Source organism: Streptomyces sp. CB02414 (genome assembly GCF_001905385.1).
Lineage (GTDB): Bacteria > Actinomycetota > Actinomycetes > Streptomycetales > Streptomycetaceae > Streptomyces.
Genome location: NZ_LIPF01000004.1, coordinates 285,574 through 513,478, shown reverse-complemented (window position 1 = coordinate 513,478; position 227,905 = coordinate 285,574). Strand labels below are relative to the sequence as shown.

Annotated in this window: 204 protein-coding genes and 3 pseudogenes (2 of these 207 running past the window's edge); 76 read left to right on the top strand and 131 right to left on the bottom strand. The window is 70.8% G+C overall.

From position 1 onward, the window contains the following. The 4 genes from AMK11_RS16400 to AMK11_RS16385 form a co-directional block, all read right to left on the bottom strand. Positions 1-564, bottom strand: the 5' portion of a protein-coding gene (locus tag AMK11_RS16400) for a MaoC/PaaZ C-terminal domain-containing protein (protein ID WP_073727689.1). It extends 327 nt beyond the left edge of the window; the window shows 564 of its 891 coding nt (coding positions 1-564); the start codon lies at positions 562-564; the stop codon falls past the left edge of the window. Positions 565-566: 2 nt separating this feature from the next. Further along, a complete protein-coding gene (locus tag AMK11_RS16395; RefSeq protein WP_073727687.1) occupies positions 567-2,771 on the bottom strand; it encodes an acyl-CoA dehydrogenase in 2,205 nt (734 codons plus the stop codon). Between the two features lie 9 nt (positions 2,772-2,780). Then, entirely contained in the window at positions 2,781-3,941 is a 1,161-nt protein-coding gene (locus tag AMK11_RS16390) for a steroid 3-ketoacyl-CoA thiolase (protein ID WP_073727685.1), read from the bottom strand. Positions 3,942-4,119: 178 nt separating this feature from the next. Continuing rightward, positions 4,120-4,866 (bottom strand): SDR family NAD(P)-dependent oxidoreductase, encoded by a 747-nt coding sequence (locus AMK11_RS16385; protein ID WP_073727683.1) that lies wholly within the window; start codon positions 4,864-4,866, stop codon positions 4,120-4,122. A gap of 215 nt (positions 4,867-5,081) precedes the next feature. Here AMK11_RS16385 and AMK11_RS16380 point away from each other — a divergent pair, with 215 nt between their 5' ends. Continuing rightward, on the top strand, positions 5,082-6,254 hold the full coding sequence (locus tag AMK11_RS16380; protein ID WP_073727681.1) for a Rieske 2Fe-2S domain-containing protein: 1,173 nt from the start codon (positions 5,082-5,084) through the stop codon (positions 6,252-6,254). Continuing rightward, positions 6,254-6,517 carry a ferredoxin gene (locus AMK11_RS16375; RefSeq protein WP_073727679.1) on the top strand — a complete coding sequence of 88 codons (264 nt, stop codon included), beginning with the start codon at positions 6,254-6,256 and terminating at the stop codon, positions 6,515-6,517. The genes AMK11_RS16380 and AMK11_RS16375 overlap by 1 nt, the downstream gene beginning before the upstream one ends. Positions 6,518-6,577: 60 nt before the next feature. Here the strand turns inward: AMK11_RS16375 and AMK11_RS16370 are convergent, their stop codons facing one another. Genes AMK11_RS16370 through AMK11_RS16335 form a run of 8 tightly spaced genes read right to left on the bottom strand, consistent with a single transcriptional unit; the run spans position 6,578 to position 15,839 of the window. Beyond that, on the bottom strand, positions 6,578-8,059 hold the full coding sequence (locus AMK11_RS16370) for an FAD-dependent oxidoreductase (RefSeq protein WP_073727677.1): 1,482 nt from the start codon (positions 8,057-8,059) through the stop codon (positions 6,578-6,580). Next, positions 8,056-8,985, bottom strand: a complete 930-nt coding sequence (locus tag AMK11_RS16365) for a VOC family protein (RefSeq protein WP_073727675.1) — start codon at positions 8,983-8,985, stop codon at positions 8,056-8,058. The genes AMK11_RS16370 and AMK11_RS16365 overlap by 4 nt, the downstream gene beginning before the upstream one ends. A gap of 21 nt (positions 8,986-9,006) precedes the next feature. After that, the gene (locus AMK11_RS16360) at positions 9,007-10,191 is read right to left on the bottom strand and encodes an acyl-CoA dehydrogenase family protein (RefSeq protein ID WP_073727673.1); all 1,185 of its coding nucleotides are present in this window, start codon (positions 10,189-10,191) and stop codon (positions 9,007-9,009) included. A gap of 8 nt (positions 10,192-10,199) precedes the next feature. Next, positions 10,200-11,252, bottom strand: coding sequence for a 4-hydroxy-2-oxovalerate aldolase (gene dmpG / locus AMK11_RS16355; RefSeq protein ID WP_073727671.1), 1,053 nt, complete (start codon positions 11,250-11,252; stop codon positions 10,200-10,202). A 27-nt stretch (positions 11,253-11,279) separates the two neighbouring features. Next, positions 11,280-12,203, bottom strand: a complete 924-nt coding sequence (locus AMK11_RS16350; protein ID WP_073727669.1) for an acetaldehyde dehydrogenase (acetylating) — start codon at positions 12,201-12,203, stop codon at positions 11,280-11,282. A gap of 41 nt (positions 12,204-12,244) precedes the next feature. Next, on the bottom strand, positions 12,245-13,282 hold the full coding sequence (locus AMK11_RS16345; RefSeq protein WP_073727667.1) for a ferredoxin--NADP reductase: 1,038 nt from the start codon (positions 13,280-13,282) through the stop codon (positions 12,245-12,247). Further along, a complete protein-coding gene (locus AMK11_RS16340) occupies positions 13,279-14,973 on the bottom strand; it encodes an FAD-binding protein (protein ID WP_073727665.1) in 1,695 nt (564 codons plus the stop codon). Before AMK11_RS16340 ends, AMK11_RS16345 begins: the two co-directional genes overlap by 4 nt. Next, complete coding sequence (locus AMK11_RS16335; protein WP_073727663.1) at positions 14,970-15,839, bottom strand: alpha/beta fold hydrolase; 870 nt, start codon at positions 15,837-15,839, stop codon at positions 14,970-14,972. Before AMK11_RS16335 ends, AMK11_RS16340 begins: the two co-directional genes overlap by 4 nt. A gap of 317 nt (positions 15,840-16,156) precedes the next feature. On the opposite strand from AMK11_RS16335, the gene AMK11_RS16330 reads away from it, so the two are divergent. Further along, complete coding sequence (locus AMK11_RS16330; protein ID WP_073727661.1) at positions 16,157-16,729, top strand: flavin reductase family protein; 573 nt, start codon at positions 16,157-16,159, stop codon at positions 16,727-16,729. Positions 16,730-16,767: 38 nt separating this feature from the next. On the opposite strand, the gene AMK11_RS16325 is transcribed toward AMK11_RS16330, so the two are convergent. Continuing rightward, complete coding sequence (locus AMK11_RS16325) at positions 16,768-17,661, bottom strand: IclR family transcriptional regulator (RefSeq protein WP_073727659.1); 894 nt, start codon at positions 17,659-17,661, stop codon at positions 16,768-16,770. Between the two features lie 246 nt (positions 17,662-17,907). On the opposite strand from AMK11_RS16325, the gene AMK11_RS16320 reads away from it, so the two are divergent. Both AMK11_RS16320 and AMK11_RS16315 read left to right on the top strand, forming a co-directional pair. Beyond that, the gene (locus AMK11_RS16320; RefSeq protein WP_073727657.1) at positions 17,908-18,672 is read left to right on the top strand and encodes an SDR family NAD(P)-dependent oxidoreductase; all 765 of its coding nucleotides are present in this window, start codon (positions 17,908-17,910) and stop codon (positions 18,670-18,672) included. Beyond that, positions 18,669-19,616 carry an alpha/beta hydrolase gene (locus AMK11_RS16315; RefSeq protein WP_073727655.1) on the top strand — a complete coding sequence of 316 codons (948 nt, stop codon included), beginning with the start codon at positions 18,669-18,671 and terminating at the stop codon, positions 19,614-19,616. Before AMK11_RS16320 ends, AMK11_RS16315 begins: the two co-directional genes overlap by 4 nt. On the opposite strand, the gene AMK11_RS16310 is transcribed toward AMK11_RS16315, so the two are convergent. The 7 genes from AMK11_RS16310 to hsaA all read right to left on the bottom strand — a co-directional run bounded on the left by AMK11_RS16310 (position 19,603) and on the right by hsaA (position 27,185). Further along, positions 19,603-21,219 (bottom strand): flavin-containing monooxygenase, encoded by a 1,617-nt coding sequence (locus AMK11_RS16310; RefSeq protein WP_073727653.1) that lies wholly within the window; start codon positions 21,217-21,219, stop codon positions 19,603-19,605. The genes AMK11_RS16315 and AMK11_RS16310 overlap by 14 nt on opposite strands. 16 nt (positions 21,220-21,235) lie before the next feature. Next, entirely contained in the window at positions 21,236-22,018 is a 783-nt protein-coding gene (locus tag AMK11_RS16305; RefSeq protein WP_073727651.1) for a glucose 1-dehydrogenase, read from the bottom strand. A gap of 16 nt (positions 22,019-22,034) precedes the next feature. Then, the gene (locus tag AMK11_RS16300) at positions 22,035-22,817 is read right to left on the bottom strand and encodes an SDR family NAD(P)-dependent oxidoreductase (RefSeq protein WP_073727649.1); all 783 of its coding nucleotides are present in this window, start codon (positions 22,815-22,817) and stop codon (positions 22,035-22,037) included. Between the two features lie 20 nt (positions 22,818-22,837). Next, entirely contained in the window at positions 22,838-24,502 is a 1,665-nt protein-coding gene (locus AMK11_RS16295) for an FAD-dependent oxidoreductase (protein ID WP_073727647.1), read from the bottom strand. Between the two features lie 42 nt (positions 24,503-24,544). Further along, positions 24,545-24,883 carry a flavin reductase family protein gene (locus tag AMK11_RS16290; protein ID WP_241846992.1) on the bottom strand — a complete coding sequence of 113 codons (339 nt, stop codon included), beginning with the start codon at positions 24,881-24,883 and terminating at the stop codon, positions 24,545-24,547. Positions 24,884-25,031: 148 nt separating this feature from the next. Next, on the bottom strand, positions 25,032-25,925 hold the full coding sequence (locus tag AMK11_RS16285) for a VOC family protein (RefSeq protein WP_073727645.1): 894 nt from the start codon (positions 25,923-25,925) through the stop codon (positions 25,032-25,034). 93 nt (positions 25,926-26,018) lie between these two features. After that, positions 26,019-27,185, bottom strand: coding sequence for a 3-hydroxy-9,10-secoandrosta-1,3,5(10)-triene-9,17-dione monooxygenase oxygenase subunit (hsaA, locus tag AMK11_RS16280; protein ID WP_073727643.1), 1,167 nt, complete (start codon positions 27,183-27,185; stop codon positions 26,019-26,021). A 277-nt stretch (positions 27,186-27,462) separates the two neighbouring features. On the opposite strand from hsaA, the gene AMK11_RS16275 reads away from it, so the two are divergent. Beyond that, on the top strand, positions 27,463-28,341 hold the full coding sequence (locus tag AMK11_RS16275) for an IclR family transcriptional regulator (protein WP_241846991.1): 879 nt from the start codon (positions 27,463-27,465) through the stop codon (positions 28,339-28,341). A gap of 41 nt (positions 28,342-28,382) precedes the next feature. On the opposite strand, the gene AMK11_RS16270 is transcribed toward AMK11_RS16275, so the two are convergent. From AMK11_RS16270 to AMK11_RS16255, 4 genes are all read right to left on the bottom strand, one after another. After that, positions 28,383-28,826 carry an SRPBCC family protein gene (locus AMK11_RS16270; RefSeq protein WP_073727639.1) on the bottom strand — a complete coding sequence of 148 codons (444 nt, stop codon included), beginning with the start codon at positions 28,824-28,826 and terminating at the stop codon, positions 28,383-28,385. A gap of 223 nt (positions 28,827-29,049) precedes the next feature. Next, positions 29,050-29,844, bottom strand: a complete 795-nt coding sequence (locus AMK11_RS16265; RefSeq protein ID WP_073727637.1) for an SDR family oxidoreductase — start codon at positions 29,842-29,844, stop codon at positions 29,050-29,052. Then, complete coding sequence (locus tag AMK11_RS16260; RefSeq protein WP_073727635.1) at positions 29,837-30,058, bottom strand: hypothetical protein; 222 nt, start codon at positions 30,056-30,058, stop codon at positions 29,837-29,839. Before AMK11_RS16260 ends, AMK11_RS16265 begins: the two co-directional genes overlap by 8 nt. 1 nt (position 30,059) lies before the next feature. Further along, a complete protein-coding gene (locus AMK11_RS16255; RefSeq protein ID WP_073727633.1) occupies positions 30,060-31,244 on the bottom strand; it encodes a Rieske 2Fe-2S domain-containing protein in 1,185 nt (394 codons plus the stop codon). Positions 31,245-31,527: 283 nt separating this feature from the next. On the opposite strand from AMK11_RS16255, the gene AMK11_RS16250 reads away from it, so the two are divergent. The 8 genes from AMK11_RS16250 to AMK11_RS16215 all read left to right on the top strand — a co-directional run bounded on the left by AMK11_RS16250 (position 31,528) and on the right by AMK11_RS16215 (position 43,248). Further along, on the top strand, positions 31,528-32,457 hold the full coding sequence (locus tag AMK11_RS16250; RefSeq protein ID WP_241846990.1) for a tyrosine-protein phosphatase: 930 nt from the start codon (positions 31,528-31,530) through the stop codon (positions 32,455-32,457). A 226-nt stretch (positions 32,458-32,683) separates the two neighbouring features. Continuing rightward, entirely contained in the window at positions 32,684-35,026 is a 2,343-nt protein-coding gene (locus AMK11_RS16245) for a beta-N-acetylglucosaminidase domain-containing protein (RefSeq protein WP_073727631.1), read from the top strand. Between the two features lie 96 nt (positions 35,027-35,122). Next, positions 35,123-36,355, top strand: a complete 1,233-nt coding sequence (locus tag AMK11_RS16240) for a sensor histidine kinase (RefSeq protein WP_073727630.1) — start codon at positions 35,123-35,125, stop codon at positions 36,353-36,355. Next, on the top strand, positions 36,352-37,047 hold the full coding sequence (locus tag AMK11_RS16235) for a response regulator (RefSeq protein WP_073727628.1): 696 nt from the start codon (positions 36,352-36,354) through the stop codon (positions 37,045-37,047). The genes AMK11_RS16240 and AMK11_RS16235 overlap by 4 nt, the downstream gene beginning before the upstream one ends. A gap of 138 nt (positions 37,048-37,185) precedes the next feature. Then, on the top strand, positions 37,186-38,007 hold the full coding sequence (locus tag AMK11_RS16230) for an ABC transporter ATP-binding protein (RefSeq protein WP_073727626.1): 822 nt from the start codon (positions 37,186-37,188) through the stop codon (positions 38,005-38,007). Then, positions 38,004-40,523: an ABC transporter permease gene (locus AMK11_RS16225; protein ID WP_073727624.1), complete on the top strand. Its 2,520-nt coding sequence runs from the start codon at positions 38,004-38,006 to the stop codon at positions 40,521-40,523. The genes AMK11_RS16230 and AMK11_RS16225 overlap by 4 nt, the downstream gene beginning before the upstream one ends. Before the next feature lie 37 nt (positions 40,524-40,560). Next, entirely contained in the window at positions 40,561-42,030 is a 1,470-nt protein-coding gene (locus AMK11_RS16220; protein ID WP_073727622.1) for an MFS transporter, read from the top strand. 3 nt (positions 42,031-42,033) lie between these two features. Further along, the gene (locus AMK11_RS16215) at positions 42,034-43,248 is read left to right on the top strand and encodes an FAD-dependent monooxygenase (RefSeq protein ID WP_073727620.1); all 1,215 of its coding nucleotides are present in this window, start codon (positions 42,034-42,036) and stop codon (positions 43,246-43,248) included. 43 nt (positions 43,249-43,291) lie between these two features. On the opposite strand, the gene AMK11_RS16210 is transcribed toward AMK11_RS16215, so the two are convergent. Then, positions 43,292-43,777: a VOC family protein gene (locus AMK11_RS16210; protein ID WP_073727619.1), complete on the bottom strand. Its 486-nt coding sequence runs from the start codon at positions 43,775-43,777 to the stop codon at positions 43,292-43,294. Positions 43,778-44,091: 314 nt separating this feature from the next. On the opposite strand from AMK11_RS16210, the gene AMK11_RS16205 reads away from it, so the two are divergent. The 3 genes from AMK11_RS16205 to AMK11_RS16195 all read left to right on the top strand — a co-directional run bounded on the left by AMK11_RS16205 (position 44,092) and on the right by AMK11_RS16195 (position 48,281). After that, positions 44,092-45,408: an MFS transporter gene (locus tag AMK11_RS16205; protein ID WP_073727617.1), complete on the top strand. Its 1,317-nt coding sequence runs from the start codon at positions 44,092-44,094 to the stop codon at positions 45,406-45,408. A gap of 31 nt (positions 45,409-45,439) precedes the next feature. After that, entirely contained in the window at positions 45,440-46,282 is an 843-nt protein-coding gene (locus tag AMK11_RS16200) for an aldo/keto reductase (RefSeq protein ID WP_073727615.1), read from the top strand. Between the two features lie 214 nt (positions 46,283-46,496). Further along, on the top strand, positions 46,497-48,281 hold the full coding sequence (locus AMK11_RS16195; RefSeq protein ID WP_073727613.1) for a beta-ketoacyl-[acyl-carrier-protein] synthase family protein: 1,785 nt from the start codon (positions 46,497-46,499) through the stop codon (positions 48,279-48,281). Positions 48,282-48,314: 33 nt separating this feature from the next. Here AMK11_RS16195 and AMK11_RS16190 read toward each other — a convergent pair whose 3' ends face one another. After that, positions 48,315-48,926 (bottom strand): TetR/AcrR family transcriptional regulator, encoded by a 612-nt coding sequence (locus AMK11_RS16190; RefSeq protein WP_073727611.1) that lies wholly within the window; start codon positions 48,924-48,926, stop codon positions 48,315-48,317. 88 nt (positions 48,927-49,014) lie between these two features. Between AMK11_RS16190 and AMK11_RS16185 the strand changes: the two genes are divergently transcribed. After that, positions 49,015-49,998, top strand: a complete 984-nt coding sequence (locus tag AMK11_RS16185; RefSeq protein WP_241846988.1) for an NAD(P)-dependent alcohol dehydrogenase — start codon at positions 49,015-49,017, stop codon at positions 49,996-49,998. Positions 49,999-50,422: 424 nt separating this feature from the next. After that, positions 50,423-51,349: an NAD-dependent protein deacetylase gene (locus tag AMK11_RS16180; RefSeq protein ID WP_073727609.1), complete on the top strand. Its 927-nt coding sequence runs from the start codon at positions 50,423-50,425 to the stop codon at positions 51,347-51,349. A gap of 12 nt (positions 51,350-51,361) precedes the next feature. Here the strand turns inward: AMK11_RS16180 and AMK11_RS16175 are convergent, their stop codons facing one another. From AMK11_RS16175 to AMK11_RS16155, 5 genes are all read right to left on the bottom strand, one after another. Beyond that, on the bottom strand, positions 51,362-52,174 hold the full coding sequence (locus AMK11_RS16175) for an endonuclease/exonuclease/phosphatase family protein (RefSeq protein ID WP_073727961.1): 813 nt from the start codon (positions 52,172-52,174) through the stop codon (positions 51,362-51,364). 160 nt (positions 52,175-52,334) lie between these two features. Continuing rightward, on the bottom strand, positions 52,335-53,348 hold the full coding sequence (locus AMK11_RS16170; protein WP_073727607.1) for a DUF2891 domain-containing protein: 1,014 nt from the start codon (positions 53,346-53,348) through the stop codon (positions 52,335-52,337). After that, positions 53,348-53,998: a pyroglutamyl-peptidase I gene (gene pcp, locus AMK11_RS16165; RefSeq protein WP_073727605.1), complete on the bottom strand. Its 651-nt coding sequence runs from the start codon at positions 53,996-53,998 to the stop codon at positions 53,348-53,350. Before pcp ends, AMK11_RS16170 begins: the two co-directional genes overlap by 1 nt. 14 nt (positions 53,999-54,012) lie before the next feature. Continuing rightward, entirely contained in the window at positions 54,013-54,987 is a 975-nt protein-coding gene (locus AMK11_RS16160) for a DUF979 domain-containing protein (protein WP_073727603.1), read from the bottom strand. After that, positions 54,984-55,703, bottom strand: a complete 720-nt coding sequence (locus tag AMK11_RS16155; RefSeq protein ID WP_073727601.1) for a DUF969 domain-containing protein — start codon at positions 55,701-55,703, stop codon at positions 54,984-54,986. The genes AMK11_RS16160 and AMK11_RS16155 overlap by 4 nt, the downstream gene beginning before the upstream one ends. A 194-nt stretch (positions 55,704-55,897) precedes the next feature. Here AMK11_RS16155 and AMK11_RS16150 point away from each other — a divergent pair, with 194 nt between their 5' ends. From AMK11_RS16150 to AMK11_RS16120, 7 genes are all read left to right on the top strand, one after another. Next, entirely contained in the window at positions 55,898-56,650 is a 753-nt protein-coding gene (locus tag AMK11_RS16150) for a LamB/YcsF family protein (RefSeq protein WP_073727599.1), read from the top strand. Next, a complete protein-coding gene (locus AMK11_RS16145) occupies positions 56,647-57,309 on the top strand; it encodes a 5-oxoprolinase subunit B family protein (protein WP_073727597.1) in 663 nt (220 codons plus the stop codon). Before AMK11_RS16150 ends, AMK11_RS16145 begins: the two co-directional genes overlap by 4 nt. Continuing rightward, positions 57,306-58,163, top strand: a complete 858-nt coding sequence (locus AMK11_RS16140) for a biotin-dependent carboxyltransferase family protein (protein ID WP_073727595.1) — start codon at positions 57,306-57,308, stop codon at positions 58,161-58,163. Before AMK11_RS16145 ends, AMK11_RS16140 begins: the two co-directional genes overlap by 4 nt. A 101-nt stretch (positions 58,164-58,264) precedes the next feature. Beyond that, positions 58,265-58,630 carry a TraR/DksA family transcriptional regulator gene (locus tag AMK11_RS16135; RefSeq protein WP_073727593.1) on the top strand — a complete coding sequence of 122 codons (366 nt, stop codon included), beginning with the start codon at positions 58,265-58,267 and terminating at the stop codon, positions 58,628-58,630. 54 nt (positions 58,631-58,684) lie between these two features. Beyond that, positions 58,685-59,746 carry a P1 family peptidase gene (locus AMK11_RS16130; protein ID WP_073727591.1) on the top strand — a complete coding sequence of 354 codons (1,062 nt, stop codon included), beginning with the start codon at positions 58,685-58,687 and terminating at the stop codon, positions 59,744-59,746. 145 nt (positions 59,747-59,891) lie between these two features. Next, the gene (locus AMK11_RS16125; RefSeq protein WP_073727589.1) at positions 59,892-60,806 is read left to right on the top strand and encodes an AurF N-oxygenase family protein; all 915 of its coding nucleotides are present in this window, start codon (positions 59,892-59,894) and stop codon (positions 60,804-60,806) included. A gap of 23 nt (positions 60,807-60,829) precedes the next feature. Then, complete coding sequence (locus tag AMK11_RS16120; protein ID WP_073727587.1) at positions 60,830-62,353, top strand: FAD-dependent oxidoreductase; 1,524 nt, start codon at positions 60,830-60,832, stop codon at positions 62,351-62,353. A gap of 7 nt (positions 62,354-62,360) precedes the next feature. Here the strand turns inward: AMK11_RS16120 and AMK11_RS16115 are convergent, their stop codons facing one another. From AMK11_RS16115 to AMK11_RS16095, 5 genes are all read right to left on the bottom strand, one after another. Then, positions 62,361-63,182: a siderophore-interacting protein gene (locus tag AMK11_RS16115; protein WP_073727585.1), complete on the bottom strand. Its 822-nt coding sequence runs from the start codon at positions 63,180-63,182 to the stop codon at positions 62,361-62,363. Between the two features lie 23 nt (positions 63,183-63,205). Beyond that, the gene (locus tag AMK11_RS16110) at positions 63,206-64,765 is read right to left on the bottom strand and encodes an APC family permease (RefSeq protein ID WP_073727583.1); all 1,560 of its coding nucleotides are present in this window, start codon (positions 64,763-64,765) and stop codon (positions 63,206-63,208) included. A gap of 281 nt (positions 64,766-65,046) precedes the next feature. Next, on the bottom strand, positions 65,047-66,054 hold the full coding sequence (locus AMK11_RS16105) for an MASE1 domain-containing protein (protein ID WP_073727581.1): 1,008 nt from the start codon (positions 66,052-66,054) through the stop codon (positions 65,047-65,049). A 52-nt stretch (positions 66,055-66,106) separates the two neighbouring features. Continuing rightward, positions 66,107-66,937, bottom strand: a complete 831-nt coding sequence (locus AMK11_RS16100) for a PP2C family protein-serine/threonine phosphatase (protein ID WP_073727579.1) — start codon at positions 66,935-66,937, stop codon at positions 66,107-66,109. Positions 66,938-67,108: 171 nt separating this feature from the next. Beyond that, a complete protein-coding gene (locus tag AMK11_RS16095) occupies positions 67,109-68,926 on the bottom strand; it encodes a glycoside hydrolase family 35 protein (protein WP_073727577.1) in 1,818 nt (605 codons plus the stop codon). Between the two features lie 167 nt (positions 68,927-69,093). Here AMK11_RS16095 and AMK11_RS16090 point away from each other — a divergent pair, with 167 nt between their 5' ends. Then, on the top strand, positions 69,094-70,134 hold the full coding sequence (locus AMK11_RS16090; RefSeq protein WP_073727555.1) for a LacI family DNA-binding transcriptional regulator: 1,041 nt from the start codon (positions 69,094-69,096) through the stop codon (positions 70,132-70,134). Positions 70,135-70,291: 157 nt separating this feature from the next. Here the strand turns inward: AMK11_RS16090 and AMK11_RS16085 are convergent, their stop codons facing one another. Continuing rightward, positions 70,292-74,287 (bottom strand): endo-alpha-N-acetylgalactosaminidase family protein, encoded by a 3,996-nt coding sequence (locus AMK11_RS16085; RefSeq protein WP_241846987.1) that lies wholly within the window; start codon positions 74,285-74,287, stop codon positions 70,292-70,294. Between the two features lie 257 nt (positions 74,288-74,544). On the opposite strand from AMK11_RS16085, the gene AMK11_RS16080 reads away from it, so the two are divergent. Further along, the gene (locus tag AMK11_RS16080; RefSeq protein WP_073727551.1) at positions 74,545-75,159 is read left to right on the top strand and encodes a dihydrofolate reductase family protein; all 615 of its coding nucleotides are present in this window, start codon (positions 74,545-74,547) and stop codon (positions 75,157-75,159) included. Between the two features lie 19 nt (positions 75,160-75,178). Here AMK11_RS16080 and mgrA read toward each other — a convergent pair whose 3' ends face one another. Further along, positions 75,179-76,225: an L-glyceraldehyde 3-phosphate reductase gene (mgrA, locus tag AMK11_RS16075; protein ID WP_073727549.1), complete on the bottom strand. Its 1,047-nt coding sequence runs from the start codon at positions 76,223-76,225 to the stop codon at positions 75,179-75,181. Between the two features lie 222 nt (positions 76,226-76,447). On the opposite strand from mgrA, the gene AMK11_RS16070 reads away from it, so the two are divergent. Further along, positions 76,448-77,329 carry an SDR family oxidoreductase gene (locus tag AMK11_RS16070; RefSeq protein ID WP_073727547.1) on the top strand — a complete coding sequence of 294 codons (882 nt, stop codon included), beginning with the start codon at positions 76,448-76,450 and terminating at the stop codon, positions 77,327-77,329. A gap of 39 nt (positions 77,330-77,368) precedes the next feature. Here the strand turns inward: AMK11_RS16070 and AMK11_RS16065 are convergent, their stop codons facing one another. The 3 genes from AMK11_RS16065 to AMK11_RS16055 all read right to left on the bottom strand — a co-directional run bounded on the left by AMK11_RS16065 (position 77,369) and on the right by AMK11_RS16055 (position 79,648). Then, on the bottom strand, positions 77,369-78,031 hold the full coding sequence (locus AMK11_RS16065; RefSeq protein ID WP_073727545.1) for a phosphoribosyltransferase: 663 nt from the start codon (positions 78,029-78,031) through the stop codon (positions 77,369-77,371). Between the two features lie 43 nt (positions 78,032-78,074). Then, positions 78,075-78,773 (bottom strand): dienelactone hydrolase family protein, encoded by a 699-nt coding sequence (locus AMK11_RS16060; protein WP_073727543.1) that lies wholly within the window; start codon positions 78,771-78,773, stop codon positions 78,075-78,077. Between the two features lie 149 nt (positions 78,774-78,922). After that, a complete protein-coding gene (locus AMK11_RS16055; protein ID WP_073727541.1) occupies positions 78,923-79,648 on the bottom strand; it encodes a lytic polysaccharide monooxygenase in 726 nt (241 codons plus the stop codon). A 271-nt stretch (positions 79,649-79,919) separates the two neighbouring features. Between AMK11_RS16055 and AMK11_RS16050 the strand changes: the two genes are divergently transcribed. Further along, entirely contained in the window at positions 79,920-81,560 is a 1,641-nt protein-coding gene (locus AMK11_RS16050; protein WP_073727539.1) for an amidase, read from the top strand. On the opposite strand, the gene pcaD is transcribed toward AMK11_RS16050, so the two are convergent. After that, on the bottom strand, positions 81,544-82,353 hold the full coding sequence (gene pcaD, locus AMK11_RS16045) for a 3-oxoadipate enol-lactonase (RefSeq protein ID WP_073727537.1): 810 nt from the start codon (positions 82,351-82,353) through the stop codon (positions 81,544-81,546). The genes AMK11_RS16050 and pcaD overlap by 17 nt on opposite strands. A gap of 99 nt (positions 82,354-82,452) precedes the next feature. Here pcaD and AMK11_RS16040 point away from each other — a divergent pair, with 99 nt between their 5' ends. After that, on the top strand, positions 82,453-83,400 hold the full coding sequence (locus AMK11_RS16040; protein ID WP_073727535.1) for a LysR family transcriptional regulator: 948 nt from the start codon (positions 82,453-82,455) through the stop codon (positions 83,398-83,400). 55 nt (positions 83,401-83,455) lie between these two features. On the opposite strand, the pseudogene AMK11_RS16035 reads toward AMK11_RS16040, so the two are convergent. Next, positions 83,456-83,629: pseudogene (locus AMK11_RS16035) on the bottom strand (pirin family protein); the annotation flags it as partial. Positions 83,630-83,884: 255 nt separating this feature from the next. Between AMK11_RS16035 and AMK11_RS16030 the strand changes: the two are divergent. Next, a complete protein-coding gene (locus tag AMK11_RS16030) occupies positions 83,885-84,868 on the top strand; it encodes a tyrosine-type recombinase/integrase (RefSeq protein ID WP_338012647.1) in 984 nt (327 codons plus the stop codon). A gap of 371 nt (positions 84,869-85,239) precedes the next feature. Here AMK11_RS16030 and AMK11_RS38515 read toward each other — a convergent pair. The 3 genes and pseudogenes from AMK11_RS38515 to AMK11_RS16015 form a co-directional block, all read right to left on the bottom strand. After that, a pseudogene (locus AMK11_RS38515) lies at positions 85,240-85,618 on the bottom strand (kinase); the annotation flags it as partial. A gap of 439 nt (positions 85,619-86,057) precedes the next feature. Next, positions 86,058-87,206, bottom strand: coding sequence for a caspase, EACC1-associated type (locus AMK11_RS16020; RefSeq protein WP_073727532.1), 1,149 nt, complete (start codon positions 87,204-87,206; stop codon positions 86,058-86,060). After that, positions 87,203-87,559: an effector-associated constant component EACC1 gene (locus AMK11_RS16015; RefSeq protein WP_073727530.1), complete on the bottom strand. Its 357-nt coding sequence runs from the start codon at positions 87,557-87,559 to the stop codon at positions 87,203-87,205. Before AMK11_RS16015 ends, AMK11_RS16020 begins: the two co-directional genes overlap by 4 nt. Before the next feature lie 233 nt (positions 87,560-87,792). Between AMK11_RS16015 and AMK11_RS16010 the strand changes: the two genes are divergently transcribed. Together AMK11_RS16010 and AMK11_RS16000 are read left to right on the top strand one after the other, a co-directional pair. Beyond that, a complete protein-coding gene (locus AMK11_RS16010; RefSeq protein ID WP_073727528.1) occupies positions 87,793-88,539 on the top strand; it encodes a hypothetical protein in 747 nt (248 codons plus the stop codon). Positions 88,540-89,317: 778 nt separating this feature from the next. Continuing rightward, a complete protein-coding gene (locus AMK11_RS16000) occupies positions 89,318-90,427 on the top strand; it encodes a hypothetical protein (RefSeq protein WP_143194583.1) in 1,110 nt (369 codons plus the stop codon). Between the two features lie 38 nt (positions 90,428-90,465). On the opposite strand, the pseudogene AMK11_RS15995 reads toward AMK11_RS16000, so the two are convergent. Both AMK11_RS15995 and AMK11_RS15985 read right to left on the bottom strand, forming a co-directional pair. After that, positions 90,466-91,179: pseudogene (locus tag AMK11_RS15995) on the bottom strand (aldehyde dehydrogenase family protein). Continuing rightward, positions 91,176-92,171 carry an Ldh family oxidoreductase gene (locus AMK11_RS15985; protein ID WP_158070981.1) on the bottom strand — a complete coding sequence of 332 codons (996 nt, stop codon included), beginning with the start codon at positions 92,169-92,171 and terminating at the stop codon, positions 91,176-91,178. Before AMK11_RS15985 ends, AMK11_RS15995 begins: the two are co-directional and overlap by 4 nt. Positions 92,172-92,591: 420 nt before the next feature. Between AMK11_RS15985 and AMK11_RS15980 the strand changes: the two genes are divergently transcribed. The 7 genes from AMK11_RS15980 (at position 92,592) to AMK11_RS15950 (ending at position 100,298) form a co-directional block, all read left to right on the top strand. Continuing rightward, complete coding sequence (locus AMK11_RS15980) at positions 92,592-93,281, top strand: hypothetical protein (protein ID WP_079187471.1); 690 nt, start codon at positions 92,592-92,594, stop codon at positions 93,279-93,281. Next, positions 93,281-94,804, top strand: a complete 1,524-nt coding sequence (locus AMK11_RS15975) for a xylulokinase (RefSeq protein ID WP_073727518.1) — start codon at positions 93,281-93,283, stop codon at positions 94,802-94,804. Before AMK11_RS15980 ends, AMK11_RS15975 begins: the two co-directional genes overlap by 1 nt. Positions 94,805-94,842: 38 nt before the next feature. Then, positions 94,843-96,213: a protoporphyrinogen/coproporphyrinogen oxidase gene (locus AMK11_RS15970; RefSeq protein WP_073727516.1), complete on the top strand. Its 1,371-nt coding sequence runs from the start codon at positions 94,843-94,845 to the stop codon at positions 96,211-96,213. A gap of 32 nt (positions 96,214-96,245) precedes the next feature. After that, entirely contained in the window at positions 96,246-97,130 is an 885-nt protein-coding gene (locus tag AMK11_RS15965; RefSeq protein ID WP_073727514.1) for a dihydrodipicolinate synthase family protein, read from the top strand. 85 nt (positions 97,131-97,215) lie between these two features. Next, the gene (locus AMK11_RS15960; protein WP_073727512.1) at positions 97,216-97,575 is read left to right on the top strand and encodes a cupin domain-containing protein; all 360 of its coding nucleotides are present in this window, start codon (positions 97,216-97,218) and stop codon (positions 97,573-97,575) included. 260 nt (positions 97,576-97,835) lie between these two features. After that, positions 97,836-99,299, top strand: coding sequence for an alanine/glycine:cation symporter family protein (locus AMK11_RS15955; RefSeq protein WP_073727510.1), 1,464 nt, complete (start codon positions 97,836-97,838; stop codon positions 99,297-99,299). A gap of 204 nt (positions 99,300-99,503) precedes the next feature. Beyond that, positions 99,504-100,298: a GntR family transcriptional regulator gene (locus AMK11_RS15950; protein WP_158070980.1), complete on the top strand. Its 795-nt coding sequence runs from the start codon at positions 99,504-99,506 to the stop codon at positions 100,296-100,298. A gap of 99 nt (positions 100,299-100,397) precedes the next feature. Here AMK11_RS15950 and AMK11_RS15945 read toward each other — a convergent pair whose 3' ends face one another. Continuing rightward, positions 100,398-101,291 (bottom strand): tyrosine-protein phosphatase, encoded by an 894-nt coding sequence (locus tag AMK11_RS15945; RefSeq protein WP_206745206.1) that lies wholly within the window; start codon positions 101,289-101,291, stop codon positions 100,398-100,400. 405 nt (positions 101,292-101,696) lie between these two features. Between AMK11_RS15945 and AMK11_RS15940 the strand changes: the two genes are divergently transcribed. After that, complete coding sequence (locus tag AMK11_RS15940; protein WP_079187469.1) at positions 101,697-102,455, top strand: GntR family transcriptional regulator; 759 nt, start codon at positions 101,697-101,699, stop codon at positions 102,453-102,455. Between the two features lie 346 nt (positions 102,456-102,801). Here the strand turns inward: AMK11_RS15940 and AMK11_RS15935 are convergent, their stop codons facing one another. Next, a complete protein-coding gene (locus AMK11_RS15935; RefSeq protein WP_073727504.1) occupies positions 102,802-104,604 on the bottom strand; it encodes a flavin-containing monooxygenase in 1,803 nt (600 codons plus the stop codon). A 166-nt stretch (positions 104,605-104,770) separates the two neighbouring features. Between AMK11_RS15935 and AMK11_RS15930 the strand changes: the two genes are divergently transcribed. Further along, a complete protein-coding gene (locus AMK11_RS15930) occupies positions 104,771-105,793 on the top strand; it encodes an SMP-30/gluconolactonase/LRE family protein (protein ID WP_073727502.1) in 1,023 nt (340 codons plus the stop codon). A gap of 15 nt (positions 105,794-105,808) precedes the next feature. On the opposite strand, the gene AMK11_RS15925 is transcribed toward AMK11_RS15930, so the two are convergent. The 5 genes from AMK11_RS15925 to AMK11_RS15905 all read right to left on the bottom strand — a co-directional run bounded on the left by AMK11_RS15925 (position 105,809) and on the right by AMK11_RS15905 (position 111,118). After that, positions 105,809-106,402, bottom strand: coding sequence for a TetR/AcrR family transcriptional regulator (locus AMK11_RS15925; RefSeq protein WP_073727500.1), 594 nt, complete (start codon positions 106,400-106,402; stop codon positions 105,809-105,811). Between the two features lie 237 nt (positions 106,403-106,639). Further along, the gene (locus tag AMK11_RS15920) at positions 106,640-107,554 is read right to left on the bottom strand and encodes an enoyl-CoA hydratase-related protein (RefSeq protein WP_073727498.1); all 915 of its coding nucleotides are present in this window, start codon (positions 107,552-107,554) and stop codon (positions 106,640-106,642) included. A 569-nt stretch (positions 107,555-108,123) separates the two neighbouring features. Then, positions 108,124-108,843, bottom strand: coding sequence for an SDR family NAD(P)-dependent oxidoreductase (locus AMK11_RS15915; RefSeq protein WP_241847008.1), 720 nt, complete (start codon positions 108,841-108,843; stop codon positions 108,124-108,126). Between the two features lie 29 nt (positions 108,844-108,872). Beyond that, positions 108,873-109,913 (bottom strand): phosphotransferase family protein, encoded by a 1,041-nt coding sequence (locus AMK11_RS15910; RefSeq protein WP_073727494.1) that lies wholly within the window; start codon positions 109,911-109,913, stop codon positions 108,873-108,875. Further along, positions 109,910-111,118, bottom strand: coding sequence for an acyl-CoA dehydrogenase family protein (locus tag AMK11_RS15905; RefSeq protein ID WP_073727492.1), 1,209 nt, complete (start codon positions 111,116-111,118; stop codon positions 109,910-109,912). The genes AMK11_RS15910 and AMK11_RS15905 overlap by 4 nt, the downstream gene beginning before the upstream one ends. Before the next feature lie 172 nt (positions 111,119-111,290). Between AMK11_RS15905 and AMK11_RS15900 the strand changes: the two genes are divergently transcribed. From AMK11_RS15900 to AMK11_RS15890, 3 genes are all read left to right on the top strand, one after another. Then, complete coding sequence (locus AMK11_RS15900) at positions 111,291-111,908, top strand: TetR/AcrR family transcriptional regulator (protein WP_073727490.1); 618 nt, start codon at positions 111,291-111,293, stop codon at positions 111,906-111,908. 294 nt (positions 111,909-112,202) lie between these two features. After that, on the top strand, positions 112,203-112,586 hold the full coding sequence (locus AMK11_RS15895) for an ArsR/SmtB family transcription factor (protein ID WP_073727488.1): 384 nt from the start codon (positions 112,203-112,205) through the stop codon (positions 112,584-112,586). Between the two features lie 57 nt (positions 112,587-112,643). Then, positions 112,644-113,441 carry an enoyl-CoA hydratase/isomerase family protein gene (locus AMK11_RS15890; protein WP_073727486.1) on the top strand — a complete coding sequence of 266 codons (798 nt, stop codon included), beginning with the start codon at positions 112,644-112,646 and terminating at the stop codon, positions 113,439-113,441. Here the strand turns inward: AMK11_RS15890 and AMK11_RS38510 are convergent. Further along, positions 113,428-113,871, bottom strand: coding sequence for a hypothetical protein (locus AMK11_RS38510; protein ID WP_241846986.1), 444 nt, complete (start codon positions 113,869-113,871; stop codon positions 113,428-113,430). The two genes, AMK11_RS15890 and AMK11_RS38510, sit on opposite strands and share 14 nt — an antisense overlap. A 1,144-nt stretch (positions 113,872-115,015) precedes the next feature. Then, a complete protein-coding gene (locus tag AMK11_RS15880) occupies positions 115,016-115,453 on the bottom strand; it encodes a MaoC/PaaZ C-terminal domain-containing protein (protein ID WP_073727482.1) in 438 nt (145 codons plus the stop codon). Between the two features lie 694 nt (positions 115,454-116,147). Here AMK11_RS15880 and AMK11_RS15875 point away from each other — a divergent pair. From AMK11_RS15875 to AMK11_RS15860, 4 genes are all read left to right on the top strand, one after another. Continuing rightward, positions 116,148-117,314, top strand: coding sequence for a thiolase family protein (locus tag AMK11_RS15875; RefSeq protein WP_073727480.1), 1,167 nt, complete (start codon positions 116,148-116,150; stop codon positions 117,312-117,314). 34 nt (positions 117,315-117,348) lie between these two features. Beyond that, positions 117,349-118,110: a 3-hydroxyacyl-CoA dehydrogenase gene (locus AMK11_RS15870; protein ID WP_073727478.1), complete on the top strand. Its 762-nt coding sequence runs from the start codon at positions 117,349-117,351 to the stop codon at positions 118,108-118,110. A 415-nt stretch (positions 118,111-118,525) separates the two neighbouring features. Then, entirely contained in the window at positions 118,526-119,059 is a 534-nt protein-coding gene (locus tag AMK11_RS15865; RefSeq protein WP_073727476.1) for a hypothetical protein, read from the top strand. Positions 119,060-119,091: 32 nt separating this feature from the next. Continuing rightward, positions 119,092-119,634, top strand: coding sequence for a hypothetical protein (locus AMK11_RS15860; RefSeq protein ID WP_073727474.1), 543 nt, complete (start codon positions 119,092-119,094; stop codon positions 119,632-119,634). A 97-nt stretch (positions 119,635-119,731) separates the two neighbouring features. Here the strand turns inward: AMK11_RS15860 and AMK11_RS15855 are convergent, their stop codons facing one another. From AMK11_RS15855 to AMK11_RS15810, 10 genes are all read right to left on the bottom strand, one after another. Beyond that, positions 119,732-121,303, bottom strand: coding sequence for an MFS transporter (locus AMK11_RS15855; RefSeq protein WP_107429683.1), 1,572 nt, complete (start codon positions 121,301-121,303; stop codon positions 119,732-119,734). A 140-nt stretch (positions 121,304-121,443) separates the two neighbouring features. Next, positions 121,444-122,085 carry a TetR/AcrR family transcriptional regulator gene (locus tag AMK11_RS15850; protein WP_241846985.1) on the bottom strand — a complete coding sequence of 214 codons (642 nt, stop codon included), beginning with the start codon at positions 122,083-122,085 and terminating at the stop codon, positions 121,444-121,446. A 163-nt stretch (positions 122,086-122,248) separates the two neighbouring features. Continuing rightward, the gene (locus AMK11_RS15845) at positions 122,249-122,989 is read right to left on the bottom strand and encodes an acetoacetate decarboxylase family protein (protein ID WP_079187466.1); all 741 of its coding nucleotides are present in this window, start codon (positions 122,987-122,989) and stop codon (positions 122,249-122,251) included. Between the two features lie 29 nt (positions 122,990-123,018). Beyond that, positions 123,019-124,653 carry a long-chain fatty acid--CoA ligase gene (locus AMK11_RS15840; RefSeq protein WP_073727951.1) on the bottom strand — a complete coding sequence of 545 codons (1,635 nt, stop codon included), beginning with the start codon at positions 124,651-124,653 and terminating at the stop codon, positions 123,019-123,021. A gap of 147 nt (positions 124,654-124,800) precedes the next feature. Further along, positions 124,801-126,489 (bottom strand): FAD-binding protein, encoded by a 1,689-nt coding sequence (locus AMK11_RS15835; RefSeq protein WP_073727949.1) that lies wholly within the window; start codon positions 126,487-126,489, stop codon positions 124,801-124,803. An 11-nt stretch (positions 126,490-126,500) separates the two neighbouring features. Then, positions 126,501-126,827: a 2Fe-2S iron-sulfur cluster-binding protein gene (locus tag AMK11_RS15830; protein ID WP_073727468.1), complete on the bottom strand. Its 327-nt coding sequence runs from the start codon at positions 126,825-126,827 to the stop codon at positions 126,501-126,503. A 24-nt stretch (positions 126,828-126,851) separates the two neighbouring features. Continuing rightward, positions 126,852-127,076 (bottom strand): lipoyl domain-containing protein, encoded by a 225-nt coding sequence (locus tag AMK11_RS15825; RefSeq protein ID WP_073727947.1) that lies wholly within the window; start codon positions 127,074-127,076, stop codon positions 126,852-126,854. A 16-nt stretch (positions 127,077-127,092) separates the two neighbouring features. After that, on the bottom strand, positions 127,093-128,088 hold the full coding sequence (locus tag AMK11_RS15820) for an alpha-ketoacid dehydrogenase subunit beta (RefSeq protein ID WP_073727466.1): 996 nt from the start codon (positions 128,086-128,088) through the stop codon (positions 127,093-127,095). Beyond that, entirely contained in the window at positions 128,085-129,023 is a 939-nt protein-coding gene (locus AMK11_RS15815) for a thiamine pyrophosphate-dependent dehydrogenase E1 component subunit alpha (protein WP_198941380.1), read from the bottom strand. Before AMK11_RS15815 ends, AMK11_RS15820 begins: the two co-directional genes overlap by 4 nt. A 92-nt stretch (positions 129,024-129,115) precedes the next feature. Continuing rightward, positions 129,116-130,468, bottom strand: a complete 1,353-nt coding sequence (locus AMK11_RS15810; RefSeq protein WP_079187465.1) for an aromatic ring-hydroxylating oxygenase subunit alpha — start codon at positions 130,466-130,468, stop codon at positions 129,116-129,118. A 131-nt stretch (positions 130,469-130,599) separates the two neighbouring features. Here AMK11_RS15810 and AMK11_RS15805 point away from each other — a divergent pair, with 131 nt between their 5' ends. Beyond that, positions 130,600-132,189: a PucR family transcriptional regulator gene (locus tag AMK11_RS15805; RefSeq protein WP_073727462.1), complete on the top strand. Its 1,590-nt coding sequence runs from the start codon at positions 130,600-130,602 to the stop codon at positions 132,187-132,189. Positions 132,190-132,221: 32 nt separating this feature from the next. Here AMK11_RS15805 and AMK11_RS15800 read toward each other — a convergent pair whose 3' ends face one another. The 8 genes from AMK11_RS15800 to AMK11_RS15765 form a co-directional block, all read right to left on the bottom strand. Beyond that, complete coding sequence (locus tag AMK11_RS15800) at positions 132,222-133,778, bottom strand: ABC transporter substrate-binding protein (protein WP_073727460.1); 1,557 nt, start codon at positions 133,776-133,778, stop codon at positions 132,222-132,224. Between the two features lie 26 nt (positions 133,779-133,804). Further along, positions 133,805-134,608 (bottom strand): carboxymuconolactone decarboxylase family protein, encoded by an 804-nt coding sequence (locus tag AMK11_RS15795; RefSeq protein ID WP_198941379.1) that lies wholly within the window; start codon positions 134,606-134,608, stop codon positions 133,805-133,807. Between the two features lie 80 nt (positions 134,609-134,688). Continuing rightward, positions 134,689-135,249, bottom strand: coding sequence for a hypothetical protein (locus AMK11_RS15790; protein WP_073727456.1), 561 nt, complete (start codon positions 135,247-135,249; stop codon positions 134,689-134,691). Positions 135,250-135,299: 50 nt separating this feature from the next. After that, on the bottom strand, positions 135,300-136,361 hold the full coding sequence (locus AMK11_RS15785; protein ID WP_198941378.1) for an ABC transporter ATP-binding protein: 1,062 nt from the start codon (positions 136,359-136,361) through the stop codon (positions 135,300-135,302). After that, positions 136,351-137,415 carry an ABC transporter ATP-binding protein gene (locus AMK11_RS15780; RefSeq protein ID WP_073727454.1) on the bottom strand — a complete coding sequence of 355 codons (1,065 nt, stop codon included), beginning with the start codon at positions 137,413-137,415 and terminating at the stop codon, positions 136,351-136,353. The genes AMK11_RS15785 and AMK11_RS15780 overlap by 11 nt, the downstream gene beginning before the upstream one ends. Beyond that, positions 137,412-138,965, bottom strand: coding sequence for an ABC transporter substrate-binding protein (locus AMK11_RS15775; protein WP_073727452.1), 1,554 nt, complete (start codon positions 138,963-138,965; stop codon positions 137,412-137,414). Before AMK11_RS15775 ends, AMK11_RS15780 begins: the two co-directional genes overlap by 4 nt. 19 nt (positions 138,966-138,984) lie before the next feature. Continuing rightward, the gene (locus tag AMK11_RS15770; protein ID WP_198941377.1) at positions 138,985-139,845 is read right to left on the bottom strand and encodes an ABC transporter permease; all 861 of its coding nucleotides are present in this window, start codon (positions 139,843-139,845) and stop codon (positions 138,985-138,987) included. 41 nt (positions 139,846-139,886) lie between these two features. Continuing rightward, a complete protein-coding gene (locus AMK11_RS15765; protein WP_198941376.1) occupies positions 139,887-141,095 on the bottom strand; it encodes an ABC transporter permease in 1,209 nt (402 codons plus the stop codon). A gap of 406 nt (positions 141,096-141,501) precedes the next feature. Here AMK11_RS15765 and AMK11_RS15760 point away from each other — a divergent pair, with 406 nt between their 5' ends. Then, on the top strand, positions 141,502-142,878 hold the full coding sequence (locus tag AMK11_RS15760; RefSeq protein WP_073727446.1) for a glycosyl hydrolase 53 family protein: 1,377 nt from the start codon (positions 141,502-141,504) through the stop codon (positions 142,876-142,878). A gap of 854 nt (positions 142,879-143,732) precedes the next feature. Here the strand turns inward: AMK11_RS15760 and AMK11_RS15755 are convergent. Continuing rightward, positions 143,733-144,536: an acyl-CoA thioesterase gene (locus tag AMK11_RS15755; protein WP_073727444.1), complete on the bottom strand. Its 804-nt coding sequence runs from the start codon at positions 144,534-144,536 to the stop codon at positions 143,733-143,735. Further along, positions 144,533-145,678 (bottom strand): thiolase family protein, encoded by a 1,146-nt coding sequence (locus AMK11_RS15750; protein ID WP_073727442.1) that lies wholly within the window; start codon positions 145,676-145,678, stop codon positions 144,533-144,535. The genes AMK11_RS15755 and AMK11_RS15750 overlap by 4 nt, the downstream gene beginning before the upstream one ends. Positions 145,679-145,831: 153 nt before the next feature. On the opposite strand from AMK11_RS15750, the gene AMK11_RS15745 reads away from it, so the two are divergent. Next, the gene (locus AMK11_RS15745) at positions 145,832-146,608 is read left to right on the top strand and encodes an enoyl-CoA hydratase/isomerase family protein (protein WP_073727440.1); all 777 of its coding nucleotides are present in this window, start codon (positions 145,832-145,834) and stop codon (positions 146,606-146,608) included. A gap of 69 nt (positions 146,609-146,677) precedes the next feature. Here the strand turns inward: AMK11_RS15745 and AMK11_RS15740 are convergent, their stop codons facing one another. The 4 genes from AMK11_RS15740 to tcuA all read right to left on the bottom strand — a co-directional run bounded on the left by AMK11_RS15740 (position 146,678) and on the right by tcuA (position 152,208). Next, complete coding sequence (locus tag AMK11_RS15740; protein ID WP_073727438.1) at positions 146,678-148,105, bottom strand: aldehyde dehydrogenase family protein; 1,428 nt, start codon at positions 148,103-148,105, stop codon at positions 146,678-146,680. 1 nt (position 148,106) lies between these two features. Continuing rightward, complete coding sequence (locus AMK11_RS15735) at positions 148,107-148,973, bottom strand: NAD(P)-dependent oxidoreductase (RefSeq protein ID WP_073727436.1); 867 nt, start codon at positions 148,971-148,973, stop codon at positions 148,107-148,109. Between the two features lie 46 nt (positions 148,974-149,019). Then, complete coding sequence (locus AMK11_RS15730; protein ID WP_073727434.1) at positions 149,020-150,636, bottom strand: thiamine pyrophosphate-binding protein; 1,617 nt, start codon at positions 150,634-150,636, stop codon at positions 149,020-149,022. Between the two features lie 81 nt (positions 150,637-150,717). Beyond that, positions 150,718-152,208: an FAD-dependent tricarballylate dehydrogenase TcuA gene (gene tcuA / locus AMK11_RS15725; protein ID WP_073727432.1), complete on the bottom strand. Its 1,491-nt coding sequence runs from the start codon at positions 152,206-152,208 to the stop codon at positions 150,718-150,720. Between the two features lie 218 nt (positions 152,209-152,426). Here tcuA and AMK11_RS15720 point away from each other — a divergent pair, with 218 nt between their 5' ends. The 4 genes from AMK11_RS15720 (at position 152,427) to AMK11_RS15705 (ending at position 156,069) form a co-directional block, all read left to right on the top strand. Then, entirely contained in the window at positions 152,427-153,587 is a 1,161-nt protein-coding gene (locus AMK11_RS15720; RefSeq protein ID WP_073727430.1) for an acyl-CoA dehydrogenase family protein, read from the top strand. After that, positions 153,580-154,569: an acyl-CoA dehydrogenase family protein gene (locus AMK11_RS15715; protein ID WP_073727428.1), complete on the top strand. Its 990-nt coding sequence runs from the start codon at positions 153,580-153,582 to the stop codon at positions 154,567-154,569. The genes AMK11_RS15720 and AMK11_RS15715 overlap by 8 nt, the downstream gene beginning before the upstream one ends. Before the next feature lie 166 nt (positions 154,570-154,735). Next, complete coding sequence (locus AMK11_RS15710) at positions 154,736-155,413, top strand: TetR/AcrR family transcriptional regulator (RefSeq protein ID WP_079187462.1); 678 nt, start codon at positions 154,736-154,738, stop codon at positions 155,411-155,413. A gap of 104 nt (positions 155,414-155,517) precedes the next feature. After that, positions 155,518-156,069, top strand: a complete 552-nt coding sequence (locus AMK11_RS15705; RefSeq protein WP_073727427.1) for a hypothetical protein — start codon at positions 155,518-155,520, stop codon at positions 156,067-156,069. Positions 156,070-156,576: 507 nt separating this feature from the next. On the opposite strand, the gene AMK11_RS15700 is transcribed toward AMK11_RS15705, so the two are convergent. The 11 genes from AMK11_RS15700 to AMK11_RS15635 form a co-directional block, all read right to left on the bottom strand. Next, complete coding sequence (locus AMK11_RS15700) at positions 156,577-156,990, bottom strand: nuclear transport factor 2 family protein (RefSeq protein WP_073727426.1); 414 nt, start codon at positions 156,988-156,990, stop codon at positions 156,577-156,579. A 74-nt stretch (positions 156,991-157,064) separates the two neighbouring features. Further along, on the bottom strand, positions 157,065-158,189 hold the full coding sequence (locus tag AMK11_RS38155; RefSeq protein WP_198941375.1) for an FAS1-like dehydratase domain-containing protein: 1,125 nt from the start codon (positions 158,187-158,189) through the stop codon (positions 157,065-157,067). After that, the gene (locus AMK11_RS15685) at positions 158,189-158,923 is read right to left on the bottom strand and encodes an SDR family NAD(P)-dependent oxidoreductase (RefSeq protein ID WP_073727424.1); all 735 of its coding nucleotides are present in this window, start codon (positions 158,921-158,923) and stop codon (positions 158,189-158,191) included. The genes AMK11_RS38155 and AMK11_RS15685 overlap by 1 nt, the downstream gene beginning before the upstream one ends. Before the next feature lie 68 nt (positions 158,924-158,991). Then, positions 158,992-159,453, bottom strand: coding sequence for a MaoC family dehydratase (locus tag AMK11_RS15680; protein ID WP_073727422.1), 462 nt, complete (start codon positions 159,451-159,453; stop codon positions 158,992-158,994). 17 nt (positions 159,454-159,470) lie between these two features. Further along, positions 159,471-161,663 (bottom strand): acyl-CoA dehydrogenase family protein, encoded by a 2,193-nt coding sequence (locus tag AMK11_RS36865; protein WP_079187461.1) that lies wholly within the window; start codon positions 161,661-161,663, stop codon positions 159,471-159,473. Positions 161,664-161,670: 7 nt separating this feature from the next. Then, positions 161,671-162,561, bottom strand: coding sequence for an NAD(P)-dependent oxidoreductase (locus tag AMK11_RS15660; RefSeq protein ID WP_073727420.1), 891 nt, complete (start codon positions 162,559-162,561; stop codon positions 161,671-161,673). A 31-nt stretch (positions 162,562-162,592) separates the two neighbouring features. Next, positions 162,593-164,074 carry an aldehyde dehydrogenase family protein gene (locus AMK11_RS15655; protein ID WP_079187460.1) on the bottom strand — a complete coding sequence of 494 codons (1,482 nt, stop codon included), beginning with the start codon at positions 164,072-164,074 and terminating at the stop codon, positions 162,593-162,595. A gap of 52 nt (positions 164,075-164,126) precedes the next feature. Then, the gene (fabG, locus tag AMK11_RS15650) at positions 164,127-164,888 is read right to left on the bottom strand and encodes a 3-oxoacyl-ACP reductase FabG (RefSeq protein ID WP_107429682.1); all 762 of its coding nucleotides are present in this window, start codon (positions 164,886-164,888) and stop codon (positions 164,127-164,129) included. 5 nt (positions 164,889-164,893) lie between these two features. Continuing rightward, the gene (locus tag AMK11_RS15645; protein WP_073727418.1) at positions 164,894-165,739 is read right to left on the bottom strand and encodes an enoyl-CoA hydratase-related protein; all 846 of its coding nucleotides are present in this window, start codon (positions 165,737-165,739) and stop codon (positions 164,894-164,896) included. Between the two features lie 296 nt (positions 165,740-166,035). After that, positions 166,036-167,181, bottom strand: a complete 1,146-nt coding sequence (locus AMK11_RS15640; RefSeq protein ID WP_073727416.1) for a thiolase family protein — start codon at positions 167,179-167,181, stop codon at positions 166,036-166,038. Then, positions 167,174-167,644, bottom strand: coding sequence for a Zn-ribbon domain-containing OB-fold protein (locus tag AMK11_RS15635; RefSeq protein WP_073727414.1), 471 nt, complete (start codon positions 167,642-167,644; stop codon positions 167,174-167,176). Before AMK11_RS15635 ends, AMK11_RS15640 begins: the two co-directional genes overlap by 8 nt. Positions 167,645-168,019: 375 nt before the next feature. Here AMK11_RS15635 and AMK11_RS15630 point away from each other — a divergent pair, with 375 nt between their 5' ends. The 6 genes from AMK11_RS15630 to AMK11_RS15595 all read left to right on the top strand — a co-directional run bounded on the left by AMK11_RS15630 (position 168,020) and on the right by AMK11_RS15595 (position 176,078). Continuing rightward, on the top strand, positions 168,020-168,439 hold the full coding sequence (locus tag AMK11_RS15630) for a nuclear transport factor 2 family protein (RefSeq protein ID WP_073727412.1): 420 nt from the start codon (positions 168,020-168,022) through the stop codon (positions 168,437-168,439). A gap of 138 nt (positions 168,440-168,577) precedes the next feature. Beyond that, positions 168,578-171,115, top strand: coding sequence for an AMP-binding protein (locus tag AMK11_RS36860; protein ID WP_158070978.1), 2,538 nt, complete (start codon positions 168,578-168,580; stop codon positions 171,113-171,115). A gap of 37 nt (positions 171,116-171,152) precedes the next feature. Next, positions 171,153-172,445, top strand: coding sequence for a cytochrome P450 (locus AMK11_RS15610; RefSeq protein WP_143194582.1), 1,293 nt, complete (start codon positions 171,153-171,155; stop codon positions 172,443-172,445). A gap of 118 nt (positions 172,446-172,563) precedes the next feature. Then, entirely contained in the window at positions 172,564-174,027 is a 1,464-nt protein-coding gene (locus tag AMK11_RS15605) for a class I adenylate-forming enzyme family protein (RefSeq protein ID WP_073727410.1), read from the top strand. Positions 174,028-174,286: 259 nt separating this feature from the next. Next, complete coding sequence (locus tag AMK11_RS15600; RefSeq protein ID WP_073727408.1) at positions 174,287-174,976, top strand: SDR family oxidoreductase; 690 nt, start codon at positions 174,287-174,289, stop codon at positions 174,974-174,976. A 13-nt stretch (positions 174,977-174,989) separates the two neighbouring features. Then, positions 174,990-176,078, top strand: a complete 1,089-nt coding sequence (locus tag AMK11_RS15595) for a zinc-dependent alcohol dehydrogenase (protein WP_073727406.1) — start codon at positions 174,990-174,992, stop codon at positions 176,076-176,078. 218 nt (positions 176,079-176,296) lie between these two features. Here the strand turns inward: AMK11_RS15595 and AMK11_RS15590 are convergent, their stop codons facing one another. After that, complete coding sequence (locus AMK11_RS15590) at positions 176,297-177,214, bottom strand: cyclase family protein (RefSeq protein WP_073727404.1); 918 nt, start codon at positions 177,212-177,214, stop codon at positions 176,297-176,299. A gap of 319 nt (positions 177,215-177,533) precedes the next feature. Here AMK11_RS15590 and AMK11_RS15585 point away from each other — a divergent pair, with 319 nt between their 5' ends. The 3 genes from AMK11_RS15585 to AMK11_RS15575 all read left to right on the top strand — a co-directional run bounded on the left by AMK11_RS15585 (position 177,534) and on the right by AMK11_RS15575 (position 178,993). Then, positions 177,534-178,073 carry a hypothetical protein gene (locus tag AMK11_RS15585; protein ID WP_073727402.1) on the top strand — a complete coding sequence of 180 codons (540 nt, stop codon included), beginning with the start codon at positions 177,534-177,536 and terminating at the stop codon, positions 178,071-178,073. A gap of 98 nt (positions 178,074-178,171) precedes the next feature. Further along, positions 178,172-178,495: an FAD-binding protein gene (locus AMK11_RS15580; protein WP_073727400.1), complete on the top strand. Its 324-nt coding sequence runs from the start codon at positions 178,172-178,174 to the stop codon at positions 178,493-178,495. Between the two features lie 66 nt (positions 178,496-178,561). Beyond that, on the top strand, positions 178,562-178,993 hold the full coding sequence (locus AMK11_RS15575) for a hypothetical protein (RefSeq protein ID WP_073727398.1): 432 nt from the start codon (positions 178,562-178,564) through the stop codon (positions 178,991-178,993). Positions 178,994-179,079: 86 nt separating this feature from the next. Here AMK11_RS15575 and AMK11_RS37820 read toward each other — a convergent pair whose 3' ends face one another. The 33 genes from AMK11_RS37820 to AMK11_RS15410 form a co-directional block, all read right to left on the bottom strand. Next, positions 179,080-179,793, bottom strand: coding sequence for a TetR/AcrR family transcriptional regulator (locus AMK11_RS37820; RefSeq protein WP_158070977.1), 714 nt, complete (start codon positions 179,791-179,793; stop codon positions 179,080-179,082). Beyond that, positions 179,793-180,995 carry a thiolase family protein gene (locus AMK11_RS15565; RefSeq protein WP_073727396.1) on the bottom strand — a complete coding sequence of 401 codons (1,203 nt, stop codon included), beginning with the start codon at positions 180,993-180,995 and terminating at the stop codon, positions 179,793-179,795. The genes AMK11_RS37820 and AMK11_RS15565 overlap by 1 nt, the downstream gene beginning before the upstream one ends. Beyond that, entirely contained in the window at positions 180,992-181,411 is a 420-nt protein-coding gene (locus AMK11_RS15560; RefSeq protein WP_073727394.1) for a Zn-ribbon domain-containing OB-fold protein, read from the bottom strand. The genes AMK11_RS15565 and AMK11_RS15560 overlap by 4 nt, the downstream gene beginning before the upstream one ends. After that, positions 181,408-182,613, bottom strand: a complete 1,206-nt coding sequence (locus tag AMK11_RS15555; RefSeq protein ID WP_198941374.1) for a CaiB/BaiF CoA transferase family protein — start codon at positions 182,611-182,613, stop codon at positions 181,408-181,410. Before AMK11_RS15555 ends, AMK11_RS15560 begins: the two co-directional genes overlap by 4 nt. Next, the gene (locus tag AMK11_RS15550) at positions 182,613-183,062 is read right to left on the bottom strand and encodes a nitroreductase family deazaflavin-dependent oxidoreductase (RefSeq protein ID WP_073727392.1); all 450 of its coding nucleotides are present in this window, start codon (positions 183,060-183,062) and stop codon (positions 182,613-182,615) included. The genes AMK11_RS15555 and AMK11_RS15550 overlap by 1 nt, the downstream gene beginning before the upstream one ends. A gap of 10 nt (positions 183,063-183,072) precedes the next feature. After that, on the bottom strand, positions 183,073-184,326 hold the full coding sequence (locus AMK11_RS15545) for a cytochrome P450 (RefSeq protein ID WP_073727390.1): 1,254 nt from the start codon (positions 184,324-184,326) through the stop codon (positions 183,073-183,075). Continuing rightward, positions 184,323-185,102, bottom strand: a complete 780-nt coding sequence (locus AMK11_RS15540; RefSeq protein ID WP_198941373.1) for an SDR family NAD(P)-dependent oxidoreductase — start codon at positions 185,100-185,102, stop codon at positions 184,323-184,325. Before AMK11_RS15540 ends, AMK11_RS15545 begins: the two co-directional genes overlap by 4 nt. Positions 185,103-185,112: 10 nt before the next feature. After that, a complete protein-coding gene (locus tag AMK11_RS15535; RefSeq protein ID WP_073727387.1) occupies positions 185,113-185,331 on the bottom strand; it encodes a ferredoxin in 219 nt (72 codons plus the stop codon). Further along, a complete protein-coding gene (locus AMK11_RS15530) occupies positions 185,324-186,526 on the bottom strand; it encodes an amidohydrolase family protein (protein ID WP_073727385.1) in 1,203 nt (400 codons plus the stop codon). The genes AMK11_RS15535 and AMK11_RS15530 overlap by 8 nt, the downstream gene beginning before the upstream one ends. Before the next feature lie 25 nt (positions 186,527-186,551). After that, a complete protein-coding gene (locus tag AMK11_RS15525) occupies positions 186,552-188,024 on the bottom strand; it encodes an aldehyde dehydrogenase family protein (protein WP_073727383.1) in 1,473 nt (490 codons plus the stop codon). 152 nt (positions 188,025-188,176) lie between these two features. Further along, positions 188,177-189,226: an LLM class F420-dependent oxidoreductase gene (locus AMK11_RS15520; RefSeq protein ID WP_073727381.1), complete on the bottom strand. Its 1,050-nt coding sequence runs from the start codon at positions 189,224-189,226 to the stop codon at positions 188,177-188,179. 48 nt (positions 189,227-189,274) lie between these two features. After that, positions 189,275-190,237, bottom strand: a complete 963-nt coding sequence (locus tag AMK11_RS15515; protein WP_073727379.1) for an electron transfer flavoprotein subunit alpha/FixB family protein — start codon at positions 190,235-190,237, stop codon at positions 189,275-189,277. A 55-nt stretch (positions 190,238-190,292) separates the two neighbouring features. Continuing rightward, positions 190,293-191,081, bottom strand: coding sequence for an electron transfer flavoprotein subunit beta/FixA family protein (locus tag AMK11_RS15510; protein WP_073727377.1), 789 nt, complete (start codon positions 191,079-191,081; stop codon positions 190,293-190,295). A gap of 463 nt (positions 191,082-191,544) precedes the next feature. Beyond that, positions 191,545-192,594: a 2-oxoacid:ferredoxin oxidoreductase subunit beta gene (locus AMK11_RS15505; protein ID WP_073727375.1), complete on the bottom strand. Its 1,050-nt coding sequence runs from the start codon at positions 192,592-192,594 to the stop codon at positions 191,545-191,547. Then, positions 192,587-194,476: a 2-oxoacid:acceptor oxidoreductase subunit alpha gene (locus AMK11_RS15500; RefSeq protein WP_073727373.1), complete on the bottom strand. Its 1,890-nt coding sequence runs from the start codon at positions 194,474-194,476 to the stop codon at positions 192,587-192,589. Before AMK11_RS15500 ends, AMK11_RS15505 begins: the two co-directional genes overlap by 8 nt. Further along, positions 194,473-195,693, bottom strand: coding sequence for an NAD(P)/FAD-dependent oxidoreductase (locus AMK11_RS15495; protein WP_073727371.1), 1,221 nt, complete (start codon positions 195,691-195,693; stop codon positions 194,473-194,475). The genes AMK11_RS15500 and AMK11_RS15495 overlap by 4 nt, the downstream gene beginning before the upstream one ends. After that, a complete protein-coding gene (locus tag AMK11_RS15490; RefSeq protein WP_198941372.1) occupies positions 195,690-196,253 on the bottom strand; it encodes a DoxX family protein in 564 nt (187 codons plus the stop codon). Before AMK11_RS15490 ends, AMK11_RS15495 begins: the two co-directional genes overlap by 4 nt. 36 nt (positions 196,254-196,289) lie before the next feature. Continuing rightward, positions 196,290-196,592 (bottom strand): hypothetical protein, encoded by a 303-nt coding sequence (locus AMK11_RS15485; protein WP_073727369.1) that lies wholly within the window; start codon positions 196,590-196,592, stop codon positions 196,290-196,292. Positions 196,593-196,719: 127 nt separating this feature from the next. Further along, complete coding sequence (locus AMK11_RS15480) at positions 196,720-198,168, bottom strand: NAD-dependent succinate-semialdehyde dehydrogenase (RefSeq protein ID WP_241846982.1); 1,449 nt, start codon at positions 198,166-198,168, stop codon at positions 196,720-196,722. Positions 198,169-198,194: 26 nt separating this feature from the next. Further along, positions 198,195-199,880, bottom strand: coding sequence for a thiolase C-terminal domain-containing protein (locus AMK11_RS15475; protein WP_198941371.1), 1,686 nt, complete (start codon positions 199,878-199,880; stop codon positions 198,195-198,197). Continuing rightward, positions 199,880-200,206 carry a ferredoxin gene (fdxA, locus tag AMK11_RS15470; protein WP_079187454.1) on the bottom strand — a complete coding sequence of 109 codons (327 nt, stop codon included), beginning with the start codon at positions 200,204-200,206 and terminating at the stop codon, positions 199,880-199,882. The genes AMK11_RS15475 and fdxA overlap by 1 nt, the downstream gene beginning before the upstream one ends. Positions 200,207-200,269: 63 nt before the next feature. Then, the gene (locus AMK11_RS15465; RefSeq protein ID WP_073727361.1) at positions 200,270-201,646 is read right to left on the bottom strand and encodes a cytochrome P450; all 1,377 of its coding nucleotides are present in this window, start codon (positions 201,644-201,646) and stop codon (positions 200,270-200,272) included. A gap of 45 nt (positions 201,647-201,691) precedes the next feature. Beyond that, on the bottom strand, positions 201,692-201,883 hold the full coding sequence (locus AMK11_RS15460) for a ferredoxin (RefSeq protein WP_073727359.1): 192 nt from the start codon (positions 201,881-201,883) through the stop codon (positions 201,692-201,694). Positions 201,884-201,929: 46 nt separating this feature from the next. Beyond that, on the bottom strand, positions 201,930-202,790 hold the full coding sequence (locus tag AMK11_RS15455; protein ID WP_073727357.1) for a mycofactocin-coupled SDR family oxidoreductase: 861 nt from the start codon (positions 202,788-202,790) through the stop codon (positions 201,930-201,932). Positions 202,791-202,816: 26 nt separating this feature from the next. After that, positions 202,817-204,283 carry an aldehyde dehydrogenase family protein gene (locus AMK11_RS15450; RefSeq protein ID WP_073727355.1) on the bottom strand — a complete coding sequence of 489 codons (1,467 nt, stop codon included), beginning with the start codon at positions 204,281-204,283 and terminating at the stop codon, positions 202,817-202,819. A gap of 15 nt (positions 204,284-204,298) precedes the next feature. Continuing rightward, positions 204,299-205,156 carry an NAD(P)-dependent oxidoreductase gene (locus AMK11_RS15445; RefSeq protein ID WP_206745204.1) on the bottom strand — a complete coding sequence of 286 codons (858 nt, stop codon included), beginning with the start codon at positions 205,154-205,156 and terminating at the stop codon, positions 204,299-204,301. Then, positions 205,153-205,989, bottom strand: a complete 837-nt coding sequence (locus AMK11_RS15440; protein ID WP_073727353.1) for an NAD(P)-dependent oxidoreductase — start codon at positions 205,987-205,989, stop codon at positions 205,153-205,155. Before AMK11_RS15440 ends, AMK11_RS15445 begins: the two co-directional genes overlap by 4 nt. Beyond that, entirely contained in the window at positions 205,986-207,215 is a 1,230-nt protein-coding gene (locus AMK11_RS15435) for a CaiB/BaiF CoA transferase family protein (RefSeq protein WP_073727351.1), read from the bottom strand. The genes AMK11_RS15440 and AMK11_RS15435 overlap by 4 nt, the downstream gene beginning before the upstream one ends. A 52-nt stretch (positions 207,216-207,267) precedes the next feature. Beyond that, on the bottom strand, positions 207,268-208,038 hold the full coding sequence (locus AMK11_RS15430; RefSeq protein WP_073727349.1) for an SDR family NAD(P)-dependent oxidoreductase: 771 nt from the start codon (positions 208,036-208,038) through the stop codon (positions 207,268-207,270). Between the two features lie 36 nt (positions 208,039-208,074). Beyond that, positions 208,075-209,583 (bottom strand): class I adenylate-forming enzyme family protein, encoded by a 1,509-nt coding sequence (locus AMK11_RS15425; RefSeq protein WP_073727347.1) that lies wholly within the window; start codon positions 209,581-209,583, stop codon positions 208,075-208,077. Between the two features lie 64 nt (positions 209,584-209,647). Then, complete coding sequence (locus AMK11_RS15420; protein WP_073727345.1) at positions 209,648-210,889, bottom strand: acyl-CoA dehydrogenase family protein; 1,242 nt, start codon at positions 210,887-210,889, stop codon at positions 209,648-209,650. Positions 210,890-210,938: 49 nt separating this feature from the next. Beyond that, a complete protein-coding gene (locus AMK11_RS15415) occupies positions 210,939-212,066 on the bottom strand; it encodes an acyl-CoA dehydrogenase family protein (protein ID WP_073727343.1) in 1,128 nt (375 codons plus the stop codon). A 340-nt stretch (positions 212,067-212,406) separates the two neighbouring features. Continuing rightward, on the bottom strand, positions 212,407-213,552 hold the full coding sequence (locus AMK11_RS15410) for a LacI family DNA-binding transcriptional regulator (protein WP_274535674.1): 1,146 nt from the start codon (positions 213,550-213,552) through the stop codon (positions 212,407-212,409). A 107-nt stretch (positions 213,553-213,659) separates the two neighbouring features. Here AMK11_RS15410 and AMK11_RS15405 point away from each other — a divergent pair, with 107 nt between their 5' ends. The 5 genes from AMK11_RS15405 to AMK11_RS15385 are packed head-to-tail and all read left to right on the top strand — an operon-like array spanning position 213,660 to position 218,459. Further along, positions 213,660-214,829: a thiolase family protein gene (locus AMK11_RS15405; RefSeq protein ID WP_073727339.1), complete on the top strand. Its 1,170-nt coding sequence runs from the start codon at positions 213,660-213,662 to the stop codon at positions 214,827-214,829. A 43-nt stretch (positions 214,830-214,872) separates the two neighbouring features. Then, complete coding sequence (locus AMK11_RS15400; protein WP_073727337.1) at positions 214,873-215,727, top strand: 3-hydroxyacyl-CoA dehydrogenase family protein; 855 nt, start codon at positions 214,873-214,875, stop codon at positions 215,725-215,727. Beyond that, on the top strand, positions 215,717-217,135 hold the full coding sequence (locus AMK11_RS15395) for a carboxyl transferase domain-containing protein (RefSeq protein ID WP_073727335.1): 1,419 nt from the start codon (positions 215,717-215,719) through the stop codon (positions 217,133-217,135). Before AMK11_RS15400 ends, AMK11_RS15395 begins: the two co-directional genes overlap by 11 nt. A 44-nt stretch (positions 217,136-217,179) precedes the next feature. Next, positions 217,180-217,515 carry a hypothetical protein gene (locus AMK11_RS15390; protein ID WP_073727333.1) on the top strand — a complete coding sequence of 112 codons (336 nt, stop codon included), beginning with the start codon at positions 217,180-217,182 and terminating at the stop codon, positions 217,513-217,515. 11 nt (positions 217,516-217,526) lie between these two features. Beyond that, positions 217,527-218,459 (top strand): VOC family protein, encoded by a 933-nt coding sequence (locus AMK11_RS15385; protein WP_073727331.1) that lies wholly within the window; start codon positions 217,527-217,529, stop codon positions 218,457-218,459. A 104-nt stretch (positions 218,460-218,563) separates the two neighbouring features. On the opposite strand, the gene AMK11_RS15380 is transcribed toward AMK11_RS15385, so the two are convergent. From AMK11_RS15380 to AMK11_RS15365, 4 genes are all read right to left on the bottom strand, one after another. Then, positions 218,564-219,091: an FAS1-like dehydratase domain-containing protein gene (locus tag AMK11_RS15380; protein ID WP_073727329.1), complete on the bottom strand. Its 528-nt coding sequence runs from the start codon at positions 219,089-219,091 to the stop codon at positions 218,564-218,566. Positions 219,092-219,186: 95 nt separating this feature from the next. Continuing rightward, on the bottom strand, positions 219,187-220,446 hold the full coding sequence (locus AMK11_RS15375) for an amidohydrolase family protein (RefSeq protein WP_073727327.1): 1,260 nt from the start codon (positions 220,444-220,446) through the stop codon (positions 219,187-219,189). Positions 220,447-220,519: 73 nt separating this feature from the next. Then, on the bottom strand, positions 220,520-221,389 hold the full coding sequence (locus tag AMK11_RS15370) for an LLM class F420-dependent oxidoreductase (RefSeq protein ID WP_073727325.1): 870 nt from the start codon (positions 221,387-221,389) through the stop codon (positions 220,520-220,522). Positions 221,390-221,506: 117 nt separating this feature from the next. Continuing rightward, entirely contained in the window at positions 221,507-222,568 is a 1,062-nt protein-coding gene (locus AMK11_RS15365; RefSeq protein ID WP_073727323.1) for an enoyl-CoA hydratase/isomerase family protein, read from the bottom strand. A gap of 113 nt (positions 222,569-222,681) precedes the next feature. Between AMK11_RS15365 and AMK11_RS15360 the strand changes: the two genes are divergently transcribed. Both AMK11_RS15360 and AMK11_RS15355 read left to right on the top strand, forming a co-directional pair. Next, positions 222,682-223,911: a CoA transferase gene (locus AMK11_RS15360; protein ID WP_241846981.1), complete on the top strand. Its 1,230-nt coding sequence runs from the start codon at positions 222,682-222,684 to the stop codon at positions 223,909-223,911. A 19-nt stretch (positions 223,912-223,930) separates the two neighbouring features. Next, a complete protein-coding gene (locus tag AMK11_RS15355; protein ID WP_073727319.1) occupies positions 223,931-225,352 on the top strand; it encodes an amidohydrolase family protein in 1,422 nt (473 codons plus the stop codon). Positions 225,353-225,359: 7 nt separating this feature from the next. Here AMK11_RS15355 and mftG read toward each other — a convergent pair whose 3' ends face one another. Then, complete coding sequence (gene mftG / locus AMK11_RS15350) at positions 225,360-226,928, bottom strand: mycofactocin dehydrogenase MftG (RefSeq protein WP_241846980.1); 1,569 nt, start codon at positions 226,926-226,928, stop codon at positions 225,360-225,362. Between the two features lie 99 nt (positions 226,929-227,027). Here mftG and mftA point away from each other — a divergent pair, with 99 nt between their 5' ends. The 3 genes in view from mftA to mftC are tightly spaced (at most 8 nt apart) and all read left to right on the top strand, a layout consistent with a single transcriptional unit that may run on beyond the window. Further along, positions 227,028-227,219, top strand: coding sequence for a mycofactocin precursor MftA (gene mftA / locus AMK11_RS38150; RefSeq protein WP_079187451.1), 192 nt, complete (start codon positions 227,028-227,030; stop codon positions 227,217-227,219). Positions 227,220-227,227: 8 nt separating this feature from the next. After that, a complete protein-coding gene (gene mftB / locus AMK11_RS15340; protein WP_073727313.1) occupies positions 227,228-227,521 on the top strand; it encodes a mycofactocin biosynthesis chaperone MftB in 294 nt (97 codons plus the stop codon). Continuing rightward, a protein-coding gene (gene mftC / locus AMK11_RS15335) for a mycofactocin radical SAM maturase (RefSeq protein WP_073727311.1) crosses the window boundary here: on the top strand, positions 227,518-227,905 show its start. The gene runs 878 nt beyond the window's last position; the window shows 388 of its 1,266 coding nt (coding positions 1-388); it begins with the start codon at positions 227,518-227,520; the stop codon falls past the right edge of the window. The genes mftB and mftC overlap by 4 nt, the downstream gene beginning before the upstream one ends.

Genomic DNA, 227,905 nt, shown 5'->3' with positions numbered 1-227,905 from the left:
GCGGTACCACAGGGCTTGTTGGGGGCTGGTGGCGGTGGTGAGCACGGTGTCGGCGGGCCGTTCCGGTGCCGTCGGTTCCTCGTCGGGTCCGGGTCCGGCGCCGAAGCCTCCTTCGCCGCGGGCCCAGATGCGGGTGGTCGTGGTCCACAGCGGTTCGCCGCCGGGTGCGGTGGCCGCGGACTCCAGCACGATCAGCGCCGCCCTGCCCTTGTCCCACACCTCGGCGACGCGTGAGCTGAGCGTCGCGGCGCCCGAGGCGGGCAGGGGCCGGTGCACGTCCAGTCCCTGGCCGGCGTGGAGCACGGCCCGCAGGTCGACGTCGATGCCGGGCAGGTGCAGGCCGGGCGCGGGGCCCTCGCCCGCGGAGATGCCGGTGCCGGCGACCACCGCGAAGGTGGGCAGCACGGCGAGGTTCTTCTCGTAGGTGAGGTGCAGTTCGGGGTCGGTGGCGGCGTCGGCACCCGCTCCCAGGCTGAGGTGGTAGAGGAGGACGTCGCGGGTGGTCCAGCGGATCTCGCGGACCGACGGCGGCGCGGTCAGCGCCTTCTCGCGGTCGATGGGCATGGTCAGCCTTTCCGGGTGGGCTCGGGGTCGCGCGGCAGGCCGAGGAGGCGCTCGCCGATGATGTTCAGCTGGACTTCCGTGGTGCCGCCCGCGATGGACAGGCAGCGGGAGTTGAGGAACATCCACATGGGGTCGTGGCGCTGTCCCTCCCCGCTCAGCGCGGCGTCGCCGAGCCAGTCGACGCAGGTCTCCCAGACCCGCTGCTGGTGTTCGACGCCGAGGAGCTTGGCCACGGACGCCTCGGCGCCCGGCTGCTGTCCGGAGACGGTGCGCAGGGTGGTGCGCAGGCCGAGGACGGCGCCGGTCTGCGCGTCGCAGAGGTGGCCGCCGAGGACGGTGAGGCGTTCGTCGTCCAGGCCGTCCGAGGCGGCGGCGAGCTCCAGCAGGGTTTCGGCGCCGGAGCCGACCGAGTCGTGGGAGAGGGCGACGCGTTCGTTGGCGAGGGTGGTGCGGGCGAGTTTCCAGCCGTCGCCGGGCGCGCCGACGAGGAGGTCGTCGGGAATGAACACGTCGTCCAAAAACACCTCGTTGAACTCGGCCTCGCCGGTGATCTGCCGCAGCGGGCGGATGTCGATGCCGGGGCTGGTCATGTCGAGGAGGAAGTACGAGATGCCCTGGTGCTTGGGCACGGTGGTGTCGGTACGGGCGAGCAGGACGCCCCAGTGGGCGTCGCGGGCCATGGACGTCCACACCTTCTGCCCGGTGACGCGCCAGCCGCCGTCGGTCTTCCGGGCCCGGGTGGTGAGGCCGGCCAGGTCGGAGCCGGCGCCGGGTTCGCTGAACAGCTGGCACCAGACGATGTCGCCGCGCAGGCTGGGCGTGAGGAAGCGCTCCTGCTGGGCCGCGTCGCCGTGGGCGATGAGGGTGGGTACCACCCAGCCGCCGATGATCATGTCGACGGGGGTGAGGTCCGCGGCCCGCAGCTCCTCGGCGATGACCAGCTGGGTGACCGGGTCGGCGCCCTTGCCCCAGGGGGCGGGAAGGTGCGGGGCGGTGTAGCCGTGGTCGGCGAGGTGGGTGAGGCGTTCCCTGCCGTCGAGTCCGGCGGCGGCCCGCAGTTCGGCGCGGACGTCCTCGCGCACGGTCTCGGCCTCCGGCGGCAGCTCGACGCCCAGTCGGCGCCGGGTGCCGTCCAGTGCCAGGCGGGCCACGCGGCGGCGCCAGGCGGCGGCCGGGCCGAGGGCGGTGCGCAGGGTCTGGGCGCGGCGCAGCGCGAGGTGCGCGTCGTGTTCCCAGGTGAAGCCGATGCCGCCGAGCACCTGGACGCAGTCCTTGGCGGCGACGAAGGCGGCTTCCGTGGCGACCGCGGCGGCGACGGCCGCGGCCAGCTCGGCCTCCCGGAGTTCCTCCCCGGTGCCGTCGGGAAGGGCGTCCTGGGCGCGGGCGGCGTCCCAGGCGCAGGCGCGGGCCTGTTCGGCGTGGGCGAGCATGCGGGCGCAGCGGTGCTTGACGCCCTGGAACTGGCCGATCACGCGCCCGAACTGCTCCCGTACGCGGGCGTGGTCGGCGGCGGTGGTGACGCAGCGGTCGGCGATGCCGGAGGCCTCGGCGGCGAAGAGGGTCGCGGCCAGGTCGTGGGGGCGCCGGGGGTCGAGGCCGAGGAGGTCGGCGGCGGGGACGGGTACGGAGCGGGCGGTGACGCGGGACGAGCGGCGGGTGAGGTCGTGGCTGCGGACGTCGTCGGTGTCCACGGCCGCGCGGGGCAGCACGAGCCAGGTGGTGCGGCCGTGGTCGGCGGCGGGGAGCACGAACAGGTCGGCGAGGTGCCCGCCGACGACGAGGTCCGAGGTGCCGCTGACGGTGACCGTGCCGTCGGCGGCGCGGGCCAGGGCGAGGGTGCCGGGGCCGACCCCGACCGCGCCCACGGTGGTTCCGGCGGCGAGCGCGGCTAGGTGGGTGCGGTGTCCGGCGGCGTGCAGGACGGCGGAGGCGAGGGTCGTCGGCAGGAAGGGGCCGGGGGCCATGGCGCGGCCCAGTTCCTCGGTGACGACGGCGAGTTCGAGCAGGCCGTAGCCGGCGCCGCCCGTGTCCTCCGGCAGGTGCAGGCCGAGCAGGCCCTGTGCGGCGAGGCCGCCGAAGTGCTCGGGGAGCGTCTCCTTCGCGGCGTCGGCGGCGGAGCGCAGGGTGGCCTCGGTGATGTGCCGGGTGGCGAAGGCCCGCACGGCGTCGCGCAGGTCGCGGTGGTCCTGGGTGAGCCCGATGGTCATGACGGCTCCTCAGACGCGTTCGATGACGGTGGCGGTGGAGTGCGCCCCGCCGGCGCACATGGTGATCAGCGCGGTGGACTTGCCGGTGCGTTCCAGTTCGTGCAGGGCCTGGGTGACGAGGCGGGCCCCGGTGGAGCCGACGGCGTGGCCGAGCGCGATGGCCCCTCCGTTGACGTTGACCTTGTCCAGGTCGGCCTTGTGGACCTGCGCCCAGGACAGGACGACGGAGGCGAAGGCCTCGTTGATCTCGACGAGGTCGATGTCGTCGAGGGTCATGCCGGCCTTGCGCAGTACCTGTTCGGTGGCGGCGACGGGGCCGTCGAGGTGGAAGTAGGGGTCGGAGCCGACCATCGTGGAGGCCACGATGCGGGCGCGGGGACGCAGGCCCGCGCGGGCGGCGCGTGTGCGGCTCATCAGCAGGACGGCGGCGGCGCCGTCGCTGATCTGTGAGGAGTTGCCGGCGGTGTGGATGCCGTCGGGCAGGACCGGGGCGAGGGCGGCGAGGGCTTCGGCGCTGGTGTCGCGCAGTCCCTGGTCGCGGGTGACGAGGGCCCTCTCGCCGGTGGGGCCGTCAGGGCCGGTGACGGGGGCCTCGACGGGGATGATCTGCCGGTCGAAGCGGCCCTCCGCCCAGGCCCGGGCGGCCTTGTGCTGGGAGGCGAGGCCGAGGGCGTCCGCGTCGGCGCGGGTGATGCCCCGGTGCCGCGCGATGCGCTCGGCGGCCGTGAACTGGTCGGGCATGTCCAGGGTCCAGCTGTCCGGGACCGGGCTGCCGGTGTCGGGGGTGAGCGCCTTGCCGAGGAAGACGCGGCTCATGGACTCGACGCCGCAGCCGATGCCGGTCTCGACGGCGCCGGCCGCGATCAGTCCGGCGACCAGGTGGATCGCCTGCTGGGACGATCCGCAGGCGCAGTCGATGGTGGTGCAGGCGGTGGTGTGCGGGAGCCCGGTGTGCAGCCAGGCGTTGCGGGTGACGTTGTTGGACTGCTCACCGGCCTGGGTGACACAGCCGCCGACGACCTGTTCCACGGTGTCGGCCGGGATGCCGGCGCGCTCCACGAGGCCCTTCTGGGCGAGGCCGAGGAGTTCCGCCGGGTGCAGCCCGGACAGGGCGCCGCGGCGCCGGCCGACCGGTGTCCGCGCGGCTTCGACGATGACTGCCTCGGTCATGGTTCTCCGTAGGGGGTGAGGGTCCACGGGCGGGCCGCGGACGGACTGACTGGGTGGCTGTCGGGCCAGCGGGCTGACTGGCCGATGCCGCGAAACTAGAATTCGTTCTCGAAATGGGCAAGATCCAGTCCCGCTGAGTGGCCACGGCCCCCCGCGCCGCGAGTGGTGGGGTGGCCCGTCAGATGTGCGACCCCCCGTCGACCCGCAGCTCGGCGCCCGTGAGGTACGCCGCGTCCCGCGACGCCGCGAAGGCGATCACGCCGGCGATCTGTTCCGGTTCGGCGGTGCCGAACGGCGCCCGGATCCGCCCGTAGTACGACACGTCCAGCTCCGGCGGCAGCGTCTGCGGTCCCGCCAGCGGCGTGGCGACCGAGCCGGGCGAGACGGGGACGACGCGGATGCCCCGGTGCGCGACCTCCGCGGCCAGGGACAGCGAGAAGCCGAGGACGGCTCCCTTGGAGGCGGCGTACGCGGTCATGTACGGGTTCCCGTGTGCCGCCGCCGACGAGGCGACGTTGACGATGACGCCGGTGCGGTCCGGGAGCAGGGGGAGCGCCTCCCGGCAGAACAGGGCGGTGCCGACCGTGTTGACCGTGAAGAGGCGCTGCATGTCGGCGACCGTCAGACGGTGGATCGGTGTCGTCCGGTGGATGCCCGCCACGTTCACCAGGACGTCGATCCCGCCGAGCGCCTCGGCGGCCGCCGCCACGGCGCCCACCACCGCGTCCTCGTCGGCGACGTCGGCCACGTGGGGCGTGACGCGCCCGGGACCGGTGGCCGCGGCGACGGTCCCGGCGAGGCCGTCACCGGACCGGTCGACGGCGAAGACGGTCGCGCCCTCGGCGGCCAGCCGCAGGGCGGTGGCCCGCCCGATGCCGGAGCCCGCCCCGGTGAGCAGGACTTTCGCACTGTCGAAACGGTTCATCTCGGCTCCTCGCTGCGCCTGCCGGTGGACGGAGCGGCGGACGGTACCCGCCGGGGCGCCCGGCGGGCGCGCCCGGTCCCACCGACCGGGACCGCCCCCTCACCGGCACCGGTGAACAGCGGTTCCGGTCAGTGGGACTCCCCCGCTCGGGCGCCGCGGTCCGGTCCTACCGTCCGGACCGTGGAGACCACGCGTCCTGAGGGGATGAGAGCAACGTGAGCGCAGCCGAGTCAGCACACGACGACGTCCGGGCCATCGAAGCCGCCGCGGCACCCGCCCGCTTCGCACGCGGCTGGCACTGCCTGGGTCTCGCCGAGAAGTACAAGGACGGCAAGCCGCACTCGGTGCGGGCCTTCGGCCAGAAACTGGTGGTGTTCCAGGCGGGCGACGGCACGCTGAACGTGCTGGACGCGTACTGCCGCCACATGGGCGGCGACCTCTCCCAGGGCACCGTCAAGGGCGACCAGGTCGCCTGCCCGTTCCACGACTGGCGCTGGGGCGGCGACGGCCGCTGCAAGCAGATCCCGTACTCCAAGCGGGTCCCGCTGCGCGCCCGCACGGCGGCCTGGCCGACCCTGGACCAGGACGGCATGCTCTTCGTCTGGAACGACCCGGAGGGCAACCCGCCGCCGCCCGACGTGACGATCCCCCGCATCGAGGGCGCCACGAGCGACGAGTGGACCGACTGGATCTGGTACGAGACCGTCGTCGACGCCAACTGCCGCGAGGTCGTCGACAACGTCGTGGACATGGCCCACTTCTTCTACGTGCACTACTCCTTCCCGACGTACTTCAAGAACGTCTTCGAGGGCCACACCGCCACCCAGTACATGCGCGGCACCGGCCGGCCCGACGCCCGCCCCCAGGAGCAGGACGACAGGCCGAGGACCACCGGCAGCAACTCCGTGGCCTCCTACCACGGACCGTCCTTCATGATCGACGACCTGACCTACCACTACGCCGACGCCGATGACGTGCGGTCCGTCCTGATCAACTGCCACTATCCGGTGGACGCGAACCGCTTCGTCCTCCAGTACGGCATCGTCGTCAAGCGCTCCCGGTCCCTGTCGGGCGAGGCGGCCGACGAACTCGCCGCCGGGATGGCCCAGTTCATCAAGCTCGGTTTCGAGCAGGACATCGAGATCTGGAAGAACAAGACCCGCATCGACAACCCGCTGCTGTGCGAGGAGGACGGCCCGGTCTACCAGCTCCGCCGCTGGTACGAGCAGTTCTACGTCGACGCCGCCGACGTGACGCCGGAGATGACCGACCGCTTCGAGTTCGAACTGGACACCACGCGGCCCGTCGAGGCGTGGCAGAAGGAGGTCGAGGCGAACCTCGCCCGCAAGGCCGCAGCCACTGCCGCCGCAGAGAGCCGGCCGGTCTGATGCGGCTCGACAACCGGCTCGCCGACGGGGCGCCGATGCGTCCGCTGGCCTGCGAGCGGTGTGCCGCCGAGGTCCTGGTGCGCAAGAGCAGCTGGCAGCAGACGAGCGTGCAGTGGAACGCCCGGGCCACGGCGGCCTGCTCCGAACGGGACGGGGCAGGCGGGGCCTTCGAGGGCTGCCGGTCCCTGAGCGACACGATCCGCGAGGCGGCGCTGTGCGGCACGATCGAGGTGGTGGACGGCGGCGCCGACCGGGACCAGTAGCAGGGCCGGGTACGCGCACCTCGCGCGCACCCGGCCTCTCCCCGTACCCGCTCCCGTCCCTTATCCGCCCGCCGCCGCGATTCCCGCCCGGCGGCCGAAGAACGTGCCGTCGCCGAGCGAGGTGCCGCTGACGTACCCCTCGCCGTGGATGCCGGACGCCGCCCGCCCCGCGGCGAACAGTCCCGGCAGGACGGAGCCGGACACGTCGAGCACCGCGCCGTCCACGGTGGTGCGCAGCCCGCCGAGGGTGAAGCCCGCGGCGCCCGTGCCGGCCCCCGCGCTCGGCCGCCCGCCCTGGTGGAAGCCGGCCCTGGGGTCGATCGCCGCGAAGGGGCCCTGAAGTGGGCGTAGCCAGCGCGTGTCCTTGTGGAAGTACGGGTCCCGCCCGCTCGCCGCGTACCTGTTGTAGGTGGCGACGGTGGACTCCAGGGCGCCCGCCGGCATGGCCAGTTCCCGTTCCAGCTCGTCCAGGGTCTCGCAGACGAACCGGGGAACGACGCCCCACCGTTCGCGCTCGGGGACCGCCTCGTAGCCCTCCTCGTCGACGATCACCCAGTAGGGGCCGGGCTGGGTCCGTACGGCGGCGACGCTGAACAGGCCGGGGTACACGTCCTCGTTGACGAAGCGCTGCCCGTGGCCGTTGACCAGCATGCCCCGCACGGCCAGGGCGGGCAGCGCGGTCAGGGCGAGCTGGACGACCCCCATCCGGCGGGTGGCGGCGCCGATCGCACAGGCCATCCGGATGCCGCTGCCGTCGTCCAGTCCGTCGCTGACCCTGCCGTGGGCGAGCAGGTGCGGGGCGTGGTCGGCGAGCATCTCCTCGTTGTCGGCGAAGCCGCCGGTCGTGAGCACCACCCCCTTGCGCGCCCGGTACGCGAGGTCCTCGCCGTGCCGCCGCGCGGTGACGCCCACGACCCGGCCGGTGCCGTCCTCCACGATCAGCGCGGTGGCCAGGGTGTCGGCGTGGACCACGGTCCCGGCGTCCTCGGCGGCGGAGACCAGCTTCTCCATCACCAGCCAGCCGCCGTACGCCTCGGTGGCCGCGCGGTGACCGCGCGGGGCGGGCCGGGCGATCTCGTTGTACGGCCAGGCGTTCTCGCCGAGCCACATGAGGCCGTCGCGGGTGGTGGGCATCCAGGTGGGCGCGTCCCACAGGGTCGGCTCGAAGGCCAGCCCCCGGTCCACGAACCACTGGAAGTGGGCGACGCTCTCCTCGCAGTACAGGCGGAGCTTCTCCTCGTCGGCGTGCGGGCCGAGGGCGGCCCGGAGGTAGCCGAACATGTCGTCCGGGCCGTCCTCGAAACCGCACGCCTTCTGCACCTCGGTGCCGCCGCCCAGGTAGAGCTCGCCACCGGACAGGGCCGACGAGCCGCCGGGGCCACCGGCCCGGTCCAGGGCCAGGACGCCGGCGCCCGCCGACGCGGCCTCGAACGCGGCGGCGGCCCCCGCGCAGCCGAGGCCGACGACCAGGACGTCGGTCTCGGCCGTCCAGCGGGTGACCGTTGCCGCGCGGACCGGGGTCACCGGGCGGGCGGTGCTCACGGGGCCGCCGCGGGCGGGGTGAAGGCGGCCAGCGGCTCGGAGCCGGACCAGTCGTGGCCCCAGTAGCTGTCGGCGGTGATCTCCTCGGCCGTGTAGTGCCGTTCGTCCACGCGCATGCCGTCGCAGCCGTACTCGATGTCCCAGCCGCCGGGGGCGCGCACGTAGAAGGAGACCATCTTGTCGTTGGTGTGGCGGCCCAGCGTGGAGGAGAGCGAGAAGCCCTCCCGGTTCACGTTGTCCAGCGCGCGGCCGACCGCGTCCAGGGTGTCCACCTCGACCATGAGGTGGACCAGTCCGGGTTCGCCGCTGTGCGGGGCGGGGCAGACGGCGAGGCTGTGGTGGCGTTCGTTGACGCCCATGAAACGCACCCGGCGGGGCGGCGCGTCGGGCGCCTGGCCGCTGAGCCGGATCCCGCCGCGGGGCAGGAAGCCGAGCACCTCGGTGTAGAAGGCGACGGTGTCGTCCATGGCGGTGGTGGGCAGTACGACGTGGCCCATGCCCTGTCCGCCGGTGACGAACCGCTGTCCGAGGCCGGTCAGGACGGGGCTGTGGTCGAGGATCGGCGCGAAGAACACCTCGACGGGCACGCCGGCCGGGTCCTCGAAGGCGATGGCCGCCTCCACGCCCCGGTCGTCGGCTTCCTCCTGGCTCAGCATCTTCACGGGCGTGCCGGACGCCTCGACGGCGCGGCCGACGGCGGCCAGGGCGAACTGGTCGCGGACCTCCCAGCCGACGGAGAGGACCCGGTCGCCGTCACCGGGCAGGACGGTGAGCCGGGAGCGGCGTTCGTCCATGCGCAGGTAGAGGCCGTCGGGGTCGGGCCCCGAGCCTTCGGCGAAGCCGAGCGCGTCCACGGTCAGCTCGCGCCAGCGGTCGACGTCCCGGGTCTGGACGCGGAGGTATCCGAGCCCTCGTATCTGTGTCATGTGTCGTCCTCTCCCTGGTCGTCAGATCATCGAGCGCATCGGGCCGTGCGGCGGTTCCACGCCGATCTCCGTCAGCGCCGAGGCGTGGAAGACCGAGCCGGGCACGTGGATGGCGTGGGCGAGACCGGTGTGCGCGTCCCGCCAGAACCGCTGGATGGGGTTGTCGAGCCGCATGGCGTTGCCGCCCGAGCGCGCCACGATCTCGTCGACGGCGCGGACCGCCCGCCAGGCCGCGGCGGCCTGGGTGCGGCGGCCGACGGCCCGCCGCTCGAAGCTGATCTCCTGTCCGGCGGCGACCATGTCGTACATCCGGCACACGTTGTCCAGGAGCGCGGCCCGGGAGGCGGCGATCTCGGCCGCCGCGTCGCCGACGGCGTAGAGGACGTAGGGGTCGTCCCTCACCGCCTGGCCGGTGATCTGCACGCGGTCGCGCTGGTAGGCGAGATGGTGGGCGAGGGCGCCCTCGCACATGCCGATGACGGCGGAGGTGATGCCGAGCGGGAAGGCGGCGGAGAACGGCAGCCGGTAGGCGGGGTTGGTCAGGCCGGACTCGGCGGCCAGGGAGCCGTCGACCACCTTGGCGTACTCGATGACCCGGTACGCCGGGACGAAGGCGTCCTTGACGACGACGTCCTTGCTGCCGGTGCCGCGCAGCCCGACCACGTTCCAGGAGTCCTCGACGATCTCGTAGTCGGCGCGCGGCAGGATGACGTGCACGGACTGCGGCGGGCTCAGCCGATTGCCGTCGGCGTCGGCGAGGAAGCCGCCGAGGAAGATCCACCGGCAGTGGTCGGTGCCGGAGGAGAACTGCCAGCGGCCGTTGAAGACGTAGCCGCCGTCCACGGGCCTGAGGACACCCATGGGCGCGTACGGGGAGGCGATCCAGGTGTCCGGGTCCTCGCCCCAGACCTCCTCCTGGACGCGCGGGTCGGCCATGGCCATCTCCCACGGATGGACGCCGACGACGCCGGCGACCCAGCCGGTGGCGCCGTCGCAGGCGGCGATCCTCATGACGGTCTCGGCGAACTCGCGCGGGTGCAGTTCGAGTCCGCCGTACGCCTTCGGCTGGAGCATGCGGACGGCGCCGACGTCCCGCAGGACCTTGACGGCCTGGTCGTCGAGCCTGCCGAGCGTTTCACTCACGGGACCGAGGGCGCTGATCTCGTCGGCGCGCGCCTCGACGGCCTCGAGTACGGGATTGGTCATGCCTCGTCTCACTTCCCCGGGGAGGTCTGGGCGGCGGCTCGGTCCTTCTCGGCCAGGGCCACCGCGATCTCGATGAGCTGGTCCTCCTGGCCGCCGACGAGCCCCCGGCGCCCGGCCTCCAGCAGGATCTCCGCGCCGGACACCTGGTACTTGTCCGCCTGGCGGGCGGCGTGCTTCAGGAAGCTGGAGTAGACGCCGGCATAGCCCATGGTCAGCGACATGCGGTCGAGCAGACACTCGCCGTCCATCACGGGCCGTACGACGTCCTCGGCGGCGTCGACGATCTTGAGTACGTCGATGCCGGTGCGGATGCCGAGGCGTTCGGTGACGGCCGCGAACGCCTCGACGGGGGTGTTGCCGGCGCCCGCGCCGAAGCGGCGAGTGGAGCCGTCGATCTGGGTGGCTCCGGCGCGCACGGCGAGGACGGAGTTGGCGACGCCGAGGCCGAGGTTCTCGTGGCCGTGGAAGCCGACGCGGGCGTCGTCACCGAGTTCGGCGACCAGGGCGGCGATGCGGTCGCTGGTCTCCTCCATGACGAGGGCGCCGGCGGAGTCGACGACGTAGACGCACTGGCAGCCGGCGTCGGCCATGATCCGGGCCTGACGGGCCAGTTCCTCGGGCGGCCGGCTGTGCGACATCATCAGGAACCCGACCGTCTCCAGGCCCAGTTCACGGGCGAGGCCGAAGTGCTGGACGGCGATGTCCGCCTCGGTGCAGTGGGTGGCGATCCGGCAGATGGCGGCGCCGTTGTCGGCGGCCTCGCGGATGTCGTCCTGGAGGCCGAGGCCGGGCAGCATCAGGAAGGCGATCTTCGCGCGCCGGGCGGTCTGCACGGCGGCCTTGATGAGTTCCTGCTCGGGGGTGTGACTGAAGCCGTAGTTGAAGGAGGACCCGCCGAGGCCGTCGCCGTGGGTGACCTCGATGACGGGGACGCCCGCGTCGTCGAGGGCGGCCACGATGGAGGTGACGTGGTCGACGGTGAACTGGTGCTGCTTGGCGTGCGAACCGTCCCTGAGGGACGAGTCGGTGACGCGGATGTCCAGGTCGGTGCTGTAGGGCATGACTCGTGTACTCCTCGGTGAGCGGGGTCAGGCGCCGGCGCGGCGGGCGGTGATCCGCTGGGCGAAGCCCTCGCCGACCTTGGTGGCGGCGGCGGTCATGATGTCGAGGTTCCCGGAGTACGGGGGCAGGAAGTCGCCCGCTCCCTCCACCTCCAGGAACACGGCCACGCGGGCGAGTCCGCCGCTGACCGTGCTCGGCTCGTCGTACTGCGGTTCGGCGCGCAGCCGGTAACCGGGCACGTAGGAGGCGACTTTGGCGACGGTCTCGTGGATGGACGCGGTGACGGCGGCGCGGTCGGCGTCGGCGGGGATCGCGCAGAAGACGGTGTCCTGCATGAGCATGGGCGGTTCGGCCGGGTTGAGGATGATGATGGCCTTGCCCTTGGCGGCGCCGCCGATGGTCTCGATGCCCCGCGAGGTGGTGCGGGTGAACTCGTCGATGTTGGCGCGGGTGCCGGGTCCGGCGGACGGTGAGGCGACGCCGGCGACGATCTCCGCGTAGGAGACGTCGGTGATCCGGGAGACGGCGTGCACGATCGGGATGGTGGCCTGTCCGCCGCAGGTGATGAGGGAGACGTTCGGGGCGTCGAGGTGATCGCCGAGGTTGACGGCGGGCACGACGGCGGGGCCGACGGCGGCCGGGGTCAGGTCGATGGCCTGGATGCCGAGTTCGGCGTACCGGGGCGCGTTGGCCTTGTGGACGTACGCGGAGGTGGCCTCGAAGACGAGGTCGGGCCGCTCGGGGCCGGACAGCAGCGGGTCGACGCCGTCGGCACTCGTGTGCAGCCCGTGGTCGGCGGCGCGCTTGAGGCCGGGGCTCTGCTCGTCGATGCCGATCATCCAGCGCGGCTCGATGGTCCCGGAGCGCAGGAGCTTGTACATCAGGTCGGTGCCGATGTTGCCGGATCCGACGATCGCGGCGGTCGCCTTGGTCACTGTTTCGAACCTCATCCGAGTCGAGGAAGGGCAAGGAGGATGGGAGGGCGGGGCGGTCAGCCGTCGTAGGTGACCTTCAGCCGGTCGCTGACCGGGCGTGCCTGGCAGGCGAGGACGAGTCCGTCGGCGATGTCCTGGGCGTCGAGGACCTCGTTGCGCTCCATGACCACCTCGCCCTCCGTGAGGACGCAGGCGCAGGCGCTGCAGGCGCCCTCCCGGCAGGAGTAGGGGGCGTCGAGGCCGGCCGCGAGGAGCACGTCGAGCAACGGCTTGCCGCGGGGCCAGTCGACGGTGCGGGTGACGCCGTCCAGTTCCACCTCGGCGGTGCTGACGGGCCCGTCGGTCTCCGGTGCGGGGTCGGTGTCCGGCCGGGCGAACGGGTCGCCGGTCAGGGAGGTGAACCGTTCGACGGTGACGCGCTGAGGCGGGACGCCCAGGTCGGCGAGGACGCTCGTCGCGAGGTCCATGAAGGGGCCCGGCCCGCACACGAAGGCGCGGCGGCCGGTACAGGGCCGGGCGAGTGTGCGCAGACCGGCCGCCGTGGGCCGGCCCTGGAGGGACTCCAGCCAGTGCAGGACGGTGAGCCGGTCGCCGTACTCCCGTGCCAGCTCGGCCAGTTCGTCCCGGAAGATGACGTTGTGCTCGTCGCGGTTGGCGTACAGGAGGGTGACGCTGCCGGTCCCGGCGTGCAGGGCGGAGACGAGGATCGACATGACCGGGGTGATGCCGCTGCCGGCGGCGATCAGCAGGAAGTCGCCGTCGAGCGTGTCGGGGGTGAAGGTGCCCGCGGGCCGCAGCACTTCGAGGGTGTCGCCCTCGGTGACGTGGTCGCAGATCCAGTGGGAGGCGTAGCCGCCGGGGGTGCGTTTGACGGTGACGCGCAGCAGCTCGTCGCGGACCGGGGAGCTGCACAGGGAGTAGCAGCGCGCGGCCCCGCCGTCCCGCTCGGAGGGCACCCGGACGGTGAGGAACTGGCCGGGCCGGTAGGCGAACGCGGCCCGGTCCTCGTCGGCGGGTTCCAGGACCAGCGAGTGGGCGTCGGCGGTCTCCCGGATCACCTTGACGACGCGTACGGTCAGCGGCCCGGGGCTCATGGCGCGCCTCCGGCGACGACGGACCGGGTGCGGGCGTCGGCCGCGTGCCGGGCGGCGATGTGGCCGAAGACGATGGACGGCCCGATGGTGGCGCCGGGACCGGCGTACTCGCCTCCCATCACGGACGCGGAGGTGTTGCCCGTGGCGTACAGCCCGTCGATGGCGGTGCCGTCCTCGCGCAGGACCCGGCTGTGCTCGTCGCAGACGAGGCCGCCCTTGGTGCCGAGGTCGCCGACCTCGATGCGTACGGCGTAGTAGGGGGCCTTGTCGATCTCGTCGAGGTTGGGGTTCTTCAGGGTGGGGTCGCCGTAGTAGCGGTCGTAGGCGCTGTCGCCGCGGCCGAAGTCGGTGTCCTTGCCCGCGCGGGCGAAGCCGTTGAACCGGGCCACGGTGCCGGCCAGCGTGTCGCGCGGGACGCCGATCAGCTCCGCGAGTTCCTCGACGCTGTCGGCGCGGTGCACGGTGCCGTTGTCGTAGAACGCCTTGGGGAACGGCATGCCCGGCAGGATCTGGGCGAAGGGGTAGCGGGCGCGGGCCTTGGCGTCCATCACGAACCAGGCGGGGACGTGCCCGCCGGCCAGCTGGTCGTGGACGAAGTTGACGTACGGCGACGACTCGTTGGTGAAGCGCCGCCCGTCGCCGGAGACGATCACCGACGGCGGGATGCAGCGCTCGGAGACGAGGGGGATCGTCGCGCCGGAGGGGTGGTGCACGGACGGCATCCACCAGGCGTCGTCCATGAGGTCGAGGGCGCCGCCGAGTGCCTGGCCGGCCAAGATGCCGTCGCCGGTGTTCTCGACGGCGCCGGCGCTGTGGTTGTCCCGGCCGCCTTCGGGGAGGTACTTCTCGCGCATCTCCCGGTTGTGGTCGAAGCCGCCGGTGGCGAGGAGCACACCGTGCCGGGCGCCGACGCGGACGGTGCGGCCCTGGCGGTCCAGGACGACACCGGTGACTCTTCCGGCGTCGTCGACGACCAGTTCGGTCATGGGGCTGCGCAGCCACACCGGCACGCCGGCGTCCTTGAGGGCCATGCGCATGCGCGCGACCAGGGCCCGGCCGCCGGTCGCCATGTGACGGCGGCGCACCACGTTGGACGAGACCCGCCAGGCGGCGACGACCGAGGCCCAGCGTCCGCGCCAGGTCCGCTTCACCATGGCGAGGTCCCGGTAGTCCTTGGCGGTGATCCACAGACCGAGGGGGCCCTTGAGGCTGTTGGGCCGCTGGTGCTTCTCCTCCTCGCCCAGCTTGCGGGTGTCGAAGGGCAGCGCCTCGACGGACCGGCCGAGCGGACGGCCGCCCTCGTACTCGGGGTGGTAGTCGGAGTAGCCCTTGACCCAGAAGAACCGCATCCAGCGGCTCTTGCCGAGCAGGGCCATGGCGGCCGGCCCGTGGTCGACGTAGGCGTCGAGGCGGGCGGCCGGCACGCGGCCCTCGGTGAGCCGGTCCAGGTAGCGGCGGATCGAGTCGCGGCTGTCGTGGTGGCCCTTGGCGCGCAGCGTGGGGTTGTTGGGGATCCAGATGCCGCCGCCGGAGATGCCGGTCGTGCCGCCGTACATCGTGCCCTTCTCGACCACGACGGCGGACAGTCCGCTGTCGGCCGCGGTGAGCGCGGCGGCCATGCCGCCACCGCCGCTGCCGACGACGACGAAGTCGAACTCCTCGTCCCAGTCCTGCCGGGCGGGGGCGCTCACTTGTCGTCCTCGCGGGTGAGGAAGGCGAGGACGGCGCTCTCCCAGGCGGCCTTCTGTTCGATCATCACCCAGTGCCCGCAGTCGGGGAAGACGTGCAGTTCGGCGTCCGGGATGGTGCGCATCGGCAGGATGGCCATGTCGACGGGGCTGACCCGGTCGTCGCGGCCCCAGGTGAGCAGCGTCCTCGCCCTCAGCCGGTGCAGCAGCGCCCAGTACGGTGCCTCGTCGGAGGCGGCCGCGGCGGCGGCCCGGGCCGCGAAGGCCTCGCTGCCGTACATGCGGCGGGCACTGGCGAGCGTGTCCGGGTCGGTGGCCTGCGCCCACCGCTCCCCGATCAGCTCCTCGGTGACCAGCGACGGGTCGTACACCATGGAGTGCAGCCAGCGCACCAGGCCCTCGCGGGACGGGTTGTCGGTGAACTCGGTGAGCAGCTTGATGCCTTCGCCCGGCCCGGGGCTGAACACGTTGCGGCCGATGCCGCCGATCGTGACGAGCCGGCGCACCCGCTCGGGGTGGGCGAGTGCGAACTGGGTACCGACGATGCCGCCCATCGAGTTGCCGACGACGTCGACCTGCTGGAGCCCGAGGCCGTCCAGGAACCGGGACACCGCCGGACCCGCGGTCGCCATGGGGTGTCCGTCGACGGGGTCGCTGACGCCGAACCCGGGGAACTCCAGGACGAGGCAGCGGAAGTGCTCGGCGAACGTGGCCAGGTTGTTCCGGTAGTTGCGCCAGCCGGTGACCCCCGGCCCGGAGCCGTGCAACAGCAGCAGGGGCGGGCCGTCACCGGCCTCGTGGTAGCGCAGCACGCCGTGTTCGGTCGGGAGTTCGCGCAGTGTGGAGTCGTGGCTCAGCTCCGTCATCATCCCTGCCCTCGGTTGACCTCGGTGGTCGGTGATCGTGGTGACCGGCGGCTCTCCGGGTGGCCGCCGGCTGCGGGCGGTCACGGGGGCCGTGTCATCGGTTCCCGGACGGTAGCCACGGCCGCCGGGGCCGCGCGGGATACGTCTCGGTGAGCGGGACGGGTACGTCCGAGGGAGCGCGGGCGGGGTCCGCGGTCGGCGCCCCGGACGGCGTTCCACTCATCGGGAACGGTCCCCTGACGCGGTCGGCCGGTGACTAGCTTCGGCTCGCTGCCCGCTCCCGGGCACATCACCGCAGCGTCCCCCTCGAGGTGAAAGCCATGACCGCAGAGTCCCTGTCCCCGCCCGAGGCCGGCCAGGAGACCGAGCCGACACCCCAGCGGATGCGCGGTGCCCTCGGGACGTTCGCGTCCGGGGTCACCGTGGTGACGGGGGTCGGCCGGGACGGAACCCCGGTGGGTTTCGCGTGCCAGTCCTTCGCGTCGGTATCGCTGGAACCGGCACTGGTGCTGTTCTGCGCCGATCACCGGGGGCGCGCCTGGCCGAGGATCAGGGAGTCGGGGCGGTTCGCCGTGAACATCCTGGCCGCCGAACAGACGGATCTGTGCGGCCGGTTCGGCTCCGGCAAGGGGCGCAAGTACGAGGGCCTGGACTGGGAGCTGTCCCGCTGGGGGACGCCGTCGCTGCCCGGCGTCCTGACCCGGGTGCACGCCGACGTGTACGACGTGCACACCGCGGGCGACCACGACGTGGTGGTGGGCCGGGTCCTCGCCCTGGAGACGGTGACCGACCGGGAGCCGATGCTCTTCTTCCGCGGCGGGTTCGGCGTCGAGAGCCCGGCCTCCGGCCCTTTCGCCCCGGAGCTGTGGGGCTGGGGCGACAACTGGGGGTGAGCCGATCGCCGCCCCGCGGGTGGCGCCGAGGGCCCCTCCTACTGCCAGTCGCCGTACTGACCGGCCGCCAGGAGGCGGTCCATGGTCTGCGGCGACCACGTCCCCTCCGCGGCGTCCGTCGCACGGTGCGGCGGTCCGGCCTGGGCCTCCGCGCCGGGGAACAGCTCCCGGGACACCTGCCGGGCCGCGTCCACGACCAGCGGGGCGACCTTCTCCAGCGGCGACCAGGCGTCCCCGACCAAGGAGATCGCGGCGACGGGTCCCTCGGGGCCGCGGACCGCGGTGGCGACACACGCGATGTCCGGGAAGCACTCGCCGCGTTCGAAGGCCAGGCCGTGACGGCGCCGGATGCGGTTCAGCTCCTGGTGCAGCGTGCCGAGGTCGCAGATCGTGCGCGGGGTCAGCCTGCCGATGGTCCCACCCGCCCTGGACTCGACGTCTTCCGGTTCGAGCCACGCCAGCATGGCCTTGCCGAGGGCCGTGCAGTGGGCCGGCGCCCGGCCTCCGACCCGCGAGGGGACGGTGGTGGCGAACCGGCCTCCGACCTTGTCCAGGTAGTAGACCTCCGCCCCGTCCAGGACGGCCAGGTGGACGACGAGGCCGGTCCTGATCTGCAGGTGGTGCAGTCGCGCGGCGGCCGCCTCGCGGATCCTGCTCTGCGACCCGTCTCCCCCGCCGAAGCCGAGGGCCCGGCGGCCGAGTCCGTAGCCCAGGCCGGTGTGCTCGAGCCAGCGCAGCCGCACCAGCTGGTCGAGTATCCGGTGCGCCGTCGACCTGGGCAGCCGGGTGCAGCGGGCCACTTCCTCCAGGGACAGCCGGGCCGTGCGGCCCTCGAACAGATCCATGATGAGCGTCACCCGCTCGACCATCGACGGCGGCAACTCTCGACGGGCCGGCGCGTGCGTGGTGGGAAGGCCTTCGACAACCGTCATGGGAGCCTCCAGTCACAGACTGAAATGAATTCTTGTTTTCCGGAATGTAACAGCGCGCCCGTGCCTGGAGAAGACATGCGCACGCGATGTTTCGGACGGGACCCCCGGGAAGCGGCTCGCCGCCCCTCCCACTCACCGGGAAAGGACACTGCCGCCGCGGCGCCCCCTACCGGCACGCTCGAAGGACGCCCCGCGTCGGTGAGACACGGGGCGTCTTCCGAGCAACCTCCAGAAGGAGAGACGCTGATGCCCGTCGATCTGACAGGGAAGGTCGCGCTGGTCACCGGCGCGGCGCGTGGCATGGGCCGGGCCGAGGCGCGCCTGTTCGCCGCGCTCGGGGCCCAGGTGGTCCTCACCGACGTACGGGAGGACGAGGGCCGGGCGACGGCCGCCTCCCTCGGCCCTGCCGCCCGATTCGTACGGCACGACGTGACCGACGAGAAGTCCTGGGAGGCCGCCGTGGCCGCCGCCGTGGACGGTTTCGGCCGGCTCGACGTGCTCGTCAACAACGCGGCGATCTACACCACCTCCCCCGTCGTCGACGAGGACCCGGCCCGCCTGGAGGCGCTGCTCCGGGTCAATCTCATGGGCCCGTTCCTCGGCATCCGGGCCGTCGCCCCGGCCATGCGGGCCAACGGTGGCGGGTCCATCGTCAACATCTCCTCGCAGGCCGGCCTGCAGGGCATCTGGGGGCACGGTGCGTACGGGGCCGCCAAGTGGGGGCTGCGCGGCCTGACCAGGACGGCCGCGCTGGAGCTGGGAGCGGACGACATCCGGGTCAACTCCGTGCACCCGGGGGCCATCGCCACGGCGATGACCGGCCACCTGGACAGCAAGGAGCACCCGGGCGCGCCGCTCGGGCGGGTGGGGGAGCCGGAGGAGGTCGCCCGCCTCGTCGCGTTCCTCGCATCCGACGACGCGTCGTACCTCTCCGGTGCGGAACTCGCCGTGGACGGCGGGGCGTCGGCGGGGCGGATGCCGGTCTTCGGACAGAAGGGGGCGGTGGCGTGACACGGCCCGCTCCCGAGGTGCGGGCGGTCATCGACCTCGCCGCCGCGCACTTCCCGCCGCTCGGCACGCAGATGACGGACATCGCCGAGGTGCGCGCCTTCTTCGACGCCCGCCCCAGGCCCGCCGTCGCGCCGCGTCCCGTCGCCCGGGTCGCGGACCGGGACGCGGACGGTGTGCCTGTGCGCGTCTATCACGGCAGCCTCCGCGCGGACGCCCCGGTGATCGTGTTCTGCCACGGCGGCGGCTTCGTCGTGTGCGATCTCGACAGCCACGACGAGCTCTGCCGTTCCATGGCCGACGCCACGGGCGCTGTCGTCGTCTCGGTGGACTACCGCCGCGCCCCCGAGCACCCCTTCCCCGACGCCCCCGAGGACGCGTACACGGCCCTCCTGTGGGCGGCCCGGACGTTCCCGGGCCGCCGGATCGCCGTCGCCGGGGACAGCGCGGGCGCCAACCTCGCCACGGTCCTCGCGCTGCTCTCCCGTGACCGGGGCGGCCCCGCGATCGCCTTCCAGGCCCTCTGCTACCCGATGCTCGATCCCGCCCGCTCCCGGCCCTCCCACCGCGAGAACGGCCAGGGCTACTTCCTCACCGGTGACCATCTGCGCTGGTACTGGGACGCGTACCTGCCGAAGGCAGCGGACCGCACCCACCCGTACGCCGCTCCCCTCCTGCGCTCCGATCTGGCCGGGCTGCCTGAGGCGTACGTCGTCACGGCCGGCTTCGACCCGCTGCGGGACGAAGGCCAGGCCTACGCGCGGGCCCTGGACGCGGCCGGAGTGCGAGTGACGGCCCGCCACTACCCGGGGATGTTCCACGGCTTCCTGTCCATGGCCGCGGCCCTGCCGGAGGTGGCGGCGGCCCGCGAGGCCGCGTTCGCCGCCCTGCGCACGGCGCTCGGGGGCGAACCGCCGGGCCCGGCGCCGCATCTCAGCGGTTCCTGATCAGGTCGAAGCCCTTGTACCCGGAGTCCGCCACGTCCGCGATGATGTCCCCGTACGTCCCGAGCCCGCCGATGAACGGCATGAACACCCGCGGTTTGCCCGGGATGTTGGCACCCAGGTACCAGGAGTTCGCCGACGGGAACAAGGTGGCGTCGGCCCGGTCGCGGCACTCCGCGACCCAGTGGTCGACGGCCTCCTCGGTCGCCTCGATCCCGAGGTGGCCGTGCTCGCGGAGGTGGTGCAGGCAGTCGCCGAGCCAGTCACCGTGCTGCTCGGCGCAGAGCACCACGTTGGCCAGTACGGACGGGCTGCCGGGCCCGGTGAGGTTGAACAGGTTCGGGAAGCCGTCGACGGCGACGCCCAGGTAGGTCCGCGGGCCCGCCGCCCAGGCACTCCGCAGGGTCCGGCCGCCGCGGCCCCGGACGTCGATCCGGTCGGCCGCACCGGTCATGGCGTCGAAACCGGTCGCGAAGACGATGGCGTCGAGTTCCACCAGCGTGCCGTCCGCCAGCACGATCCCGGCCGGGTCGATCCGTTCGATCGGGTTCTCGCGCAGGTCGGCCAGGCGCACGTGATCGAGGTTGAACGTCTCGTAGTAGTCGGAGTCGGTGACGATCCGCTTGGTGCCGATCGGGTGGTCGGTGGGGACCAGCAGGTCGGCGGTGGCCGGGTCGTCCACGAGGGCGCGGACCTTCTCCTCCCAGAAGGCGCGCGCCGCCTCGTTGGCCCGCGGGTCCGTCAGCTGGTCCGGGAAGGTCTTCGAGTACAGGACGCCGCCCAGCTGCCAGCGCTTCTCGTAGGCGGCCCTGCGCTCCCGCTCGGACACTTCGAACGTGCGGGACGGGTGCGTGGTGTGCGGTGAGCCGCCGCCACTGCTGCGGGACAGCCGCCGCCGCTCGGCGTAGTCCGCCTTGATGCGCCTGCGCGTCGCGTCGTCCAGGGGCTTGTTGCCGGCGGGGATGCTGTAGTTGGCGCTGCGCTGGAAGACGGTGAGGTGCGCGGCCTGTGCGGCGATCAGCGGGACGGACTGGATGCCGGAGGAGCCGGTGCCGATCACGCCGACGCGCAGCCCCGTGAAGTCGACGCCCTCGTGCGGCCATTCGCCGGTGTGGTGGGTGTCTCCGGTGAAGTCCCCGGCTCCGGGGATGTCCGGGGTGTGGGTGCTGGAGAGGCAGCCGACGGCGAACACGCAGTACCGGGCGGACACGCTGTGCCCACGGTCGGTGCGCACCGTCCAGCGCAGCGTCTCCTCGTCCAGTTCGGCCGAGGTCACCGAGGTGGCGAAGGTGTAGTCGCGCCGGAGGTCGAAGCGGTCGGCGACATGCCCCAGGTAGCGCATGATCTCCGGCTGGGTGGCGTACTTCTCGCTCCAGTCCCAGGTCTGCTGGAGGTCGTCGTCGAAGGAGTACGAGTAGTCCACGGACTCCACGTCGCAGCGTGCGCCCGGGTAGCGGTTCCAGTACCAGACGCCGCCCACGTCGGCGCCGCGTTCGAAGCCGCGCACCCGGAAGCCGAGTTCGCGCAGCCGGTGCACGGTGTACAGGCCGGTGACGCCGGCTCCGACGACCACGACGTCGGCCGTCTCGGTGATGCGGTCGTTCACGTGCGTACGCTCCTCGTCAGTCGCTCTTGATGTCCCGGCCGGTGAGCTGCTGGACCGTGGGGCCCGTGGTCCAGCCGCCGTCGACGGCCAGTTCGGCGCCGGTGACGTAGGAGGCGGCGTCCGAGAGCAGGAAGGCCACCGCCTCCGCTATCTCCGGGGCCTGGCCGACCCGCGCCATGGGGGTACGGGGGTACTTGCCCTCGCCCCGCTCGATGCCGAGGTGGGCGGTCATGGGCGTGTGGACCATGCCGGGGTGGACCGAGTTCACGCGGATCCGGGCCGTGCCCAGCTCCACTGCGCCCACCTTGGTCAGTCCGCGCACGCCCCACTTGGCCGCGCCGTAGCCGGCGGTCAGGGCGAGGCCCATGAGCCCTGCAGCGGAAGAGACGTTGACGATGGAACCGCCGCCGCCCTCCCTCATCACCGGGATCACGGTCCGCATGCCGATGAAGACACCGGTGAGGTTGGTGTCGACCACCCGGCGGAAGTCGTCCACCGACTGCTGCTCCAGCGGGTGCGAGCCGCCCGAGACGCCCGCGTTGTTGCCCAGCCCGTCGATCGTGCCGTACGCCGCCACCGCGAGGTCCACGACCTCGCGCCAGCCGTCCTCGGAGGTCACGTCGTGCCGGACGAACAGCGCGTCCGCGCCGAGCCGTTGTGCGGTCTCGCGACCCTCTTCCTCCCGTACGTCGGTCAGCACCACCCGCGCCCCGGCGCCGGCCGCGGCTCTGGCGGCCGCCGCGCCGATCCCCCGGGCTCCGCCGGTGACGATCACCGTCCGGCCCCGCAGATCCGTCATGAGGGTTCCCTCCCGTTCACATGTGGGTGCCGCCGTCGACGCGGATCTCGGTGCCCGTGACGAAGGCGCCGTCGTCACAGGCCAGCATCGCGACGACGCCCGCCACGGTCTCCGGGGCGGCGAAGCCGGTCGCCGGGTCGGCGAACCCCTCCCCCGCGAGGGCGGGCCGCAGCTTGGCGTACAGGTCCCAGTCGGTGTCCTCGGGCAGCCCCGGGTCGGCGGTCATGCCGCTGGCGATGCTGCCCGGGGCGACGCACACCGCCCGCAGCCCCCGCTTGGCGTACTCGGCCGCTATGGCGTGGGTGAAGGACTGGATGCCGCCCTTCGTCGCCGCGTAGGCCGCCATGTAGGGGTGGGCGAAACTCGCCGACGTGGAGCTGAAGTTGACGATCACGCCGCGTCCGGCTGCCAGCAGCGCGGGCAGCGCCTCCCGGGTCATCAGGAAGGTGCCGGTGAGGTTGACCGCGACGAGCGTGTTCCAGAAGTCGAGCGTGGTGTCGTGGGTGTGCGACGAGCGCAGGACGCCGGCCGCGTTGACCAGTACGTCGAGGCCGCCGAGGCGCGCGGTGGCGGCGCCGACCGCGTCCCTTACGGAGGCCTCGTCGGCGATGTCGACGACGACGGTGGCAGGCGGTTCCGCCTGGCCGGCGGCCAGGGCGGCCGTCTCCTTCAGCCCGGCCGCCGCGATGTCGGCGGCCACGACGGCCGCCCCCTCCGACAGAAGCCGCAGCACCGTCGCCCGGCCGATGCCCGACGCGCCACCGGTGACCAGCACCCGCCGGCCTTCGAAACGCCGCATGTGCGCCCCCTTTCCCTCTCTCACGTGCCTGCGATGTGGTTGACGGCGATCCAGCTGAAGGTCATGGCGGGACCGATGGTCGCGCCGGGCCCCGGGTACGTCTCGCCCATGACCGCGGCCGAGACGTTGCCGGAGGCGTACAGGCCGTCGATCGCCGTCCCGTCCTCCCGCAGCACCCGGGCCATGGCGTCGGTGACCAGGCCGCCCTTGGTGCCGATGTCGCCGGGGTGCACGGGGATCGCGTAGTACGGGCCCTTCTCCAGCGGCGCGAGGTTGGGGTTGGGCAGGGTCGGATCGCCGTAGTAGCGGTCGTAGACGCTGTCGCCGCGGTGGTAGTCCTCGTCGCGGCCGGCGCGGGCGAAGCCGTTGAAGCGGTCCACGGTGGCGCGCAGCCGCTCCGGGGGCAGGCCCGTGCGGGCGGCCAGCTCCTCGACGGTCCCGGCCCTCTTGACGAACCCGCTCTCCAGCCACGGCTTGGGGAAGGACTGGCCCGGGAAGAGCCCCAGGACGATGTAGCGGGCCTTGGACCTGGCGTCGAGGATCATCCAGGACGGCACGGTGGACGCCTCGGGCCGGTGGTGCGCGTACATGGCGTCCACGAACTCGTGGTACGGCGCGGCCTCGTTGGCGTAGCGCTCCCCCGCCGAGTCGACGATCACCATTCCGGGGACACCGCGGTCGGCCACCAGGAAGAAGGGCCTGCCGCCGGGCGGCACCACGGACGGTGCGCCCCACACCCGGTCCATCAGGTCGACGGCGGCACCGGCGGACTGGCCCAGCTCCAGCCCGTCGCCCGTCTGGCCGTCGGCCGCCGAGCTCCACTCGGTGGCCGTGGGGGCGGGGAGGTACTTCTCGCGCAGGCGCTGGTTGTGGGAGAAGCCGCCGGAGGCGAGGACCACGCCGCCGGTGGCCCTGATCGCGCGCTCCCGGCCGTCTTCGCGGGTGACCCGGACGCCGGTGATCCGGCCGTTGTCCTCCACCAGGCCGGTCAGTGGTGCGGAGAGCCACAGTTCGCCGCCGAGGCGGTCCAGCGAGTGCCGCATCCGGGCGATCAGTGCCTCGCCGAGGGACAGCGGCTTCCGGCGGAGCAGGAGGGCCCCGGCGGCCCGGGCGGCGACCCTCACCGAGGTCCGCCGGCCGGCCCAGGTGCGCGCGACCATGTTCAGGTGGCGGAAGTCCTTCGAGGTGATGGTGAGTCCGTAGGTGGGGAGCCCGGCCCGGTTCAGGGTGGCCCGCTGGCCGGGCGGGAGCCTGGTGAGGTCGAAGATCCGCGGTTCGACGGAGCGGCCCTCGGGGAAACCGCCGAGCCGCTCGGGGTAGTAGTCGGAGTATCCCGGGGTGTGGACGAACCTCACGGCCGTGCGGTCGTGGAACTCGCGCACCATGCGCGGCCCGTGCTCGACGTAGGCCGCCTTTCGCTCGGCCGGGACCCGCTCCCCGACGGTGGCGTCGAGGTAGGCGCGGGCCTTCTCCGGTGTGTCGCCGAGTCCGGCGGCGTCCAGGTGGAAGTTGTCCGGCACCCAGATCGCGCCGCCGGACAGGGCGGTCGTGCCGCCGTAGACGTCGTTCTTCTCCACCACCAGGACGGTCAGTCCGCGCAGCCGGGCGGTGATGGCCGCGGCCATGCCCGCCGCGCCGGAGCCGGCCACCACCACGTCGTAGGTGTGGTCCCACCTGTCGTTCATCGCTTCCACCTCGTCGTGTCGTTGCGGTGCGGGCAGGGACGCTCAGCTCGTGAACGTGCCGGTGGCGTAGCGGCTGCGGAAGTAGAGCAGGGGCAGCCCGTGCTCCCGTGCGGCGAGGCCGACCACCTCGCCGGTGACGATGTGGTGGTCGCCGGCTTCCTGGACGGCGGCCAGGCGGCAGTCCACGGTGGCGAGGGCGCCGTCGAGGACCACGGTGCCGTGCGGCGAGGTGTGCCAGGGCACGTCGGCGAACTTGCCGGCGCCGCTGCGGCCCAGCGCGACGCACGTGGCCCGCTGGTCCTCGGCGAGGATGTTGACGCAGAAGCGGCCGGCCCGCTCGATCCTCGGCCAGCTGGTGGAGGCCTTGCCGACGGCCAGCATGACCAGGGGGGATCGAGGGAGAGCGAGGCGAAGGACTGGCAGGCGAACCCGGCCGGTTCCCCGGCGTCGAGGGCGGCCACCACCGTGATGCCGCTGGCGAACCGGCCGAGGACGTCCCGGAAGACGTCCGCGTCGACCTGGCGTGCCCTCAGCCGTTCCACTGGTGGCCCCAGAAGCTGTCGGCGGTGATCTCCTTGGCCACCCAGGTGTCCGGGTCGACGAGCAGGCCGTCCCAGCCGTACTCGACCTGGAATCCGCCGGGTGCCTGCGCGTAGAACGACACCATGTGGTCGTTGGTGTGGCGGCCGAGGCTGGAGGCGATGGGGATGCCCGCGGCGTTCATGCGGTCCAGGCCGCGGCCCACGTCGTCCAGGGTCTCCAGCTCCACCATGAAGTGGACGATCCCGGGGGGCAGCGCGCCGGGGTACAGCCCCAGGCTGTGGTGACGCTTGTTGGGGCTGAGGAAGTGCATCCAGTGGAAGTCCCGCTGCTCGGCGGCGGTCGGCACGGCCTGCGGCGGCAGCTTCATCGAGTCGCGCAGCTGGAAGCCGAGCAGGTTCTCGTAGAAGTCCAGGGCCGCCTCGACGTCCGGCACCGGCAGCACCACGTGGCCGAGGCCGAGGTCGCCGGTGACGAAGCGGTTGCCGTACGGGGCGCCGAGCGCGGTGTGGTCCTGGGCCTGGCCCCAGTAGATCTCCAGCGGGTTGCCGCAGGGGTCCGTCACGTGGATCAGCCCCCGGACGCGGCGGTCGGCGAGTTCGGCGGCGTCGGCGGGCTTGACGGCGACGCCCGCCGCCTCCAGCTCCTGGCCGGCCCGGGCCAGGGCGGCGGCGTTCGCCACCTCCCAGCCGGCCGCCAGCAGCCGGTCGCCCGTGCCCGCCTGGACGACGATGCGGTGGGCCCGGTCGTCCATGCGCAGCCGGAGGGTGTCCTCGGTGGTGCCGGGGGCCTCCACCATGCCGAGGACGTCGAGCGCGTACGTGCGCCACTCGGCGAGCCTGGTGGTCTCCAGGCGCAGGTATCCGAGAGCACGGATGTCCATGATCAGCCCTTTCGAGGTCTTCGGTGTTCGGTGCGACGAGGTTCGGGGCGAAGGAAGTTCGAGTTCGGCCGAGGAAGAGGCCGGCGGCGCCTGTCAGGCCATCGTGTCCCGGGTCTCGATGCCGAGGGCGCACTGCCCGTACATGACCAGCGCCCGCTCCGGGTCGTTGGCGGCGTGGCCGCGGCCGTTGTGCGCGTCGCGCCAGGCGCGCTGGATCGGGTTGGGGCCGTTGCGCATGGCGCCGCCGCCCGCGTTCTCCATCAGCAGGTCGATCGCGGCGACCGCCCGCTCGGTGGCCATCACCTGGTCCCGGCGGGTGCGGATGCGCAGTTCCATCGGGAGTTCCTCGCCGCGCCGGACGTGGGCGTACATCTCGCCGATGTTGCGGCTCAGCTGGAGCCAGGCGGCGTCGATGTCGCCGGCCGCGCGGGCGATGCGCACCTGTGCGAAGGGGTCCTCGGCGACCTTCTGTCCGTAGGAGACGCGGAACCGCTGCTTGGTGGCCTCGACGTAGGACTCGTAGGCGCCCTCGGCGATGCCCACGATCGGGGTGGAGATGGTGGTCGTGAACACACCGGCGTACGGCAGCCGGTACAGGGGCTCCGGGTTGAGCTCGTGGCCGGGCACCTGAAGGGCGGTCACCGGGCCGAAGCTGAGCGCGCGGTGGTCGGGGACGAAGACGTCCTCGACGGCGATGTCGTTGCTGCCGGTGCCGCGCAGGCCGACGGTGTCCCACACGTCGTGGATCCGGTACTCGGAGCGGGGCACCAGGAAGGTGCGCATGTCCAACGGCCGGCCCTCGGCGTCCGGGACGAGGCAGCCCAGCAGGGCCCACTGGGCGTGGTCGCAGCCGGAGGAGAAGTGCCACCGGCCCGACAGCCGGAAGCCGCCCTCGACCGGGGTCGCCTTGCCGGTGGGCGCGTACGAGGACGCGATGCGGGTCTTCGGGTCCTGACCCCACACCTCCTGCTGGGCCCGCGGGTCGTACAGGGCCACGTGCCAGGGGTGGACGCCGACGACGGAGGCGACCCAGCCGGTCGAACCGCAGGCCTTGGCTATCTCCTTCACCGCCGAGTAGAAGAGCACCGGGTCGGCCGCCCGGCCGCCGAAGGCCCTGGGCTGCAGCAGCTGGAAGAAGCCGGTGGCCTCCAGCTCCTTGACGGAGGCGTCGGGCACCCGGCGCAGCTCCTCGGCCTCGGCCGCGCGCTCCCGCAGACTCGGGGCGAGGTCTCGTACGGCAGCCAGCACATCGTCGGCCATGGAGTGTCCCTTCTCGGATCGTCCTGGTGGAAGGTCCCGGTGGGTGGAGATGGCAGGACCGTACGTCCGGCCGCCGGCGCGGCGGAACGGGCTTCTCCCACTGAGCGGGAGGTGTGGTGGTGACCGGGTGCGCCGGAGGTGGTGACGGGAGGCAGGGCACGCGTTACCGTTCCGCAACCGAACAGCCTCTTTGCAGCGGTCACCATTCCCTGCAATATCCATGCAATACCGGAGATCACGGCCGCGGCCACGGGCTGGTCGGCCGTCCGTGCGGGAGGTGCCGTTGACCACGCATGCTGCCGATGCCTCGGGCCCGCCCCCGTCCCTGCTGGAGAAGGCGGCGCGGGTGCTGAGCGCGTTCCAGACCGGGCAGCCACGGCTCACCCTCACCGAGGTCGTGCAGCGCTCCGGTCTGCCCCGGTCCTCGGCGCACCGCATCCTCGACCAACTGGTGCGGCAGCGCTGGCTGGAGCGCGAGGGCCGTGACTACCGGCTGGGCATGGGCATGCTGGAGCTGGGCGCGCTGGCCTCGCACCACAACCGGCTGCGGCGGGCGGCGCTGCCCCATCTGCACGCGCTGCACGAGTCCACCGGCCACTTGGTGCACCTCGCGGTGCTCGACGGCACCGAGGTGGTTTACCTGGAGCGGATCGGCGGATCGCTCGACTCCGGTGTGCCGTCCCGGGTGGGTGGCCGGCAGCCCGCGTACTGCACCGCGGCGGGCAAGGCGATCCTGGCCTTCAGCGACGACTCGTTGGTGGAGCCGGTGATCCGGCAGGGGCTGCGGCCCCGGACACCGCGCACCATCACCCGGCCCGAGGCCTTCCGCAGCGAGCTGGCGATGGTGCGGGAACGCGGGGTGGCGTTCGACTGCGAGGAGGGTTTCCAGGGCGTCTTCTGCGTGGCCGCGCCCCTGCGCGGAGCGGGCCGGGCGGTGGCCTCGGTCTCGGTGTGCGGCAACGGCGTCCACCGCGAGCTGGAGCGGATCGCCCCTGCCGTGCGGGGCTGCACCCGCTCGGTGTGGCAGGCCATGTTCGGGCCGGGGCAGCGCGCGAAGCAGCGGGCGCGGACGGCCGCGGCGCTGCCCGAGGCCGGTGTGCCGCAGCCCGTGATGGACAGCATGATGTCCTGGCTCCGCACCAGCGAGTGGATGTGACGTGACGTGACCGGTGTGGCGCCCTGCCGTCCGTGGTCCGGTCAGTGCCGGGCGAAGCGTTCCCGCAGGGCGTCGAGTCCGGTGCCGTAGGTCCCGTCGCCGAAGAGCGACTCCACGCGCGGCACCACGTCGTCGGTGCCCCGGTAGACGGCCGACCACCGGAGCTCGGCCCCGTCGGCGTGCGGGTGCACGGCCAGTGTCGCCACGTACTCGTCCACCGGCAGCGCCACCGGGTCGAGGAGCACGTAACGGTACCGGCGGGCCTCGGCGTCGTGGTCCAGCAGGAGCTCACGGGCGACGACCTGCCCGCCGACCGCGAAGGCCCTTACGGCGCCGGGCACTTCCGCGTCGGCGCCGTCCTCCAGCGTGGACGGCGGCAGGTGCGGGTGCCAGCCGGCGAGCCCGCCGAAGTCACCGACGACCGCCCAGACCTCGTCGGGGCCGGCCGCCAGCACGGCGGAACGTTCGAGCGTTCGGGTGTTCATGGGCGTCTCCTCGTAGGGGTTCGGGACGCGGCCGCCGGACAGCGCCCAGTTCGGCGTCGGGAGGCGGACGGGCCCACGAGCGCCCGGCCGGCGCGCGGCCGGGGAACCCGGGGCTGTTCGCGGCGCGGGCGGGCCTCGCCCGGACGACGGCGACGGTCGGCGCGGGGCCGATGGAGTCGTGCGGCTCCCGTGCGTTGCCGTGTGTGGTCGCCAGGCGCGTGCCTCACCAGGTGCGGTCGCCGCGCAGGACGGCGTCGGCCCCGCCGTCGGCGAAGACGACCTGCCCGGTCACCAGGGCGTTCTCCGGGGAGGTCAGCCACGTGATCAGCGGGGCGATCCGTTCGGGGCGGGCGTGGCCGTGCAGCGGCATCGGCACGCTCCGCTCGACGAGCCCCCGCGTCCCGGGGTCGTCCAGCATGGGGCGGGTCATCGGCGTGACGACGACGCCGGGGGCGACGGCGTTGAGAGGGATGCCCGCGCCCGCCCACTCGGCGGTGACCGCGAGGCGGCGGACCCAGCGGGAGACCGCGGCCTTGGAGGAGGAGTACACGAGGTGCCCCTCGCCCCGGTCAACGGCCGCCCGGGAGGCGGTCACCGCGGCCTCCTCGTCACCGGCGAGCGCGGCGTCCACGATCGCGGGGTCGGTCGGGTGCACGGAGTCGATCGAGCCGATGACCAGGGCCCGCGGGTCGGTGCCGGCCGCCAGCAGGGGGCGCAGCCCTTCCAGCGTGGCCACCGCGCCGAAGTGGTTGACGCGGATGGTGACCGGGTCGAAGTGCGCGACGCCCGCGCAGGCGACGACGGCGTCGAGCCGGCCGCCGGTCAGCTCGCGGGCACGGGCCACGAGTTCGGCCCGGCCGTCGGCCGTGGACAGGTCGGCGCGGATGTCACCGCCCGCCAGGTCGGCCCGGACGACGGTGTGGCCCCGCGCGCGCAGGTGGGCGGCGGCGGCCTCGCCGATGCCGGAGGCCGCTCCGGTGACCAGGCAGGTGCGCGACGTGCTCGCCGGCTCACCCATGGGTGACCTCCAGGGTGCCGTCCTCGACGGCGCGGTCGATGCTGTCGCGCAGCGCCCGGCACGTGCATATCCGGGCGCTGCTTCCGGTCACCCGGCCCCGGAACTCCGCGCAGACGACGGCCGCGTCCGCGGTCCACTGCACCGAGGTGTGGGCCATGCTGAACTTCTCGCAGAGGACCTGGTTGCCGCAGGTCCCGCACTCCACCTGCCGCATGTCAGACGCCGGGTTCCGTCGTCCCGGCCGCCGTGCCGCCGGCCAGTTTCCGAGCCTCGGCGCGGGCGAGGTTCTCCTCGACCTCCGCGCGCCAGGCCCGGTTGGCGCGCTCGGTGTCGACCTCGAACTCGAAACGCCGCACCATCTCGTCCTTCACGTCGTCGACATCGACGTAGAACTGCTCGTACCAGCGCCGCAGTTGGTAGACCGGGCCGTCCTCCTCGGTCAGCAGGGGGTTGTCGATCCGGGTCTTGTTCCGCCAGATGGCCACGTCCTGCTCGAAGCCGACGGTCGCGCCGTCCGCGGTCAGCCGGGCGGCCTCGGCGGCCTGCTCGTCCGTCATCCCGGGGAGCCTCCTGACGATCGCCCCGTACTGGAGCAGGAAGCTGTTCTCGTCGATCGGGTAGTGGCAGTTGATCAGGACGATCTCCATCTCGGCGCCGCCGCCGACGTCGCTGTACAGGTTGTCGATCATGTACGAGGGTCCGTAGTACGAGGCGTCGGACCGCAGGCGGCCCGCGCTCAGGGTGCCGAGCTCCATGTCGCCGCGCGGGCTGCTCTCCATGTACTGGGTGGCCACGTGCCCGTCGAAGACGTTCTTGAAGTACTCCGGGAAGGCGTAGTGGACGTAGTAGAAGTGCGCCATGTCCACGACGTTGTCCACGATCTCGCGGCAGTTGGCGCCGTCGACGCGGAGCGTGTGCCAGGTCCAGTCGCTCCACTCGTCGGCGTCCGGGCCGTGGATGCCGGCGATCTCGGGGACGGTGACCTCGGGCGGCGGGGGGTTGCCCTGGGGGTCGTTCCAGACGAAGAGCTGCTTGTTGCGCTCCAGGGTGGTCCAGGCGCGCGTGCGGGCGCGCAGCGGGACCCGGCGGGCGTAGGGGATGCCGGCGCAGCGGCCGTTGCCCGACCAGCGCCAGTCGTGGAACGGACAGGCCACGGCGTCGCCCTTGACGCTGCCCTGGGCGAGGTTGCCGCCCATGTGCGGGCAGTAGGCGTTCAGGACGTGCAGTTCGCCGTCCTCCTGGCCCTGGAAGACCACCAGTCTGGTGCCGAAGGCCTCGATCTCGTGCGGCCTGCCGTCCTTGAAGCCGTCGGCGAGGCCGAGGCAGTGCCAGCCCCGGGCGAAGCGCGCGGGCGGCCTGCCCGCGTCGATGACCCGGACCTCGTCGTTGAGAGCAGTCATCTTCTCCTCCAGTGATGAGCACGGATGTCCGTCGCGGGGCGTCGGGGCCGTTCCGGGAGGCTAGGCGGGGTCCGTCGCGAGCGGTGAGCGTGAATTCCCGCTCACCGGGAAAGCCGGCGCCGTGCGGTGGCGGAAGGGTCCCGGGGGTGGCCGGCCGCTGCTAGCTTCCGCCTGACAAACGTTTGGTCGGCCGGTACTCCCCTCGGTCGACGCACGCAGTGGGCGGCATTCTCCGCCGCGCACTCCCCCGTCAGGTCCCTCCCCACAGCCTGGAGTTGATCTCATGCGTGGTTCCCGTGTCCGTCGTACGGCCGGAGCCCTGGTGTCCGTCGTCGTACTCGGCACCCTCCCCGCCCGCGCCGTCCCCGAGGCGATGGCGCAGCCCACCGCGACGGCCGCTCGCACCGCGGCCACCACCGACGAGGTCCGCCACATCGCGTTGCAGGACGCGGTCAACGTCCGCGATCTCGGCGGGTACCGCACGGACAGGGGCCGTCAGGTGCGCCACGGCCGGGTCTTCCGCGCCGACGCGCTCAGCGGGCTCACCGAGAGGGACGTCTCGAAGCTGTCCGGGCTGCGCCTGCGCACCGTGGTGGACTTCCGCCTCCCCCAGGAGGTCGGGCGCGACGGCGCCGACCGCCTCCCGGAGGGTGTCACCGTGACCTCCCGGCCGGTGGACGACCTGGGTCTGTACGCCAGGACGACGGAGGTCATCGGCTCCAAGGACCCGGCCGCGCAGGAGGCGGCGCTCGGTGGCGGCAGGGCCGAGCGGATGATGCGGTCCATATACCGCACGTTCGTCACCGACGCGGACAGCCGCCGTCAGTTCGCCGCGGTGGTGCGGGACGTGGCCCACGCCAAGGGCACGCCACTGCTCTACCACTGCACCTCGGGCAAGGACCGCACCGGCTGGATGAGCTACCTCCTGCTGCGCGCCGTCGGAGTCCCGGCGCGGGCCGCCGAGCGGGACTTCCTGCTCTCCAACACCTTCCGCCGGGAGGCGGACCGCGAGGTCCGCGAGGGGCTGAGGGAGTCCGGCTACATGCGCGACCCCGATCTGCTCATCCCCCTTCAGGAGGTCCGCGCGGGCTATCTCGAGGCTGCGTTGGAGCAGGTCGAGGAGGACTACGGCAGCCTGCGCGGCTATCTGACGGACGGCCTCGGCCTGGACAGGCGGACCCTGGCGCTCCTCCGCGCCAGGCTCCTGCGCTAGCCGCCTGTCGGGACGGCGGCCGCACGGCCGGATGCGGGTGTTGGCCAGAGTAAAGGGGGACGCATGAGAGGTCTAGACCCCACACGTCTTACGTCTTGACCCGTTGATCCCTCATCATCGCTCAGGACAAGGGAACTTGTTGGTCCAGACCAAGCTTGGAGAGTCCATGCAAAGACGCGTGAGCATCATGACATCGGTCAGTCTCTGCTTCGCACTCGCAAGTACCATGGCACTCGAGACCCTGCCGGCCGCCGCAGCGGACCCCCACCCCCTCGTGGCGTCCGGCGTACCGCCCGTCTCACCGACCCCGCAGTCCCTCACTCCCGCAGGTGAGGACGCCGTCGTGACCGGCCGGGTGATCGTCGTGGCCGACGAGGACACCGACGCGGCCGCCCGGGACCGCCTTGTGGAGGAGCTGAAGGCGCACGGCGCCGACCGGGTCGACGTCGTAGCCCCCGGAAAGGTCCCCAGGGCCGCCGCCGGCCTGCTCACGGTGCGGCTGGGCCCGGGCGCGCGCCCCGACATCGCCGAGGCGCTCGGGAGCACGGCGGTGCCGGACCACGCGGAGGGTTACGCCCTGCGGGCCACGGGAGCCGGCAAGGGCTCGCGGATCACGCTCGGCGGGCAGGACGCCGCCGGGCAGTTCTACGCCGTGCAGACCCTGCGCCAGCTCTTCGTCCGCACAGGCGGCAAGGGCTGGAAAGTGGCGGGCGTGCGGGTCAGCGACTTCCCGTCGATGCCGCTGCGGGGCACCATCGAGGGCTTCTACGGGCAGCCGTGGACGCACGCCGAGCGCCTCGACCAGATGGACTTCTACGGGGACGTCAAGGCGAACACCTACATCTACGCACCCAAGGACGACCCCTACCACCGGGGCAAGTGGCGCGAGCCCTACCCGGCGGACAAGCTGGCGGAGCTGGGCGAACTGGTGGACCGGGCCACGGCGAATCATGTGCGCTTCACCTTCGCCGTCTCCCCCGGCGAGTCGATCTGCTACTCCGACCCCGCCGACCGCAAGGCGCTCAAGGACAAGCTCCAGGCCCTGTACGACCTGGGGACCCGCGCCTTCTCCATCCCGCTCGACGACATCAACTACACCAGCTGGAACTGCGAGGCCGACCGGACGGTCTACGGCGAACCCGGCGCGGGAGCCGCCGGAAAGGCGCAGGTCGACCTGCTCAACGACGTACAGCGCACCTTCGTCGCCACCCACGAGGGCACGTGGCCGCTGCAGATGGTGCCCACCGAGTACTACAACAACACGGACTCGGCCTACAAGCAGGCCCTGCGCGGCGGCCTGGACCCGGCGGTCGAGGTCCAGTGGACCGGCGTGGGCGTCGTGCCGACGCGGATCACCAACAAGGAGGCGGAACAGGCGGCGGAGGTCTTCGGCCGCGACGTCTTCGTGTGGGACAACTACCCGGTCAACGACTTCGGCAACACCAGCGGGCGACTGCTCCTCGCCCCGTACGACAAGCGTGAAGCAGGCCTGTCCGAGCACCTGTCCGGCATCGTGGCCAACCCCATGAACCAGCCGTACGCCAGCAAGGTGGCCGTCTTCGGCACGGCGGACTTCACCTGGAACGACCACGCCTACGACCCGGGCAAGAACTGGCGCAGCGCCATGGCCTACCTCGCGGGCGGCGACCGGCAGGCCACCGAGGCCCTGCTCGTCTTCGGAGACCTCGAACACATGGCCCCGACCTTCGGCGCCACGCCCTGGCAGCCCCAGGCCCCCGAACTCGCCCGCCGCGTCACACGGTTCTGGACGGCGTGGGACCAGGGTGACCGGACCGCGGCGGTCAAGTCCCTGCGCACCTACGCGCGGGCCGTCGAACGCGCCCCGGCCACCATCCGCGGCGGCGCCGTGGAAAAGGGCTTCACCGTCGACGCCGCCCCGTGGCTGGACGCCACCGAGCTGTGGGGCACGGCAATGGTGAGGATGCTCGACGCCCTCGCGGCACGGCAGGCCGGCGACAAGGAGACCTCCGACCGGCTGCTGGCCGAGTCCGACGCACTGCAGCGGCAGGCGCGTGCCGTGCGGACCGACCCGCCGCGCAACTCCTGGGGATCGGTCCAGCCCAAGGTCGGTGACGGTGTGCTCGACACGTTCCTCTTCCAGGCCGGGCTCAGGCTCCAGCTGTGGGACTCCGCCGGCGGCACGGAGAACCTGGCGTTGAAGGGGACCGCGTCGGCCTCCAGCGTGGAGCAGGACCTCGACCGGCTGGCCCCGCGCCACGTCAACGACGGTTCCATGGGCACCCGCTGGGCCTCCGGCTACTCGGACGACGCGTGGGTGCAGGTCGAGCTGGCCGCCCCCGCGAAGGTGGCCGCGGTGACCGTCGCCTGGGAGAGCGCGTGCGCGACGGAGTACGCCGTCCAGACCTCCGCGGACGGCGTGAACTGGAAGACCGTGTCCACGCAGCGCCCGCAGGACTGCGGCAACGACGTCGTACGCCTCGCCGGCGACGAGGCCGTCAGCCATATCCGCGTCCAGGGCATCGAACGGAGGACGACGTGGGGCTACTCGATCCACGAACTGGGGATCTTCGGGACCTCCGTCTCCTGACCTCCTCCGACTTCCTCTGATGCGCAGGACGCCGCCGGTGCGGGCACGTCACACGTGCCCGCACCGGCCGCCCCGCCTCCGCATAAGGTGTTGCCCATGACGTCAGTGGAGGAGGAACGCCCGCGCGCGCTGCTCGCGGGCGCTTCGCGTCGGTGGGTGCGGCTGCTGCCGTGGGGCGTGGCCTTCGTTCTCTGCGTCGCCCTGCTCCCCACCACCATCCAGGTCCTCACCGCCGACTACGGCCTCAACGGCGGCCTCGCGAGCGCACTGGCCGTCGCCCAGTCGGCGCCGCTGCTGCTCGCCGTCGTCCGCCCGCTGCGGGCCTGGTACGTGGTCTTCGCCGCGGATGTCGCCGGAGCGCTCGCCCTGGGCACCGTCGACTTCGAGGAGCGGCTCCTGTGGCCGTTCCCGCCCATGGGGATCGTCGGGTACGTCGGCCTCTGCCTCGCCCTGGGACTGCGCGAACGGCGCCGGACGCTGCTGCTGGTGTGGCTGGCGACGGCGGGCGCGAACGTCGGCCTGGGATTTGCCACGCCGCACGGCACCGATGCCATGACCTTGCTGCTGACCATCCTCGGCGGCATCACGCTCCTGCTCGCCGCCGCGCTCCGCGAGCGGTACGAGGCGCAGCGCAGACTGGCCGAGCAGGAGACGATCAGCGAGGCCGAGCGTGGCCGGCGGACGCTGCTGGAGGAGCGCGCCCGCATCGCGCGCGAGCTGCACGACGTGGTGGCGCACCACATGTCCGTCATCACGGTGCAGGCGGACACCGCGGCGTACCGTCTCGACCGGCTGACCCCGGACGTGCAGGAGGAGTTCACGTCCATCGCGGCGACCGCGCGCGAGTCCCTCGGTGAGATGCGGCGGCTCCTGGGCGTGCTGCGGAGCGAGGAGGCGCACGGCGAGCTCGCGCCCCAGCCGGGCCTGACGCGGATCGGTCAGCTGGTGGAGGCGACGGTGCGGGCGGGCGTGCCCGTGGAGTTCACCCCCTGCGACGCCGACGTGTCCGAGACGGTGGGCCTCTCGGCGTACCGCATCGTCCAGGAGGCCCTGGCGAACGTGGTGCGGCACGCGCCGGGCGCTCCGACGCGGGTGTCGGTGTCGGCGTCCGCCGTCGAGGACGGTGCGCGGCTCACCGTCCTCGTCGTCAACGGACCACCGCCCGAGCCACCCGTCGCGCCGCTCGAGGAGGGCGGCACCGGGCACGGCCTCATCGGCATGCGCGAGCGGGTCCGGCTCGTCGGCGGCACCCTCGACACGGGACCGCTGCCGGACGGCGGATTCCGGGTGGCCGCCCGTCTCCCCCTCGATGAAAAGGACCTCACGTGACCACGCGCGTCATCATCGTCGACGACCAGGCCATGGTGCGGGCGGGTTTCGCCGCACTGCTGGCCGCCCAGAGCGACATCGACGTGGTGGGTGAGGCCCCCGACGGCGCGCAGGGCGTCGAGCTGAGCCGCCGCACCCGTCCCGACGTCGTGCTGATGGACGTCCGCATGCCCGAGATGGACGGCCTGGAGGCCGCGCGTCGCATCCTCGGGCCCCCGCCGGGCGGCGCGGGCGGCGCACCGGCGGGTGAGCACCGGCCGCGGGTCCTGATGCTCACCACGTTCGACGTCGACGACTACGTCTACGAGGCGCTGCGGGCCGGTGCCAGCGGCTTCCTGCTGAAGGACGCCCCGCCGGCCGACCTCATCGCGGCGGTACGCGTCGTCGCCTCCGGCGACGCGCTGCTCGCCCCCTCCGTGACACGCCGGCTCATCGCGGACTTCGCCCGGCAACGTCCCGCCACCAGGGGCAGGCCCGCGCTGCGGCTGAAGGCGCTGACGGACCGCGAGACCGAAGTCCTCACCCTGGTAGCCCGCGGCCGGTCCAACGCGGAGATCGCCCAGACGCTGGTGCTGGCCGAGCAGACGGTGAAGACACATGTGAGCCGCGTCCTCACCAAGCTCGACCTGCGCGACCGGGCGCAGGCGGTGGTCTTCGCGTACGAGTCGGGGCTGGTGGCACCGGGCGAGTAGACCGGTCGCGCCCCTTGCCCCTCGTCCACCCCCTACCGGGGTAGCACCTCCATGTTGGCTCCCGGGTACGACGCCCGGGACGCAGCCCTCCTCGCACTCTTGATCCCGTCAGCACGGAAGATCAGGAGAGGGCCGAAGATGAGGCTGCGCAGCACCAAGAGGCAGAAGGCGGACGGCCGGCCGGAGGGGGCACCACCCGCCACACCGGACCTCGCCGTCGAACTGCGCGGGGTCCGGCGGCAGTACGGCCGGGGCGCGGGCACCGTGCACGCGCTGGCGGGAGTCGACCTCGCCCTCCCGCGCGGCACTTTCACCGCCGTGATGGGCCCGTCCGGGTCCGGCAAGTCCACCTTCCTGCAGTGCGCCGCCGGGCTCGACCGGCCGTCGGCGGGTTCCGTGCGCCTCGGCGGTACGGAGATCACCGGCATGAGCGAGAACGAGCTGACCGAGCTGCGCCGCAGCCGCCTCGGCTTCGTCTTCCAGGCGTTCAACCTGCTGCCGTCGCTCACCGTGGAACAGAACGTCCTGCTGCCCATGCGCCTCGCCGGACGGCGCCAGGACCGCGCCCGGGCGGCCGAGGTACTCGCCCAGGTCGGCCTCGCCGACAAGGCGCGGCGCCGGCCCGGCGAGCTCTCCGGAGGTCAGCAGCAGCGCGTGGCCGTCGCCCGCGCCCTGGTCACCGCCCCCGACGTGGTGTTCGCGGACGAGCCCACCGGCGCCCTCGACACCGGCACCGCCGCCGAGGTCCTCGGCCTGCTCCGGCAGGCGGTGGACGCCCTCGGCGCCACCGTCGTCATGGTCACCCACGACCCGGCCGCGGCCGCCTGGGCCGACCGCGTGCTGTTCCTCGCCGACGGTGCCTTCGCCGACCACCTGGAGCGCGGCTCGCAGGAGCAGATCGCGGCGCGGATGACGGCGCTCACCGGCCGTGCCCGGGCGATGGCGAGGGCGGCGGCATGAGGAAGTTCGCTCCCAACGGCCTCGCCCGCGCGGCCGTGCGCTTCAAGCCCGCCTCGTTCGCGGGCACGTTCGTCGCGCTGATGATGTCGGCGCTGATCGTCGCGGCCTGCGGCGTCCTGCTGGAGACCAGCCTGCGGGCGTCGGTGCCGGCGGAGCGGTACGCGAACGCGCCGGTCGTCGTGGCGGCCGACCAGTCGGCGCGGGTCGTCGCCGACACCATCGACGGTCCCGAGGAAACCGCGTACCCGCTGCCGGACACCGCCCGCGTGGACGCGCGGCTGGCGGCGAGGGCCGCCGAGGTGCCGGGTGCGGCCACCGCCGTCCCGGACTTCACCTTCCCGGTGCACCAGGGCACCACCTCGTCGAGCGCGCTCACCGGTCACGGCTGGGGCGCGCACACCTTCACCGGCAGCGCGCTGACCTCCGGCGCCGCGCCGCACGCGGGCGAGGTCGTCCTCGGCGCCGACGCGGCCCGTGCGGCGAAGGCGGGCGTCGGCGACACCGTCACGCTGGAAACGGCCGACGGCCGCGCCGGCTTCCGGGTGTCCGGGCTGGCCGAGGCCGGTCCGGGCGACACCGCGGAGGAAGGGGTGGGCGGCGGGGCCACGGCCTGGTTCGCCGACTCCGAGGCGTCCGTGCTGGCCGGGCACCCCGGCCAGGCCGACGCCATCGCCGTCACGGCCGAGGACGGCGCCGACTTGGACGCTCTGGCCGCCGCCGTCGAGAAGTCCCTCGCGGGCTCCGGCGCGGGGGTGCTCACCGGCGACGACCGCGGCGAGGTCGAGGACCACGGTCTGGCCTACGCCAAGGAGACGCTCTTCGCGGTCGGCGGCTCGTTCGGCGGGATCGCGACCCTGGTCGCGGTCTTCACCGCGGCCGGAACGGTCGCCCTCTCCGTCGGCCAGCGCTCCCGCGAGTTCGCGCTGCTGCGCGCCGTCGGCGCCACGCCGCGGCAGATCCGTCGCGCGGTCGCCGCCGAGGCGCTGCTGGTCGCCCCGCTCGCCGGGATACTCGGCTGCCTGCCCGGCATCGGGCTCGCGCACTGGTGGTTCGGGCAGATGCAGGACCGCGGGGCCGTCCCGAAGGCGGTCGAACTGCACGTCTCCGGGTTCCCCCTGCTCGCGGCCGTAGGAGTCGGCCTGCTCACCGCGCTCGGCGCGGGCTGGGCGGCCGGGCGCAGGCCCGCGCGGATCAAGCCGGGTCAGGCGCTGGCCGAGGCCTCGGTGGAACGGCTGCGGCCGGGTGTCGTCCGCACCGTCCTCGGTCTGGGCGCGGTCGGCGGCGGCTCGGCGCTCGCCGGCGTCGCCGCCTCCGCCGCCGGTTCCGACGCGGCCAACGCCTCTCTCGGCGTCGTGATGCTCTTCATGCTGGCCGTCGCCCTGCTCGGCCCGGTCCTGGCCCGGCTGTGCGCGGCACTCTTCGGCCTGCTGCTGCGCGGCGGCGGCGCCTCCGCGTCGCTGGCCGCCGCCAACTCCCGCACCAACGCCCGTCGGCTGGCCTCGGCGATCACGCCGATCGTGCTGGCGATGGCCTTCGCCTCGACGCTCGTCTTCATGCACACGAGCGAGAGCCACGTCGCCTCGCAGCAGCTGCGCGAGGGCATCACGGCCGACCATGTGGTCACGAACCCGGCGGGCCTGCCCGCCGACGCCGCCGACCGGGCCGCCCGCGTCCCCGGCGTCGAGGCGGCGGTGAGCCTGCTCGACACGCAGGTACTGGTGCCCGTCGAGGGCGGCGGCGAGACGTCGCTGCAGGGGACCGCGACCCAGGGCGTCTCGGGCCCCGGCGCCGAGCTCGCCCGGGTGCAGGACCTGGACGTGCGCGGCGGCAGCCTGGACCGGGTGGGCGAGGGCCGTATCGCCATCGACAAGACCCTCGCCACCGCGGCGAAGGTCGAGCTGGGCGACAAGCTGCCGCTCTACCTCCCCGACGGCACGAAGGCCGCCCCGGAAGTCGTCGCGGTCTACGGCCGCGGTCTGGGCCTGCCGGCGGTGACGATGGACCGGGCCTCGCTGGACGGGCACGTCACGTCGGCCTTCGCGGACACGCTGCTGGTCAGCGGCGGCGACGCCGGTCCGCTCGCCGCACTCGGCGAGGTCACCGACGCCTCCGGGTACGCCGTCGCGCAGAACGTGGACCGGGAGTTCGGCGCCTGGGCCAACTACATGATGGCCGCCGTCCTGGGCGGCTTCGCCGCCGTCGCCGCCGTCAACACCCTGGTGATGACGGTCCTGGACCGCCGGCGCGAACTGACCGTGCTCCGCCTCGTCGGCTCCACCCGCCGCCAGGTGATGCGCATGCTCGGCTGGGAGAGTCTGCTGGTGTCGGCGGCGGGCGTGGCCCTGGGCACCGCCATCGCCATGATCACGCTGACCCCGATGATGCGCGGCCTGACGGGCGAACTCCCGTACGTGCCCCCGTTGCTGTACGCCGCGTTCGCCGCGGCCGCGGTGTCCCTCGGCCTCGTCGCCGTGTCCCTCCCGGCCCGCGCGGCGCTGCGTGACCGGAATGTCTGAGACCGCCCGCCGCAGCACCTCCGACAAGGAGCCAGCCATGCAGCAGAGCAGGACCGGAAGCACGGATACCGCACCTACGGAGGCCGGACGGCACACGAGGTGGAGCGGACGGCTCGTCGGCCTGGTGACCGTCCTGGCCCTGGTGAACTTCGTGGTCGACTCGGCCGTCACCGCGCCGCTGGTCGTCCTCCCGGAGATGCTCGACCATTTCGGCACCGACCAGGCGGCGTGGCTCAACGCCACCGCGATGCTGGCGGGTGTGATGTGGGCGCCCCTGCTCGGGAAGGCCGCCGACCTCCACGGCAGGCGCAGGGTACTGGTCCTGGCACTGCTCCTCAGCTGCGCGGGGGCCCTGCTGTGTGCCGTGGCGCCCAGCCTCTGGCTGTTCGTGCCGGGACGTGTGCTGCAAGGGGCGTCCCTGGCCACGGTCTTCCTCTCCGTGGCGATGGTCCGGGGCCTCTGCGCGCCCCGCATCGCGATGATCGTCGTGGGCATCGTGACGTCGGGCTCCGCGGTCCTCAACATCGCCTCGCGTTTCGTCATCGAGGACCTGGCCGAGCAGTTCGGCTTCCAGATCCTGTTCCTCGTGTCGGCCCTCGTCGCGGCCGCGATGGCGGTCTGCGTGCACCACGTCCTCCCCGAGGCCCCGGAGCGGACACCGGGCCGGCTCGACGTCGGTGGTGCCCTCCTTCTCGGCGGCGGTCTCGTCGGCGTCCTCGGCTACGTCAGCCTCGGCTCGGACCTCGGCTGGCTCACCCCGGGGCCGCTGGCCCTCCTCGTCGGCGGCGTCGGGGCACTGGCCAGGTGGTTCCTGGTCTCCAGCCGGAAGCCCGACCCGCTGATCGACGTCAGGAACCTCGGTGGCCCCTTGGTGCTCACGCTCCTCGTGGTCTTCCTCGCCGCGGGTTCGTACCAGAGCGTGCTGCAGCTCATCCCCCTCATCGCTGACGTGTCGGCGGATCAGCGGCTCGGGTACGGACTGGCCGGCCAGGGGTCGGTGGCGCTGCTCCTGGCGACGCCGGGACTCGGCGTCACGCTCGGGGGCCCGTCGGCGGGATGGCTCGCCGCACGCATGGGACCCGCCCGGACCCTCGCCGGCGCCATCGTGCTCGGAACGGTGGTGACCGTCGGGATGTTCGCTGGGGTGTCCCGGCTTCCCGTCGCGCTCTGCTGCGGCTTCCTGCTGGGTGTCACGGTGGGAGCGCTGGGGACGTCCGGATTCAACATGGCGGGGAGCCTGGCTCCCCCCGAACGGCAGGGCATCGTCTCCAGCCTGGTCATGGTCATGGTCTCGATCGGTTCGGTGGTCCTGAACTTCGTGGGTGCCGCCGTCCTCGAGTCGACGTCGGTGGTCGTCGACGGGGAGACGACGAACTCGGCCACGGGTGTGTTCGGTTACGTCACGATCGCTTCCGCCGCGTTCGCGGCCGCCGCGGTGCTGGCCGTGATGCTCGTACGGAGCACCACCCGCCTCGGCCCCATCACTCGTCACAGCAAGGAGAGCTGACACATGGTCATGAAAACGGCGACGAAGGGCACCGTCCTGGTGTCCGGAGCGAGCATCGCGGGCCCCGCCGTGGCGTTCTGGCTGCGCCGGTACGGATTCGCGGTGACGGTGGTGGAGAAGTCCGCCGGACTGCGCGCCGGCGGGTATCCGGTCGACGTGCGCGGCACCGCGGTGGAGGTGGCCCGCCGGATGGGAATCCTGCCGCAGCTCCGGGAGGCGCATGTCGAGTCGCGCCGGGTGACCTTTCTCGACGCCGACGGCAGCGAGGCGGCGGTGGTCCATCCCCAGGTGGTGGCCGGTGGTGTCGAGGGACGTGACGTCGAGGTGCGTCGCGGCGATCTGGCCCGAGCCCTGTACGGAGCCGTCCGTGACGAGGTGGAGTTCGTGTTCGACGACTCCGTCGAAGTGCTCACGGAACACGAGCACGGCGTCGACGTCACCTTCCGCAGCGGCGTCCGGCGCAGCTTCGACCTGGTCCTGGGCGCGGACGGGCTGCACTCCCGTACCCGGGAGCTGGTGTACGGCCCCGAGCAGCGGTTCCACCACTATCTGGGGTACTGCTTCACCGTCTTCACCATGCCCAACACCTTCGGTCTCTCCCACGAGGTACTCATGTGGAACACCCCCGGGAGGGCCGCGGCGCTCTACGCCGTCGAGGACGCCGACGAGGTGCACGCCTTCCTCAACTTCGCCGGCCCGGAGCCCGGGCACGACGTGCTCCGTGACCCCCGGGCCCAGCGTGACCTCGTGGCCACCACGTTCGCCGACGCCGGTTGGGAGATCCCGGGCATGGTCGCCGCCATGCGCCGCGCGAGCGACCCGTTCTTCGACACCGTGAGCCAGGTCCGCATGCCGCGCTGGTCCAGTGGCCGGACCGCGCTCCTGGGCGACGCCGCCCACGCCCCGTCCTTCCTGACCGGGCAGGGGTCCAGCCTCGCCCTCGTCGGCGCCTATGTGCTCGCCGCCTCGCTGGCCGCGCACCGCGACCACACCGCGGCCTTCGCCGCCTACGAGAGGGACCTGCGCGGATTCGTCGAACTGAACCAGGCACAGGTCGCGGACGGCGACGCGGCGCTCTTCCCCACCACGGCCGCGGCCCTCGAAAGGCGCAACGCCAGACTCCGCGCCCTCACCACCTCGCCGCCGGCCGCCGGACGCCCGGCGCACACCGCCCTCGCACTGCCCGACCCCGTCCAGGACGGCCCCAAGGCCCGCTGACCCCCTCGTCACCGCGCCGGCCGGCGCGGTGCGAGCAGACCGGTCACCCGGCAGTGGCCAGGCGGCGCAGAAGCTCCTCCTCCGAGACGTCTTCGACATGGGTCAGGAAGACCCACATGTGCCCCGAGGGGTCCCTGAGGACCACGGTGCGATCCCCGTGGAACATGTCCGTCGGCGGCTGGAGGATCTCGGCACCCGCGGCCTCCGCGCGTCCCGCCAGGCTGTCGACGTCCGGCACGAAGACGTGCAGCGTCACCGACGTGCCCCCGCCCAGCGCGGCCGGTGAGAGGAAGTCGCCGAACTCCGCTCCGCCCGCACCGGCGTCTCCCAGCATCAGGGCCGAGCGTCCGACGGTGATCTCGGCATGGAGGACGCCGCCGCCGGGAGCCTCGATCCGGAATTCCTCGTGGGCGTCGAAGGCTCGCTTGTAGAAGTCGATCGCGGCGGCCGCGTCGTCGACCATGATGTGCGGGATCACGGCATAGCGGTAGCGGTCGGGAATCTCGACGGGGGCTGTGCGCTCTGCCATGGCGAATCTCCTCGGACGGTGCCGGCGGTCGGTTCCCGCGGCTCTGGAACGAACCTAGAAGCTCAAGTCCGCTCGAGGTCAAGCGGCCACGGGCGTGGGCGAGTTAGGGTGTGCGCCGGGAGTGACCGGGAGGAGCGGAGCATGGTCGGTCGTCCGAGCACGCGTTGACGTTCGAGGCCGTGATCGGCCTGTCATCGCGTGCTGCTCGTACCACGCGGCACAGCGAGCCTTCCTCTCCCGCTGCCTGAAACAGCCGGCGCACCTGCCGTGCGCCGGTCGGCGGGTCTCGTCTTCGGTCCTCCGAGGGGTCCTCCGTGCCGTGCACTTCCTCCACCACCACGTCCGAATCCGGTCGGTCTCCCGCGTCGCGTCTGTGGCGGGACGGCGACTTCCGCATGCTCTGGCTCGGCCAGACGTCCTCCCAGCTGGGTGAGCATGCGACGCTGGTCGTTCTGCCGCTCTTCGCCGTCCTCACGCTCGATGCCGGTGCCGGTCAGCTGGGCGTCCTGCGCGCGGTGGGGCAGGCACCGATCCTGCTGCTGTCGCTCGTCGCCGGCGCGTGCGTGGACAGGTGGCGGACCCGCACGGTGATGGTCCTGACGGACGCGGGGCGGGCACTGGCGCTGGGCGCGGCCGCGGTGGCCGGCCTCCTCGGCGCGCTCGGTCTGCCGGCGCTGCTCGTGGTGGCCTTCGCCGTCGGGGCTCTCTCCGTGTTCTTCGACGTGGCGTACCAGGCGTCGCTGGTCCGGCTGGTGCGGCGCGACCAGCTGGTGCGCGGCAACAGCGCGCTGGAGGGCAGCCGGTCCGCCGCGCAGACCGGCGGTCCCGCCCTCGGCGGCGCGTTGGTGTCCGCGCTGTCGGTGCCGGTGGCCGCCGCTTCCGGCGCCGTCTTCTTCGCGCTGTCCTTCCTGTCGATCCGGCGGATCGGCCGCCACGAGTCCGTCCCGGAGCGCCCGGAAGGACCTGCCCGGGTCCGGCGGCGCATCCGTGAGGGCCTCCGCTTCGTCGCGGGCGACGCCTGGCTGCGGGCCGTCTGCCTGGCGTCGGCCGCGTTCCAGCTCTTCCTCTCGGCCGTGATGACCGTCTACCTCCTGCACCTGCCACGGGAATTGCACCTGTCGGGCGCCGCCATGGGACTGGTACTCGCGGCGACGGGGCCTGGCGCCCTGTTGGGGTCACTGCTGGCCACCCGGCTGCCCGGCCGCTTCGGCTACGGCGCCGTCCTCGTGTCCGCGGCGGCGATCGGTGACGGTGTCTTCCTGCTCGTGCCCGCGCTGCACGGCGGTTCCGCCCTGACGGTTCCCGCGCTCGTCGCGGTCAACCTCGTGTTCGGGGCCTTCGGCCAGCTGGTGAACGTCACGGTCATGGCCGTGAGGCAGGCCGTCACTCCGGACGGGATGCAGGGCCGCGCCGCCGCGACGATCACCTTCGTCGGCATGGGGCTGACCCCGCTGGGCTCGCTGCTCGGCGGCTGTCTCGCCGAGGTGTGGGGGACGCGCACCGGCCTGCTGGCCGCCGCGGCCGGCATGCTGCTGTCGCCGGCACTGATGGCCCTGTCCCCGCTGGCCCGCGTGGGACGGACGCTTCCCGTCCCGCCCGAAGCCCCGCCCCCGTCGCGAAAGGCCGCCTAGGGTCGCTTCGGACGAGGGGGAGGGACCGCACGTGACGGCAACTGTGTTTCGTATCACCGGGGACCTGGAGGTGCGGCGGCTCGGGTTCGGGGCCATGCACCTGCCGACGGGGCCGGGCCCGGCCCGTGCGGCCTCCGTCGCGGTGGCCCGGCGGGCCGTCGAGTTGGGTGTCACGCTCATCGACACCGCGTACTTGTACGGCGGGGGCACCAACGAAGAACTGCTGGCCGAGGCTCTGCACCCCTATCCGGACGGTCTGCTCGTCACCACCAAGGTCGGCGTCGCCCGTTCGGGGCCGTCGGGCGAGTGGCAGCTCGACGGGCGGCCGTCCGTGCTGCGGGAGCAGGTCGACCACGCGCTGCGCCGACTGCGCGTCGAGCGGATCGAGCTGCTTCAGCTGCACCGCGTCGATCCCGAGACGCCGCTCGCCGACCAGCTCGGGACGCTGCGGGAGCTGCGGGCCGAAGGCAAGATCGGGCGGATCGGGCTGTCCGAGGTCACGGTCGGCGAACTCGAGCAGGCCCGCCGCATCGTCGACATCGCCAGTGTGCAGAACCGCTACAACCTGCTGGACCGTGAGCACGAGCCCGTACTCACCGCCTGTGCGGCAGCGGGGATCGCCTTCCTGCCGTGGCGCCCCGTCGCCTGGGGGGACGCGGGAAGCAGGGCCGAGGTCGCCGCCGTGGCCGCCGAGACCGGCGCCACCCCCACGCAGGTCGCGCTCGCCTGGCTCCTCGGCCGCTCCCCGGTCGTCCTCCCCATTCCCGGCACTGCCCGGATCGACCACCTGGAGGAGAACCTCGCCGCCGAGCGTCTTCACCTGACACCGGCTCATCGCACACGGCTGGACCGACTGGCGGAGGCCTCCGCCTAGGACGGGTTTCGTGACGTTTCGCACAGACCAGCTCCGTGGGGTCAACCCCCTTACGTAGCCGGTGACTTGTCCACTGTGTCGCGCGTCACCCGACCGGTATACCGGAGCAAAACGGACATGTCCTGAGTTCAACAATGGCCGGTTCGCACTTCGTACAGAACACTCATAAGCGCTTCCAGTACGACAGTTCGGACCAAAGAGAGCATGCTCGGACATGACCCACTGCCCCGAAACGCCTGAAGTACCGATACGCCCCTACACGGTCACCGCCGCCGAGGTCGTCCCCGGCGATCTGCTCGCCCGGTCCCCCGAGGACGCGGCCGCGAACCGGTGGTACGTGGTCACGCACACCCAGCCCGCCTCCCCCGAGGTGATCCTGGTCGCGCTGCGGCCGCCGCTGGGCGGGGTGGACCACGAGGAGGAACTGCGGCGCGAGCAGCGGGTGACCGTCGCCGGGCGGCGGCTGGACGTGTCCGCGGTGCCGCTGGTGAGCTCGCCCGCCCTCGACGACGTCGAATTCCACGACGGGGACCGGGTGACCCGCCTCCGCGCCGTCGACCCGCGGGCCCGGCAGGTGACGTACGTCCGCCGCTGGGGCGCCTGGCACCGCGACACGGCACAGGATGCCGACGCCGGCGTGACCGACGCCGACGTACGCCGGTGGGCCGCCGGGGCCGACCGGGAGGGCGACGTCGTACGGCACGAGCCGCGTCCCGCGCGGGAGGCCCTGGCGGCCGGCGGGCGGCGCGTCGTCGTCACCGGGCTCGGCGCCGTCACCCCGCTGGGCATCGGCACGGGCGAGTTGTGGCACGGGCTGCTCGAAGGACGGCACGGCATACGGGAGTTGGTGGACGAGGAGTTCGACGGGCTGCCGGTGCGGATCGCCGGGACGGTGCCGGTGGACCCGGCCGGGCTGCTGCCCCGGCAGGCGGCGCGCCGGATGAACCGCGCCGCCCAGTTCGCCGTGCTGGCCGCGCGCGAGGCCTGGGCCGACGCTGGTTACCAGGACGGCGGTACCCGCGAGAGCGGGCTCGACCCGGAGCGGGTCGGAGTGAGCCTCGGCGCCATCCTCGGGGACGCGTCGGTGCTCGTCGGCGGGGACCGGAAGCTGCGGGAGAAGGGGCCGCGCGGTGTCTCCCCGCTCACCACGCCCATGTCGGTCCCCTCGCAGGCCGCCTCGCAGGTCTCGCTCGACCTGCACATCACCGGCGAGGCGCGCACCGTCACCAGCGCGTGCGCCTCCGGCACCGAGGCGATCGGGCAGGCCGTCGACCGCATCCGGTACGGCCGGGTCGACGTGGCCCTCGCGGGCGGTGCCGAGGCGGTGGTCACACCGGCGATCATGGCGTCCTTCGCCGCCATGCGGGCGCTGGCCGAGGGTGACCCGTCGGCGGGTTCGCCCTCCCACCCGTTCGCCAAGGACCGTGACGGCTTCGTCAACGCGGAGGGGGCGGGAATACTCGTCCTGGAGTCCGAGGAGCACGCCCGTGCCCGCGGGGCGCGCATCTACTGCGAGGCGGCCGGCTGGGGACTGTCCGCCGACGCCCACCACGTCGCGGCGCCGGATCCGTCCGGCGACGGCATCGCGCTCGCGCTGCGGCGGGCGGTACGGGACGCCGGGGCCCGCGTCGAGGACGTCGTCCACGTCAACGCGCACGCCACGGCCACGGTCGACGGCGATCTCGCCGAGGCACGGGCCGTGCGCGGCGTGCTGGGGCGACGCGAGGTGCCGGTCACGGCGCTCAAGGGCCACCTGGGACACCTCCAGGGTGCCGCGGGCGGGGTCGAGGCCGTCGCCGCGGTACTCACCCTGCACCACGGGGTGGTGCCTCCCACGGTCGGCTGCGCCGAGGTCGACGACGCGGTCGATCTGGACCTCGTACGCGGCGAACCGCGGACCCTGCCGGGCTCGGGCGACCTCGTCCTGAGCAACTCCTTCGGCTTCGGCGGGCACAACGCGGTGCTGGCTCTGCGCCGGGCGGGCCGACCGGCGGCGTAGGGAAGGGCCGGGCCCCTCCCCCGGCCGCGGGGCCTACGACGCCGGAGCATGCAGGTGCGTCAGGCCGAGGCCGGTCGGCGGCGGCAGTGCCTGCCGTGCGGGGCCCGCGCGGAAGGCGTCGAGGAGCAGGCCGACGAGCCGCCTGGACGCGGCCTCGGGGTCGGGTGTCCCGGACAGCGCGCTGTTGGCGAGCAGCACCACGGTGAGGTCGGACGGGTGGAAGTCCGGCCGCAGCTTCCCTGCTCCCTGTGCCCGTCGGACGAGGGTCGCGAAACCGCGCTCCCCGTCCAGGCGGCGGCGCGAGTGGTCCGCGGCCCGCTCCGGGAAGGCGCTGAGGAAGGCGGTGGTGAAGCCCCGCTCAGCGGCCTGCAGGGCGCAGATCTTCTCGATCACGTGGCAGAAGCCGCGCCACGGGTCGGGGTCGTCCAGCGCCTCGTCCAGCGCCGCCGTGCAGGCTTCGACCTGCTCGGCGAACACCTCCCGGACCAGGTCGTCGCGGGTCGGGAAGCGCCGGTAGAGCGTGGCGACGCCCACGTTCGCCCTGCGGGCGATGACCGCCATCGGCACGTCCACGCCGTCCCGGGCGAAGACCTCCCGGGCGGCTTCCAGGATCTGCTGCCGGTTGCGCCGCGCGTCGGCGCGCAACCGAGAGGATTTCCCGTCGATCCCTCTCACCTCCGGTACAAGTGGACGCCCCCCTCCACTTGGCATCGTACGTTCGACGGCGAGAGCCATGACGAACGAGGTGCAGACAGTGTCCGAGATGATGCGAGCCGTGATGTACGACCGCTTCGGCGGTCCCGAGGTGCTCTACGTGGGGAAGGCGCCGAAGCCCGCGCCGGGACCCGGTGAGGTCCTGGTACGGGTCCGGGCGACCAGCGTCAACGGCGGTGAACTGCTGGCCCGCGCGGGCCGCGTGCGCCTGGTGACGGGACGGAAGTTCCCCCAGCGGACGGGACTCGACTTCGCCGGACAGGTCGTCGCGCTCGGCGCGGCCGTCACCGGGCCCGCCGTGGGCGACCGCGTGTGGGGCATCATGCCCCGCGCCTCCGGCTTCGGCAGCGCCGCCGAGTACGTGGCCGTCCGCCCGCGTCAGCTGGGCCGGGTCCCGCAGCGGCTCGACCTGGTCGAGGCGGCGGCGCTGCCCGCGGGCACCACGGCGATCACGGCGCTGCGCGACAAGGCGCGGCTGCGCCCCGGCGAGCGCCTTCTCGTCCGCGGCGCCGCGGGCGGCGTCGGTCATGTCGCCGTCCAGCTGGGCAAGGCGATGGGGGCGCACGTGACCGGGCTGGCCCGCGCGGACAACCTCGCCCTCGTCCGTGACCTCGGCGCCGACGAGGTCCACGACTACCGTGCCACCGGCCCGGCCGGCCTCGGCCGGTACGACGTGGTGCTCGACACCGTGGGCAAGGACCTCGACGCCCACCGCCGGCTGCTCACTCCCGGCGGCCGCATGGTGTCCATCGCCTTCGACGTCGAGCGCCCCGTCGCCTCCCTCGGCTACCTCCTGGCCAGTACCGTGCACGGCCGCCGCCGGGTGCGCTTCTTCAGCGGCAACCCGAGGACCGGGCTCTTCAACGACCTGGCGGCCCACGTGGCGGACGGCGCGATCCGCCCGGTCGTGGACACCGTGTTCCCGCTCGAGGAGATCGGGGCGGCCCACCGGGCGCTGGAAGCGGGAGGCGTGCGGGGCAAGTTCGTCGTGCGGATCGACTGACGGGTCACGCCGATCTGAGGAGGTTGTTGTAGAGGCGTCTGAGGTGTTTGGCCACCGCGCACCTCGCGCCGTCCGCCTCGCACTGACGGCAGGTCCGAAGGTGGGTCTCGTAGTCCTCGCGCGCCTGCCCGAGACGGTCGTACGACGGATTCATCGGCTTCTTTCTGTGTTCGCCCGCGCACTCGGGGTCACGAACGCACGGAAACGGGGAGCCGCCTCGACGGGTTCCGTGAGGGGTGTAGACCAACTGTGATCTTGTTACTTGCAGTACAGCAAGCCGAGCCGTTCATCGTGCCCGCGCGGACCGTCCGGCAGTGCCCCGGGGATGGTCCGATCGCGCAGTGGAGTGCGGACGACGGCGCCGTTCACCTCGCGGCCGTCCCGCCGGGCCCTGCCCGGGCCGCCCGTTACGTACCCTTGCCGCATGCGCATGCGCCCCACTCTGAGCTGGACCCCCGCCGAGGACCTGCCCCCGGGCACCACGGACCTGCGGCCGGTCGCCGACGCCGTGGGAGCCGGCGGGGTGCTTGTGCTCAGCGGTGCCGGCATCTCGACGGAGTCGGGCATTCCCGACTACCGGGGCGAGGGCGGAAGCCTGAGCCGGCACACTCCGATGACGTACCAGGACTTCACCGCCCATCCCCTGGCCCGGCGCCGGTACTGGGCACGCAGCCACCTCGGCTGGCGCACCTTCGGCCGTGCCCGCCCCAACGCCGGGCACCGCGCCGTGGCCGCTTTCGGGCGGCGGGGCCTGCTCTCGGGCGTGATCACCCAGAACGTCGACGGCCTGCACCAGGCGGCCGGCAGTGCGGACGTCGTGGAGCTGCACGGCAGCCTGGACCGCGTCGTCTGCCTGACCTGCGGCGCCTTCAGCCCACGCCGGGAACTCGCCCGGCGGCTCGAGGAGGCCAATCCGGGCTTCGACCCGGTGGCCGCGGGCATCAACCCGGACGGTGACGCCGACCTCACCGACGAACAGGTCGGCGACTTCCGGGTGGTGTCCTGCGCGGTCTGCGGCGGCGTCCTCAAACCGGACGTCGTCTTCTTCGGCGAGAACGTCCCGCCGGGGCGCGTCGAGCACTGCCGGACGCTGGTGCGGGAGGCGGCCTCGTTGCTGGTCCTGGGCTCGTCGCTGACGGTGATGTCCGGGCTGCGTTTCGTCCGTCAGGCGGCCGAGGCCGGGAAGCCGGTGCTGATCGTCAACCGCGACCCGACCCGGGGTGACCGGCACGCCCTCGCCCGGGTCTCGGTCCCCCTGGGAGCGGCCCTCACCACCGTGGCGGGCCGGCTGGGCATCCCCGCCGACGGCGACGGGCACGGCCCTCGGCCGGCTGCCCCGTCCGCGTCGTAGTCCCCGGCCGGCTCAGGCGTCCCGGGCCGGGACCACGTCCGTGTGCAACAGGTGGTGGTCCGAGTACGTGGTGGGGTGGACGTGCTGTTCGACCGAGCCGATGCCGCGCAGGAAGACGTAGTCGAACCGGCTGTTCCAGTCGGTGGTCGGCTCGCACGTGGCGGCGGCGGGAGACGGGCGGCACTCGGCGTCCGAACCGGCGGCCAGTGCCCACAGCGGGGAGAGTTCGGAGGCGTCCGGCACGGCGTTGAAGTCGCCCAGTACGATCGCGCGGTCGTGGCGCTCGACGGCCGCGGCGAGCACTCCGGTCTGGTGTGCCCGGACCGGCTGCTGACGCCGGTGGGCGAGGTGGGTGTTGAAGACCCGCACCGGGTGGCCGCCCACCACGGTGGTGACCGCCAGGTACCCGCGGTCCTCGGAACCGCCGTCGGGGTACTCCACGCTGACCCGGTCGGTCATCGGTGCCGCGGACAGGATCGCCTGCCCGAAGGCTCCCGGGTTCCACGGCGTTCCGCCGCAACGGCTGCGCTTGCGCAGGACGGTCCCGTACTCGACGTGGTACGCCAGCCCGTAGAGGCTCCGCAGGTAGGCCCGGATCTGCTCGACGTCGCGCACGCACGCTTCCTGGAGGCCGATGACCTGCGGCGCGTAGGTGGCGATGTCCGCCGCCCGGTCGACGTTGCTGACCTCGCAGGGGTTGCAGATGTTCCATGTCATGACCCGGTTCGGTACGACGCCGTCGGCGGCGCCGGCGGGCAGCGGCCTGGCCAGGAGGGCTCCGACCGGTGCGCTGGGACCGAGGAGCACCAGACAGGCCACGGCCATGGCGCCCGCGAGCAACCGCGTCCCCCTTGCGAACACCGCCGCCCCTTCCCCTCACCGTGGCACCACGCATGGCACCGACGTCTGCACGCAGGAGACTACGGGAACGGGGCGGCGGCATCCCGAGCAGGTGCGCGCCGACGCCGCGGCGTCGCGCAGCTGATCAGCGGAGACCGACGGGGTCGAGGGCGAGTGCCGCGAACGTCGCCAGCCAGTGGTCGGTGGTGAAGTCGCCGCGCTCCACCGCGGGCAGGCCCGCCGCGAGGTGGGCGCCGGCCGCCTCGTCCAGGCGGCCGCGGACGGGCCCCTCGGGCAGGGTGTCGGCCAGGGAACGCAGGGCGGCCGCCCTGCTGAGGGTCAGGCCCAGCAGATGGCCGATCTGCGGGTCGGCGTGGTCGGAGACCACGGGCACATCGAGCAGCGGACACGGGGCGCCGGAGCGCAGCGCGGGCAGGAAGCGGTCGAGCCACGCCTCGAACCCGTCCTTCGGCAGCACCCGGCGCATGGCGTCCGCCTCGGTCAGCGCCGGGGACAGGAAGTCCTGACCGGACGGTTCCCAGTGCGCGGGCGCGTCGTGGTCGTCGGCGAACCAGGTGAGGAGGCGTTCGCGCACGGCGCGGTCGGTCGCCGGCGACAGTTCCCCCGAGTCGAGCGCGAGGCCCAGGGCGAAGGCGCTGTTGGGGTGGTTCCCGTGGCGTACGGGGTAGGTGGCCTTGGGCAGCCAGGCGGCCAGCAGCCCGTCGACGGCGGCGACGGCCGGCTCCAGCGCGTCGGCCCAGCGGGCGCCGGACTCGTTCTTCAGGGCCCGGCACTCCGCCGCGAGGACGAGCAGCCACGCCCATCCGTAGGGCCGCTCGAAGGACGGGCGGTCGCGGAGGTAGGCGGCTTCGGCGGCGGCATTGCCGGGGGTGAGGTGCCGGTCGAGTACGGCGACGGCCCGTGCGGTGTCCGGCAGTGCGGGTGTCCCGCCGTGGCGGCGCAGCAGGCGGACGAGCAGCCAGTGCATGTGGACCGAGGAGTGCCAGTCGTAGGCGCCGTAGAAGGCCGGGTGCAGGGAGCGGGGCGCGAGGTGCTCGTCGGGCGAGGTGGTCAGGTGGGCGGGGAAGTTGGGGTACTCGCGGGTGATGTTGGCGAGGGCGAGCCGGGCGAAGGGCGCGGCGTGGGTGCTCAGCGGCATCAGTGGGTGGCTCCTTCGGTGACCTTGAGGTCCTGCCCGGCCGGGGTGCGGGCGGCCGCGGACAGGAGGGCGCGCAGGCCGTGGGCGACGGTGGCGGACGGCAGGGACGGCGCGGTGCCGTCGGTGACCTGTTCCGGCGCCCAGGGCACGTGGACGAAACCGCCCCGCGTGTGCGGGAATTCGGTGGCGATGAGGTGGCCGAGGCCGTAGGCCACGTGGTTGCAGACGAAGGTGCCTGCCGTGTTGGAGACGGCGGCGGGGACGCCGGCCTCCCGCATCGCGGCGACGCAGGCCTTGACGGGGAGGGTGGAGAAGTAGGCGGCCGGGCCGCCTTGGACGACGGGTTCGTCGACGGGCTGCCGGCCCGCGTTGTCGGGGATGCGCGCGTCGTCGACGTTGAGGCCGACGCGTTCGACGGTGACGCCGGGGCGTCCGCCCGCCTGGCCCAGGCAGAGCACCAGGTCGGGGGTGTGGGCGCGGACGGCGTCGCCCAGGAAGTCGAGGGACTCGCCGAAGACGCAGGGCAGTTCGGCGGCCCTGACGTCGAGCCCGGCGGGCGGTTCGGCGGCCACCAGGGACGCCGCCTGCCAGGACGGGTTCACGCTCTCGCCGCCGAAGGGGGCGAAGCCGGTGATGAGGACGCGGGTCATGGTTGTTCCTTGGCTCAGAAGGCGAAGAGGGCCATGATCACGGTGCAGCAGCCGAGCAACGCGATGCCCGTCGGCAGCTGTGCCTTGATCGGCCCGTACTGGTCCTTCAGTTCGAGCAGGGTGGCCGGGACGATGTTGAAGTTGGCGGCCATCGGGGTGCAGAGCGTGCCGGCGAATCCGGCCAGCATGCCGATCGCCAGGACGGCGGGCTCGTTGCCGTGCATCTGCTGGATGAGGATCGGCCAGCCGATCGCCGCGGTCATCACGGGGAACGCGGCGAAGGCGTTGCCCATGATCACGGTGAACAGGAACATGCCGACGCAGTACGCGATCACCGCGAGGTACTTGGAGTCCTCGGGCAGGACGTCGTTGACGATCTTTCCGACCTGGTCGCCCACGCCCGCGGCGGCGAAGATGGAGCCGAGCACGGCCAGGAGCTGGGGCAGCAGCAGGGCGGAGCCCATCGCCTCCAGCATGGAACGGCCGGAGTGGAGCGGGACGGTCACCTTCTTCTCGCCGGTGATCAGCATGCCGACGACGAGCGCGGCGACGCAGCCGAGGCCGAGCCCGAGGAGCGTGGCCTTGCCGGACTCGAACAGACCGGACTCGTCCAGCACGGAGGCGCAGACGATGGCGACGAGCGGGATGGTCAGCGCGGGGACGAAGATCTTGTTGCCGAGCCGGGCGGCGGACGCCTCGCGCTGTGCGCCGGTGGTGGTGACCGGGACGCCCTTGCCGAGGAAGTTGAACCCGGCGAGCACGACCAGGGTCAGGACGGCGACGCCGAGCGGTTCGGCGGGCAGGGTCCAGCCGCCGTTGCCGGCCGTGGCGTTGGCGACGCCGGTGCCGTAGGGGAAGGTGAGTCCGAGCAGACCCCAGAAGGCGGCGGACGTCCAGCGCTTGGGGTTGCTGCGGTCGGTGGCCATCTGGACGGCCATGACGACGAAGACCAGGCCTATCAGCCAGTACAGCCATTCGACTTTGATCACTTGTCGGCCCCCTCGGGAAGCGGCAGGTCGTGCTCGGCGGCGGCGACGGCCATCTCGCGCTCCAGCTGCTTGTCCATGAGCAGCAGCCGGGCGCCGTGGATGACGAAGGCGCAGACCGCGAGCGGGATCGCCCACAGGGCCAGCTGGGTCGGCTCGATCTCCTGGTGGTACGTGGAGTTCACGAAGCCGGTGATCAGCAGGATGGAGCCGATGGCGATGAAGCAGTCCTCGCCGAAGAAGACGCCGACGGTGTCGGCCGACGCGGAGTAGGAGCGCACCTTCTCGCGCAGCCGGCCGGGCAGCTTCGCCCCCGTGGAGCGTTCGGCGGCCGCCTCGGCCATGGGTGCCACCAGGGGGCGTACGGTCTGCGCCGGGCCGCCGATGCTGTTCAGCCCGAAGGCCGCGGTGACCTGCCGGACCAGCAGGTAGACGGTGAGGAAGCGGCCGGCGCTGAGCTTGCCGAGGCGGCCGATGAGGTTGCGGGCCTGCTCGCGCAGGCCGTAGCGCTCCAGCAGGCCGATCACCGGGAGCACGATGGCGTAGACGGTGACCGAGCGGCTGTCGGCGAAGGACCGGCCGAAGGCCGCGAGGACCTCCAGTGGGTTCATCTTGCCGAGCAGTCCGGTGACGATACCGGCGACGCCCACCACGAGGACGGGGTTGCGGCGCGTGACGAATCCGAGGATCACCACGACCACACCGAGTAGAACGATCATTCGGTGGCCTTCTTCAGGCATGAGGGGGCAGGGCGCGCATCCGAGACAAACGGAACCGACGCTTCATCGGTCCGGACCATAGCCCCAGATGCGTGGCAGATGCACGGACACTAGCGATCGTTCAACGATCTAACAAGAGTCGACCGATCATCGATCTCTTGTCGGATCGTTCAACGATCGTCTAGGTTCGAGGTGTGATCGACCTCAACGCAGATCTCGGTGAGGGCTTCGGCCGCTGGACCCTCACCGACGACGACGCCCTCCTGTCCGTCGTCACCAGCGCCAACGTCGCCTGCGGCTTCCACGCCGGAGACCCCTCGGTGATGCGCCGCGTCTGCGACCTCGCCGCCGAACGCGGGGTGCGGATCGGGGCCCAGGTCTCCTACCGCGACCTGGCCGGCTTCGGACGGCGCGCCATGGACGTACCCGCCGGGGAACTGGCGGCCGAGGTGGCGTACCAGATCGGCGCGCTCCGGGTCTTCGCCGAGGCCGCGGGGGCGGAGGTGGCGTACGTGAAGCCGCACGGCGCGCTCTACAACCGCACCGTCCACGACGCCGGCCAGGCCCGCGCCGTCGTGGCCGGCGTGCGGCTCGCGGGCGGCGCGCTGCCCGTACTCGGCCTCCCCGGCTCGCTGCTGCTCACCGCCGCCGCGGAGGCCGGGCTGCCGGGTGTGCCCGAGGCCTTCGCGGACCGGGCCTACACCCCGCAGGGCACCCTCGTGTCCCGGCGCGAGCCGGACGCGGTGGTGACGGACGAGGACGCCGTGGTCCGGCGGGCGCTCGCGTTCGCGGTGCACGGCTCGGTGGAGGCCGTGGACGGTACGAACGTGGAGGTCGCCCCCCGGTCACTGTGTGTGCACGGCGACACTCCGGGCGCCGCGAGGATCGCGGCGCGGGTCCGCGAGGAGCTGGAGTCGGCCGGGGTCGCGATCGGGGCCTTCGCATGACGCGGAGCCCGGTCCTCACGACGCGTCCCGTCGGCCGGCACGCGCTCCTCGTCGAACTGCCCGATGCCGGGCGCACCGCCGCCTTCCACGCCGAGGTGCTGCGCCGCCGGGCCACCGGGGGACTGCCGCCCGTCGAGGAGGTCGTGCCGGGAGCGCGGACCGTGCTGCTGGACGGCGTCCGGGACCCGGAGGCGCTGGCCCGCGCGCTCGGCGGCTGGGAGGTGCCGCCGGCCGCCGCCGACCACGGGGACGTCGTGGAGATCGCCGTACGCTACGACGGGCCGGACCTCGCCGACGTGGCGGCCCTGTGGGGAGTCGCTCCGGAAGAGGTCGCCGCGCTCCACACCGCCCACGCCTACCGCGTCGCGTTCTGCGGCTTCGCCCCCGGCTTCGGCTACCTCACCGGGCTGCCCGAGGAGCTGCACGTACCCCGCCGGGCCACGCCCAGGACCCGGGTGCCGGCCGGCGCGGTCGCCCTCGCCGGGCCCTACAGCGCCGTCTACCCGCGTGCCACACCGGGCGGCTGGCAGCTGATCGGCACCATGCCCGACCCCGGGCCGCTGTGGGACCCGGCGCGGGAGCGGGCGGCGCTGCTCGCGCCGGGGACACGCGTCCGGTTCGTCGTGGCGGACACCGCTCCCGAGGCGGTCGCGGCATGACGGCCCGGCTCACCGTCGTACGGGCCGGCGCGCTCACCACGGTGCAGGACGCCGGCCGGCACGGCCACGCCCACCTGGGGGTACCCCGCTCCGGCGCCCTGGACGAGCCCGCGCTGCGGCTCGCCAACCGGCTGCTCGGCAACGACCGGGACGCGGCCGTCCTGGAGACCACGCTGACCGGCTGTGCCCTGCGGCCCGACCAGGCCGTCACCGTCGTGGCCGGCGGCGCGCACTGCGCCGTCACCGTGGACGGGCGCCCCGCGCCCTGGGGCGTCCCGGTGCGGGTGCCGGCCGGTGCGGTCCTGGACGTGGGGACGGCGACGGCGGGCGTGCGCTCGTACGTGGCGGTGGCGGGAGGCGTCGCCGTCGAACCCGTCCTCGGCAGCCGCTCGACGGACCTCCTGTCGGGGCTGGGCCCACAGCCGCTGCGGGACGGCGCCGTCGTCCCGGTGGGCGTCCCGTCCCCACCCGTCGCCGTACCCGTGGCCGCCCCCTGGCCCGCGCCCCCCGCCGAGCTGGTCCTGCCGGTGCGGCTGGGACCCCGCGCCGACTGGTTCTCCCCGGGCGCCCTGCGCGTCCTCACCTCGGCCACCTACCGCGTCTCCCCGCACAGCAACCGCATCGGCCTGCGCACGGAGGGACCGGCGCTCGAACGGGCGTCGGCGGGTGAACTGCCCAGCGAGGGCATGGTCCTGGGCGCGGTGCAGGTTCCGCCCGACGGACGTCCGGTGATCTTCCTGCACGACCACCCGACGACCGGGGGCTACCCCGTCGTCGCGGTCGTCGCGCCGGGCGCCCTCGCCGCGGCGGCCCAGGCCGTGGCCGGGACACCGGTGCGCTTCGCGCTGGGCTGACGGGGCGAGCGGGCGCGCCGGACGGTCCCTGTCCGGACAATGGGCGTGAGGACGGCGAGGACGCCGACCGTGCGGGAAGCCACCGAGGAGGCAGGACGACCATGACCGACCGCCCGCCGGCCGACGGCACCCCCGCCGCCGACGAGGAGTCACGCCGCCGACTCACCGAGCAGGCAGCGGTACTCCGCCGTCAGATCGCCGCGGCCCCGTCGCGGGACGAGGCGCTGCGGGCCGACTGCCTGCTGGACGCGGCGGACGCCGGCGCGGCGGCCGAGGCGCTGGACCGGCACCGCAGGGAGACGGGCGGCGCGCGCGAGCTGCTGGCCCGGACCGAGGCGGCCCTGGTCCGCCTGGACACCGGAGACTTCGGGCGCTGCGCGCGGTGCGGCGAGGCGATCGACCCCGAGCGCCTGCACGCCTTCCCCCACCTCGAACGGTGCCTGCACTGCGAGGCGGAGGGCAGGTAGAGGTCCCGCTGACACGGCTCGTCGGCCGGGGGAGACAACGAGTAGCGTCCCCGCATGGAACAACCGCCTCTCCCCCAGCGCCCGTCCGCCCCCGTCCGCCCCCGCTCCCGGGACCTCGGCATCGTCATCGGAACCGCCGCCCCCGGCCCCCTCAACGCCATCACGGACGTGCCCGGCGTCCGCGTCGGACACACCACCGTGCGCCACGAGCCCGACGTGCACAGCGGAGTCACCGCCGTCGTACCCGACCTCGTCGGCCCCCGGACGCCCCTGCCGGCCGGGGTGTTCACCGGCAACGGCTACGGCAAGCTCATCGGCACCACCCAACTCGCCGAACTCGGCACGCTGGAGACCCCGGTAGTGCTCACCTCCACCTTGTCGGCCTTCCGCGTCGCCGACGCACTCGTCGGCTGGATGCTCGAGCGGCCCGGGTGCGAGAACGTGCTGAGCCTGAATCCCGTGGTGGGCGAGTGCAACGACGGCCTCCTGTCCGACATCCGCGCCCGGCCGGTACGGGAGGAGCACGTGCGGGCGGCCCTCGACACCGCCTCCGGCGGGCCGGTGGACGAGGGGTGTGTCGGCGCGGGCACGGGCACCGTCGCGCTCGGCTTCAAGGCGGGCATCGGCACCGCGTCACGCGTCACGGAAGTGGCGGACCGCCGTTGCACCGCCGGCGTCCTGGTGCAGGCCAACTTCGGCGGCACGCTGCGAGTTCTCGGCCGCACCCTCACCCCTGGGTCCGTGGGCGCCGGTACTCCGGCACCCGGCTCCGACGCCGGTTCCTGCATGATCGTGGTGGCCACGGACGCACCGCTGGACGCCCGGCAGCTCACCCGTGTCGCGCGGCGCGCGGTGTTCGCGCTGGCCCGCACGGGCGCGGGGTACAGCCACGGCAGCGGGGACTACGCCATCGCCTTCGGCACGGCGCCCCCCGCGGCCGGCCCGGTGGCGGACGCCGAACTCGGCCCGCTCTTCGAGGCCGTGCTCGACGGCGTCGAGGAAGCGGTGCTCAACTCGCTGCTCGCGGCCACCACGACCACCGGCTTCGGGGGACGGACGGCTGCCGCGCTCCCGGCGGACCTCCTGCTCGCGGCCCTCGCCACTCCGCCCCGCTGACCGGTGGCCGCCCACTTCCCGGTTACCAGTGGGTAGTCACACGCCGTCCCTTGCTATAAGGTCCGTCAACAAGGAGACTGTGTTACCGACGGTAATAGCAGCGCTGGGCGAGGACCGTCCCCGACTCGACTCGAGGAGCCCCTGCATGGCCATCCACATCTCGCGGCCAAGGACCAAGAGCCACACCCCGGACGAGAGCATCGCGCGGCGGCTGCTCGACTCGTCCGCGCAGCTCTCGTACGACCCCCTCACCGAGGTCGACTGGGAGACCCCGCTCGACGAGGACTTCCACGGGGCCAGCCCGGAGTGGAGCACCCTCTACGGGACGCGGTACTGGGACGAGCTGACCGACGACCGGCGCAAGGCCCTCACCCGCCAGGAAGCCGCGTCCGTGGCCAGCACCGGGATCTGGTTCGAGATGATCCTCCAGCAGATGGTGCTGCGGGACATCTACGCGAAGGACCCGACGGACGACACCTTCCAGTGGGCGCTGACCGAGATAGCCGACGAGTGCCGCCACTCGATCATGTTCGCCCGCGGGGCCAAGAAGCTCGGGGCACCGGCCTACCGGCCGCACCGCGTGGCGGTCGAACTCGGCAGGCTCTTCAAGACCGTCGCGTTCGGCGAGGCGGCCTACGCTGCGATCCTGGTCGCCGAGGAGGTCCTCGACGTGATGCAGCGGGACTGGATGCGCGACGAGCGGGTGGTGCCGTTCGTCCGCACCATCAACAACATCCACGTCGTGGAGGAGTCACGGCACATGAAGTTCGCCCGCGACGAGACGCGCAAGCACCTCGCGCGCGCCGGACGGGTACGCGTGCGGATCCACGCCCTGCTCATCGCGGTGGCCGCCTACGTCATCGTGACCAGCATGGTGAACCGGAAGGTGTACGCCAACGCCGGGCTGGACGAGGAGCGCGCGCTCCGCGAGGCGAAGGCCAACGAGCACCACAAGGCGATGATGCGCTCCAGCTGCTCGGGACTGATGACGTTCCTGAGCTCGGTGGGCCTGCTCACCAAGCCCGCGCTGTTCTTCTACAAGCGCGCCTACCTCATCTGACGACCACCCGGCGAGCGGACGACATGACCTTCGCGATCACCCAGAACTGCTGCACCGACGCCGCCTGTGTGGCCGTCTGCCCGGTCAACTGCATCCACCCCGCCCCCGGGGAACGGGACTTCGGTGCCACGGAGATGCTGTACATCGACCCGGCCGCCTGCATCGACTGCGGCGCCTGCGCCGACGCCTGCCCGGTGGACGCCGTCCGTCCGGCCGAGGAGCTGACGCCGGCGCAGCAGCCGTACGCCGCGATCAACGCCGCCTTCTTCGAGCGGTCCGGGCAGCCGGAACCGCGGGATGCGGTGGACCACGGGCCGAACTTCCACGCCTGGGGCACGCCGGAGTTCGAGCGTGTGCTGCCCGCCGACTTCGCGCCGCTGCGGGTGGCGGTCGTCGGCACCGGACCGGCCGGGATGTACGCCGCGGAGGACCTGCTGCTGCACACCCGCTCCGAGGTCACCCTCGTCGACCGGCTTCCCGTGCCCGGCGGGCTGATCCGGTACGGCGTGGCACCCGACCACCTGGCGACGAAGCGGATCGGCGAGACCTTCGCCCGCTTCCACACGCACCCCCGGGTGCGCATGCACCTCGGCCTCGACGTGGGCACCCACGTCACGGCCGCCGAACTCGCCGCGCACCACGACGCGGTGATCTACGCCGTGGGCGCGGCCACCGACCGGCGCCTGGGCATACCCGGCGAGGACCTGCCCGGCAGCATCGCGGCGACCGGGTTCGTCGCCTGGTACAACGCCCACCCGGAGGTCGCCCCGGACGCCGTCGCCCTCTCGGCGGACCGGGTCGTCGTGGTCGGGAACGGCAACGTCGCCCTCGACGTCGCCCGCCTCCTGGCCTGCGACCCCGCCACCCTGACCGGCACGGCCGTCGCGGGCCACGCGCTGGAGGAGCTGCGCCGCAGCAAGGTGCGCGAGGTGGTGCTCCTCGGACGCCGGGGCCCGGAACACGCCGCCTGCACCGGGACCGAACTCCTCGCCCTGAAGAACCTCCCGGGCGTCGACCTGGTCGTGGACGACCACGATCCGCGCGTCGGCAGGGCGATCGAGGCGGCCGGAGCTGCGGAGAAGGCCGCGCTGTTCCGGGACGTACCGCGCGAGGCCGTCGACTGGTCCGCGCCGCCGGACCCGTCCGGGCAGCGGCGCCGCATCGTCTTCCGCTTCCATTCCGAGCCACTGGAGATGCGCGGCGACGAGAGCCTCAGGGCCGTGCGGGCCACCGGAGGAGCCAGTGAGCAGGAGATCGCCGCGGGTCTGGCGCTGCGGGCCGTCGGGTACCGCGGGGTGCCGCAGCCGGGGCTGCCCTTCGACGAGGGTTCGGGGACCGTGCCGCACGAACGAGGACGGGTGACCGGCCTGCCCGGCACCTACGTGGTGGGCTGGATCAAGCGCGGGCCGTCGGGCGGCATCGGCGCGAACCGCCGGTGCGCGGCCGAGACGGTCGGCACGCTGCTCGCCGACGCGGTCGCGGGCCGGCTGCCGGCGCCCACCGCCGGGGCGCGGGCGTTCCGCCGTCTCGCGCGCCGCCGCCGCTGAGTCCGTCTCAGGCGGCCCGCGCCGACGTCTCGTGCCGCCAGAAGCCCGAGAAGGTGATGCGGTCCTTGGGCAGGCCGAGGCGGTGCAAGTGCTTGCGTCCCTCGGTGGCCAGGGCCGACTCGCCGACGACGAAGGCGTATCCCGCCGGGCTGACGGAGCCGATCCGCCGTACCTCGTCGAGTGCCGCCGCGCCGGGCACGGCGGCACCGTCGCGGCGCACGACCCAGGTGACGGTGACTCCGGCCGGGGCATCGAGGGGACGCCTGTCGCTGTCGGTGGGCACTTCCTGGATGAGCCGTCCCACGGTGTCCCGCGGCAGTGAGCGCAGGATCGACGCGGTGGCGGGCAGACCCGTCTCGTCGGCCACGACGACGACCTCCGAGGCGTCGCGCGGGCGGTCGAACAGGACGCCCTGGTCGAGGACGGCGAGGGCGTCACCGGGGCGGGCCGCGCAGGCCCAGACGGCCGCCCTGCCCTCGACGGCGCCGGTGGCGTCGCGGTGCACCACGAAGTCGATGTCCATCTCCGCCGTCTCCCGGCGGAAGTCGGCCACGGAGTAGTTGGCGCAGTGCGGCCGCTCTTCCTCGGGGATCTCCAGGTACGGCTGCCACCACCGGGTACCCGAGAACTCCGGCAGCCGCAGGCGGCGCTGGTGGGGCAGTTGGAGGAACAGGCGGAACCAGTGGTCGTAGCCCAGCCACGGGAACTCGCCGAGGTCCGCTCCGTTGACGGTCACCCGGTGCATCGACGGGGAGACGCGCTCGGTGCGCACTACGCGGGCACGGAACATCCTGGGATTCTGCGGCACCAGCCGCCGGACCTTCGCCATGAGAGAAGGCTAGCCTAAGCTAACTAGTCCTCAGCGATCAGTGCGGGTGTCGACCTCGTGAGCACCTCGCCGCGGAAGAAGGCGGGGCTGCGCCGGCTCATCACCGTCATGATGACCACGCCGAGCAGGAGCAGGCCCACGCCGATGACGAAGACCGAGCCGACGCCGAGGACGGACGATCCGCTGCCGTAGGCGGGGTCCCACATGTCGACGAGGGTCTTGGTGAAGACGGCCGCGAGCAGCACCCCGCCGAGCACCGGGCAGATCCCCTTGAACAGCAGGTCACGGCCGGACCGCAGGAGGTCGGCGCGGAAGTACCAGGCGCAGGCGAAGGCCGTCAGGGCGTAGTAGAAGCAGATCATCAGGCCGAGCGCGTAGATGGTGTCGACCAGGACGTGCTCGCTGACCAGGGTCATCACCGTGTAGAAGACGCCGGTGGCGACACCGGCGGTCACCGTGGCCCGGCCCGGCGTGCGGAAGCGGGGGTGCACGTCGGCGTAGGAGGCGGGCAGCGCCTCGTACGCCGACATGGCGAGCACCGTACGGGCCACCGGGATGAAGGTCGTCTGCAGACTGGCCGCGGCCGACGCCAGTACCGCGACGAACAGCAGGACGCCCAGGGCCGGTCCCATGACGGGGCCGGCGAGCGCGGCGAAGACGTTGTCCGAGGTCTCGGGGTTGGCCAGTCCGAGGCCCTGGTCGCCGGAGCCCACGACCATCTGCGCGGCGACTCCGGTGGCCAGGTAGGAGCCGACCAGGACGACCATGGCGACCAGCGCCGCGCGGCCCGGCGTACGGCTGCTGCCGCTGGTCTCCTCGTTGGCCGTCAGGCAGGCGTCCCATCCCCAGTACATGAAGATCGACAGCGAGAGCCCGGCCGTGAAGGCGGCGAAGGACTGGACGGCGAAGGGGTTCAGCCAGGACCAGGAGAACTCGGCCGAGGTGGCGAACTCGGCGTCGCCCGCCTTGCTGAAGGCCATGGCGACGAACACGGCCAGCACCAGCAGCTGCAGGGCGACCAGTGTGTACTGCAGGCCCTTGGTCGCCGTCATGCCGCGGTAGCTGATCACGGTGGCGATCGCGATGAGCGCCAGACAGGTCACGATGTGCACGGCCTTGTTGTCGTCGAGCGCCGCCACCGACTCGCTTCCGGTGACCTCGCCGGCGAGCAGCCAGAAGTACGAGGTGGCGACCCCGGCCAGGTTCGACAGCACGATGATCGTGGCGATGACCAGGCCCCAGCCGCACATCCAGCCCACCCGCGGGCCGAAGGCCTTCACCGTCCAGGTGAAGGAGGTGCCGCAGTCGGGCATGGCCCGGTTCAGCTCGCGGTAGGCGAAGGCGACGAGCAGCATCGGCAGGAACCCGGCGAGGAACACGGCCGGCATCTGCACGCCGACCTCACCGGCGGTGGAGCCGAGGGTGGAGGTGAGGCAGTACACGGGGGCCACGGTGGAGACACCGATGACGGCGCTGCCCAGCAGTCCCACGGAGTTGCCACTGAGGCCCTTGGCCCGCATGCCGTCGGCGGCGGCTCCGTCGCCCGTGTCGTCGGCCCCGGGCCTTACGTCCAGCTGAGTCATGAACGAGACGTTAAATCCTGCGGTTTCCGTGGTTCCGGTTCTTGGCGCCACTCCCCCGCCGGTACGTTTCACCATGGTTTTCCGGGCCATGATCGGCATTCAACCTTTAGTTCAAAGATTGATGAGCGGCTGCGGCCACTGATCTCGACAGTCGGGCAGGGGCCGTCCGATATCCGGTTATCGCAGCACTGGCCGATTCCCGGCGTCCTGAATTTTCCATGCGATCTGCGTCACATGGCGCAACGCCCCGGGACGGGTGCCCGCCCCCGGGCGTCTGCTCCCTACTCTCCCGACGCCCCGGTCGGGCCTCCCCCGGTGTGCCGGGGCGGGCCCGGAGGCGTCCCGGCGCTCAGGTGCTGCAGCGCCTCGACCAGTTCCTGGCAGGCCCGCTCCACCGAGCGCCGGGTGTGGAGCTGCTCGCTGATGACGGCGGAGAGCAGCAGCGCGGTGAGGGCCATGGTGCCGTTGAACGCCTGCAGCTTCACCATCACCTCGACGTCGGTCAGCCGCCCGAAGGAGCCCGCGTCGTCACCGGCCGCGACGGTCGTCACGACGGAGGCGAAGAGGGCACACGGCATGCTCCCGGCCAGCTGGAAGCGGAGCGCGGCCCAGATCAGCAGCGGATACACCAGGAACAGCATGCTGACCCGGCTGTAGGCGGCCAGCGGCACCACCGCGCCCGCGGCCACGACGAGCACCGCCGCCTCCGCCCACCGGCCGCGCGGGGGCGCCCGGCGACCGCGGCGGAGCAGGAGCAGCAGCGGGGTGACGAGGACGACGCCCATGGCGTCCCCCACCCACCAGGCCAGCCACACGAACCAGACGTCGCCGGCGGGCAGCTTGCCCCCGGCGGCAAGCATGGCGACGCCCGCTCCCGAGCTGATCAGCATGGCGGCCAGCGCCCCGAGAAAGACGAGTGCCACACCGTCGCGGATGCGGGCCAGGTCCGTGCGGAAGCCCACGGCGCGCAGCATCAGGTAGGCGCAGACCGGGGCGGCCGTGTTCCCGGCCACCACACCGATGGCGGCCGGCCCCGGAGGGGTGATGGAGGCGACGACCAGCAGGGCGCCGATGGCGATGCCCGGCACGCACGCCGGGCCGAACAGCAGCAGACAGGTCACCGCCAGTCCGGTGGGCGGCCAGATGGGGGTGACCACGGCGCCCTCCGCCACCAGCTGCTGCATGAGCCCGAGCCGTCCCGCCGCGTAGTAGCAGGCGGCGACGAGCAGCGTCCCGAGAGCGAGGACGACCGGCCGGGGCCACGCGCGAATACCCACCACAGCAGCCATCAGACACCGCCCGCGCCACCTCGGCGAGGCGGAAGGCACCCCGTACGCCGCCCTATGGGGTAACGGCGCGCGCGTCGTGGCCCACGACCAGGACGGCCGCGTCGTCGTCGTGGCCGACCAGCTCGGCGTTCTTCAGCACGGCCGCCGCGAGCGCGGGGGCGTCCATGCCGGCGACGGCCGCGATGCCCGCCAGCCGGACGACCCTCTCGAGGCCTTCGTCGACGTTCAGCGCGGGTCCCTCGACCACCCCGTCGGTGAGAAGCACGAACACTCCGCCCAGGGCGAGCCGGTACCGGGTCACCGGGTACTCGACACCACTCACCACACCCAGCGGCGGTCCCCCTTCGTCGTCGGACACCCCCGCCCGCCCGTCCGCCGTGGCCCAGACGCAGGGGATGTGGCCGGCCCGGGCGCTCTCCATGACCCCGGTGGCGGGGTCGAACCGCATGAAGGTGCAGGTGGCGAAGAGGTCCTTGCCCAGGGAGAGGACGAGGTCGTTGGTGCGGGCGAGGAGGTCGCCGGGTTCGCCCGTGACGGAGGCCAGGGCGCGCAGACCGGCCCGGACCTGGCCCATGAACGCCGCCGCGTCGATGGCGTGGCCCTGCACGTCGCCGACGGAGAGGCCGAACCTGCCGTCGGGGAGCATGAAGGCGTCGTACCAGTCGCCGCCCACGTTGAGCCCGGCGTAGGCGGGCGCGTACCGGGCGGCGAGGTGGAAGCCGGGGACCACGGGCAGGTCCGCGGGAAGCATGTCGCGTTGCAGGGCGATGGCGAGTTCCACCTGGGAGCGCCGCAGCTCGGCGAGCTCCCGCGCCCGTGTGGTCAGCGTGGCGAGACGGTCCAGGAGCTCTTCGCCGTCAGGTGCCGGACGCTTGCGGAACATCGGCCGCTCCGGGATCGCGCACGGACCGGGCGGCTGCGACGGGTTGCTCTCCCCGCATGATCCGTCCGCCCGTCCTTCGCCGGAGGGCACCTCCCTGTGCCCCGAACACGGCAAGTCTCCCACCTGCCGGCGACGCGGGCACACCGAGCGGGCCCGGCCGGGGCCGGGGGTTCAGTCGAAGATCTCGACGTACTCCTGCGGCGGGCCGAGTTCGGGGCGCTCGCGCAGTTCCACGCGGTCGCCCGCCCGTTCCAGTTCGAGGACGGTGAGGGTGTTGTCGCCGGCGGTGGTGAGGGGGGCGGGCAGGTAGAGAGTGACCTGCGGTCCCGTGTTCCAGTAGCGGCCGAGCAGGAAGCCGTTGATCCAGACGAAACCCTTGCGGAAGCCGGGGAGGGCGAGGAAGGCGTCGGCCGCTCCGTCGGCGGTGAAGGCGGCCGTGGCGAACCCCGCCCGGCGGCCCGGCACGCCCGGGTCCGCCGTCGGCGCGGTCGCGGAGCGTTCCGGCGCGGCGGTGGCCCGGCCGAGGTCGTCGGCGGTCCATTCGTCGAGGGACAGCGGGCGCATGGTCCAGCGGTGCACCAGCCGGCGGTCGATCCGGACCCCGCCGAGGATGCCCTTGCCCTGTCCGAGGAGCGGGCCGTAGTTGATGCGGCCCTGGTTCTCGACCAGGAGTTCGAGGCGGACCGCCCGGCCCGCCCCGTCGAGTGCGAGGGTGCCCGTCTCGCGGTCGAGGATTCCGGCGGGCTCGCCGTCGACGAAGACCTGCGCCCGGTCGTGCAGCCCGGACACGCCCAGCTCGACCCGGCCGTGCGGCAGCACGGGGTGCGCCCGGTAGAGGACGAGACCGCCGGACAGACCCAGCTCCCCGAAGCTGAGCGGGTCGGACGAGTGCACGGCCTCGCCGACGGCTTCGAGCGCCGGGAGCAGGGGCGCGCCCGGGGTGACGGGCAGGGTGCGGGCGGGCAGGAGCGCGGGCGGTTCGGGCAGCGGCCGGGGCGGGCGGCCGGTCGCGGTCAGCAGCAGTTCGCGCATCCGGTGGAACTTGTCGGTCAGGGCGCCGTGCTCGGCGATCGGCGCGTCGGAGTCGTAGCTGGTGACCGTGGGCTGGATGGCACCGTCCGCGTGGTTGGCTCCCGCCCACAGGCCGAAGTTGGTGCCGCCGTGCGCGGGGTAGAGGCTGACGGAGCCGCCCTCGGCGAGGATCTCGGACAGAGTGGCCACCGCGCTCTCGGACGACCGGGTGTGGTGCTTCTCGCCCCAGTGGTCGAACCAGCCGTTCCAGAACTCCGCGCACACGAACGGCTCCCCGCTGCGGCGCGAGCGCAGCAGCCGGGCGGCCTCGGCGGCGCGCGAGCCGAACGTGGCCGCCGCCAGCACACCGGGGAGGGAGCCACCGTCCTGCATCAGCTCGGTCGGACCGTCGGCGGTGTAGCACAGCTCGGTGATGCCCCGCGCGGTCAGGGCGTCGTGCACCCACCGGACGTAGGTGTGGTCGTCGCCGTAGCTGCCGTACTCGTTCTCCACCTGGACGGCGACGACGGGTCCGCCGTGGGCGGCCTGGAGGCCGGCGATCCGGGGCACGAGGACGTCGAACCAGCGGGCGACCTCGTCCAGGTAGGGGGTGTACGAGGAACGCAGGCGCATGCCGGGCCGGTCGGTGAGCCAGGCGGGCAGGCCGCCGTTGTCCCACTCGGCGCAGATGTAGGGCCCGGGGCGCAAGATCACGTCGAGTCCGGCGTCCGAGGCGAGGGCCGCGAAGCGCTCGACGTCCCGCCAGCCGTCGAAGCGGTGCTCGCCCGGCCGCCGCTCGTGGAAGTTCCAGGCGATGTAGGTGTCCACCGTGTTCAGGCCCATCGCCGCGAGACGCGCCAGGCGGTCGGCCCACTGGCGCGGGTGCACCCGGAAGTAGTGCAGCGAACCGGCCAGGACTCGGTGCGGCCGTCCGGCGCGCAGCAGACGGCCGTCCGGACGGGTCAGCAGGGCGGGCACGGCTCCTCCTCATGACTGCGTGGGCTGGTGAGTGCACGGGTGGGGCCGCGCGGCTCCCTCTCCATGGCCGGAACTATGGCACAGAATGTTATCGATGCCAATGTCGCATCGCCCGTGGTCCGGACCCGCCCGGTATCATCCGGAGCGCTTACGCGAGAGAGGACCCCATGGAGACGGCGAAGGGTGCGGGGGCGGCCGGACGGGCGCCCGGTATGACGGACGTGGCCCGGGTGGCGGGGGTCTCCGCGCAGACCGTGTCGCGCGCGCTGTCCGGTCACCCCAACGTCCGTCCGGAGACCCGCGCCAAGGTGCTCGCCGCCGTCGAACAGCTCGGCTACCGCAAGAACAGCGCGGCGGGAGCACTCTCCTCCGGACGCAGCCGGACCATCGGCGTGGTGACGCTGCAGACGACGTTCTACTCGCGGGTCACCCTGACCTTCGGCATCGAGCAGGCGGCCCGCGCGGCCGGCTGGTCGGTGGTCACGGCCTCCACCGAGTCGCTCGACACCTCCGTCGTCGAGGCGGCGCTGGCCCGGCTCGCGGACCAGGGCGTCGAGGGGATCGTCCTCGCCATCCCGCTGATCCACGTCAGCCCGCGCATCGAGCAGCTGACCCGGTCGCTGCCGACCGTGACGGTGGACGGTTCCCGCACCGCCGCCTCGGAGGTGGTGGCCGTCGACCAGGTGGAGGCGGCCCGGCTGGCCACACGTCACCTGCTCGACCTCGGCCACGAGACGGTCTGGCACGTGGCGGGGCCCGACGCGTGGCTGGACGCGCAGAGCCGGCTCAAGGGCTGGCAGGAGACGCTGCAGGCCGAGGGCCGCGGCGTCCCGCCCGTCCTCACCGGCGACTGGACGCCGTCCTCGGGCTACCGCAACGGCCTGGTCCTGGCCCGGATCCCCGAGGTGACCGCCGTCTTCGCCGCCAGTGACGAGATGGCCTTCGGCGTCATCCGGGCCCTGCACGAGTCGGGCCGCGAGGTGCCCCGGGACGTCTCGGTCGTCGGGGTCGACGACATCGACCTGGCCGCGTACTGCTCCCCGTCGCTGACGACCGTCTCACAGTCCTTCACGGACATGGGCGCGCTGGCGTTCCGTCACCTGCTCCGGCGCATGGAGGACCCGGCGGCCGGCCCCGAACCGGCCTCGGTGGAGCCGAGACTGGTCGTACGCGCCAGCACCGCCCCGGCCGGCGGCGGGGCCGGCTGAGACGGTGCGGTGCGCGCGGTGACCGGCAGGGACTGCTGTCCGGCGGATCATGCCGCGGGCGCGGGGCCCGGGAACGTCCTCGCCCACTGCCTGGAGGGCGTGGCAGATGCCCCGCGGCCCCGCCGGCTCTCCGCGGTCTGATCCGCCGGGCCGGACCCTACGGCCGCGTGCCCGGCGGGAAGCCGGAGGGCGGGTCGGCCGGGGTGCCGTGGACGCGCAGTTCGGCGGCGGCCGCGAACGGTTGCCCGTTGAGTGCGTTCAGCGCGGTGAACCGGACGTAGGAGGCCCGGACCGGGTCGAAGGAGACGCGCTGGATGTCCCGCGCGTCCACGAGCGAGCCCTCGGCCACCGTCGTCCACTCCTGGCCGTCGTCGGACACGGCGACTTCGTAGCCCTCGACCCGGCCGTTCGGTCCTCCGCTCTGCCGGCCGAGGTAGCCGAGGCCGTTCACCTCGGCCTCCCCGCCCAGCCTCAGGGTCACCCAGTGCGGGTAGGGCGCGACCGTGTCCGTGTAGTCGGTGTGCCAGATGGTGCCGGGGTCGCCGTCGAGCACGTTGCCGACCGGGCCCTCCGCACTGCCGGAGGAGCGGTTCTCCGAGTCGGCGGTCGCCGTCATCGAGGCCGGGGACAGCACGGGTACGTCGGAGACGGCGGCCCCGGCGCGCGCCGTGACGGTCTTGGTGACGCCGGACTCGTCGTAGACGGCCGTCGCCTTCCAGCCGGCCGTCGTGCCCGCGGCACTCTCGGGCGGGGTGAGCAGCCAGCTCGTCGTGACGGTCTCGCCGGGCGCGACCGAGTCGAAGAGGTTGCCGTCCTTCTCCTTCACCTCCACGGTCCAGCCGGCGGGGACCTCGTCCAGGCTCACCGCGACGTCGCGCGCGTCGGTCGCCTCGTGGTTGGTGAACGTCGTCCGGTACTCGCCGGGCGAGCCCGGGCTGAGGTCGGCGTTGGCCGGAACGGTCAGGCGGGCGCAGGCCGGGCCGCCGTCCACCGGCCCGAGGTCCGCTACCCGGAAGTCGTCGAGGACGAGGTCCGTGCCCGCGGCCCCGCCGAGCTTGCGCAGGCCGACCCAGGTGTCGCCGCAGCCGGCGACGATCTCCCTGGTGTACGTGGCGGTGTCCAGGGCGGGTTCGAAGGTCTCCCGGGTGATCTCCCTGGCCTCGGTCTTCCCGTCGCCGACGGTGTCCGCGCCGGTCACCCAGGCCCACTGCCCCGGGACGTTGGTCTGGTAGCGGAAGGACACGGCGTACTTGTGTCCGGCCTCGAAGGGCACGGTCGCGGGGACCGTGCGGTACACCAGCCCGGTGTTCTCCGCGTGCGACTTGAGCGAGTGTCCGCCGCCGATGACGTCGTCGACCGCCTTGCCGTCGAGGGTGCCGTCGTCGTACGGCGCGTGGCTGTTCTTCCACTCCTTCTGGCTGTAGGGGGCGTGCAGTTCGCTGATGCTGGTGCGGGGGTCGGTGACGCCGCCGGCGTCGCCCTTGACGAACGGGCCCCAGCCGGGCCGGTTGCCCTCGAAGTCGTCCTGCGCGATCACTCCGCTGTCGGGCGGCGGCAGCGGCGCCGTGGTGTCCGGCATGACCCGCAGGTCGTCGAGGACGACTGCGGCCGTTCCGGGTTCGGCGGTGACGGCGACGGTGACCTCGCCGTTCGCGGGGGCGGTGAAGGACACGGAGGCGCGCTGGGAGTAGGTGTCCCGTTTCTCGTCGGCGGCCATCCAGTTGCGCGCCGGGGTGATGTCGAAGGTGTTCTCGGCCTCCTCACCGGCTCCGGTCACGCGCAGAGCGGTGGCGCGCCGGTGTCCCGCGGCGATCTCCACGTCGGCGCTGAGCGTGTACCGCTTGCCGGGCGTCAGGCCGTCCACCCGCTGGGAGATGCGGGAGCCTTCCGTGCCCAGCCGGGCGACGTTGTCGCCGTTGTCGGCCCGCTCGATCGTCGCGCCGCCGCGCGGGTGCCAGGCGTCCAGGCCGCCCGCGTTGAAGCCGGGGTCGTCGAGGCCGGTGCCCGCGCCGTAGCGCGGGTCGGTGTGCGGTGCCTTGCCGCCGCGGGGCACCAGTACGTACGGCCGGTCGGCCTCGGCGGTCAGTGTCACCCGGCCGTCACGGGCGCGGACCGGGGTGGCGTCGGAGCGGCCCTGGTCGGTCAGCTCGTACAGCGTGAAGTCCTCCGTCCCGGCGAACTGCCGGGTGAGGTCGAAGGTGTGCGTGCCGCCGGAAGCGCTGTAGTGGTACATCTTGTCGGCGTCGCTCGGTGACGAGGTGCCGTCCTTCTTGCCTGCGCGGCCCCAGGGCAGCAGGTAGGTGTCGCCGTCGAGGACCACCGTGTCGCCCATGGTGATCCGGCGCTCGTCCCCGTCGGTCCTGGTGACGGCGACGTCGCCGGTCAGGCGTGCGCTCCTGCCGAAGTCCCAGTCCATGACCTGGTAGTGCTGGAGGAACTTGGTGGGCAGGTTGTCGGTCCAGATGTTGCGGTAGAAGGTGTTCCAGTCGTCCTGCCCGGTCCAGCCCTCGAACTCCTTGATGCTGGTGCCGCCCAGCAGCGGGTCGACGTTCCACACGTCGCGGTCGGAGTTGGCGATGAAGCGCACGATGTTGGAGTTGATGCCCTTGTTGGTGGCGCCGCCGTAGTTCTTGTCGCTCGCCCAGTGGGACCAGATGGAGGTTCCCTCGAACTTGTACGCCCACTCGGTGGTGACCTCGAAGCCCATCTCGCGCAGTTCGGAGGCGAGTTCGTCGGCCAGCCAGCCGCTGGAGTAGTACACGTCGATGTAGACGCTCTTGAGCTGGGGGTAGTCCTTGCGCAGCTGCCGGAAGCGGTCCAGGACGGCGCCGCTGCCCAGGTCGGTGCGCTGGTCGATGTGGTAGGCCTGGTTGAGCCAGTTCCAGCCCAGCCCCTGGCCCTTGATCAGCACGTCGCTGAAGTTCTTCGCCTGGGGGTAGGCCTCGGTCGCGTTGACGTGCACGGCGAAGTCGGCGTTGTAGCGGGCGCCTTCGCGGATCAGCTCGTTGAATTCGGCGCGACCGCCCGCCCGGACGTTCTCGTTGCCGCCGTAGTCCGGGTGCCCGGAGTCGTGGCCCTCACTGGCGTAACCCTTCTCCAGGACCCACTGGCCGAGGTCGTCCGTCGCCATCGAGATCCGCTTGACGTTGTCGAGCGTCTTGAGGAACGGGTTGGTGGCCTGGCTGGCGAAGTTGAACGGGATGTGCTGGACGACCCGTTCGGGCACCCGGTCGGCACCCAGCGGGCGGGCCATGGCGTTCCGGTGGGCGATGGCGGCGTCCTGCCAGTCGACCGTGGCGTCGCCGTTGGCGTCCGCGGCGAGGACGACGGTGGTCCTGGGCAGCTCGTAGCGGGCGACCCGCCGGTCCGTGGCGCCCTTGGGCGCGTACGTGTAGGCGCCGACGGACAGTTCGGCGCGGCGTGCGCCGTCGCCGGCGTCCACGATCCGTGACTGGAGCCGGGTGTTCCAGTTGTCGTTGTTGCCCTGCGCGGAGTCGTCGGTGGCGTTGGTGATCAGCCCCGCCGCCAGTCCGTCGTGGGACACGAAGCCGTACGGCGTGCCGACCGGTGCCTTGTCGGGCTCGGCGGCGCCGGTGATGTCCACGAACCGGTCCGCCGTCGTCGTGGAGTCGGTCGAGATCTTCGTACGGGCGAGGCTCGCCCCGCGGTCGGCGGAGTCGACGGAGACGAGTGACTGGCCGGGTATGGACAGCTCGTTGACGTCCGCCGCGGTGCCGCCGGAGATCTTCTCGACGGCGAAGACCACGGTGCGCCGGTCGGTGACCGTGATGCTGGAGGTCAGGGTGAGGTCCGGCAGAGCGGCGAAGGTGGAGGTGTAGGTGGCCTTGTGCCGGTTCGCCTTCATCGTGGTGCGGGCCTTGTGGGGCTTGCCGTTGACGGTGAAGGTGTCCAGGACCTCCGCCTTGCCGTCCAGCCGGCGGCCGTCGAGGTCGTACGAGACGATCTGCGGGAACTCCTCGGCGACCCGCACGGTCAGTCCGGCGCGCGACAGCGCGACGGGGGTGGCCGGGTCGTCGGGCTCGGACGGCGGGACCGGCGCCCACGCCGCGGACGCGCCCGCGGGCGTGGCAGGGTCCCGGCCGTCCGCGTGGGCGGGCATGGCAGCGGTCGACAAGGCGCTCACGACCAGCATCGCGCCGACGGCGGCCGCCGTGCCCGGTCTCCACCGGACCGAACGCCGGGGCGTCGGGGGCGCGGGTGCTCGTGACGGTCGGGGTGTTCGGGGTGTTCGGGGTTCTCGCAGGTTCATCGCTACCATCCAGCGGCTCCTCGGGACGGCCGGCTCTGCCGACCGGAGAACACGGGGACCATAGTGGAAATGGCATCGATAACACCAGGGTGCGTCACGGCCCGCGATGAGTTTCGGCGGCGCATCGGGTCCGCACCGGTATGACACGCATCATCGCGGACATCTCCGTCTCTCTCGACGGCTTCGTCACCGGTCCGGACGCCGGCCCGGACAGCGGTCTGGGCACCGGCGGCGAGGCCCTGCACACCTGGGCGTTCTCCGACGACCCCGACGACCGGCGGGTCCTGCGGGAGGCGACCGCCCGCTCGGGGGCCGTCGTCCTCGGCCGCCGGCTCTTCGACGTGGTCGACGGTCCGCAGGGCTGGGACGACACGACCGGCTACGGCGCCCACGAGGTCGGCAGACCCGCCTTCGTGGTCGTGACGAGCTCGCCGCCCGAGGCGGTACGGCTCACCGGCCTGGACTGGACGTTCGTCACCACCGGCCTGCCGGATGCCGTCGCCGCCGCCCGCGAGCGCGCCGAGGCGGCGTCGGCACGCGGCGGCGAGGACCTCGACGTCGTGCTCATGGGCGGCGGGGCCACCGTCGGCTCGGCGCTCGACGCGGGACTGGTCGACACGCTGACGCTGCACCTCGCACCCGTCGTGCTGGGCTCCGGGACGCCCCTGTTCACCGGCGGGGAGCGGCGGACGCTGGTGCAGCGCCGCGTGACCGCGACGACGACGGCCACGCACGTGACCTACGACGTCCTGTGACGCCGGCGCCTCAGGTGCCTCAGCCGAGGGCGCCCGTGCGGGCCTGCCGCCACAGGTCGACACCGGCGACGGCCACCGCGTGCTTGTCGATCTCGGCGAGTTCCTCCTCGCTGAAGGAGAGGTTGTCCAGCGCGGCCACGTTCTGCTCCAGCTGCTCGATGCGGGAGGCGCCGATGACCAGCGAGGTCACGCGCGGGTCGCGCAGGGCCCAGGCGAGCGCCATCTGGGCCAGGCTCTGCCCCCGGCGGGCGGCGATGTCGTTCAGGGCGCGCAGCCGTCCGAGCGTGTCCTCGGTGAGCCAGTCGGCGGTGAAGGACTTGCCCTGGGTGGCGCGGGACCCCGCGGGGACCCCGTCGAGGTAGCGGCCGGTGAGCAGGCCCTGGGCGAGGGCGGTGAACCCGATGACGCCGAAGCCCTCGTCGGCCGCGGCGTCGAGCAGGCCCTCGGTCTCGATCCACCGGTTGAGCATGTTGTACGACGGCTGGTGGATCAGCAGCGGGGTGCCCAGGTCGCGCAGGATCGCCGCGGCCTGCCCTGAGCGCTCGGCGTCGTAGGAGGAGATGCCGACGTAGAGGGCCTTGCCCTGGCGCACCGCGGTGTCCAGCGCCGTCATGGTCTCCTCCAGCGGCGTGGAGGCGTCCAGCCGGTGGGAGTAGAAGATGTCGACGTACTCCAGGCCCGTGCGCTCGAGGGACTGGTCGAGGGAGGCGAGGAGGTACTTGCGCGAGCCGCCGCCCTGACCGTAGGGGCCGGGCCACATGTCCCAGCCGGCCTTGGTGGAGATCACCAGTTCGTCCCGGTACGGTGCCAGGTCCTGACGGAGGATCCTGCCGAAGTTGGTCTCCGCGGCGCCGTAGGGCGGGCCGTAGTTGTTGGCCAGGTCGTGGTGGGTGATGCCGAGGTCGAAGGCCCGCAGGGCGATCTCCCGCTGCGTCTCGAACGGCTTGTCGTCACCGAAGTTGTGCCAGTAGCCGAGCGACAGCGCGGGCAGGTCGAGACCGGAACGTCCGGTGCGCCGGTACTGCATGGTGCCGTCGTACCGGCCGGGGTCGGCGACGTGGTTCATGGAGGTTCTCCGTGTTGCTGAGGAAGCTGGGTGGTCCGTGACGACGGACGTCGCGTCATCATCGCGCGCGGTCGGTGCGGCCGTCCAACAAGAACGGCTCATGGCATTGAGCACTGCCGTTTCTCGACGCCGGCCGGTTCCGGGCCCGCACTCCCGTCTTTCGGCCGGCCCTCCCGGGGAACACGGTCGCCGACTTCGCCGTACGACACACAGGAGGCCGACATGGCGGACGACCAGCGGGACCCGACCGACCAGTACCCCCGACCCGACTTCGCCGCCCAGGAGCAGCCGCACCCCGGCTGGACCGGGCCGATGGACCCGCCGCCCGACCACGGGGAGGACTCCTACCGCGGATCGGGGCGGCTGAGGGGCCGCAGGACCGTCATCACGGGCGGTGACTCCGGCATCGGCCGCGCGGTGGCCGTGGCCTTCGCCCGGGAGGGCGCCGACGTGCTGTTCACCCACCTCGCGCAGGAGGAGGGCGAGGCACGGGAGACGTCGCGGCTCGTGGAGGAGGCCGGGCGGAAGGCCGTGGCCGTCTCCTGCGACATCCGTGCGGAGGACGACTGCCGGTCGCTGATCGGCCGGGCGGTGTCGGAGTTCGGCGGCATCGACGTGCTGGTGAACAACGCGGCGTACCAGATGGCGCAGCCCGACGGCATCGAGGCGATCCCGACGGAGCAGTTCGACCGGGTGATGCGGACCAACCTCTACGGCATGTTCTGGCTGACCAAGTTCGCGCTGCCGCACATCCCCGCCGGCGGCAGCGTCATCAACACCACCTCGGTCCAGGCGTACAAGCCCAGCCCGCACCTGCTGGACTACGCGATGACCAAGGGGGCGATCGTGACCTTCACCCAGGGTCTCGCCCAGATGGTCGCCGGGCGCGGCATCCGGGTGAACGCGGTGGCGCCGGGCCCCGTGTGGACTCCGCTGATCCCGGCGACGCTGCCGGACACGGTGGAGTTCGGCAAGCAGAGTCCGCTGGGCCGCCCCGCCCAGCCGGCCGAGCTGGCACCGGCGTACGTCTACCTCGCCTCCCAGGAGGCCGGCTACGTCACCGCGGAGATCCTCAACGCGACGGGAGGGACACCGCTGCCCTGAGCCGCGGGCTTGCGGGGCCCCTGCCTGGACGCCGTCGTCTCAGGTGCCGCGCGTCGAGGCGCGCCGGGCGTCCAGCGTCTCGACGACCTCGTCGTCGTCCACCTGGTCGAAGTCGTCGTACCAGAGGCCGACCGCCCGGAAGTCCGGCGGCTGCTGGAGGCAGACCACGTCGTCGGCCTCCGAGCGCATCTCGGCGGCGGTCTCGGGTGCGCCGACGGGGGCGGCCAGGATCAGCCGGCCGGGTCGCAGCGGGCGCAGATGGCGGAGTGCGGCGCGCGCGGTGGCGCCGGTGGCGAGGCCGTCGTCGACGACGATCACGGTGCGGTCCCTGACGTCGGGCGCGGAGCGGTCTCCCCGGTAGAGCAGGGTGCGGCGTCTCAGTTCGTCACGTTCGCGGGCCACGTCGGGGGCGAGCCGGTCCTCGGTCAGACCGAGCATTTCCAGGGCGCGCTGGTCGAACAGCGGCGGGTCGTCGCCGACGACGGCTCCGATGCCGGTCTCCGGCCGGCCGGGAAGTCCGATCTTCCGTGCGACCAGTACGTCCAGTGGGGCGCCGAGCGCTTGGGCGACCTCGGCGGCCACCGGTACGCCGCCGCGGGGCAGCGCGAGAACGACGGGCCGGAGGAACTCGCGCTCCGAGGCCCGCTCCATGAGCCGGAGACCGAGGTGCCGGCCGGCTTCCCGGCGGTTGTGGAATCGCATGACCTGTCCGCCTGTCTCCTTGCGGGTCGGGTAGGGAAGGCTGTCACCCCGCCGGCCGTCCGGGACGGTTTCGGCCGGAGCTCTGATCGGCTGCTCCCCCGGCCAGGTGCGCACGGAACCAGTCGGCGGCGGCCTCGGTGACCTCCTCCAGGGCGCCCGGTTCCGGGAAGAGGTGCGTGGCGCCCGGCACGACATGAGTGCGGTGGGGCGCCGACAGCTTCCGCGCCGCCTCACGGTTGAGACCGAGGACAGCGGCATCGTCGCCACCGACGACGAGCAGGACCGGTGCGGCGACCAGGGGCAGCGCGTCGCCGGCCAGGTCCGGTCTGCCTCCCCTCGACACCACCGCGCGGACCCGCCGAGGCCGCTCCGCGGCCGCCCTGAGCGCTGCGGCCGCTCCCGTGCTCGCGCCGAACAGGCCCACGGCCAGGCCGGCCGTGTCCGGGCTCCGCTCCAGCCAGTCGACGGCGTCCGCCAGGCGCCGGGCCAGCAGGGTGACGTCGAAACGGTGCCTGCCCGTGGCGGCGTCCTCCCGTTCCTCGTCCTCGGTCAGCAGGTCCACCAGGAGCGTGCCCAGCCCGGCCTGCCGCAGACCGGCGGCGACCGCCCGGTTGCGGGGGCTCAGACGCGAGCTGCCGCTGCCGTGCGCGAACAGGACCAGGCCCCGTGCCCCGGCGGGGACCGTGAGGTCGCCGGTCAGGGTCACGTCCGCCGAAGGCACCCGCGCTGTTTCGGAGACCATCGTGCTCACATCCCGGAGGCCGGCCGTTCGCTGCGAACGGGTACCCGGGGGGAGAAGCGGACACACCTCGGCCCGGGGGCAGGCGTGCGGAGGCCGGCGTGCGCCCTTCGAGGCGTACGCCGGCCGGTCACGCTCGGGGGTGGGGAGCTCTAGCAGGCCCCGAGGTCTTCCCAGACGCCCCACTCGCCGGTGGTACCGGGCTCCTCGCCGGTCACCCACCACTTGGCCCGCCAGGTGTGGCCGCCGTGGGAGACGGTGTCGCCGCCGTTGTAGACGTTCCCGGCGTTCCAGGCCGCCGTGGCACAGTCGCCCGGTTCACCGTCGCCGCCGCCGTCGCCCCCGCCGTCACCGCCGCCGGTTCCGCCGATGTTGACGTCGATGCAGGAGTAGAAGGCGTTGCCGGTGTCCGCGACGTTCCAGACGGCCAGCACCTTCTGCTTGCCGGTGAAGCCGCCGAAGTTCACCTGGTGGCTCACGTCGGGGGCAGGCTGGGCGCCGTTGCCGTCGAACTCGGCGATCTTCTGGTTGCCGATGAAGTACTGCCAGTTGGCGGTGGCGTGCCGAGCCGTGTGGTGCCAGGTGAAGGTGTGGGTGGAGCTGACCGGCGTGACCCGCCAGCCCTTGCTGTCGTCGTCCAGTTCGGCGAACTGGGCGTTGCCGCCGCTGCAGCTGTTGAGTCCCTTGGGGCCCTCCACGCTCTGCGGCTCGTACTTGATCTGACCGCAGTCCACCACGCCCGCGGCGCACTGGTCCTGACGGCTCCCCGGCGAGACCACCCAGCCGTGGGCGCTCGCCGAGGGCGCCGGAAGGCTCACGGCGATCACCGGAGCGACCAGGGCTCCCACAGCGACAGCGACTCTTCTTTTCATGCGCATGACATCACATTCCCTTCGATTCACGCGGTCCGCACCGGACCAGCCCACCCCGGCTTGCGACGTCACCGGCCAGCACCCCAATTAGGTCTAGACCTTCACCTCGCAGGTCTAGACCTTAGCGGCAGTTGAGGGAGCGTCAAGGGGTTGGACACAGGCAACCGCCGGGCAGCCAGGGCCTCTCGCCGCGCACGCGCGGGCGGCCGGATCACATGAACCCCCCTGGAAGAACGGCCTCTTGTGCCCGGCGGGACCGTGTAGTGAGCTGTGGCCCATGAGGATGACAAGCGTGGCGGCGCTCACCGCCGCCCTGGCCGTGGCACCGCTCCTGGCAGCGGGTGTCCCGGGCCATCGCGCGGTGGCCGCCGAGCCCGCCGCGTCCGGTGCCGGCGTCCCGTCGGCCGCCGCGGAGGCCGCGCTCGTGCGCGGGGTGGACCTGAACACGGTGACGATTCCCGAGTTGCAGGAACACATGCGGCGCGGATCACTGACGTCGTACCGGCTGACCCTCGCCTACCTGCGGCGGATCAAGGCCGTCGACCCGACGGTCAACGCGGTGCTGCGCACCGACCCGACCGCGCTGCGCCAGGCGGCCGCCAGCGACGTACGGCACCGCCTCGGCCGCACCCGCGGCCCGCTCGACGGCATCCCGGTCCTCCTCAAGGACAACATCGACACCCGGGGCATGCCGACGACCGCCGGTTCGCTGGCCCTGGCCGGGAGTCCGCCGGCCACCGACGCCGTGCTGGTGAAGAGGCTGCGGGCGGCCGGCGCGGTGATCCTCGGCAAGGCCAACCTGTCCGAATGGGCCAACTTCCGCGCGGCGAAGCCGACCTCGGGCTGGTCGGCGGTGGGCGGCCAGACGCACAACCCGTACGTACTGGACCGCAACCCTTGCGGGTCGTCCTCCGGCTCGGCCGCCGCGCTCGCCGCGTCGCTGGCGCAGGTGGCGATCGGCACCGAGACCGACGGCTCGATCGTCTGCCCGGCCGGGATGAACGGCGTCGTCGGCCTCAAACCCAGCCTCGGCCTGGTCAGCCAGTCGGGCATCGTCCCGATCTCCGCCGAGCAGGACACCGCCGGCCCGATGGCGCGCAACGTGACCGACACCGCGCTCACCCTGTCGGTGATCACCGAGGACGGCGGCGGCAGCGCGGCCGGCGGGGAGCACGCGCAACAGCTCAGGGACGCCGCCACCCGGCCCGGCGGACTGCGCGGCAAGCGGATCGGGCTGTGGCGACTGCCGTCGCTCGGCTCGGAGGTGGACGCCCTGATGACCCGCACCGCGGCTGATCTGCGTGCCGCGGGAGCGCACGTCGTCGAGGTGACCCCGCCCTACCAGGAGCGACTCGCCGAACTCGAGTTCCCGGCGCTGCTGAGCGAGTTCCACCGGGACATCGACGCCTACCTCACCACCCGCGACGGGCCTCAGGACCTCGCCGAGCTGATCGAGTTCAACCGCGCCCACCCGGCCGAACAGGCCTGCTTCGCCGGCCAGGAACTGTTCGAGCAGGCCCTGGCCGCGCCGCCGACGACCGACCCGCGGTACCGGGCGATGCGCGCCGAGCTGCGGGACCTCTCCCGGCGGTCCATCGACGAGACCATGGCCGAACACGGCCTGGACGCCATCGCCGCCCCGACGAACCCGCCCGCGTGGACCACCGACTGCGCGCGCGGAGACGACGACGTGATCCCGTCCTCCACGCCCGCCGCCGTCGCCGGGTACCCGTCCCTGTCCGTGCCCGCCGGGTTCGTCGGCGAACTCCCGGTCGGCCTGCTCCTGATGGCCGGCGAACACCAGGACGCCGCACTGCTGGCCCTCGGTGCGGCGGTGGAGCACCGGCTGGACGCCTGGCGGGCACCGGCGTACCTGCCCACCCTGCCGGCCGAGGACGCCGTCAGGACTGCTCCTTGAGGAAGGTCACCACGGCGTCCAGGAACCGCTCCTGCCCTTCGACGTTCGCCATGTGCACCGTGGGCAGGACGGTGAACCGCGCTCCGGGGACGGTCGCGGCGAGCTCCTTCCCGTGGCCGGCGGACGTGACGGTGTCGTGCTCGCCCGCGACGACCAGTGTCGGACTCTGGATGAGGGTGGCCGTGCGGCGCAGGTCGTAGTCGCGTACCGCGGCCCAGCTCCCGGCCACCCCCTCGCGCTTCGTGGCCAGCAGGGTACGGCGGAAGCCCTCGACGACCTCGTCGTCGCCTCGCAGCATGCGGGCCGGGAACCAGTTGCTCAGGAACATCTCCGCGGTGTCCCGCATGTCGGGGGCTTCCAGCAGTTCGGCGATGGGCCGGTCCCACTGATTCGCCGGGCCGAGGTACGCGGCGGTGTTGGAGAGCACCAGGCGGTCGACACGCTCGGGAACGTGGATCCCCAGCCACTGCGCGACGATCCCGCCCAGAGACAGGCCCAGCACATGCACCCGCCGCAGATCCAGGGCATCGAGCAGCTCCACCACGTCACGGCCCAGGCGGTCCAGGGAATACGGGCCGCTCGGAACGTCGGAGGCGCCGTGGCCGCGCGCGTCGTAGCGCAGCAGCCGGAAGTGCTCGGTCAGAGCCGGCACCTGGCCGTCCCACATGTGGAGGTCGGTACCGATGGAGTTCGAGAGCAGCAGCACCGGCTTGCTCGCGTCACCGTCGAAGCGGTAGGCGATGCGGACGCCATCGCCGGTGGTGATGGCGGCAGGGGCCTGAGAAGCAGTCATGTCAGCTCCAGTGATCCGGCGGTTGTCCGCTCAGCCTACGAACGCCGTCTGAAGACTTCTATTACAAAGACCGGAAGGAGTCTGTAGGTTGGCCGGACAATGTCGAACTTCACGCTCCACGAGTTGCAGTGCTTCGACGCGGTTGTGCTCCACGGCGGTTTCCAGGCCGCCGCCGAGCGGCTGCACCGCTCGCACCCTTCTGTGTTCGCGGCGGTCGCCAAGCTGGAGCGCCAGTTGGGCCTGGACCTGCTGGATCGCTCGGGCTACCGGGTGCGGCTCACCGAGGCGGGGCACGCCTTCCACCGCAGGGTGCGCTTCCTGCTGCACGAGGCCGAGGACCTGCAGACCTACGCCGCTCAGCTGGCCATGGGCGAAGAGGCCGAACTGCGTGTGGTGCTCGGGGACCTGTGCCCGCTCCCACCGGTGTTGGAGATGCTGAGCCGCTTCTTCGCCTCACACCCGCAGACACGGCTGCACCTCCAGTTCGAGACGGTCACGGTCCCCTGGGAGCGGCTGCTGGAGGACGAAGCCGACCTCATCGTGCACCGCGTCCCCAAGGGCGACGTGCGGATGGAGTGGATCGATCTCGGCCGCGTCGCGCTGGTTCCCGTCGTGGCGCCCGGCTTCCTGCCCTTCCCTCCGGACACCGACATCACGCCGCAGCGGATGCAGGCCTTCACCCAATGCGTGGTCCGTGACTCGGCGCGGCATCCGTCCGAACAAGGCCATTTCCTGGTCGAAGGCGCACCCCAGAGCTCCGTTCCTGACCACCTGATGAAGAAGGAACTGATCTTGCACGGCATGGCGTGGGGACACGTGCCGCGCTTCATGATCGAGGACGAGTTGCGTGACGGCAGCCTGCTTTCCATCGCCGGACGGCACTTTCCCGGTGTGGTCGAGGAACTCTCGGCGGCCCGCCGGCGCGACCGGCCTCACGGGCCGGTCGCCGACCAGCTCTGGGACTTCTTGGGCCGCCACGCCCCGGTCCTACGCCCGACGCTGGGCCGTGTGCCCACGACTGACCGAGCCGCGGAGCACTGCGGCTGACGCCGGTGGGGGCGGCGAAGGCGCGGCTGGAGCCGAACGCGGGCCCCGCAGTGTGTCAGCGCACCCTTCGCCGCGGTTTCAAAGGCGCGTTCGGCAGCTCCGGCGCGGGCAGCGGAGCGCCATCGTAGCCGTGCACCTCGCCGAAGCGGTCGCCCTTCATCCAGTCCTCACGCGCCTGTACGATCTCGTCGTGTGACCGTCCGATGAAGTTCCACCACATAGCGAACTCCATCAGCGTTTCCGCACGTCAGCGGCGTTCCGGGTGCCTGGTGGTCAGCAAACTGTCAGCATCAGTCGTGGGAGTCGGTCGGCCATGGGGCGGGATTCGCTGGTTCGTGGGATGGGTTCGTTCTTCAAGGAGTGTGGGCATCCGCGGTCGCGGTGGCCCAAGTGTCCCCACACCTACAAGATTCGGTACCGGTCGGCGGCCGGGAAGCAGATGGAGGAGTCGGGGTTCGCGACCCAAGACGATGCCATCGGGCGCTTGGCGGATGTCTACAAGGCGAAGAAGGCCGCGCCGCGGGGGCGGACGAAGGCGGAGCGGATCTCCGCCTACGGGGCGATGCGCTTCCAGGAGTACGCCGCGGAGTGGAAGGCCGGCCAGCGTGATCTGGGCCCGGCGTCGGTGCGGCATCTGGAGTCCCTGCTGGAGCATCACATGCTGCCGCTACTGGGCAGCCGGCGGATGGACGCCTTCGACCACCGGGTTGTCGAAGGCTTCATCCGGGCGATGGAACGCGCCGGCGTCGGACTGGCCACCCAGGCCAACGCCTTCGACAAACTCAAGGCGATCCTCCTGGACGCCCACCGCCTCGGCCTCTTCGACGACCATCCCCTGGCGGGCGTGAAACCGCCCCAGTACGACCCCAAGCGCGCGGTCATCCCCTCACCGCAGCAACTGCGGCAGATACGCGAGGCCGGTGACGACCGCTTCCGACTGATCACCGACCTGATGAGCGGCTGCGGCATGCGCAACGGAGAGGCCGCCGCCGTCAACCTCCGCAACATCGTCGCCGACGACGTCTACCGCATCACCGAACAGGTCAACCAGACCACCGGCCACTACGCCCGCCTCAAACACCGCAAGACCGGCGAATACCGCGACGTACCCCTGCCCGCCCGCGTCAAGAGCACGATCGAACGGTATGCCGACACACACGGCACCACCGACGGCTACCTGCTCCGCCACCCCCTCGACGCGTCAACCGCGTTCCCGCACTACTACCTCAACAACCAATGGCGGCGCATCAAGAAAATCGGCGAGGTCGACATCCCCGAAGGCATGGTGATTTACAGCTTCCGGCACTTCTTCGCCTCCAACTGCCTCACCCATAACATCCCCATCACCGATGTCGCCGAATGGATGGGACACAAGAACATCGACGTCACCTTCAAGATCTACCGCCACCTCATGCCCGGCACCATCAGCACCGCCGCCACCATCCTCAACCACCACCTCACCGCATAAGTCTCCGTGAGGTGCCAATGAAGGTGCTGGAATCGTGATCAGGGCGGTGACACCACGCTTGTATGCCGCCCCCGATATGTTCTTCTCGGTCCGGCAAGAGGGCCACTGGCCTTCGGGCCCGGCATGACTGCTCCCGCCCGTCGATTCGGGACCGGGCGGTAATCGTCCGATACGCGCGGCGCCGGGCTGTCAGGTGCTGCCCCGCTTCCCGTAGAACGTTCCTGTCCTCGTGGTGCCGCTGGGCGGCCTGCAGCAGCACAGCCCCTCTGCACCCGTGCGGCGTCCCATCCTCGACCGGTAAGTCTCCTGGGCTTGCCATGCGTATCAGCAGGCGGAAACGTTGGCCATCCGTGGTCGGGGCTGAGTGAGTCGTCATCGGCGATCGGCTTGGTGGCGTGCCGGGCGAGGGTTTCACCGAATGGCACGTCCAAGTAATACCCGTGGGTCGGGCCGCGATGGTCGGTGTGCAATGGGTGAGCATTTCACCGTAGCGGTCGGAGTGGAGGATGCCTTCGACCACTAAGTGAAACCCGGCGTCCAGGGCGTAGCGGGCGGTCAGGTCGATCAGGCCGATGTTCGCTGCTCCCGGCCGGTCCCGTCCGCGGAGCACGATGCGGCGGAGGTTGTCCTGGCCGACCAGAGCCAGGCTCCGCGGCCGAACCTCTCGCGGAGGTCGACCACGACGGACGACTTCCCCGATGCGCTGTTGCCTCGCAGCACGATCAACCGGGCTTCTTCGGTTCCCACCATCGCAGAGGCCACGCTATTGGCGGCCGGTGACACTGCCTGGGGTGTTCTGAGAGAGCAGCGTTCCCTGCAGGCTGTTTTGTAAGTGGGCGTCGTTGTCTCCGGTAGGTCTGCTCTGCTACTTCAGGTGGTGGGTTTCGGACACGCTTGGCCGTTCGGCACCGAAGACGTAGCGCGGCCGGAAGACTGGTATGACCGTCAGCTTGGCGTTTCGGGGGTGTGGAGCTGTGGCGCAGCAGCGCAAGGGGTATTACCGGGCGGGGCACTATGTGAAGCCCTCGTCGGCGTCCAGTCGGTGGAAGAAGCCGTCCACGGGTATGGTCCTGGTGGCGGGCCTTCTGGCTATTGCCGGTTGGAACACCCTGGTCGGGAACGACTCCGACAACACGGAGAAGATCCCTCAGCCCCGCCCGTCTGGAGTATCGGTCTCGCCTGAGTCCGGTCAGTGACCGCGGTCGCGCCATAGGGCGGAGAGTCGCCACCGCACCCTTCTGAGTTCAGTGGTGTTGCCGCTCGGTGTGCTGGCGCCCGCTTCTTGTGGCACGGACGTGTTTCGACGTAGTTCCTGCCAGGCTCCGTGCCATTGCTGAATCTGGTCGTCGGGGACGCCGCATGCGGACAGGTAGACGGCTGTAGTGCTCCAAGTGGTGGGGAGCGTGTTGCGGTTGACCAGTCTACTGATGGTTCCTGTGGAGATCTGTCCGGCTGAGCGGCTGCTGACCTCTTGCTGGGTCAGTCCGCTGATTTCCCGTACGGCCGCAAGGCTGGTGAAGAAGCCGGTGACGGTGCGGATTGAGGACGGGTCGGGCCATAGGGAGCGGTCCGGCTGAGTGCCGGCTGCGCGAGTGTCCGGTGCGGCGGGAAGGTCTGCGTGGTTGCGTGCCAGCGCCAGGCGGGCCCCGCTGTTGCGGTTCCTGGCCTGTGGCACGGGGTGTGCTCGCGCTTCCAGGGTCAGGCGCAGGTGCCGGTAGACGGCTTCCAGGTCGAGTAGCGGTGGGCCGCCGGGGATGCCGTGGCTCAAGGTGTCGAGGAGGGCGCCGGTGAAAGCTGTGTGGGTGTCGCCGACCGGTGCCAGGGCGGTGCGGGTTTCGGCGGAGGCTGCTAGTAGGAAGGTGCCTTCAACTGCGGCCTGGTCGGCGAGTCCATGGGATGCGTTCATCCTGCCGAGGGCGAGGCCGCTGTAGCAGCAGTCGAGGAGGACGACGTGCCGTTGCGCGTGGGAGGTCAGGAGGATCTGTCGCAGCCAGTCATAGTTGAGGCTGGTCTCGACCTTGTCGGACTGGGTGTGCGGCAGGGCAAGAGTGAGCGTGTCGTGGGGGTCGATGAGACCGTGGCCGGCGTAGTAGACGATCAGTGTGTCCGTGGCCTCGGCAGCCGCCTGACGGAGCGGATCCATCACAGCGCCCGGACCGGGCGGGTTCTCGACGACGGTCACATGTGAGGCGGGCAGGCGCAGGGACAGCGGGCCGCTCAGGAGGGCGGCGAGGGCGGTCAGGTTGTTCGAGACGGCCGGCAGCTGCTCGAGGTGGTCGTACCGGCTCGAGCCGATCAGCACCGCGCGTGACGCCCCCGGGTCGGGTAGGACGCTCACGCGCCCTGGCCCTCGTCCGCGGCGGCGTTCAGTGCCCTGGTTGCCCGTTGGATCTCCTCGGGTGAGCAGTCAGTGAGGATGACGACCGTGTCACCACGGCGGATCTCCACCCGCGGCCGCTGCGGCCGGGTCTGTCGCCACGCCACCAGAGCCAGGACGAACGACGCCGCGCTCCACCCGTTTCCCGTCACCAGCTGCAGCACATCGAGTGCCGTGCCCATCTCCCCCGGCTGCGGCGTACTCCCCCGCACCTCGCTCGTAACAGACCTGCGCACGTCTGGATCCGACCGCAACCAGCTCTGCAGCGAACGCAGTTCTCTGGCGTCCGGCTCCATGCGCACTTCCAACTGCATTCCCGCCTCCCGTCGATGAGCGGAGCCGCCACCGGATGGCGGCTGCCGGTGGCTATCGTCCCCCATTGGTCCGGTACTTCGCGGCGCACTTCGCAAGATCACTTTCAGTTCTGATAGCACGCCATGCGAGCGAGGGTGACTATGGCCATGACCAGGACGGGTTGACCTGTTCCCGCGCACCCCGCTATTGCTTTGGTTTGCCGCGGCCGCGCAGTCGCGGAAGGGGGAAGTACATGATCGCGATCTGGTGGGTCATCGTCGTGATGGCTCTGGGAGTGTGGTGGACGGTCTGGCGGCTCGTCCGGTACCCGGGCGGGTGGGCGTACGCGTTCCACGAGGAGCATCGGGAGGCACGCAAGGCCCTGGAGGATGCCCGCGGCGTCGTGCGCGAGCTGCGGAGGTCCACGCGTCGTGAGAAGTGGCAGGCGCTGGCCGAGGTGAAGCGGGCCGAGTGGGCCTACCGGCGTCGGGTCCGCCAGGTGGAATCCGAGCTGGAGCGGCTGCGCGCACCGCACCGCGGGGAACGGATCGAACAGCTGGGCCGGATCACCCTGTACGAGCACACGGCCCTCATCTCCGAGGACGAAGTGCCGCTGGCCGGCCTGCACGCCCGATTCGAGCTCTCCCGCTCCACGCACGTGTCGTACGTGTACCTCACACAGCCCGACGGGCGGGAGCGCATGGAACGCTACGACGGCAAGGAGTTTTCTGAGGAAACGGTGCGCCGGTTCAGCGTTCAGATCCAGAACGCGGCCGTGGCGGTGACCAGGCTGCAGGAACGGCGCGCCAGCGAGATCCGCGCATGCGAAGCCGAACTGCGTGAGGCACGCAAGGCGACAGAGCCCATAGAGGCGGCTCAAGAACGACTGGAGAAAACACGCGCCCGCCACGATGCCGACGTCAAGCTCCCGCAGGCACGAGCAGCCCTCGACGACGCCCGAAGCGTGTGGCAGGACCTGACCGGACGCCGCCCGCTCTAGCCTCGAAGTTTCGTGGCGGTCCGCTGATGGAGTCGGTGGACAGTTGTCGTGTCGTGGGCTGAGGCTGTGCGGGCCGAGGATCCGAGTGTCGCCGCGGGATGGCGTCGGGTTCCACCGCTCCAGTTTCGGGGGCGGTGTCCAGCAGGCCCTGCACGAGGCCGGCGAGGGCTCGGGCGTCGATGTCGTTGCCTGCGCCGACCGTGTTGTGGTCGCCGGTCAGGACGACTCCACCAAAACTCAAGACACTCCGAGTCCCTACCGAACCCGGAGCGGGTTCAGCGCGTTCGCCCGGGCATCACGCCAACTGCTTCGTGATTCCCCGGAGGCGTACCGTGAACACCGGGTCAACGGATAGGCTGTGAGCGTGACCAGGTCACCACGGGGGGTGTTGCGCTCAGGACCGGACGCCCTCTGATGACAGCGGGTTTCCAGGACGTGTGGGAAACCTTCTTCGCGCAGAGGTTCGACACCCTCGGCCTCTCGCGGAGCGAGACGGTCAAGCAGGTCCGGCTCCGACACACCACCGTCCGAGCCAGGGTCCGGCAGAAGACGAGCGCCTCCCGGCGAACCCGCGCCGACCGGCCGGACTCCGGAGTCGTCCTTCAGACATCGGCGGGCTGTTCCCGACCATGAGTACGTAGAGGAAGAAATCGTCATGCCGAGCCCTCCCCACGGTGGTTCCGTGGCTGCTTTCACGACGTGGTTCCGTTCCCTGATTTCAGCACTCCCACCTGAGCGGGGCTGGTTCTCGGTGTTCATGCACCGCGACCCACAGAGCATGCGGACGTTCCTCTCGGGCGCCGAGATACCCCCGGGTGACGTCGTCACCTCCCTGCTGTACGACGCCGAGCAGGTCGGCGGCCCAGTCCTCGGCATCCTTGGCGAGGCATGGACACTGCACCGGGAAGCGCTCAACGAACACGATCTGCGATCGGGCCGGCGTGCCCTGGTGATGAGGCTGAACCTCGAGGAGGCCCAACAGAAGGCGACGCGGGAGCGTCTGGACGTCCTGATCGCCCGCGGTCAGGACAGTGGCGTCCCGGACCACGTGATGTGGACGGCGCGTGATCTGCATCAGCGAGCCGCGGCACGCTGTGCCGAACTGAGGCGCCGTCTCGACGGATTGGACAGCGCGGAGGTGACCGTCGAGGCGAAGACCCCTGTCACGAGCCCGGGCCTGGCGCCGGTCGCCGGCGGGACAGCGGCTCGAACGGCTCGGCGCAGCCGCTCGGAAATGATCGGAGGGTTCCTCGGAGCGGCCCTGGCCCCCGAATCGCAGACCATGTCCGCTCCCTCCCCCCGCACCGCGGAAGAAGAGAACCCCTCCGGGATACCCGCGGAGGATACGGCCGCGGTCGCCGCCTCATGGCGGGAGGCCCACCAGATCGCCTGGCAACTGGCGAAATTGCGGGCCGAGGGATCCGGCGGAGCAGCGCACGTCCTGTTGTCCGAGACGGTGGCGGGCCCACCGCGCCGACTCCCCTGTCTGGCACAGGCCCTGGAGAACACCGGTCAGGACGCGGACGTGCCGATTCTCCTGTGGGAGACCGCGTCCCTGCCACCGGAACAACTCGCCGTGGCCCTGGTCGCCTTCACAGAGGCGGCCAGGGAGGACGACATCATGATGCTGCTCCGCCATGCCTCGGCACGCCCACCGGAGGACATCACCGCTCTCCTGCACTCCCTCGTCACCGTGGGACACGTGCCGCAGGCGAGGCGTCTCCTGCGGGACATCATCCGCACCGGCCATCAGCGGACCGTCGTCGACCTCGCTCACGCGGACCGTTCGGTGATCGCCCTGCTGCTCCAGGCCGCTGCGGACGTCTCCGATGGCCAGCGGGCGCAACTGGATTACGCCCTGCGGAGCGAGAGGCTGCTCGACACCTGACGCAGCACCGCGAGGGAACCGCCACGGTGCCGGCCGGCTCAGAGGGCGATGGACTTCAGCTCCAGGTACTCGTTCACGCCCGCCGCACCCACTCGCGTCCGGTGCCCGACTGCTTCACACCACCGAAGGCCAGTTGGAAGCCGCCGAACCACCGTTGACGGAGAGGTGCCCGTCTCGGTGCGACGTGCCATCCTGAGCGCGCGTTCCTCGTCACCCGCCCAGACCGCGCCGCTGAGACCGAACCGCGAGCTGTTGGCGATCTCGACCGCCTCCTCCTCGCTGTCGCAGGGCAGGACGCAGAGCACGGGGCCGAAGATCTCCTCCTGGGCGACGGTGCTGTCCGGGCGGACGTCGGCGAGGACGGTGGCGGGGATGTAGTGGCCCCGGTCAAGTCCGTCCGGCCGCGCGGCGCCGCCCGCTACGACCCGGGCGCCCTCCTTCCCCGCCGTGGCAAGGAAGGAGCGGACCGTCTCGTCCTGGCGTGCGGAGGCCACCGGTCACAGGCGCGTGTCCGGGGCGGGCGGGTCGCCCAGTACGAACGCGGACGCGACCTTCGTGGCGACGGTGGGCGCCTCGTCGTACCTGGAGCGTTCGACGACAAGCCGGGTGAGTGCCGCGCACGTCTGGCCTGAGTTCTGAAACACGGAGGAGGCTACGCGGGTGACGGCCTCCTCGACCGGGGCGTCGGCGGCCCAGGACGCGGGCGCGCAAGAATTCGCCCGAACTGCGTACCGGCGGGAGGAGGCAATCACGGCAGCAGTGGGCGCATCACGTGCGCTGAGCGAACGACGGCTTTTGCGAGCCGCGCATGGACGTGTTCGGGGATCGCCGCCTGTTCCACCCTGCGGTAGTAACGGCCGAAGTCGATGTCGTACTCAGACCTCAGACGCTCGAAGTGGACCTCGGCCCGGGAAACGTAGGCCGGATCGAAAGCCGTCGGGTCGAGGGCGATGAGGAACATGCCGACGCGAGGCGCGTCGGCCCCGGAAGCGAAGTCGGGAGAGTCCAAGGAAAACTGGCCGCCCGAGAGTACAGCGAGCAGTTCGATCACCATGGCGAGGTTGCTGCCCTTCACCCCACCGAACGGGAGGACAGGCCCCAGCAACGCGGCTGTGGCGTCGGTCGTGGGCTTACCCTCCGCGTCCAGGGCCCACCCCGACGGGATGGACTCGCCTGCCTCGGCTGCCTCTCTGATCTTCACCCAGGCCACCGCGCTGGAGGCCTGGTCGACGAGGCGCGGCGGCTGCCCCGGGAAAGCGAAGGAGAGAGGATTGGTTCCGGTCAGTGCCTTCGGAGCCCCGAAGAGAGACATCAGCGCCGTGGAGTTGGCACCGGCCAGAGCCACGAATCCCTCCTCGGCCAGCAGTGAGGTGTAGTAGCCGAGCTCTCCGACGGGGAAGCAATTACTGACGCTGAGCACCGCGACACCGCATTCCCGAGCCGCGGCGACCAGCGTCTCTCGAGCCTCATGGACCGCCAGCTGAGCGATGCCGTCGTCGGCTGTCACGGCCACGACGGCCCTGTGTCCGTTACGGATGACGGGCTGGGGCGAGCCGTTCAGCCGCCCCTCTTCGAGGGCGTTCAGGTAGTCGATCAGATGCGCCACGCCCACGGCCGTATTGCCGCGGCGTTCCGCCGCCAGAACTGCATCGGTCAGTGCCACTGCCGTCGCTTCGTTGCCGCCGGCGGCTGCAATCGCCGTTCGGCACAGCAGCTCGAGGTCACTCCAGTCGAGTTCGATCACTCGTGTCGCCTCCATGCGATGAGGCGGCCCCAGCAGGGCCTGTCGAAGGGATGAGGACGCCGCGCAACCCAGACACGGGCGGGAGGTGGACCGTCGGGGCCCGGATACGCAACGGCACCCTAGCCTGCCTTCCTTGACTTACAGAACACCCATGGCAGGACAACTCGAAATCCCAGAATCACCTCTTGACAGCTACTTGCCAGCGAACCTAGTGTTTCGACGAAGTGAAGTTGTAGGACAACTACACACGGAGTAGATCACTCCCCGAGTCACAGACCTGGGCCCACCTCGCCCGTACCGGTCTCCCACCGGGCTTCCGCTCCGCCTGCATCTCCCCGGGTGGCCTCGTGAGCTCCGCCCGGATCCGGCTCCCCCGCCGGCGTACCACTACCCCGCGCACATCACGGAGAGTGAATTCACTTGACCCCTCAGATCATCGTCATGCTCACGCATCACGACGTCACCGTGCCTCAGGCCCGCGAGATCTTCCGGGAGTCGGCCGACCTTCCCGTCCAGTACTGGGGTCTCAAGGACGTGGGACTGTCGACGAGCGAAATGGAGAAGCTCGTCGGCGAGTTCCGAGAGGCCGGCAAGACCCCGGTCCTCGAGGTCGTCCGTTTCGACGAGAGAGACCTGACCGAGGCTGCAGCGCTCGCCACGGCCTGTGGCATCGAGTACTTCACGGGTGGCGGCTTCTCCCACGCCGTCCTGGAAACGGCACGCGAGGCCGGCATGAAGTACTTCCCGTTCTGCGGGCAGGTCGGCGGTTCCCCGATCGAGCTGACCGGCACACCACAGTCCGTCCTGGACGACGCCTCCCGCATCCGGGAGCACGGAGCGGACGGCGTCGACCTCGTGGCCTACCGGTACGCCGGTGATGATCCCATCGCCCTCGCGAAGAACGTCGTACAGCAGCTCGGCCCCGAGAAGGTGATCCTTGCCGGCAGCGTCAATTCGCTCGAGCGCATCCGGCAGATGCACGAGATCGGTCCGCTCGGCTACACCATGGGGGGTGCCCTCTTCGAAGGCGCCTTCAAGCCCGCCGGCTCCTTCCGCGAGAACCTGGAAGAGCTGGTGAAGATCAACGACGACCTGGCGGGACCGAACTGATGACTTACCTCCTTGGCGTAGACGTCGGCACCACCGCCATCAAGGCAGCGGTCTTCGACACCGAAGGTGTCGAGGTGGGCAGCCACACCGAGGAATACACACTGCTCACGCCAAGCGCCGGCCGGGTCGAGCTGGATGCCGACACGTACACGAGCACCTTCTCCCTTGCCGTTCGCGGCGTGCTGGAGAACAACCGCGTCGCAGCGGGCGAACTGACCGCGCTCGGCCTGTCCGCCCAGGGTGAGACGCTCCTCTGCCTCGACGCCGACGGAGAACCGATCGGCCGGGTCATCGTCTGGATGGACAATCGCGCGACCGCCGAATCGGATGAGATCGAAGCCCACTTCGGTCGCTCCACCATCCACTCCACGACCGGGCAGGTCGAGATGGACCCCATCTGGCCCGCGGCCAAGATCCTGTGGCTGAAGCGGCACGAACCCGAACTGTTCGCGCGGACCGCCAAGTTCGTCCTTCTCAAGGACTTCCTCGTGTACCGGCTCACCGGCCGTCTGGTCAGCGAGGACTCGCTTCTCTGCTCCACGATTCTCTGGGACATCAACACGCGGCAGTACTGGCCCGAGATGTTGCAGTACCTGGGCATCACCGAGGGCCATCTGCCCGAGATCGCCGTTCAGGGCGAGATCGTCGGGAACACACGTTCCACCGTGGCGGACGAATTCGGTCTGCCGGCCGGACTCCCTGTATCGGTCGGTGCCCTCGACCAGGCCTGTGGCGCGCTCGGTATCGGCAACTCGGTGCCCGGCATCTTCTCCGAGAGCACCGGGTCCGCACTCACCAGCGTGACCATCGTCGAAGAGCTTGCCCTCGACCCGTCCGGCCAGGTCCCTTGCTTCCCGGCGGCCGTCCCCGGCCAGTACATGCTGCACAACTTCTCCACCGGCGGCATGGTGATGCGCTGGTACCGCGACGAGTTCTGCACGAGCGAGAAGCAGATCGAGGAGCTGTGCGGCATCAACGCCTACTACCTGATCGACCAGGAAGTCGAGCAGGTCGAGCCCGGCTGCGAGGGCCTGATCGTCCTGCCGCACCTCCAGGGGTCCGGCCCGCCGGACCTCGACCCGCACGCCCGCGGCGTCATCTTCGGCCTCACCCTCGCCCACAAGAAGCAGCACATCTCCCGCGCGATCATGGAGGGCGTCACCATGGTCCTCCGCCGCATGATCGAATCCACCGCAAGGCTCGGTGTCGACGTCACGGAGATCTTCGCGCTGAGCGGCGGCTCCAAGAGCGCCGCATGGTGCCAGATCAAAGCGGATGCCACGGGCCTTCCCGTGCGCACCCTGCGCGGGGCCGACAGCGCCGCGTGCCGCGGTGCGGCCCTGATCGCGGGGGTGGGCACCGGCCTGTGGGACTCCGCCGCGCCCGTGTCCCGCAATGCGGTCGCCTTCGACCGCTCCTACGAGCCCCGCGCACAGCATGCCGAGATCTACGACCGGCTCTTCACCCGCTACGTCGCGCTCCAGGACGCCGTGAAGCCCCTGCTGGCACCGGCCGACAAGTAGCCCCGCAACACCCATAGAACGGTTCGAAAGGTAGTCCGATGAAGGACGCAGTAATCATCGGCGGCGGTCTCGCGGGACTGTCCGCGGCCTGGCGGCTCCGGCACTGGGACATCCACATCCTGGAGTCCGACCGCCGTGTCGGCGGCCGCATCATGTCCGAAACGCGTGGCCCGTACACGATGAACTGGGGTGGGCACATGTTCGCCGGTGGCGGCAGCTCCACCGTCGAGCTGCTCGCGGAGACCGGGACCGCCTCGGTGAAGATCCCTGGTTCCCTCCAGGGAATGGCGATGAACGGCAAGTACATCTCCACGGGACCGGTGCAGACCTACCCGTTCCGCTTCCCGATGCCGCTGTCGTCGCGGATCTCCATCCTCACCAAGGGCGCCAAGCTGGGCAAGGACGTGCTGCGCTACACCCAGGCGGTCAGGGCCCGCGCCGGGGAAACCGGCGAGCAGCGCCAGCAGCGGATCTACGACTTCGAGAACGACCGCTCGTTCGCCGACTACCTCGGCCCGCTCAACAGGGACGCGGCCGGCTTCTTCCTGCCGCCCGCGCTGCGCTCGGCGGCCGATCCCCACGAGCTCTCCGCCGGCGCCGGCATCGGCTACTTCAGCCTCATCTGGAACATCGGTCAGGGCCTGGGACGAGCCATCCTCGGCGGTGCTTCCACCCTTACGGAGGGGATCGCCCAGACCATGCGCGACCGCATCGACCTGGGGGCCGTCGTGCACGAGGTCGTGCAGAACAAGGACCACGTCGTCGTCCGGTACACCAAGGACGGCGTCGACCACGAGCTCAAGGCGCGAACCGCAGTCATGGCCACTCCCGCACCGATCACTCATCGCCTGGGGGTCAACCTCCCCAGCGAGCTGCGCGACGCCTTGTCGCAGGTCAAGTACGGAGTGCACGTCGCGGGCTGCATGCTGACCGACGAGCAGCACTCGATGCCGTACGACGGCACCTACGGCATCGCCGTCGCCAACAAGTCGTTCGCGGTCGCGCTCAACCAGGGCAACATCACCCACGGGCGGGAAACAGTCCGTAGCCCCGGCGGATCGATGATGACCTTCTCCCCCGCCAGCCTGGGCCGCAAGCTGTGGGACTTGGACAAGGAAGACATCGCGAAGCAGTACGTACGGGAACTCGACGAGATCTTCCCCGGGTTCGAGGACAACGTGGTCGAGGCACGCGTCGAGAAGTTCGAGTTCGGTTCACCGTACTGCTTCCCCGGCCGCGCCAAGCTGCAGCCCACGCTGACCCGTCCCGCCGAGCGCATCTTCCTCGCCGGTGACTATCTCGGGACCCTCTACACCGAGACGGCGATCACCTCCGGTTTCACCGCCGCTCAGCGCGCCGTCAGCCTTCTGAGCACCCGTCGCCAGTCACTTACACCCGGCGCAGCCTGACAGCGGTCCGCATCACCGAAAGGAAAACCACCATGAGCGTCAAGCTCGAAGGCGTCCTGACCGCGCTGCCGACTCCGTTCGACGACAGCGGGAGCATCGACGTCACTCTGTTGCAGCAGGTGATCGACCGCAATGTCGACGCCGGCGTGGACGCTCTCGTGGCCGGCGGAGGCACCGGTGAGGTCGGCTCGCTCGACGACGACGAGCGCAGCCGGCTCTTCGCCGCAGCCGCCGCGCACACCGCCGGCCGCATCCCCCTCGTAGCCAACGTCGGCTCTCTCACCGCACGCCGTGCCATAAGCCTGGCAGCCTCCGCCGAGGCCTCCGGTGCCGACGCGCTGATGCTCATCGCTCCCTTCTACGAGCCACTGAGCATCGACGAGATCACCGAGTACTTCGAGACCGTCGCCTCCGCCACGAAGCTCCCCATCATGCTCTACAACAATCCGGGAGTGGCCGGTGTCAACCTCGACGCCGAGACGCTGGCCCGTCTGGGCCGCCGTATCGACAACGTGCAGTACGTCAAGGACTCCAGTCAGGACTGGGAGCAGGCACTGCGTCTGATCCACCACCACAGTGATGACATCAAGCTGATCATGGGCTGGGACAGCTACAGCTTCAGCGCTCTCCTCGAAGGCGCCGCGGGCGTCATGGCGGGCGCCGCCAACGTGGTCCCGGACGAGATCGTCGCCGTCCGCCGCGCCATTCGCGACGGCGACATCGAGCGCGCGCGCAAGGAGTGGCGACGGGTCTACCCCGTCATCGACGCCATGCTCGCCCTCCCGTTCACGCAGGCCGTCAAGGCAGGAATGCAGCTGCGCGGCGTCGGCATCGGCGACCCTCGGCCACCGCTCAAGAAGCTGTCCGCCGAAGACATCACTCTTCTCCAGGAGGCCCTTTCACGCCTCGACGGCTGAACGGACGGCCGGACGACCGGACGCGGGCTGAGCGGCGGGAGTCACTCAGCCCTCCCTCGACCATCTCTTCGCAAGGACCGACACCATGACGAACGCCCCCCTCACTGTCATTCGCCGAGCCGACACCAAGGTCTTCTACGAGGGCCCCGAGGAATGCCGCGAGTACTTCCGCAACAACGACATCTGGTTCGGCAGCTCCCTGGTGAACCCGGGCGATGTCGGCGCCGTCGATCCCGGTCACGTCGGTGCCTGGGAAGTCTTCTACTGCGTCTCGGGCGAGGGTGTCATGGACGACGGTGAGAACGAGTACACCCTCCGAGCCGGCGACTCCTTGGCCTTCCCACCCAGCGTCCCGCACCGCATCCACAACCGGGGCACGGAGCCCGTCCTGATGGTGTGGGCCGGGGGTTCCGGCCCGGGCGACGCACCCGTCGCGACGTCCTGAGCCGCCTCCCGGCACTCCTCTCATCCGTTCATCACATTCCCCGGGTGCTGGCACCGCTCCCGCCGCGTGAGCCGCGGCCTCGCCCAGGGCCTCAAGACAGCCGGTTCGGTGGGTGCCACGAGTCTCGCGGCACCTGTCGCTCCACACCCCCGGGGGCCGTCAGGGGCGCATCCCCTGAGTCCTTCCGACGGCGACCGTCGGTCCGCGCCCCCGGTCCCGGGAACTCAGCCCGGGACAACTGAGACGCTGGAGTTCTTGACATGGAAATGCTGACCACCGTCAGCGGGTGGCTCTGGAATCCGCTGGCCTACTTCGCCCTCGGCCTCGGTGTCTTCTTCACGTTGCTCACCAAGGGCGTTCAGTTCCGCCGCCTGCCGGACATGATCCGGCAGCTGCGGTCCGGCAAGTCCGGTGACAGTGGTCTTTCCTCGTTCCAGACGCTGGCGCTGACACTGTCGAGCCGGGTAGGTGTCGGCAGCATCGCGGGAGTGGCGACGGCTGTGGCGGCAGGCGGCCCCGGCGCCATCTTCTGGATGGCCGTGACCGGTCTCGTCGGCTCCACATGCGCGTACGCCGAAGCCGTTCTGGCCCAGGTGTACAAACGCCGGGTGCAAGGTGAAGACCGAGGCGGCATGCCGTACTACATCAAGTACGGTCTGCGGGCTCCCAGGGTGGCCGGCCTCATGGCCATCCTCGGCATCGGCGTCTACGGCTTCGTCCTGCCCGGCATCCAAGTGAACAACATCGGTTCGAGCGCCGAGCTCGCCTTCGGCGTCCAGCCCTGGGTCACCGGCCTGGTCGTCACCGCTGTGCTCGCCTTCGTGATCGTGGGAGGCACCCGTCGCATCGTGAACATGGCCCAGGCTGTCGTCCCCATCATGGCCCTGGGGTACGTCCTCACCTGCGCCGTGATCATCGCGATGCATCTGGATGAGGTGCCCCACGCCGCGGGGGTCATCGTCTCGAGCGCGATGGGCACCGACCAGGTCTTCGGCGGACTGGTCGGCCACGCGGTGGCCTGGGGGGTCCGCCGCGCCGTGTTCGCCTCCTCGACGGGCCTGGGCGAGGGAACCTTCGCTTCTGCCGCCGCCCAGACCTCGCACCCCGGCAAGCAGGGCATCGTCCAGGCCTTCAGCATCTACATCGACGTCCTGCTGATCTGCATGATGACCGGACTGACCATCGTGATCACCGGGGCGTACAACGTCAAGGAGCCCTCGGGCGGCTTCCTCGTCGAGAACGTTCCCGGCGTCGTCGCCGGCCCCAACTTCATGCAGGAGGCGATCGATACCGGGTTGCCCGGCTGGGGCGCGTCCTTCGTCGCCGTAGCGATCCTCCTGTTCGCGTTCACCACACAGGTCTTCTACTTCTACGCGGCCACCACCAACCTGATGTTCCTCTTCGGGGAACAGGGCAACCGCTTCATGGAGTTCGCCCTGAAGCTCGGTGCACTCGCCATCTCATTCATCGGCGCGGTGGTCAGTGCCGAGACGATGTGGGCAGCCGGTGACATCGTCCTCGCTCTCATCGGCTGGCTCAACATGACCTGCGTTCTGCTTCTGACCCCTGTCGTGCGCAAGGTGATCAGGGACTATGACCGCCAGCGCCGGGAGGGCGTGGACCCGGTCTTCGACCCGGAACGGCTCGACATCGGGAACGCCGAATACTGGGTCGTCAAGAAGACGACGAAGAGCGAACCCGGCCAGGCAGGACAACTTACCTAAACGTCAGCTCGCTAGTTGTCCTACACAAGCCGGAGCACGATCAGGGCAGCCGCCGCAGAAGAATTCGACAACATCACATCGACAGGCTGAACTTCACTGCTCGCTGTAGCGTCTCGAGCCCCTCTTCCCCTGGAGGACTGGAGACGCGCAGCGTAAAGTTGTCTGGGGGCCTCAATGGTTGTCCACTCAGGTACGATGGCAGACATGCCAGAGAACGCGAGCGCCAAGGACCAGGTCCACCGACGGGCCAGGAAACACAACGGCGATCGCTCGAAAGTGACCACACGCACCGTTCAGTCCCTCAAGCAGCGCCTCTCGCGGAACGAGTGGGCCGCTGGGGACCGTCTCCCCTCCGAGCCGGCTCTGGCCGAGGACCTCGGCGTCAGCAGAGTCACCGTCCGCGCGGCTCTCGCCCAGCTGGAAAGTGAGGGCATCGTCACGAGACGGCATGGCTCGGGCACGTACGTCAACTCAGTGCGTCCCCTCGTGAGCAGCCTGCATCTCAACATGGGCGCTGAGCAGATGATCCGGTCGTCGGGACGCACACCGGGGATCTCGGAGATGACCTGGCGGCAAGTGGCAGCCGACGAGGAGATCGCCGAGCGCCTTGCCATCGAGGTCGGCGCGCCCGTCATCAGTCTCTACCGCGTCCGTACCGCGGACGGAGTGGCAGTCACCGTTTCCCATGACTACTTCCCCGCCGCGTTCCTGCCGGAGCCCACGGCGACCATCGGCCCCTCGCTCTACTCGTTCTTGTCCACCGTATGCGGCAAGGAGGTCGACTTCGGGGTCGCCACCCTCGAGCCAGCAACCGTAGGCCCGGTACACGCGGCGGCCCTGGGAGTCAGGAGCGACGCTCTGTGCCTGGTGATCAGGCAGGTCGACTACGATGCCGCCGAAAGCCCGATCTCGTACTCGGTTGAGCACCACCTGGCCAGCGCGCTCACCTTCCAGTTGGTCCGGCAAGGACCGCACGCGATCCCTCCGACACCCTCGTGACGGAGCAGGAGCCTCGGGCGTGCGGCTGCCCTCCTGCGCTCCGGCAGTTGGCGCCGTCGCGGAAATGATGCCCGCATCGACCAGATGCTCGCCCGCTGGCTAGCCGGCAGGATCGTCGACGAGCAGCTTGTGCCGCAGCTTCTCGAGGGTATGCGGGCTGAGTCCGAGACCGTCCTTGGCGTAGTCCAGCATCGATCCGTAACTAGCGGTCACCTGGTCGAAGCCTGCCTCCAGATAGGCCGGTTCGGCCAGGAGCACGTGCCGGTAGAGGTCGGCCTGCTCAGGCGGCATCGCGGCAAGCTGAGCCTGCACGGCCGGCGAGCGGTAGTAGTACTCATTACTGAGCAGGTAGTCGCTCATCACCTCGTCCCGCGGCACACCCAGGAGCGTCAGCAGTACGGCGGTCGCCCAGCCAGTGCGGTCCTTGCCGGCGGTGCAGTGGAACAGCTGAGCCCCGTCACCGTCCGCAACGCTCGTGAGCAGACGGCCAAGCCCCCGCGAGAAGGCTGGGCTGGTGACGAAGTATCGCTGCCCCCCGATCATGGCCTGTTGCACCGCCTCGGCACTGCTGCCCAACTCCGCGCCGCCGGTCCCGTCGGTACCCAGCAGGTTGATCATGGTGTACTCGGCGCCTGCGGGAACCTCGTCCGGAACGGCCCGAGCTTCTGTGGGGGTGCGCAGATCGTAGACGTCGGTGATGCCGAACGAACCGGCCCGGGCTCGATCTCGGGGGGAGAGTTCGAGGGCCTGTGAGCGATAGACGGCGCCCATGCGCACCCACCGGCCGTCGGTGGTGCGGTATCCGCCGACATCCCGCAGATTGGGTGTACTGGTCAAGCCCAAAGCGCGGGTCGTGACCTCCACAGACGCGCTCTTGGGCGTGCTGAGTCGGAACCAGGGTCTCACCGCACCGGCCCGCAGGGGCACTGACACGGCACCGGTGGTGACGCGGTGAGCGACGAGCCGCCAGTGCCCGCTGTTGCCTGCGCGCATCCAGACAGTGACGGGCGTGCTCCTGTTCGTGGACCAGGACACTCTCCATGAATCTTCGTCGCGCACTACCTCCGCGGCGATGACAGAGGAGGCCGCTGTGTGCTGGGCCGGCACTCGAGTCGCGGAAGCGGCCCGCTGCCCACCAGCTTCACTCGGGGCCGCCAAGGAGAGCACCAAGGCGCCGGTAAGGGCAACGGTCGGCAGTACACGGCTGACGGACACACGCATGTGTGACCTCTTTCTCTGGATCGGGCGCGAGTAAGGAGGAGCGCTGCGACTGAGGGAAATTATTCATCTAGATGTCTGTACTGCCTAGGGCGCGCAGATGACAGACCGCGGAACGCGTGGTGGACAGTGCGGGCACCCGTCAGCGACTCCTTCGCGAGTCACCTCTAGACTTCCGGTGTGGCGATCGACCGTGCGTCCGGACTTCCCCTCCATATCCAGCTGCACGACGAACTGCGTGCCGACATCGAAAGCGGACGCCTCGAGCCTGGAGCGAAGCTGCCCTCTGAGCTGCTGTTGTCCGAACGGTTCGGAGTCAACCGGCTCACCGTGAGACAGGCACTGGCCGAGTTGGCGCGTGCGGGACTCGTCGTGCCGAGGCAGGGCGTCGGCACCTTCGTGGCTCCCCGTCCCGAGACGGTTGAGATCGATATCGACACCGGCGACTGGGTCACCAAGCACGAGCGTGCCACCGAGGCGGCGGCCATCGCCGGCCGGGAGGTGGTCGAGAAACTTCTCGGCGTCGAAGAGGTGGAGGCGCCGAGGTCGGTCGCCGACCATCTGGGGCACGGTGTGATGCTGTGGCTGGAGACGGTCCACACGCTGGACAGGGAGCCGGTGTTCCGGTCTCAGTACTGGCTGCGCACCGCGCCTGCCCCCGCCCAGGTGTGGGAGCGGGCGGAGCAGGGCTTCGGTTACCAGGCCATTCGCGACCTGATCGGGCAGGAAACGGTCCAGGCTTGGCGCGCATTCGACGCCGTCGCCGCCTCGCGCCGCGACGCGAGCGTCCTCAAGGTGCCCACCGGCGCGCCGCTACTACGCCATGGCGGTCTCAACACCGACACCGCCGGCCGTCCCCTGCTCTATCTCCTTCGCGCTTCCCCCTCTGGCCGGGTGCGGTTCGTCGCGCGTCCCCGGCCTCGCGAGGATCACCGGTGAGCGATCCGTCGCGATGACGCGCCGCGATGCTGCCCACCACACCGCTCCTAGGGGCCGCTCGCCGTGCGCCGGCGCGTCGCCCAGGAGGGGGCGGCACCCCTGGACGGGCTGGACCACCACGGGAACAGGCGGACATCGGCGCCTGCCCCCGACCTCGGCCGCCCTCCGCATACCTCAGCGACCACATCCGGCCTCTCGGCAGCGTCGACCGTGCGGAGACAGCCGTGATCACTCGCACACCCACGTGCGAGGGGGAATCGCGGAGCCTGTGCGGTTCGTCCCCTCCCCGGTCGCGGCGGAGCCGGACCGATCGCCGAGGGACCGGGAGACTGCCGTAGGAGCCTCCTCAGGCGGACGTCCTGGCCTGGAGGATGTCCCCCAAGGCTTCCTCGCGCCACCGCTTCAGGAACTCGTGGAACGCGAATGCACCACGCGGATACGCGTTCGGACCGTTCGGTCGACCACGTCCTTCGGCGTTGTAGTAGCCGGGGGTGCACTCGGCGTGGAACCACTCGTGATCGGGCGCCTCCTGGGCCAGGGTCGCGAGCCAGTCCTCCTCGGCTTCGCGGGACGGTTCGACCAGGGCGCCCTTCGCTTCAGCCGCGGCGACGAGGGCAGCGGCGTGGACGGCCTGCTCGTCCAGAACGTGGGTGAAGTTGACACTGGCGGCGTTCTGGAGAGAGCCCATCTGAATCAGGTTGGGGAATCCGTTGCTGGTGAAGCCGTGCAGGGTACGCGGTCCCTCCTGCCGCCAGACGTCCAGCAATTCAGCTCCGCCCCGCCCTCGCGTGGGCAGCTTCCCGGAGTGAATTCCGGAGACACCGACCGAGAAGCCCGTAGCGAAGATCAGGCAGTCGAGTTCGTACTCGGCATCGTCGACGACGACGCCACGGGGAGTGACACGTTCGATGCCGTGAGTGTCTGCGGTGTCGACCAGGGTGACGTTGTCCCGGTTGAACGCTTGGTAGTACTGGTCGGAGAAGGTGGGACGCTTGCAGGCGTAGCGGTACCAGGGTTTGAGTTTCTCCGCCGTGTTCGGGTCAGTGACCGTCTGCTCGACCCGTGCGCGCAGCTCGTTCATCTTGGCCGCGTCGGCGGCCTCGTACGCGGACTCGAACGCCTCGGAGTCACCATGGCGCTCGAAGCTGATCAGGAGCTTCTCCAGCAGGCCCGCGGACGAGGTCCAGCGGTCCGCCACGAGATCCTCCTGCGTCGTTTCACCCGAGACGATGCGCAGGAAGTTGTCACGACGCTCACGAGCCCAGCCTGGGCGGTCGGCACCGACGTCCTGAGCAGACATCCGACGGTTGGCCCGCACGTCCACGCTGGACGGCGTGCGCTGGAAGACGTAGACGTGCGCGGCGTCCTGGGCAAGCATCGGAATGACCTGGACGCCGGTGGCACCGGTGCCTACGACGCCCACACGTTTGTCCCGGAGGCCGCTCAGTCCCCCGTCCGGGGTTCCGCCGGTGTATCCGTAGTCCCAGCGTGAAGTGTGGAAGGTGTGGCCCTGGAAGTCCTCGATGCCCGGGATCCCGGGCAGTTTCGGCTCGGAGAGGGTACCGGTGGCCGTCACCACGTACCTCGCCCGGAACTCATCACCCCGGTCCGTGGACACGAGCCAGGTCTCTGACGCCTCTTCCCAAGTGAGGGCCGTGACCGCGGTGGAGAACAGGGCGTCCCGGTACAGCCCGAACTTCGTGGCGATGCGGACCGCGTGGCGGCGGATCTTCTCACCGGGCGCGTACTTCCATTCCGGCACGTACCCGGTCTCGTCGAGCATCGGCAAGTAGACATGCGATTCGATGTCGCAGTGGATCCCGGGGTAGCGGTTCCAGTACCACGTCCCGCCGAAGTCACCCCCCTTCTCGACTACTCGGACGCGCTCCACACCCTGCTGTCGCAGCCGCGCACCAGCGAGGATGCCGCCGAACCCGCCGCCGACGACGGCGACGTCGACCGTGTCGCGCAGTGGTCCTCGTTCAGCCGTCTCCCCCGCGTACGGATCGGCGGCGTAGTAACCGAACTTCGCCTCGGTCGCGCGGTACTGGCCGGCCCCGTCGGGCCGCACCCGCCGGTCGCGCTCCTGGCGGTAGCGCTCCCTCAGTAGCGCGAGTTCGCCGAAGGACGGCATATGAGCAGTGGTCATGTGGGGGGACCTCGTTCCAATCCATGTCTCGCCGTTCGGCCACTCGTGCCCACGAGCAACCGATCACCACCCTAACAACAACCGGACAAGCATGTCCGGTTAGCCTGTCGGAGCGGGATCACGTCTCGCTCCAACTTCGCCCCCCTCCGACGACAGGAAGAGCTTCATGCGACGAATCACAGTCCGCTCCTGCGCCGTACTCACCGTGGTCGGCGCGCTGACCCTGACCGCTTGTGGCACACAAACCGAAGCCGACGGGGATACGACGGCTACCGAGGCGGCTTCGGGCCGGACTATCCGCGCGCAGGAGTTCATGCGGCTGACGACGCCACACGAACAGAGCGGAAGCACCCTGCTCGAGGGACCTGTGCTGGATGGAGGCGGTCGGCTGACCGTTGTCGACGTCACTGCACCTGGAGGCGAGCCGAAAGTCATCCGCGTCGACCTCCGCAAGAAGACGCAGCGGACCCTGCACACCGACGACCGAGGCGTGTACACGTCAGCGCAGTTCAGCCCGTACGACGGGAGGCTCTATCTGACCGACTACGCGCACGGCGAGATCGTCAGCCTGGCCCGGGATGGCGGTGATCTGCGGATCTTCTTCACCGGCGACGTCGACGGAGCACCGATGAACCCCGACGACCTCACCTTCGACGAGGACGGCAACCTGTACGTCAGCGACTCACGCGGGTTGTCCGAGAGCCAGGCAAACGGCCGCGTCGTGCGGATCGATCGCGACGGCGAAAAGGCGACCGTCCTGGCTGACGGCCTGGCCGCGACCAACGGCATCGCGTTCGATCCGGACTTTCAGGGACTGTGGTTCAGCGAGCTCACGGAGAACCGCATCTCCTACCTGCCCGTCCACCGGCAGAGCGGAACTACCGGCCGGCACACCGCCGTACGTGTGAACGGTGGCCTCGCCCAGACCGACTCGATCGCGGTGGACGCGGATGGCAACCTGTACCAGGCGCTCCACGGCCGCCCTGCGATGGCCGTGTACAGCAAACACGGTGAGCGTCTGGCGACCGTCGAGGTCCCTGCCCGGGCCAAGGGCCTGGAGTCGGCTACCAATGTTGCGATCCTGCCCGGCGGAACCCGTGCGTACATGACCGTCAGCGGTCCCGCCGGCGGCTACCTGTACACCTTCGACGCGCTGGCGGAGGGCATCCGGCAGTCCAACGGCGGCTGACACCGTCCCGGCCGTTCACCCGTCGAACGGCCGCACCGGCCCCACCTCGACGGCGAGCAGGCGCCACGCGTCCAGCACCCGGCGTTCCCGGTCCTCCCGAGTCGGGCCGATGACGGCGCCGGAAACCATCCCCACCGCGAGCATCAGGTTCGCGTCCTCCGCCAACCGGTGATCATCCGGTATGCGTGTGCGCAGCGCGTACTCGACCCGATCGGAGAGCTCGCGGGCGTACGCGGGGCCTACGGAGCCGCCGGCAGCTTCGTTCGCTCCGTGCAGGACACTGATGAAGGCCGCGGACTCTGTCATGTGCCAGGACAAGACACCCAGCACCATGGCGAAGGAAGCCCCTTCGGCAGCGGCAGCCTGCTCGACCTCCCGCACGTTCTCCTCCAGGACCGCGGCCGCTACCGCTGCCCGGTCGGGGAAGTGCCGGTACAGAACACCTTGGCCGACGCCGGCCCGACGCGCGATCGAGGAGAGGGCAGCATTGATGCCTTGTTCGGCGAAGACCTCCCGGGCGGCAGCGATCAGAGCCGCCCGGTTGCGGGCGGAGGCCTTCGGGCCCGCGTTCGGGGGCCTCCGCCCGTCGGTTCTGGGGTGCTGTGTCACCGTGGCATAATACCGGCCATCTGTTTTGAGCCTCGGTGTCGCGGAACCGCCGAGCTCACGGCAAGAAGGACCACGTCGCCTCACAGCTCAGTGCCGCACACGCGGAACCTTGACGGGACCGCGCAGCACTTGAGGCCGCGCCGGCTTTCCGAGGTCGGCGCTTCAGCCCGGTGAAGCCCGCCGACGGCGTCGACGTCATCGGGAACCGCGTCGAGGGCCGATCGTGGCCGTCCGACGTCACTCGTCGGTGCCACGGAGCTTCTCGTCTTCGAACGCGAACGTTTCGAGGTGCGGGAACACGTCGGGCAGGTCTTTGCCGACCCGATCCGGGAACACCGGTGGGCGGTTCTCGAGGAAGGCGCTGATGCCCTCGGTGGCGTCCGCGCTCACGCCACGTTGGTTGAGCGCGAGAGTCTCCGTGTAGTGCGCCTGCATGGGGTCGCTCGCGGTGAGCATGCGCCACATCATCTGACGGGTGAGCGCGGCGGAGACGGGCGCCGTGCTGTCCGCCATCTCGGACGCGAGCGCCATGGCCGCGGGGAGGAGGTCACCGCTCGCGTGCACACTACGCACGAGCCCTTTGTCCAGGGCTTCCGCAGCGGGGAAGACACGCGCCGTCAGCACCCATTCCAACGCGGTCTGCATCGGGACGACCCGTGGCAGAAACCAGCTTGAACACGCCTCCGGAGTCACTCCGATACGCCCGAAGACGTAACCGAATCTCGCCTCCTCGCTCGCCATACGGATGTCGCAGGCAAGGATCATCGTCGCCCCCACGCCCACCGCGGCTCCGTTGACGGCCGCGATCACGGGTTTGAGGCAGCGGAAGATCCTCAGCGCGACTCGGCCTCCACCGTCACGACGAACAGGGAGCTCCTGCCCCGGCCCCGGGAACTGGGTCCCAGGCTCGGCCTGCCCCGACGCACGCCACTGCGCGAAGGTCTCCCCCGCGGCACTCAGGTCGGCGCCCGCACAGAACGCCCGGCCGGCCCCCGTGAGGACGACAACCCTGACGTCGTCGTCCTCGTCAGCCCTGTCGAGGGCGGAGATGAGCCCCGCCTCCATCGCGTCGGTGAACGCGTTGAGCCTTTCGGGCCGGTTGAGGAGCACCGTGGCTATGCCGTTCTCGACACACAGTTCCACCTCGGCCATGGGGCCACCTCCTGTCCGTTGACACGGGAGTGAGCAGACGACTGCGCCCGCAGCTGACCACCCGGTTCCAAACACGGATGCAGTACCCGACGCCCTACGGACCACGTGGGCGAATACTCAGCCCCGGAGGACCGCAGCACCCGCGGCACCTCAGACGGGCCAGGTCCTGGCCGGCGTCGATGCCGCCGACCGTGGCACCTGGAACGGCCGTGAGGACGGCGAAGCCAGGAATCCTCCCTACGGTCCTTCCACAACGTGGCTGGAAGGTGATGCGCAGAGCCCCGAGAAGTGTGGATCGCCGGACCGGCCGCGCGCTTCGCGGACAAGCCGTCGTCGCGGCGGTGTACTGAGGCGCACTGGGAGGACGGCGCGGAGTGCAGGCGGTGGCCGACGCCCGCAGCCAGTGCGACTCCCGCCGGCGGACCACGAACCTCGCGCGCCCCACGGCACGCTTACCGGTGCCTCCGAGCCGCGACCTCCCGTGGCTCAAGGCGGATGGGCCGCTCGCCCGTGATTTGCTCATTCGACGAGTCGGGTCGACCCGCCATCGGGGCAGCGGCCCAGTCGCCTCACGCACGCCCGAGTTGGCGCCCAGGACGGGTCACCGTGATGTCCGGGACGACCGCGCAAGGGGACAACTTCGTGACGGCCAGCGCCATCTCCACGATGTCGTCGACGCGAATCATCCGACGCGGCTCGATCCGGTCGCGCACCCAGGCCGTCATGTCCGTGTCGACGTAGCCGGGACAGATGGCCGTCGCACTCACCCCGTCGTCCGACGCTTCCGCGTTCACCGACTGGCACAGCGATATGAGGGCCGCCTTCGTCGCGCCGTACACAGCGAGGTCCGGTTCGGCGAACAATCCGGTGATGGACGCAAGGGCGATCACTTTGGCACCGTGCTCGGGACGTCCGGCCGCCGTCTTGCGCAGCAGAGGCAGAGCCTCCTGAACGAGTACGAACGCGGCACGGACGTTGACGTCGAACTGCAGGTCGTAGCGGCGCTTCGACGTCTGCGCGAGCGGAGCGGAAAACCCGACACCGGCGCCGAGCACGAGCACGTCGAGTCGGCCATGACGTTCGTCGTGGGCCCTTACGAGACGGCTCACGTCCTTCTCCGCGGTCATGTCCGCAGCCACCGGGTGGACGCTCCCGCCCGTGATGTCCGACAGTTCCTCGGCAGCCTGCTGGAGCCGTGTCCCCTCACGCGCCGAGATCGTCAGGTCGTACCCCGCCTTCCCGAGGCGCCTGGCGATACCGCGTCCGATCCCGCGTGACGCCCCGGTCACCAGGGCGGCTGGACGACTGGCTTCCTGTGTCACCGGCTCTCCCTCCCGTTCAGGGCGCGCAGGCCGCCGGCGACCAGTCGCGGCACCGCGAGACCCACTGTCTCGAAGCCGTCGCCCACCGTGAGGCCTTGTTGATGCCGAGCGTGTATGCCCTCGGCGATAACGGCGATCTTGAAGTAGCCCAGGCCCAGGTAGAAGCCGAGGCGAGAGAGGTCCTGGCCGGTCACCAGCGCGTAGTGATCGGCCAGCTCGTCGACGCTCGGAAGCTTGTGGCTGGTCGAGGCGGCCGAGCCACCGAGCACGGGGTCGAAGGCAGAGTCCCGGTAAGCGAGATGCAGGCCGAGATCGGCGAGCGGGTCGCCGAGGGTGGACATCTCCCAGTCGACCAGGGCCCGGACCCGTGCGGGGTCGGCCGGATCCAGAATGGCGTTGTCGATGCGGTGGTCACCGTGGACGATCGCAGTGTCCCCCTCGGCCGGCACGGTGGCGGCCAGCCTTTCGTACAGCCGGTCCAGGTCGGGCAGAGTGCGTGTGCTCACCGCCTCCCACTGGCTGCGCCAGCGCTGCACCTGCCGGGACACGTAGCCCTCGGGGCGCCCGAAGCCCAGGAGCCCGACCGACCGGTAGGGCACCTGGTGAAGCTGGGCCAGCGCGTCGATCAGTGCTTTTCCACAGCGTACGATCTGGTCGAGGCTCAGGCCGTGCAGCTGGGACTGCTTGCGGATCACCCGGCCAGGAACGTACTCCACCACCGAGAACGGCACACCCATCACCTTCGCGTCCTCGCACAGGGCCACCGTCCGGGCCACCGGAACGTCGCTGCGCTGCAGGGCCTCCACGACGCGGTACTCACGTCCCATGTCGTGCGCGGAGGGAGTCAGACCTCCGAGCGGTGGGCGCCTCACGACCCAGTCCAACTCCCCGTCGGTGACACGGTAGGTGAGATTGGACCGCCCGCCGTGCAGCAGGTCGGCACGCAAAGGACCGTGGAGCCCGCCCAGCTCCTTGCCGAGGAACACCTGAAGCGCGTCGACGTCCAGTCCCATCGGAGTCTCTACCGCGGCGCTCACGCGGACCTCCGGGAGGCATCGGCGGAGTGGCTGCGCACCACCCTTTTGGCGATCGCCCAGCGGTGCGTCTCGGACGGCCCGTCGTAGATCCGGAAGGGGCGCACCTCCCGCAGGAAGCGGGAGAGGAGCACGTCGCCCGACACTCCGAGGGCTCCGCACAGTTGGAGCGAGCGGTCCACGGTGCGCCACACCGCTTCCGCGGTGAACGTCTTGGCGATGGCCGTGGACTGGGCTCCCGAGCGGCCCTGGTCCAGCTCCCAGCACGCCTGCCGGATCAGCCCTCGGGAGGCCGCGATGTCGATCTCGTTGTCGGCGATCATCTGCTGCGCCATGCCCTGGTCTGCCAGCCGGGCGCCGAACAGTCTCCGCTCGACGGCGCGCCCGACCGCGATGTCCTGGGCTCGGCGGGCGATGCCCAACCAGCGCATGCAGTGGGTCATACGGGCGGGCCCGAGCCGTACCTGGGCGTACTCGAACCCTCGGTCCACCTCACCGAGCACGGCGTCGTCCGGTACGACGCAACCGTCGAACACGACCTCACAGTGGCCGCCGAACAGGCTCTCATCCAGGGTGTCGATGTGCCGGACCACCCTCATGCCCGGGTTGTCGGCGTCCACCAGGAACATCGTCGCCCCATCGCGGTCCCCCACGCGGCCCGAGGTCCGCGCCATGCAGATGGCGTATGCCGCCCCGTCGGCGCCAGTGATGAACCACTTGCGGCCGTCGATGCGCCAGCCCCCGGAGATCCGCTCTGCCCGCGTCCCAAGGGCGGTGGGGTCTGATCCGGCACCCGGAGCGGGCTCGGTCATCGCGAAGCAGGACCGCACGTCTCCGGCGGCGAGCGGTCGCAGATACCGTTCCCTCTGGTCAGGCGTCGCCACGTGTTGAAGCAGGTGCATGTTGCCTTCGTCGGGGGCGGCGATGTTGAGTGCCAGCGGCCCGAACAGGGAGTAGCCCGCCTCTTCGAATACCAGCGCACGGGCGCTCATGCCCAGGCCGTGCCCGCCGTACTCCCGGGAGACGTGCGGGGCGAACAGTCCGGCCTCTTTGGCCGCCCTCTGCAGTTCCGCCCGCGTCTCCTCACCCGCTCGCGCACTGTCGCCTCCGTACTTCACCTCGACGGGAACGACTGTCTCGCGAACGAAGCCTGCTGTCCGTTCCGCGAGATCTGCGACCTCGGCATCAGACGCCAGATCGATGGACACACAACCACCCCGTCCCAACCGGCACTACACGGCTAATGACTGTTAGCCAGATACAAGACCAGTAGACTGGGATCAGTCAAGGGCGGCCTCGCTTGGTGCCGGAAGGCAGGATCGGGGCAAACCCTGAATGGCTATCACGCGATAGCTCTTCGCCCTCCCGAAAGGAGCCTCCTTGCCATCCCACCCGCCCGGGCGGCCTCCTGCGGCGAACGGCGCCGCACGCGCCATCGCCATCCGTCATGCCGCCCTGGAACTCTTCACTCAGCGTGGTTACGCGGCCACGACCATGGCCGACATCGGCCAGGCGGTCGGCATCCGCGGCCCCAGCCTCTACAAGCACGTGTCCTCGAAGCAGCAGCTCCTCGTGGAGATCATGGTCGGCACCATGGAGGCGCTCATCGCGGAGCACGGCGTCGCGGTGCGGGGCACGGCCGACCCACAAGAACGACTCCGCCGGGCAACCGAAGCGCACGTGCGCTATCACGTACGCCACCGCCACGAAGCCTTCGTAGGCACACGGGAGATCCGCAGCCTCGAGGAGCCAAATCGCTCCAAGGTGCTCTCCATGCGCGACGCTTACGAGCAGGCGTTCCGCGATCTCGTACAGGCCGGCGTCGACTGCGGACGCTTTCATGTCACATCGGTGCGCCTGGCCTCCTACGCAATCCTCGACCTGGGCATGGGCGTGTCGGTCTGGTACCGGGAGGCCGGCGAGCTGTCGGAGAACCAAGTGGCCTGGCAGTACGGGGAATTCGCCCTCCGACTGGTGGGGGCCCCGGCCGCGGACTGAGAACGGGAGTCGCCCGGCCCCGCCACACCCTCGACGGCGGGGTCGCGCCCTGCAGGCTTTCGTATAGACTTCTCAATCTATTGAAGTGTACCGATGCCACGATCATCAGAGCAAGCGATCACGCAGCGGGGCGAACAACCGTGGGAGTGGTATACGCGCAGGTCGTCAGGGATAGCATGAAGCGAGCCTCCTCGAACGGCCCGGATACGTCGGCTGGGAAGGGCAGGCGACCGGCCGCGGCAGGATCAATGCACAACCGTCGAACGCTTCCGGAAACAAGGTAGGTGGAGAAACGTGATCGCTCGCGAGCCCGTCGATCCCACGGACGTCTTCAAGGCGCTGTCCGATCCCATGCGCTGGAAAATCATCCAGCAACTGGCCGCGGAGGAGGGCGAATACGCCTGCAGCCTCCTGGAGGAGGCGGTGCCGGTGTCGAAACCGACGATCTCGTACCACACCAAGCTCCTTGCCCAGGCTGGCCTGATCAAGACACACAAGCGTGGCCGCAAGTACTACTACGTGCTGCAGCGCGACGTCCTCCACGAAGTGATCGACACCCTTTGGGGACTGGCGCCTCACCCCCGCGGCAAGGACATCACTCCCCGGGCGGCCGACGCACCGCCCCTCAAGGCCGTCTCCGGAGACTCCAATACGGGAACCGAGCTCGTGACCTGGTAAGGACCCTGCCCGGTATCCTGCGCACGCTCGAGAATCACGGCGCAGAAGGGAATGTGCATGGCATCCGACTCCACCAGGGCGGTGGTGCTCACCAAACCCGCCCCAGGGGTCCGCGTGGCGACGTTGAACCAGCCCGGTGTGCGCAACGCGATGACCGAGGGCATGACGCGAGCCTGGAACCAGGTCATGGACGAGGTGGCGGACGACCGGGAAACCCGCGTCCTGATCGTGACCGGCGCGGGCAGTTCCTTCTGCTCCGGCGCCGATCTCTCCTGGCTCGATCAGGGCTCGGCCGAGGACGTCACCATCGACCGGCTGCGCGGACGAATGCTGCCCTTCTACCGCAGCTGGCTGCGCCCGCGATCCCTCCCCTTCCCCGTCATCGCCGCCGTCAACGGACCCACCGTGGGCGCCGGCGTCTGCCTGGCCCTCGCCTGCGACATCCGGTTCGCGAGTCGCACGGCGCGTTTCAGCACCCCCTTCGTCTTCCGCGGAACCCACGGCGGAATGGGCGCGACATGGCTGCTGCCCGAGGCCATCGGTGTCACTCGGGCCCGCGACATGCTCTACACCGGCCGGGAGGTGGCGGCCGACCAGGCGCTCGACTGGGGGCTGGTGACCGACGTCGCCGACGATGTGCTCGCGCACTCCCTCGAGGTCGCCGAGCAGATCGCGCAGGCGGGTCCCATCGCCCTGCGTCTCACCAAGACGGGCATCGAACAGTCGGCCGCTGGACTCGAGGCATCGATCCAATGGGAGGCACTCGCACAGCCGGTCACGATGACGACGGCCGATCTGCACGAGGGCATCGCCGCCTTCAGGGAGAACAGGGCGCCCAAGTTCAGCGGCCGGTGACACTCTGCTCCTCCCCGTGAGCGAATCCGTACCTCCAGGCGTCGACGGTGCTGTCCGCAGCCTGTAGACCGGCGCGCGTCCCGGCAGCCAGAGCCAGACCGCAGCCGCGACCCCCGCCTTCCGTCGGCATCGCCGAGTAGAGGCCGGGCACCGGCGCCCCGTCACCGATCAGTACGGCTCCGGTCTCCTCGTCGACGCGGAGCTCGCGCCGCTGTCCAGGGGTGAGGACAACCGCTTCGGACTGCGCGCACCACAGGCGGGCGCTCAGCTCGGGCGTCTGGCCGACCTCTCCCTCCTCGGGTGCGACGAGGCGCAGGTGCCGCATGGGAGCCGCCGTCGGCATCGTCTCCGGCACCCTCACCGAACGGCTCGCGGTCCACATGGCCGGCCCGACGAAGTCCCAGTGACGGGGGTCCAGAGCCAGGATCACGGCAGCACACGCGATCTCCCCTACCATGAACGCGGACTGCCAGATCCGATCTGCCATCCGGGCAAGTGATCGGACACCGGAGTGCGTGGCCCGGTCGCTCAGCTGGTCCAACCACCGATAGACCGCAGAAGTGATTCCGTGTTCTGGCAACGCCGCGTAGCCGACTCCGCGTACGTTGTCGGCGTCCAGCAACAGTTCATGCGCGCGACTCAGGGGCCGCACCTGCACCCCGGCCGCCACCGCGGCGGCCCGCAGCGCCGTCCGTGACCGCGCCCGAGAAGAAGCGCCCCGCCAGCGCTTCACGACAATACCCCTCTGGTCAAGAGCAAGTACTCGGGCTCCGGTCCCCGCAGCCGCGAGGGCCGCTGCGGCTCCGGCCACTCCGAACCCGATGACCACCACGTCGACCTGTCCGTCCAGCGACATCGGCCAGCCTCCTCGCCGGCGCCGCACTCCGCGGGCGGATCCGTCCCTGAACCCGCCTCGCCCGGCGCGCCTCACCCTAGGAACTGCTTTCGGCACGTGTCAACAGACGTGCGGGCACCTTTCCGGCAAGGTAGGACACGGCCTTGCCCCAAGGGGGATCTCGCCCGGCAAGAGCCTGAACACGCCCTTGAACGACGGGCTTTCCCGGGCGGGAGGGGACTGCCGGGGCACAGCTGTCAACGACCGCGGCGGCGCGCGCCCATACCGCTCGTCACGCGCCCCAGACGGGAGCGTGTGGACGATCGGTGAAAGCCCGTGCATGGGTATCGACCCACGGCGGTCCGCTCCAAGCATTCACGTCGATGGAATCGTCCCGCGGTGTCACAGGACAGCAGCTCTCTTCGACGCACGCGACATCGCGAGCGGAAGGCAGGCAACGTTTGTCGCGCCGGCGGGCAGAAGCTCCTGGGCAAGCTCCTGCGGACGGCCATGGTGCGGGCTACTGCTCCTCTCAAGCCGCATACGACGCGGTGCCGTTCGGCAAAGCCACTCCGGTTCATGCTCAAGACTCGGGCAGCGCCCGAGCGCGCATGTGTCCGAGCCCGGCGGCGGCGCCGCACATCCGCTCTACGGCGTCCGGATCACAGCACTCGCCCCGCTGCTCGTTCGGGACTTCACTCACCTTGGCCGCTTGCGTCGCTTCGAGCACCGGGGATCATCAGGCGGGAATCAGGGCCCGGGCTTTCGCGGCCACCAGACGCTCCCCTGTCTGCTTGTCAGCCCAGGCGTCCAACTGCACTACAACCGTGCCGTCTTCACTCACCTCTCGACTCACTACGGTGCCGGCGCAGGTGATCTCGTCCCCCTTGAGTGCGGGTGCGCGGAACCGGCACTCCATGCGGTCAAGGCGCCCCCGGTCCCCGAGCCAGTCCTCAATCATCGCGTGCAGCCAGGCCCAGATCAGGTTGCCCATTCCGATGGCGCCGGGGTACCCGGCCGCCTGGCCCGCTTCGTCGTCCATGTGAATGGCCACGAACTCGTCGTTCACGGCCGCATAGCGGTTCCACGTCGCCAGATCCGCCCGTCTCACGAACGGTGGCAAGGCGGCGCCGACCTCGAAGTCCTGCTCTTGCACCTGCTCGCCGACTTTGGTCATCAGCCCTCTCCGGGACATTCGCAGTCGTTGTACGGCTTGGGGAGATCGCGTGCCGCCGCCTCCACCGGGGTTCCGCGGTCCGTGATCACGGACCGGCTACCGGCACCGAGGCCCGTTCCCCAACGAAGACGCCAACACAACCCTTCGACACATTGACAGGCGCCATAATATCGATTTCGGGCGGCGCATCCGCTCGGGAGTCGACGTGACATCCGCCTCTTCCCGGCCCCCTCAGCAAGCCGCGTCGGCAACTCTCGCGACGGACTTGCCTCTTGACGTCTCGGTCCGACCCGACCTAGCTTCCATACTGCTTGGCGAACGATGAGCAAGCGCGACGAGGACCGCGACGACTGACGGGTGACATCAGCCCGCTGAACCGTCTGTTCGCCCGGAGGTTCAAAGCCGCCTCGTACTGATCCTCTTCCACCACGCCTGCCGACGGGTTGCCGCCACTCCCCGTCAACCCACCGCAGTGAAACCCCGGCTCCGGCTGTGAGCCCTCGATGTGGGACCAGAACGAGCACACGTGGCAGACCGGCGTGAACGAGGGGGCCCGGGAAGGCGCACGCGGCCGCAGCGGGAAGCACGTTCCGGTGCGGCGGGGCTGACGAGCACGACGGGCCGCCGCGCACACCGCCCCGAAACGGCGTCACGCCACTCGCTCCACCCTGGCCCTCCCGTGAAAGGACCGTAGATGAACGACGCCGTCATCGTCGACGTGGTGCGTACCGCGTCCGGCAAGGGCAAGCCGGGAGGCGCCCTCTCCGCCGTCCACCCGGTGGACCTGCTCGCCACCGTGCTCCAGGCTCTGGTCGAACGCAACGGACTCGACCCCGCACTCGTCGACGACGTCATCGGCGGGTGCGTCTCACAGAGTGACGAGCAAGCCCTCAACATCACGCGGACCGCGGTGCTCGCCGCCGGATTCCCTGAGTCGGTGCCTGCCACCACCGTCGACCGTCAGTGCGGCTCCAGTCAGCAGGCGGCGCACTTCGCGGCTCAGGGAGTGCTCGCGGGCGCGTACGACATCGTGATCGCCTGCGGTGTGGAGTCGATGAGCCGGGTGCCGATGTTCTCCAACGCCAGGGACGCGGACACTGCCGGCGCCCAGTTGGCCCGCCGCTACCCCGAGGGCCTTGTCCCTCAGGGCCTGTCTGCGGAACTGATATGCGCCCGCTGGGATCTGGACCGCGAGGAACTCGACGCTTTCGCCGCCCGCTCCCACCAGCGGGCGGCGGCCACCACCGCGTCCGGCGGCTTCGACGGGGAAATCGTGCCGGTGGGCGAGCACAGGTCGGACGAGACCGTCCGCGCAGGAACCACATCGGACGGGCTGGCGGGCCTCAAGCCCGCCTTCGCCGCACACTCGGCGGCTGGTCGTTTCCCGGAGATCGACTGGAGGATCACCCCCGGCAACTCGTCACCGCTCACCGACGGCGCCTCGGCGGCCCTCATCATGAGTTCCGCAACGGCCCAGCGGCTGGGCCTTCGCCCGCGGGCCCGCTTCCACTCGTTCGCCGTCACCGGTTCCGACCCCCTGCTGATGCTCACCGGCGTCGTTCCCGCCACTCACAAGGTCCTGGCCCGTTCGGGGCTGTCGATCGACGACATCGACGCGTACGAGGTCAACGAGGCTTTCGCCCCCGTACCCATGGTGTGGCAGCGGGAACTGGGCGCCGACCCGGAGAAGCTCAATCCCCGCGGCGGTGCGATCGCGCTGGGCCACCCGCTCGGTGCCTCCGGTACCCGGCTGCTGGCCACGCTGGTGGGTCAGCTGGAGGCGACCGGCGGCCGCTACGGCCTGCAGACCATGTGCGAGGGCGGTGGCATGGCCAACGCCACCGTCATCGAACGCCTCTGACTTACCGTCCGTCCTCATAGGAGATATCGACATCATGGACATTCAAGGATGCGTCGCACTCGTCACGGGCGGGGCCTCCGGCCTCGGCCGCGCCACCGCCGAGCGGCTGCTCACCGCCGGTGCCTCGGTGGTCCTGGTGGACCTCCCGACCTCCGACGGCACCGCCGTGGCGGACGAACTCGGTGACCGGGTGACCTTCGCCTCCGCCGACGTCACGAGTGAGCAGGACATCGCCGCGGCACTGGACTCCGCCGGCCGGCTGGGGGACCTGCGCATCGTGGTGAACTGCGCCGGCATCGGCACCCCGGCACGGGTCCTGAGCAAGAAGGGACCGCTCCCGTTGGACCTGTTCGCCCGAGTCGTCCAGATCAACTTGGTGGGGACCTTCAATGTCATCCGGCTGGCGGCCGAGCGGATGAGCACCGTCGAGCCGGCCCAGGGCGACCGCGGAGTCATCGTCAACACCGCGTCGGTCGCCGCCTTCGACGGCCAGGTCGGCCAGGCCGCCTACTCCGCGTCCAAGGGTGGCGTCGTCGGCCTGACCCTGCCCGTCGCCCGCGACCTGGCGAGCCGGCAGATCCGGGTGGTCACCATCGCCCCCGGCCTGTTCGAGACGCCTATGCTGGCCTCGCTCCCGGAGGAGGCCAAGCAGTCCCTCGGTGCCCAGGTGCCGCATCCCAGTCGTCTCGGAACCCCGGAGGAGTACGCCGCTCTCGTCCAGCACATCGTCGAGAACCCCATGCTCAACGGCGAGACCATCCGGCTCGACGGCGCCATCCGCATGGCCCCCCGCTGAACGGCGGTGACGCCCAGCGCGTGGGGCCGGGCCGCGTCGTCGGCCCGCCGCACAGCCGGACCCCCTCCGTTCACGGTGGTGGGCGCGTGACGCGGTCCTGCCACGTGCCCACCCCGGGGCACCAGGGATGCCGACGCACTCTCCCTGTCAGGTGCGTTGACGTGCGCACGGCTCAGGGATTAAAGTCTATTTCGACGTCGACGTCAGTTATGGGCGTCGGCCGCGACGACTCGACCGCCGACGCGAGGGGATGGCGCACGCGCGCCGCGGTTCCCCGGGGGGCGGCTCTCCGTCACTCGTCGCGCCCGCTCCGTGTTCGCGGCTCCAAGCCTCCTCGTTCGCCGGCTCCGCCGGGCATCGCGGTCGTACGGCATCCCCGACGGGCCGGCGTGCCCCGACACTGCGAGAGGAAGCGATGAGTACAGCGTTCGACACCAGCGGTTTCGACGGCGTCTGGCACATGTACCTGCCGGACTCCAAGGTGCTCGATCCCGTCACCGGGCAGTGGGTGCCGGAGCCGATCAGAAGCCAGGTCAGCGAGGTCCGTCATGAGGGTGACGTGATGACCTTCCAGGGCCGGATCGACCACGCCGAAGACCTCAGCATGTACCTTCGCTACACCTGTCGGTACGGCTCCGACGACTGGGCCCCCTACGAGATCGTGCACATCGAGGGCGACCCGGAGCACGAGAGCCTGCGGCCCAACCACTTCCGCAAGCACCACGCGAGGGTCGGGGGCGTGATGGGCTACGTGAAGCAGGTGTACGTCGACCCGCGTACACGCATCCGGATCACCAGACACCCCACGGGCGAGGCCCAGTACGTACTGATGGTGCGACTCAGTGAGGACTGCGAGCGGTCCGTCGCCAAGGTGATCGCCGCCGAGGGGGACGCGGGGATCGAGAAGCACTCGATCAAGCACCACGGTGCCGCCCCCGAGTGGCCGTGAGCGGTGACCCGATCAGCGAGCGAGGAGCGGACATGGCACTCAAGGAGCACTACGACCCGTCCGGCCTGGACGGGTTCTGGGTGATGGATCACTCCGAGTCCAGGATTCGTGACCCGGACACCGGCGAGTGGGTGCCGGAGGTGATCAGGCAGCAGTTCGTGGAGATTCGTCACGAGGGCCCGTGGGCGGACTTCCGGGTACGCATCGACCACGCCGAGGACTTGCACCTCTACATGCACTACCGCGTTCGTTACGGCGACGACGAGTGGGTTCCGTACACGGTGGTCCACATCGACGGGGACCCGGAGCACGAGAAGCTGCGTCCCAACCACTTTCGCACGGTCCACGCCCGGGTCGGGCAGCCGATCTCGTACCTCAAGGAGATCTACGTCGACCCCCGGACGACGTTCCGGCTCACCCGGCACGTGGACGGAGCGGCCGACTACGCGCTGATGAGCCGGCTGACCGAGGACCGCCGGCGCATCGTCGGCAAGGTCCTTCCAGTGGAGGGCGAGGCCGGCATCGAGAAGTGGTTGCAGCGCAAGGAGAGCCTCGGGTTCGACTGGCCGGCCTGAGGACGCCGGAAGCGTCAGGCGGGGCGGGCGGAGTGCTCCGCCCGCCCCGCCTGACGCTGTTACAGGCCCCGTCGGATCCGTGGCACGGACTTCGGGATCACTTGACCTGCGCCGGCGCCGCGGTGGCGTCGGCCTTCTCCGCCGCTCCGGCGGTCTCCTCGGAGAGACGTTCCATGCCGCTGGTGTCCTTCAGCGGCTTCTCCTTGACGAACACGACGGCGACCAGGGCCAGCAGTGCGAAGGGCGTGGCCACGAGGAAGAGGTCCCCGGTGGCGGCTCCATAGGCGTGCTCCACGATCTCCCGCATGGGACCCGGGAGTGTGCTCATGTCGGGAACACCGTGCCCGCCGGCCTGAGCCGCACCGTCCGGGACGCCCGCCTCGCTCAGCCCGTCGGCCATCTCGGTGGCCACGCGGTTGGCCAGGATCGCACCGAGCACGCTGGTGCCGATGGAGCCACCCAGACTTCGGAAGAAGGACAGCACCGACGTGGCGGCGCCCAGTTCCGTGGCGGGCACGTCGTTCTGGGCAGCGAGGACCAGGTTCTGCATCAGCATGCCGACGCCCACGCCCATGACCGCCATGTAGAGGCTCAGCAGGCCGAAGTGCGTGTCGGAGCCGATCGTGGACAGGAGGGCGAGGCCCACCGTCATGAGGACCGCGCCGACGACCAGGTAGCTCTTCCACTTGCCAGTGCGGCTGATGAGCTGTCCGGCGACGGTGGACGACACGAGCAGGCCCAGAATCATCGGCAGGCTCATCAGTCCCGCGACGGTCGGCGACTTACCGAGGGAGACCTGGAAGTACTGCGAGAGGAAGACCGTCCCGCCGAACATCGCGACGCCGACCAGGAGGCTGGCCACGGTGGTAAGCGACACGGTGCGGTTGCGGAAGATGCCGAGCGGAATTACAGGCTCGGCGACCCGCGACTCCACGAAGACGGCCACCGCCAGCAGGGCTACGCCGGCACCGGTCAGGGCGGCGGTCTGCCAGGAGGCCCAGTCGTACTCGACACCGGCCAGGGAGACCCAGATGAGAAGGGTGCAGATACCGGCGACGATCAGGAACGCACCCAGGAAGTCGATCTTCGCCTCGCGGCGGACGGTGGGCAGGTTCAGGGTGCGCTGGAGCAACACGATGGCCAGCAGCGCGAAGGGCACACCGATGAAGAAGCACCAGCGCCAGCCCAGCCACGAGGTGTCCACCAGCACACCACCGATGAGCGGTCCCGCGACGGTACCGACGGCGAAGACGGCACCGAACACTCCCGCGTACTTCCCCAGTCGGCGCGGCGGGATGATGGCGGCCATGACCACCTGCGCCAGAGCGGTGAGACCGCCCGCGCCGATGCCCTGGGCAACACGGCTGAAGATCAGCAGACTGGCGTCCTGGGAGAAACCTGCGAGCAGCGAGCCCACTATGAACATGGCCAGTGAAGCCTGCAGCAGCAGCTTCTGGTTGTAGAGGTCGGACAGCTTGCCCCACAGCGGCACCGTCGCGGTCATGGCCAGCAACTCGGCGGTGACCACCCAGGTGTACGCGGACTGGCTGGCGCCCAGGTCGGAAATGATGCGCGGCAGCGCGTTGGCCACGACCGTGCCGGCCAGGATGGCGACGAACATGCCCGCCATCAGTCCGGACATGGCCTGGAGTATCTGCCGCTCGGACATCGAGGTCGGTGACGCCGTCTCCGGCGCCGAAGGTGTACTCACCACAGCTCTTTTCACTAGCTCGATAACATGTCGTCCGCCGTAGAAGTCGTCGTTGAAGCCACGGCGTGGTGCGGTCGGGACGTCTTCCGCGTGCCGGGTCAGTGCGCGCCGCACCCGGACGGTGTGGGCAGGCCGGCTGCGAGCTGCTCGAACGCCTCGTCAAAGACATCCGTGAAGAGCGCCTCGTCCTGCCGGGCGCTCCAGTGCTCAGCCGCGACCCGGAGGGCGGTGACGCCCACGGCAGCCACCAGCCTCGGGTACAGACCCGGGCCCGGTCCCCCCGCCCCACTCGTTCCGACACGCTCGGCGACGGCCTTTGCCAGGGCGAGTTCGTCCTCGACGTGAGCACCGATGGTGCGCGCGAGAAGGTGGGGCGATTTGCGGAGCAGTTCGGCGTGCAGACGCCACAGATCGTGCCGCCGCTCGATCTCCGCCAACTCGACGGTCATCGCCTCGCGCAGGACGTGCAGGGGGGTGAGGTCGGGACTCGCTTCACTCATGGCTCGCCTGATGCGGGCGCTCGGCTCCTCGTTGGTCAGCACGAAGACGTCGTCACGGCAAGTGAAGTAGTTGAAGAACGTGCGCGGCGACACTCCGGCGGCCCTGCTGATGGCGTCGACGGTGACGTGTTCCACCCCGTGTTTCGCCCCCAGCCGGACGGCTGCCTCCACCAGGGCAACACGGGTGGCCTGCTTCTTGCGCTCCCGCAACCCGGCGTGGGCGGCGCTCTTCTCCCTCACGAAGTTGCACGCTATGCAAAAATGCAGATAGATGCAAATTTTCATTTCATGCAAAAAACCGCGGGTTCGGAGGGCAGATCGGCCGGAACCGACAGTGCCGCCGGGGGCTCAGGAGGGGCAGGCGAACTCGGGGGCAGGCCGCGGGAGGGTCATGGCCCGACCGTCATCCCCGCACGGGAGTCCCGTAGTCCAGGACGAAGTCGCAGCGGGTGTACAGAGCGCCGAGGACGTCGAGTGAACCGAGCCGGTCGAGTCCCTCCTGCGGAGAAGCTCCGAGGTCGAGGGTCGCGGAGCCGCTGGCACGCTCGTGCACCCGCACCGTTTCACCCGCCACCGCCAGCACCGTCCAGCCGTCGGGCCGGCCCGACTCCGGCGACCGGACCCGCCGTGACAGGATGCGGGGCTCGAAGGCCCGCATGCCGTCCCACAACGCGTCGGCGCTGCCGTCCAGGCGTGCGCGGGCCCGCAGCGCTCCCGCGGTGTTCCACTCGCGGAACGGGTGATGGGTCGCGGAGGCCGTGATCTCGTCGTCCGCCACCCGCCGCATCCGTACCTGGGCGAGCTTCTTGGGATACCCCCAGATCTCGCGTCCAGCGGTGATCGCGACGTCGTTGTCCACCAGCATGAACGCGAAGTGCCCGCCCCTGACCCCGCCCGGGGTCGTCACCGGGATGACCACCCCCGCTTCGCAGGAGTGGTAGTCGGGGCCCATCTGCGGGATGTTCGGCACGTCGAGAAAGGTGAAGACGACCAAGTCCTGCCCCTCCTGCACCGACACCCCAGGGGCCAAGAAGCGGTGAAGGTGTTCCGGACGCCCGACCCTGGCCATGATGTTCAGGATCGACGCGTTCACGTAGTCCCAGGGAGGCTCCGGGTAAGGAGGGACCGCATCGACCGATTCCATTGCATCCTCCGACGCTCTCACGGGACTGATCAGGACGTGGGTGACTGGCGGAGCGGCAGCTGCCCCGACTCGTACTGCTGCCGGAGAGTCCTTTTGTCGATCTTGCCGACGCTGGTCCTGGCGATCGCTTCCACGACGGACCAGCGCTCCGGTACCCACCACTTGGTGACCCGCCCGACCAGCCATGCCCGGAGCGCCCGCACGTCGACCTCGACCCCGGGACGGGGTACGACGACGGCGCACGGCCGCTCGTCCCACCGCTCGTCCGGGACCCCGATGACCGCGGCATCGAACAGGTCCGGGTGACCGAGCAGACAGTTCTCGAGCTCGACCGACGAGATCCACTCGCCCCCCGACTTGATGACGTCCTTGCTCCGGTCGGTCAGCCGGACGAACCCGTCCGGGTCGACGGTGCCGATATCACCGGTCCGCAGCCATCCGTCACGGAACCCCTCCTCGCCCGCCCCGCCGAGGTAGGAGGTCGTCACCCACGGCCCCCGCAGCTCGACCTCCCCGACGGACCTGCCGTCCGCGGCGACGGGTGCTCCCGTCTCGGGATGACGGAGCCGGAGTTCGACGCCCGCGAGGAGGCGCCCCTGGCTCAGCTGCTGGCCGCGCCGCCGGTCGGGGCCGGCGTCGCGCGCCGGTCGGGAGGCGGTGATGAGCGGCGACGTCTCCGTCATGCCCCATCCCTGGACGACCGAGACACCCCGTTCCGCGAACCCGTCCAGCAGGGCCGGCGGCAGTGCCGCACCACCCACGACGATCCGGTCCAGACAGCTGATGTCCCGCTCCACGGCGCTCGTCCGCAGTTCCCTGAGGACGCCGTTCCAGATCGTCGGCACACCGTTGGCGAAGGTGACCCGCTCGGTCACGACCATGTCCAGCAGCGACACCGGATCGACGTGCCGTGACGGAAGCACCAGGTCGGCACCGAACCAGTAGGCGGCGTACGGGTGGGCCCAGGCCGTGGCGTGGAACATCGGGACAACCATCAGGACCCGGTCGTCCGCGCCGATGCGCAGGGCGTTAGTGGTCGCCGCGGCGAGGCATTGCAGCAGGATCGACCGATGGCTGTAGGCGACCCCCTTGGGATCTCCCGTCGTGCCGGTCGTGAAGCACAGGGCGGCAGCCGAGTTCTCGTCGACCTCGGGCCAGGGGAACTCGTCCTCGCCCTGCACGACCAGGTCCTCGTACGACAGGACGTCGAGGCCGAGGTCGCGCAGGTGCGGTGGGACCGCACCGTCGACCACGACCGTGCGAACCGTCGTCAGGAGCGGTAGTACCGCGACGAGTTGGTCGACCGCCTCGGCGGCAACGATCAGGACCCGGTCCTGTGCCGCGTTGATCGTGTAGGCGAGCTGGTCCGGCGAGAGCCTGAGGTTGGCGCTGTGCAGCACCGCCCCCATCGCCGGAACGGCGAGATAGGTTTCGAGGTGGGTCCGCGTGTTCCACAGCAGTGCTCCCACGCGCTCGTCGCCGGTGACGCTGAGGCGGCGAAGACCGTGCGCCAGCCGGGCCGCCGTCGCGCCGACCTCCGCGAAGGTGGCGCGCTGCCTCGTTCCGTCCTCGACCGTGACGACCTCGCGCCCGGCGTGCCAGGTGGCCCCGTGCCGCAGGACGTGTGCGAGTGTCAGCGAACCGAATCCCATCGTGCTCTTCACGGCCGCGACCACCACTCGCGGAAAAAGCCGGACCCATCGATCCGAACGCCCATGTCCTCGCCCCTCGATCAGACATCAGATGTGACGGCGGGTCCGGCGCGGCACACACGTGGCCGCGCCGGCCCCGATGGCCCGCGGAAGGCGGGCTCAATCGGCCGAGCGCTCCTCTGCCGCGTGTTGCGCCGCCACGTAGCCGAAGACCATCGTGTTGGCGATGCTCGCGCCCGCTCCCGGGTAGGTGCGCCCGGTGACGGAGGCCGTCATGTTGCCCGTCGCGTAGAGCCCGGCGATGGGCTCGTCGGCCTCGCTGAGCACCCGGGCATGCTGGTCGGTGACCAGTCCGCCGGCCGTGCCGACGTCGCCGGGGTAGATCTCGGTGGCGTAGAACGGCCCGTTCCTGACCGGCCCGAGTGCCGGGTTCGGCCGGTGCCCCGGGTCGCCGAGGACACGGTTGTACTGCGACTCCCCGCGGCCGAAATCGGGGTCCTGTCCCTTCGCGGCGAAGATGTTGAACCGCCGGACCGTGTCGCTGAGCGCGGCGGGGTCGACACCGATCTGCCGGGCGAGGTCCTCCAGCGAGTCCGCCCGCCTGACCACCTGGTCCTTCACCAGCTTTTCGGGCATGCGGCCGGGCAGCACGTCCAGCAGGCGCCACGGTGACGGCAGGCGGCGCACCCAGGGGTACCGGCGCCGGAAAGTGTCGTCGAAGATCAGCCAGGCGGGCACCGCGTCGTCGGCGTACATCGCCTGGCCGACCTCCAGGTAGGAGTTCGCCTCGTTGCAGAACCGCCTGCCCTTCGCGTTGACGAGGATCGAATGCGGGTACTGCCGGCCGACGTTGAGGCTGGACCCGGCCACCTCCGGCCGCGGGATGGGCAGCCAGACCGCCTCGTCCATGTAGTCGGTCTTCGCCCCGAGCTCCATGGCGGCGGCGAGCACCTCGCCGGTGTTGCCCTGGTTCGCTATCGACCACCGGCCGTCGTTGGGCTGGTCACCGGAGTACTTGCGGCGCATCTCGGCGTTGTGCTCGAACCCGCCCGCCGACAGCAGCACCCCCGAGGTGGCACGGACGGTCACCTGCTCACCGTCGCGAAGGGCACGTACGCCGACAACCCGGCCGTCTTCCACGACCAGGTCCTCGACCGCGGTGTCCAGCCACAGCGGGATCCGCGCGTCGACGGCCGCCTTCGTCAACTGGCCCATCAGGGACATGCCGTTGGTGAACAGGTCCTCGCGACGCAGGCGTGCTCGGTACGTCCGGAGCCAGGCACGCGCGGTTGTGAGCAGCGGCTTGAGCCCGCGGGCGTAGACCGGGAGGTTGCGGGCCTCGTTGGTCGTGACGGCCATGCCGACGCCGCGGTTCATGCCCGGGATGACCTTGTCGCGCCACGGCCCCAGCCGCCGGCCGTCCCACGGCACGCCCTCGACCGAGCGGCCGCGCGCGTTGCCGCCCTTGCGGTTGTCGTAGTAGTCCGAGTACCCCTCACACCGGATCAGCTCGACCCCGTGGTGCTGGATGAAAGAGATCATCTCCGGGCCCCGGCGCAGGAAGGCCTCCCGGCGGGCGAGCGAGGAACCCTGGTCGGGGGGACCGACGACCGACTCCAGGTAGTCCATCCCCGCCTCGAACGAGTCGGCCACGCCCTCGGCCCGCATCAGGGGGTTGTTGGGCATCCAGATGATGCCGCCGGACATTCCCGTCGAGCCGCCCAGATGCTGCTGCTTCTCCAGGACGACCGGGCGCAGCCCGGCGTCGCGCGCCGCCAGCGCCGCGACCAGTCCCCCGCCTCCGCTTCCGACTACGACGAAGTCGAACGTCTCCTCTTTCGATGCCATGCGCACTCCGATCACTCAATCTGGTTCTGGGGCGGGCGGACGCCCTTCTTCTCGACGACCGCTCCGTCCGCGCGGACGCGCAGGCGGCAGGCGAGCCGGGACGCCGGGCGCCTCAGGTGCACCGGCATCCGCAGGCGTACGGCATCCTGCTCCTCCGCGTCCGCAGGGACGACGGCCTCCTCCCCCGCGCAGAGCACCGCCGCGCACACCATGCACTCGGCCTTGCCCCAGCAGGTCGTCGGCCACCGGTACCCCTGTCGCCAGGCCGCCTCCGCCAAGGTCTCGTGCGGCTGCACGTCGATCGTGTGGCCACCCGGTTCGACGGTCACCCTCGGCACGGCGCCTCCTCTCCGGCCGCGATGTCAGGCCGAGGGCTCGATGGAGCCGATTCGGGTGCCCACCGGGTAGTCGGTCTCCTCCTTGGCGTCCCCGTGGCGCAGGATGCCGCTGGCGGGAGCCTCCACCTCGCTGTCGACCTTGTCGGTGGCGACCGTGTAGATCGGCTCGCCTTCGGTCACCGCCGCGCCGTCCTCGACGAGCCACTCGAGGAACGTCGCCTCCGTCGCGGCCATGGACAGTTTGGGCATGTTGAGAGGAACGATCTCAGCCACGGGAACCACCCACCGTCTTTCGCACCGCTTCCTCGATCCGGGTCGCACTGGGATTGATTTCGGACTCCAGCCCGACCGACGCCGGGATGGGGACGAACCGCGACCCGACCCGGGCGACCGGGGCGAGCAGCCGTCCGAACAGGTCATGGCCGATGCGGGCGGCCAACTCGGCGCCGGGACCCGCGAACTCGGTGGCGTAGTGCGCGATCACGGCCCGGCGGGTCCGCCGCACGGACCCGAGGACGGTGTCCAGGTCGAGCGGGACGAGCGTGCGCAGGTCCACGACCTCGGCTTCGATTCCGTCGGCGGAGAGGGCCTCCGCCGCCGCGAGCGCGTCCCGGACGCCACGGCCGTAGGTGATGATCGTGACGTCGTCCCCGGCTCGCTTCACGTCGGCCCGGCCGAGCGGGAGCGCCCCGCCCTTGAGGTCCGCCCGCGGTCCCTTGACGCCGTACAGGGCGGTCTCGTCGATGAAGAGACAGGGGTCGGGATCGAAGATCGACGCCCGCAGCAGCAGCTCGGCGTCGGCCGGCGTGCTCGGGATCGCCACCTTGAGGCCCGGCACGTGCATGAACAGGGCCTCCAGCGACTGGGAGTGCGTCGCCCCGTTGCCCGAACCGCCGAAGACCGAGGTCCGGAAGGTCACCGGGCACGGTGTGCGCCCGCCGGACATGAAGCGCGCCTTGGCCCCGTGGTTGACGATCTGGTCGAAGGCGATGCCGATGAAGTCCATGATCATGATCTCGGCGACCGGAAGGAGCCCTTCGAAGGCCGCCCCGATCGCGGCGCCGGCGATGGCGGCCTCGGAGATCGGGGTGTCGAGGACGCGGTCGTGCCCGTGCTTGGTCGACAGGCCCCTGGTGACCCCGGTGACCCCGCCGCCCGGGTCGGCGATGTCCTCTCCCAGGAGGAACACGCGCTCGTCCTCGGCGAGCGCGCCGTCCAGCGCCGCGTGCAGCGCCTGGCTCATCGAGTAGCTGGCGGTCATCGGGGGGCTCCTGCCATGTCTGCGTAGACGTCGACTTCCACCTCGTCGGCCGACGGAGCGGGACTCGCGAGCACGGTCGCGACGGCCTTCTCGATCTCGGCCACAGACGCGGCGTCGATCCTGGCCAGCTCGTCCGCGTCGGCGACGCCTCGCTCCGCGAGGAAGTGCTCGAAGCGCGGCACCGGGTCGTCCGCCCTCGCCTGTTGCATCCGTTCCTCGGGCATGTACCGCTGAGGGTCGCCGTAGTGGTGACCCTCGAAGCGGAAGGTGAGGCACTCGACCAGGCTCGGCCCGGCTCCGCTCCTGGCCCGCTCGACGGCCGCCGTCAGCCCGTTGTGCACGGCCACCGGGTCGTTGCCGTCGACGCGGATGCCGGGCATGCCGTAGGCCGCTGCCCGGTCGGCCACCCGCTCGACCCGCATGGTCGCCTCCACCGGAGTCATCTCGGCGAACTGGTTGTTCTGGCAGACCAGTACGACCGGCAGGTCCCACACCGCGGCGAGATTCGCCGCTTCGTGGAACGACCCCGTGTTCGTCGCCCCGTCCCCGAAGGTCACGGCGACCACCCGGCCGCTCCCCTGCCGCTTCGCCGCGAGCGCCAGTCCCACGCCCACGGGCGGGCCGCCGCCGACGATGCCGGTGGACATCATGACGCCCACCTCCGGGCACGTGATGTGCATCGTGCCGCCCTTGCCGCGTGACGCGCCGACGCTCCGCCCGAGGACCTCACCCAGGATCTCGACCGGCGGCACTCCCTTGGCCAGCAGGTCGTGGATGCCGCGGTACGTCGTCACGAGCCGGTCGTCGCGGCGCAGGGCCGTGCCCAGCCCGGCGGCCACCGCCTCCTGCCCTCGCGCCGGCCAGATCACGCCGTGGAACTCGCCCCGGCGAAAGCCCTTGCGCAAGCGGTCCTCGCAGGCCCGTGAGAGAGTCATCGTCCGGTACATCGTCAGGAGCGTGTCCGCTCCTGGAACACCGCTCGACGTTTCGAGTTGCAATGGTCGTTCCTTCCTGCACGTGCGGCTTTCTAGTCCTGGGCCAGGCGGCGGTCGAGCTCGAGATGCATGTTGCCGATCGCGGCCTCCCACTCCGTCGCGAGCCGAAGCCCGTCGAATCCCCTGGTGCGTACCCCCGCCTGCTGACGCTCGATGTTGCTGAAGTCCTGCAGCGGGATCAGACCCCAGTTGTCGGCGTCGTCCTTGGCGAACCGGCCGAGCGACTCGGCCCGGGGCCGCACCTCGGTCTCCGGGTACGTCGTGAGCGACCACACCTCGAAACGGCACCGCTCCGGGTCGTTTCCGTACGGCCGGATGCGGTAGGCGAGCGAGTTCATGTACTGGGGCAGGAAGAACAGGTTGGGGAAGACGAAGACCTCGCCACTGGTGAACAGCGGGCTGTTCTCCATGCCCTCGGTCCAGGGGATCCCCGCTCCCTCGGCGTGGGCGCGCAGTGCCTCCGCCGCGGCCTTGCGCACGTTGTCACCCGGCTTCAGCCGGTGGCGCAGCGCCCCGAGCACGTTGAGGTCGCGCTCGAGCGTCATGGCGTCCTGGCCATCGGCCAGCGCCCGTCCCGCCATCAGGAAGCCGTCCAGGCTCGGCGTCCCTCCATCCACCTTGTTCTCGAAGTGGGAGTGCCCGTTCGGATGCACGTGGTACTCGGTGGCGTCGACCGGGTAGTCCTCGATGGGCAGGCCGAACGCCAGCTGAGGATGGGTCTGGGGGACGTGGTAGCCCTCCATGAACGCTTCCTGGGCGATCTTCCAGTTGGCCTCGAGGATGACCTCCTTCCACCACTTGACCTGCCAGTTGCCCCAGCCGAGCGCGTCGAGCATGTCGACGACCGGAGCGAGCGACTCGCGCAGCGGACCCGCGTCCGGTGACATGTTGATCCAGGCACAGCCGCCCCAGATCTCGACCATGCACTCGCGCAGCCGGAGCTCGTCGGGGCGCAGGCACTCGGGCGCGAAGCCGTGCTCGCCGTACACGAAGGAGTTGGAACCGTCCGCGTTCCAGCGCCACCCGTGGAAGGGGCAGACCAACTGGCCGCCCGGCAGGCGCCCGACGCCCTTCTCCAACTGGGTGGCCCGGTGCCGGCATGCGTTGTGGAATGCCTTCACCGACATGTCGGCCTGCCGGACCAGCAGCACCGAGTCCGTCCCGATCTCGTACTCGGTGAAGTCGTTCGGGTGCGGTATCTCCTCCAGACGGCACGCCATCTGCCAGGTGCGCGGCCAGAGCTTCTCATTCTCCAGGTCGAAGAAGCCGCGGTCGTAGTAGCGCTCCCGGGGAATTCGAAGCGGGTTCTGTACCGCGAACGGAACTCCGCTCGTGTCGGCTGCAGAGCCGGTGCCGCTGACGAGTTCACCCTCGATCGCTGTCATTCTCGGCCTCCTCACGTCGTGCCACTGCGGATTGAGTCTTGTCCGGAGCGGTAGCCGGGCGACAGCACACGGTTGAACGGAATTCCGTGGGCGGCTTGTCAATGTGTAAGGATTCGACGAACCTGAGCGCCGTGGAAGACATACGCCCGACGGTGCAGCGCGTTCTGGAACTCCCCGAGGTACAGCGTGGTCACCCGGTCGTCCTCGCCGGACGAGCCGGGCTCGACCATGACGTCTCCTGGGCGCACGTCCTCGAGAGCAGTACGGTCGCCGGCCTGCTGCGTGGCGGAGAGGTCGTGCTTCTCACCGGGATCGGGCTGCCGCACAGCAACGAGCACCTGCGCTCCTGGATCCGGGACCTCAGCGCCGCCGGTGCCGCCGCGGTGATGATCCAGCTGGGTGAACGGTGGCGGAATCCACCGGCCGCTCTCGTGCGGGCGGCCGACGAGCTGGGCCTGCCGCTGATCGGCCTGGGCACGACCGTGCCCTTCGTCGACATCACCAGGGCGGTCCAGACAAGGATCATGCACTCCTCCGTCACCGACCTCCGGGAGTCTGTGCGGATCCACGAACTCTTCTACCGGATGGCGCTGGAGGGCCGTACGGACGAGGAGATGCTGCTGGCGGTCGCCTCGGCGACACGCACCGTGGTGGTGCTGGAGAGCCCCGCCCATCACGTCCTGGCCTTCCACGGGGGCGTGGGCGACGACTGGGAGGCCATCCTGGGCGACTGGGAACGCCGTTCCCGGAGCGACGGCGGTGACGAGGGCTGGCTCATCGTGGACGTCCGCGCCCGCGGGCAGTACTGGGGCCGGCTGGTGGCGCTGGTGGGGCCGGACACCGCCCCCACCGCGCGGCAGCGGCTCGCGCTGGAGCGCGGCGCGGAGAACATCGCGTTGCGCAGAGTGATCGAGGGTGACGGCAAGGTCCTCGAACTCGACACCCGTACCGAGTTGCTGCAACGCCTCGCGCGCGGCTGGTACCCGAACGAGGCGGCGGGCAGGAACGAGGCCGAGGCGGCGGGCTTCCCGTTCAACGGCCGCACGGTCGTGGGGATCGCGGTCACCGCGGCAGGGCTGTCGCCCGAGCAGTTGCGCCTCGCCGTCACCAAGGCCGCGGCCCTGGTGCCGGTCGACGTCCTGATGGGGGCGGACGGCACGGGCCTCGCCTCGCTGCGTCCCGACCAGGTGCCGATGGAGAGGCTGCGCTCTCTCTCCGGGCGGCTGTGCCGGGACATCGGACCGACGACGATCGGCCTGGGCGACCAGGTGCGCGAACTGCGTTCGATCCGGTCCTCACTCGACGACGCCCGGCACGCCGCGCTGGCGGAGGCCACGCAGGGTGGGCGGCGGGCCGTGGTAAGGCTTGCCGACACCCAGGTCCACGGGCTGCTCGCCCAGTTGCACCGCGATCCCCGGCTGGAGGCGTACGTCGAGCGCATGCTGGGTCCACTGCTGGCCGACGACCACACCGCGGAGCTGGAGACGCTGCGGGTCTATCTGGACCACGGACGCAACAAGTCCGCCGCGGCCCAGTCCATCCGGCTCAGCAGGCCCGCCTTCTACGCCAGACTGCACCGGGCAGGGCAGCTGCTGGCGGCCGACCTCGACGACGCCGACACCTGCCTCGCCCTGCAGGTGGCACTGGCCGCGAGGACCGTTACGGCGACGGCGGCCACATGGACGCCCCCGCGACGAACGGGACTGTCGTCGCACAGGTGACGCCATGTGGCCGGGGCTGCCACCGCGTCCGACTACTTCGACACCCAGAGGGTATCGGTCCGGATGCCGGCGTTGCCGTAAAGTTCCACGCCGTGCAGCTGATCCTTCCACCCCAGACCCAGTTCGTAGCGGGTGTAGATCATCCCTGGCGTCAGCTCGCCGAAGAGCCGTCCCACCTCCTGAAATGCCTCCGTCTGCTCCGCCTCGCCGGTGGCGGCCAGGCCCTTCAGCAGGGCGGCGTCGAGTGCGCGGTCCTCCACGCCGCTCAGGTTGCCCGGCGACTTGCTGTGCAGCCCCAGATACAGGGCCAGCCCCGGCTGGACCCCGGGGTAGAGCCCGGAGGTGATCAACTGGAACGTCTTCTGCACCGTCTTGCCGACCGCTGCGGAGAAGTCCAGTACCTCGACCTCGACCTGGACGTTCTCGTACTGGTTGAGCTGGCTCTGGATGGCCTCGACGGTCCGCTTGCCCTCGGTGGTCGGGTACGAGGTGATGGTGAAGCGCACCGGCTCGCCCTCGGCGGCCAGTTCGTCGAACAGCTTCTGCGCGGCGGCCTTGTCGTACTCGGGCAGCGTGTTGTCGCCGTTGTAGGGAGAACCGTCGGCATAGAGCGTGGCGGGCGCCTCGGCCGCCCCGCCCGGCGTGAGCGTCCTGAGCACGGCCTCGCGATCGACCGCCTGGGCGACTGCCTGGCGGGCACGCACGTCGTCGAAGGGCGCGGTCCGGGCGTTGAAGGCCATGAACAGCCCACCGCCCAACTTGGGGGACGCGACGTTCATGCCTTCTTTCTCCGCTTGGGTGTGCTGGTTGACGAACCCCGCGTCCGCGCCGCCCGACTTCACGGTGGCGGCACGCTGGACGGAGTCCGAGTTCGCGGTCAGCACGAGCTCGTCCAGGTAGGGACGGGAACTGTCGTAGTAGGCCGGGTTCCTTTTCAGCACCATCGGTCCGCTACGGGTCCACGAGCCGAGCACGAAAGGGCCGGCACCGACCGGTTCGGCGTCGAACGACTGAGCGCTTCCCCGCAGAGCTCGCGGCGAGGCGATCCAGTTCAGGGACTGGGCGATGGCGGCCTCGAAGTGGTTCACCGGCAGGCTGAGCTTGAAGTCCAGGTCCTGGCCGGACGGAGTCATGTCGGTCACCAGCCCGGCGTACGGCGCCGACTGAGAGCCGACCTTCGGGTCGGCGAGCCGCGCCCAGTTGAACTTCACGGCCGCAGCGTCCAGCGGAGTTCCGTCGGAGAACTTCAGCCCGTCACGGAGCTTCAGCTTCCATGTGGTGCCCCCGTCGCTGGTCGTGAGGCTCTTGGCCAGTCCGTACTGAACCTTGCCCTTGGCGTCCATCCTCAGCAGTTGGCCGTACAGCGAGTTTCCGACCAGTGCGTTGGTACCCAGGTCGTTGCTCATGAGCGCCGGGTCCAGCCTGCGCGGCTCGGAGGTCTGCACTATGGTCGCCGACCCGCCGGACTGCGGCGGGCCCGCGTCGTCCTGCCGGTTCCCGTCCGATCCCTCCGAGCCGGATCCGCAGGCGGCCAGCAGCGTGACCGCCACGGCGATCACAGCGGTCCGCAGTGTGTGCTTCGTCTTCACAGGGCTCCCTCTCGTTGTCGACAACGTCAGGCAGTCGCCTGGGACCTGGGGACGGCGTTGTCCTGCGCCGCCGCAAGTGCCCCGGATTCCCGCGTGATCCGCCGTTTCTGCTCGCTGGTCGCCTGACTGAGGCGGGATGCCTTGGGCCAGCCGTAGTAGGCCGCGAAGTGCAGCGCCACCTCATCCATCTCGTCACAGGAGACGTCCCCGCTCCGCAACGCACCGTAGACATGGGCGTCGATCGGCATGGATGCGCCCTGGATCGCCACGCAGGCCAGGGTGATGAGCCTGCGTTCCCTCCTGCTGAGGCCCGGGCGCAACCACATCTCACCGAAGACGAAGTTGAGGATCCCGGCGCCCGAGTAGGGGTTGTCGCGTGATGGTGCGTCCGGCAGGCAGTTGATCTCGCGGAACGCCCGCTCCCCGCCTTCGAGGCGGAGTTCGGGCTTCGACGCGGTCGTGAGCGGCAGCAGCGGTTCCGGTGCCGGGACCGCGAGCCCCCGTTCGCGGTGAATGCGCGCCCACTGCTCGTTGACGACGGCGTTCAGGCGTGACGCGTTCGGCCAGCCGCCGTAGACCGCGAAGTGCAGGACGGCCTCCCGCATCTCGGTAATGCCGATGTCGTCGCTGTTGAGCGCGGCATGGACGTGATCGACGAGGGACGCTTCGTCGTCCGCTGCCGCGACGCACGGCAGGGTGACGAAGCGGCGGTCCCGCCGGCTCAGGCCCGGCCTCGACCAGATGTCGGCGAACACCAGGTCGATCAGGCCGTCGGTGACGGCCGGTGCCGGTCCGTCGGGCGGCGCGTAGGTCATCACTTCGGTGAACACCCGCCTCCCACGATCCCGCCGCTCGGAGCCGGCGGCCGGCCCGCCGCCGGCCGCATCCCGTCCCCGAGGCATCGTCGGGCTCATCCCGCCTGTGGTTCGGTCGGCACTTCGCGCCTCTCACGGCCGGCGATCGTGTCGGCGATGAGCCGCTTGAAGCCGTCGTGGGTGTCGAACAGCTCCGACACCTCGGCGAGAGGCTTGCCGCTCGCCACCGACCAGACCCGTAGCCACTGGTTCGGGTCGGTGTACCACTCCAGGCGCACCACCCTGCAACGCTCGTCAGTCGTGACGAAGTCGACCTGGTGTGCGGTCACCGAGGTTCCGTCGATCGCCGTGCCGCCGAAGACCTGGCGGGCGATCCATCCGTCCTCGTGCGCGAGGACGTCGTATTCCTTGATGCCGAAGTCCGGGATCCTCGTCCAGTACATCTGGAACTCGGGATTCGAGTCCATGCTGTCCCGGCCCGTCATCGGCACGGTCCACTCGCCTCTCTTCGGGGAGAAGAGAGTCAACTCGTAGGGCTCGTCTATCTCACCGTCGGGCGTGTACCAGACCTCGATATGGCCCACCCGATGTCCGTGCTTCTGGGATTCGTACTTGCGTCGCGCGATCTCACGGGGCACTTCGGTGCGGTTCACCATTCTTCTCCCTCGCCATGTCGTCGAGTCCCAAGGTCCGACCGGTGCCCGGGTCAGTCGGTCAAGGGGAAATGGCAGGCGACATATTGCCCTGTCTTGGTCTGGGCCATCTGAGGTTCCTGCTGGGCGCACAGTTCCTGGGCACGGGGGCAACGGGTACGGAACCGGCATCCGCTGGGTGGTTCGAGGGGGGAGGGGATGTCGCCTCCCAGGGCGGGACCTGCGAACCCGCCCCGGAGGTCGGACCGGGGAACCGAGTCGAGCAGGGCGCGCGTGTACGGATGCGCCGGCGAGGCGTACACGGATTCCGGCTCGCCGAGTTCGCAGATCTTGCCGAGGTACATGACCATGACGCGATCGCTGATGGTGCGGACGACGCCCAGGTCGTGAGCGATGAAGACGACCGTGAGGCCGAACTCGTCCTTGATGTCCTCGATGAGGTTGATGATCTGGGCCTGGACGGAGACATCGAGGGCGGAGACGGCTTCGTCGCAGACGATCAGTTCGGGCTCGACGGCGAGCGCGCGGGCGATGGCCACTCGCTGTGCCTGCCCGCCGGAAAGTTGCCTGGGCAGCCGGTCGGCGAAGCGCTCGTACTCCAGACCGACGCTGTCGAGCACGGCTCGGGCCCGCTCCCGGCGCCGCTCGGCGGACGCACCCGCGGCGGCCAGGCCCTCGGTGACGAGATGGCGGACCGGGCGGCGGGGGTTCAGCGACCCCACCGGGTCCTGGAAGATCATCTGCATGCGCCGGCGCAGCCGGGTCAGTTCTTTGCGAGGGGCGGCGAGGATGTCCGCACCGGCGAAGCGGACCCGTCCGCCACTGACCTCGCCCAGACGCAGGATCGCGCGTCCGGTGGTGGATTTGCCGCAGCCGGATTCGCCGACGATGCCGAGGGTCTCGCCCCGCAACAGATCGAAGCTGATGCCGGAGACGGCACGCACGACCCCGGCCGCGGTGGTGAACTCGACGCGCAGGTCCTCGACCGACAACAGCACCTCGTTCCCGGTGCCGTCGTTGTTGTCGGTCTCGTTGTCGCCGTGCTGCTCCAGTGCACCGCGGCCCTCGCTGTGCGGGTCCCGGGTACGCAGGTGAGCGGTACCACTACCGGCCACAGGAACTCCCCCCTTCCTCCTGAGTCACCGACAAGGCTCCGTTCGGTGTGAGTGCCTTGCCGGAGACGGGATGTTCACAACTGTGGTCGTGTCCGCCGCTGGGCTCCCCCAGCACGCCGGCCCCGGAAGCGGTGCAGGCCTCCGTGGCATGGGCGCAGCGAGCGGCGAAGCGGCACCCCACGGGAGGGTCGTACACACTGGGCAGGCCGCCCGGGATGACGCGCAGCCTGCTGTGCCGGGCGGCAGTCAGGGAGGGGGTCGCGGACAGCAGTGCCTCGGTGTACCGGTGCTGCGGGTGGGCGAACACGGTCGGCGTGGGTCCGCCCTCCACCACACGTCCGGAGTACATGACGGCGATCTGCTCGGTGCGTCCGGACACAACCCCCAGGTCGTGGCTGATCAGCATCAACGCCATGCCGCGGGCACTGCGCAGATGGTCCAGCAGGTCGAGGATCTGCCGTTGGATGGTCACGTCGAGAGCGGTGGTCGGCTCGTCCGCGATGAGGAGTTCGGGTTCGCAGGACAGGGCCACGGCGATCATCACTCGCTGCCGCATCCCGCCCGACATCTGGCCCGGGTAGTTGGAGAGCCGCTTCTCGGGGTCGGGCACGCCGACCTCGGCCAGCAGCTGCACCGCGCGGTCCCGGGCCTGCGAACGTCCGAGGCCCAGGTGTCGCCGCATCCCCTCGGTGAGTTGCCGCTCCACCCGTACGACCGGGTTCAGTGACCGGCTGGGATCCTGGAACACGATGGCCAACCGCGTCCCCCAGAGTTCCCGCAACCGGGCGGGAGCGGCGGTGAGCAGGTCCTGGCCGTCGTAACCGATCCGCCCGGAGCGGACCGCGTCGGGCGGCAGGAGTCCCATCACCGAACGGGCGAGCACCGACTTGCCGGATCCGGATTCGCCGACGATGCCCAGGGCCCCGCCGCGGCGCAGGCTCAGTGACACGTTGTCGACGGCCCGGACCACGCCGGCGGAGGTGGGGATGTAGGTGTGCAGTCCGTCGATCTCCAGCAGCGGGGCGTCGGGCGGTGCCGGGTCAGGCGTCTTCATTTCGTCATCCAGAGGGAGTCCGTGCGGATCGCGCTCCTGGCGTACAACTCGACACCGTGCACCTTGTCGCTGTAGGCGATCCCGTAGGCGCTGCGGGTGAAGAGCAGGGAGGGCGCCAGTTCGTTGAACAGGCGGGCCACCTCGCGGTTGGCTCGCTCGCGTGCCTTCTCGTCCGTGGCCTTCATGCCGGCGCTCAACGCCTCGTCGAGGTCGGGGCTGCTGAGTCCGCCCACGTTGTTGGCCTGGCCGGTGGCGAGCACCGTGTAGAGGCGGGGCGACGGGCGGTCGAACGTGACGGCGGAGACGATCGACTGGAACTGGCGACCCACGGTCTTGGCGACGGCCGTCGAGTAGTCGAGCGTCTCCACCTCCACCTCGACGTTGTCGTACTGGTTGAGCTGCGCCTGAACGGCCTCGGCCACGCGCTTGAGCTGGGTGACCTGGTACGTGGTGACGGTGAACCGGACCGGCTTGCCCTCGGCGGCCAGCTCGTCGAACAGCTTCTGCGCGGCGGCCTTGTCGTACTTCGGCAGTGTGGTGCCCCCGTTGTACGGGGAACCGTCCGCGAAGAGCGTGTCGGGCACGGCGGCCGCGTTCTTGTAGACCGCGACGTTCACGGCGGCACGGTCGACGCCCATGAGGAGGGCCCGGCGGGCGCGCACGTCGTCGAACGGCGCCTGCTGGGTGTTCAGGGTGAGCGAGGTCCCGCCGCCCAGATTCGAGGCGCCGACCGTCAGGCCCCGCTTCTCCGCAGTCCTGAGAAGGTCGCTGGCGGAACTGGCGACGGCGTCGGCGCCACCGGCCTGCTGGGTGTCGAACATCTGGTTGGTGTCCGTGTTGAAGGTCAGCACCAGCTGGTCGAGGTACGGCCGCGGGGCGTCGTAGTACGCCGGGTTCCTGGCCAGGACCATCTGGCCGCCGCGTTTCCAGGACTTCAGCACGAACGGCCCGGCCCCGACCGGCTTCGCGTCGAACTTCTGCGCTCCCGCGCCCAGGGCCCGGGGCGAGGCGATGAAGTTCATGTCCGATGCGATGGCGCTGCCGAACTCCGCGATCGGCTGGGTGAGTGTGAAATCGAGCGTCTGGCCCTTCGGGGTCATCGTCTTGACGAAGCTCGCGAAGGCGCGTGACGGAGAACCCACGGCCTTGTCCTTCAGCCGCGCCCAGTTGAACTCGACGGCCGCGGCGTCGAGGGGTGTGCCGTCGGTGAACTTCAGCCCGTCACGCAGCCGCAGCTGCCAGGTGGTGCCGCCGTCGCTGGTCACGAGGCTCTTGGCCAGACCGTATTCGGTCTGGCCCTCATCGTCCACGATCAGCAGTTGGCCGAAGAGCGAGCTGCCGATCAGTGACTCGCTGATGACCTGGTTGAGCATCTTGGCCGGGTCGAGCCCGCTCGGCTCCGTCTGCTTCACCACGCGCAGCGTCCCGCCCGACTGCGGCTTGCCGGGGTCCGGGCTGGTTCCGGAAGGGGAGCCGCCCGAGCCGCAGGCGGCCAACAGCGCCACCGCTACGGCGATGACCGCGGCGCGCAGCGAGTGCTTCTCTCTCATGGGCCCGTCTCTTTCCTTGTCATTGCTGCATCGTTCTGTCGAACCTGTGGCGCGCGTAGTCACCGCACTGGTTCAGCGCGAAGATGGTCAGGAAGATGGCCGCCGTGGGGATGAACACCATCTGCGGGTCGGTGGTGAGAAAGTCCTTTCCGTCGGCGATCATCGTTCCCCAACTGGGCCTGGGCGGGGGGATGCCCAGTCCGAGGAAGCCGAGTGACCCCTCCGCGACGATCAGGGCCGCGACCACGGTCGGGAAGTACGCCAGCACCGACGGCACGACGTTCGGCAGCACCTCGCGGAACGCGATCCGCGTGCGGCCCCAGCCCATGTTGCGGGCGGCCAGCACGAAGTCCCTCGACGCCCAGTTCAGGGTGTTCGCGCGGGCCAGTCTGACGAAAGTGGGGATGACCAGTGTGGTCAGGCCGATCAGCAGCGTGCCGAAACTGGGACGCAGGATCGACGAGATGGCCATCAGCAGCACGAGCGGTGGAAAGGCGAGCAGGGCGTCGGTGACGTACGTGATCACGGTGTCGACCGGCCCTCCGAAGCAGCCGGCGATCAGACCCAGCAAAGTGCCGACCACCGCCGCGATGGTGCCGGCGATCGCGCCCACCAGCAGGGACACCTGTCCCCCGTACACCATGCGGGACAGGACGCTGCGTCCGAGGTTGTCCAGCCCCAGCCACTGGTCGAGGGCGCCTGACGGCCCCGCGCCGGGGAAGCCGATCGGAGCGCCGTAGTCGGCCAGCGGCAGCAGCGCCGCACCGGCGGACGCCACCACTACCAGCACGATCCAGGCGAGCGAGCACCACATGAGCACGTTGCGTCGTCTGCGTACCGGACGGACCACTGGTGCCCGCTTGTCGCGGGACCCGCTCACAGGCACGGTGCCGGCAGCCCGGCCGGCGCTCGGTGGCGCGCTCATCGCGCACCCGCCAGCCGCACGCGGGGATCGAGCATCTCGTATCCCAGATCGACGAGCGTGTTGATCAGTACGTAGGCGGCTGCCACGAAGGCCACCACCCCCTGGACGGTGACGATGTCACGGGAGGTGACCGCGGTGGAGACCAACTGGCCGAGCCCGGGCAGTGAGAAGAACGTCTCCACGATGACCGTCCCGCCGACCAGTCGCCCTAGGCTCACCCCGGCGACCGTCAGCAGGGAGAAAGACGCGGGTCGGAAGGCGTGCCGCCACAGTATGTACCGGCCGCTCAGCCCCTTGGCCCGGGCCGCCTCCACATAGTCCTCGCGCAGAGTGGTTCTCAGGTCGGCACGCAGGATGCGCTGGAACACGGCCACCTCGATCAGGGCGACACACAGCGCGGGCAGGAACGCCGTCCGCAGGTTGGCTCCCAGCCCGTCGCTCAGCGGCACCCACCCGGTTACCGGGAACACCCGCGTCTGCACCGCCAGCAGGTACACCAGGACGGGCGCCGCGACGAACGCCGGGATCGCCAGGAACACCGACGTCAGTCCGTTGATCCCGCGATCGAGCGGGGAATCGGGGCGTTGCCGCGCCGCGACGGTCGCCAGCAGGACGCCGATCACCAGCGCGAGGAACAGGGCCAGCGCCGCGATCTCCAGCGTCACCGGCAATCGCTCCACGATGGCCGAGGTCACTGGCTGATTCGTCACCGGTGACGTGCCCAGACCGCCCTGGAGGGCAGAACCGAGCCAGGAGAACCACTGCACGAGCACCGAGCGGTCGAGACCCATCTCTCGCTCGAGCTCCGCGACCGCCTGCGGGGTCGCGCTCTCCCCCAGGATCACGGTCGCCACCGACCCCGGTGCCAACCCCATGAGCAGGACGACCATGAAGGTCACCAGCAGGATGACGAGCGCACCGCGGAGAAGCTTCCGCAGAACATATCGAAACAACGGCCCTCCTCGTCGAAGGCTGTGACCGGTGGCCGGACCAAGCACGGCCACCGAATGAGACCCGTACGACCCGGTTAGCGACAGGCGCAAACGGTCATCGGGATGCGAGACGAACAGTAGGAATAAATCCACATCGACGTCAATATTGATTTCACTGCGTCGACCTTGATTTTCTTCGCGCCCCTCGACGCGGGGAGAAACGTAGGTGCCCTGCGCCGCCCCGTTCAGGAGGTTGCGGCGTACGCCGGGCACCGCTCAGGTGATGCGAGGTCCGTGGGAGAGCCGACGGGCCTGGTACCGCAACGGTGCTTGCCGTGCCGGACGGAGCGGCGCACGATGTCCGTCATCGACTGCCGGGGACCTACCGGTCATCGCCCCGGAGGTGACGACGACGAGACCGTGCCCGTGTCGCAGGTGTCCACCGACGAACGGCGATTACGGCTGAGGCGGTACGGACGAGTAGGGCTGATACCCGCGGAGCGACGTCTCGACGACGCGTTGACCGTGCTGACGGACGCGCTGTAGCGTCCGCAACTGATGTGAACCGTTTCACGCCACCGCTGCTCGCCAGCCTTGATATGAGCCGCAGTGGTCGGCGACGCTGCGCCTTCCCTGTTCACCGACCGGATCCCGGTCTCACCAGAATGGGAACAGCTCAATGGTGAGCAACGACGAAATCGATCTCAGCCACTCCGGCACCAGACGACCGCTACTGAGCCGCCGCACGTTCACCGCCGGGGCGCTGGTCGCCGGCGTCGGGATGGCGGGGGCCCCCGCGGCGAGCGCCGCGGCGGCCCCCGGCGTCGTGGGGTCCGCGGCGTGGCGGGGCGGCTTCCGCAACGCCCTGTCCGTGTCGCCGTTCACCGAGACGGTGCTCGCCCAAGCAGCCTTGAGTGACGGGCGGTTGGTTGCCCGGACCGTGCCGGAGGTCCACCGGCTGTTCATGCGGCACGGGGGGCGAGAACTCTACGCCCGGATCGCGACGAAAAGGGTCGCTCCGCAGGGCGCCGCCGAGCACGGGTGGGTCCGCGGGCTGGAACGCGCCCGCCTCGCCCGGGCCCTCGGCGTGCCGTTCAATCCCGAGATCGGCCTCTTCGCCAACTACGGCGACACCATCTCCTATCAGGATCCGCCGGACTTCCGGGACTACCCGCACATCGCCGCGCACGTGAACGGTCCCTGGACCGGCCTGACCCTCAACCAGATGGTGCGGGTCATCCGGCTCTACACCGCGACGATCGCCAAGCAGATCCGGTCCACCGGTGCGCAGGTCGAGTACTGGGACCTCGGGAACGAAGTCGAGAACGGGATCGCCGGGGTCACCCCGCACCCGGTCGTCCCCAGCCCCGACCCGGCCGTCGCCTACGCGCCCCCGGACGCCGTCGACCCCGCCATCGGGCAGATGACCATCTTCCAGCTGCAGTACCAGATGCCCGAGGCGGAGCGCATCGCCTGGTCGCGGCAACACCTGTGGCCCTACATGGCAGCGTTGTTCGCCGCCGCCCGGGACGGCATCCGCTCCGTCGACCGCCGCGCGAAGTTCTCCACGCACATCAGCCTGTCCAACATGACGACACCGGCCGTCCCTCTCGCCTTCTGGACGACCATGCGCGACAACGGGTATCTCCCCGACGAGCTGGGCGTGTCCTTCTACCCCACCGTCGGTTCGATCATCCCGGGCGCTCCCCCGGTCCCCGACGACCGGTTCGCCGTGTTCAAGGACATCCACCTGCGGCTGCGCGCGGAGTTCGGCCGCAAGGTGTTCATCGCCGAGTACGCCTACCCGTCGGCCAACGGGTCGCTGTTCGACACCCCGACCGCGGGCTACGCCATCAACCCGGCCGACCAGGTCCGGTTCACCCGCGACCTCGTCCAGTGGGGCCGCCGCACCGACGTGCTGGCGGGCATCCGCTGGTGGGCCCCCGACTTCGTGATGGGCGGTGAGCCCGCCGGCTGGAACCCCCTCGCGTTGTTCAACCCCGTCGTCGACGGCACCAGCACCGCGAAGCCGGCCATCGACGCCATCAGGCCGTAAGCAGTGCCTGAACCCGGTGCTGTGCACCCGGACCGTCGTGCGTCAGGCCGCCGCGGTCACCGGCTCCCTCGCCTCTGCTCCAGGTGAGGGGCTGTGAACGGTGCCCGACCCGCTCATGCACTGCGTCCAGTCCAAGCACGGCAAGCACCGTTGCAGTACAGGGCCCGTTTCAAGAAGGGCGTGCCCAGAGCAGGGTCGATGCGAGTGACCGCCGCTTCATAGCAGGTGGCGGTCTTCTCGAACCTGGTGGCGGTGCGTCGGCAGCCCATGAGCCGGTTGGCGCAGGCTCGATCACGTTGCACCGCCGGTAGGTCTCCCGGTCGAACCTGGCGGTCGGCCGCCGTAGCCACCGCGCCTCAGCCGGTGCCGTCGCTGGTCGGTCTATTGAGGGTGGTGTTCGCAATGACGCGCTTTCGCAGATAGGCACGGGAGCCGCCGAAGTTGTAGGCCTTGTCTGCGATGCCTGGACCAGGCAGTCGCTGTGGCCGGCCGCGTCGGCGTGGGCCTGGATCGACTGCACCATCGTCCGCGCCCACCAGCACGCCGCCGGCACCTGCCGAAAAAAGGGGGGCGGCATCAGGAGGGAACCGCACGAGCACGCCGTCGGCCGATCCCGAAGAAGACTGGCTGCCGGGATCCCCCTCGCCTGTGACGGCAAGGGCCGACCGCTCGCGATCCAGGTGTCGCCCGGCCAACGCCACGACAGCGCCTGCGCACGCCCTCTGTCGGGACGTGTCCGTGTGCCCCGCTCCGGCCCGGGCCGGCCGCGGTGCAGGCCCGATCGGTTCGTGAGTTCATGACGACGTATTACGACACCATGATCCACCACCCGGATGATCTTCTGAAAACGGGTCCTAGGCCGGCGAAGTCGGCCGTGGGCGGCTCAGCAGCTCCTGGGCCAGTGAGACCGCGAGCGACCCGCTCCGGTCGTGGATCGTGCCGGTGTACCAAAGGCGTTCGGCGCTCAGAGTGTGCGGCACGAGGTCCATCAGCAGCCAGCCTGAGAGGTCCACTCGCCGATGGAACCAGATCGCGTGGTCGAGGCTGGCGGGGACCATCGGCACCGCGAGGTCGAGCGCGCCGAGGCCGTTACTCCGGTCCGACAGGTACGTCAGCGTCGCGGCCTCCATGAGCCGGTCGCCCGCCTGAACACCTACTGCACGCGCCCAGAAGCGCGTCGGCCACTCGGCGCCGCCCTGGCCGGGTGCCAACCGGCACTCCAGGCCGAACATGCGTGGGCCCGGGTAGACGGGGAGGTCCTCCGGGTCCCCTGTCACTTCGGGTGCGGCTGTCACCTGCACGTCGGGGCCGCCGGCGTCGACGCCGAAGGAGCAGGAGGCGGTGGCGATGACCTTGCCGTCCTGCACCGCCTCGACGCGGCGCGCGGAGAACGCGCGCCCGTCCCGGTCGCGTTGGACTCGGTACTCGGTCGGCCGTGACGCGGAGCCGGCGCGCAGGTAGTAGAGATGCAGCGAGTTCGGCGATCGGTCGTCGCCCGCGGTGCGGCCCGCGGCGACGAGCGCCTGGGCGGCGATCTGCCCGCCGTACAAAGTCTTCTCGTCGCGGTAGAGCAGCCGTGAGCGGAAGAGGTCCGGCTCGATCCGGTCGAGCAGGAGGACGTCCCGCAGCGACGGTGCGGCCACGGAACGCGTCGTCATGCCAGCAGTTCCACGAGCGTGGCGTTGGCGGTCCCGCCGCCTTCGCACATCGTCTGGAGGCCGTAGCGGATGCCGTTGTCCCGCATGTGGTGGACCATCCGCGTCATCAGGCTCACTCCCGACGCGCCGAGCGGATGACCGAGCGCGATCGCGCCGCCGAGCGGGTTCAGCAGATCCGGATCCGCGCCGGTCTCCTGCAGCCAGGCGAGCGGGACGGAGGCGAAAGCCTCATTCACCTCGAACACCCCGATCCGGGACAGCGGCACTCCCGACTTCTTGAGCAACTGCTCGGTCGCCGGGATGGGCGCGGTGAGCATGAGCTCGGGGTCCGAGCCCACGACCACTCCCGCGACGTAGCGCGCGAGTGGTGTGAGCCCGGCCGCCCTGGCGCGTCGCGGGGTCGTCACGAGCAGGGCGGCGGCCCCGTCGGAGATCTGCGAGGAGTTGCCCGCGTGCAGTACACCGTCCGCCTTGAAGGAGGGCTTCAGCTTCGCGAGCGTCTCGACGCTGCTGCCCCGGCGAATGCCCTCGTCTACGGTGAACGCCGAGCCGGATACGTCGATCGGCACGACCTGTTCCTCGAACGCGCCCGAGTCCACGGCAGCTGCCGCCCTGGCGTGGGAGAGGGCGGAGAGCGCGTCCAGGTCCCGACGCGACAGGTGCCAGCGCTCCGCGATCAGTTCCGCGCTGACGCCTTGGTTGAACTCCCGGCCGCCGTAACGCGCGAGGGCGCGTGGGCCGTACGGCCGGCCGCCCTCCTTTGCCGCGTTCATCGGCACCCGGCTCATCGACTCGACGCCCGCGGCCACGACCATCTCGGCCTGCCCCGCCATCACAGCGTGGGCCGCGTAGTCGAGCGCCTGCTGGCTGGAGCCGCAGGCCCGGTTGATGGTCGCGCCCGGTACGGTGTCGGGCCAGCCCGCGGCCAGGACCGAGTAGCGGCCCACATTGCTGGACTGGTCCCCGAACTGGGTCGCGCAGCCCACGACCACGTCGTCGACGCCGGCCGGGTCGATCCTTGTGCGGTCCACGAGGGCGGTGAGCACCTCCGCCATCAGGTCCACCGGGTGGATATCGGCCAGCGTCCCGTTCCGCTTGCCGTGTGCGGTCCTCATCGCGGCCGCGATCACGACTTCGTTCATCGTCGCCCCCTGGCACCCAGTGTCCGACGGATATATTTGACTTCGACGTCAGAGTAGGCACCCCTCCACAACATCGTCAACGGGCCAGTTATGACATTGACGTCGAAAAATAGTCCTGGGAGACTGGGCGAGCCCTGCGACAGGAGGATTCCCATGAACGACAGCGTGCTCATCGAGCAGGACGAGGACGGCATCGTCCTGGTCACGCTGAACCGACCGGACGCGCTGAACTCGGCCAACGAGGACCTGCACACCGCGATCGCGGGAGTGTGGTCCCATCTTAAGGAGCGGCCGGGAGTGAAGGCCGTGGTACTGACCGGCGCGGGGCGGGCCTTCTCGGCGGGCGGTGACCTGCCGCTGCTCCAGCGCATGGTCGACGACCCGGTTCTGCGTACGAAGGTGATGGCCGAGTCCTCGGTTCTCGTCCGGGGCATGGTCCACTCGCCGTGGCCGATCGTCTCCGCGGTCAACGGCCCGGCCGTCGGCCTGGGCTGCAGCCTGGCCTCGCTGTCGGATCTCGTCGTCATCGAGGAGGACGGCTACTTCGCCGACCCGCACGTCAGCATCGGTCTCGTCGCCGGCGACGGCGGTGCCCTGACCTGGCCGCTCAGCACGGGCCTGCAGCGCACCAAGGAGTGGCTGCTGCTCGGCGGGAAGATCTCGGCCCAGGACGCCTACCAGTTCGGCATCGCCAACCGGGTCGTCCCGAAGGGCGAAGCGGTGACCGAGGCCAAGAAGCTGGCGCAGCGGCTGGTGAAACTCCCGCCGCAGGCCATGCTCGAGACCCGCCGGGTACTCAACCAGCCGCTGGTCGACCGGATCGAGGGGGCGCTCGACGACCTGCTCGCCACCGAGACCAAGTCTTTCGAGGAACCGGCCTTCCACAGTGCCCTGAAGAAGGTGCTGGAGAAGCGGGGGCTGAAGGCCTGACCCACCTCGAAACGGTGATGGGCGGTGGCCCCGGATCTCCGGGGCCACCGCCCATCACCGTTTCGAGGACTACGGCCGGGCGAGCGTGACCAGGCGCTGCTCGGTCATCTCGTGCACGGCGTACCGGGGTCCTTCGACACCCATCCCGCTCTGCTTCGCCCCGCCGTACGGCATGAGGTCGACACGGTTGCTGGACGTCTCGTTGACGTGCACGGATCCCATGTGCAGCTGCTCGACGGCGTCGAGGGCCTTCGTCAGATCCGCGGTGAAGATGCCCGCCGACAGGCCGTAGGGGGTGTCGTTGATCTCGGCGATGGCCCGGTCGAGGTCGGTGTAGGGCCGGACGGACACCACCGGGCCGAAGATCTCCCGGCAGTGGACCTCCATGTCCGCGCCCACACCCGTGAGTACCGTCGGCTCGACGACCGTGCCGCGCCGCGTGCCTCCCGCCATGACGGACGCACCGCTCTCGACCGCGCGGTCGATCCACGAGGCGATGCGGACGGCGTCCGCCTCACTGATCACCGGCCCGACGAAGGTCTTCTCGTCCCTCGGGTCGCCCGCCACCGTCGCGGCGACGGCCCCGGTCAACTCCGCGGCGAATTCGTCGACCGCCCCGGCGTGGACGTAGAGCCGCTGCACCGACGTGCACACCTGGCCGGCCTTGCGGAAGGCGGCGTTGACGCACGCGGACGCCGCCTTGGCCAGATCGGCGTCGTCGCACACCACCGTGCTCGACAGGCTGCCCATCTCCAGCTGGGTGCGACGCAGGCCGACCGTGCGCTGGATGTGCGCACCGATCTCGGTGCTGCCGGTGAAGGCGTAGAACGAGGGGACCGGACTCTCCAGCAACCACTGCCCAACGGTCGATCCCCCGCCGTGCACGACCGCGATCAGGGACTCGGGCAGACCGGCCTCCAGCAGTGTGCGGACCAGGAGCCCGGCACTGAGCGGCGTGTACGAGGCCGGCTTCACGACGACGCCGTTGCCCGCCGCCAGCGCGGGAGCCACCTTGTGGGTGAGGGTGTTCAACGGCGAGTTGAACGGTGTGATGGCGCAGACGACGCCGAGCGGGCGCCGCAGGGTGAAGGCGTACCGGTCCTGCGCTGCTCCGGGGGCGGCGTTCCAGGGGACCATCTCGCCGTGGATCCGCTTGGCCTCCTCGCCCGAGAGGATGAGTGTCTGGACGGCCCGGTCGACCTCCCGCCGAGCGTCGGTCACGGTGAATCCCGTGTCGTTGACGACAGTCCGCACGAACTCCGACCGGCGCTCCTTCACCAGCCCGGCGGTCGCCGTGAGGATCTCGAAACGCTCGTACGGGGTGAGCCGGCATTCGCTCTGACCCCGCGCCACGCCGTCCAGGGCCTCCGCCACCTGCTCGGCGCCCGCCTCGTGCACCTCGGCCACCAACGCGCCGTCGTACTTGTCGCGCAGCTCGGAGACCCGCACTCCGTCGGTCCACCGGCCGCCGTAGAAGAGCTGTGCCTGCACGGCCATGTCAGAGCCCCGCCTTCCGCACCGCGCCCAGCACACCCTCGTAGTCCGTCGGGTCGAGGTCCGCAGCCAGGTCCAGGTCGACGAACCACTGCAGCCGCCTGGCGCCCGCCTCCGCCAGCATCGCGTCCACCCCGGCCTCCTCCAGCGTGCGCGCCACCTGCCTCAGCTCCTCGGCACGCCGGGCACCGTGCACCACCGTGCGCTCCAGCAGATAGCAGGCCAGCTTCTGCCAGTCCTCCGTCGGCAGGGTGCCGTTCATCGAACTCAGCACCCGCTCGGTGGCACCGTAGGCGGATGCGCCGACGGCGCATTCGAGCAGCAGCGCTTCCAGCCCCTTGACGAGCAGACTGCGGAACATCTTGACCGCCGAAGCCTGCCCGGGATCGTCCCCGAGCACCTCCAGCCGCATGCCCAAGGGGGTGAGCAGCTCGGCCAGCCGCTCCGCGCCGTCGCCGCTGAGCAGGACCGGCACCCGGTGGCGCTGCGGCGGTACGGCCGCCATGACGGCACCGTCGACGTAGGCGGCGCCGCTGCCGGCCACGACGACGCCGACCGTGCGCTTCACCTCGGGACTGGCCGAGTTGAGGTCGGCGTACACCTGGCCGGGCCGCAGGTGCGGCGCGATCTGCTCGGCGATCGGGACGGCCACCTTCGCGCTGGCCAGGCAGAGCAGCACATCGGTGTCGGCGCTGAGCCGGCCCAGGTCGTCGACGAGCGTCACACCCGCACTCGCCGCCCGCTTTCTGACCGCGTCCTCGTGGCCGCGCGCGTCGTAGCCGACGACGGAGAGGCCGTGCTCCTCGTGCAGGCCCGCGGCGATGGCCGCGCCCGCCTCGCCGACGCCGACGAGGCCGATCCTCGGGGTCATCGCACGCCCGCCGCGCGTAGTTCGTCAGTCATCGTCGTCCTCCTGGTCAGAACTGCGATTCGTACTGGGACGGATCGATGCGCGCCTCGACCACCAGCGGCCGGGACAGGCCCCCGAGGTTGGCGAGCGCCTTGTCGAGTGCCTCGCGGGAGTCGACCCGGACCCCGTCCGCGTGCATCGCCTCGGCCATGGCCACGAGGTCCATGTCCTCGATACGGGTCGCGGTGCTCGGGTAGCCCACGGCCGACTGCTTCAACTCGATGCGGTTGAGGCTGCCGTCGACGAAGACCACGAACGCGACGGCGGCCCCGATCGCGGACGCCAGCCGCACCTCCGTCGCGGTCATGGCGAACCCGCCGTCACCGACGAGCGCGACCACCGGGCGCGACGGATCGGCCAGCTTCGCCGCAATGGCGGCCGGTACGCCGAAGCCCATCGCGGACAGACCGTTGGTCATCAGCACCGAGCGTGGACGCAGCGCCTGCCAGCCCTGGCCGACCAACAGCTTGTGCGAGCCGACGTCACAGGTGGCCACGGTGTCCGCGGGCGCGGCTTCGCGGACGGCGTCGACCACGTCCGTAGGGTTCAACGCGCCCGCGACCCGGCCGTCGTAGTAGGCGGTACGCAACCGCTCCCGGTGTGCCGCGACGGCGGCCTCGGTCCAGCGCGGCCCGCCGGACCACTCGTCGCTGAGCCAGTTCAGGGTGGCCGCGATGTCCCCGACGCACTCGCAGGCACTGGCGTAGATCTGGTCGGTGTTCGGCACCATGTCGATGTGCAGGACCGGCGCCTTCGCCTTCCACGGCTTGATGAGTTCGACGGCGTCGAAACCCACCGCGACGATGAGGTCGGCCTCTCCGAGGAAGTCCCAGAGCACCTTGTTGCACGCCATGTCCAGCACGCCCGCGAACAGCGGGTGGTTCTCCGGGAACACGCCCTTCGCCATCGGGGCCACGACCACCGGCGTGGAGGTGGTCTCGGCGAGCCGCACGAGTGCGTCCGTCGCATGTCCCCGCACCGCCGCGATCCCGGCCAGCAGCACCGGGCGGCGGGCGGCGGCGAGCATCGCGGACGGGTCCGGCCCGTCCGGGGCACGGTGGACACGGACGCTGGTGACCGACGACGACGTCGGCGGCATGACGAAGTCCGCGTCCGTCGCCGGCTGCTTGCTGACGTCGCCGTTGATGGTGAGGTGCACGGGCCCCGGCCGCTCGGCCGCCGCCAGGCTCAGTGCCTTGCGCATGGTCGTGGCCACCGCGGTCGGTTCCACCTTGCCGGCCCACTTGGTGACCGGGGAGTAGAGCAACTTGTGGTCGACGACCTGGTGCGTGAAGTACTGCTCCCTCGCGGTCTCGATCTGCCCGGAGACGGCGAGGAGCGGCACTCGGTCGAGGTGGGCCGCGGCGATGCCGTTGAGGAGCGCGGTCGACCCCGGACCGAGCGTGGACAGCGCGACACCGGTCGTGCCGGTGGCCATCGCGTGCCCCTCCGCCATGAACGCCGCGGTGCCCTCCCGCCGTGCGAGCACGACGTCGATCCCCCTCGCCCGGGACGTCTCCATGAACTCGATGATCGGGTCACCCGGGTAGGCGAAGATGCGCTCGATGCCCGCGGCGACGAGCGACTCGGCCATGACCTCCGCCGTACTCGCTGCCTCGCTCATGCGTGTCTCCTCGTGTTCTGGTCGCTTTCTGACGGGGCGACGACACCTGCGGGGTGCCGCTCCCGGGGGTGGCCCGCGCCCTCATGAGCCGGCGCGGGCGGTCTTCCCCGCGCCGGTGCCCGCGATACGTCCGAACACCGACCCATTGGTCAGGCCGGATCCGCCCGGGTAGTTGTGGTAGAAGATGCCGCCCACCAGCTCACCGCACGCGTACAGACCGGGGATGACCTTCTGGTCGACGTCGAGCACCTCGGCGTCCGGCGTGATCTTCAGCCCGCCGAAGGTGAAGGTGATGCCGCAGGTGACGGCGTAGGCCTCGAAGGGGCCCTCGTCGATCGTGTTCGCCCAGTTCGACTTCGGCACGTCCAGCCCGTTGGTGGAGCGGCCGTCCTTCACGTTCGGGTCGAAGGGCACGTCCCGGCGGACGGCGGCGTTGTACTCCTCGATCGTCCGCAGGAACTGCTCGGCGTCGACCCCGTCCAGCTTCGCGGCCAGCTCCTCCAGCGTGCGACCGGTGACCTTCGTGGCCTGCCGGATGCGGTACTCGTCGCGCAAGAGGTGCGTCACCTTCTGGTCGAACACCTGCCAGGCGAAGTGCCCCGGCTGACGAAGGATCACCTGCCCGTACTTGGCGTAGGTGTAGTTGCGGAAGTCCGCGCCCTCGTCGACGAAGCGTTCCCCGCGCGCGTTCACCATGATGCCGAAGGGGTAGCTGTGCTTCTGGAAGGCGTCCCCGACCTTCAGGTCGCCGAAGGCGGGTGCGTTCAGCTCCCAGCCGACGGCGTGCGCACCCGACCAGTGGCCCCACGGCATCGCGCCGATCTCCAGCGCCATGCGGATGCCGTCGCCCATGTTGAAGCGTGAGCCGCGCACCTTCGCCAGGTCCCAGCCGGGCCCGAGGTAGCGGGTGCGCCACTCGGAGTTGGCCTGGAATCCCCCGGAAGCCAGGACCACGGCAGACGCCGCCATCTCGGTGAACCGGCCCTGGCGCTTGGTCAGCACACCCGTGACGCGCCCGTCCTCGGTCAGCAGATCCGTGGCCGCGGTCTCGTAGCGGATCTCGATCCCGGCGTCCAGCGCGGCCTTGGTGAGCGCGTCCACGAGGCCGGGGCCGCCGCCCCACGCCTCGAGCGTGAGACCGCCCCAGAACTTGAAGCGACCGTCGACCTTGAAGGCCTGACGGCCGTAGATGGGGAGGAAGCGCACGCCCTTGCCTCGCATCCAGCGCAGCGTGTCGAAGCTGCGCCGCACCAGCAGATCGGCGAGATCCGGATCGGCACGGTGTTCGGTGACCCGTGCCAGGTCGTCGAAGAACTGCTCCTCGGGGTAGCTGCCGAAGTCGGTCTGCTCGATCTGCTCGGGCGAGAGATCCGGCGAGAGTTCGAGGATGTCCTCGACGCCGCGGTAGGCGAACCTCATGGCGCCCGCGGTGAAGGTGCTGTTCCCACCGCGCTCCTCGTACGGCGCCCGCTCCAGCACCACGACGGAACTCCCGGCCTCGCGCGCGGCCAGTGCCGCACACAAGGCCGCGTTCCCGCCACCGACGATGACGACGTCGTACGACGACTCCATTCCTGATCCTCTCCACTGGGACAGCGGGTCACTTCTCTTCAAGGGCGAAAAGCGGATCGAACACTGCTGGAAAATGACATCGGCGTCGACATCAATCACAAGTTCCCGGGGGCCCTGGCGGCAATGTCCCCATGAGACCCGACGCCTCCCCGCCTCGACGGTTGCCCAGCACCTCGAGTAAATCTTATACTGACGTCGATATCAATACAGGAGGCCACGTGACGAACCCAGCTCTCGGCGTGTCGATCAGCAGCCTCGGGCTGCCGGAGTTCGCCGAGCGGTTCCGCCAGTGGATGACCGACCATCAGGCAGAACTGAACCCGCTCTTCGCCCCCCACAGCGACTACGACCTGCGGGTCGATGCCGCGCGTCGGCTCCGCAAGCTGCTCTTCGACCACGAGTGGGGCCGGGCCGGCTGGCCCGAGGGGTTCGGCGGCGCGGGCGGCGATCCCCTCTTCCGTGCCGTGCTGCACGACGAACTGCACCAGGCGGGCTGGCCGGGACCCGCCGTGTTCGAGCACCTGGAGATCATCGCGCCGGCCTTGATCGAGTTCGCCGACCCGGGGTTCGCCGCCGAGGTCCTGCCCGACTTCCTCGACGGGTCCCGAAGCTGGTCGCAGGGCTTCTCCGAGCCGGAGGCGGGATCGGACCTGGCGTCACTGCGCACGCGCGCCACCCTCGACGGCGAGGACCTCGTGGTCAGCGGGCACAAGATCTGGACGAGCTGGTCCAAGTGGGCGCACTGGTGCCTCGCCCTCGTGCGCACCGGCACCGCAGAGCAGCGCCACCGCGGACTGTCCATGATCGCCATCGATCTGAACTCCCCGGGTGTCCAGGTCAGGCCCATCCGTCAGGCGAACGGCACCGACGAGCTGGCCGAAGTGTGGTTCGACGACGTCCGCGTACCACGCAGGCAGCTCGTCGGCCAGGTCGATGGGGGCTGGCGTGTCGCCATGCACCTGCTCGCACGCGAACGCGGGACGGTCTCCTGGCTGCGCCAGGGGGACTTCCGGCAGAGACTCACCGCCAGCAGCAAGGTCTTCCCCGAGAACCTCGACCGCCAGCTCGGTGACGTGGTACTGCAGCTCGCCGGACTCCGCGCCGCCGGCGCCACGTTGCTGGCCCGCGAGGCGGCCGGACAGCAGCTCGGGCCCGAAGCCGCGTACAACAAGCTCCTCATGACCCGCACCGAACAGAACCTCTACAACCTGCTGCGAGACCTCGACGGAGTGCCCGTCGCCCTGCCCGGCACCCACACCGAGCACGCCCTGCTGCAGCAGGACTACCTCTTCTCCCGCATTGTCACGATCTACGGAGGATCCCAGCAGATGCAGCTGATCACGGTGGCGCGTCACATCCTTGGACTGGGCAATGGCTGACTCCCTGCGCCCCGGCGACTACGTCGGCTACCGCGATGCCGCGGGCGACATCCTCGGCCGGCACGACGGTGCCGAGGCACTCACCGCGTTCGGCCTCGACGAACTGCTCGACCCCGCCACGCCGGCCGCCGACCTCACACCGGCCTACGCCTTTCTCGAGGCCCAGGGGCAGCACTGCGCCAGAACGCCCGCGCTCGCCCTGCTGGGCCTGACCGGCATGCTGTCCCGTTCCTCGTACACCGGGGCGACCCCGCTGCTCCTCGGGTCGTCCCTGGGCAACACACAGCTGATCGGTGTTCCCGGCCGCGTCGCGTCGGCCCTAGTCGTCGTCGACCTGCCCGGCACCGGTCTGGTCGCTCACTCCGACGTGAACGCAGCGGTGCAGAGGCCGGCCTTTCCCGGCGCGGACGACTACGTCACCGTGGTCGATCCCCACCTCGCCTCACCCGCCGTCACCCTGGTACCGGACGGAGAGCTGAACGGCCGACGTGCCGAGATCGTCTCCCGGACCCGGCTCGGGGCTTCCGCCGAACTCCTCGGTGTCATCGACCGCCTGCTCGCCGACGCCGTCACGTACACCAAGCAGCGCAGGCAGTTCGGCCAGGCCCTGGCGAGTTACCAGTCCCTGCAGCACCTCCTCGCCTGGGCCGCCACCGAGCGCCACCAGCTCGTCAGCCTCTACGACGTCGCCGTCAACAACGCGGCCCGAGGCCCCCTGGACCCCCAACTCGCCCGCGCTGTCAAGGCCCTGGCGGGCCGGACCCTGCACACCGTCGCGCAGACCGCGATCCAGGTCACCGGCGGCATCAGCTTCACCTGGGAGTACGCGCAGCACGTCCAGCACCGGCGCGGCCTCGCCCTCGACCAGCTAGCCGGCGCCTCCGCCGACCTGATCGCGGCGATCGGAAGCCAGGCCCGCACCGAGGGTGCCGTCCCCACCCTGGTCGACCTCCACGAGCTGGCCGAAGCCCTGGCTCGGTAGGCCGCCGGCGCCCCCGGCCCGTCGGCCGGATCCCGGCGGACAACCACCCCTGAAGATCGTGCGGGCGGCACACCGGAGCTGAGTATGATTGTGCCGTCAGTTTCAAAATCCACACGCACGCATCGGCGCCACATCCACTCCGGAGCGTCCTTCAGGAAGGTTGCCCATGGACTCCGCACCTCGCTCTGCCAAAGGCCGACGTACGCGAGCCCGCCTCATCGAAGCCGGCAAGACCGTCTTCGAGCGGGATGGCTTCCTTCAAGCCCGGATCTCCGACATCGCGGCCGAGGCCAGCGTCTCGCACGGCTCCTTCTACCACTACTTCGAATCCAAGGAGTCCCTCTTCCGCGAGGTCGCCGAACAGGTGGAGGCCCGCCTCATCTCCATGGCCGACATCCCTGCCGACGCCGAGCACTCCGGCGACCCCGTCGAGCGCATCCGCGCCGCGAACCGCTCCTACCTCACCGCGTACAAGGGCGAGGCACGCATCATGCGGGTCATCGAAGAAGTCAGCCGTTACGACGACGAGGTCCGCCAGGTCCGCATCCAACGCGACAAGCACCTCGGCGCACGCACGGAGGCCTCCATCAAGCGCCTCCAGGCCGACGGTCTCGCCGACCCGCGGATCGACACCGCCTACGCCGCCGAGGCCCTCGGCGGCATGGTTGCCCGCTTCGCCGAGAACTTCTTCATCGCGGGGCACAAGTTCGAGCTCGACAAGGCCGTCGAACAGCTCACCATCATCTGGGCCAACGCCCTCGGACTCACCCACGGCACCACTGGGCACCTCAAGCAGGAGGCGACGCCCACCCGGCCGGTACCCCCTGCCACCTTCTCGTCCTGATGCTCCCGCGTTCAAGGAGCCGGCGGCGACCTGTCACGGCATGAGTATTGACGTTGACGTCAAAAAAGGATTAGGTGGCTGGGCAACCCATACGGAGGTGGGAGATGGCGGACCTGGTCACCCGAAACGCGGAGATGGCACGGCGCATGTACGAAACGCAGGTGCATGCCCATCGCACGCACAGCCTCGTACAGCCCGGGATCCTGAGTTACGACGACGACTTCAGCGAGCCATGGGACCTCGTCCTGTTCTCGCCGAAGCGAGGTGACTGGACCGTGCGCATCACGGGCCCGGAGAGTTTCGACGGCGAGCCCGAGTTCAGGATGTACTGGACCGGCATGCCGGACTTCGCCATCACCTCGTACGAGGTCTTCCCGCACGAGGACGGCTGGGTGTGCCGCATGGTCTACACCGGGCACACCCGCGACGGCGAGGAGATCGTGGCGCACCAGGTCGACTTCGCGACGATCGACGACAAGGGCCGGTTGGTGCGCATGGAGTGGTACACCGACCCGAACCAGTGGCTGCGGGTCTGGTCCGCCGCGACCGGCAAGACCGTCGCCGAGGTCGACGAGTACTTCGCGACCACGGACGGCTTCGCACGGATGATCCAGGAGACGATCGCAAGCCGTAAGGCCGGCCAGGGCGCACAGTAGCTTTCGGCAGGAGTGAGGACGGCGATAGCCGTCTTCGACCGACGGATCACGGTGGCGGCCCTCCTGCACGAAGCACAGGATCCAGGCATGAGTGCGTCGCTGACGTGATGCCTCATGTCCACCGCCCCGCGCGGATGTGCGGCATGGTGCCCGGCGACTGGTAAGACGGCTACGAGCTCCGGTCCGGGGGGACGACACCGTCCTCTGCGCGCAGGTCCTCCCCGACGAGCACCGCGGGCTCGAGAGATCCGGGCCGGCCTGACCGCGCGGTCGGCGGGCGTCACCGCGATCGACGCGGAGATCACGGACATGAAGACCCTGACGAACGGGCTGCTCGGCGGCGTGCACGCCCGGGCGCGCTTGACGACCACGTACGCGGACGGGCTTCCCTGTGGACGAATGACCCGCAGACCCACGATCGGCGCAGGCCCGCGGAATGCCACGGCCCGGTCAGGAGGTTTCCACCTCCTGACCGGGCCGGTGTTCGTTCGCGGGGCGGATCGGTCGCTACTCGCTCGGCGGCTCGTCCGACGTCCGGACCTTGATGGTGACGGCCCGGCGGGCGAAGAAGAGGCCGTCCTCCCCGTGCCGGACCTCGTCGCGGTACTCGCCGGAGGAGAGCGCGTAGGTCGAGGCGTTGACGAAGACGAAGTTGGAGGTCACGTGCAGCGTGCCGTCCGACCCGCGGCGCACCGTCGGCACACCCTGGACATGGACGCCGCCCGGGGCCTGCTGCGTGAACTCGGCCAGCTCCCGGCCGCCGGTGATGTCCCGGTCCGGGAGCGCCAGTGTCCCGGTCCCGCCGAACAGGCGCGGCACCGTCGCCGTGTCCCGGGAGTCGATCGCGCGGGCGTAGTCCCCGAGCAGGTTCCACAGGGCCGGCAGGACCTCGGACAGGTCTTCCACCTGGACATCCGTCATGATGGCATCTCCCTCTGTCGCTGGGCGGCGTGCTCCGCCGTCCTGTGATGGCGCTTGTTTCGGTGAACTGTGGATCAGCGGGGCAGGGCGACCACGCTCAGGCCGGGCCCGACGGTGAGGACACCGTCGACCGTCGAACGGAGCTCGACTTCCAGGACCAGCCGGCCCGGCTCCGCACGCCTGCGGACGACCTTCCCCTGCACGCGCACCGTGCTCCCGGCGGCCGCGAAGCGCACCATCCTCAGGTCCCGGATCGCCAGGATCTCGCCCGCCGGGCCGATGAAGTCGCGCAACGCCCGCTCCCACATACCCAGCAGGAAGAGCGCGTTGGCGTACATGGACGGCGCTCCGGACGCGCGCGCGAAGTCGTCGTTGTGGTGCAGGGGAGCGAGGTCCCGGGTGGCCCCCGCGGCCATCACCAGCCGGTACACCGGCAAGGGGAAGTCGACCGGCTGCAAGGACCGGCCCGCCTCCGCCTCGAAGGGCGACGACCACGGGGGGTTTGCGGCGGTCCCCTCCACCGCCGCAAGCTTGTCGGCCCGCTCGCCGGCCGGGTCGGTCATCGGCCGCCCCCGGCCCTCGGAACGGGGGTTGTAGAGGTACATCTCCAACTCGACCCGGCAGACCTCTTCACCGGCCTCGGTCAGGAATCGCCTGCTCACCCGGACGAAGGCGCCGCGGCCGACCCTCGTCTCCTTCGGCGTGCAGGAGATCAGTCTGCGGCCGGTGATCCCCACCCGCTCCCCCACGTGCAGGGGCCGCACGAACTCGTAGGAGGTGTTGGTCGCGAAGATGTGCGTGGTGGGCGGGGCCGAGGGAAAGGTCTCCGACTGCATCGGGCTGGAGCGGGGCAGCGCGTCGCGCCCGTCGTCCGGGAACGCCACGGCATCGCCCGGCTCCCACACAGGCGCGAACGCGTAGGACCAGACGGAGGTGTAGGGCGCCGTGACGCCCGGCCGGCCGTGGGCGCGGGCGGCCTGCTCGTCGTGGTGCAGTGGGCAGTCCAGTTCGAGGACCTCGGTCAGCCGGCGGATCGCGCCCGCCTCGACCCGGTCCGGCCCCAAGACCGCGCCGGGCGGGTCGATGTCGTGGCCGACCAGGTCCCGCAGCGGCTGCCAGGCCGTCGTCCAGTCGTCCTCCGGCCCGTGTACCGGCTCGCCCGCCCGGTCCGTCGCTCGCTCACGGGAGCCCTGCGGCATCAGTGCGCGGTGCGCAGTCCGGCGCCGCCGTCGACGACCACCTCGGCGCCGGTCACGAACGAGGACTCCGGCGAGGCCAGCACCGCGACCATGGCGGCGATGTCCTCGGACTCACCGATGCGGCCGAGCAGCGAGCCCTTCGACAGGCGCTCGATGGTCGCGGCGTCGTGCATCGGCGTCGCCACCGAGCCCGGCAGGACGGCGTTCACCCGGATTCCCAGGTCTCCCAGCTCGCGCGCGGCGGTCAGGCTCAGGCCGCGGGCCGCCCACTTGGAGGAGTTGTAGGCGCTGTGCCGGTCGAAGGGATGCAGGGCGGAGATGCTCAGCGTGTTCACCACGGCCGGCTGGTCGGCCTTCTGCAGCAGCGGCGTCGCCGCCCTGATGCCGAGGAACATGCCGAGGCAGTTGACCCGCCACAGGCGCTCGAACTGCTCGGCCGTCTCGTCGACGAGCATCCCGCGGCCGAGGATGCCGGCGTTGTTGACGAGTACGTTGAGGCCGCCGAACCGCTGCTCGACCTCGGTCAACGCGGTCGCCCAGCTCTGTTCGTCCGTGACGTCGAGCCGTACCGGCAGCACCTCGGGGTCGTTCAGTTCGGCGACCGCGCGCCGTAGTTCGTCGTCGAGTACGTCCGCCGCCGCCACGGACAAGCCGTCCCGACGCAGGCGACGGACGATCGCCAGGCCCTGTCCCCGCGCGCCGCCCGTGACGAGCGCGACCCTCTTCTGACTCATTGCCACGTCCTCAGTGTTCGATGTCGAAGCCGGTGATGGCCGGTCACGGCCCTGTCGTGATCCGGAGTTCAGTCCCCGAAGCGGTACAGCCCGATCGTGGTCGCGACGCACGCCGGCCGCTCCGCCCCCTCCAGTTCGACGACCGCCTGGAGCCCCAGCCGCAGGCCCTTGTCGTCGCGTTGCTCGGCCGACCGCACGGACACCCGCACGCGGACCCGCGACCCCGCGGGCACGGGCGTGAGGAAACGCACGCTGTCGGCGCCGTAGTTGACCCCCATGACCGCGCCCTTCACGGCGAAGACCTGGCGCATGAGGTCCGGCAGCAGCGACAGCGTGAGATAGCCGTGCGCGATGGTCGTCCCGTAGGGCCCTGCCGCCGACCGGTCGACATCGACGTGGATCCACTGCCGGTCCTCGGTCGCCTCGGCGAACAGGTCGATGCGGTGCTGGTCGACGGTGATCCAGTCGCTGGTACCGATCTCGGTGCCGACCGCGGCCCGGGCGTCCTCGACGGACTCGATGACGAACACTTCTCGCTCTCCCTCGGTTATCGGCCGGACGGCAGGCGCAGTCTGCGCTTGCCGATGATGTTGCGCATGACCTCCGAGCTTCCGCCGGAAATCGTCAGCGAGCGCGACCAGAGGTAGGCGTCCGTGAGGCGGCGGGCCGCGGCCCGGGCGTGCTCCGGCACCGGCTGGTGCTGTGTGATCACCTGTACGCCCAGCCGTGCCGTCCGGTTGTACGCCTCGGTGTAGAGGAGCTTGGCGATCGGTGCCTCCGCCTCACCCTCCTCCCCCGCGAGCGCGCGCTCGATGTGGCCGGTCACATAGGCATTGGCGGCCTCCGCCTCGCTGCGCAACCGCGTGATCCGCTCCAGCGTCTCGGGCCTGTGCAGGACGGTTTCGCCGCCGTCGCCGACAGCGCCGGCCACCGTGACCAGATCCGCGAGGAGCAGCTCCAGGAGCAGGACGTTGCCCCCCACCGTGAAGCGCTCGGACTCCAGCCCGGACATCGACACGGACCATCCCCGGCCGATCTCCCCGATCACGTGCTCCGGGCCGAGGACGACCCCGTCCAGGAAGACGTCGTTGAACTCGTGCGCGCCGCCCATCGTGGTCATCGGGCGGATCTCCAGGCCCGGGCTGTCCATGGGAACGATGAAGGCGGTCAGCCCCGCGTGCCGCTCGGAGGCGGGGTCGGTGCGCAGCAGGGCCATGCCGTACTGCGCCCAGTGCCCGTCCGTCGTCCAGGTCTTCTGTCCGCTCAGCACCCAGGTGCCGTCCTCGCGGGCGGTGGCGCGCGCGGTGACTCCCGCCAGGTCGCTGCCGGCGCCCGGTTCGCTGAACAACTGGCACCAGATGTACTCGCCGGTCCGGATCCCGGGCAGGTACCGCTTGCGCTGCTCGTCGGTGCCGTACCGCAGCAGGACGTGGCTCGCGAGCAGGACCTGGTCGATCGGCCTCGGTGCCCGCGCCCGGATGAGTTCCTCGGTCAGGACCAGTTCGTCGAGCGGCTGGTGGTCCGGGCTTCCGCCCCACTCGACGGGCCACGACCGGCCGAGCAGTCCGTTGTCGTACAGGGTGCGGTACCAGGAGCGCATGGCGGCCTCCTGTTCCGCCGACTTCGGCGCACGGTGGCCCTCGCGGGCCTCGAAGGGGGCGTGCCGTGAGACGACGTCCCGGACCCGGGCCCGGAAGGCGTCGTTCGTCGCCACCGACGGGCGGGATCCTTCGAGGGAGGCCCGCAGTGCCTCCGGGTCGAGGGGCCGCGGGCGGGCGGCGGCGGCGTTGCGCACGGCGCGGCGCATCGCGTGGTGCACGGGCCACTCCCAGGTGAACCCGATGCCGCCGCAGAGCTGGATGCAGTCGTCCAGCGCCGCCACGGCCCGCTCGGCGAGGAAGACGCGCAGCAGCCGCGTCACGCCGTGCGCGCTCGGCGCGCGTGTCGCCAGCGCGACGGCCGCCCGCTGCACGAGCGCGTCGGCTGCGGCGACGAGGACCTCCAGGTCGGTCAACCGGTGCTGCAGGGCCTGGAAGGAGGCGAGCGGACGGCCGAAGGCGGTCCGTCCGGCCAAATACTCGCGGACCCTCTCCGCGGTGACCTCCAACGCCCCGAGGGTGTCGGCGCACACCAGCAGCGCCGCCGTGTCCGCCAGGGTCCCGGCTCCTGCGGCAGGTGTGCGCAAGGGGCGGCCGGGTGTCCGCGACAGGTCCACGAGCAGCTCGTCGCGGGTGGTGTCGAGCCGGTCGTCCCCGGTCAGGGCGCTCACGTCCGCGGTCCCGGGGGTGACGAGCAGGAGCGGTCCGTCGTCCTGCTCTTCCTCACCGGCCAGGACCAAGCCGCCCAGGGGCAGCGTCCCGCTGACCACGGCGGCACCCTCCGCCGTCCAGCCGTCGCCCTCGCGGGTGAGGGCGCGGTGCTCGTGGAAGGCGCCCCCGGTCCTTCCTCCGAGGAGGTCGTCCAGGAGGGCCTGTCGTTCCGGGTGCCCGGCGACCGCGGCCGCGGCGAGCAGGGTCCCGCCGACCGGCAGACCGTTCAGCGCGCGTCCGGCCTCCCGGACGACGGTGCACGCCTCCAGTACTCGCCACCCCGCGCCGCCGTTCTCCTCGGGGGTCAGCAGCGCGAGCAGGCCCAGTTCGCCCAGCGTCGCGAGGGTGGGCGTGCCGGCGAACACCTCCCGTGCCGTGGCCCGCAGCAGCCTGAGTTCGTCTCGGTCGATCGCCACTGGGTTGTCGCTCATGGCCTTCTCACGCCTCGTCTTCCTCGCCGGCCCTGCCCTCCAGGACCCGGATCATGGCCGGGAAGTACTTCCAGCCGTATCCGGCGTCCCTGGTGCGGCACAGCAGGTCCATCGTCTGGTGTGCACCGGAGGCGGTGATACCGACGTCCTCCGCCAACTTCAGTGCGAGAGCGAGGTCCTTGATCGCGTAGTTGGTGGGGAAGGCCTGTTCGGGGAACTCGTCCGGGATCATGGTCGCCGTCGCCGTACGACGGAGGATGAAGCTGTCCGCCGATCCCATCGACAGTGCTTCGAACAGGCTCTTCCCGTCCACGCCGGCGCGCCGGCCGATGGCGAGTGCCTCGGCGAGGGCGTTGACGTTCATGAAGACGACCATGTTGTTGAGGATCTTGAAGAGCTGACCGCTGCCGGAGGGCCCGGCGTGCACCACGTCGGATCCCATGCACGCCAGGAGCGGGTGCAGCTTCTCGAAGTCGGCGGGCTCGGCGCCGACCGTGATGAGCAACGTCCCGTCGTTCGCGGCCTGACGCGTGCGGGCCACCGGCGCGTCGACGAACGTCACGCCCTGTGCTCCGACCTTCCCGGCCAGCGCACGGGTCCGGGAGACGTCGCTGGTGCTCATGTCGACGATGACACGGGGCCGCGCCTCGCCGCCCAGGAGCACCTCGACCACGCTCTCCACCTCCGCGATGCTCGGCAGGGAGAGGAACACGATCTCCGCGCCGGCCACCTCGCTCAGCCCGGACACCGGACGCGCACCGTGCTCGGCGGCCCGGTCGAGCGCCTCGGAAGAGGTGTCGTAGGCGATCACCGGGAGCCCGCTCTTGCGGGTCAGGTTGGCGCACATGCCACCGCCCATGACACCGAGGCCGACGAAACCGAGAGTCGGGTCGGACATACTGCCTCCTTCGAGATCCGTGGTGCGTCGGCTAGTCGACGGCGACGATGACGCTCTTGACCTGGGTGTAGTGGTGCAGTGCCTCAAGGCCCTTCTCCCGGCCGAGGCCGCTGTTCTTGTAGCCCCCGAAGGGCACCTCCACGCCGGCTCCCGTGTACCTGTTCACCTGCACCTGACCGGCGTCGAGTCGGGCGGCGACACGGTGCGCCGCGCCGACGTCGGACGTGAAGACGCCCGCGGAGAGCCCGTACAGCGTGTCGTTGGCGATGGCGATCGCCTCGTCGACGTCGTCGAAGGCGATCACCGACTGCACCGGCCCGAAGATCTCCTCGCGCGCGACCGTCATGTCGTTCGTGACGCCCGCCAGCAGGGTCGGTTCGACGAAGTGTCCCCGGGACCGTCCCTCGCTCGGGCCGCCCCCGACAACCACCCGGGCGCCCTCGGTCCGCGCCGTGTCGAGGTATCCGAGCACCTTCCGGCGCTGGTCCTCGCTGATGAGCGGACCCACGTCGGGGTCCTCCAGACCCGGTCCCACCGTCAGTCCCGCGAAGTGCTCGGCCATCTTGTCGAGCAACTGCTCTTCGACGCGGCGGTCGACGACGAGCCGGGTGGTGGCGAAGCAGGACTGTCCGGAGTTGCGGATCACAGCCAGGGCGCCGGCGCGCGCGGCCCGGTCCAGGTCCGCGTCGGCCAGGATGATGCTGGGGGACTTGCCCCCGAGTTCGAGGTTGCAGCCGACGAGCCGGTCGGCTGCGATCCGGCCGACGTGCCGACCGGTCCGCACCGAGCCGGTGAACGTGACGTGCTGGACCAGTTCGTGACGGACGAGCGCCTCGCCGGTGAGCGGGCCGGTGCCCGGCACCACGTTGCACACTCCGGCGGGCAGTCCGGCCTCCACCATGATCTTCGCGGCGAGCAGGGAGGTGATCGGCGTCAGCTCGGACGGCTTGACCACGACCGTGTTCCCGGCCGCGAGAGAGGGGGCGACGCCCCTCATCATCTGGCTGATCGGCGCGTTCCACGGGGTCACGTGCCCGATGACCCCGTACGGGGCCCGGACCGTGTAGGCGAAGGTGCCCGCGGGCTGCGGAATCGTCTCGCCACCGAACTTGTCCACGGCGCCGGCGTAGTACTCGAAGTACCGTGCCGACACCTCCACGTCGGTGCGGGCCTGCGACAACGGCTTGCCGCAGTCGAGCGACTCCAGCCGGGCCAGTACGTCCGCGTGCTCACGCAGCGCCGCCGCCACCCCGTACAGGATGCGCCCGCGGCGTGCCGGTTCGAGATCGCGCCAGCCCGCCCTCCAGGCGTCGTGGGCGTCGGCGACGGCCTCGTTGACCAGTTCGACGGGAGCCTCGACGAACTGGCTGACCACAGCCTCGCTCGCCGGGTCGAGGACGTCGTGGACGGCGCCGCCGGCCCGGTTCCAGTCGCCGCCCACGACGGCCGACAGCCGCGCCGGCAGGATCGGTCCGGCGATGGACTGGGCGATCGTCTCGGTCGTGGCGATCATACGCGCGTGATCCTTACAGTCGGGGGGATGGCGGGGGCGGGCACGTGACGCATCAGAGCCGGCGGCCGCCGTCGACGTAGATGGTCTGGCCGGTGACGAAACCCGTGCTTTCGGACGCGAAGAACAGGGCCGCGTTCGCGATGTCTGCCGGGTGACCGATCCGGCGCACCGGCGTCGTCTTCGCCATCGTCTCCAGCCGCTCCTCGAGCGGAACACCCATCCGCTCGGCGGTGGCCCGGGTCATCTCCGTGTCGATGTAGCCGGGGGCGATCGCGTTGGCCGTGATCCCGAAGGGCCCCAACTCGATGGCGAGGGTGCGGGTGAACCCCTGCATGCCCATCTTCGCGGCCGCGTAGTTGGCCTGGCCGCGGTTGCCGAGGGCGGAGACCGACGAGAGGTTCACGATCCGCCCGTACTTCGCCGCCACCATGTGCCGCTGGGCGGCCTTCGACACGTTGAAGGCGCCCTTGAGGTGCACCCGCAGCACCGTGTCCCAGTCGTCCTCGGTCATCTTGAACAGCAGGTTGTCGCGCGTGACCCCCGCGTTGTTGACCGCGATGTCGAGCCTGCCGAACTGTCGTACGACATCGTCCACCGCGCTCTCCACGGCCGCGGTGTCGCTGACGTCGACTCCGAGCGCGACCGCCTTCGAGCCGGCGCCCTCCACCGCGGCGATGGTGTCCGCACACGCGGCCGCGTCGAGGTCGAGTACCGCCACACGCGCGCCGGCCTCGGCGAACCGCTGGGCGATGCCGGCGCCGATGCCGCGCGCTCCGCCGGTGATCAGCGCGACGCGCCCTTCCAGTTCCTTCACGGTCCTTACCTTCCTGTTCGGACTTGGGACTCGGCGGAGGAGATCCCGCCCAGCAGTCGCCGGACGGCGGCCCGGTGTTCCTCGCCGGCCATGAGCTGCACGTGCCGGCGCACCTCGGCGTCGGCGCACGTCGCCAGGTCCTCGCGATCGGCCCGGGCGATGTGCTCCTTGATCGCGCCGAGAGCGGTCTGTGGCCCTTCGGCGAGCCGGCGGGCCCGGGCGAGCCCTTCGGCCAGCAGCCGGTCGTCGTCGAACACGTCGTTGACAAGGCCCCAGTCGAGGCTTCGGCGGGCGTCGAGGGACTGGGCGAAGAGCAGCATCTCCTTCGCCCGGGCGGGCCCCAGCAGCCGGTTCAGCAGCCATGTGCAACCGAAGTCACCGGCCAGTCCCACGGCGGCGAAGCCGCTGCCGAGCGTCGACGAGGCGGCGGCGTAGCGGAGGTCGCACGCCAGGGCCAGCGCGAGCCCGGCGCCGACAGCGGGCCCGTTGATGAGCGCGACGGTCGGCTTGCCGAAGTGCCACAGCGCCACCGAGGTCGCCCGCTGGACCTCGATCTGACGCCGGGTGCGCTGCTCGGGTTCCTCGGAGGTGCCGTAGATACTGCGACCGGCGGCCATCACCTTGATGTCGCCGCCCGCGCAGAATCCCGCGCCGGCCCCCGTGAGCACGACGACCCGCACCGCGGGATCGGTCTGCGCCCAGGCCAGCCGCGAGGCGAGGGCCTCCAGCATCTCGAGCGTCAGTGCGTTGCGCGCCCGCGGGCGGTTCAACCGCAGCAGCAGGACTCCGCTTTCCAGTTCGGCCTGGAGCTCGTCACTGTCGGCAGTCAGGACCTGTCGCTGGGATGACATGTGGTCGGACCTCGTTACCCGAGTCATTTTTTGACTTCGACGTCGAAATAATAAACTGGGTGATTCAGGTGGTCAAGCACGCTGTGCCATCCCCATGATCGCGACGACCCGTACCGGACGACTCATGGGGCACCGCCTTCACCTGTCAACTCCCGGACTCCAATGGAGGCATGCGTCCACGGCGCCCCCGCGGTGCTGCTTCCACCCACACCATTCCAGATTTTTAAGGGTATGGAAATAAGGAGTCCGAGATCCGTACGGCACGTCGACAGGGACTCACGCCCCGGTCGGCACGGTCACCTCGACAGGATGGAGACCGCAGCCACGCCCGGCGCGCCATAGAGCTGTGCGAGTCCCACGCGAGGCGCGTTCGGCACCTGACGCTCCCCCGCTCGGCCACGCATCTGGTTCACCAACTCGTACACCTGACGCAGCCCCGACGCGCCGATGGGCTCACCGTTGGCTATCAACCCACCGTCGGTGTTGACGGGCAGGGCACCGCCGATGGCGGTCGCGCCGGAGGCGATCAGCTCGTTCTGTTCACCGTCCTTGCACAGACCGACCTCCGCCATGTGGATGATCTCGGCCCCGGAATCGGTGTCCTGCAACTGCGCGATGTCGACGTCCTGCGGACCGATGCCGGCCTGTTCGTAGGCCGCGGCCGCGGCGTCCACCGTCGGCGCCGGGACGTGCTCCGGCCCGGCGGCCGGGGTGTGCACCTCGTAGGCGCCGTACCTCCTGGTGCGGGTCACGGTGCTGCGCAGGTAGACAGGGGTGTCGGTGTACTGTTTCGCGACGTCCGCATCGCAGACCACCACGGCCGCCGCGCCCTCGTCCGGGCTACAGAACATGTACTTCGTCAAGGGGTGGCTGAGCATGCGCGAGGAGAGGATCTCCTCCTCGGACAACGGGGTGCGCCGGTACGCGTTGGGGTTCAACTCCCCGTTGCGGTAGGCCTTGGCCGCGACCCTTGCCAGCGTCCGGTGCGTGATGCCGAAGTCGTGCATGTAGCGGTTGATCTTCATGCCGAAGAACTTCGTCGTCAGGAACAGCCCCATCTCCCCGTACCAGGGCGGACACGCGTACCAGGTCGGATCGGCCGTGAAGGCTCCTCCGCTGTGCTTGTCCATGCCGAGCACAAGCCCGAGGCGGTGCTCGCCCAACCTGATCATCCGGCTGGCGAGACCCAGAGCACTCCCGGCCGTCGCGCACCCGTTGTACACGTTGGTGAACGGCAGCCCGGTGAGGCCGAGTTCGGCGACCACGGCGTCGGGCTGGTCGACTTCCGCACTGCCGCCCACAGCGAACTCCATGTCCGTCCACGCCACACCGGCGTCGGCGAGCGCGCTCCGGGCCGCCTCCGCGCCCATCTCCAGGGCCGACTTGCCCGGGAACCGCCCGAAGGGGTGGAGCCCCACACCCACGATAGCCACGTCAGGCATGGATCTTCTCCGCCTCTCTCTCGTTCTCCGGTTCCGTTCCGCCGTCGGGCGTGAAGGCGAAAGTGACGACCTCGGTACCGTCCTCGTCGTGCCGGAAGGGCACGAGCGCCAGGCGCAAGGGCATGCCGATGCTCAGTGTCTCCTCCGTGACACCGACGAGCAGGGACTCCACTCTCGCCTCACCGGGCAGTTCCACGACTCCGACGAACCACGGCACCGTGTCGGGGCCGACGGTGAGCGTGCCGGTGAAGGGCGCCTTGGGCAGGAAGCCCTGGGTCGTCCACGCCCACAACGTCCCGCGGTCCGCCAGCAGATACCGCTCCAGCTCACCCGCCCCGCACCGCGCGCACCCGACACGCACGGGAAACGTGATCGCGGCACATGCGCGACATCGGTTCCCGATCAGTCTCGGCTCGTCGCCGGACTCGGTGAACAAGCCCTCGGCGATGGGTCTACTGCTCACTTCAGACGCCTCCACTCCGCACTTCTGACAACGTCCGCCGGCCCAGTCCCACTGGCTCCCAGGCCCCGAGGTGGTGTCGAGGACCCGCGGCAACCGAGTCGGTCACGAAGCCTCCGCGAAACTTTACACTGACGTCAATTTTAAAAAAAGACCGTGTCGAGCGGGGTACGAACGACCTCGGACCGGAACGGACGCACGCATCTGCATACCGGCAGGAACGACGCCCGTGCTATAACTTCGACGTTGCTAAAAATTTAAGTGGACCGCGGCGCCCGACCGGTAAGCGCGATGCGTACGTCCATCCAACCGGCGAAGGTCCCCCGACACGGGCTGCCCGTCGGCTCCGCGCAATCCCCATCGGGGAGGAGCCCACTCATGGAAGACTTCCGCGACCTCGAAGCCCACGAGGTGGCCGACATGGTCGAGATCCAGGACCTGCTGGCCCGTTACACACGACTCGTCGACATCGGTGACACAGCCGGCTGGCTCGAACTGTTCACCGACGACTGCAGCTACGTCGTGCACGGGCGGACCTACGAGGGCAAGGCCGGGGTCAAGGAAATGATCACGCTCGCCGCCCCGAACGGCGTCCACCTGGGCGCGTCCCCGGTCATCCGGGTGCACGGCGCTTCCGCGACGGCGAGCCAGTCCTTCTTCGCCATCCTCGCCGACCGGAAGACCATGCGCATCGGCTGGTACGAGGACGACCTGTCGAAGAAGGACGGCCGTTGGCGTATCGCCTCCCGCCGCGTCACTTTCGTCCGCTCCGACGGCTCGCTCCGCCCTCCGATCTGACGCCGGCCGACGCGCGAGCGGAGCACCATCGGCAACACGCATCAGCCCTGACGTCGAAATAAAGGTTCTCCCCCCGGAGGTTGCGTCGTGAAGCTCGTCGGAGTCGAGCCCGTCCCGAGTACAGTCCAGGCTCGCTACGTGACCGAGGGCTGGTGGAGCGATGCCCCACTGCGCGACGGGCTGGAAGCTCAGGCCGACCGCGGTCCGGACCGCGTCGCCGTCAGTGACGCCACCTCCCGGTGGACGTACGGCCGGATGCACGACGCCGTCGCCCGTGCGGTCGCCTGCCTGAGGCAACGCGTCCCCCCGGGGACCGCCGTGCTCGTCATCGCCCCGCTGATCGCGCCGGCCGTCGTCGCCTACCACGCGATCATCCGCACCGGCGCACTCGCCGTGATGCTGGACCGGCGGTGCGGGCGTTCGGACGTGGAGCACGCGCTGGCCGCCGCGCCGACCGGACTGATCGTCACCACCCCCGAACTGGCGGAGCGGCTGGACCTGGCCGGACTGGGCGTCGACGTCGTGGACTTCGACTCCCTCGTGCACTGGCACGAGGGGTGCTCCGACTGGGAGGAACCGGATCCCTCCGGCCCAGCCGCCGTCGTGTTCACTTCAGGAACCACGAGCCGGCCCAAGGCGGTCGTCCACAGCCTGCGCACCCTGCGGGCGGGCGCCCGCAACATGGCCGGCGCCCTCGGGCTGACCGCGGACGACGCCGCCTTCCTGTCGACCCCGCTCGCCACCATCACCGGCCTGGTCCAGATCCACCTCACTCTCGACAGGGGCGCCGGACTCGTGCTGGAAGACCGGTTCGACCCCGCCGCCGCGCTCGACCGCCTGCGGAAGAACGCGGTGACGGTCATCGGTGGCGCACCGGTGATCATGGAGGAGCTGTTCAAGGAAGCCCTGAGCCAGGACCTAGCCGAGCTGCCGCTGCGGGCCGTATCGCTCGGCGGCGCCCCCATTCCCCGCTCGATGCTGGAGCTGGGCATGACGCGCTACGGGATCACTCCCGTGCGCGTGTACGGCTCGTCCGAGGTCCCCGTCGCCACCACCACCATGCCGGGGGACGAGGGCGAGAGCCGGGTCGTCGACGACGGCGCCTGCGCCGGCGGGACCGAGGTACGCATCCTCGGCGGGGGCACCGGCGAGATCCTCGTGCGGGGCCCGATGCGCTGTCTCGGCTACGGCGAGGCGGAGGACAATCGCCACTGCTTCCTCGAGGGCGGCTGGTACCGCACGGGCGACCTCGGCCGGTTCGAGAACGGTCGGCTCACGGTCACGGGGAGGCTCAAGGAGATCGTCTCCCGCAAGGGGCTCAAGATATCCCTGACGGAGATCGACGAGGTTGCCCGCGACCTGCCGCACGCCGAAGAGGTGGCCGCGTACGGTGTGCCCGACCCGGAGACCGGCGAGCGTCTCGCCCTGGCCGTCTTCTCCAGTGCTCCCGAGGCGCTCTCCTTCGACTCGGTGGTGGACCGGCTGCTCGCCTCCGGCCTGGCCAAGTGGAAGCTTCCGGAGCAGATCGTCGTCTGGGACCGGCCCCTGCCGCGAACCGAGACCGGCAAGATCCAGCGCCGCCTCGTCGCCGACGATCCGGGGCCGCACCGCACGCTGCTCGCGCCCCGCCTGCGGGTACCGGTTCCGAACACGCTGGAGGAGCTGATGTCCCCGGCCTGGCTGAGTTCGGCGCTCGGGGACCGTTTCCCCGGCGTGCGGGTCGGCAAGGTCACGCCCGGTCCCGTGGTGAGCCGGGTATCCACCAACGCCCGCTTCCGCATCGAGTGCGACGAAGACCTGCCCGGCGGGCTGTCGCCCCACCTGTGCGCCAAGGGCTACTTCACCGACGCGGGCCGGCCGACCCGCCAGTCCGGTGTGCACGAGGTGTCCTTCTACCGTGAGCTGGCGGCATCGACCGGTGTCCGCACCCTGCGCAGCGTGTACGCGGACGTCGACCCCAAGACCCGGCACGGCGTGGTCATCACGGAGGACGTCATCGCGCAGGGTGGCAGCTTCCTCACTCCCACCAGCGACTACTCGCCGCAGTCGGCGGCGGAGAGCCTCAGCCAGCTCGCGAAGCTGCACGCGGCGACGTGGAACGACCCCGCGCTCGCGGCGACGCCCTGGCTCGCCCCGCGGCTGGCGGCCAATCTCGTCCACCGGGGGGTGTCCGAGATCCGCGGCAACTTCGCGAGCGACATCGGCGCCGGGGTGCCCGGCGAGGTCCGGGACGCCGAGCGGCTGTTCACAGCGTACCGAGCCCTCGTCGAACAGGTACGGGACACCTCCCCGTGGTCGGTCATCCACGGCGACCCGCACGTCGGCAACACCTACCTGGACGCCGACGGCCGGCCTTCACTGCTGGACTGGCAGCTGGTCCAGCGCGGACCGTGGTACCTGGACGTCGGCTACCACATCGCCTCCGTCCTGACCGTCGAGGACCGACGGCGCCATGAGAAGGACCTCCTGCGGCACTACCTCGGCGAACTGCGTGCCGGCGGCGTCGAAGCGCCGGCATCGGAGGAGGCGTGGCGGTCCCTTCCGCTGGGCATCCTCCACGGCCTGTACCTGTGGAGCATCACCTTGCTGGTGGAGCCACCGGTGAGGAGTGCGCTCCTGCACCGGCTCGGCACCGCGGCCGCCGATCACGACGCCTACGCGGCGGTCGGCGCCTGACGACGCGTACCGCACCCACCCCCTGACCCGGCCGTCCATGGATCGCGGCGCTCTGCGCGGCGCCGACGCGACAGATCTGGCACTGGAGAACCTCATGACCGAACAGCAGGCATTCGACCACCACTCCGCCGAGCACGCGGCCGATCCGGTGTGTGCCTACCGGGCGATCCGTCAGGGTCCTGGATCCGTGCGGACCGACGCGCACGGCGGGTACACGGTGCTCACCCGGTACGAGGACATCGCCGCGGCGGCATCCGACCACTCGGCGTTCTCCAGCGCGTTCGAGCTGCCCGGTGACGAGGGATACGGCGGGGGGATCACGCTCCCCCGCAACCCGGACTCGGGCCGCACCTCGCTCGCGGAGATGGACCCTCCCGAGTGGCGCCGCTACCGGCGCATGCTGAACCCGATCTTCACCCCGGGTGCCGTGTCGCGCTTCTCACCGCGCATCCAGGCGATCACCGACGAGGCGATCGACCGCTTCGTCACCAAGGGTTCCTGCGACCTCGTCCTGGACCTTGTGAGCCCGGTCCCGGCGATCGTCACGCTGGAGGTGCTCGGCATGGACACCTCCGAGTGGGAGCGGTACGCGGTCCCGCTGCACACCTCGGTCTACATCCCGCGCGACGTACGGACCCCCGCCTGGCAGGAACTCCAGGACGGATTCCGGTGGATCTTCCAGCAGATCCGTGACGAGATCGCCCGTCGACGAGCGGAGCCCAAGGAAGGGGACCTCCTCGCGGCGATCATGAACGCGGACGACCCCGAAGGCCCGCTCGACGACGCCCTGGTCTTCGAGACGGCCTACACCATCGTCGCCGCCGGGGTGGAGACCACGACCTCCCTGCTGTCGTCCGCGCTGTGGCACCTCGACCGGTTCCCACAGGACAGGCAGCGCCTGCTCGACGACCCGTCGCTGCTCGATGCCGCGTGCGAGGAGTTCCTGCGCTACTACACACCCGAGCAGGCGGGGGCCCGCACCGTTGCCCAGCACGCGGAGATCGGCGACGAGAGCTTCGAACGAGGCGAACGGGTGCTGCTGGCCTGGTCGTCGGCCAACCGTGACGAGGCCCAGTTCCCGGACGCCGACCGGTTCGTGCTGGACCGCAGGCCCAACCGGCACATGTCGTTCGGCTACGGCATCCACCGCTGCCTCGGATCCCACCTCGCCCGCCAGGAGATCAAGATCGTGCTCGGCGAGGTGCTCCGCCGCCTGCCCGACTACGCCATCGACCGCCAACGCACCGAGCTGTACCCCGACCTGGGGCTGATGTACGGCTACAAGCACATGCCGGCCACCTTCACCCCGGGCGAACGGAAGAAGGCCTAGCCGGCCGGGGCCGACGGAGTCGCCACCGAGTTCGAAGGAGCGATGCATGACGGAACGGAGTGCGGACGCTGAGGCGGGGGTGCACTCACCCGTGCCAACGCCTCTGGCAGGAGGCGCAGTGGAAGGCGCGATCAGCATCGCGCGCCGGATCCGACGACTCGCCGAGCAGTTCCCGGACGAGGAGGCGTTCCGGTACATCGGCCTGGACGGCACCGACACGGGATACGGATGGCCGTGGCTGGACCGCCGCTCCGCCCAGTTGGCCGGGGCTCTCACGGCCCGGGGCCTGGCCCGGGGTGATCGTGTCGCCCTGGGGCTGCGCAACTCGCCCCAGTTCGTGATCGGCGTGCTCGCCGCGTGGAAGCTGGGCGCGGTGCCGGTTCCGGTGCGCTGGGACGTGCCCGACTGGGAACTGCGCCGACTGCACGAGGTCATCGAGCCGCGCATCTCCCTCGACTCCGCCGACATCCCCTGGATCGACTCCACCGCCGACCTCGACGTCCCCGACCTCGCGGACGCGGTCTCCCCGCAGTTGAACGGCATCTGCTCCAGCGGGTCCACCGGCACCCCGAAAGTGATCCTCACGGAACGGCCGTCGGTCTACGGCCCGGAACCGGTCGCGCCCTTCATCGACCTGTGGAACGACGAGCCCGTCCCGCGCCCCCAGACGATCCTCGTGCCGGCGCCGATGTACCACACCAACGGCTTCAACACGTTGCTCACCTTCCTCTCCGGGGATCGCCTGGTCCTCATGGAGAAGTTCGACGCCGGTCGCGTCGTGGACGTGATCGAACGGCACCGCGTCTCCACCTTCACCGCCACGCCGACGATGCTGCAGCGCATCGCCGATCTGCCCGGCATCGAGGACCGCGACCTGTCCAGCATCGACTGGATCATCCAGGGGGCCGCGCCGATGCCGCCGTCCCTCGTGCACCGGTGGGCGAAGCTGATCGGCCCCGAGCGCATCGTGATGGCCTACGGAATGACCGAAGGCCTCGGGCTCACCGCGCTGCGCGGCGACGAGTGGATGCGACACCAGGGCAGCGTCGGCCGGGGCATCCAGGGCACCGAGGTACGCATCATCGACGCGGACGGCACCGAGCAGCACGTGGGCGGGCTGGGAGAGATCTACCTCCGCTCCCAGTCCCCCGCCGGTTACCGGTACTTGGGCACGGTCCCGAAGCTGCGCTCCACCGACGACGGCTTCCAGACCGCCGGCGACATGGGCTATCTCGACGACGACGGCTTCCTGTACCTGGTGGACCGCCGGGTCGACATGATCATCACCGGTGGCGCCAACGTCTTCCCCGCCGAGGTCGAAGCGGCGCTCATCGACCACCCGGACGTCGCCGACGTCGTCGTGGTCGGGCTGCGCGACCCCGCGTGGGGACGTCGCGTCCACGCCATCCTCGAACCCGCCGATCCGGCTGCGCCCCCGACCGACGAGCAGATCATCGGCTACGCCAAGAGCCGCCTCGCCCCGTACAAGGTGCCCAAGACCATCGAGATCGTCGACGCCATTCCCCGCAGCGAGGCCACGAAGGTCAACCGCGGCGCGCTCGTCGCCACCCGCGGCGGCTGACGCACTCCGACGCATGGGGCCCGCACACCCCGTTCGCGTAGATATATGTGCAATTATGAAACTGAAACGGGTCGGCGAGAGTCGCGGCCGCTCCGTCTGCCTCGCCGTGCGACGCGTCGAGCGGGTTATAGCGGGGCCCGTTGACCTGAGTGAGAGCTCCATATAATTTCGACGTCGGAATTGAATTTTTGCCGCGCCCGCCGCCCGCCGTCACGGCGGTGTGCACGGCCGACGGCGTGGTGACGATGGGGAGGACCGGATGGGCGAACAGACACTGGCGTTGGTCGGTGCCACCGGCGACGTCGGAACAGGCGTCCTGCGCGCCACGGTCCGGCGCGGATGGAATGTCGTGGCCGTCTCCCGGACACCTGCCCGGCTGGCCGCCGTGCAGGCCGAGCACGGCTCCGCGGTGCGCACGATCGCGGGTGACATCGGTGACGACGCCGGCGGCGCACGGCTGGCGGCGGAGCTGGGCCCGGTCGACGCCGTCGTGGTCTCGGTCCACGCGGGCTACCCCCTGCGTCCGGTCCTCGAATGGCCTGCCGACGAGCTGAACGCGCTGGTGGCCGGGAACGTCGGGGCTCATCTCGTGGCCGCCAGGCACCTGATGCCGCTGGTCCGGGACGGCGGTGACTTCCTCGGTCTCGGCGGCGGCATGGCCGACCTCATCATCCCGCGCTATGTGCCGCTCGCCGTTGCCCAGGCCGCCCAGCGCCAGTTGTACCGCGGGCTGATCCGTGAGGCACGCGGAAACCCGAGGGTGCGCATCCGCGAGTTGCTCGTCGCCGCGATGGTCAACGGGCCCAGCACCCGGGAGCGGGCGCGCCCCGACTGGATCACCGAGGACGAGATCGGCGAGTACGTGGCCGAGCTGCTCGCGGAGCCGAGCGCCCCGGTCGGCACCGAAGACTCGATCCTGACCCTGGTGTCTCCGCGTGCGGCGCGCTGAGCGGGGAGGACACATGAACACGCGTCGCGCGGCCCGGGTGAAGGCTCCGGGCGTGATCACTCTCGAGACCATCGACGACGCTCCTCCTCCGGGCCCCGGTGAGGTCGCCGTCGAGCTGGTCGCCTGCGGGATCTGCGGATCCAACCTCCACCACCTGAACCGGCCCGAACTGGTGGGCGCCGATCGCCGCGACTCGCCGGGTGCCATGGGGCACGAGATGGTCGGCAGGGTCGTCGCGGTGGGTCCTGACGTCAGCACGCACGAGGTCGGGGACCCTGTCGTGCTCGAGCCGCAACTCGCGGCTTCCTGCGGCACGTGTGACGGTTGCGCGACCGGTCAGGCCTGGTTCTGCACCGAACCCCGCCCCCTGCCCGTCTGGGGTTTCGCGGATCGCATGGTCGTGCGCGCCCCGGGCGCCTGGCCACTCCCACGCGACCTGGACCCGCTCGTCGCGACCCTGGTCGAGCCGGTCGCCGTGAGCGTGCACGCGCTGCGGATCACGGCGACCGCGATGTCACGCAACGACGATCTCACCGGAGTGAAGGTCGTGGTCCTGGGCGCGGGGGCCATGGGCCTGCTCACCGTGGCCGCCGCCCGGCACTTGGGGTGCGACGACGTCGTCAACGTTGCCCGGCACGAGCACCAGGCCCGCCTCGCGGCCCGCCTCGGTGCGCACCGGGTCCTGCGAGACGGCGCCCCGGACCTCGATTCGACCTTGGCCGAACTCGCTCCGGACCTGGTCGTGGAGTGCGTCGGCGGCTCGGCCGACACCTTCGAACGGGCGCTGCGCATCACCGGCCCCGGGGGCGAGATCAGTGTCATGGGTCTCTTCGACGAGCCGCAACCGGTACACAGCCGCGCGGTGTTCAAGCGGCAGCTACGTGTCGTGTTCCCGGTCGTCTACGGAACGATGCGCGGACGCCACGACTTCGACATCGCCATCGAGCTGCTCCGCGAGGCAGAACTGCCCTTCGGTGAACTGCTGACCGATCGCTTCGCCCTCGAGGACATCGAAGCTGCGTTCTCCACCGCCGGCTCCAAGTCGGGCGGCGTGATCCGTGTGGTGGTCGGCCGGACGGAGCAGGACCTCCTCGGGCGTTGAGGGTTGAGTGCGGCCGTGCTTGTGCGCCTCGATCAGGCGGTTCTGGCAAGGATCTCCGTCGCGAGTGCTGCACGGCTTGCCCGACAGCCGGTGGCCCCTTGACCCCGGCCGGCAACCGGTGCCCGAGTCGGCTCGGCCTGCGATCCAGGCGGCGTCAGAACAGGGGCAGGCGGCAGGCCCAGCTCATCACCTGGCAACGCTCAGCGTGGCCCGTGGCGTCAGGACACGTAGACGGGGTTGACCGGGCTGCCGGTGCCGCCAGTGATCTTCAACGGGCCGACAGTCAGCAGCCCCTCCCACGCCTCGTCGGCGGCCGGCGCTGACAGGTCGAGGAACTCCAGCAGGTAGATGCCGCAGTCCACCAACAGCATCTTGTGTACGTGGAGGAAGTCTCCCTCCGCGAAGGGCAGCACCTCGACGGCGGCGTTGTCGGCACCGACTGCGACGACGTCCCGTTCGACGAGCCACTGCGCCGCACTCGCGTCGATGCCGGGGATCCCGGTCGGCCGCGGGACGCCTTCGGCCGACCCACCGGTCAGGAACTGCAGATAGCCGGTGCGGATCAGCACCGCATCCCCGGCCCGCACCTCGACCCCCTGGGCCGCGGCCGCGGCGGCCAGGTCGGCGCCACCGATCGCGTGCCCCGGCCGCAGGTACTCCCCGGCACCGAAGTGGCGGACCATGTCCAGCAGGACGCCTCTGGACGCGAGCCCGCCCACGTTCTCGATTCCCAGCCGCCCGGCACCCGTTTCGGCGCGCATCGTGTCATGCCCGACTCCGTTGTAGTGACGGTGTTCCGCGTACACATGCACCAGCGCGTCCATGTGTGAGGCGGTATGGGTCGACATCACCACCGCGTCCTCGTGCGAGCCGGTGCCCGGGGCGCAGCCAAGGTCCGCGTGCGAACCGGCGTCCGTGCCGTCGCGCACGGTGAACCGCATGGGCACCCGCCCGGTCAGGGCGGGCACACCGCCCGCCCTGACCGGCATGCCGAGTCCGTACACGCGACCGCGTGTGATCGAGGCCGCCGCGGAACGGACGACCTCCGGTGTGAGCAGGTTGAGGGCACCACGCTGGTCGTCGGCACCCCAGCGCCCCCAGTTCCGGCGTGCCGTGCCACGGTCGGACGGAGTCATTGAGAACCTCCGACTGCCTCGCTGGGATGAGGGACGCGATCAGCTCGGGCGCGTTCGGTGAGAAGGGAGACGACCATACGTCGGCCGACTGCCTTCCCCGAGGAGCGAAGCTCGCGCCACGGCCACGTGTCAGCGGGCCCACGAGCTACCTCATGGAACACGCACGGCGGAGACGTGTCAATGAGTCGCGGCGGAAGCGCGCTGCTGTGCAGGGGTGTTCCGACCTGACGCATCGTTCAAGTCGTGTGCCCATTATTGACTTTGACATCAATCTCGTTACCGTGAAGGACGGTCACTCGAACCACTTGGAGGAAGATTCATGGCGGACCGGATCGAAACGCACCGCAAGATGGCGCGACGCATGTACCAGTCCCAGGTGGACGGTTACAAGGTCGGCCGAATCGAGCGGCACGGAGGCTGGACCGCGGACGGGCAGGTCCACGAGCCGTACGAGCTGACGCTCTTCTCGCCGAAGCGGGGCGATTGGACCGTGACCGTGAGGCCGGACTACCCCGACCCCAACCCCGAGTTCCAGATGTACTGGACCGGCATGCCCGACTTCGGCATCAGGGATTACGAGGTCTTCCCGCACGAGGACGGCTGGGTCTGCCGGATGGTCTTCAAGGGAACCACCCGCGACGGGGCCGAGATCGTGGCACACCAGGTGGACTTCGCGACGGTCGACGAGCAGGGCCGGGTGGTGCGCATGGAGTGGTACACCGACCCGAACCAGTGGCTGCGGGTCTGGTCCGCGGCGAGCGGCAAGACGGTCGACGAGGTTTCCGCGCTCTTCAACACGCTCGACGGCTTCCAGCGGCTCATCGACGAGACGATCGCCGGACGGGACGCCCGCGGGTGACGACGTCCGGTGGCCCCCGGCAGGTTGACGGACTACCGGGAAGCTAACTGTATTTTGACGTCGGTATTATATCGGAGCCGCTGCAAGGAGGCCGGCCGATGCCACTGAACCTGGACGTCGACGTGGTGGTCGTGGGATTCGGTATGGCCGGCGCCGCGGCTTCCCTCGCCGCCACCAGGGACGGAGCACGGGTTCTCGTCCTGGACCAGGACTTCCTGACGCGGCGCCGGTCAAGCGCCCGACGCGCCGGACGGTCCGGCAACAGTGCGCTGGCGGACGTCCGGGCATCGGCCCTCGACGCCGGCGTCCAGGTGCGCACGGGGTGCCGTGCGCACGAACTGGTCGTCGTTGGCGGGGAGATCTCCGGCGTCGGCTACGCGACCCTGCCGCCCGGAGGAGCCCCCACCGCGGCGTACCGCTGACTGCGGGCATCGGGCGGCCTGGCCCCCGCCGCCTTCTCGGCTCCCTTCACCCGAGCAGCCGACGCCGTGTGGCGGTCGGCGTTCGTGGTCGGCGAGGTGACCTGTCCCTCGGTCGTCCTGGCGCTTGATCCGAGCCACTGGGAGTTCGTCGGACCGGCCGTGTGGACGGCCGTGAGGGCCGCCGGACGCACAGGGACCCGGCTGCCCTCGCGGCCCCGGCTGCGTCTGGCCACCGTCGGCATGACCGTGGCCGAACTGCCCGTACGCAGGTGGTGTGCCGGTCAGGAGGCGCCGTCCACGTGCCATGACGAACTGCGCGTCGATGACAGGACCGGAGCCGTGCTCACGGGCGAACAGGCCGTACCGGGCCTCTATTCGGCCGTGCGCGTGGCCGCTGCGAGCACGGGGAGCGCGTTCCGCGCGGGGCAGTGCGCTGGACGCGGTGCCGCGGACGCGGCGGGCCGTCACGGCGGGGCGGCCCTGCTCTCCGTGGTCTGACCCGCTGCCTGTGGCCGACCGTCGCGGACGACCACGGCATACGACCAGGCGGCGCCGTGACGGCCTTGGGCCCCCGCCTGGAACGGTCAGCCCGTGTGCGGCCCCGCCGCAGCCGGACCGGCGTCCGCGCGCCCGCCCCAGGCGGTGAGGCAGAACGCCCACACCCGGTCGGCCGCGGCGTCGTACGGCTCGTTCTGTGGTGTGAAAGCGTAGTGGTGGTACACGGCCAGGATCATCTGGCCGGCGAGCCACGCGCTGTGCTCGATGTCGTCGCCGGGCGCGAGCTGCCCGTCGCGGGCTGCGGCGTCGAGGTTGCGGGCCAGTAGGTCGGCGTAGGGCCGGGTCGCGCGCGCCACCTCGTTGGGAAAGGTCTGCATCAGCCGCCAGTGCTCGGCGGCGATGAAACGCCCCATGCCGGGCCCCACCTCGTCCCGGCCCAGGTTCACGATCACTTCGCGAATGCAGTAGCGCAGCCGGCCCACCGGGTCCGTGAGGTCGCTGGAAGCGTGCTCCAGGTCCGCCACGGAAGCCGAGACCATGTCCTCGATGACGGCCAGGGCCACCTCGTCCTTGCCGGCGAAGTAGTTGTAGAAGGTCTGGACGGCGATGCCGGCTTCTTTGACCAGTTCCTGGATGGTGAACTCGAAGCCCCGGGTCACCACGAGCCGGCGAGCCGCGTCGACGACCCGCTGTGCCCGCTCCAGGCTGCTGGCGCGGGAACGCTGCACCACCGGCGCCCGGTCGGCGGCCCGAAGCGCCCAGAACGGGATGGCCACCTCGTCGCTCGCCCGCTGCCGCACTAGAAGGCCTCCGCGCTGTACACCACCACACCGCCCAGGTGCGGTGAGGACTGACAGGCTAGCGCAAGGGTCGTGCCCGGCCGCTGGCGGGCGCCTGCCCTTCCCGACAGCTGTAGGTAGCACTCCAGCATCTGCGGGACCCCGTGCATCCGCCCGTTGCCCAGGGCTCCGCCGCCGGAGAGCACCGGCAGGCCTGCCGGGTCGTCGCTGTCGATGCCGCCGTCGCGCACGAACCGGTGCGCCTCACCCTCCGGGCAGTATCCGAGGGCCTCGAGCCAGAAGTACACGAACGGGGAGAAACCGTCGTAGACCTGGGGCAGGTCGATGTCCTTCGATCGCACGCCGCAGCGCTCCCACAGCCTGCGCGTCGTCTCCGCACCGACCGACATGATGTCGTCGAGCGGCCAGTGCAGGGGCAGTCGGCGCCTGGCGGGTTCGCCGGTGGCGTAGCCCGTGACGTAGACGGGCCGGTGCGGGAGGTCCCGCGCCCGCTCGGCGGTGGTGAGGACGAACGCCGCCACTCCGTCGACCGGGATGTCGCAGTCGTACCGGCAGACGGGATCGTTGAGCAGCGGTGCCGACAGGTACTCCCGCGCCGTCAACGGCCGCTCGTGCCAGTACGACCACGGTATCCGGGCACCGTTCTTGCGGGCTTCGACGAGGACGGTGGCCATGTCCTCGCGGGAGGCACCGTAGCGCTGCGCATACTCGTTGTAGGCCAGGGCGATCATGGCCAGGGGTCCGAAGTACCCCTGTGGCACGGTCCACTGCTGCGGGCCGGGCGCCTCGGTGGCGGCGGTGCCGTGGTAGCGCCCTGGCGGGTTGTGCAGGGCCCGGTGCAGCAGCACGTAGTCGGCGGCGCCCGCGACGAGTGCGTTGACCGCGAGCGCGACCGCGCCGGGCATCTGCCCCAGACCCTGGAACCCCGCCGCGTACCGGGGGTTGGCGTTCAGGCGGGCTGCGAGCCAGTTCGCCGACACGACGCTGAGGCCGTCGACGACCGAGTGCGCGCCCGCGGTGGGGAACAGGGTCGGCGTGACGAAGCCGTCGACCTGGGCCACGTCGAGGCCGGCGTCCGCGACCGCCGCTCGTGCGGTGTCGACCGTCAGCGCCCCCAACGACACGGCCGCGTGACGCTCGATCGCGCTCTGCGCGTAGCCGACCAGGGCCACCTTGTTACTGGCGTCCAGCCGGCCTGTCACGGGTCCTCCAGAAGCGTGAAGGCCGGCACGGCGATGTCGGGCCCGATGTGCTCGAAGACCGTACGGACCGGCGCCCCGAGGCGCAGCCGCGGCGTCTGACCGTCGAGCAGCCGGCCGATCAGGCGGACACCGGACGGGTCGCTCAGTCCTACGTCGACGAGCACGAACGGGACGAGCTCCTCGAACCCCGGCAGGAACGACTGGCGCATCACGGTCCACGACTCCACCGTCCCCCGCCCGTCTACCGGTGTGAACGTGAAGTCCGGGCAGGTCGACCCGCAGTGCTCGCAGACGACGTCGGGCGGGTGTGAGAACCCGCCGCAGGCGCCGCACCGGGCGAGGCAGAGGACGTGCCGGGAGGCCGCCTCCCAGAAGGGTGCGGACTGGGGGTCGGGGACCGGGACGGGCCGCGTCACGGGATGGTCCCTGCCGCTTGCAGCGAGGCGATGTCCTGCCACTCGTAACCGAGTTCGAGCAGGACGGCCTCGGTGTGCTCGCCGAGTTCCGGGGCGCGCCGCAGGTGTGCGGGCTCCCCGTCGAACTGGACCGGGACGTTCGGCAGACGGTACGCGGTCCCGTCGTCCTCGACCGTCCCGATGTAGCCGTTGGCGACCACCTGCGGATCGTCGATCAGTTCGGCGACCGACCTCACCGGCGCCCATGGTCCGTCGAAGTCGGCGAGGACCTGCTGCCACTCCCCGAGGGTCCGGCTCGCGAACTCCTCGTCGAGCGCGGCGACGCACGCCGCACTGTGCGTCCGCCGCGCGGCGAGGTCGCCGAACCGCGGGTCGTCGACGAGGTCCTGTCGTCCGAGGAGCGCGCAGAACGGCGCCCAGTAGCGGTCCGCGTCGAGGAAGACCAGCTGGACGTGCCGTCCGTCCTTCGTCCGGAAGGTGTTGACGAGGGGATTGGGCGGCGACTCACGGCCGCCCGCCGACGTCGGCGGGGTTCCGTTCAGCGCGGCGAGCAGGTCGGAGGAGAGGGTGGCCATCGCTGTCGCCAGGAGCGAGACGTCGACGACACTGCCCCGACCGGTCCGCTCACGCCGCAGCAGACCCGCCGCGACCCCGAAGGCCAGGACCATGCCGCCGTTGCGGTCCCCCATCGCCCCGCGCTGGGCGATCGGGTAGTCCCGGTCGGGCGGGGTGAGGACGTGGCCGAGGCCGCCCCGGGCCCAGAACGCCGAGGAGTCGTAGCCGGCGCGCTCGGCGTCCGGGCCGGTGACACCGTAGCCGTGGCCCCGCGCGTAGACCAAGCGCGGGTAGCGTGCCGTCAAGGCTTCCGCGTCGAGCCCCAGCCGTCGCAGCGCGCCCTGGCGCAGGCTCGTCAGGAAGACGTCGGCCCCCTCCAGCAGCTGGTGCAGGACCTCCTGACCGCGTTCCGCGCGCACGTTGAGGGCGATGGATCGCTTGCCGCGGTTCGCCAGGGCCATCGACAGGTTCACCCCGCCCCTGTCGGCTCCGATGCCCTGGGTCATCAGTCCCCGGTAGGGATCACCGTCCGGTGGTTCGACGTGGATGACGTCCGCGCCCCAGTCCGCGAGCAGCGCGCCCGCGACGGGGACGAACACCCATTGGGCGAGCTCCACCACGCGCACGCCCTCGAATGCGTGCCGCATCAGGCTCCTTCGTTCCGGACGGCGCCGCCGGGGCTCAGTACGACGACCGGGATCACACGCTCCGTCCGTGACTGATAGGCGTCGTAGTTGGACCAGACTCGCGTCATCACCTCCCACAGCCGTGGGCGCTCGTCGTCGCGCGCGGCCCGCGCGGTGACGAGCATGCGCTCGTCGCGCACTTGTATCTCGGCCTCCGGAGCGGCCTGTAGGTTGAGGAACCACTGCGGGTGCGTCGGCGCCCCGCCCTGCGAGGCGATGACGAGATAGTCGTCGCCGTCGCGGCCGAAGATCAGGGGCGTGGTGCGCCGCAGTCCGCTGCGCCTGCCGGTCGTCGTGAGGAGCAGGGTGGGAACGCCGTTCCAGAGGTAGCCGACCTTCCCTCCGGTCTCCCGGTAGCGGCGTACATGTTCCGCGCCCAGCAGGGTCAGGTCGGGTTGCTGGTAAGCCATCGTGTCCCTCTCAGCCGAACCTAATCGGGATCTCGGTGGCGCCTCGCTCGTAGAACCCGATGTAGCGCGGCGGTGGTGCGTCGGGGTCGAGACGCAGGGCCGGCAGACGGTCGAGCAGGGCGCTGATGCCGGTCACCATCTCCGCGCGCGCCACGTGCATGCCGAGGCAGATGTGCGGCCCACCACCGAAGGCCAGGGACGCCCGTGGGGCGCGGTGGATGTCGTACTCGTCCGGTCGCTCCCAGCGGGCGGGATCGCGGTTGGCCGGGCCGACACAGAGGTGCACCACGGAGCCGCGGGGCAGGTGGGTGCCGAAGAAGTCGGTGTCCCGCGTGACCCACCGCGAGAACATCGGATCGGTCGGCATCCACCGCAGCGACTCCTCGATCGCGGGTCCGAGCAGCGCCCGGTCGGCGCGTACCGCGTCGAGGACGGCGGGTCGTTCGAGCAGTGCCGTGAGAGCGATGCCCATCTGCTTCCAGGTCGTTCCGGAGCCCGCGGCGAGCAGCAGCAGGGCGAAGGAGTAGATCTCCGCGTCGCTCAGGCGGTGGCGGGTACCGTCCTCGTCGACCAGTTCGGCCTGCACCAGGACGCTGATCAAGTCGTCTCCCGGCCTGTCCCGCCGGGCTGCCACGATCGGTGAGATGATCTCCAGCAGCGCGGGCGGATCGTGCAGGGCGGCCCGCACGTCCAGGGCCCGGTCGACGGGGATGCCGAAGGCGCCCGTGATGGTGAGGACCGGGATCGCCGCGCAGAAGTCGACATTCAGCTCCGCACGGCCGCGGCCCTGCTCCAGGATGTACTCGATCAGTGTGTCGACCGTTTCCTGGATCGAGTGCCTGACCCACCACTGGGCCTGCTGCGGTACGAAGGACGGTTGCACCAGGGCGCGGTAACGGCGGTGCTGCTCACCGCCCATCGACAGCATGCTGTTGAGGACGGCGGGAGCGTCGTCGAGGTCGACCGCCTGGGGCGACGAGGCGAACAAGGTGTTGTCCCGGTAGGCCGCGTTGCAGGCGGCGTGGGTGAACACCGAGTAGTGCGGCCGACCGGTCTCGGGCAGTCCCTGGAAGGCGAACGGATCGTCGATGCCGGTGAGGTGGTGCAGCGTCCCCTCGTGCACGGGCGCGCGCTCCCGCAGCTCTGCCCACACCGGGTAGGGGTCTTCCTCATAACTGCCGCCCGTGCGGTCCATGAGGCTGCCCCGCAGGTCGAACAACTCCCGGACCCGCTTGATGTCGAGAAGTCTCTGTGTGGCGGTCATCGCGCGACGTACCCGCCGTCCACGGGCAGGAGCACCCCGGTGATGTTGGCGGCCCGGTCGGAGGCCAGGAACACGGCCGCCTCGGCGCAGTCTTCGGCCGTGATGGGACGCCCCAGCGGATGGGAAGCGCCGATCTGCCGGGCCGCCGCCTCCGCTTCGGTGCCGGACAGTGCCTTGCCGCCCGCGGCCATGAAGCCCGTGTAGGGCATGCCCGCGGGGCAGATGGCGTTCGCCCGGATGCCGAACGGGGCTCCCTCGATGGCGACCGCGCGGGTGAGCTGGTGGACCGCTCCCTTGGTGGCACCGTAGACCGCCCCGCCCCAGGCGACGAGCCCGGCGGCGGATCCGGTGTTGACGATCACACCTCCGTCCCCCTGCCGCTTGAATTGCAGCACCGCGTGCTTGCTGCCGAGGAAGACGCCGCGGAAGTTGACCCGGGTCAGCCGCTCGAAATCCTCGACGGTGTGGTCCTCGAACTGCATGCCGAAACGGGGGGTGGGGATTCCCACGTTGTTGAACATGACGTCGAGCCGGCCGAAGCGGTCGACTGCCGCGGCGACGGCGGCGCTCACGTCCTGCTCGGAGGAGACGTCGCACCGTTCGGCGGCGGCGACGCCCCCGCTCGCCTCGATTTGCCGGACCGTCTCCTTCAACGACTCGCCGTGTATGTCGGCGCACCACACGCGCGCGCCCTCACCGGCGAACCGGAGCGCGGAGGCGCGGCCCACTCCGGATCCGGCACCGGTGATAATGACTGCCTTGTCCTGTACCAACACGTCCCTTACCTCACTCCTCCTCATGCCCAGGGAGACTGAGCGCCCCCATGGGGCACGCGTCGACGGCGATGCGGATCTCGGACGGGGCGTCGTTCGGCGGCTCCGTCACGACGGCCTTCGCCTCGGCGTCGTGCGTGAACGTCCTGGGCGCGTAGACGACGCACATGCCCGCGCCGAGGCAGAGGTCGCGGTCGACGGCGACCTCTGCCTCCTTCCGCGGGTCAGCCACGAGCGGGGGAAGCGGGGGGCTCGGCCGGTGTGAAGCGGTACAGTCGCTCGGCGTTTCCGCGCAGGACCTTGTACTGCTGCTCGGGCGTGAGCGGTGCGACGAGCTTCTTCGCGACCTCGATGGAGTCCGGCCAGGTCGAGTCGGAGTGCGGGTAGTCCGTCTCGACCATGATGTTGTCCTCGCCGATCACGTCGATGCTGGCGATCGAGTGGTGGTCCTCGATGATGCAGCCGAAGACGTGGTCGCGGAAGAGCTGACGGATGTCGAGGGAGAACAGGTCGACGTCGTTGTTCGAGTAGTCGCTGAACTGCACGCCCTTCGACACCCAGTGCCGCTGCTTGTCGATGACCTGCTCGGCCCGTTCCAGGAAGTAGGGGATCCAGCCGGCCTCGCCCTCGGACAGCGCGATCTTCAGGTTGGGGTAGCGGGTGAACAGACCGCTGAACAGCCAGTCCAGCATCGCGCCGGACGTGCGGATCGCGCCCCAGGCGAGGTTGGCCATGAACGGCGCCGACTCGGAGATCTTCGGTATGTTCGACGACGATCCGACGTGCATGGACACGACCATGCCGAGGTCGTTGGCCGCGGCGAACACGGGTGCCCAGTACGGGTCGTGGATCGACGGCAGACCGAGCTTGGTCGGCTCCTCGGAGAAGGCGAAGGTGGTCACCCCGCGCGCGGCACAGCGCTGCATCTCCTTGACCGCGAGCTGCGGGTCCCACAGCGGGATGAGCATCAGCGGGATGTACCGGCCCGGTGCCGACCCGCACCAGTCCTCGATGAGCCAGTCGTTGTAGATCTTCAGGCACGTCAGAGCGAAGTCGCGGTCGCCGGCCTCGTAGAACAGCTGGCCGCAGAAGCGCGTGAGCGACGGGAAGCACAGCGACGCGAGGATGCCCGCGCGGTTCATGTCCTCGATGCGGGCGACCGGGTCGTAGCAGGCCCGGCGCATCTCCGAGTAGCCGACCGGCTCGGGGCTGAAGTCCTCCTTGGACTTGCCGGCGACCGCGGACAGTCCGGTGGTCGCGTGTCGCTTGCCGTCGTAGACCCAGACCTCGCCGAGCCGGTCGTCCTTGACCATGTGCGGTACGCGCTCACGGTCCTTCGCGGGGACGCGGTCGACCCACAGGTTGGCGGGCTCCAGGATGTGGTCGTCGACGGAGATGAGCCAGTCGAACGAGCGTGCGTCAGTCATCGATTCCTCCGTTGGATTCGTGGGACTAGCGGGCGAGTTCGCCGATGGCCATGTGCTTGGTCTCCTGGAACGCGCGGATCCCCTCCGTCCCGCGTTCCCGTCCCAGTCCGCTCTGCTTGTATCCGCCACTGGGCGCGTACGCGCTGAACAGGCTGGTGTTGACGTTGACGGCGCCGCTTCTGATCCGGCGCGCGACCGCGGTCGCCGCGGCTGCGTCGGAGGAGTACACCTGGGCGGAGAGGCCGTAACTGCTGTCGTTCGCGATGCGCACCGCGTCGTCGAGGTCCCGGTAGCCGATCACGGTGAGGACCGGTCCGAAGATCTCCTCGCGCGCGGCCGGGTTGGAGTTGTCCGGTACGTCGAGGACCGTGGGCTCGAAGTAGTAACCGCGGTCCGGTTCCGCCGGGCGTCCGCCGCCCGCGACCACCTTGCCGCCGTGCTCCTGGGCGAGGGCGACGAACCGTTCGCAGCGGGCTCGCTGCTGCGCGCTGATGACCGGGCCGAGGTGCGTGCCCGGCTCGGTAGGCGGGCCCACCTTGAGGGCGGAGTAGGTCGCCGAGACCGTCGCCAGTACTTCCTCGCGCTGCTCCTGCGGCACGAGCATGCGGGTGGCCGCGACGCAGGCCTGTCCGGCGGTGGCCGCGACCACGCCCGCCGCTCCCGCGCCCACGCGGTGCAGCGCGTCCGGCAGGTAGATCTGGGCCGACTTCCCGCCGAGTTCCAGGGCCACGCGCTTCACGGTGGGCGCCGCCTGCGCCAGGATCCGCCGGCCGACCTCGGTGGACCCGGTGAAGGAGACCAGGTCGACCTGGGGGTCGGAGGTCAGCAGCTCGGCACCGGCCGCGCCGTCCTCCACGACGACGCTGAGCACTCCCGGCGGCAGCCCCGCCGCTTCGACGGCCGAGCCCAGCGCGAGCGAGGACAGCGGCGTGAGCGGACTCGGGCGCACGATCACCGAGTTGCCGGCCATGAGCGCGGGGACGACCTTCTGCAATGCCATCAGAAGGGCGGCGTTGTAGGGGGTGATGGCGGTGACCACGCCGACCGGTTCGTAGCGGCGCACGCTCAGCGCCACCCGGCCCCGGACCAGTTCGTCGACCGGTACCTGGTTCGCCTCCTCGTGCGCCATCGACAGGTAGAGGCCGACGGTGGCGCGGGCGAGCGCGAGTCCGGCGTCGAGCTGGGTCGTCTCCGCGAACCACGTCGGCTGGCCGGCCTCGGCGACCATCGTCGGGACGAGTTCGCCGCGCATCGACTCGAGGTGGTCGAGGAAGGCACCCACGACCCGGGCCCGGTGTTCGGCCGGGCAATCCGCCCAGACCCCCTCGTCGAAACTCTTCCTGGCCTCCGCGACGGCCCGCCGCACCTCGGCGGGCGGGGTGCACGGAAGGACGCACACCTGGGATTCGTCAGCGGGGTTCGTCACAGAGAAGGGAACGTCGCCCTCGACCCACCGGCCGGCGATGAAGGAGCGTCGAGCTCCGATGACGTCGGGCATACGCCACGACCTCCGTTCCTAGAACGTCATATCAGTGAAACAAGATATGGCGTTCTAGTCAACGGTTCGGACAGGCGATCAGCCCTCAACTCCCTTGCGGATACAGCCTTGTGCAGCGGGTTGCATATTGACCGTTGTGGCGGACCGGCGCCTCAGGAGACGAGGCCGGCCATCGTTTCGACCAGTCGAACGCGCTCGGTCTGGTCGACGGCCGCCTTGCCCACCGGTGTGATGGACAGACTCGTGACACCGGCCCCGGCATAGCGGGCCAGACGTTCGCCCACCTCGTCCGCGGAGCCGACCAGGCACAGGGCGCGTACGAACTCCTCGGGCAGAACAGCCGCCGCCTCGTCCTTCCTCCCTGCCAGATACAGCTTCTGCACCAGCTCGGCGGTCCCCGCGTATCCGTAGCGGCAGGCCAGGTCGTTGTAGAAGTTCTTGCCCTGCGCTCCCATGCCGCCGATGTACAGGGCGAGCCGGGCCCGCACGGCGTCCAGCGCGTCTCCCACGTCGCCGCCGATCGCCGTCGGCACGTCGACATGGATCTGCAGCGGGCCGAGTTCGGCATCGCGCTTGGCCCGTCCCTCGGCGAGGGACGGCCCGAAGACCTCGGCCGCCTTGTCCGGGTGGAAGAAGATGGGTTCCCAGACCTCGGCCAGCTCCGCGGCCAACGCCACGTTCTTGGGGCCGATGGCGGCCAGCATGACCGGAATGCGGTCGCGGATCGGATGGTTGATGAGCTTCAGCGGCTTGCCGAGGCCGGTCCCCTGATCCGCGGGGAGCGGGATCCGGTAGTGCCGGCCCTGGTGTATGACGCGTTCCCGTCGCCAGACCGACCGGCAGATCTCGACCACTTCGCGGGTGCGGCCGAGTGGCGCGGTGTAGGGCAGCCCGTGGAACCCTTCGACGACCTGTGGGCCGGACGCCCCCAGTCCCAGAGTGAACCGTCCGCCGGAGACGTGATCGAGACCGGCGGCGGTCATGGCCGTGAGCGTGGGCGTCCGGGAGTAGATGGGCAGGATGCCGGAGGCGATCTCCAGTCTGTCGGTCTTGGCAGCGATGTAGCCGAGCTGGCTGACGGCGTCGAAGCTGTATGCCTCCGCGACGAAGACCATGTCGAGACCGGCATGTTCCAGGTCACGCAGTTGCTCGACCGCCTCGGCGAAGCCACCGCTGTAGTCGAGCTGCATCCCGATTCGCATGAGCTGGAATCCTTCCTTCGGCGACGTGTCCGGGTCAGAACGTGAGGTTCAGCCCTTGCGGGTCTTCACTTCCTCGGTCAGCTGCGGGACGACGTCGAAGAGGTCGCCGACGACGCCGTAGTCGACGAGGTCGAAGATCGGGGCCTCGGCGTCCTTGTTGATCGCCACGATCGTCTTCGAGGTCTGCATGCCGGCGCGGTGCTGGATCGCGCCGGAGATGCCGGAGGCGATGTACAGCTGCGGCGAGACGGACTTGCCGGTCTGGCCGACCTGGTTGGTGTGCGGGTACCAGCCGGCGTCGACGGCGGCGCGCGAGGCGCCGACGGCCGCGCCGAGCGAGTCCGCGAGGGCCTCGATGATCGCGAAGTTCTCCGCGCCGTTGACGCCGCGGCCGCCGGAGACGACGATCGCGGCCTCGGTCAGCTCCGGGCGGCCGGTCGACTCGCGCGGCGTGCGCGCGGTGACCTTGGTACCGGTCGCGGCGGCGGAGAAGGTGACCGACAGGGCCTCGACCGCACCGGCGGCCGGGGCCGCCTCGACGGCCGCGCTGTTCGGCTTGACCGTGATGACCGGGGTGCCCTTGGAGACGCGGGACTTGGTGGTGAAGGCGGCGGCGAACGCCGACTGGGTGGCCACCGGGCCCTCGCCGCCGGCCTCCAGGTCGACGGCGTCGGTGATGACGCCGGAACCCAGACGCAGCGCCAGGCGGGCGGCGATCTCCTTGCCCTCGGCGGAGGACGGGACCAGCACGGCGGCCGGGGAGACGGCCTCGTGGGCGGCCTGGAGGGCGTCCACCTTGGGCACGACCAGGTAGTCGGCGTACTCGGCGGCCTCACTGGTGAGGACCTTCACCGCGCCGTGCTCGGCGAGCGTGGCGGCGGTGTCACCGGCGCCGGCGCCCAGCGCCACCGCGACCGGCGAACCGATGCGGCGGGCGAGGGTCAGCAGCTCCAGGGTGGGCTTGCGGACGGCACCGTCCACGTGGTCGACGTAGACGAGAACTTCAGCCATGGGACTTCTTCTCTCCTGCTTGCGAGATATGAGGGGCGGTCGGCGAATCCGGGGCTCAGATGAACTTCTGGCCCGCGAGGAACTCGGCGAGCTGCTTGCCGCCCTCGCCCTCGTCCTTGACGATCGTGCCCGCGGTGCGCGCCGGGCGCTCGGCCGCCGACTCGACGACCGTGTAGGCGTTCTCGAGACCGACCTCGTCCTCCTCGATGTCGAGGTCGGACAGGTCCCAGGCCTGGACCGGCTTCTTCTTGGCCGCCATGATGCCCTTGAAGGACGGGTAACGCGCCTCGCCCGACTGGTCGGTGACCGACACGACGGCCGGCAGCGACGCCTGAAGCTGCTCCGTGGCGGAGTCGCCGTCACGGCGGCCCTTCACGGTGCCGTCCTCGACGGAGACCTCGGACAGCAGCGTCACCTGCGGCACGCCCAGGCGCTCCGCGAGCAGCGCCGGTACGACGCCCATGGTGCCGTCGGTGGAGGCCATGCCGGAGATGACCAGGTCGTAGCCGGCCTTCTCGACGGCCTTGGCCAGCACCAGGGAGGTGCCGATGGCGTCGGTGCCGTGCAGGTCGTCGTCCTCGACGTGGATCGCCTTGTCCGCGCCCATGGACAGCGCCTTGCGCAGCGCGTCCTTGGCGTCCTCCGGGCCCACCGTCAGGACGGTGATCTCCACGTCGTCGTCGGAGTTCTCCGAGATCTGGAGTGCCTGCTCGACCGCGTACTCGTCCAGCTCGGAGAGCAGGCCGTCCACGTCGTCCCGGTCGACGGTCAGGTCATCGGCGAAGTGCCGGTCGCCAGTGGCGTCGGGCAGGTACTTCACAGTGACAACAACCCTCATACTCATGGTGTTTCCCTTCGCATGTGTGGTTCGCGGCGCACTGCCGGGGTGGTCGGCGCCCTCACGGGTCCGCGTGACGTCCGGCCTCCTCCCACCCGGCGAGCCCTGTTCAACGCGGCGGGATCGCGGCATCGTCCGTACCCTGCCGGGGGGTCCCGCGGAACACACGCACGTCACAGCGCGAGCCCCAGGCACGGAACGGCGCCCTCTCCCTATGCCGCGCGCATCCTCTCGGCCGGCTGTGCGCCCCCGACGAGTCATCCGAGAGTCACTTGAGCCATTCGGTGCCGTCGACCGCCCGGCCGATGACGACGAAGGGCCCGACGCGGCACCACCGAGGCGTTCGCCCCCCTCCCTCGGCGGGGCAGGGCCCCTCCCTCGCGCCTCGGCGCTCGCAACTCGCACGCCCGGCGAGCGGCAGGTCAGACGCGCCTCCTGCGAGGGGGCGTCGTAGGCGACGACACGCGGTTCAGCCGATGACGGTCCAGGTGTCGTTTCCGGCGAGGAGGGTGCCGAGGTCACCCTTGCCGTTCTGCTCGACGGCGGTGTCGAGCTGGTCGGACATGAGCGTGTCGTAGACCGGCCGCACCACGGAGCGCAGAACGCCGATCGGCGTGTGGTGCAGGGTGTCGGGGTCGGCGAGACGGGAGAGCGCGAAGGCAGTGGTCGGGGACGAGGCGTGCGCGTCGTGGATCAGGACGTCCGCCTCGTTGTCCGGCGTGACGGTGACGACCTGCAGGTCCCCGGTGGCCCGGTCACGGACAACGCCCTTGGCTCCCTCGGCCCCGAAGCGGACCGGCTCGCCGTGCTCGAGGCGGATCACGGCCTCCTGAGCCCGCTGTTTGTCCTTGAGCGCGTCGAAGGCGCCGTCGTTGAAGATGTTGCAGTTCTGGTAGATCTCGACCAGGGCGGTGCCCGGGTGGTCGGCGGCCTGGCGCAGGACCTCGGTGAGGTGCTTGCGGTCCGAGTCGACGGTCCGGGCCACGAACGACGCTTCCGCGCCGAGAGCGAGGGAGACCGGGTTGAAGGGCGCGTCCAGCGACCCCATCGGCGTCGACTTGGTGACCTTGCCGACCTCGGAGGTCGGCGAGTACTGCCCCTTGGTCAAACCGTAGATGCGGTTGTTGAAGAGAAGGATCTTGAGGTTGACGTTGCGGCGCAGGGCGTGGATGAGGTGGTTGCCGCCGATGGAGAGGGCGTCGCCGTCGCCGGTGACGACCCAGACGGACAGGTCGCGGCGTGAGGAGGCGAGGCCGGTGGCGATGGCGGGGGCGCGGCCGTGGATGGAGTGCATCCCGTAGGTGTTCATGTAGTACGGAAAACGGGAGGAGCAGCCGATGCCGGAGACGAAGACGATGTTCTCCCTCGCCAGACTCAGCTGGGGCATGAAGCCCTGCACCGCTGCCAGCACGGCGTAGTCACCGCATCCCGGGCACCAGCGCACCTCCTGGTCGGACTTGAAGTCCTTCATGGACTGCTTGCCCTCGGCCCTGGGAACCAGTTTCAGTGCCTCAGTCATCGATGGCCTCCTTGAGGACCGTGGCGAGCTGTTCCGCCTTGAACGGCATGCCGTTGACCTGGGTGTAGGAGTAGGCGTCGATGAGGTACTTGGCCCGGACGAGCGTGGCGAGCTGGCCGAGGTTCATCTCCGGAATGACGACGCGCTCGTACCGGGTGAGTACCTCACCGAGGTTGGACGGGAAGGGGTTGAGGTGGCGCAGATGCGCCTGGGCGATGTGACCGCCCTGGGCGCGGATGCGGCGCACGGCCGCGGTGATCGGGCCGTAGGTCGAGCCCCAGCCCAGCACCAGGGTCTTCGCGCCGTCCGGGTCGTCGACCTGGAGGTCGGGGACGGCGATGTTGTCGATCTTGGCCTGGCGGGTGCGGACCATGAAGTCGTGGTTGGCCGGGTCGTACGAGATGTTCCCGGTGCCGTCCTGCTTCTCGATACCGCCGATCCGGTGCTCCAGCCCGGGCGTGCCCGGCACCGCCCACGGCCGGGCCAGGGTCTCCGCGTCCCGCTTGTAGGGCCAGAACACCTCCGTCCCGTCGTCCAGAGTGTGATTCGGCCCCTGCGCGAACCGCACCACCAGGTCCGGCAGTTCGTCGGTCTCCGGCACACGCCACGGCTCGGATCCGTTGGCGAGGTAGCCGTCGGACAGCAGGAACACCGGCGTGCGATAGACCAGCGCGATCCGGGCCGCCTCCAGCGCCGCGTCGAAGCAGTCCGCAGGCGTCCTCGGGGCCACCACCGGGACCGGCGCCTCACCGTTGCGCCCGTACATCGCCTGCAGCAGGTCGGCCTGCTCGGTCTTGGTCGGCAGGCCGGTGGACGGACCGCCACGCTGGATGTCCACGACCAGCAGCGGCAGCTCCAGGGAGACGGCGAGCCCGATCGTCTCGCTCTTGAGCGCCACGCCCGGGCCGCTCGTCGTCGTCACGGCCAGCGAGCCGCCGAACGCCGCGCCCAGCGCCGCCCCGATCCCGGCGATCTCGTCCTCCGCCTGGAAGGTCCGCACACCGAAGTTCTTGTGCCGGCTCAGCTCGTGCAGGATGTCCGAGGCCGGGGTGATCGGGTACGACCCGAGGAAGAGCGGCAGATCGGCCTGGCGGGAGGCGGCGATCAGGCCGTAGGACAGCGCCAGGTTCCCGGAGATGTTGCGGTAGGTGCCCGGCGGGAAAGCCGTGGCCGCCGGAGCCACCTCGTAGGAGACCGCGAAGTCCTCCGTGGTCTCACCGAAGTTCCAGCCCGCCCGGTACGCGGCGATGTTCGCCGCCGCGATGTCGGGCTTCTTCGCGAACTTGGCCTTCAGAAACTTCTCCGTGCCCTCGGTGGGCCGGTGGTACATCCAGCTCAGCAGCCCGAGCGCGAACATGTTCTTGCTGCGCTCGGCCTCCTTGCGGGTGAGGTCGAACTCCTTGAGGGCCTCGACGGTCAGAGTGGTCAGCGGCACCGGATGCAGGTGGTAGCCGTCGAGCGAACCGTCCTCCAGCGGCGAGGTGTCGTAACCGACCTTCTGCATCGCCCGCTTGGTGAACTCGTCCGTGTTGACGATGACCTCCGCGCCGCGCGGCACGTCGTCGATGTTCGCCTTCAACGCGGCCGGGTTCATCGCGACCAGCACGTTGGGCGCGTCACCGGGGGTGAGGATGTCGTGGTCGGCGAAGTGCAACTGGAACGACGAGACACCCGGCAGGGTGCCGGCGGGCGCCCGGATCTCGGCCGGGAAGTTCGGCAGCGTCGACAGGTCATTGCCGAACGACGCGGTCTCCGAGGTGAAACGGTCGCCGGTGAGCTGCATCCCGTCGCCCGAGTCCCCCGCGAACCGGATCACCACCCGGTCCAGGCGACGGACGTCCTTGGCGCCGCCCGTCGGCACATTCTCTGCGAGGCTGGTCATGTGGGCTGAGTCCCCTTCTGTTCCATCTCCGCGGCCTGGGCGAGCACCGCGTCACGATCTGCACCGGCGATGATCTGCGTCCGGTAGCGCATGATGCGGGTGGGTGCCCCGAAGGACGCGACGCCCGTGAGCACCCCGTCGGCGAAGTAGCCGAGCACGGTCCCCTTCACCGCTCCTGTTCCGAGCCCCTGACCGTGCAGGGGCACCACCTCGTCCGTACCTTCCGTACGCCCCAACACCTGAATCTTGAGGCCGAACTGATCGGACCAGACGTACTCCGGTGTCCCGGCGGGCGGTGTGGTACCGAGAATGTCGCAGGCCACGCGTGTCGCCTGGTCGATCGTCGACGTCCAGTGCTCGCTGCGCCGATGGGTTCCGGTGTTCACGTCCCACCATGCGGCGGCGTCCCCCACGGCCCAGAGGTCCGAGGTGCCGGCCACTCGGCCCCGGGTGTCGCAGGCCAGTCCGTCGGCGGCCCGCGGCAGGGTGTCCGGCAGCCAGTCGAGGTCGGGAACGGCTCCGACACTGACAAGGACGATGTCGGCCGACAGGACGGTCCCGTCGGCGAGTTCGACCGTACGGCCGTCCTTGAACCCGGCGATCCGCTCACCGGAGCGGAGGACGACACCGGCCTCGGTGAACAGACGCGCGGCCACCCTTCCGCCCGCGTCGCCCAGCACTCGGACACACGGCACGGGAAGCGCCTCGATCACGGTCACGTCGAGTCCTCGGCGCCGGGCCGCGCAGGCCACCTCCGCTCCGATGAAGCCCGCCCCCACGATGATCATCGAGCGCGCCCGGGAGAGTCCGAGCAGCAGGGACTGGGCGTCCTCCAGGGTGCGCAGAGTCGCCACGTCCTCCGGCTGTCCCGGCAGGCGTCGTGCCACGGTGCCCGTCGCGAGCACCACCGCGTCACCCGTGACGACCTCACCACTGTCCAGGGTGACGGTCGTGCCGTGCAGACCGACCGCCCTGGAGCCCAGTCGTGCCGTGACGCGCAGTTCGGTGAGGCCGGAACGGTCGCGCAGGATGGTGCGGTCCGGCTGCCACGAGCCGTCGAGGACCTGCTTCGACAACGGTGGCCGGTCGTAGGGAGGGTGGATCTCGGCACCGACCAGGGTGATGTCACCCTCGTAACCGCTCGACCGCAGCCGTTCGATCGTGCGGAGCCCGCCGAGTCCGGCTCCGACGACGACGATGTGCTGGGGTGGGGTCATGCCGCGTCTCCTTCGGCCGTTCCACGTGCCGAGTCGGCGGGCGCCTCGGGGGCCGGACGGCGCCAGTACACGGCGAGCTGGGCGGCGGCCCCGGCGACGCCGAGGGCGGCGGCGAGCGCCGCGGCCTTGTGTCCGGTGAGGCGGCGGTCGAGGCCCAGGGCCGCGTCCACGCTCCATCGTCCGGGGCCGAGCGCGGCCAGTGCCACCGAGGCCACAGCCAGGTTGGCGACGTACTCGTAGCCCTCCGCGTTGACGAAGAAGCCGTTCGGCAGGTGAACGGAGCGTGCTGCGACGCCCATCGTTCCCACGACGGAGGAGGCCGCCAGCGGTGTGGCCGCGCCCGCGACGAGCGCCGCGCCGGCCCCAATCTCGACAGCAGCGCTGAGTTGTGCCTGCAACCGGGGCTTGCGGAAGCCGATCGACTGGAACCAGCCCGCCGTCCCGTCGAGTGTCCGGCCGTGCCGCACCCCGTGCGTGATCATGGTGCCGCCGATGGCGGTGCGCAGCATCAGCCGCGCCAGGTCCGTGCCGCGGCTCGCACGCGGTACTCGTCCGGACACCGGTCGTCCTCCGTTCGTCGTGTCGGGTGGTGGCGCTCAGTCCGAGGCCGGCAGGGGCTTGGCGGATTTGACCGCCACCTCGGTGCCGTCGACGGCGACCGGGTGCTGACCGGGCTGGACACAGAGCAGTTCGATCTCCACGCCCTCGACGGTGTAGCGCTTGCCCAGCAGGGTGCCCCCGCCCGTCGTCTCGGCCGTGAGCTTCTCCGTCACCTCCCCGCGCGGCGCCATCGGGCGCCCGCCGCAGGTGACCATGAGGTCCTGGTCGGGACAGCGGACGACGACGAGTGCCGTCGCGTCGACCGTGCTCTCCAGGGTCTGTCCGACTTTCAGCTGCATGTGCTTCTTCCTTCGGCTGTCCGGTGGGGCACCGGGTGTGCTGGGACGGAGGTCCGGGTGGAATGCTCCTCACCGTGCGGCGGCTCGGGTGTCTCCAACGGCGAGGAGCGGATCGGGGGCGTGGTGCTCAAGGGAGGCAGACTCCGACGAGTTTCACGTCGAGGTACTCGTCGATGCCGTGGGCGCCTCCCTCGCGACCCAGGCCGCTCATCCCCACACCTCCGAACGGCGCGGCGGCGGCGGTGGGGTTGATGTCGTTCACGCCGACGATGCCGAAGCGCAGGGCCTCGGAGACACGGACGGACCTGCCCAGGTCCCTGGTGTAGAGGTACGACGCGAGCCCGTACTCGGTGTCGTTGGCCCGCCGTACCACCTCGGACTCGTCGTCGAAGGGCACGATCGCCGCCACCGGACCGAAGGTCTCCTCACGGTAGATCCGCATGGACTCGTCGACGTCGGCCAGGACCGTGGGCGCGAAGAACCGGCCCGCGTCGAGGCCGTCGTCCGTGAGCCGGTCTCCCCCGGCCAGCAGGCGGGCGCCCTTCTCGACGGCGTCCTCGACCTGGCGGGTCACCTTCCGCAGCGCCGCCTCGTCCACCAGCGGACCGATGGTCACCCCCGGCCGGTGTCCCGGGCCCGGCACCAGCTTGCCGACGCGGTCGAGGAGGGCGTCGGTGAAGGCGGGCAGGACGGAACGCTGGACGAAGATGCGGTTGGGGCTGATGCACGCCTGGCCCGTGTTCAGGAACTTCACCAGGGCAGCGCCCTTGGCGGCGTGCACGGGGTCGGCGTCGTCGAAGACGATCATCGGTGCGTGTCCGCCCAGTTCCATGGAGACGCGCTTCATGGTCGCGGCGGCCCGGGCGGTGAGGTCCTTGCCCACCTCGGTGGAGCCGGTGAAGGTCAGTTTCCGGACCAGCGGGGAGTCGAGCAGCCGGGCTCCCACCTCGGCCGGCCTGCTGGTCGTCACGAGGTTCGCGACACCCGGTGGCAGGCCCGCCTCCGCCAGCAACTCGAAGACCGCGACCGCGCACAGCGGCGTCTGCTCGGCCGGCTTGAGCACGATGGAGCATCCGGCCGCCACCGCGGGTGCGACCTTCCTCGTGATCATCGAGACGGGGTAGTTCCACGGCGTGATGCCGGCGACGACGCCGACCGGCTGGCGAAGGACGGAGAACCGCTGGCCGCCCCGCGAGGAGGGGATGGAACTGCCGTAGACGCGCTTGGCCTCCTCGGCGAACCAGGCGAGGAAGTCTGCCGCGTAGCGCACCTCGTTGAGAGCGGCCTTGAGCGGCTTGCCCTGCTCCTGGGTCATCAGCGCGGCGAGGTCCTCGGCGCGCTCGGTCATCAGGGCGTGGGTTCTCCACAGGACTTCCGCCCGGCGGTAGGCGTTCTCAGCGCTCCACGTGTCGAACGCCTCGTGCGCGGCCGCGATCGCCCGGTCGGTCTCGGCCGTCCCTCCGTCGGCGGCAGTGGCGATGACGGCGCCGGTGGCCGGATCCGTGACGCGGAACGTGCGGCCGTCGTCGGCCGCACACCACTTGCCGTCGATGAACAGTGTGTCCCCGTTCCGCACTCGTCCTCCAGTCGGTGTCGTCGGCATCACGAGTCCGCCCTCAGCAGCAGCACACCGCTCGGCGTCAGGCCTCCGCTGCTCACCACAGCGACGCCCGTGCCGTCGACCTGGCGGGGGCCGGCGTCGCCGCGTAGCTGCACGATCGCCTCCTGCAGCAGGCCCATGCCGTGGGTGCGGCCGTGGGAGAGCTGGCCGCCGTGGGTGTTGAGCGGCAGGACGCCGTCGCGCGCGATGTTCTTGCCGCCATCCAGGAAGTCCTTGGCCTCGCCGATGCCGCAGAAGCCGAGTGCCTCGATCCAGGACAGGCAGTTGAGGGTGAACCCGTCGTAGAGCTGCGCCACGTCGACGTCACCGGGGCGCAGCGAGGTACGCGTCCACAGGTGTGCCGCCGGTCCCATGACCTGCGGTTCGTGCGTGGAGGTGCTCTGGTCCCACTCCAGTGCCTCGGCGATGCGGGTGCCCACCGCCTCCACCCTGACGGGCCGCACCCGCAGGTCGCCCGCGGTGTCCGCGGCCGAGACGACGACGGCGATCGATGCGTCGCAGGGGACGTCGCAGTCGTAGAGTCCGAACGGGGTGGTGATGGTGCGTGCGCCCAGGTAGTCGTCCATGGTGAGTGGCTCGCGGTAGACGGCCGTGGGGTTGAGCGCGGCGTTCGCGCGCTGGTTCAGCGCGATCCAGCCGAGGGTCTCGCGGGTGGCGCCGTAGCGGTGGAAGTAGCGTTGCGCGGTCTGGGCCAGGATGTGGGCGGCGGACGACGCCCCGAAGGGCATGCCCCAGCCCATGTCGCCGCTGATCCGTCCGCTTCCGCCGTGGTGCAGTCGCCGCTCCCGCAACAACTGGTCGTGGGTGGACTGCCACACTGTCCGGAAGCACAGCACGTGCCGGGCGAGGCCGGCGGAGACGGCGAGCATGGCCGCGATGACCGAGCCGCCGGGGCCGGGCGTCTCCCCGCCGCCGTTGAACCAGGCCGGCCGGATGCGCAGCGCGGCCTCCAGGGCGGTGACGCCGCCTTCTCCGAAGCCGTGGTCGAAGCCACCGCCCGGATAGGTCGACAGCCCGTCGATGTCGTCCATCGTCAGGCCCGCGTCGGCCACGGCTGCCTGGCAGGCCTCCACGGTCAGCGCCAGCGGGTCCTTCATGAGACGGCGGCCGATGGTCGACTGCCCCACGCCGGACAGCACCGCGTCGTCCTCGAACTTCCTGCCGAGCGACGACAGCGGCGGCGACGACCGTCGGACCAGCTCCCGCGCCTCTTCGGCGGGCAGCTCGTCCTCGGGCAGCGGGGCCGAGTCGGCGGGCTGGTCGGCGGCGGGCCGGAACAGGGGCAGCCAGACGTCCTCGACCTCTTCGAAGGTCACCTGCATCCGCATGCCGAGGCTCAGCTCGTCCTCGGTGCAGTCGACCAGGCGGGTCGTCAGCTTGACCCGCGGGTCCTCCTCCAGCGCGACCTGGGCCACGATGGTGGGCGACGGCAGGCCCGGCAGCCCGAAGCGGTGGCTGACGGTGTAACCGAAGAGCGTACCGAAGCCGGAGACGGTGCGGGGCTCCACCCGCGTGTTCCGGCAGCGCGGGCACACGGGCTTGGGCGGATGCACGAGCGCGGTGCAGGAGGCGCACTCCTGCACCCGCAGCACGCCCTGGGCGCCCGACCGCCAGTAGAACTCGTTCCACGGCGTGACCAGCGGCAATGGCCTGGCCGAAGCGCTCATCAGGCCGACTCCCGCGCCGGCATCCGCCGCACCGCGTCCGGGTCCGGCATGCTGCCCGGCTCAACGCCCGAGGCGCCGCCCGGCGACCCGGCCGTGGCGAAGAACTCCGCGTTGATCCCGGTGAAGGCACTCCACTGTTCGGGCAGGTCGTCCACGTAGTAGATCGCCTCGGCCGGGCAGACCGGCTCGCAGGCGCCGCAGTCGACGCACTCGTCGGGCTGGATGTAGACCATCCGTTCCCCTGGGTAGATGCAGTCGACCGGACACTCGTCGATGCAGGCCTTGTCGAGGACGTCGACGCAAGGCTCGGCCACAACGTAGGCCACCACGCACTCCAATGGGTCAAAGGGCTGCAGGAAGAACAGGCATGCAGGAGGGACTGGACCGGGTCAGGCGTTCAGGCGTGCCGCTTCCTTGCGGACCGTGACGGGTTCGGCCAGGCGCTGCTCGTCGCAGACCCTCTGCATCCTGGCGATCGTCTCGTCGAGTCCGGCCCCGAGCCGCCGGCCGGGAGTGAAGGTCGCCGGCAGGTGCTTCATACCGTTGATGATGCCGGTGGTGTCGTAGTGCACCGCTCCGTCCGCCTCGCAGACGTAGTCCGGCATGCGGTCGAGGACGGCGGTGAGCATCGTCTTGAAGGTCGCCCGCGCGACGTTCGATCCGATGCACCGGTGGATGCCGAGGCCGAACGCGCTGTGCCGGTTGCCGGTGCGGTCCAGCCGAATCCGGTGCGGCTCCTCGAAGACCTGCGCGTCGCGGTTGGCCATCGCCCAGGACAGCCAGAGCCGGTCGCCCTCCTTGAAGCGGGTGCCGTTGACCTCGCAGTCCTGGGTGACGGTGCGGCCGTCGCCCTGCGCGGGAGTGAAGTAGCGCAGGAACTCCTCCGTCGCGCTGTCGAGCAGGGTCTGGCGCTCCCGGCTCAGTCGCTCGCGCTGGTCCGGGTGCTCGCCCAGCCACTCCAGGGAGTGGGCGGTCAGCGCCGTGGTGGTGTCGAAGCCACCGCCGATGAGCAGGCTGATCACACCGAGGATCTCCCGGTCGTCGGGGCGCCGGCCGTCGAGGTCCAGCGTGACCAGTTCGTGGATCAGACCCGGGCGGGGGTTCTTCCGGATCTCCTGGACGCCCTGGACCAGTCGCTCGCCCATACGCTGCTGGAGCCGGGCGATCCTCGGGTACTCGGGCGAGTCCATCGGGGTGTAGACCGCGGCGTGCACGGGCTCGCAGTACACGTCCCAGTCCTTGAGCGGCAGGCCCAGCATGGCCAGGGTGAACACCGCGGGCACGACGTTCGCCAGGTCGTCGACGAAGTCAACCCGGCCCGTCTCGATCACCTCGTCGAGGCAGGCCCGGGTCAGCTCCTCGATCACCGGCTTCCAGCGAGCCACCGCGGCGGGCGAGAGATACGGGTTCAGGGCCTGCCGGTAGTACCGCTGGTCCGGCGGATCCATCTCCAGGAAGCCGCCCCGCGACCTGAACTCCTGCGGCATGGGCGGGATGTTGATGCCGAGATAGCCGCTTCGGGTGCCGGTCACGTCGTTGTCGTTGGACAGCAGATCGGCACGCCGGGCGATGTCGAACAACTGCTTGTTGCCGCTGGCGAACCAGTACCCCCCGTGGGTGTCGTTCCACGCCATCGGGCACCGCTCGTGGAACTCGTCGGTGACTTCCTGGAAGTTCAGCCGGTACTCCGGGGAGTGCCGGTTGAGATGGACGACGGGACACTTGCGCTCCGCGTCGTCCGTGACCTGTGTGTCGTCGTGGGTCATGGCAAGCTGCTCCAGCCGGTGGCGGTTTACGGGGGGGGAGGTGGGTCAGGACAGGACGATCGCCTGCTCGGGGCAGGACCGGGCGGCCTCCCGGGCCCTGTCCTCCAGCTCGGGCGGGACCTCCTCGCCGAGCGGGTACGCGTGTCCGTCCTCGTCCCGCAGCCCGAAGACTTCGGGCGCGGTCATCCAGCACAGCGTGTGGCCCTGACAGAGCTGCTGGTCGACTTCGACCTTCATGAGCTGGCCTCCTCGCCAGTCGGACGGTTGGGGTGTCGGGGGTGGTTCAGAGGTGGAAGCCCTGGAACTTGAGGTAGGAGCCCGCGTCCACGCGCAGTTGAAGACCGGTGACGTAGCGGGACTCGTCGGAGGCGAGGTAGAGAACCGCGTGGCTGATGTCGGCCGGGTCCACGTACGGAATCGGCATGGCCTGCTGCGCCGGGAACCCGACCAGGGCGTCCTCGCGGGTGGGGTCTTCCAGGTCCGGCCGGAACGCCTTGTACATCGGCTTGCTGTTGAGCATGCCGGTGTCGCAGTTGGTCGGGTGGACGACGTTGGCCCGGATCTTCTGCGGGGCCAGATTGGCCGCGAGTTCGTGGGTGAACTCCGAGAGCGCCTTCTTGGCGTACGTGTACGCGGCTCCGCCGGGGTCGGTTCCCGGATCGGCGACCTGCGTGCCGGTCATGAAGACCGCCGCCGAACCGGTCGTGATGATCGAGGCGCCTTCCTTCAGGTGCGGGAGCGCCGCGAACACGGCGTTCATGACGCCGAGCAGGTTGGTGTCGACGACGTTGGTCCATGCCTGCATCGGCGGCTGCCCGCCCATGGACATGATCCCGGCCTGGGCCACCACGATGTCGAGGCGGCCCAGTTCGGCGATGCCACGCTCGACGGCGGCGGTGAGCTGTGCACGGTCGCGTACGTCCGCCTCGACCGCCACGACCTTGCGACCGGCCTTCTCGACCAGGCGGGCCGTCTCCTTCAGGTCGTCGGAGGTGCCGAGCGGGTACAGGTTCGTGGATATGTCGGCACAGATGTCGACCGCGATGATGTCGGCGCCTTCCTCGGCCAGCCGGACCGCGTGGCTGCGGCCCTGGCCGCGGGCGGCTCCGGTGATGAAGGCGACCTTGCCCTCTACTCGTCCCATGATGAGTTCCTTTCCGAATGTTCTGGTCAGCCGGCGGTGGCGGGGACGGCGATGGTCTTCGTCTCCAGGAAGTCCTCCAGCCCCTCGGTCCCCCACTCACGGCCGAGTCCGGACTGCTTGTAGCCCCCGAAGGGCGACTCGACGTCGAACCACTGGCCGCCGTTGACCCCGACGGTCCCCGTGCGGAAGCGGCGCGCCATGGCCATGGCGCGGTCCTGGTCGGCGCTGAAGACGGCGGCTCCCAGTCCGAAGTCGGTGCCGTCGGCGAGCCGCAGCGCGTCGTCGTCGTTCTCGTACGCCTGGATGACGAGTGCGGGGCCGAAGATCTCCTCCTGCACGACGCGGGAGGACGGGGCCACGTCTGCGATGAGGGTGGGCTCCACGTAGTACCCGCGCTCGAACCGGTCGGTGGGCCTGCCGCCGGCGACGACGCGGCCGTCCTTCGCCGCGATCTCGTAGTAGCTCAGCACCCGCTCGCGCTGTGCCGCGTTGACCACGGGCCCCATGATGTTGCCCGGGTCGGTCGGGTCGCCCCATCTCACCTGGGCGAGGCCCTGGGCGGCGAGGTCTACCGCCTCGTCCAGGCGTCCGCGCGGCACCAGCAGCCGGGTCAGCGACACACAGCCCTGCCCCGCGTGGAAGCACACGCCCGCCGCCAGTCCGGGCACCGCGGCCGACAGGTCGAAGTCGTCGAGGAAGACCGCCGGGGACTTGCCGCCCAGCTCCAGAGTGACCCGTTTGACGGTGTCGGCGGCGGCGCCCATGACCTTCCGGCCGGTGGCCGTCGACCCGGTGAGCGTGACGGCGTCCACGTCGGGGTGGGTGGCCAGGATCTGGGCGACGCTGTTGTCGCTGGTGGTGACGGTGTTGAGCACGCCGGCCGGGATGTCGGTGTGTTCGGCCGCGATCGCGCCCAGGGCCAGCGCCATCCAGGGGGTGTCGGGGGCGGGCTTGAGTACGACGGTGCAGCCCGCGGCGAGGGCGGCGCCCACCTTGCAGACGTTGAGGTAGAACGGGTGGTTCCACGGGGTGATGGCGGCGACCACGCCGGCGGCCTCGCGCCGGATGATCCGGTCACTGGGCACGCCCATGATCGTCTTGGTGGGGAGCGTCCGCTCGAACTCGTAGCTGTCCAGCAGACCGATGTAGTGGTCGAGGTAGGTGATCGACTCCTCGAGCGGAATGCCGGAGGTGATGCCGACCGGGATACCGCTCTCGGCCACCAGCAGCGAGCGCAGCGGTTCCACATGGGCGCGCAGGGCGTCCCGGAGCTGGATCAGGCAGTGGCGGCGCAGCTCCACGTCGGTCGACCAGTCGGTGCGGTCGAAGGCCCGCCGGGCCGCGGTGATGGCTCGCTCCATGTCCCCGATGTCGGCCTCCGGCGCCGTGCCGATGACCTCCTCGGTGGCCGGGTTGACGTTGCCGAAGGTGCGGCCACCCGTGGCGGGCACCAACGCGCCGCCTATGAGCATGTGTCGTGTGAGCTTGTCCATGGTGCGGCTCTCAATTCATCGAGACGGAGTGGAGAGGGAGACGGACTCGATCAACCGGGCGAGGGTGTCGTGGGCGTCGGCGAGAGCTCCCAGGCCGACGCCGAGGTCGGCGGTGACCTCGCGCACCACGGCGAGATCCTTGCCGAGGAACTCTCCGACGGCGGCGGCGAAATCCCGGACGGAGCCCGTCTCGGCGATGCCGCCCAGCGCGCGGCTGGCCCCGCTGCCGTGTCCCAGCCCTCGCAGCAGGTCCTCCTCGCGGATCCCGAATCCGGTCGCCACGGACACCGCTTGGGCGAGGATTCCGATGTTCGCGGCGAACACCGCGTTGTTGAGGAGCTTCATCCGCTGTCCCGCGCCGGCCGGCCCGAGGTGCAGGATCGGCTCGCCGTAGGCGGCGAGGACGGGACGGACTCTCTCCACCGCCTCGGGTGATCCGCCGACGAAGAGCGTGAGCCGGCCGGTCGCGATGTCCTGGGGTCCGCCGCTGATTCCGGCGTCGACCACGTCGATCCTCCGGTGACCGGCGTGCTGGACGAGCAGGTCTATGGTGCGCGGGCTGCACGTGGTGTGCACGACCAGGGTCGAGCCGGCCGGCATGGCGTCGATCAGGCCGCCGTCGAGGCAGACGTCCCGGACCTGGCTGTCGGTGTGCACGCACAGGCCCACCACGTGGGCCGCCGCGGCCTCGCGGACCTCGGTGGTGACGTCGGCGCCGTCGGCCGCGAGCACCCGGCGCGCCTCGGCCGAGCGCTCGAGCACGCTCACCCGGTGCCCCGCCGCAAGCAGTCGCCGCACCATGGGGCGTCCCATCCGGCCCGCTCCGACGAAGCCGATACGGGCCTTCGGGGGCGTCGGCACCGCCGCGTTCACCGGGGGTGCCCCATCGAGACCAGGGCGGCGTCCGCCGCCTGCAGGACGGTGCCCGCCTTCAAGTCGGCGGCTCGGGCCAGGTCGGCGACGAGTCGTGCGTCCTTCTGCAGCAACCGCCCGGTATGGTCACCCAGCGGCACCACAGAACAACCCATGTCCGCCAGAAGCTTGGCGGCGAAACTGGCGCCGGATCCGTGTGCCAGGACGCGCCCCAGCTGCCTCGGCTCGATGTCGAGGCCGCGGGCCAGTTCGTAGGCGCTCTCGGCGACGCCGATGTTCGCCGCGAGCAGCAGGTTGTTGACGAGTTTAGCCCGCTGACCGGCGCCCACCGGCCCGAGGTGCACGACGGGGTCCCCGTACGTCTCGAAGACCGGCCGGACGCGCTCCACCGCCTCGGTCTCGCCACCGACCATCACCAGGAGCCGCCGCTCCTGCGCCGCGGGGCCGCCCCCGCTCACCGGCGCGTCGAGCAGGGTGATGTGCCGCTCGGCCGCCTGCTCCGCGAGACGCCGGCACGTGTCGGGGTGGACGGTGCTGTGCACGGCGATGACACCACCCGGCCGCATGCCCTCCAGCAGACCGTCCGGCCCGGTGATCACCTCGCTGACCCCGGCGTCGTCGACCACGCAGACGCAAACCAGGTCACAGGCGGCCCCCAGCTCGGCCGGCGAGGCGGCCACCACCGCCTTCGTTTCGGCGAACGGCGCGGTCGTCGCCCTCCGCCGCGCCCACAGCGTGGCCGGGAATCCCGCCTCGACGATCCGGTGAGCCATCGGACCGCCCTGTTTGCCGAGTCCGATGAACCCGACGCGCCCCACGCCCGCCCCGCTCATGTCACCGCACCCGCGATCTTGAGGTTGAGCAGCTCCTCGTCGGTGACGCCCATCTCCCGCAGGATCTCGTCGGTGTGCTCCGCGAACAGCGGACCACGGGTGAGCTGCGGCGCCTCGCGGTTGAACTGCACCGGGCTCCCGACGAGCTGACGGGTGACGCCCTCGGCGTCGACGACGTCCGCGATCTGGCCGATGGCCCGCAGGGAGATGTCCTGTCCGACCTCGTGCGTGTTCTGCACGACGGCCCACTGGCCCTCCATGCCCTCGAAGGCGGCCACCCATTCGTCCTTGGTGCGGGCGGCGAGGGCGGCAGCGACGATCTCGCTCGCCTCGGCCGCGTTGGTCATCAGCTTCTCGGCGGAGTCGAAGCGTTCGTCGGTGGCCAGCTCGGGCCGGCCGATGCGCTCGGCGAACTCGGGCCAGTAGCGCCCGGGCTGGAGCATCGCCAGGGAGAGCCACCGGTCGTCCGAGGTGCGGTAGACGGCGGTGAGCGGGTTGCTGGCGCGGGCCGTCACGGGGTCGAACTTGGGCAGCGGGCCGCCGTTGACCAGGGCCAGGTTGACGTTCATCTGCGTCGCCCAGGCACCGACGCCGGTGAGAGAGACGTCCACGGTCGGCGCGGCGCCGGTGCGCTCGCGGGCGAACAGGGCGGCCGCAATGCCGCCGGCGATGGTCATCCCGCCGATGTTGTCGCCGTAGGCTCCGACCGGCTGCGCGGTCAGGAACTGCGCCCCGGGCGGGGTGGCGGAGTCGGCGCTGCCGCCCCGGGCCCAGAACGCGGTGCTGTCGTAGCCGCCCTTGTCGGCCTCGGGTCCGCTGTGGCCGAAGCCGGTGCCGAGGGCGTACACGATGTCCGGGTTGACGGCACGGACGTCCTCGACGTCGATGCCGAGCTTGGTCCGGGCGCTGGGCAGGAAGTTGGTGAGGAAGACGTCGCTGGAGCGGATCAGCTCGTGCAGGATCCGCTTCGACTCCGGCTTCTCCAGGGCGAGGCCGAGGCTGCGCTTGCCGCGGTTCGGGCCGTCCATCATCGGGGAGAAGGTGGATCCCTCCTCGCCCACGTTCTGGCTGAAGACCTTGACGATGCCGCGCTGTGCGTCGCCCTTCTCGGCGTGCTCGACCTTGATCACGTCGGCGCCCCAGTCCGCGAGGACGGCGCCGGCGGACGGCACGTAGGTGAACTGGGCGACCTCCAGAACCCGGATGCCCGCCATCGGTTTGATCACTGGTGGAGACCTCTACTTCCTTGCTGCAGGGGCGTGGTGTGTGGTGTCGGCATCAGATTCCGAAGCGCTGGGCGCCGTCGATGCGGATGACCTCGCCGTTGAGGTAGTCGTTCTGCGCGATGTGCAGGGCGAGCCCGGCGTACTCGTCCGCGCGGCCCATGCGCTTGGGGTTGGGCACGCCCGAGCCCCACTTCGCCTGGGCCTCCTCCTCGTTCATCCGGAAGGCGGGGGTGAAGAAGGTGCCGGGCGCGATGCCCATGACGCGCACCCCGGCGGGAGCCAGGTCCCGGGCGGCGGCGAGGGTCAGGCTGATGACACCGCCCTTGGCGGCCGCGTAGTCGGACTGGCCGACCTGGGCCTCGAAGCCGGCGATCGACGCCGTCATGATGACAACGCCGCGCTGGCCGGAGTCCAGCGGCTCGTTCGTGCTCATCGCGGCCGCGCTCTGAGCGAGGATGTTGTAGGTGCCGCCGAGGAAGATGTCCGTGGTCCGCTTGAACGTCGCGAGGGGGTAGAACTCGCCCTTGCGGTTGACGATGCGGCGGCTGGCGGCCGGGCCGCCGTGGACGGCGACCGAGACGCGCAGGTCACCCAGTTCCCGGGCCGCCGCCACCGCGGCGCCCACGGACTCCTCGCTGGTGACGTCCGTGGTCAGGTAACGCACCCTGGAGCTGCCGAGGTCGGCCTCCAGGGCCTTGCCCCTGTCCTCGGCCAGGTCCGCGATCAGCACCGAGGCCCCGGCTTCGGCGAGACGCCGCACAGTCGCCTCGCCGAAGCCACCGGCCCCGCCGACGACCAGTGCCGACGCGCCTTCGAGATTCATGTCGTCCTCCGTACGTTGATGAGTGGACCGGTGGAATCAGGCGGACACGGGGCCGTTCTCGCGGACGAGGCCGACGAGATCGCGGCGCAGCACCTTGCCGGTCGGTGTCGTCGGGAACTCCTCGACGAAGAGGACGTGGTCGGGGGTCTTGGAACTGCGCAGCCGGTCCCGGACCCAGGTGCGGAGTTCCTCGGCCTCGGCCCGGACCCCGGGGCGGAGCAGGACGAAGGCGCCGATGCGCTGGCCCCACTCGACGTCCGGCACTCCGGCCACGACGCATTCCCGGACGGCGGGGTGGGAGCCGAGGACGTCCTCGATCTCGGCCGGCGCGATGTTCTCCCCGCCCCGGATGATCGTGTCGTCGGCCCGGCCGCGCACGAAGAGGTAGCCTTCCGCGTCGAGGTAGCCGCGGTCCCGCGTGGGGAACCAGCCGCCGTCCCGCAGGAGGCTGCCGGCCTCCAGGTACTCCCCCGCGACCTGGGGTCCGCGGACGACGATGTCGCCCACGACACCGGCCGGGCATGCCCGCCCCTCGTCGTCGCGCACCTCGACCTCCACCGAGGGCAGCGCCCGGCCCACCGATCCGAGACGGGCCCGTACCTCCGGTGTCGTTCCGGCGGCGGCCTCGCGGTGGTCGTCGGGGCCGAGCACGGCGATCGAGGAGGCCGTCTCGGTCAGACCGTAGGCGTTCACGAACCCCGTGTCCGGGAAGAGCCGGAGGGCTTCCTCTATCACCTCGGGCGCGATCCTGGCGCCTCCGTAGGAGAGGGACTTCAGCGATCGCGGCCCCTCGGCGCCCCGCTCCCTCAGCTCCGTCACGATCCGGGCCAGCATGGTCGGCACCACCATGGCGTGCGTGACGTGCTGACGCTCGACCACGTCCAGCCAGCCGCCCGGGGTGAACCTGTCCAGGTGCACGACCCGGCGCCCGGCGTATAGGTTCGACAGGGCGTTGGCGACGGCCGCTATGTGGTAGGGCGGGACGCTCACGAGTGTGGCGTCCGTGTCGGGCACGGAGCCGAACTCGACGGAGCCGAACAGGTAGGCCGTCAGGTTGCGGTGCCGCAACACGGCACTCTTCGGAGCGGCCGTGGTGCCGCTCGTCATCAGGAGCACGGCCGGGGAGTCCGGGTCGACCGTCTCGGCGGCCGTCGACGTGCCGTCGGTCGCCGGGAGGGCGAGAAACTCCTCTGTGCCGGAGATTCCCGCCGCGGCCGTCGCGGCGACACGGTCCGGGGTGTCGGTCACGATGAACGGAGTGTCCTGACGAGCCATCACCTCCGCCAGCTGCTGCTCGCCGAGGCGGAAGTTGAGGGGCAGGAAGGGCACGTCTGCGAAGGCGGCCGCGAACAGTGCCACGGGGAACGCCGGACCGTTCGGGCCGAGGTACACCAGTCGCCGCGCGCCGGCCTCCCGCAACCGCTCGGCGCCGGCCAGCGCACGGGAGCGCAGGTTCGCCGCGGTCATTCCGGTCTCGCGGTCGCCGATCAGGACGCGGTCGGGCATGCCGCCGACCACCATGTCGAGGACCATCGCGAGATTCATGGCATCTCCAGCACGTGTTGTCGTGAGGGGGAAAGTGCATCAGGTAGCCGGCGTGGCCGGCCGGTCAGCTACCGCGCTTGACCTGGTTGAACGGCACGCCTCGATCGGGTGCGGGCTCCCGCGGCATGCCGAGCAGGCGCTCGCTGACGATGTTGCGCGCGATCTCCGTGCTGCCTCCGCCGAGGCTCACACCCTGCCGCATGAGGAACCCGGTGGCGGCATACCCGGTGGCACCGGGCTCGGTACCAGCACCGGTCGCGATACCGGCGCCGGCGATCCGGACCGTGTGATCGTCGCTCAGGTGCGCGTACTCGGCATGCAGGAGCCGCAGGAGGGAGGAGGCCGCGGGCGGCAGCACCTCGGTGGCCATCGCCCTGGTGACCCGCCCCACGGTCTGTTCGTGCACGGTCTTCAACGCCAGGTACTCGCCGACCAGTTCCCGCACCCTCGGGTCCGCGGCCCGGCCCGAGGCGCGTGCCATGTCGAGCGGGTTCGGGTGCGGTGTGGCCCGCATGCCGCCCTCACCGCTCACGTACGGCGAGCCGCCGCCCACCGCGTTGCGCTCGTGGAACAGTTGGCGGGAGGCTACCGTCCAGCCGCCGTCGACCTCGCCGACCACGGCCGACGCCGGCAGCCGTACGTCGTCGAAGAACTCCTCGCAGAATTCCAGCGAGCCGTTGACCATGCGGACCCGGTTCAACGTCAGTCCCGGAGCCTTCAGCGGGACGAGGAACATCGTGAGGCCCTGGTGCTTGGGCACGTCCCAGTTCGTCCGGGCGAGACACAGACTCCAGTCGGCGGCGTACGCAGAAGTGCTCCACGTCTTGGCCCCGTTGAGCACCCACTCGTCACCGTCGCGCTCCGCGCGTGTGATCAGTCCGGCCAGGTCGGAACCGCCGCTAGGCTCGGACAGCAGCTGGCACAGGACCTCCTCGCCCCTGATCGCCGCCCCGATGCGGGCGCGCTTCTGCTCCTCGCTGCCGGTGTCGAGCAGCGTCGCGGAGCAGATGGCGAAGGACGGCACGTTGAGCAGCAGGGGCATCTCGTAGCCGCCCGACTCCTCGGTGAACGCCTCCTGATGGGCACTGGACAGCCCGAGGCCGCCGTACTCCTCGGGGAAGCAGATGCCGGCGAATCCACCCGCGTACAGCCTCTGCTGCAACTCTCGGGCCCGTTCCCACTCGTGGGTGTCGTCCTCGCCCGTCCCCGACTGCGGCCGGTCACCCAGCCGGGGCATGTTCTCGGCCAGCCAGGTACGGGCCCTGGCACGGAACGACTCGACGCTCTCCGTCGCGTTATGGCTCATCGCAGTTCGGTCCTTCACCGGTCACGTCAGGAGGGGTGTTCGGGGAGGTTCACAGGGAGGCGAGGTCCGCCAGGCGCAGACGGTGGTCCTGCGGTGTTCCGTAGTGGGCCTGGTCGAGGGTGGCCCGACGCAGATACAGGTGCAGGGCGTGCTCCCAGGTCACGCCGATGCCGCCGTGCAGCTGGACGCAGTCCTGAAGGATCACGAGCGAGCGGTCACCGACGTACGACTTGGCCGTGCTGACCAGCCTGGCCGCCTGGGGAGACTGTTCCTGGACGGCGGCTGCCGCCGCCTGCGTCGTGGCGTGACAGGCCTCCAGCCAGGTGCGCATGTCGGCGATCCGGTGCTTGAGCGCCTGGTAGGAGGCGAGCGGCCGGCCGAAGGAGTAGCGGTCGAAGGCCCATTGTGTGGTGAGGGCGAAGGCGCGGTCCAGTGCCGCACACATCTCGGAGCACTGGATGACCACCGCGATCTGCAACTGGCGTTCCACGGTCTCCTTCTCGCCCGGCGTGCCGACCAGGGCCTCGCCCCCGACCCGGACCTCGTCCAAGCGGACCTCGCTGAAGGAGCGGGACAGATCCAGGGACCACTGAGGGCTCACCGAAACTCCCGGCGCCGAGGTCGGCACGAGGAACTGAGCGAGGCCGCCGGGGGTGTTGGCCGTGACGAGCAGGAGGTCCGCCTGGTCCGCCTCCTGGACCCGGTCCTTGACCCCCTGGAGCAGGAAGGAGTCGCCGTCACGCGTGGCGGAGAGGGAGGCTTCCAGCGGCGCCCACTCGGCACCGGGTTCGTAGACGGCCCAGGTGGCCACGGACTCACCCGCCACCAGAGCCTCGATCTCCGCGCTGTGATCGGGGCCGCGCCCCTGGGCGGCGACGAGCCCGGCGAGGACGACGTTGACAGGGAGCAGCGGGCCGGGGGCGACGCCGGTGCCGAGTTCCTCGGCCAGCAGGCTCAGGTCGCGTACGCCCTCACCGGACACGCTGCCTCCGCCCAGCTCCTCGGGGACGAGTGCGGCGGCCCAGCCCAGGTCGGCGCCCTTGCTCCACCACTGCCTGCTCCAGCGAGGCTCGCCGTCCTTCATGCCCCGCACCCGGTCGAGCGAGTACTCCTTCTCCAGGTGCCCTTTGGCCGATTCCCGAAAGAGCCTCTGATCCGGCGACAGCGCGAGCTCCATCGGGTCTTCCTCTCACCTTGGCTCTGGGTGGCCCCCACTGAACACCGCACCAGAACACTTGTCAATGTATCGAACTGTTTGGAATTCGATCCATCGAAGCATGCCGCGAACCGGCGTGACGGTCGAGGAACATGACCTCCGCTCACCCCGGGCCGAGCAGCACGACAAAGCCCACCGGCAACGACGGCAGCCGGGCCGCTACGGTCGTGACACCGCCGGTGGCATCGTCGACGCCACGCCAGTCCGCTCCGGGACGGCGGACGGCATGCGTGGGGACATCGCCGACGGGCGTGTCAGCGCCCGACGCGAGCGCGAACAGCCCTCTCCCGCCCCGCCTCGATCAGGTCGTCTCGCCCGGCAGCACCCGGAACACGTCCGCCAAGCGCGGGAGGTCACCCGGCGGGACGGAACCGCCACAGACACGCGCGAGCGAGTGGCGCACGTGCTGGACCGACGCGGCGACATCCCCCATCACCGTGCTGAGGCGAGGCACCACCACCTGACCCAGGTCGCCCCCCTCGACACCGATCACCGCGACATCGTCCGGCACACGCAGGCCCAGCCGCTGGGCGGCGAACACCACGGCGATGGCGACCTCGTCATTGTGGCAGGCGACGCCCACGGGGCATCCGCGCTGCTCGACCAGCCCGGCGAGCGCCTCTCGCGCCCCTTGGGGTTCGATCGGTACATGCAGGTGGGTCGGTGCGCCGAGCCCTTCGGCGGCGCAGTAGTCGGCGACCGAGGCGGAGCGCGCACGCCCATAGGGCTCGTCGCGCGCGTCGGACAGGAACGCGTACGCCAACTCCGTGAAGCCCCTTGAGTGCAGGTGCTCGGCCTGCAGCGACCCGATCCAGGCGTTGACGTCGACCGGCTTCTCCTGCGCTATCAGCGGGCAGCCGATCCGTTCGACGGCCGCGGCCTCGCGGTCGGTGAGTCCGCCGAGGTCGACCACCCCCACGGGCCGCAGCGCGTCGACGAGGTTCAGCAGCCGGCTCCGGCCCGCGTTCTCCGCGTCCTTCGGCCCCTTGAAGTGCACGACCGTACTGAAACCCAAGTCTTCGATATGGCCGGTGAAGGCCTCGATGATGTCCTGGAAGCGCATGTACGTCACATGGGGCACCACGACGACGACGAAGTCGCTGCGGCCCATCACCAGGGCCCGACCTGCGGCCGATCGCACGTAGCCCAGTTCCGCTGCGGCGCTGCGCACGCGCTCGACGGTCTCCGGGTGGTACCGCTCGACCCGCTGGTCGTTGAGGACATCGCTCACCGTGGTCCGGGAGACACCCGCCAGCCGCGCCACGTCCACACTGGTGGCCCGGCGTGCGCCGCCGCGACTCGGCGCACGTCCGGCATCCGGTCGTCTGGGCACGCAACCTCCAGGCGTCGATCGGCGGGTGGGCCACCCGCACGAGATCCTCGGGTGATCCTCCCACTCATCGGAGCGGGCCCCAAGAGGGGGCGGCGACCCGCCCTCCCGGTCCATGATGGCAGACACATTTACGATTTTGAATCTATCGACTAACGTCATCTTCGCTGCCCGCCTATATCACTGTCGGGCGCCCTTCCAACAACACAGTGAGGTGGTGTCTCGTGCCCGAAGCTGTGATCACCAGTGCGGTGCGGACTCCGATCGGGACGGCGTACAAGGGCACCCTTGCCGAGACCCCGGCCGAGGTACTCGCCCTGCACGTCCTGCGCGAGGCCGTTCTCCGCTCCTCAGTGGCGGCTGAGCAGTTCGACGACGTGATCTTCGGGGAGTCGCTCTACGGCGGCGGCGACCTGGCCCGTCATGCGGCCGTCGCGGCGGGAATGACCCAGGTACCCGGTGTGGCGCTGAACCGGCACTGCGCCAGCGGTCTGACCGCGATCGGAACGGCCGCCGCGAACGTCCGGGCCGGTATGGACCGCGCCGTGGTCGCCGGCGGTGTGCACTCCTTCTCCACCGCGCCGGTCCTGAGCTGGCGTGTGCCGCTCAGTGACGACATGGAGAAGCGGATCCCGCCGACCTTCCCGTACAGCGAGGACGCGACCGACGACGTGACCCTGAGCGTCGGCTGGAACGTGGCCCGGAAGTTCGGGATCACGCGCGAGCAGATGGACGCGTGGGCGCTGCGCTCGCATCAGCGGGCGGTCGCCGCGATCGAGGAGGGCCTGTTCGCCGACGAGATCGCGCCGATCAAGGTGGCCCGGCGCAACGGTTCGATGGTCGCCTTCGCCGTCGACGAGCACCCTCGTCCCACCACGTCGGCCGAGCAACTGGCCCGGCTCAAGCCTCTCCACCCGGAGATCGAGGGTTTCTCGATCACTGCGGGTAACGCCGCCGGGGTCAACGACGGCGCGGCCGCGCTCACCGTGCTCTCGGACGCTCTGGCACGCGAACAGGGCATACCCGTGCTGGCGACCGTGCGCGCCTGGACGGCGGTCGGCGTCGACCCGGAGTTCACCGGTGTCGGGGCCATCGACGCCTCGGTGAAGGTTCTCGACCGGGCCGGGCTGTCCGTCTCCGACATCGACCTGTGGGAGATCAACGAAGCGTTCGCCTCGGTTCCCGTCGCGGCCTGCCAGGAACTCGGACTCGACGAGGACCGGGTGAACGTCCACGGCAGCGGCTGCAGCCTCGGCCACCCGATCGCCGCGAGCGGCGCGCGCATGGTGACGACCCTGGTCCACGAGCTGCGCCGCCGAGGCGGCGGCCGTGGCCTCGCGGCCATGTGCGCCGGCGGTGGGCAAGGCGGCGCCGTCATCGTCGAAGTGCCTTGATCCCGCACGTATACGCCTGCCCGTCGAGGAGTGAACCCCCTTCATGGACATCAAGAAGATAGCCGTCGTCGGCTGCGGCACGATGGGCGGCGGCATCATCCAGCTCGCCGCCCAGAACGGTCTGGAGGTCGTGGGTGTCGAACCGGACGAAGCCCGGGTCGACGCGGCTCGCGAGCGCATCGAGGCCGGCCTGAGGGCCAGTGCCGAGCGCGGCAAGATCACCGCCGACCAGGTTGAACAGGCCCGTAGCCACTACGAACTGACGACGGAACTGGCCGCCATCAGCCAGGCGGACCTCGTGGTCGAGGCCGTGTACGAGGACGTCGAACTCAAGAAGCGGCTGCTGGCGGCGATCGACGAGATGGTCGGCCCCGACACCCTCATCGCGTCCAACACGTCCACCATCCCCCTGGTGATCCTGGCTGCCGCGACCTCGCGTCCCCAGCAGATCGTGGGCCTGCACTTCTTCAATCCGGTGCCGGCCATGCGCCTGGTCGAGGTGATCAGGACACCGGTGACCGAACAGGAGTGCATCGACGCGGTGACGGCTCTGGCGACGGGCCTGGGCAAGTCCCCCGTCCTGGTCAACGATGTCCCCGGCTTCGTGGGCAACCTGCTGATCGTGCCGTACCTCCTCGACGCCATCCGCGCCTTCGAGCGGGGCGTCGCGGACATGGAGTCGATCGACGCGGTGATCCAGCTCGGGTTCAACCACAAGATGGGGCCGTTCCGGCTCAGCGACCTCATCGGCCTGGACATCGTCCACGACATGGCCGCGTCGATGTACGAGGAGTACAAGGACCCGAAGTACTTCCCGCCTCCTCTCCTCAAGCAGTACGTCCGCCTGGGATGGCTGGGCCGCAAGAGCGGGCGGGGCTTCTACACCTATGACGACTGAGCCGCTCGCCCGCGCCGACCTGCCGGCCGAGGTCGTCGAAGTGTGGGACGGCGGCCTCCGTTCCACCGACCCGCTGGACTTTCCCGGATACGAGGTGCCGGACCCGACGGCCGAGTCCGTGCGGACGGCACTGGTCGAACTCGGCGGACGGCGGGCCGTGTGGATCGACTGCGACTTCCGGCGTATGGGCGGCACGATGGGGGCCGTCGCCGGGGAGCGTATCGTACGCGCCTTCGACCGGGCCGTGCGCCTGGGCGTACCCGTGGTCGAGACGGTCTCGACGGGCGGGGCCCGTCTGCAGGAGGGGATGGTGTCCCTCCTGCAGATGCCCCGCACTGTGGCGGCCGCCGGTCGGCACGCGGCCGCGGGGCTCCGTTCGGCGACGCACCTGCGCTCACCGACAACCGGCGGCGTCTTCGCCTCGTTCGTGTCGGTCGCCGACGTGCGCGCCGCCGAGCCCGAGGCCACCATCGGCTTCGGTGGACCGCGGGTCGTCGCCGAGGTCACCGGCGCGTATCCGCCCGCCACTTCGCACACCGCCGAGTCGGCCGTGCGGCACGGTCTGGTCGACGCCATCGTCGCCCGGGACGACTGCTGGTCCTGGCTTGCCGCGGCCGTGGGCCTGACCGAGGCGCCCCCGCTGACACTGCCGCCGGGCCGCCCCCCGCTCCCCGACACCACTCCCCCGGTCCACTCCCCCTATCCGCACCTGCGGCGGGCCCGCGGCAGAAACCGCCCGTCGGGACTCGAATGGGCGGCGTGGCTCACCGGTTCCTGGACCGAGATCCGCGGCAGCGACCCGGCGTTGCGGGCCGGAATCGCCACCGTCGACGAGCGGCCGGTCGTGGTCCTGGCGATGGACCGCTTCGCCGGCACTTTCCGGCCGGGCGCACCGGGCCCGGGTGCGTACCGCCTCGCGCAACGAGCCGTGCGGCTCGCGGGCCGCATCGGGCTGCCCGTGCTCACGTTCGTCGACACCCCGGGCGCCGACCCGCGCCCCGCCTCGGAGGCGGGAGGTCTCGCGGGCGAGATCGCCGCGACTCTCGTGTCCCTGGCGGAACTGCCCACCCCCAGCGTGTGCCTGGTGGTGGGTGAGGGCGGCAGCGGCGGCGCCATGGCCCTCGCGCACACCGACGAGCTGCTCATGTTGAACGGCGCCGCGTTCTCCGTGATCGGTCCCGAGGCGGGCGCGGCGATCCTCTACCGCGACGCCGGGCAGGCGCCGCGGCTCGCTCGCTCCCTCCGCATGACACCCACCGATCTGCTGCGTCTGGGCATCGTCGACCGCGTACTGCCGGAGCACGTGGCGGCGGTGCGGTCGGCGATCGTCCAGTCCCTGTCCCACGGCCGCGTCGGAACCCGGAACAGCCGCCCCGACACGGTCACCGCCGCGGCCCTGACCGAATAGCGGTGCGGCGGCACATCCACCCCTGATCGTAAGGAGAGTCATCGATGGGCAAATCGGCACTGCTCGCCTGGGCAAGCCCCGTACCCGACCGGACCGCCGAGTTCGCCGACTGGTACGAGAAGGTCCACATCCCCGAGGTACGGGCCGCCATCCCCTCGATCACGCAGGTGAAGCGGTACCGACTCGTGGACCCGGCCGATCCCGAGCGCCCCGCACGCTTCCTCACCGTCTACAACCTGGGCGAGGTGGATGTGGCCGAGGCTGCGCAGCGCCTCGGAGCGGCAGTGGCGGCGGGCGGGCTGGTCCCCTCGGACGCCATGGATCTGGCCGGTGATCCTCCCGCGCTGCAGTGGTACGCCCTCGAATCCGACGAGCAGTAGGGAGCGGAACCATGAAGAAGAAGGTCCAGCGGACCGGCGACCACGGGATCGGGCAGATGGTGCACGTCGTCCACATGTCCGACGACGCTCAGCAACTGCGCCGGTTCTACGAGGACGTCATGGGCGCCTACGTGTACATGGGCGTGGACGAGCCCCACTATCTGCCGCCCGAGGACCGCTACGCGACGCTGCTCATGATCGGCGATCTGTGCATCGAGACCATGGCGCCCAAGATGCCGGCCGATCCCCAGCTTCCCGTCGGCAAGTTCTACACGAAGTTCGGCCGCCACCTGCACTCGGTGGGCTACAAGGTGGACGATCTCCCGGGTCTGGCCGACCGCCTGCTGGAGCGCGGCATCTACATCGGCAAGCCCGGTGGGGGCAAGATAGACAAGCTCGATCCGGAGACCCTCTACTTCTTCCCCAGTCCGCGGGACACCGCCGGTCTGATGGTGGAGCTGTGCCGCACGGACATGCCGGGCGACCCGCGCGACCAGGAGACCTGGTCGTCGCTGGAGCGGATGTGGCGATCGCATCCGCTGACCATCGAGCGCTTCTCCTACGTCACGCTGGGCGTCCGTCACCTGGCCGCGGCCGTGAAGACGTACGTCGACATCATGCAGGCCGTACCCGTGCAGACCGGTGTGGACCCCGACCTGGCGGCGAAGTACGCGACGCTTCAGCTCGGCGACTGCCTGCTGCAGCTCGCGGAGCCGATGGACGCCGGATCCGATCTCGGCAGGCACGTCGAACGGTGGGGCAACATGATCTACAGCCTCAGGTTCAAGGTGCGCGACCTGGGTTCGGCGGAGAGCTGGCTGCACAAGAACGCGGTCCGTACGACGCGCGTGCGTGACGAGCTGATCGTCACCGATGTCGAGGACACGTTCGGGGCGCCCATCTTCTTCAGTACGGAGGAGATCGAAGGGGACCCCTTCGCCTGAGCGGAACGGCCCGGCGCCGCGGCTGGATCCCGATCTGGATCGCCGCGATGCCGGGCCGTCCGCGTCACCGCCGGCGCCCGCGTACCCCGGCGGCATGGCGGTTCTCAGTAGCGGATGAGGGTCATGCGGTGTGTCTTGAGGCGGAGGCCGTCCTGGTTGGTCCAGACGGTGTCGACGTCCGTCATCAGCATGAGGCCGAGCCGGCCCTGCTTCTCCCGGTAGCCGGCGATCGCGGACTCCGCGGTGATCACGTCCCCGGGCTTCATCCGGACCTCGGTGTAGGTCACCGACACACCCCCGTTGAGCGCCCGCTTCAGGTCCGGCGGGACGACTCCGAGGTGGTGCTCCATGGCACCGACCCTGCGGTACGCCGCGGCGGTCTCGATCCCCCGTTCGTCGGAGATCCGCACGGCGGGCCCCCAGGCGAAGGGGTTGAAGTCCAGGGGAGCGGCCGGCCCGCCGTCCTCGGCCGTCTCCGGGTCGGTGTAGCGCACGGGTGCCGGCTCCGGGTAGTACACCGCTCGCGCCCACTTGCGGATGTCGGAGGCGCTGACCGGATACGAGATCATGCGTCCGTACGGCAGGCCGACGACGCCCGCCATGTCAGCGCGGACGAGTCCGGCTTCGCTCATGCTTGCCAGTCCTTCCAGTACGTGACACCTACGACCGGTGCCGTCGGGCACACGAACCTCCCCAGACTGTGTGTCCGACGGCGCCGGTGGTCTCATCAGGAACGCTGGGACAGCTCGTACAGCTCACGCCACTCGTGCTTGGAGCGGACCGAGGTGTCCACGTCGGAGGCCAGGGCGCGCAGGGCCCCGACGTTCGCGTCCTTCTTGGGGATGTGCTTGAAGGGGTCCCAGCCGAAGAACCGGCAGGTGTTCTCGTACGTGATCATGTTGATCTCGTGGTCGGGGACTCCCGCGCCGTTCATCTCGTTGAGGACGAACTCGGGCGCGTCCGGCCAGATCGTGTCCGAGTGCGGGAAGTCGCACTCCCACGCGATGTTGGAGATGCCGATGTCGTGCCGGACCTTGAGCGCGGTGGGGTCGGTGACGTAGCAGGCCAGGGAGTGCTCGCGGAAGAGCTCGCTGGGCAGCTTGCCGCCGAAGTCGTGTCCCAACCAACGCTGGTTCGTGTAGTGCCGGTCGCACCGGTCCAGGTAGAACGGGATCCATCCGATGCCCGCCTCCGACCAGGCGATCTTCAGGTCGGGGTACTTGGCCATCGCGCCGCCCCACAGCAGGTCCTGGGCCGCGAACGTGGAGACCTGGGTGGCGAGGATGATCATGTTGTCGATCGGGGCGTCCGGAGCGTTGCGGATGGCCGCGAAACCCTGCCCGATGTGCAGGCACATGACGACGTCGTTCTCGCACACCGCCCGGAAGAACGGGTCCCAGTAGTCGAGGTCGTGGTAGCTGGGCAGCCCTTGCAGGTGGGGCAGTTCGGGCATGGAGACCGACCGGACGCCCTTGGCCGCGACCCGCCTCACCTCCGCGGCCAGCTCGTCCTTGTCCCACACCGGCATCAGCCCGACGGGAATGAAGCGGCCCGGGTAGCTCGTCGCCCACTCGTCGATGTGCCAGTCGTTGTAGGCCTTGAGCATGATGAGGGAGAGGTCCTTGTCCTCCACCTCCTGGAAGTAGCGCGCGCTGAATCCGGCGAACGACGGGAAGCACATCGAGGCGAGGATGCCGTTGCGGTTCATGTCACGCACGCGCTCGTGCACGTTGTAGCTGCCGGGGCGCATCTCCGCGAAGGTGGAGGGATTCATGCCCCACTCCTCCTTGGGCCAGCCGACGACGGCGTTGAGCCCGATGGACCCGCTGGACTTGCCCTGGAACCACCACCGCTCGTAGCCGTTCTCGTCCAGGATGGACTTCGGCGCCTGGTCCCTGTACTTGGCCGGGACGTGGTTGTCGAACATGTCGGGCGGCTCGACCACGTGGTCGTCGATGCTCACCAGGATCATGTCGTTGACGTTCATCGCGTCTCCCTTCGAGAGCTGCAGAGTTGGAGCGGTGCTCGGCGCGGGTGGGGCGGGAGCAGAACGAAGCGGGTCACCATGTGGCGATCTCGGGGACGACCTTCGAGCCGAGCGTCTCCAGTGGCGCGAGCGCGGCGACATCCGCGACGGCGCCGTAGACGGTGGTGAACTCCGATTCGTGGAGGCGGCGCAACTCGTCGAGCAGGCGATCCACATCGCCGGCGGTTTTGAGCGCGATCGGGAGGAAGGCGGTCTTCTCGATCTTGTCGACGTCCCGTCCGACCGCCTCGCAGTGCTCGCGCAGCCGGGTCACCTTCTGACCCGCGTCGGGGCCGCCGTATACGTTGATGGCGTCCGCGTAGCGTGCCGCCAGTCGCAGGGTCACCCGCTCGCCGCCGCCCCCGATGAGGATGCGCGGGCGCGGACTGCTCAGCGCCTGAGGCGAGTTGAGGGTACTGGCCAGTTGATGATGCTCGCCGACGAAGGACTCCTGCCCCTCGCCCCACATCTGCGTACAGATACGGACTGTCTCCTCCAGGCGCGCGAATCGCTCGCTCTGCGGACCGTACGGCAGACCGAGGCCGACGGCCTCCTGCTCGTTCCAGCCCGCGCCTATCCCGAGCCAGGCCCGGCCCCCGGAAAGAACGTCCAGGGTGGTGACGATCTTGGCGAGGAGCCCGGGCGGGCGGTAGGTCGCCGCCGTGACAAGGGTCTGCAGCTCGATCGTCCGCGTCTGTCCGGCCAGGAACCCCAGGGTCGTGTACGACTCCAGCATCGGCTCGTGCTCTTCACCGATCATGCTGATCTGCCAGACGTGGTCCGTCAGGCTGAGCCGGCAGAAGCCGGTGTCCTCGGCTGTTCTCGCGATGCGGGCCAGAGCCGATGCCATCCGGGCGGGGGCGCCGAGTCCTGCGTAGTCGTTGATGTGCAGTGCGAGTTTCATGCGTGCTCCGAACCGCCCACGTTGTGGTCACTTGCACTTCGATACTTAGAGATCTATCGCATGATTACGCGGATGGCCAGACCAGGGCAAGGCCCCGGCCCGGGAAATGGTTCGAAGTTACTCGCGGAGGACGTCGATCAGCCCCCAGGACAGGGCGGTCGTCGCGGGAAGAGCCAGGCCGGTGAGTGCCAGGTAGAGAGTGCGCCAGCGTCCGATGCGTCGTGGGATGCTGACGGTGCCACCGGCTCCGGGTATCAGACCCATCGAAATCTCCGGCAACCGGAACGTGCTGCCCGGAGCCGCCTTGACGACCGAGGCGAAGGCGGGCAGCTCGACCCCCGAGCCCACGCAGGTGCCGTGCACCCGCGCCTCCACCCGGTCCGTCAGCTCGTGCAGCAGCCGACCCGCTCCGGCTCGGGTACGGAGCAGGTGCGCGGTGACCGGGTCCGGCGCGGTGCCGAACTCGTCCAGGTCGCCGCCGGAGCAGAAGGCGGTCCCGGCGCCGACGAGGACAACTCGCTGCACCGTGTCGTCGAGCAGGGCGACGTTCAGGGCTTCGACCAGCGCGTCCCGCAGGTGGCGGTCGTAGGCGTTGCGCCGTGCCGGGCGGTTGAGGGTCACCGTCAGCACGTTTTCCTGGCGCGTCACCAGGACGGGGTCCTGGACACGCTCGGGCCGACGGCTCGGGCCGCGCGCGGCCAGCCAGCGTGCGAACTCTGCTCCACCGAGCAGGGTGGAGTAGGCCAGGGACTCCGCGTCGAGTGCGTCGCGTACGAGGAGTGACCCGCTCGTGCGCAGCAGCCCGGCCAGGATGAGCACGGCTCGGGGATTGGCGGTCGCGGCGGCGCCGATCCCGTCGAGGACGGCCGCCGGGTCGGGGGCGTGGACACACGGACGGTCCGCGGGTGACGGTTCATGTCGCGTGAGGGTCAGGTCGAGGACCTCCACGAGATCCCCCGCGGGCGAGGACGCTGTGGGCGCGGCCCTGCTCACCCCGATGAGGACGCGGTCGCAGGCCCGTGCGCGGCGAGCGGCGGTGGCGAGTGTGTCCTGATCGGCGGTCGCGTCGAGGTCGACGGCCAGCACGGGCGTGTCCGGCGCCGCTTGTTCGTCGAGCAGTACGGAGTGCGCCGCGCCGGACGCCAGTTGTGCCGGGGTGATCACGGGCACGGACGTCATGGAGGCCCACGCTCCTTCGAGGTCGTGGCGACGGGCGGCGAGTGTATCGTCGGCGGCATGTCGACGATCACACCGGATCACGGCCGGTCGGAACCATGTGCGCCACCGATTCGGTGAGTGACTGGGCATCCAGCGGCATCCTCGCCCTGACCGGACGAGCCGACGGGCCGCCCTTGGTACCTCCGGGGCGGGCGGCGTCGTACGCCCGGGAACTGTCCGACCGGATCCACGAGATGACCGCCGGCACCGGATCCCCCGTGCGCGTCGACGGCGCCGCGCTGCTCGCCGAACGGGCCGCCTTCACCGGTCATGTCCGGCGTGGCCCGACTTCGGCGGGTGGCGGCTGCCGGCTGTTGCCGACCGCCGACGGCTGGGCCGCCGTGTCGTGTGCCCGACCGGACGATCCCGCGTTGCTCGGCGCGCTGGTGGAAAGCCGCCTGCCGGAGGACGACCCCTGGCCCGTGGTCGCGGCGTGGCTGCGGGAGCACAGCGGTGCCGAACTGGCGCGACGCGCCGAGTTGCTGGGGCTCGCCGCCGGTCCGGTTCGGACACCGGCGGCCGAGCGTCCGGCCGGACCGTCCACGGCACCCACGGCAGCACGGCCGGTGAAGGGACTGCTCGTCGTGGACTTCAGTGCCCTGTGGGCCGGACCTCTCTGTGCCCAACTGCTCGGGCTGGCGGGGGCGCGCGTGGTCAAGGTCGAGACGCCGAGCCGCCCGGACGGAGCGCGCCGCGGTCAGCAGGACTTCTACCGACTTCTGCACGCGGGCCATCGTTCCGTCGTCCTGGATCCCGGTACCGCTGCGGGCCGACGTGCGTTGGCAGCCCTGGTCGCGGCGGCCGACATCGTCATCGAGGCGTCCCGGCCGCGTGCGCTGGCACGTTTCGGACTCGACGCCCGGGCCGCGGTGGCCTCCGGCACCACCTGGATCTCGATCACCGCCGCCGGGCGGTCGAGCGAGCGCGTGGGGTTCGGCGACGATGTCGCGGCGGGCGCGGGGCTCGTCGCGCGCGAGAGCGACGGCACCCCCTTGTTCTGCGGTGACGCCATGGCGGATCCGCTGACCGGCCTCACCGCGGCCGCCGCGGCGTTGACGGCGCCCGTCGGCGGTAGCGGCGTGCTCCACGACATCGCGATGCACGACGTCGTCGCCGCGACACTCGGTCCGGAGCCGGGCCCCTCCCCCGCCGCTCGCCGTCTCGGTACGGGTTGGGCGGTGGAGGCCGGCGGGCGGTGGGTACCCGTCGCCGCACCGCGTCGGCGTGAACCCGTCGCCGAGGCCCCGGACATGGGCACGCACACCGGCGAGGTGCTGCGCGGACTCGGCATCCCGATGCCATGACGGGGCGGAGGCCGACGCCATGACGGAAGTTCGCGTGGTGGGTGAGGTGCTCCTGCGCGACGCCGAGCTCGACGACGGCCGGCGTGCCGACGTCCGGGTCGCGGGCGGACGCGTGACGGGCATCGCCGCGCGTCTGCCGCGCCGCCCGGGGGAGGAGACGGTGGACTGCCTGGGCGGAGCGCTGCTGCCCGGTCTGGCCGATCACCATCTGCACCTGCACGCCCTCGCCGCGGACCGTCGGTCGGTGCGGTGCGGGCCACCCGCCGTGCGCGACGAGGCCGGGCTCGCCGCCGCCCTCGGCTCGGCGTCCCCCGACGCCCAGGGCTGGATCCGCGGTGTCGGCTACCACGAGTCGGTGGCCGGTGACCTGGACATGGCGGCGTTGGACCGGTTCCACGCGCACAGCCCCGTGCGCCTCCAGCACCGCAGCGGAGCCCTGTGGATCGTCAACTCGCGGGCGGCGCAGCGCCTTTCCCTGGCGGACGGCGATCATCCGGGCATCGAACGCGATGCGACCGGCGCACCGACGGGACGGCTGTGGCGGGCGGACGACTGGCTTCGCGGCCGACTGCCCCGGTCACGTCCGCCGGAGCTCGCCCCCGTCGGCCGGGAGCTCACCCGGTTCGGTGTCACCCGGGTCACCGACGCCACGCCCGACCTCTCCCCGCGCGCTCTCACAGCCATCGCCGACAGCATGGGGACCGGACGGCTTCCGCAGCGGGTGCACCTGCTGGGCGCACCGCTCGGCTCCCCGCGCGGCGACGTCTTCAGCGGGGCGCGCGGCCCGACGGCCGGCCCCTACAAGATCGTTCTGGCGGACTCGGGGCTTCCCTCGCTCGACGGTCTCGTCGAACGGATCCGTGCCGCCCGGTCCGCCCGCCGGGCCGTCGCCGTGCACGCGGTGACCCGCGAGGCGCTGGTGCTGCTGCTGGTGGCGCTGCGGGAGACGGGTACCGTGCCCGGCGACAGGATCGAACACGCCGCACTCGTACCGGACGAGCTGATCGGTGACATCGCGGCACTGGGACTGCGGGTGGTGACCCAGCCCGGCTTCCTCGCGGACCGCGGCGACGCCTACGCCCGGGACGTGCCGGAGGACGAGCACGCCGACCTGTACCGCTGCCGGTCCCTAGTCGACGCCGGCGTACCCGTCGCTCTGTCCTCCGACGCGCCCTACGGTCCCCTCGACCCGTGGGCCGTCATGGCCGCCGCCGTGCGGCGCACGACTCCGCTCGGGGACGTCTTCACTGCCCGGGAGGCCCTGACACCGCAAGCCGCGCTGAACGCCCTCCTCGCACCGCTCGAGGATCCCGGCGGGCCGCCCCGGCGGATCGAAGCCGGGACGGTCGCCGACCTGGTGCTGCTGCACACGTGCCGGGCCGGGATCCTCGCGGACCCCACGGCCCAGGCGGTCCGCGCGACGTTCCTGCCCCCCGGCTAGCGGCCGCTCACCGCAGTGCCCGCCGGATCGCATCGGCGATCACCTCGCCGACCAGGACGGCGGTCGCCGCCGGACCCCGTTGAGGTGCGTCGGGCAGTATCGACGTGTCCGCCACCCGGAGCCCGCGCACGCCGTGGACGCGACCGTACTGATCGACCGCGGCGCGCTCCGGCTCGTCGGCGGGGCCCATCGGGACGGTTCCGCACGTGTGGTGGGCCGTGCCCAGGTGGTCGCGTATCCAGCCGTCGAGGGCACGGTCGTCGTCGAGGACGGCCGGGCCCGGGGCGAGCAGCCCGCCGGAGAGTGCCGCCAGGGGCGAGGTGCTGAGGAGTGCGGCCGTGACGCGCACGGCCAGCCGTAGCCGGCCGTAGTCGCCGGGAGCGCTCAGGTAGCCGTAGTCGACGTCGGGAGGTACGGACCCGTCAGGTGACCGCAGGCGAAGGCGGCCGGTGGGACGCGGGGTCAGGGCGGAGACGAGGAAGGACAGGGGAGCACCGGGGGCGCGCAACCTGCCGCTCGTCAGTCCGGCCATCGGGATCAGTGACTGGAGGATCTCGACGTCTCCCGGGCCGTCGCAAGGCAGGTGGAGACAGCCGCCCAGCCAGGAGTCGGATGGTTCGTCCGGCTCTTCGTGCGGGCGCCAGTCCAGGGTCAGTTGGGGGTGGTCGCTGAACCGCGCCCCGATCGCGGGAGCGTCGAGTACGACCGGGATGCCCAGGCGCTCCAGGTCGGAGCGGGGGCCGATGCCGGAGAGCTGGAGCAGGTGGGCGGAGGAGAGGGCACCGGCACTGAGGACCACCTCGCCCGCGTTCAGTTTCGCCCGCCGCCCGCCGCTCTCGACGAGGACGGCGGTGGCCCGGCCGTGCTCGACGGTGATCCGGCGGGCTCGTGTGCCGCCCAGGACCGTGAGGTTGGGGCGGCCGAGGACGTCGGCGGTCAGATAGCCGAGCGCGGTGTTGCGGCGCACCCCGTTCACCGAGTTGGAGGGAACGGGACCGAATCCGGGGACCGCCTGGCCGTTCTTGTCCGGCTCGGCGGGGAAGCCGAGGGCCTGCGCGGCGTCGCGGAAGGCCAGGGCCGCCGGGTGCTTGAGCGGGGCGCGACGGACGCGCATCGGGCCGCGGTCACCGTGCAGGTGGCCCGGGACGTGATCCAGGTCCGTCTCCAGGGCGCGCAGAAGGGGCAGCACCTCGGCGTAGGCCCAGGCCGGGTTGCCCGCCGCGGCCCAGCGGTCGAAGTCCCCGCGCCGGGCCCGGATGAAGTAGCCCCCGTTGACCGTCGTCGAGCCGCCGAGGACGTGACCGCGCGGCACCGTCCAGGGGCGTCCGTCCAGGAGCCGCACGGGGTGGGCGCTGGTGGCGGGATGACCTGGCTGTGCCCCCGGCACGAGTCTGGCGTCCAGCAGGGCGGGACCGAATCCGGCCGCGTCGCGCGGGGCGGGGCCGGCCTCCAGGAGGACCACCTCGCGGTCGGGATCCTCGCTCAGGCGGGCCGCGAGGACCGCTCCGGCGGCCCCTGCGCCGACCACGACCACGTCAGGTGTTCGCCGGAAGGCCCGCACGAGTTCGAGATCCACGTCCGCTCCAAGGGCTCGCCGCATGCTGCTGATCCGCGCCGGAGAAATTCACGCCACCCGACGCCTAGCCTTTTGGCACCGCATGCCAATACTCTCACGATGAGCCGAACAGCCCTGTACGGGCCGGACTTCCAGCACTGCGAGGAGAGACGTATGAGCGAGACCGCCTCCGTCGGTACCGAGCCGCAGGAGCACACCGGCACCGCGCCGGCCGATCACCTGACCGACCTCGTCGAGGCCGACGACCTGGTCGAAGAGGTGTCCATCGACGGCATGTGCGGCGTCTACTAGGCCACGCCGTGTCCGCCGTGAACACGGGGCTCGACCTCGATCGTGCCTGGCGGGTGCACCCGCAGGTCTCGGTGCGACCCGAGCCGTTCGGAGCCCTCCTCTACCACTTCGGCACCCGCAAGCTGTCGTTCCTCAAGGACCGGACACTGCTCGCCCTGGTCGAGGCGCTCGCGACAGCCCCCTCCGCACGTGCGGCCTGCGCGGCCGCGGGCGTCGACGCCGAGGACGTCCCCCGGTACGGACGCGCGCTGGCCGCGCTGGCCCAGTCGTCGATGCTGGTCGAAAGGACCCCTCCCCCATGACCGCGACCTCCGCGCGACCGCGCGCCGCCGCCCGTCTGGTCGACCTCTTCGAGTACGGCCTCGACGCCCCGATCTGTCTGACCTGGGAGCTGACGTACGCCTGCAACCTGTCGTGCGCGCACTGCCTCTCCAGCTCCGGCCGCCGGGACCCGCGCGAACTGACCACCGCGGAGGCGAAAGCCGTCATCGACGAGCTGGAGGCCATGCAGGTCTTCTACGTCAACATCGGCGGTGGCGAGCCGACCGTGCGGCCCGACTTCTGGGAGCTGCTCGACTACGCCACCGCCCACCACGTGGGCGTGAAGTTCTCCACGAACGGCGTGCGGATCACGCCCGAGATCGCCGCGCGGCTCGCCGCGAACGACTACGTGGACGTGCAGATCT

Bases quoted from the DNA above. Each gene is read 5' to 3' on its own strand.
- AMK11_RS15390 (WP_073727333.1), top strand. From the start codon at position 217,180: ATGGGCAAATCGGCACTGCTCGCCTGGGCAAGCCCCGTACCCGACCGG.
- tcuA (WP_073727432.1), bottom strand. From the start codon at position 152,208: ATGGAGTCGTCGTACGACGTCGTCATCGTCGGTGGCGGGAACGCGGCC.
- AMK11_RS15710 (WP_079187462.1), top strand. From the start codon at position 154,736: ATGGACTCCGCACCTCGCTCTGCCAAAGGCCGACGTACGCGAGCCCGC.
- AMK11_RS15510 (WP_073727377.1), bottom strand. From the start codon at position 191,081: ATGAGTATGAGGGTTGTTGTCACTGTGAAGTACCTGCCCGACGCCACT.
- AMK11_RS16105 (WP_073727581.1), bottom strand. From the start codon at position 66,054: ATGGCTGCTGTGGTGGGTATTCGCGCGTGGCCCCGGCCGGTCGTCCTC.
- AMK11_RS16320 (WP_073727657.1), top strand. From the start codon at position 17,908: ATGCCCGTCGATCTGACAGGGAAGGTCGCGCTGGTCACCGGCGCGGCG.
- AMK11_RS15755 (WP_073727444.1), bottom strand. From the start codon at position 144,536: ATGACGACGCGTTCCGTGGCCGCACCGTCGCTGCGGGACGTCCTCCTG.
- AMK11_RS16295 (WP_073727647.1), bottom strand. From the start codon at position 24,502: ATGAACGACAGGTGGGACCACACCTACGACGTGGTGGTGGCCGGCTCC.
- AMK11_RS15890 (WP_073727486.1), top strand. From the start codon at position 112,644: ATGGCATCCGACTCCACCAGGGCGGTGGTGCTCACCAAACCCGCCCCA.
- AMK11_RS15460 (WP_073727359.1), bottom strand. From the start codon at position 201,883: ATGAAGGTCGAAGTCGACCAGCAGCTCTGTCAGGGCCACACGCTGTGC.
- pcp (WP_073727605.1), bottom strand. From the start codon at position 53,998: ATGACCCGCGTCCTCATCACCGGCTTCGCCCCCTTCGGCGGCGAGAGC.
- AMK11_RS15880 (WP_073727482.1), bottom strand. From the start codon at position 115,453: ATGACCAAAGTCGGCGAGCAGGTGCAAGAGCAGGACTTCGAGGTCGGC.
- AMK11_RS15585 (WP_073727402.1), top strand. From the start codon at position 177,534: ATGGCGGACCGGATCGAAACGCACCGCAAGATGGCGCGACGCATGTAC.
- dmpG (WP_073727671.1), bottom strand. From the start codon at position 11,252: ATGCCCTACAGCACCGACCTGGACATCCGCGTCACCGACTCGTCCCTC.
- AMK11_RS15870 (WP_073727478.1), top strand. From the start codon at position 117,349: ATGGACATTCAAGGATGCGTCGCACTCGTCACGGGCGGGGCCTCCGGC.
- AMK11_RS15515 (WP_073727379.1), bottom strand. From the start codon at position 190,237: ATGGCTGAAGTTCTCGTCTACGTCGACCACGTGGACGGTGCCGTCCGC.
- AMK11_RS15440 (WP_073727353.1), bottom strand. From the start codon at position 205,989: ATGAGCGGGGCGGGCGTGGGGCGCGTCGGGTTCATCGGACTCGGCAAA.
- AMK11_RS15705 (WP_073727427.1), top strand. From the start codon at position 155,518: ATGGCGGACCTGGTCACCCGAAACGCGGAGATGGCACGGCGCATGTAC.
- AMK11_RS16330 (WP_073727661.1), top strand. From the start codon at position 16,157: ATGACCGCAGAGTCCCTGTCCCCGCCCGAGGCCGGCCAGGAGACCGAG.
- AMK11_RS16090 (WP_073727555.1), top strand. From the start codon at position 69,094: ATGGAGACGGCGAAGGGTGCGGGGGCGGCCGGACGGGCGCCCGGTATG.
- AMK11_RS16195 (WP_073727613.1), top strand. From the start codon at position 46,497: ATGACCCACTGCCCCGAAACGCCTGAAGTACCGATACGCCCCTACACG.
- AMK11_RS16070 (WP_073727547.1), top strand. From the start codon at position 76,448: ATGGCGGACGACCAGCGGGACCCGACCGACCAGTACCCCCGACCCGAC.
- AMK11_RS16050 (WP_073727539.1), top strand. From the start codon at position 79,920: ATGAGGATGACAAGCGTGGCGGCGCTCACCGCCGCCCTGGCCGTGGCA.
- AMK11_RS16325 (WP_073727659.1), bottom strand. From the start codon at position 17,661: ATGACGGTTGTCGAAGGCCTTCCCACCACGCACGCGCCGGCCCGTCGA.
- AMK11_RS15920 (WP_073727498.1), bottom strand. From the start codon at position 107,554: ATGGCCGAGGTGGAACTGTGTGTCGAGAACGGCATAGCCACGGTGCTC.
- AMK11_RS15730 (WP_073727434.1), bottom strand. From the start codon at position 150,636: ATGAGCGAGGCAGCGAGTACGGCGGAGGTCATGGCCGAGTCGCTCGTC.
- mftA (WP_079187451.1), top strand. From the start codon at position 227,028: ATGAGCCGAACAGCCCTGTACGGGCCGGACTTCCAGCACTGCGAGGAG.
- AMK11_RS15610 (WP_143194582.1), top strand. From the start codon at position 171,153: ATGGATCGCGGCGCTCTGCGCGGCGCCGACGCGACAGATCTGGCACTG.
- AMK11_RS15520 (WP_073727381.1), bottom strand. From the start codon at position 189,226: ATGCGAATCGGGATGCAGCTCGACTACAGCGGTGGCTTCGCCGAGGCG.
- AMK11_RS15775 (WP_073727452.1), bottom strand. From the start codon at position 138,965: ATGAGAGAGAAGCACTCGCTGCGCGCCGCGGTCATCGCCGTAGCGGTG.
- AMK11_RS15425 (WP_073727347.1), bottom strand. From the start codon at position 209,583: ATGAATCTCGCGATGGTCCTCGACATGGTGGTCGGCGGCATGCCCGAC.
- AMK11_RS15380 (WP_073727329.1), bottom strand. From the start codon at position 219,091: ATGAGCGAAGCCGGACTCGTCCGCGCTGACATGGCGGGCGTCGTCGGC.
- AMK11_RS16130 (WP_073727591.1), top strand. From the start codon at position 58,685: ATGGAACAACCGCCTCTCCCCCAGCGCCCGTCCGCCCCCGTCCGCCCC.
- AMK11_RS16220 (WP_073727622.1), top strand. From the start codon at position 40,561: ATGCAGCAGAGCAGGACCGGAAGCACGGATACCGCACCTACGGAGGCC.
- AMK11_RS16255 (WP_073727633.1), bottom strand. From the start codon at position 31,244: ATGACTGCTCTCAACGACGAGGTCCGGGTCATCGACGCGGGCAGGCCG.
- AMK11_RS16375 (WP_073727679.1), top strand. From the start codon at position 6,254: ATGCGGCTCGACAACCGGCTCGCCGACGGGGCGCCGATGCGTCCGCTG.
- AMK11_RS15485 (WP_073727369.1), bottom strand. From the start codon at position 196,592: ATGCAGCTGAAAGTCGGACAGACCCTGGAGAGCACGGTCGACGCGACG.
- AMK11_RS15965 (WP_073727514.1), top strand. From the start codon at position 96,246: ATGAGCGTCAAGCTCGAAGGCGTCCTGACCGCGCTGCCGACTCCGTTC.
- AMK11_RS16225 (WP_073727624.1), top strand. From the start codon at position 38,004: ATGAGGAAGTTCGCTCCCAACGGCCTCGCCCGCGCGGCCGTGCGCTTC.
- AMK11_RS16215 (WP_073727620.1), top strand. From the start codon at position 42,034: ATGGTCATGAAAACGGCGACGAAGGGCACCGTCCTGGTGTCCGGAGCG.
- AMK11_RS16135 (WP_073727593.1), top strand. From the start codon at position 58,265: ATGACCGACCGCCCGCCGGCCGACGGCACCCCCGCCGCCGACGAGGAG.
- AMK11_RS15820 (WP_073727466.1), bottom strand. From the start codon at position 128,088: ATGACCGCCAGCTACTCGATGAGCCAGGCGCTGCACGCGGCGCTGGAC.
- AMK11_RS16085 (WP_241846987.1), bottom strand. From the start codon at position 74,287: ATGCTGGTCGTGAGCGCCTTGTCGACCGCTGCCATGCCCGCCCACGCG.
- AMK11_RS15845 (WP_079187466.1), bottom strand. From the start codon at position 122,989: ATGGAATCGGTCGATGCGGTCCCTCCTTACCCGGAGCCTCCCTGGGAC.
- pcaD (WP_073727537.1), bottom strand. From the start codon at position 82,353: ATGACTGCTTCTCAGGCCCCTGCCGCCATCACCACCGGCGATGGCGTC.
- AMK11_RS15860 (WP_073727474.1), top strand. From the start codon at position 119,092: ATGGCACTCAAGGAGCACTACGACCCGTCCGGCCTGGACGGGTTCTGG.
- AMK11_RS15530 (WP_073727385.1), bottom strand. From the start codon at position 186,526: ATGACTGACGCACGCTCGTTCGACTGGCTCATCTCCGTCGACGACCAC.
- AMK11_RS16350 (WP_073727669.1), bottom strand. From the start codon at position 12,203: ATGAGGTTCGAAACAGTGACCAAGGCGACCGCCGCGATCGTCGGATCC.
- AMK11_RS16385 (WP_073727683.1), bottom strand. From the start codon at position 4,866: ATGAACCGTTTCGACAGTGCGAAAGTCCTGCTCACCGGGGCGGGCTCC.
- AMK11_RS16140 (WP_073727595.1), top strand. From the start codon at position 57,306: ATGACGGCCCGGCTCACCGTCGTACGGGCCGGCGCGCTCACCACGGTG.
- AMK11_RS16145 (WP_073727597.1), top strand. From the start codon at position 56,647: ATGACGCGGAGCCCGGTCCTCACGACGCGTCCCGTCGGCCGGCACGCG.
- AMK11_RS15475 (WP_198941371.1), bottom strand. From the start codon at position 199,880: ATGAGCGCTTCGGCCAGGCCATTGCCGCTGGTCACGCCGTGGAACGAG.
- AMK11_RS15935 (WP_073727504.1), bottom strand. From the start codon at position 104,604: ATGACCACTGCTCATATGCCGTCCTTCGGCGAACTCGCGCTACTGAGG.
- AMK11_RS15825 (WP_073727947.1), bottom strand. From the start codon at position 127,076: ATGCCCAAACTGTCCATGGCCGCGACGGAGGCGACGTTCCTCGAGTGG.
- AMK11_RS15640 (WP_073727416.1), bottom strand. From the start codon at position 167,181: ATGCCTGACGTGGCTATCGTGGGTGTGGGGCTCCACCCCTTCGGGCGG.
- AMK11_RS15875 (WP_073727480.1), top strand. From the start codon at position 116,148: ATGAACGACGCCGTCATCGTCGACGTGGTGCGTACCGCGTCCGGCAAG.
- AMK11_RS15365 (WP_073727323.1), bottom strand. From the start codon at position 222,568: ATGACGTCCGTGCCCGTGATCACCCCGGCACAACTGGCGTCCGGCGCG.
- AMK11_RS15970 (WP_073727516.1), top strand. From the start codon at position 94,843: ATGAAGGACGCAGTAATCATCGGCGGCGGTCTCGCGGGACTGTCCGCG.
- AMK11_RS15865 (WP_073727476.1), top strand. From the start codon at position 118,526: ATGAGTACAGCGTTCGACACCAGCGGTTTCGACGGCGTCTGGCACATG.
- AMK11_RS16125 (WP_073727589.1), top strand. From the start codon at position 59,892: ATGGCCATCCACATCTCGCGGCCAAGGACCAAGAGCCACACCCCGGAC.
- AMK11_RS15455 (WP_073727357.1), bottom strand. From the start codon at position 202,790: ATGGGACGAGTAGAGGGCAAGGTCGCCTTCATCACCGGAGCCGCCCGC.
- AMK11_RS15555 (WP_198941374.1), bottom strand. From the start codon at position 182,613: ATGCGGCACGCATTCGAGGGCGTGCGCGTGGTGGAGCTCGCCCAATGG.
- AMK11_RS15740 (WP_073727438.1), bottom strand. From the start codon at position 148,105: ATGGCCGTGCAGGCACAGCTCTTCTACGGCGGCCGGTGGACCGACGGA.
- AMK11_RS16290 (WP_241846992.1), bottom strand. From the start codon at position 24,883: ATGCTGGCCGTCGGCAAGGCCTCCACCAGCTGGCCGAGGATCGAGCGG.
- AMK11_RS16185 (WP_241846988.1), top strand. From the start codon at position 49,015: ATGACGAACGAGGTGCAGACAGTGTCCGAGATGATGCGAGCCGTGATG.
- AMK11_RS16115 (WP_073727585.1), bottom strand. From the start codon at position 63,182: ATGGCGAAGGTCCGGCGGCTGGTGCCGCAGAATCCCAGGATGTTCCGT.
- AMK11_RS16345 (WP_073727667.1), bottom strand. From the start codon at position 13,282: ATGAGCCCCGGGCCGCTGACCGTACGCGTCGTCAAGGTGATCCGGGAG.
- AMK11_RS16285 (WP_073727645.1), bottom strand. From the start codon at position 25,925: ATGGACATCCGTGCTCTCGGATACCTGCGCCTGGAGACCACCAGGCTC.
- AMK11_RS15400 (WP_073727337.1), top strand. From the start codon at position 214,873: ATGGACATCAAGAAGATAGCCGTCGTCGGCTGCGGCACGATGGGCGGC.
- AMK11_RS16015 (WP_073727530.1), bottom strand. From the start codon at position 87,559: ATGCAGTTGGAAGTGCGCATGGAGCCGGACGCCAGAGAACTGCGTTCG.
- AMK11_RS36865 (WP_079187461.1), bottom strand. From the start codon at position 161,663: ATGAGCGACAACCCAGTGGCGATCGACCGAGACGAACTCAGGCTGCTG.
- AMK11_RS16170 (WP_073727607.1), bottom strand. From the start codon at position 53,348: ATGCCGCTGAGCACCCACGCCGCGCCCTTCGCCCGGCTCGCCCTCGCC.
- AMK11_RS15355 (WP_073727319.1), top strand. From the start codon at position 223,931: ATGACGGAAGTTCGCGTGGTGGGTGAGGTGCTCCTGCGCGACGCCGAG.
- AMK11_RS15745 (WP_073727440.1), top strand. From the start codon at position 145,832: ATGAACGACAGCGTGCTCATCGAGCAGGACGAGGACGGCATCGTCCTG.
- AMK11_RS15385 (WP_073727331.1), top strand. From the start codon at position 217,527: ATGAAGAAGAAGGTCCAGCGGACCGGCGACCACGGGATCGGGCAGATG.
- AMK11_RS16395 (WP_073727687.1), bottom strand. From the start codon at position 2,771: ATGACCATCGGGCTCACCCAGGACCACCGCGACCTGCGCGACGCCGTG.
- AMK11_RS15505 (WP_073727375.1), bottom strand. From the start codon at position 192,594: ATGACTGAGGCACTGAAACTGGTTCCCAGGGCCGAGGGCAAGCAGTCC.
- AMK11_RS15630 (WP_073727412.1), top strand. From the start codon at position 168,020: ATGGAAGACTTCCGCGACCTCGAAGCCCACGAGGTGGCCGACATGGTC.
- AMK11_RS15815 (WP_198941380.1), bottom strand. From the start codon at position 129,023: ATGACTCTCTCACGGGCCTGCGAGGACCGCTTGCGCAAGGGCTTTCGC.
- AMK11_RS15760 (WP_073727446.1), top strand. From the start codon at position 141,502: ATGGTGAGCAACGACGAAATCGATCTCAGCCACTCCGGCACCAGACGA.
- AMK11_RS15660 (WP_073727420.1), bottom strand. From the start codon at position 162,561: ATGTCCGACCCGACTCTCGGTTTCGTCGGCCTCGGTGTCATGGGCGGT.
- AMK11_RS16250 (WP_241846990.1), top strand. From the start codon at position 31,528: ATGCGTGGTTCCCGTGTCCGTCGTACGGCCGGAGCCCTGGTGTCCGTC.
- AMK11_RS16270 (WP_073727639.1), bottom strand. From the start codon at position 28,826: ATGAACACCCGAACGCTCGAACGTTCCGCCGTGCTGGCGGCCGGCCCC.
- AMK11_RS16240 (WP_073727630.1), top strand. From the start codon at position 35,123: ATGACGTCAGTGGAGGAGGAACGCCCGCGCGCGCTGCTCGCGGGCGCT.
- AMK11_RS15750 (WP_073727442.1), bottom strand. From the start codon at position 145,678: ATGAACGAAGTCGTGATCGCGGCCGCGATGAGGACCGCACACGGCAAG.
- AMK11_RS16080 (WP_073727551.1), top strand. From the start codon at position 74,545: ATGACACGCATCATCGCGGACATCTCCGTCTCTCTCGACGGCTTCGTC.
- AMK11_RS15525 (WP_073727383.1), bottom strand. From the start codon at position 188,024: ATGCCCGACGTCATCGGAGCTCGACGCTCCTTCATCGCCGGCCGGTGG.
- AMK11_RS15655 (WP_079187460.1), bottom strand. From the start codon at position 164,074: ATGATCGCCACGACCGAGACGATCGCCCAGTCCATCGCCGGACCGATC.
- AMK11_RS16060 (WP_073727543.1), bottom strand. From the start codon at position 78,773: ATGGTCTCCGAAACAGCGCGGGTGCCTTCGGCGGACGTGACCCTGACC.
- AMK11_RS15790 (WP_073727456.1), bottom strand. From the start codon at position 135,249: ATGGTGAACCGCACCGAAGTGCCCCGTGAGATCGCGCGACGCAAGTAC.
- AMK11_RS16305 (WP_073727651.1), bottom strand. From the start codon at position 22,018: ATGACGGATCTGCGGGGCCGGACGGTGATCGTCACCGGCGGAGCCCGG.
- AMK11_RS15715 (WP_073727428.1), top strand. From the start codon at position 153,580: ATGGCTGACTCCCTGCGCCCCGGCGACTACGTCGGCTACCGCGATGCC.
- AMK11_RS15420 (WP_073727345.1), bottom strand. From the start codon at position 210,889: ATGAGCCATAACGCGACGGAGAGCGTCGAGTCGTTCCGTGCCAGGGCC.
- AMK11_RS15685 (WP_073727424.1), bottom strand. From the start codon at position 158,923: ATGAGTCAGAAGAGGGTCGCGCTCGTCACGGGCGGCGCGCGGGGACAG.
- AMK11_RS15500 (WP_073727373.1), bottom strand. From the start codon at position 194,476: ATGACCAGCCTCGCAGAGAATGTGCCGACGGGCGGCGCCAAGGACGTC.
- AMK11_RS15950 (WP_158070980.1), top strand. From the start codon at position 99,504: ATGCCAGAGAACGCGAGCGCCAAGGACCAGGTCCACCGACGGGCCAGG.
- AMK11_RS15415 (WP_073727343.1), bottom strand. From the start codon at position 212,066: ATGGAGCTCGCGCTGTCGCCGGATCAGAGGCTCTTTCGGGAATCGGCC.
- AMK11_RS15855 (WP_107429683.1), bottom strand. From the start codon at position 121,303: ATGTCCGAGCGGCAGATACTCCAGGCCATGTCCGGACTGATGGCGGGC.
- AMK11_RS15550 (WP_073727392.1), bottom strand. From the start codon at position 183,062: ATGGCTTACCAGCAACCCGACCTGACCCTGCTGGGCGCGGAACATGTA.
- AMK11_RS16335 (WP_073727663.1), bottom strand. From the start codon at position 15,839: ATGATGACGGAGCTGAGCCACGACTCCACACTGCGCGAACTCCCGACC.
- AMK11_RS15595 (WP_073727406.1), top strand. From the start codon at position 174,990: ATGAACACGCGTCGCGCGGCCCGGGTGAAGGCTCCGGGCGTGATCACT.
- AMK11_RS15955 (WP_073727510.1), top strand. From the start codon at position 97,836: ATGGAAATGCTGACCACCGTCAGCGGGTGGCTCTGGAATCCGCTGGCC.
- AMK11_RS16100 (WP_073727579.1), bottom strand. From the start codon at position 66,937: ATGTTCCGCAAGCGTCCGGCACCTGACGGCGAAGAGCTCCTGGACCGT.
- AMK11_RS15945 (WP_206745206.1), bottom strand. From the start codon at position 101,291: ATGCGCGCAGGCAACAGCGGGCACTGGCGGCTCGTCGCTCACCGCGTC.
- AMK11_RS38155 (WP_198941375.1), bottom strand. From the start codon at position 158,189: ATGCCGCAGGGCTCCCGTGAGCGAGCGACGGACCGGGCGGGCGAGCCG.
- AMK11_RS16120 (WP_073727587.1), top strand. From the start codon at position 60,830: ATGACCTTCGCGATCACCCAGAACTGCTGCACCGACGCCGCCTGTGTG.
- AMK11_RS15430 (WP_073727349.1), bottom strand. From the start codon at position 208,038: ATGAATCTCGAAGGCGCGTCGGCACTGGTCGTCGGCGGGGCCGGTGGC.
- AMK11_RS15960 (WP_073727512.1), top strand. From the start codon at position 97,216: ATGACGAACGCCCCCCTCACTGTCATTCGCCGAGCCGACACCAAGGTC.
- AMK11_RS15600 (WP_073727408.1), top strand. From the start codon at position 174,287: ATGGGCGAACAGACACTGGCGTTGGTCGGTGCCACCGGCGACGTCGGA.
- AMK11_RS15590 (WP_073727404.1), bottom strand. From the start codon at position 177,214: ATGACTCCGTCCGACCGTGGCACGGCACGCCGGAACTGGGGGCGCTGG.
- AMK11_RS16010 (WP_073727528.1), top strand. From the start codon at position 87,793: ATGATCGCGATCTGGTGGGTCATCGTCGTGATGGCTCTGGGAGTGTGG.
- AMK11_RS16155 (WP_073727601.1), bottom strand. From the start codon at position 55,703: ATGATCGTTCTACTCGGTGTGGTCGTGGTGATCCTCGGATTCGTCACG.
- AMK11_RS15495 (WP_073727371.1), bottom strand. From the start codon at position 195,693: ATGACCCCACCCCAGCACATCGTCGTCGTCGGAGCCGGACTCGGCGGG.
- AMK11_RS15645 (WP_073727418.1), bottom strand. From the start codon at position 165,739: ATGTCATCCCAGCGACAGGTCCTGACTGCCGACAGTGACGAGCTCCAG.
- AMK11_RS16260 (WP_073727635.1), bottom strand. From the start codon at position 30,058: ATGCGGCAGGTGGAGTGCGGGACCTGCGGCAACCAGGTCCTCTGCGAG.
- AMK11_RS16360 (WP_073727673.1), bottom strand. From the start codon at position 10,191: ATGACCAATCCCGTACTCGAGGCCGTCGAGGCGCGCGCCGACGAGATC.
- AMK11_RS16210 (WP_073727619.1), bottom strand. From the start codon at position 43,777: ATGGCAGAGCGCACAGCCCCCGTCGAGATTCCCGACCGCTACCGCTAT.
- AMK11_RS16040 (WP_073727535.1), top strand. From the start codon at position 82,453: ATGTCGAACTTCACGCTCCACGAGTTGCAGTGCTTCGACGCGGTTGTG.
- AMK11_RS15835 (WP_073727949.1), bottom strand. From the start codon at position 126,489: ATGGCATCGAAAGAGGAGACGTTCGACTTCGTCGTAGTCGGAAGCGGA.
- AMK11_RS16230 (WP_073727626.1), top strand. From the start codon at position 37,186: ATGAGGCTGCGCAGCACCAAGAGGCAGAAGGCGGACGGCCGGCCGGAG.
- AMK11_RS15395 (WP_073727335.1), top strand. From the start codon at position 215,717: ATGACGACTGAGCCGCTCGCCCGCGCCGACCTGCCGGCCGAGGTCGTC.
- AMK11_RS16365 (WP_073727675.1), bottom strand. From the start codon at position 8,985: ATGACACAGATACGAGGGCTCGGATACCTCCGCGTCCAGACCCGGGAC.
- AMK11_RS15810 (WP_079187465.1), bottom strand. From the start codon at position 130,468: ATGACAGCGATCGAGGGTGAACTCGTCAGCGGCACCGGCTCTGCAGCC.
- AMK11_RS15700 (WP_073727426.1), bottom strand. From the start codon at position 156,990: ATGACGGATGTCCAGGTGGAAGACCTGTCCGAGGTCCTGCCGGCCCTG.
- AMK11_RS16175 (WP_073727961.1), bottom strand. From the start codon at position 52,174: ATGGCCGTGGCCTGTCTGGTGCTCCTCGGTCCCAGCGCACCGGTCGGA.
- AMK11_RS16055 (WP_073727541.1), bottom strand. From the start codon at position 79,648: ATGCGCATGAAAAGAAGAGTCGCTGTCGCTGTGGGAGCCCTGGTCGCT.
- AMK11_RS15375 (WP_073727327.1), bottom strand. From the start codon at position 220,446: ATGAACGTCAACGACATGATCCTGGTGAGCATCGACGACCACGTGGTC.
- AMK11_RS15370 (WP_073727325.1), bottom strand. From the start codon at position 221,389: ATGAAACTCGCACTGCACATCAACGACTACGCAGGACTCGGCGCCCCC.
- AMK11_RS15780 (WP_073727454.1), bottom strand. From the start codon at position 137,415: ATGAAGACGCCTGACCCGGCACCGCCCGACGCCCCGCTGCTGGAGATC.
- AMK11_RS16065 (WP_073727545.1), bottom strand. From the start codon at position 78,031: ATGCGATTCCACAACCGCCGGGAAGCCGGCCGGCACCTCGGTCTCCGG.
- mgrA (WP_073727549.1), bottom strand. From the start codon at position 76,225: ATGAACCACGTCGCCGACCCCGGCCGGTACGACGGCACCATGCAGTAC.
- AMK11_RS15580 (WP_073727400.1), top strand. From the start codon at position 178,172: ATGCCACTGAACCTGGACGTCGACGTGGTGGTCGTGGGATTCGGTATG.
- AMK11_RS15410 (WP_274535674.1), bottom strand. From the start codon at position 213,552: ATGGACCGGGAGGGCGGGTCGCCGCCCCCTCTTGGGGCCCGCTCCGAT.
- AMK11_RS15975 (WP_073727518.1), top strand. From the start codon at position 93,281: ATGACTTACCTCCTTGGCGTAGACGTCGGCACCACCGCCATCAAGGCA.
- AMK11_RS16300 (WP_073727649.1), bottom strand. From the start codon at position 22,817: ATGCGGCGTTTCGAAGGCCGGCGGGTGCTGGTCACCGGTGGCGCGTCG.
- AMK11_RS15450 (WP_073727355.1), bottom strand. From the start codon at position 204,283: ATGGACAAGCTCACACGACACATGCTCATAGGCGGCGCGTTGGTGCCC.
- AMK11_RS16110 (WP_073727583.1), bottom strand. From the start codon at position 64,765: ATGACTCAGCTGGACGTAAGGCCCGGGGCCGACGACACGGGCGACGGA.
- hsaA (WP_073727643.1), bottom strand. From the start codon at position 27,185: ATGGCCGACGATGTGCTGGCTGCCGTACGAGACCTCGCCCCGAGTCTG.
- AMK11_RS15735 (WP_073727436.1), bottom strand. From the start codon at position 148,973: ATGACCCCGAGGATCGGCCTCGTCGGCGTCGGCGAGGCGGGCGCGGCC.
- AMK11_RS16000 (WP_143194583.1), top strand. From the start codon at position 89,318: ATGCGGACGTTCCTCTCGGGCGCCGAGATACCCCCGGGTGACGTCGTC.
- AMK11_RS15465 (WP_073727361.1), bottom strand. From the start codon at position 201,646: ATGACCCACGACGACACACAGGTCACGGACGACGCGGAGCGCAAGTGT.
- AMK11_RS15545 (WP_073727390.1), bottom strand. From the start codon at position 184,326: ATGACCGCCACACAGAGACTTCTCGACATCAAGCGGGTCCGGGAGTTG.
- AMK11_RS15930 (WP_073727502.1), top strand. From the start codon at position 104,771: ATGCGACGAATCACAGTCCGCTCCTGCGCCGTACTCACCGTGGTCGGC.
- AMK11_RS16245 (WP_073727631.1), top strand. From the start codon at position 32,684: ATGGCACTCGAGACCCTGCCGGCCGCCGCAGCGGACCCCCACCCCCTC.
- AMK11_RS16180 (WP_073727609.1), top strand. From the start codon at position 50,423: ATGCGCATGCGCCCCACTCTGAGCTGGACCCCCGCCGAGGACCTGCCC.
- AMK11_RS16265 (WP_073727637.1), bottom strand. From the start codon at position 29,844: ATGGGTGAGCCGGCGAGCACGTCGCGCACCTGCCTGGTCACCGGAGCG.
- AMK11_RS16390 (WP_073727685.1), bottom strand. From the start codon at position 3,941: ATGACCGAGGCAGTCATCGTCGAAGCCGCGCGGACACCGGTCGGCCGG.